195 protein-coding genes, 1 tRNA gene and 1 other RNA gene (2 of these 197 cut by a window edge) are annotated in these 228,609 nt (G+C 64.0%); 132 read left to right on the top strand and 65 right to left on the bottom strand.

Translation table 11 applies throughout. From position 1 onward, the window contains the following. The 6 genes from ACFOKJ_RS11370 to ACFOKJ_RS11345 all read left to right on the top strand — a co-directional run. On the top strand, positions 1-1,422 hold the 3' portion of the coding sequence (locus ACFOKJ_RS11370; RefSeq protein WP_390279625.1) for a hypothetical protein. It extends 2,418 nt beyond the left edge of the window; 1,422 of the gene's 3,840 nt are visible here — the last part of the coding sequence; the start codon falls outside the window, past its left edge; it ends in the stop codon at positions 1,420-1,422. After that, a complete protein-coding gene (locus tag ACFOKJ_RS11365; protein WP_390279623.1) occupies positions 1,415-5,836 on the top strand; it encodes an ATP-binding protein in 4,422 nt (1,473 codons plus the stop codon). The genes ACFOKJ_RS11370 and ACFOKJ_RS11365 overlap by 8 nt, the downstream gene beginning before the upstream one ends. Next, complete coding sequence (locus ACFOKJ_RS11360; RefSeq protein WP_390279621.1) at positions 5,836-7,275, top strand: hypothetical protein; 1,440 nt, start codon at positions 5,836-5,838, stop codon at positions 7,273-7,275. The genes ACFOKJ_RS11365 and ACFOKJ_RS11360 overlap by 1 nt, the downstream gene beginning before the upstream one ends. Positions 7,276-7,565: 290 nt before the next feature. Then, the gene (locus tag ACFOKJ_RS11355) at positions 7,566-8,762 is read left to right on the top strand and encodes an esterase/lipase family protein (protein ID WP_390279619.1); all 1,197 of its coding nucleotides are present in this window, start codon (positions 7,566-7,568) and stop codon (positions 8,760-8,762) included. A gap of 2 nt (positions 8,763-8,764) precedes the next feature. Further along, on the top strand, positions 8,765-9,949 hold the full coding sequence (locus tag ACFOKJ_RS11350) for a caspase family protein (protein WP_390279617.1): 1,185 nt from the start codon (positions 8,765-8,767) through the stop codon (positions 9,947-9,949). Between the two features lie 3 nt (positions 9,950-9,952). Next, positions 9,953-11,617, top strand: coding sequence for a hypothetical protein (locus tag ACFOKJ_RS11345; protein WP_390279615.1), 1,665 nt, complete (start codon positions 9,953-9,955; stop codon positions 11,615-11,617). 1,077 nt (positions 11,618-12,694) lie between these two features. Here ACFOKJ_RS11345 and ACFOKJ_RS11340 read toward each other — a convergent pair. Continuing rightward, positions 12,695-13,585: a LysR family transcriptional regulator gene (locus ACFOKJ_RS11340; RefSeq protein WP_390279613.1), complete on the bottom strand. Its 891-nt coding sequence runs from the start codon at positions 13,583-13,585 to the stop codon at positions 12,695-12,697. 377 nt (positions 13,586-13,962) lie between these two features. On the opposite strand from ACFOKJ_RS11340, the gene ACFOKJ_RS11335 reads away from it, so the two are divergent. Beyond that, positions 13,963-14,295, top strand: a complete 333-nt coding sequence (locus ACFOKJ_RS11335; RefSeq protein WP_390279611.1) for a DMT family transporter — start codon at positions 13,963-13,965, stop codon at positions 14,293-14,295. Between the two features lie 159 nt (positions 14,296-14,454). Here the strand turns inward: ACFOKJ_RS11335 and ACFOKJ_RS11330 are convergent, their stop codons facing one another. The 3 genes from ACFOKJ_RS11330 to ACFOKJ_RS11320 form a co-directional block, all read right to left on the bottom strand. Continuing rightward, positions 14,455-15,210: a substrate-binding periplasmic protein gene (locus ACFOKJ_RS11330; protein ID WP_390279608.1), complete on the bottom strand. Its 756-nt coding sequence runs from the start codon at positions 15,208-15,210 to the stop codon at positions 14,455-14,457. A 226-nt stretch (positions 15,211-15,436) separates the two neighbouring features. Further along, a complete protein-coding gene (locus ACFOKJ_RS11325; protein WP_390279606.1) occupies positions 15,437-17,248 on the bottom strand; it encodes a sensor domain-containing diguanylate cyclase in 1,812 nt (603 codons plus the stop codon). A gap of 333 nt (positions 17,249-17,581) precedes the next feature. Continuing rightward, on the bottom strand, positions 17,582-18,349 hold the full coding sequence (locus ACFOKJ_RS11320; RefSeq protein WP_390279604.1) for a class I SAM-dependent methyltransferase: 768 nt from the start codon (positions 18,347-18,349) through the stop codon (positions 17,582-17,584). 340 nt (positions 18,350-18,689) lie between these two features. Between ACFOKJ_RS11320 and ACFOKJ_RS11315 the strand changes: the two genes are divergently transcribed. The 3 genes from ACFOKJ_RS11315 (at position 18,690) to ACFOKJ_RS11305 (ending at position 25,308) form a co-directional block, all read left to right on the top strand. Continuing rightward, the gene (locus tag ACFOKJ_RS11315; RefSeq protein WP_390279602.1) at positions 18,690-19,559 is read left to right on the top strand and encodes an EamA family transporter; all 870 of its coding nucleotides are present in this window, start codon (positions 18,690-18,692) and stop codon (positions 19,557-19,559) included. Positions 19,560-19,765: 206 nt separating this feature from the next. Then, positions 19,766-21,484 carry an autotransporter assembly complex protein TamA gene (locus ACFOKJ_RS11310; RefSeq protein ID WP_390279601.1) on the top strand — a complete coding sequence of 573 codons (1,719 nt, stop codon included), beginning with the start codon at positions 19,766-19,768 and terminating at the stop codon, positions 21,482-21,484. 11 nt (positions 21,485-21,495) lie between these two features. Then, positions 21,496-25,308, top strand: coding sequence for a translocation/assembly module TamB domain-containing protein (locus ACFOKJ_RS11305; protein WP_390279599.1), 3,813 nt, complete (start codon positions 21,496-21,498; stop codon positions 25,306-25,308). 391 nt (positions 25,309-25,699) lie between these two features. Here the strand turns inward: ACFOKJ_RS11305 and ACFOKJ_RS11300 are convergent, their stop codons facing one another. Further along, the gene (locus ACFOKJ_RS11300) at positions 25,700-28,864 is read right to left on the bottom strand and encodes an EAL domain-containing protein (protein ID WP_390279597.1); all 3,165 of its coding nucleotides are present in this window, start codon (positions 28,862-28,864) and stop codon (positions 25,700-25,702) included. 83 nt (positions 28,865-28,947) lie between these two features. On the opposite strand from ACFOKJ_RS11300, the gene rnpB reads away from it, so the two are divergent. The 10 genes from rnpB (at position 28,948) to tolQ (ending at position 37,501) form a co-directional block, all read left to right on the top strand. Next, positions 28,948-29,399: RNase P RNA component class A (gene rnpB, locus ACFOKJ_RS11295), an RNA gene on the top strand. 157 nt (positions 29,400-29,556) lie between these two features. Beyond that, positions 29,557-30,585, top strand: a complete 1,029-nt coding sequence (gene dusB / locus ACFOKJ_RS11290; protein WP_390279595.1) for a tRNA dihydrouridine synthase DusB — start codon at positions 29,557-29,559, stop codon at positions 30,583-30,585. Positions 30,586-30,609: 24 nt separating this feature from the next. Then, on the top strand, positions 30,610-30,846 hold the full coding sequence (locus ACFOKJ_RS11285; protein WP_174873430.1) for a helix-turn-helix domain-containing protein: 237 nt from the start codon (positions 30,610-30,612) through the stop codon (positions 30,844-30,846). 194 nt (positions 30,847-31,040) lie between these two features. Then, positions 31,041-32,618: a bifunctional phosphoribosylaminoimidazolecarboxamide formyltransferase/IMP cyclohydrolase gene (purH, locus tag ACFOKJ_RS11280; RefSeq protein WP_390279593.1), complete on the top strand. Its 1,578-nt coding sequence runs from the start codon at positions 31,041-31,043 to the stop codon at positions 32,616-32,618. A 97-nt stretch (positions 32,619-32,715) separates the two neighbouring features. After that, positions 32,716-33,993, top strand: coding sequence for a phosphoribosylamine--glycine ligase (gene purD, locus ACFOKJ_RS11275; protein WP_390279591.1), 1,278 nt, complete (start codon positions 32,716-32,718; stop codon positions 33,991-33,993). Between the two features lie 153 nt (positions 33,994-34,146). Then, the gene (locus tag ACFOKJ_RS11270) at positions 34,147-34,830 is read left to right on the top strand and encodes a hypothetical protein (protein WP_390279589.1); all 684 of its coding nucleotides are present in this window, start codon (positions 34,147-34,149) and stop codon (positions 34,828-34,830) included. Continuing rightward, positions 34,827-35,357, top strand: coding sequence for a FlgO family outer membrane protein (locus ACFOKJ_RS11265; protein ID WP_390279588.1), 531 nt, complete (start codon positions 34,827-34,829; stop codon positions 35,355-35,357). Before ACFOKJ_RS11270 ends, ACFOKJ_RS11265 begins: the two co-directional genes overlap by 4 nt. 105 nt (positions 35,358-35,462) lie before the next feature. Beyond that, positions 35,463-36,182 (top strand): substrate-binding periplasmic protein, encoded by a 720-nt coding sequence (locus ACFOKJ_RS11260; protein ID WP_390279586.1) that lies wholly within the window; start codon positions 35,463-35,465, stop codon positions 36,180-36,182. A gap of 74 nt (positions 36,183-36,256) precedes the next feature. Then, on the top strand, positions 36,257-36,817 hold the full coding sequence (locus ACFOKJ_RS11255; RefSeq protein ID WP_390279584.1) for an L-threonylcarbamoyladenylate synthase: 561 nt from the start codon (positions 36,257-36,259) through the stop codon (positions 36,815-36,817). Between the two features lie 15 nt (positions 36,818-36,832). Continuing rightward, complete coding sequence (tolQ, locus tag ACFOKJ_RS11250) at positions 36,833-37,501, top strand: protein TolQ (protein ID WP_449369339.1); 669 nt, start codon at positions 36,833-36,835, stop codon at positions 37,499-37,501. 401 nt (positions 37,502-37,902) lie between these two features. Here tolQ and ccsB read toward each other — a convergent pair whose 3' ends face one another. The 3 genes from ccsB to ACFOKJ_RS11235 form a co-directional block, all read right to left on the bottom strand. Then, the gene (ccsB, locus tag ACFOKJ_RS11245) at positions 37,903-39,039 is read right to left on the bottom strand and encodes a c-type cytochrome biogenesis protein CcsB (protein WP_390279582.1); all 1,137 of its coding nucleotides are present in this window, start codon (positions 39,037-39,039) and stop codon (positions 37,903-37,905) included. After that, complete coding sequence (locus ACFOKJ_RS11240; protein ID WP_390279580.1) at positions 39,036-41,063, bottom strand: cytochrome c biogenesis protein ResB; 2,028 nt, start codon at positions 41,061-41,063, stop codon at positions 39,036-39,038. Before ACFOKJ_RS11240 ends, ccsB begins: the two co-directional genes overlap by 4 nt. Positions 41,064-41,138: 75 nt before the next feature. Next, the gene (locus ACFOKJ_RS11235; protein WP_390279578.1) at positions 41,139-41,759 is read right to left on the bottom strand and encodes a c-type cytochrome; all 621 of its coding nucleotides are present in this window, start codon (positions 41,757-41,759) and stop codon (positions 41,139-41,141) included. A gap of 91 nt (positions 41,760-41,850) precedes the next feature. Between ACFOKJ_RS11235 and yihA the strand changes: the two genes are divergently transcribed. Together yihA and ACFOKJ_RS11225 are read left to right on the top strand one after the other, a co-directional pair. Continuing rightward, entirely contained in the window at positions 41,851-42,489 is a 639-nt protein-coding gene (gene yihA, locus ACFOKJ_RS11230; RefSeq protein ID WP_390279576.1) for a ribosome biogenesis GTP-binding protein YihA/YsxC, read from the top strand. Positions 42,490-42,678: 189 nt separating this feature from the next. Then, positions 42,679-43,545, top strand: a complete 867-nt coding sequence (locus ACFOKJ_RS11225; RefSeq protein ID WP_390279574.1) for a DMT family transporter — start codon at positions 42,679-42,681, stop codon at positions 43,543-43,545. Here ACFOKJ_RS11225 and ACFOKJ_RS11220 read toward each other — a convergent pair. Both ACFOKJ_RS11220 and ACFOKJ_RS11215 read right to left on the bottom strand, forming a co-directional pair. Continuing rightward, a complete protein-coding gene (locus ACFOKJ_RS11220; RefSeq protein ID WP_390279572.1) occupies positions 43,542-44,852 on the bottom strand; it encodes an ATP-binding protein in 1,311 nt (436 codons plus the stop codon). The genes ACFOKJ_RS11225 and ACFOKJ_RS11220 overlap by 4 nt on opposite strands. Beyond that, positions 44,849-45,580 (bottom strand): response regulator, encoded by a 732-nt coding sequence (locus ACFOKJ_RS11215; protein ID WP_390279570.1) that lies wholly within the window; start codon positions 45,578-45,580, stop codon positions 44,849-44,851. The genes ACFOKJ_RS11220 and ACFOKJ_RS11215 overlap by 4 nt, the downstream gene beginning before the upstream one ends. Positions 45,581-45,788: 208 nt before the next feature. Here ACFOKJ_RS11215 and ACFOKJ_RS11210 point away from each other — a divergent pair, with 208 nt between their 5' ends. From ACFOKJ_RS11210 to ACFOKJ_RS11200, 3 genes are all read left to right on the top strand, one after another. Next, the gene (locus ACFOKJ_RS11210) at positions 45,789-46,379 is read left to right on the top strand and encodes a hypothetical protein (protein ID WP_390279568.1); all 591 of its coding nucleotides are present in this window, start codon (positions 45,789-45,791) and stop codon (positions 46,377-46,379) included. Positions 46,380-46,605: 226 nt separating this feature from the next. Continuing rightward, positions 46,606-46,923, top strand: coding sequence for a hypothetical protein (locus ACFOKJ_RS11205; RefSeq protein WP_390279566.1), 318 nt, complete (start codon positions 46,606-46,608; stop codon positions 46,921-46,923). A 55-nt stretch (positions 46,924-46,978) separates the two neighbouring features. Further along, a complete protein-coding gene (locus tag ACFOKJ_RS11200) occupies positions 46,979-47,431 on the top strand; it encodes a hypothetical protein (RefSeq protein ID WP_390279564.1) in 453 nt (150 codons plus the stop codon). Between the two features lie 176 nt (positions 47,432-47,607). Here ACFOKJ_RS11200 and ACFOKJ_RS11195 read toward each other — a convergent pair whose 3' ends face one another. The 3 genes from ACFOKJ_RS11195 to ACFOKJ_RS11185 all read right to left on the bottom strand — a co-directional run bounded on the left by ACFOKJ_RS11195 (position 47,608) and on the right by ACFOKJ_RS11185 (position 50,088). Then, positions 47,608-48,582, bottom strand: coding sequence for a quinone oxidoreductase family protein (locus ACFOKJ_RS11195; RefSeq protein WP_390279562.1), 975 nt, complete (start codon positions 48,580-48,582; stop codon positions 47,608-47,610). A gap of 94 nt (positions 48,583-48,676) precedes the next feature. Next, complete coding sequence (locus ACFOKJ_RS11190) at positions 48,677-49,258, bottom strand: YqiA/YcfP family alpha/beta fold hydrolase (protein WP_390279560.1); 582 nt, start codon at positions 49,256-49,258, stop codon at positions 48,677-48,679. Between the two features lie 44 nt (positions 49,259-49,302). Then, a complete protein-coding gene (locus ACFOKJ_RS11185) occupies positions 49,303-50,088 on the bottom strand; it encodes a substrate-binding periplasmic protein (protein WP_390279558.1) in 786 nt (261 codons plus the stop codon). Positions 50,089-50,211: 123 nt separating this feature from the next. On the opposite strand from ACFOKJ_RS11185, the gene metH reads away from it, so the two are divergent. Then, positions 50,212-53,943, top strand: a complete 3,732-nt coding sequence (gene metH / locus ACFOKJ_RS11180; RefSeq protein WP_390279556.1) for a methionine synthase — start codon at positions 50,212-50,214, stop codon at positions 53,941-53,943. A 359-nt stretch (positions 53,944-54,302) separates the two neighbouring features. Continuing rightward, entirely contained in the window at positions 54,303-57,137 is a 2,835-nt protein-coding gene (locus ACFOKJ_RS11175; protein WP_390279555.1) for an autotransporter outer membrane beta-barrel domain-containing protein, read from the top strand. Positions 57,138-57,320: 183 nt separating this feature from the next. On the opposite strand, the gene ACFOKJ_RS11170 is transcribed toward ACFOKJ_RS11175, so the two are convergent. After that, a complete protein-coding gene (locus ACFOKJ_RS11170) occupies positions 57,321-58,610 on the bottom strand; it encodes a sensor domain-containing diguanylate cyclase (RefSeq protein WP_390279553.1) in 1,290 nt (429 codons plus the stop codon). Positions 58,611-58,785: 175 nt separating this feature from the next. Here ACFOKJ_RS11170 and ACFOKJ_RS11165 point away from each other — a divergent pair, with 175 nt between their 5' ends. The 3 genes from ACFOKJ_RS11165 (at position 58,786) to ACFOKJ_RS11155 (ending at position 61,649) form a co-directional block, all read left to right on the top strand. Continuing rightward, positions 58,786-59,364: a TMEM175 family protein gene (locus tag ACFOKJ_RS11165; RefSeq protein WP_390279551.1), complete on the top strand. Its 579-nt coding sequence runs from the start codon at positions 58,786-58,788 to the stop codon at positions 59,362-59,364. A 195-nt stretch (positions 59,365-59,559) separates the two neighbouring features. Continuing rightward, positions 59,560-60,699: an aromatic ring-hydroxylating oxygenase subunit alpha gene (locus ACFOKJ_RS11160; protein WP_390279550.1), complete on the top strand. Its 1,140-nt coding sequence runs from the start codon at positions 59,560-59,562 to the stop codon at positions 60,697-60,699. Then, on the top strand, positions 60,699-61,649 hold the full coding sequence (locus ACFOKJ_RS11155) for a PDR/VanB family oxidoreductase (RefSeq protein WP_390279548.1): 951 nt from the start codon (positions 60,699-60,701) through the stop codon (positions 61,647-61,649). The genes ACFOKJ_RS11160 and ACFOKJ_RS11155 overlap by 1 nt, the downstream gene beginning before the upstream one ends. 714 nt (positions 61,650-62,363) lie before the next feature. Here the strand turns inward: ACFOKJ_RS11155 and ACFOKJ_RS11150 are convergent. Further along, positions 62,364-63,791, bottom strand: coding sequence for a sigma-54 interaction domain-containing protein (locus ACFOKJ_RS11150; RefSeq protein ID WP_390279546.1), 1,428 nt, complete (start codon positions 63,789-63,791; stop codon positions 62,364-62,366). A gap of 294 nt (positions 63,792-64,085) precedes the next feature. Here ACFOKJ_RS11150 and ACFOKJ_RS11145 point away from each other — a divergent pair, with 294 nt between their 5' ends. The 8 genes from ACFOKJ_RS11145 (at position 64,086) to ACFOKJ_RS11110 (ending at position 72,898) form a co-directional block, all read left to right on the top strand. Beyond that, positions 64,086-64,889 (top strand): ABC transporter ATP-binding protein, encoded by an 804-nt coding sequence (locus ACFOKJ_RS11145; RefSeq protein WP_449369338.1) that lies wholly within the window; start codon positions 64,086-64,088, stop codon positions 64,887-64,889. 215 nt (positions 64,890-65,104) lie between these two features. Further along, entirely contained in the window at positions 65,105-65,878 is a 774-nt protein-coding gene (locus ACFOKJ_RS11140) for a transporter substrate-binding domain-containing protein (RefSeq protein ID WP_390279544.1), read from the top strand. An 88-nt stretch (positions 65,879-65,966) separates the two neighbouring features. After that, positions 65,967-66,677: an ABC transporter permease gene (locus ACFOKJ_RS11135; RefSeq protein ID WP_390279542.1), complete on the top strand. Its 711-nt coding sequence runs from the start codon at positions 65,967-65,969 to the stop codon at positions 66,675-66,677. 13 nt (positions 66,678-66,690) lie between these two features. Further along, positions 66,691-67,386 carry an ABC transporter permease gene (locus tag ACFOKJ_RS11130; protein WP_390279540.1) on the top strand — a complete coding sequence of 232 codons (696 nt, stop codon included), beginning with the start codon at positions 66,691-66,693 and terminating at the stop codon, positions 67,384-67,386. A 25-nt stretch (positions 67,387-67,411) separates the two neighbouring features. Next, positions 67,412-68,596: a pyridoxal phosphate-dependent aminotransferase gene (locus ACFOKJ_RS11125; RefSeq protein ID WP_390279538.1), complete on the top strand. Its 1,185-nt coding sequence runs from the start codon at positions 67,412-67,414 to the stop codon at positions 68,594-68,596. A gap of 164 nt (positions 68,597-68,760) precedes the next feature. Further along, positions 68,761-70,362 carry a 5-guanidino-2-oxopentanoate decarboxylase gene (locus tag ACFOKJ_RS11120; RefSeq protein ID WP_390279536.1) on the top strand — a complete coding sequence of 534 codons (1,602 nt, stop codon included), beginning with the start codon at positions 68,761-68,763 and terminating at the stop codon, positions 70,360-70,362. 67 nt (positions 70,363-70,429) lie between these two features. Continuing rightward, positions 70,430-71,917: an aldehyde dehydrogenase family protein gene (locus ACFOKJ_RS11115; RefSeq protein ID WP_390279534.1), complete on the top strand. Its 1,488-nt coding sequence runs from the start codon at positions 70,430-70,432 to the stop codon at positions 71,915-71,917. Positions 71,918-72,073: 156 nt separating this feature from the next. Next, on the top strand, positions 72,074-72,898 hold the full coding sequence (locus ACFOKJ_RS11110) for a substrate-binding periplasmic protein (RefSeq protein ID WP_390279532.1): 825 nt from the start codon (positions 72,074-72,076) through the stop codon (positions 72,896-72,898). A 16-nt stretch (positions 72,899-72,914) separates the two neighbouring features. On the opposite strand, the gene pdxR is transcribed toward ACFOKJ_RS11110, so the two are convergent. Further along, entirely contained in the window at positions 72,915-74,417 is a 1,503-nt protein-coding gene (gene pdxR / locus ACFOKJ_RS11105) for a MocR-like pyridoxine biosynthesis transcription factor PdxR (RefSeq protein WP_390279530.1), read from the bottom strand. A gap of 307 nt (positions 74,418-74,724) precedes the next feature. Between pdxR and gabP the strand changes: the two genes are divergently transcribed. Further along, positions 74,725-76,128 (top strand): GABA permease, encoded by a 1,404-nt coding sequence (gabP, locus tag ACFOKJ_RS11100; protein WP_390279528.1) that lies wholly within the window; start codon positions 74,725-74,727, stop codon positions 76,126-76,128. Positions 76,129-76,406: 278 nt separating this feature from the next. Here the strand turns inward: gabP and pgi are convergent, their stop codons facing one another. The 5 genes from pgi to zwf form a co-directional block, all read right to left on the bottom strand. After that, positions 76,407-78,056 carry a glucose-6-phosphate isomerase gene (gene pgi / locus ACFOKJ_RS11095; RefSeq protein ID WP_390279526.1) on the bottom strand — a complete coding sequence of 550 codons (1,650 nt, stop codon included), beginning with the start codon at positions 78,054-78,056 and terminating at the stop codon, positions 76,407-76,409. A gap of 88 nt (positions 78,057-78,144) precedes the next feature. Continuing rightward, the gene (hexR, locus tag ACFOKJ_RS11090) at positions 78,145-78,996 is read right to left on the bottom strand and encodes a transcriptional regulator HexR (RefSeq protein WP_390279524.1); all 852 of its coding nucleotides are present in this window, start codon (positions 78,994-78,996) and stop codon (positions 78,145-78,147) included. After that, on the bottom strand, positions 78,989-79,969 hold the full coding sequence (locus ACFOKJ_RS11085) for a glucokinase (protein WP_390279522.1): 981 nt from the start codon (positions 79,967-79,969) through the stop codon (positions 78,989-78,991). Before ACFOKJ_RS11085 ends, hexR begins: the two co-directional genes overlap by 8 nt. A gap of 161 nt (positions 79,970-80,130) precedes the next feature. After that, positions 80,131-80,808 (bottom strand): 6-phosphogluconolactonase, encoded by a 678-nt coding sequence (gene pgl, locus ACFOKJ_RS11080; protein WP_390279520.1) that lies wholly within the window; start codon positions 80,806-80,808, stop codon positions 80,131-80,133. Between the two features lie 87 nt (positions 80,809-80,895). Next, entirely contained in the window at positions 80,896-82,368 is a 1,473-nt protein-coding gene (zwf, locus tag ACFOKJ_RS11075; RefSeq protein WP_390279518.1) for a glucose-6-phosphate dehydrogenase, read from the bottom strand. Positions 82,369-82,620: 252 nt separating this feature from the next. On the opposite strand from zwf, the gene edd reads away from it, so the two are divergent. The 12 genes from edd (at position 82,621) to ACFOKJ_RS11015 (ending at position 96,636) form a co-directional block, all read left to right on the top strand. Continuing rightward, positions 82,621-84,462 carry a phosphogluconate dehydratase gene (edd, locus tag ACFOKJ_RS11070; protein ID WP_390279516.1) on the top strand — a complete coding sequence of 614 codons (1,842 nt, stop codon included), beginning with the start codon at positions 82,621-82,623 and terminating at the stop codon, positions 84,460-84,462. Between the two features lie 125 nt (positions 84,463-84,587). Next, on the top strand, positions 84,588-85,214 hold the full coding sequence (gene eda, locus ACFOKJ_RS11065) for a bifunctional 4-hydroxy-2-oxoglutarate aldolase/2-dehydro-3-deoxy-phosphogluconate aldolase (protein ID WP_390279514.1): 627 nt from the start codon (positions 84,588-84,590) through the stop codon (positions 85,212-85,214). 426 nt (positions 85,215-85,640) lie between these two features. Next, positions 85,641-86,321, top strand: a complete 681-nt coding sequence (locus tag ACFOKJ_RS11060; protein WP_390279512.1) for a response regulator transcription factor — start codon at positions 85,641-85,643, stop codon at positions 86,319-86,321. 25 nt (positions 86,322-86,346) lie between these two features. Then, positions 86,347-87,771, top strand: coding sequence for a sensor histidine kinase (locus ACFOKJ_RS11055; protein WP_390279510.1), 1,425 nt, complete (start codon positions 86,347-86,349; stop codon positions 87,769-87,771). A gap of 309 nt (positions 87,772-88,080) precedes the next feature. After that, positions 88,081-89,325: an ABC transporter substrate-binding protein gene (locus ACFOKJ_RS11050; protein WP_390279508.1), complete on the top strand. Its 1,245-nt coding sequence runs from the start codon at positions 88,081-88,083 to the stop codon at positions 89,323-89,325. A gap of 130 nt (positions 89,326-89,455) precedes the next feature. After that, positions 89,456-90,355: a carbohydrate ABC transporter permease gene (locus ACFOKJ_RS11045; protein ID WP_390279506.1), complete on the top strand. Its 900-nt coding sequence runs from the start codon at positions 89,456-89,458 to the stop codon at positions 90,353-90,355. Further along, positions 90,348-91,205: a carbohydrate ABC transporter permease gene (locus tag ACFOKJ_RS11040; protein ID WP_449369337.1), complete on the top strand. Its 858-nt coding sequence runs from the start codon at positions 90,348-90,350 to the stop codon at positions 91,203-91,205. The genes ACFOKJ_RS11045 and ACFOKJ_RS11040 overlap by 8 nt, the downstream gene beginning before the upstream one ends. Before the next feature lie 4 nt (positions 91,206-91,209). Further along, entirely contained in the window at positions 91,210-92,319 is a 1,110-nt protein-coding gene (locus ACFOKJ_RS11035; protein ID WP_390279504.1) for an ABC transporter ATP-binding protein, read from the top strand. Then, entirely contained in the window at positions 92,319-93,215 is an 897-nt protein-coding gene (locus tag ACFOKJ_RS11030; protein ID WP_390279502.1) for an aldo/keto reductase, read from the top strand. The genes ACFOKJ_RS11035 and ACFOKJ_RS11030 overlap by 1 nt, the downstream gene beginning before the upstream one ends. A gap of 275 nt (positions 93,216-93,490) precedes the next feature. Continuing rightward, on the top strand, positions 93,491-94,123 hold the full coding sequence (gene kynB / locus ACFOKJ_RS11025; protein WP_390279500.1) for an arylformamidase: 633 nt from the start codon (positions 93,491-93,493) through the stop codon (positions 94,121-94,123). Between the two features lie 153 nt (positions 94,124-94,276). Continuing rightward, the gene (locus ACFOKJ_RS11020) at positions 94,277-95,665 is read left to right on the top strand and encodes an amino acid permease (RefSeq protein ID WP_390279498.1); all 1,389 of its coding nucleotides are present in this window, start codon (positions 94,277-94,279) and stop codon (positions 95,663-95,665) included. A gap of 146 nt (positions 95,666-95,811) precedes the next feature. After that, positions 95,812-96,636 carry an HDOD domain-containing protein gene (locus ACFOKJ_RS11015; RefSeq protein ID WP_390279496.1) on the top strand — a complete coding sequence of 275 codons (825 nt, stop codon included), beginning with the start codon at positions 95,812-95,814 and terminating at the stop codon, positions 96,634-96,636. Between the two features lie 171 nt (positions 96,637-96,807). On the opposite strand, the gene ACFOKJ_RS11010 is transcribed toward ACFOKJ_RS11015, so the two are convergent. After that, positions 96,808-98,691 carry a ribonuclease catalytic domain-containing protein gene (locus ACFOKJ_RS11010; RefSeq protein ID WP_390279494.1) on the bottom strand — a complete coding sequence of 628 codons (1,884 nt, stop codon included), beginning with the start codon at positions 98,689-98,691 and terminating at the stop codon, positions 96,808-96,810. A 124-nt stretch (positions 98,692-98,815) separates the two neighbouring features. On the opposite strand from ACFOKJ_RS11010, the gene ACFOKJ_RS11005 reads away from it, so the two are divergent. After that, complete coding sequence (locus tag ACFOKJ_RS11005) at positions 98,816-100,390, top strand: diguanylate cyclase (RefSeq protein WP_390279492.1); 1,575 nt, start codon at positions 98,816-98,818, stop codon at positions 100,388-100,390. A gap of 397 nt (positions 100,391-100,787) precedes the next feature. Here the strand turns inward: ACFOKJ_RS11005 and ACFOKJ_RS11000 are convergent, their stop codons facing one another. From ACFOKJ_RS11000 to ACFOKJ_RS10990, 3 genes are all read right to left on the bottom strand, one after another. Continuing rightward, complete coding sequence (locus ACFOKJ_RS11000) at positions 100,788-101,558, bottom strand: DeoR/GlpR family DNA-binding transcription regulator (protein ID WP_390279490.1); 771 nt, start codon at positions 101,556-101,558, stop codon at positions 100,788-100,790. A 206-nt stretch (positions 101,559-101,764) separates the two neighbouring features. Beyond that, positions 101,765-102,091: an MGMT family protein gene (locus tag ACFOKJ_RS10995; RefSeq protein WP_390279488.1), complete on the bottom strand. Its 327-nt coding sequence runs from the start codon at positions 102,089-102,091 to the stop codon at positions 101,765-101,767. Beyond that, positions 102,091-102,741: an MBL fold metallo-hydrolase gene (locus ACFOKJ_RS10990; RefSeq protein ID WP_390279486.1), complete on the bottom strand. Its 651-nt coding sequence runs from the start codon at positions 102,739-102,741 to the stop codon at positions 102,091-102,093. The genes ACFOKJ_RS10995 and ACFOKJ_RS10990 overlap by 1 nt, the downstream gene beginning before the upstream one ends. A 379-nt stretch (positions 102,742-103,120) precedes the next feature. On the opposite strand from ACFOKJ_RS10990, the gene ACFOKJ_RS10985 reads away from it, so the two are divergent. The 4 genes from ACFOKJ_RS10985 to ACFOKJ_RS10970 all read left to right on the top strand — a co-directional run bounded on the left by ACFOKJ_RS10985 (position 103,121) and on the right by ACFOKJ_RS10970 (position 105,707). Then, positions 103,121-103,942 carry a class I SAM-dependent methyltransferase gene (locus ACFOKJ_RS10985; RefSeq protein ID WP_390279484.1) on the top strand — a complete coding sequence of 274 codons (822 nt, stop codon included), beginning with the start codon at positions 103,121-103,123 and terminating at the stop codon, positions 103,940-103,942. Between the two features lie 10 nt (positions 103,943-103,952). Continuing rightward, complete coding sequence (locus ACFOKJ_RS10980; RefSeq protein ID WP_390279482.1) at positions 103,953-104,837, top strand: LysR family transcriptional regulator; 885 nt, start codon at positions 103,953-103,955, stop codon at positions 104,835-104,837. A gap of 157 nt (positions 104,838-104,994) precedes the next feature. Beyond that, positions 104,995-105,168, top strand: a complete 174-nt coding sequence (locus ACFOKJ_RS10975; RefSeq protein ID WP_390279480.1) for a hypothetical protein — start codon at positions 104,995-104,997, stop codon at positions 105,166-105,168. Then, the gene (locus tag ACFOKJ_RS10970; protein ID WP_390279478.1) at positions 105,165-105,707 is read left to right on the top strand and encodes a hypothetical protein; all 543 of its coding nucleotides are present in this window, start codon (positions 105,165-105,167) and stop codon (positions 105,705-105,707) included. Before ACFOKJ_RS10975 ends, ACFOKJ_RS10970 begins: the two co-directional genes overlap by 4 nt. A gap of 243 nt (positions 105,708-105,950) precedes the next feature. Here the strand turns inward: ACFOKJ_RS10970 and ACFOKJ_RS10965 are convergent, their stop codons facing one another. From ACFOKJ_RS10965 to pdxH, 7 genes are all read right to left on the bottom strand, one after another. Then, positions 105,951-107,177 carry a D-serine ammonia-lyase gene (locus ACFOKJ_RS10965; protein WP_390279476.1) on the bottom strand — a complete coding sequence of 409 codons (1,227 nt, stop codon included), beginning with the start codon at positions 107,175-107,177 and terminating at the stop codon, positions 105,951-105,953. 210 nt (positions 107,178-107,387) lie between these two features. After that, positions 107,388-107,663 carry a GIY-YIG nuclease family protein gene (locus ACFOKJ_RS10960; RefSeq protein ID WP_189373273.1) on the bottom strand — a complete coding sequence of 92 codons (276 nt, stop codon included), beginning with the start codon at positions 107,661-107,663 and terminating at the stop codon, positions 107,388-107,390. Positions 107,664-107,685: 22 nt separating this feature from the next. Next, on the bottom strand, positions 107,686-108,867 hold the full coding sequence (locus ACFOKJ_RS10955) for an aminotransferase class I/II-fold pyridoxal phosphate-dependent enzyme (RefSeq protein WP_390279474.1): 1,182 nt from the start codon (positions 108,865-108,867) through the stop codon (positions 107,686-107,688). Positions 108,868-108,974: 107 nt separating this feature from the next. Next, entirely contained in the window at positions 108,975-109,511 is a 537-nt protein-coding gene (locus tag ACFOKJ_RS10950) for a YbhB/YbcL family Raf kinase inhibitor-like protein (protein ID WP_390279472.1), read from the bottom strand. 91 nt (positions 109,512-109,602) lie between these two features. Next, positions 109,603-110,412 carry a helix-turn-helix transcriptional regulator gene (locus ACFOKJ_RS10945; RefSeq protein WP_390279470.1) on the bottom strand — a complete coding sequence of 270 codons (810 nt, stop codon included), beginning with the start codon at positions 110,410-110,412 and terminating at the stop codon, positions 109,603-109,605. Between the two features lie 119 nt (positions 110,413-110,531). Next, complete coding sequence (locus ACFOKJ_RS10940) at positions 110,532-111,011, bottom strand: YehS family protein (protein ID WP_088965709.1); 480 nt, start codon at positions 111,009-111,011, stop codon at positions 110,532-110,534. A gap of 205 nt (positions 111,012-111,216) precedes the next feature. Next, on the bottom strand, positions 111,217-111,858 hold the full coding sequence (gene pdxH / locus ACFOKJ_RS10935; RefSeq protein WP_390279468.1) for a pyridoxamine 5'-phosphate oxidase: 642 nt from the start codon (positions 111,856-111,858) through the stop codon (positions 111,217-111,219). A 117-nt stretch (positions 111,859-111,975) separates the two neighbouring features. Here pdxH and hemA point away from each other — a divergent pair, with 117 nt between their 5' ends. From hemA to ACFOKJ_RS10915, 4 genes are all read left to right on the top strand, one after another. Further along, on the top strand, positions 111,976-113,229 hold the full coding sequence (gene hemA / locus ACFOKJ_RS10930; protein WP_390279466.1) for a glutamyl-tRNA reductase: 1,254 nt from the start codon (positions 111,976-111,978) through the stop codon (positions 113,227-113,229). Then, a complete protein-coding gene (gene prfA / locus ACFOKJ_RS10925) occupies positions 113,229-114,305 on the top strand; it encodes a peptide chain release factor 1 (RefSeq protein ID WP_390279464.1) in 1,077 nt (358 codons plus the stop codon). The genes hemA and prfA overlap by 1 nt, the downstream gene beginning before the upstream one ends. Positions 114,306-114,458: 153 nt before the next feature. Continuing rightward, positions 114,459-115,226 carry a transporter substrate-binding domain-containing protein gene (locus ACFOKJ_RS10920; RefSeq protein WP_390279462.1) on the top strand — a complete coding sequence of 256 codons (768 nt, stop codon included), beginning with the start codon at positions 114,459-114,461 and terminating at the stop codon, positions 115,224-115,226. Positions 115,227-115,306: 80 nt separating this feature from the next. Further along, entirely contained in the window at positions 115,307-115,498 is a 192-nt protein-coding gene (locus ACFOKJ_RS10915) for a YgaP family membrane protein (protein WP_390279460.1), read from the top strand. Between the two features lie 74 nt (positions 115,499-115,572). Here the strand turns inward: ACFOKJ_RS10915 and ACFOKJ_RS10910 are convergent, their stop codons facing one another. From ACFOKJ_RS10910 to ACFOKJ_RS10900, 3 genes are read right to left on the bottom strand one after another with little or no spacing between them, the layout of a single operon-like run. Further along, positions 115,573-116,433: a septal ring lytic transglycosylase RlpA family protein gene (locus ACFOKJ_RS10910; protein ID WP_390279458.1), complete on the bottom strand. Its 861-nt coding sequence runs from the start codon at positions 116,431-116,433 to the stop codon at positions 115,573-115,575. 44 nt (positions 116,434-116,477) lie between these two features. Further along, positions 116,478-116,942, bottom strand: coding sequence for a tRNA (uridine(34)/cytosine(34)/5-carboxymethylaminomethyluridine(34)-2'-O)-methyltransferase TrmL (trmL, locus tag ACFOKJ_RS10905; protein WP_390279456.1), 465 nt, complete (start codon positions 116,940-116,942; stop codon positions 116,478-116,480). Between the two features lie 38 nt (positions 116,943-116,980). Continuing rightward, a complete protein-coding gene (locus ACFOKJ_RS10900) occupies positions 116,981-117,541 on the bottom strand; it encodes a ComF family protein (protein ID WP_390279454.1) in 561 nt (186 codons plus the stop codon). A 215-nt stretch (positions 117,542-117,756) separates the two neighbouring features. Between ACFOKJ_RS10900 and bioB the strand changes: the two genes are divergently transcribed. The 10 genes from bioB to creD all read left to right on the top strand — a co-directional run bounded on the left by bioB (position 117,757) and on the right by creD (position 130,221). Then, positions 117,757-118,740 (top strand): biotin synthase BioB, encoded by a 984-nt coding sequence (bioB, locus tag ACFOKJ_RS10895; RefSeq protein ID WP_390279452.1) that lies wholly within the window; start codon positions 117,757-117,759, stop codon positions 118,738-118,740. 94 nt (positions 118,741-118,834) lie between these two features. Continuing rightward, on the top strand, positions 118,835-119,986 hold the full coding sequence (gene bioF, locus ACFOKJ_RS10890) for an 8-amino-7-oxononanoate synthase (protein WP_390279450.1): 1,152 nt from the start codon (positions 118,835-118,837) through the stop codon (positions 119,984-119,986). A gap of 103 nt (positions 119,987-120,089) precedes the next feature. Next, positions 120,090-122,948 (top strand): putative bifunctional diguanylate cyclase/phosphodiesterase, encoded by a 2,859-nt coding sequence (locus ACFOKJ_RS10885; RefSeq protein WP_390279449.1) that lies wholly within the window; start codon positions 120,090-120,092, stop codon positions 122,946-122,948. 112 nt (positions 122,949-123,060) lie between these two features. Further along, positions 123,061-123,825, top strand: a complete 765-nt coding sequence (bioH, locus tag ACFOKJ_RS10880; RefSeq protein ID WP_390279447.1) for a pimeloyl-ACP methyl ester esterase BioH — start codon at positions 123,061-123,063, stop codon at positions 123,823-123,825. After that, complete coding sequence (gene bioC / locus ACFOKJ_RS10875) at positions 123,822-124,727, top strand: malonyl-ACP O-methyltransferase BioC (RefSeq protein ID WP_390279445.1); 906 nt, start codon at positions 123,822-123,824, stop codon at positions 124,725-124,727. The genes bioH and bioC overlap by 4 nt, the downstream gene beginning before the upstream one ends. 13 nt (positions 124,728-124,740) lie before the next feature. Then, the gene (locus tag ACFOKJ_RS10870) at positions 124,741-125,619 is read left to right on the top strand and encodes a patatin-like phospholipase family protein (protein WP_390279443.1); all 879 of its coding nucleotides are present in this window, start codon (positions 124,741-124,743) and stop codon (positions 125,617-125,619) included. Further along, positions 125,612-126,601: a patatin-like phospholipase family protein gene (locus ACFOKJ_RS10865; protein WP_390279442.1), complete on the top strand. Its 990-nt coding sequence runs from the start codon at positions 125,612-125,614 to the stop codon at positions 126,599-126,601. Before ACFOKJ_RS10870 ends, ACFOKJ_RS10865 begins: the two co-directional genes overlap by 8 nt. A 79-nt stretch (positions 126,602-126,680) precedes the next feature. After that, a complete protein-coding gene (gene creB / locus ACFOKJ_RS10860; protein WP_390279440.1) occupies positions 126,681-127,364 on the top strand; it encodes a two-component system response regulator CreB in 684 nt (227 codons plus the stop codon). After that, on the top strand, positions 127,364-128,791 hold the full coding sequence (gene creC / locus ACFOKJ_RS10855) for a two-component system sensor histidine kinase CreC (RefSeq protein WP_390279439.1): 1,428 nt from the start codon (positions 127,364-127,366) through the stop codon (positions 128,789-128,791). Before creB ends, creC begins: the two co-directional genes overlap by 1 nt. A 95-nt stretch (positions 128,792-128,886) precedes the next feature. Further along, positions 128,887-130,221: a cell envelope integrity protein CreD gene (gene creD, locus ACFOKJ_RS10850; RefSeq protein ID WP_390279437.1), complete on the top strand. Its 1,335-nt coding sequence runs from the start codon at positions 128,887-128,889 to the stop codon at positions 130,219-130,221. Positions 130,222-130,238: 17 nt separating this feature from the next. Here the strand turns inward: creD and dinB are convergent, their stop codons facing one another. The 4 genes from dinB to ACFOKJ_RS10830 all read right to left on the bottom strand — a co-directional run bounded on the left by dinB (position 130,239) and on the right by ACFOKJ_RS10830 (position 135,390). Next, positions 130,239-131,336, bottom strand: coding sequence for a DNA polymerase IV (gene dinB, locus ACFOKJ_RS10845; RefSeq protein ID WP_390279434.1), 1,098 nt, complete (start codon positions 131,334-131,336; stop codon positions 130,239-130,241). Positions 131,337-131,350: 14 nt separating this feature from the next. Continuing rightward, entirely contained in the window at positions 131,351-131,653 is a 303-nt protein-coding gene (locus ACFOKJ_RS10840; protein WP_390279432.1) for a SelT/SelW/SelH family protein, read from the bottom strand. 387 nt (positions 131,654-132,040) lie between these two features. After that, positions 132,041-134,770: a bifunctional diguanylate cyclase/phosphodiesterase gene (locus tag ACFOKJ_RS10835; RefSeq protein ID WP_390279430.1), complete on the bottom strand. Its 2,730-nt coding sequence runs from the start codon at positions 134,768-134,770 to the stop codon at positions 132,041-132,043. A 134-nt stretch (positions 134,771-134,904) separates the two neighbouring features. Continuing rightward, positions 134,905-135,390: a copper chaperone PCu(A)C gene (locus ACFOKJ_RS10830; protein WP_390279428.1), complete on the bottom strand. Its 486-nt coding sequence runs from the start codon at positions 135,388-135,390 to the stop codon at positions 134,905-134,907. A 165-nt stretch (positions 135,391-135,555) separates the two neighbouring features. Between ACFOKJ_RS10830 and ACFOKJ_RS10825 the strand changes: the two genes are divergently transcribed. The 3 genes from ACFOKJ_RS10825 (at position 135,556) to ACFOKJ_RS10815 (ending at position 137,132) form a co-directional block, all read left to right on the top strand. After that, the gene (locus tag ACFOKJ_RS10825; protein WP_390279426.1) at positions 135,556-136,020 is read left to right on the top strand and encodes a GFA family protein; all 465 of its coding nucleotides are present in this window, start codon (positions 135,556-135,558) and stop codon (positions 136,018-136,020) included. 69 nt (positions 136,021-136,089) lie between these two features. Beyond that, positions 136,090-136,806: an AzlC family ABC transporter permease gene (locus tag ACFOKJ_RS10820; RefSeq protein WP_390279424.1), complete on the top strand. Its 717-nt coding sequence runs from the start codon at positions 136,090-136,092 to the stop codon at positions 136,804-136,806. Continuing rightward, positions 136,803-137,132, top strand: a complete 330-nt coding sequence (locus ACFOKJ_RS10815) for an AzlD domain-containing protein (RefSeq protein ID WP_390279422.1) — start codon at positions 136,803-136,805, stop codon at positions 137,130-137,132. The genes ACFOKJ_RS10820 and ACFOKJ_RS10815 overlap by 4 nt, the downstream gene beginning before the upstream one ends. Before the next feature lie 9 nt (positions 137,133-137,141). Here ACFOKJ_RS10815 and ACFOKJ_RS10810 read toward each other — a convergent pair whose 3' ends face one another. From ACFOKJ_RS10810 to ACFOKJ_RS10785, 6 genes are all read right to left on the bottom strand, one after another. Further along, positions 137,142-137,516, bottom strand: coding sequence for a putative zinc-binding protein (locus tag ACFOKJ_RS10810; RefSeq protein WP_390279420.1), 375 nt, complete (start codon positions 137,514-137,516; stop codon positions 137,142-137,144). Positions 137,517-137,625: 109 nt separating this feature from the next. Then, positions 137,626-138,720, bottom strand: coding sequence for a rod shape-determining protein RodA (gene rodA, locus ACFOKJ_RS10805; protein ID WP_390279418.1), 1,095 nt, complete (start codon positions 138,718-138,720; stop codon positions 137,626-137,628). After that, on the bottom strand, positions 138,701-140,644 hold the full coding sequence (gene mrdA, locus ACFOKJ_RS10800; RefSeq protein ID WP_390279416.1) for a penicillin-binding protein 2: 1,944 nt from the start codon (positions 140,642-140,644) through the stop codon (positions 138,701-138,703). The genes rodA and mrdA overlap by 20 nt, the downstream gene beginning before the upstream one ends. Before the next feature lie 6 nt (positions 140,645-140,650). Then, the gene (mreD, locus tag ACFOKJ_RS10795; RefSeq protein ID WP_390279414.1) at positions 140,651-141,154 is read right to left on the bottom strand and encodes a rod shape-determining protein MreD; all 504 of its coding nucleotides are present in this window, start codon (positions 141,152-141,154) and stop codon (positions 140,651-140,653) included. A gap of 3 nt (positions 141,155-141,157) precedes the next feature. Beyond that, complete coding sequence (gene mreC / locus ACFOKJ_RS10790) at positions 141,158-142,066, bottom strand: rod shape-determining protein MreC (RefSeq protein ID WP_390279412.1); 909 nt, start codon at positions 142,064-142,066, stop codon at positions 141,158-141,160. A gap of 51 nt (positions 142,067-142,117) precedes the next feature. Then, entirely contained in the window at positions 142,118-143,161 is a 1,044-nt protein-coding gene (locus tag ACFOKJ_RS10785) for a rod shape-determining protein (RefSeq protein ID WP_390279410.1), read from the bottom strand. A gap of 218 nt (positions 143,162-143,379) precedes the next feature. Between ACFOKJ_RS10785 and gatC the strand changes: the two genes are divergently transcribed. The 19 genes from gatC (at position 143,380) to lpxC (ending at position 164,930) form a co-directional block, all read left to right on the top strand. Next, on the top strand, positions 143,380-143,667 hold the full coding sequence (gene gatC / locus ACFOKJ_RS10780) for an Asp-tRNA(Asn)/Glu-tRNA(Gln) amidotransferase subunit GatC (RefSeq protein WP_390279408.1): 288 nt from the start codon (positions 143,380-143,382) through the stop codon (positions 143,665-143,667). Positions 143,668-143,740: 73 nt separating this feature from the next. Continuing rightward, positions 143,741-145,192 (top strand): Asp-tRNA(Asn)/Glu-tRNA(Gln) amidotransferase subunit GatA, encoded by a 1,452-nt coding sequence (gene gatA, locus ACFOKJ_RS10775; protein ID WP_390279406.1) that lies wholly within the window; start codon positions 143,741-143,743, stop codon positions 145,190-145,192. Positions 145,193-145,316: 124 nt separating this feature from the next. Further along, the gene (gene gatB / locus ACFOKJ_RS10770; RefSeq protein ID WP_390279404.1) at positions 145,317-146,744 is read left to right on the top strand and encodes an Asp-tRNA(Asn)/Glu-tRNA(Gln) amidotransferase subunit GatB; all 1,428 of its coding nucleotides are present in this window, start codon (positions 145,317-145,319) and stop codon (positions 146,742-146,744) included. Between the two features lie 297 nt (positions 146,745-147,041). Next, positions 147,042-147,488 carry a division/cell wall cluster transcriptional repressor MraZ gene (mraZ, locus tag ACFOKJ_RS10765; RefSeq protein ID WP_390279402.1) on the top strand — a complete coding sequence of 149 codons (447 nt, stop codon included), beginning with the start codon at positions 147,042-147,044 and terminating at the stop codon, positions 147,486-147,488. Beyond that, positions 147,485-148,444, top strand: coding sequence for a 16S rRNA (cytosine(1402)-N(4))-methyltransferase RsmH (rsmH, locus tag ACFOKJ_RS10760; protein ID WP_390279400.1), 960 nt, complete (start codon positions 147,485-147,487; stop codon positions 148,442-148,444). Before mraZ ends, rsmH begins: the two co-directional genes overlap by 4 nt. After that, positions 148,441-148,719: a cell division protein FtsL gene (gene ftsL, locus ACFOKJ_RS10755; protein WP_390279398.1), complete on the top strand. Its 279-nt coding sequence runs from the start codon at positions 148,441-148,443 to the stop codon at positions 148,717-148,719. Before rsmH ends, ftsL begins: the two co-directional genes overlap by 4 nt. Then, positions 148,716-150,464 (top strand): peptidoglycan D,D-transpeptidase FtsI family protein, encoded by a 1,749-nt coding sequence (locus ACFOKJ_RS10750; protein WP_390279396.1) that lies wholly within the window; start codon positions 148,716-148,718, stop codon positions 150,462-150,464. Before ftsL ends, ACFOKJ_RS10750 begins: the two co-directional genes overlap by 4 nt. After that, a complete protein-coding gene (locus ACFOKJ_RS10745) occupies positions 150,461-151,951 on the top strand; it encodes a UDP-N-acetylmuramoyl-L-alanyl-D-glutamate--2,6-diaminopimelate ligase (protein ID WP_390279394.1) in 1,491 nt (496 codons plus the stop codon). Before ACFOKJ_RS10750 ends, ACFOKJ_RS10745 begins: the two co-directional genes overlap by 4 nt. After that, on the top strand, positions 151,935-153,302 hold the full coding sequence (locus tag ACFOKJ_RS10740) for a UDP-N-acetylmuramoyl-tripeptide--D-alanyl-D-alanine ligase (protein ID WP_390279392.1): 1,368 nt from the start codon (positions 151,935-151,937) through the stop codon (positions 153,300-153,302). Before ACFOKJ_RS10745 ends, ACFOKJ_RS10740 begins: the two co-directional genes overlap by 17 nt. A 5-nt stretch (positions 153,303-153,307) precedes the next feature. Further along, on the top strand, positions 153,308-154,390 hold the full coding sequence (mraY, locus tag ACFOKJ_RS10735; RefSeq protein ID WP_390279696.1) for a phospho-N-acetylmuramoyl-pentapeptide-transferase: 1,083 nt from the start codon (positions 153,308-153,310) through the stop codon (positions 154,388-154,390). 10 nt (positions 154,391-154,400) lie between these two features. Beyond that, positions 154,401-155,765 carry a UDP-N-acetylmuramoyl-L-alanine--D-glutamate ligase gene (gene murD, locus ACFOKJ_RS10730; protein WP_390279390.1) on the top strand — a complete coding sequence of 455 codons (1,365 nt, stop codon included), beginning with the start codon at positions 154,401-154,403 and terminating at the stop codon, positions 155,763-155,765. Beyond that, a complete protein-coding gene (ftsW, locus tag ACFOKJ_RS10725; protein WP_390279388.1) occupies positions 155,765-156,925 on the top strand; it encodes a putative lipid II flippase FtsW in 1,161 nt (386 codons plus the stop codon). Before murD ends, ftsW begins: the two co-directional genes overlap by 1 nt. A gap of 278 nt (positions 156,926-157,203) precedes the next feature. Further along, positions 157,204-158,295, top strand: a complete 1,092-nt coding sequence (murG, locus tag ACFOKJ_RS10720; protein ID WP_390279386.1) for an undecaprenyldiphospho-muramoylpentapeptide beta-N-acetylglucosaminyltransferase — start codon at positions 157,204-157,206, stop codon at positions 158,293-158,295. 38 nt (positions 158,296-158,333) lie between these two features. Beyond that, on the top strand, positions 158,334-159,728 hold the full coding sequence (murC, locus tag ACFOKJ_RS10715) for a UDP-N-acetylmuramate--L-alanine ligase (RefSeq protein ID WP_390279384.1): 1,395 nt from the start codon (positions 158,334-158,336) through the stop codon (positions 159,726-159,728). Positions 159,729-159,779: 51 nt separating this feature from the next. Further along, positions 159,780-160,691, top strand: coding sequence for a D-alanine--D-alanine ligase (locus ACFOKJ_RS10710; RefSeq protein WP_390279382.1), 912 nt, complete (start codon positions 159,780-159,782; stop codon positions 160,689-160,691). After that, positions 160,681-161,409 (top strand): cell division protein FtsQ/DivIB, encoded by a 729-nt coding sequence (locus tag ACFOKJ_RS10705; RefSeq protein WP_390279380.1) that lies wholly within the window; start codon positions 160,681-160,683, stop codon positions 161,407-161,409. Before ACFOKJ_RS10710 ends, ACFOKJ_RS10705 begins: the two co-directional genes overlap by 11 nt. Before the next feature lie 41 nt (positions 161,410-161,450). Further along, entirely contained in the window at positions 161,451-162,662 is a 1,212-nt protein-coding gene (gene ftsA, locus ACFOKJ_RS10700) for a cell division protein FtsA (RefSeq protein WP_390279694.1), read from the top strand. Positions 162,663-162,733: 71 nt separating this feature from the next. Next, a complete protein-coding gene (ftsZ, locus tag ACFOKJ_RS10695) occupies positions 162,734-163,921 on the top strand; it encodes a cell division protein FtsZ (protein ID WP_390279378.1) in 1,188 nt (395 codons plus the stop codon). A 97-nt stretch (positions 163,922-164,018) separates the two neighbouring features. Continuing rightward, positions 164,019-164,930: a UDP-3-O-acyl-N-acetylglucosamine deacetylase gene (gene lpxC / locus ACFOKJ_RS10690; RefSeq protein ID WP_390279692.1), complete on the top strand. Its 912-nt coding sequence runs from the start codon at positions 164,019-164,021 to the stop codon at positions 164,928-164,930. Positions 164,931-164,978: 48 nt separating this feature from the next. Here lpxC and ACFOKJ_RS10685 read toward each other — a convergent pair whose 3' ends face one another. Together ACFOKJ_RS10685 and ACFOKJ_RS10680 are read right to left on the bottom strand one after the other, a co-directional pair. Then, a complete protein-coding gene (locus tag ACFOKJ_RS10685) occupies positions 164,979-165,497 on the bottom strand; it encodes a CNP1-like family protein (RefSeq protein ID WP_390279376.1) in 519 nt (172 codons plus the stop codon). After that, positions 165,494-166,270 (bottom strand): NRDE family protein, encoded by a 777-nt coding sequence (locus ACFOKJ_RS10680; protein WP_390279374.1) that lies wholly within the window; start codon positions 166,268-166,270, stop codon positions 165,494-165,496. The genes ACFOKJ_RS10685 and ACFOKJ_RS10680 overlap by 4 nt, the downstream gene beginning before the upstream one ends. Positions 166,271-166,342: 72 nt before the next feature. Between ACFOKJ_RS10680 and ACFOKJ_RS10675 the strand changes: the two genes are divergently transcribed. The 7 genes from ACFOKJ_RS10675 to oppF all read left to right on the top strand — a co-directional run bounded on the left by ACFOKJ_RS10675 (position 166,343) and on the right by oppF (position 173,533). Beyond that, positions 166,343-166,573 (top strand): sulfurtransferase TusA family protein, encoded by a 231-nt coding sequence (locus tag ACFOKJ_RS10675; RefSeq protein WP_390279372.1) that lies wholly within the window; start codon positions 166,343-166,345, stop codon positions 166,571-166,573. Between the two features lie 51 nt (positions 166,574-166,624). Next, positions 166,625-167,656 (top strand): dihydroorotase, encoded by a 1,032-nt coding sequence (gene pyrC / locus ACFOKJ_RS10670; protein WP_390279370.1) that lies wholly within the window; start codon positions 166,625-166,627, stop codon positions 167,654-167,656. Positions 167,657-167,893: 237 nt separating this feature from the next. Continuing rightward, a complete protein-coding gene (locus ACFOKJ_RS10665; protein WP_390279368.1) occupies positions 167,894-169,498 on the top strand; it encodes a peptide ABC transporter substrate-binding protein in 1,605 nt (534 codons plus the stop codon). A 196-nt stretch (positions 169,499-169,694) separates the two neighbouring features. Continuing rightward, positions 169,695-170,615 (top strand): ABC transporter permease subunit, encoded by a 921-nt coding sequence (locus ACFOKJ_RS10660; RefSeq protein WP_390279366.1) that lies wholly within the window; start codon positions 169,695-169,697, stop codon positions 170,613-170,615. A gap of 21 nt (positions 170,616-170,636) precedes the next feature. After that, on the top strand, positions 170,637-171,545 hold the full coding sequence (locus ACFOKJ_RS10655) for an ABC transporter permease subunit (RefSeq protein ID WP_390279365.1): 909 nt from the start codon (positions 170,637-170,639) through the stop codon (positions 171,543-171,545). Between the two features lie 10 nt (positions 171,546-171,555). Then, the gene (locus ACFOKJ_RS10650; RefSeq protein WP_390279363.1) at positions 171,556-172,554 is read left to right on the top strand and encodes an oligopeptide/dipeptide ABC transporter ATP-binding protein; all 999 of its coding nucleotides are present in this window, start codon (positions 171,556-171,558) and stop codon (positions 172,552-172,554) included. Then, complete coding sequence (oppF, locus tag ACFOKJ_RS10645) at positions 172,547-173,533, top strand: murein tripeptide/oligopeptide ABC transporter ATP binding protein OppF (RefSeq protein ID WP_390279361.1); 987 nt, start codon at positions 172,547-172,549, stop codon at positions 173,531-173,533. Before ACFOKJ_RS10650 ends, oppF begins: the two co-directional genes overlap by 8 nt. A gap of 77 nt (positions 173,534-173,610) precedes the next feature. Here the strand turns inward: oppF and ACFOKJ_RS10640 are convergent, their stop codons facing one another. Both ACFOKJ_RS10640 and secA read right to left on the bottom strand, forming a co-directional pair. Continuing rightward, entirely contained in the window at positions 173,611-174,429 is an 819-nt protein-coding gene (locus ACFOKJ_RS10640; RefSeq protein WP_390279359.1) for a CPBP family intramembrane glutamic endopeptidase, read from the bottom strand. Between the two features lie 63 nt (positions 174,430-174,492). Further along, on the bottom strand, positions 174,493-177,201 hold the full coding sequence (gene secA / locus ACFOKJ_RS10635; protein ID WP_390279357.1) for a preprotein translocase subunit SecA: 2,709 nt from the start codon (positions 177,199-177,201) through the stop codon (positions 174,493-174,495). A gap of 193 nt (positions 177,202-177,394) precedes the next feature. On the opposite strand from secA, the gene ACFOKJ_RS10630 reads away from it, so the two are divergent. From ACFOKJ_RS10630 to ACFOKJ_RS10620, 3 genes are all read left to right on the top strand, one after another. Next, positions 177,395-177,820, top strand: coding sequence for a DciA family protein (locus ACFOKJ_RS10630; protein WP_390279355.1), 426 nt, complete (start codon positions 177,395-177,397; stop codon positions 177,818-177,820). 179 nt (positions 177,821-177,999) lie between these two features. After that, positions 178,000-179,283 carry a DUF3422 family protein gene (locus tag ACFOKJ_RS10625; protein WP_390279353.1) on the top strand — a complete coding sequence of 428 codons (1,284 nt, stop codon included), beginning with the start codon at positions 178,000-178,002 and terminating at the stop codon, positions 179,281-179,283. A 180-nt stretch (positions 179,284-179,463) separates the two neighbouring features. Continuing rightward, the gene (locus ACFOKJ_RS10620) at positions 179,464-181,092 is read left to right on the top strand and encodes a methyl-accepting chemotaxis protein (protein WP_390279351.1); all 1,629 of its coding nucleotides are present in this window, start codon (positions 179,464-179,466) and stop codon (positions 181,090-181,092) included. Between the two features lie 461 nt (positions 181,093-181,553). On the opposite strand, the gene ACFOKJ_RS10615 is transcribed toward ACFOKJ_RS10620, so the two are convergent. After that, positions 181,554-183,455: a propionate--CoA ligase gene (locus ACFOKJ_RS10615; RefSeq protein WP_390279349.1), complete on the bottom strand. Its 1,902-nt coding sequence runs from the start codon at positions 183,453-183,455 to the stop codon at positions 181,554-181,556. A gap of 282 nt (positions 183,456-183,737) precedes the next feature. Here ACFOKJ_RS10615 and ACFOKJ_RS10610 point away from each other — a divergent pair, with 282 nt between their 5' ends. From ACFOKJ_RS10610 to ACFOKJ_RS10595, 4 genes are all read left to right on the top strand, one after another. Then, positions 183,738-184,997 (top strand): glutamate-5-semialdehyde dehydrogenase, encoded by a 1,260-nt coding sequence (locus tag ACFOKJ_RS10610; protein ID WP_390279690.1) that lies wholly within the window; start codon positions 183,738-183,740, stop codon positions 184,995-184,997. A gap of 86 nt (positions 184,998-185,083) precedes the next feature. Further along, positions 185,084-186,289, top strand: coding sequence for a GGDEF domain-containing protein (locus ACFOKJ_RS10605; protein WP_390279347.1), 1,206 nt, complete (start codon positions 185,084-185,086; stop codon positions 186,287-186,289). Between the two features lie 168 nt (positions 186,290-186,457). Further along, the gene (locus ACFOKJ_RS10600; RefSeq protein ID WP_390279345.1) at positions 186,458-187,813 is read left to right on the top strand and encodes a glutamine synthetase family protein; all 1,356 of its coding nucleotides are present in this window, start codon (positions 186,458-186,460) and stop codon (positions 187,811-187,813) included. Between the two features lie 251 nt (positions 187,814-188,064). Next, positions 188,065-188,553, top strand: coding sequence for a universal stress protein (locus ACFOKJ_RS10595; RefSeq protein ID WP_390279343.1), 489 nt, complete (start codon positions 188,065-188,067; stop codon positions 188,551-188,553). A 67-nt stretch (positions 188,554-188,620) separates the two neighbouring features. On the opposite strand, the gene ACFOKJ_RS10590 is transcribed toward ACFOKJ_RS10595, so the two are convergent. Further along, positions 188,621-189,379 (bottom strand): TlyA family RNA methyltransferase, encoded by a 759-nt coding sequence (locus ACFOKJ_RS10590; RefSeq protein WP_390279341.1) that lies wholly within the window; start codon positions 189,377-189,379, stop codon positions 188,621-188,623. Positions 189,380-189,481: 102 nt separating this feature from the next. Between ACFOKJ_RS10590 and ACFOKJ_RS10585 the strand changes: the two genes are divergently transcribed. Continuing rightward, complete coding sequence (locus tag ACFOKJ_RS10585) at positions 189,482-190,114, top strand: DUF480 domain-containing protein (protein ID WP_390279340.1); 633 nt, start codon at positions 189,482-189,484, stop codon at positions 190,112-190,114. Then, a complete protein-coding gene (locus ACFOKJ_RS10580) occupies positions 190,111-190,824 on the top strand; it encodes an RNA pseudouridine synthase (protein WP_390279338.1) in 714 nt (237 codons plus the stop codon). The genes ACFOKJ_RS10585 and ACFOKJ_RS10580 overlap by 4 nt, the downstream gene beginning before the upstream one ends. Before the next feature lie 174 nt (positions 190,825-190,998). Here ACFOKJ_RS10580 and ACFOKJ_RS10575 read toward each other — a convergent pair whose 3' ends face one another. The 3 genes from ACFOKJ_RS10575 to ACFOKJ_RS10565 all read right to left on the bottom strand — a co-directional run bounded on the left by ACFOKJ_RS10575 (position 190,999) and on the right by ACFOKJ_RS10565 (position 195,529). Then, positions 190,999-191,379 (bottom strand): cupin domain-containing protein, encoded by a 381-nt coding sequence (locus ACFOKJ_RS10575; protein ID WP_390279336.1) that lies wholly within the window; start codon positions 191,377-191,379, stop codon positions 190,999-191,001. A gap of 122 nt (positions 191,380-191,501) precedes the next feature. Further along, positions 191,502-193,415: an MFS transporter gene (locus ACFOKJ_RS10570; protein ID WP_390279334.1), complete on the bottom strand. Its 1,914-nt coding sequence runs from the start codon at positions 193,413-193,415 to the stop codon at positions 191,502-191,504. A gap of 59 nt (positions 193,416-193,474) precedes the next feature. After that, complete coding sequence (locus tag ACFOKJ_RS10565) at positions 193,475-195,529, bottom strand: prolyl oligopeptidase family serine peptidase (RefSeq protein WP_390279332.1); 2,055 nt, start codon at positions 195,527-195,529, stop codon at positions 193,475-193,477. Positions 195,530-195,670: 141 nt separating this feature from the next. Here ACFOKJ_RS10565 and ACFOKJ_RS10560 point away from each other — a divergent pair, with 141 nt between their 5' ends. Further along, positions 195,671-196,165: an Ivy family c-type lysozyme inhibitor gene (locus tag ACFOKJ_RS10560; protein ID WP_390279330.1), complete on the top strand. Its 495-nt coding sequence runs from the start codon at positions 195,671-195,673 to the stop codon at positions 196,163-196,165. A gap of 47 nt (positions 196,166-196,212) precedes the next feature. Here ACFOKJ_RS10560 and ACFOKJ_RS10555 read toward each other — a convergent pair whose 3' ends face one another. The 4 genes from ACFOKJ_RS10555 to ACFOKJ_RS10540 all read right to left on the bottom strand — a co-directional run bounded on the left by ACFOKJ_RS10555 (position 196,213) and on the right by ACFOKJ_RS10540 (position 199,765). Then, positions 196,213-197,022, bottom strand: a complete 810-nt coding sequence (locus ACFOKJ_RS10555) for a nucleotidyltransferase domain-containing protein (protein ID WP_390279328.1) — start codon at positions 197,020-197,022, stop codon at positions 196,213-196,215. Between the two features lie 46 nt (positions 197,023-197,068). Beyond that, on the bottom strand, positions 197,069-198,286 hold the full coding sequence (locus ACFOKJ_RS10550; protein ID WP_390279326.1) for an RtcB family protein: 1,218 nt from the start codon (positions 198,284-198,286) through the stop codon (positions 197,069-197,071). Between the two features lie 56 nt (positions 198,287-198,342). Beyond that, positions 198,343-199,482, bottom strand: coding sequence for a slipin family protein (locus tag ACFOKJ_RS10545; protein ID WP_390279324.1), 1,140 nt, complete (start codon positions 199,480-199,482; stop codon positions 198,343-198,345). Between the two features lie 214 nt (positions 199,483-199,696). Continuing rightward, positions 199,697-199,765 (bottom strand) — tRNA-Ala (locus tag ACFOKJ_RS10540). A 342-nt stretch (positions 199,766-200,107) separates the two neighbouring features. Here ACFOKJ_RS10540 and rtcR point away from each other — a divergent pair. Continuing rightward, positions 200,108-201,694 carry an RNA repair transcriptional activator RtcR gene (gene rtcR / locus ACFOKJ_RS10535; protein ID WP_390279322.1) on the top strand — a complete coding sequence of 529 codons (1,587 nt, stop codon included), beginning with the start codon at positions 200,108-200,110 and terminating at the stop codon, positions 201,692-201,694. 16 nt (positions 201,695-201,710) lie between these two features. Here the strand turns inward: rtcR and ACFOKJ_RS10530 are convergent, their stop codons facing one another. The 5 genes from ACFOKJ_RS10530 to ACFOKJ_RS10510 form a co-directional block, all read right to left on the bottom strand. Further along, positions 201,711-202,469, bottom strand: coding sequence for a sulfite exporter TauE/SafE family protein (locus ACFOKJ_RS10530; RefSeq protein WP_390279321.1), 759 nt, complete (start codon positions 202,467-202,469; stop codon positions 201,711-201,713). Further along, complete coding sequence (ltaE, locus tag ACFOKJ_RS10525) at positions 202,466-203,494, bottom strand: low-specificity L-threonine aldolase (RefSeq protein WP_390279319.1); 1,029 nt, start codon at positions 203,492-203,494, stop codon at positions 202,466-202,468. The genes ACFOKJ_RS10530 and ltaE overlap by 4 nt, the downstream gene beginning before the upstream one ends. Before the next feature lie 154 nt (positions 203,495-203,648). Continuing rightward, the gene (locus ACFOKJ_RS10520) at positions 203,649-203,873 is read right to left on the bottom strand and encodes a hypothetical protein (protein WP_390279318.1); all 225 of its coding nucleotides are present in this window, start codon (positions 203,871-203,873) and stop codon (positions 203,649-203,651) included. Between the two features lie 254 nt (positions 203,874-204,127). Then, positions 204,128-204,886, bottom strand: a complete 759-nt coding sequence (locus ACFOKJ_RS10515; RefSeq protein WP_390279316.1) for an MBL fold metallo-hydrolase — start codon at positions 204,884-204,886, stop codon at positions 204,128-204,130. Beyond that, positions 204,883-205,491: a methyl-accepting chemotaxis protein gene (locus ACFOKJ_RS10510; protein WP_390279314.1), complete on the bottom strand. Its 609-nt coding sequence runs from the start codon at positions 205,489-205,491 to the stop codon at positions 204,883-204,885. Before ACFOKJ_RS10510 ends, ACFOKJ_RS10515 begins: the two co-directional genes overlap by 4 nt. A 189-nt stretch (positions 205,492-205,680) precedes the next feature. On the opposite strand from ACFOKJ_RS10510, the gene ACFOKJ_RS10505 reads away from it, so the two are divergent. Next, entirely contained in the window at positions 205,681-206,463 is a 783-nt protein-coding gene (locus ACFOKJ_RS10505; RefSeq protein WP_390279312.1) for a tRNA threonylcarbamoyladenosine dehydratase, read from the top strand. Between the two features lie 150 nt (positions 206,464-206,613). Here ACFOKJ_RS10505 and ACFOKJ_RS10500 read toward each other — a convergent pair whose 3' ends face one another. Continuing rightward, on the bottom strand, positions 206,614-207,351 hold the full coding sequence (locus ACFOKJ_RS10500; protein ID WP_390279311.1) for a substrate-binding periplasmic protein: 738 nt from the start codon (positions 207,349-207,351) through the stop codon (positions 206,614-206,616). A gap of 31 nt (positions 207,352-207,382) precedes the next feature. Further along, positions 207,383-209,017 (bottom strand): methyl-accepting chemotaxis protein, encoded by a 1,635-nt coding sequence (locus ACFOKJ_RS10495; RefSeq protein WP_390279309.1) that lies wholly within the window; start codon positions 209,015-209,017, stop codon positions 207,383-207,385. A 167-nt stretch (positions 209,018-209,184) separates the two neighbouring features. Here ACFOKJ_RS10495 and ACFOKJ_RS10490 point away from each other — a divergent pair, with 167 nt between their 5' ends. The 21 genes from ACFOKJ_RS10490 to ACFOKJ_RS10390 form a co-directional block, all read left to right on the top strand. Further along, positions 209,185-209,967: a 3-hydroxybutyrate dehydrogenase gene (locus ACFOKJ_RS10490; protein ID WP_390279307.1), complete on the top strand. Its 783-nt coding sequence runs from the start codon at positions 209,185-209,187 to the stop codon at positions 209,965-209,967. 135 nt (positions 209,968-210,102) lie between these two features. After that, a complete protein-coding gene (locus tag ACFOKJ_RS10485) occupies positions 210,103-210,699 on the top strand; it encodes a Maf family protein (RefSeq protein WP_390279305.1) in 597 nt (198 codons plus the stop codon). Between the two features lie 23 nt (positions 210,700-210,722). Beyond that, complete coding sequence (gene rng / locus ACFOKJ_RS10480; protein WP_390279303.1) at positions 210,723-212,219, top strand: ribonuclease G; 1,497 nt, start codon at positions 210,723-210,725, stop codon at positions 212,217-212,219. Between the two features lie 135 nt (positions 212,220-212,354). Then, positions 212,355-213,137, top strand: a complete 783-nt coding sequence (cysE, locus tag ACFOKJ_RS10475; protein WP_390279301.1) for a serine O-acetyltransferase — start codon at positions 212,355-212,357, stop codon at positions 213,135-213,137. A gap of 473 nt (positions 213,138-213,610) precedes the next feature. Further along, positions 213,611-214,453 carry a 2OG-Fe(II) oxygenase family protein gene (locus ACFOKJ_RS10470; protein ID WP_390279299.1) on the top strand — a complete coding sequence of 281 codons (843 nt, stop codon included), beginning with the start codon at positions 213,611-213,613 and terminating at the stop codon, positions 214,451-214,453. Positions 214,454-214,775: 322 nt separating this feature from the next. Beyond that, positions 214,776-215,006: a DUF2061 domain-containing protein gene (locus tag ACFOKJ_RS10465; protein WP_174873694.1), complete on the top strand. Its 231-nt coding sequence runs from the start codon at positions 214,776-214,778 to the stop codon at positions 215,004-215,006. Positions 215,007-215,094: 88 nt separating this feature from the next. After that, positions 215,095-215,664, top strand: coding sequence for a cysteine hydrolase family protein (locus ACFOKJ_RS10460; protein WP_390279297.1), 570 nt, complete (start codon positions 215,095-215,097; stop codon positions 215,662-215,664). Between the two features lie 84 nt (positions 215,665-215,748). Continuing rightward, positions 215,749-217,899, top strand: a complete 2,151-nt coding sequence (locus ACFOKJ_RS10455) for a UvrD-helicase domain-containing protein (protein ID WP_390279296.1) — start codon at positions 215,749-215,751, stop codon at positions 217,897-217,899. A 30-nt stretch (positions 217,900-217,929) separates the two neighbouring features. Further along, positions 217,930-219,633, top strand: a complete 1,704-nt coding sequence (locus ACFOKJ_RS10450) for a tetratricopeptide repeat protein (RefSeq protein WP_390279295.1) — start codon at positions 217,930-217,932, stop codon at positions 219,631-219,633. Further along, positions 219,630-220,517 (top strand): hypothetical protein, encoded by an 888-nt coding sequence (locus ACFOKJ_RS10445; RefSeq protein ID WP_390279293.1) that lies wholly within the window; start codon positions 219,630-219,632, stop codon positions 220,515-220,517. The genes ACFOKJ_RS10450 and ACFOKJ_RS10445 overlap by 4 nt, the downstream gene beginning before the upstream one ends. Before the next feature lie 64 nt (positions 220,518-220,581). Continuing rightward, positions 220,582-220,761: a DUF3460 family protein gene (locus tag ACFOKJ_RS10440; protein ID WP_390279291.1), complete on the top strand. Its 180-nt coding sequence runs from the start codon at positions 220,582-220,584 to the stop codon at positions 220,759-220,761. 112 nt (positions 220,762-220,873) lie between these two features. Next, on the top strand, positions 220,874-221,539 hold the full coding sequence (locus tag ACFOKJ_RS10435; protein ID WP_390279289.1) for a class I SAM-dependent methyltransferase: 666 nt from the start codon (positions 220,874-220,876) through the stop codon (positions 221,537-221,539). 115 nt (positions 221,540-221,654) lie between these two features. Then, the gene (locus ACFOKJ_RS10430) at positions 221,655-222,062 is read left to right on the top strand and encodes a biopolymer transporter ExbD (protein ID WP_390279287.1); all 408 of its coding nucleotides are present in this window, start codon (positions 221,655-221,657) and stop codon (positions 222,060-222,062) included. Beyond that, positions 222,062-222,895, top strand: a complete 834-nt coding sequence (locus ACFOKJ_RS10425) for an energy transducer TonB (RefSeq protein WP_390279285.1) — start codon at positions 222,062-222,064, stop codon at positions 222,893-222,895. The genes ACFOKJ_RS10430 and ACFOKJ_RS10425 overlap by 1 nt, the downstream gene beginning before the upstream one ends. 3 nt (positions 222,896-222,898) lie before the next feature. After that, the gene (tolB, locus tag ACFOKJ_RS10420; protein WP_390279283.1) at positions 222,899-224,167 is read left to right on the top strand and encodes a Tol-Pal system beta propeller repeat protein TolB; all 1,269 of its coding nucleotides are present in this window, start codon (positions 222,899-222,901) and stop codon (positions 224,165-224,167) included. A 103-nt stretch (positions 224,168-224,270) separates the two neighbouring features. Continuing rightward, the gene (gene pal, locus ACFOKJ_RS10415) at positions 224,271-224,795 is read left to right on the top strand and encodes a peptidoglycan-associated lipoprotein Pal (RefSeq protein WP_390279282.1); all 525 of its coding nucleotides are present in this window, start codon (positions 224,271-224,273) and stop codon (positions 224,793-224,795) included. Between the two features lie 79 nt (positions 224,796-224,874). Further along, positions 224,875-225,624 (top strand): YbgF trimerization domain-containing protein, encoded by a 750-nt coding sequence (locus ACFOKJ_RS10410; RefSeq protein ID WP_390279280.1) that lies wholly within the window; start codon positions 224,875-224,877, stop codon positions 225,622-225,624. 168 nt (positions 225,625-225,792) lie between these two features. Then, a complete protein-coding gene (gene purE, locus ACFOKJ_RS10405; RefSeq protein WP_390279279.1) occupies positions 225,793-226,281 on the top strand; it encodes a 5-(carboxyamino)imidazole ribonucleotide mutase in 489 nt (162 codons plus the stop codon). After that, entirely contained in the window at positions 226,281-227,411 is a 1,131-nt protein-coding gene (locus tag ACFOKJ_RS10400; protein ID WP_390279688.1) for a 5-(carboxyamino)imidazole ribonucleotide synthase, read from the top strand. Before purE ends, ACFOKJ_RS10400 begins: the two co-directional genes overlap by 1 nt. Positions 227,412-227,459: 48 nt before the next feature. Further along, positions 227,460-227,870: a VOC family protein gene (locus ACFOKJ_RS10395; RefSeq protein ID WP_390279277.1), complete on the top strand. Its 411-nt coding sequence runs from the start codon at positions 227,460-227,462 to the stop codon at positions 227,868-227,870. Between the two features lie 10 nt (positions 227,871-227,880). Beyond that, positions 227,881-228,609, top strand: partial view of a phosphoribosylaminoimidazolesuccinocarboxamide synthase gene (locus ACFOKJ_RS10390; protein ID WP_390279275.1) — the 5' portion only. Its footprint extends 150 nt past the window's final position; 729 of the gene's 879 nt are visible here — the first part of the coding sequence; it begins with the start codon at positions 227,881-227,883; the stop codon falls past the right edge of the window.

Below are 228,609 nucleotides of genomic sequence, written 5' to 3'. Positions count from 1 at the left end.
CACGATGCTCTTCTTGTGGCCGAGAGAATGAAGATTCAACGGGCCCGTCAAAGCCTCGCTCATGATGTGGACTACGACAGGTTAGATGCCGTTGAACAAGCTCGCAAAGATTTCGGTTCCACAGCTCGTCACTATCGATACCTACTGGAAAAAACAGTTAGCTCACCAGTGACCGGTAACGGGGAAGTAACTGATGACGTACTGCGCGAGTTGGTTGGCCTGGTTGATTGGTTCATGGTGCTTACCGGAGCTAGCGACATCCTTCATAACGGCATAGACGTTGGTGGCGTTGTGATCGACGATTCGTACATTCCAGATGTTTTCTACTCGACCGGATCCGACGATCGCGAGGCCGAATTCGCACGCGAGTATGCGAAGTCACGGCTGGGACTTGGAGCAAACAGCGAAGATACTGTAGAAGGCGAGTCGGAAGATTTACTGATCTCAGAGAAGCTCAAGAGTGCTTTCGTAGCCGACCTAGGATTTGACCTGCAGAGTCTAATCACCGCTCTCGCAGTCCTGTCACAAGCTCAAAGGTACGGTTTTGGCGATGAGCTCTCGCTATCGTATGCCGCCGCTCCAAGCCGTGTTGCAAAAGGACTGGCCGACAACATTGAGGGACTTGATCTTGCTGAGGCAGAAAGGATTGTGGCGTTCCTCACGCTTTCAGAGGCTGGTATTCGCAGACTCTCAGGAAGGGATGTCGATGAGGCCGATGTCCCGTACTGGGAGCACAGCAAGCGAATCCATCGATACACGATCAGACCGCTCGTTGTAGATGGAGCCGATTTGCGTTGGGGTGCAGAAACTGCTAGCCGGTCAATGTACATCTGGATGTCTTCAGTGCGGGATGGCTATCTCCCGGCAGACTTCAAGTGGCCCCATGTTGAACCAGTAGTTCGACAGGTCAAAGAGAGCATCGAGAGTCGGCTAGAGATTCGTACCGAGGAGATATTCCGTCGGCACACTCCATTCGTTCTGCGAGGCATCGATTTCTTCAGGAGGTTCCGCAGTGAGGGGTTCGAGGACGTTGGTGACTTCGACGTCTTCGCTTACTGGCCAGATGCAAACCTGCTCGTGACGGTGGAGTGCAAGTACAACCAGCCACCCTACACGGTGAAAGATGGTCGTCGACTTCGTGACCGGATATTCGGCAAAGCGGAGGACGATAAGGCCGGGCAGTTCAGTAGAATCCTCCGCCGAAGGCAGTTTCTCGAGAAAAACCGTTTAAGGATGCTTGAGCTGCTGAAGTGGCCGCAATCAGAAGCCAACCCCTTCAGGCATATGGAGCTCTACGTGAGCCGTGACGTGTACTACTGGATGGTTCATCCGCCGTACCCTGTTCCGACCAAGTTCGTGCGAGTGGACGCACTGGACACCTGGATCAAGACCGAGCTCATCACATCTCGCGACTATGTCTGAGAACATCAAGAACACAGCAATCACTGCGGCTGGCTACATTTACCAAAATCGGCAGGGCCTCAAGGTTCTATGCGATTGGCTCGACGCGCCGGTTCGTTACAGCCGGGTGAAGTTTGAGTGCGACGACGAGACCATAGCGCCGACGGGACTGGATGACATCGTCGTCGAGCGAAGTGATGGCTTTGTAGACCTCCAGCAGGTCAAGTTCACCCCGGACCCTGAAATGCACCTGCTCTCTTGGGAGTGGATGCTCGAGAAGACCGGCAAAACGGCGCGGTCGAGGTCGATGCTTCGCAAGTGGTACGACGCTTTCAAGAAGCTCGATCCAGCTCGCATTGGCGAGCTCTCGCTCACAACAAACCGTCGGCCGGATGCCGCCATCGAGGCCTGTCTGGATGCCGGCAAGATTTCCTTCGCCAAGATCCCTGAGTCGAAGCGCTCGGAGGTTATTGCTGAGCTTGGCAGCGCAGAAGAGTGCGAGGGGTTCTTCAATCAGCTGCGCATTCGGCACAGCGACAAGGGATACGTCGTGCTGGAGCATGAAGTCGCTGCGCGTCTACGGCTGCATGGCACCCCTGAAGGCATCGCGAATCTCCAGATCGTGGCCCTGAACTGGGCGACGCAGAAGAACTTCCCGGCTCCGGACGGCTGGATCACTCTCACAGAGGTTCGTGCCATCCTCCAGGCGTCGCCGCCGGCACCGCTGCCGGAGGACTTCGTTGTGCCCAAGGGCTATGAGGTACCAGACGAGACGTTCCATCGGGAGTTTATGCGGGACGCCATTGCCGCTGCTGGGAAGGTGCTCGTGCTCACAGGGCCACCAGGCCGCGGGAAGAGCACCTACCTGAGCGCACTGTGCGACACGCTCGCGGAGCAAAGTATCCCGACGGTTCGCCATCACTATTTCCTCTCGACAACGGAGCGGGGGCGGGACCGTGTGCACAGCCATGTGGTTGAGCAGTCCATCAGGGCGCAAGTCGAGCAGTTTCATCCGGACGTCCCGAGGGTACCAGAGGGCCTGCGCTCGCTCCTGGAGGCCTGCGCTGCCCACTACAAGGCGCTCGGTAAGCCCTTCGTGTTCGTCCTGGACGGCTTGGATCACGTCTGGCGCACCAACGCCGAGGACAAGCTACCGCTGGACGACCTGTTCTCCCAGGTGGTGCCGTGCCCGGACAACATGGTGCTGCTCGTGGGAACCCAACCCGTGGATGACGCCCAACTGCCGGCGGACTTGCTCGTTTCGGCCCCAAAGGCCGAATGGCGAACTCTGCCGGCGATGTCTGGGGATGCAGTCCTGTCTTACCTGCGCAAAGCGGTTCAAGAGGGGAGGCTCTCGACTGGCTTCGAGGGCGAGAAACATGCCGAGGATCAACTGCAGGCCGCCGCAGCTGAGCTTCGTGCAAGGACCAATGGCCATCCTCTTCACATCATCTATGCGACCGCCGAGCTGGAGCATACTGGCCGCAATCTGTCCAAGTGGGACGTCGAGCAACTCAAGGGCGATCTGAGCCAAGATGCAAAGTTCTACTACGCGTCCCTGTGGGAGAGGCTTCCTCCAAGCTTGAAGGACACGCTGCGACTCGTTTGCGCCTTCCCGTTCTTCTGGCCGCGGACGGCGTTTGCCGAGATCGCCGCTGCGGTCAAGTTGGCAGTGCCTGAGGTCGAGAAGGTCGAGCATTTGCTTCACTCGTCGGTGGCAGGGCTGAAGGTTTTCCACGAGAGCTTGGCGGTTTACGTGCGCTCGACGGATGACTACGCAGACCGCATCAAGGCGCTGATGCCCTATGTCGCGAACTGGCTGGAGACATTAGCACCCACGTCCCTGCGCGTGAACTGGCTCTGGTCGGTCCAGGCCAAGCTAGGAGATCCCAAAAATCTCATCACGGGACTAACACGCGACTGGGTCATGCTGCGCCTGGAAGAGGGGTATCCGGAGTCGCTGTTTGATACCTTACTCACTGATGCCCTAGTTGCAGCGCTGGACACGAGGGAGTTCGCTGAAGCCTATCGCTTGGGGCACCTCAAGGCCCGGATAGTCGGTGGTAGCCGGTTCCAGATGCAGGACGACGACATGGCTAGGCTCGTCTCTTTCACATTGACGCTGGCAGAGGAAGAGAGCGTCGTTCGCGAGGCCGTCGCCTCAAGGCACGAGGCAGACATCCTGCAGGTTGCGGCGCTTGGACTTGCCTTGCATGCTCGGGGTGACCAGGTTCTGGCCGAAACGTGCGGTGAAGAAGCGCTTCGCCGGTACCGCGGCCTGAGCCGTTTCTCCAGCAGGTATGCGTCTAGCAATGGCTCTGACGACCTCAAGTTCTTGGCTGGTGCTTTTGCGCGACTTGGCGCCATCGGTGCCACTCCCGAGAGGCTCGCGCATTTGGTAGCCCGGAACAACCCGGATGTATGGCTACCTCGAGTCAGGATTCTGGTTGAAGAGGGCAAGCTGGACGACCTGATGACGCTCGTAGCTTTGCTGGCCGACGGCGAGAACAAGAACATTATCAGTGATGCGTGTATCCGCGCGGCAGCGAAATCCGGAGTATGCATTGCCGAGCGAGATGACTTCAACGTACTTGCGCGGACTCCCTTCGTTGCAGCTATGGAGGCGATGTACACGCGTGCCTCGAAGTCACTGAGCGCACCGATCCCGGTGGAGTGGCTGAAAGGCGACTACTACGAACGCAAGACGGATCTGGCGACGCTCGCGCACCACTGGTTTTTCAGTACTGTGCATCTAGGCCTTTGCATGGCTGCGGAAGGCCAGACCGACTTCGAGTACGTACGAGCCCCTGACTACGAAGACAGAGAGAACATTACCGAGTTTCTCAATGCTCTTTCTGGTGTCGCCGCACAGATTGCTCTCCATTGGTGGCGCGGCGAGTTCGTGGACTTCCACGAGCTCTTCGGGCTTCTAGCCTCAGTGGAGTTCCAGCATTTCAGACAAAGCTACGACTGGAGCTCGGCAGCTGAAGACTTCAGGAACGGGTTACATCGCATCGCGTGCGACATCCACATTGGTAGCGTCCTACAGGGCAACTTCGACGATGTAGCACTGACGGAGGAGACCATGGAAGCGGCCGGCAAGTGCGCCTGGTTCGACAGCGTGTCCTTTCGCACCCAGTACGCAGCGGGGTACTTGACGCGGATGGCCGATGGAGCCGCTGCGGCATTCGTGCAGTCTCAGCGGGTACTGCTTGATGCTGAAGTTCGGCAGGAGACCAGCGTGCACCTTCAGACGCCGCTGCAACTCTGCGCGATAGCGTTAGCGCACGGACAGACCCTAGAGGCTCGGGAGCTTTGCAGGCAAACCTGGGAGCTGACGACCGGCTATGCGCATCGCAAAGATCCGACACTGAACAACACGGTGGACGCTATCGGCTACCTGGTTGACGTCGCGCCAGACGAGGCCCGCCGGCTACTGGGCCAGGTCGCGCCCCAAGTCCATCAAGTCCTCCAATACACCGATGGCAGAGGAACAAAGCATGTTCTGGCTGCGGCTGATGAGCTGCTGGCGAAGTTGAGACCTTCAGCGCTGGTGGTCAAGTACGAGGAGCACACGCATGTTGGCGACTGGTCACTCGCTGAGAACAGCCTGCGCGCCTACGTGGAGCAGGCGGTGAAGGACAATTGGCCGCTGGACGCGTTGATGCGCTCGGGTTTGCATCCCGAGATTTGTGAAGTGCTTCAGCGACTGGCACAAGATGGCAGCGCGAGTGCTGCGGATCGGCTTCGTGTTCTTCAGGAGCACAATGGATGGGGCGTAGGCGTGTTACAGAGGCAGGAGCATGCAGGGAGCAGCATTGAGAGCAAGCCCTATGATGGCGATGTCACAGCCTTCAAACCTGAACAACTCCACGACTTACTTGAGAGTCTGTCTGCAAGTTACAAAGAGCAGACCAAGCTCCTTCGCACTTGGTATCAGCACTGGGCCATGAAGGGGCAGGGGAAGCGATTGCTCGACGCACTCGACGGACTATTGCTATCCAAGGAGGGAAGGCAAAAGGATGTCCTGTTCTTGTATGACCTCGCTTTCCAAACGAGGCGTAAGCTGAGCGGAGTAAATGCGGCTTGGAAATACCTTGTCCATGCGCAGATTCAAAGCGGCGCGTGGACTGGGTTCGCGGAGAGCGACAAGAAGACCCGGGATAGGCTCGACTTAGTAGCGCAATACTACCCGCGTCGCTGCGACGAGTTCGTGGCCGAGACTACCTACGGTATGTTTGGCAACCCTGAGCCACCACGCATTGCCCCCACGGAGTTGATGGTCTATTTCTATGCGCGACAGGGACGCATTGTTGAGGCCGTGGGGTTCGCAGAGACCATGGTTAATTGTGTCATCGAGGACACCCGCACCCTGCCGCTAGAGCAGCCGCGTTGGGCGGCTGAACTGGCCTCTCCCTCTGTGTCGGAGGCTTGATGGACGAGCTTCGCATCCTCATCGCCCGCCTCGGATGGCCTTCCATATCCGCAAGGTGGTGGACTATGCAGGAGCTGGCAGCTCGCCTGAGCGAGCCAGCAATGAAGGACAGAACGGAGACCGCCTTACTTCAGTTCTTGCGCTCTCGAAAGCTGGAGGCCGAGGTGGTTGAAGTGCTATGCATCTTCTGGATGGCGGCACGGGGACACGGCTACTCGCCCGTCGAGCTAGCAGGCAGCATCCCGAAGCCGTCACTGCTTTCCGATCTGTTTTTGGACGACCTTGGACTATTGACTCAGGACAGCTACGCGGGCTTAAAAGAAGCCCCCGAGGACTTCGAGATCCCCGCAGATTTCAACGGCGTTCAAGGTGTGGACCTGCCTAGGATGTTCCGCACAACCTTGAGCAGACTCGAGGTCTGCACGGGACTCCCGTTCGTCCGGCAGATGGCCTATGAGTGGACGGAGAACCGGGCTGCCTATCCGGACGCGCCATATCAAGGCGACCCCTGGCACTTCATGCGACCGCTGGGCGATGGCTTCAGCGGCCAGCTCTCCGCGCGCCCCGCCCTTCGGGCCATCTCAGCCTACCTTCGCACACTGGCAGTTGCAGAGCAGTTCTGGGGCATGCCACCGGAGCTGGCGGATAAGAAGGCACTCTTGGCGCTTCCTGTCCATCCGACTTTGGCCATGCTCAGGCCAAAGCGTCCCGAGTGGTTTCCGGGTCGGGCAGACTTTGACGGCGATGCCGTAGCGGTCGAAACCGCATTTCGGGTCCTGCTTGACCGTGTAAAGGCGGCGCAGCCAGACGGAGAGCTGATTGCGTTCAACTCGCCAGTCGCGATGTCGATGGAACGGTGTGTGGAGGTTTCCCTAGTGCGTTGGTCGCAGGCCGGTAGCAGCCCGATTGACGATGCGGGCCTGATTGCACATCTCAAAGCCTTCTGGAGCCGCGGGCAGATGCTCCCCAGTACAGGCCCAGAGCCACTCAGCACCACGACCCTTTTGGCCCCACCACCTCTTGAACGACTGCTGGAGGTGAAGAGTAAGGCTTGGCCGTTGGCCGGAGCGCTGGACTTCGACCGCTTGGGTTATCTGCAGCTCGACCTCTATCCATCGCGTATCTTTCTGCCAACGCTGCCAGGTGTCGATGAGATCGCGGTCACCCCTCGAGATGGGCAGCTTGAGGTCAAGGTAGAGGATCAGGTTGTAGCTGACTTTTGCTACTGGAACGCTGGCTGGGGACCGGCCCGCCCAAGGCAGTTGAGCGGAAATTGCGGTACGGCTCTCATCTCTCGCAGTACCGCGTACCGCGAGAGCGCTGGGTCCGTGTCTGCGCCGCTCCGCGCCTTCTATCTTTGGCAGGTACGTACGCTGAACCGAGTTAACTCATTTGGCGAGTTTAGCGAAGAAATTGCGATGGGTACCTTGTTCGTTTAGCTGCCTACTTGGATGTAGAACTCATAATCGAATCCACTTCAGTGTCTCATTCATTAGGCGCGGTTTCCGCACTCTCTTATACACCGGATGGTCGCAAATACTGTCTCCATGCAGACTCGTAGTTGTTTAATGTTGTTGAGCCGAACCCCATAGGCAAAGGTAAAGGTATGTTCGGTCTAAAATATTGTATGGACATAACAAATGCTTTAATAATGACTTAATTGAGATATATACCCATATGTTGTTAACGCCAGTGGGCCACATGGAACCACAGGCTTAAGGAGAAAGATATGCCCATCGTGTTCATTCATGGCGTGAACAATCGCGTGGAGGACAAGGATTACGAGCCAGGAGTCCATAGCAAGCGAGAGTTTTTCCGAAGTACTTTCGCACCCCGGGTGGGGATGTCAGTCCAGCCGAAACATGTGATGTTCCCCTACTGGGGTGACAAGGGTGTTGATTTCCGATGGAGACAGGCTTCACTGCCACGCAGTTCGGATGATGTTGTTGCGTTGGGTTCAAATGATGCGGCACTCGAACTCTGGCTCAGCGAAGTACGGTTCCAGAAGCGCAGCGAGACAGTCAGTCTGTGCGAAATTAGCCGTAAGGAAGGGTTCGCAGCAGCGGTAGACCTGTTCTGGGACACTGCTTCAATCGCGGCCCACAATGACCATGCCCAAGAAATTGCCAAGTACTACGAGGCCTCACTGCGATATGCCGAAGATGATCCTGCCCCGGCATGGGCACTTGCAATGCCCCTTCTAGACAATGAATCATTCGCCCAAAAACTCCTCGAAACCAGTACACCTTATTTAATGCAGAACGGAGATGCTCCGGCTGCCGTGGCACTGGGAATCGGGGATTGGTTCGCCTCGGTACGTGACGCGATCCTTCGGCTTGGAAATGCGCCAGGCGACGCCGCCGGTACGGTAGCAGCCAAGCTAGGGCGCAAGTCAATCCATGAGGGTGCCTCCCGATTTCTGGGCGATATCTTCGTTTACCTTACGACGCGCGATCAAACGGGGTCCACCAGCATCCTGGCTGACGTCCTGGCGAAACTTCGGGATGCGCATGCTGCGAGAACCTCCGGTGATGAGAAGCTCGTCGTAATTGGCCATAGTTTGGGCGGCTTGCTTGCTTATGACGCACTCACCTACTACTTGCCTGACATCAAGGTGGATTACTTCATTACAGTCGGTTCTCAAGTGGCCTTGTTCGAGGAAATGACACTCTGCAAGACAAGCCAGTCCGGCGTACCCAAGAACCCTCCAAGCGACCGCTTGCCCAAGCCTGCGAATGTAGGACGTTGGATCAACGTGTATGACACGAATGACATGTTCTCCTTCCGAGTAGAAGGTGTGTTCCACGATGCCGAGGACTACAAATTCGACACAGGCTACGGTCTACTCGGTGCTCACGGTGGTTACTTCTTGAGCCCCAGCTTCTACAAACGACTCGCCATGAGGATCATGGAGGCGAAGGCGTAGATATGGGCATTGTTTTCCAATCTCAGGCATTCATGGCCGACCCTACAGTTACCGCGACACATGTTCTGCTTATTGGCTGTGGTGAGTACCCTGGTCTCGCTGCCGCACATAATGGACTGCAACCACTGATTCCCCCGCGCCTTTCAGTGGAGGCCGTGGCCAACTGGTTCCTTTCTGGTCGTGATGCTATGCCTGCAGGCCAGGAACAGCCTCCCGAGAGAGCGTTCCATAATCCGCATGCCCCGTTGGGGTCGCTTGCCATACTCACATCACCGGTAGGGGACTATACCTTGCCTTCGGGAGAGGTAGCAGCCTGTACCAGGCCAACCCTTACGAACTTGAAGGCTGCTGTTCATCAGTGGCTTCAACGGTTGGGTAACAACTCAGAAAGTCGAGGAATCTTCTATTTCTGCGGCCATGGACTGAGCGATGGAACCGTCCAACATTTGGTAGCAGATGATGTGATGGAGATTGAATATGACAAATGGGGCCCTCTCTTTCATGTCTCGAACACCTGTCAAGCTGCAATTCGAGCGACCCCCGCGACGCTGGCTTTCTGGATTGATGCCTGCATGGAGTTCAACGAACAACTTCTCAACAGCATAGCAGCCCCCCAATCGCTGATTCATGGGAGCCGTTCGGGCCCCCCCAGGACCAAGGACTGGTCGCTCATTGGGGCCACTACCATGGGCCGGAAAGCATATGCACCTGAACGTGGAGTGGCGCGCTTCACTGAGGCCCTGCTGCGTGCTCTACAAGGACATTGCGGTACCCAGTACGGAATGGATCAGGACTTCAGTATCGGGGCGAATGACCTACGTGCCGCAACAGCAGAATTTCTCGATTTGGCACAGCAAGGCGTTGAGGGAGAAGTCCAGACACTAGGTGGTTTCCAAGGGGACGGACCCGGGAGCACCGCGCTTCATGTTCTGTCCAACAGCCCACGTGTCCACGTTGAAATGGACATTGATCCACCAGGCTATAGAGCTCTCGCTACCGCCTTTATGGAGAATCTGGCCAATCCGCGGGAGCTAAAAAAGCTTAACAACGGACCGGCGCGGTTCCTCAAGGAGCGAGGCGAATGGACTTATGGAGCTTTATTCAACCAGGACAGATTCCCAATTCAAACGCAGCGTAGACTGTTGACATCAGCCGTCCTTCGTTGGCAGTTCAAAGTGCCGGAGTAAATCATGCAACGTCTCCGAGTTAGCATAACGGCCGGCACTGCGCTGGCTTTGCCAATAGAAATCTATACCCCGAAAGGCTCATTGATTGCCAGGGGGGCAGTCTCGTCTCGGGACACCAAAGTCTTTGAGCTATCCATGCGGGGAAAGGATCAGACAGATCGCTTGCTAGAGAGGGTCTATGTATTTGCAAAGCTTCCTAGAGGAACGACTATTCAGGAGGTTGTGGAACTGGGTGCCGAAGGGGGGGACGCAGTTCTCAACATAGCCAAGGGCAGCCCTTATGAGTGGCTCGAATGGGTAACGCCATTTCGTTCCCTGCGCCACCTAAGTGGCGAACAACCTCATGATCCAGTTGGGCTCTCCCTCAGCGCTTCCCGCAGAATTGGCAAGGTATGGGCAACACTCTGGGAATTTCAGGAGCGGCGTTGGGAGGCCAGGAATGTCCGTTTCGAAAGCCTCCAGGGGGGGCGAGGCATACGCCAGCTAACCATAGACGTTCCGCACCGCCCCCATTTGCTGCAGCTGGGCGGCGAAGAATTGGCATGGCGTCTGATATCGCTGCCACCGGGGGAGCAGGTGAACATTGCATTAACCCCTAGCCGACAAGGGGGAAGAGGAGATGCCCTCGATATCACCGTTGGTCGGCAGCACCCCGAAAACGAACTTGTTATGACCTACCTGTCTCAAGGCAACCTCCCGGAAGCATCACGACTGGCAGAACTCAAGTACATTGCAGACAGTATGCTGTACGAGAAATTCAACGATCCAATCTCAGCTGTCGCTGGTGGCTATATCCTGCTCAAGACAAATCAGCTAGAGAGGCGAGAAAACTGGTTGAGGAATTTGGAGCTCCACTTTCCTCATATTGCCGACGTCAAGATATTAAAGGCTGCACTGGCACGTGAACAGGACGGAGTCTCAGAAAAGGACATCCGCAAGATGTTGCTCGAAGCCATGGAGGTCGGTTTCCCAACTTTCTCGCTCGGCATGACCTTGTTGCTCGACAGTATGGCAGCTATGCACCGTGGGGAAGCTGAAAAGCCGCAGTTCCACAGGGCGTATCTTGCAGTCCAAGCCTATGTTCGAGCCATGTGTTCAAACGACGCATACTTGGCGTTTTATGGCAAGAGCCCTGCTGAGCCGTTGTGGAGTCCGATCTATGGTATGGAGAAAGCAGGTGCCGCCACTCCTGTGAGTCAAGGCTCCAGTCCGCCCGTCTTCATGCGTCGTCCCAAGGGGGCGCCCCGTTCAGCCCGGTATGGGGCTACCTCTGTGACACTACCTCTCGCTCCTGCAAGTAGGAAAATGTTTGAATTCACTCATGAACCTCATGAGACGCGGCAGGCACTGCAAGGCCGCATAACAACAGATCATTGGCTTAGTTTGCAAGACTTGACACAATCCGAATGGAAAAATGTCAAAGTCATAAAAAATAAGACAATCCCTTCAGTTGAAATACAGGAGCTTCCTAATTACTTAGCAATGCAAGAGGATGCCGGCCCTGCCATGAGCTCTGCCCCTCGTAAGCTCAAGCTGCACTCCTCTCTTCGACCTGAAGAGACCATTGAGCCAGCGTCTGCGCCCAAACCAAAGCCCAGCCAGAATGCAAAATACTGGCAGAATGAACGGATTACTCACTCAATTTCGGTAATGGATGAAGATGAGTAGAGGGACAATTCAGCAGATTAATGGCTGCCTGTACGGCCTTGCTTAAGAAGCCACTAAAATAAAGTGGAGCTCCAGTTGAACTGAAAAAGCATAGACTGTTTCGGGGGAGATTAAACGCAATAGTGGCAAGTCGCCTGTGTGCCTTTTTCTGTGAGGATATATCTATGAGCGTTCTCCCTGATCATATTCGCCTGGTTCAGATAAAAGGACCAGAATGGGAAGGCATCGCCATACCAGTATTCGTACCGCTCAGTGGAAACGGGGTGAGTTTATGTGGAGGTATTGTTTATTGGTCTGATATGCCAGCGAGTCTGCGTATATGCTTTATGCGGTGGTTGGAAAGTAGGCTTCTATCGATCAGTATGCCTCCGATTGACTTACCGAGGGGCGGCCGAAAGTACTTCCTAGAAGATGTATTGTCCGCAATGGAGTATGAGTAAACGATACTAATCTTGTGGTGTGTATTTTTCAGCAACCAACAGGCGACCAATTATTGGTCGCCTGCCAACCTTATTACTGATAGATGTTTATTTTAAGTTATTGGTTTTTTTGTTGAGATTTGGCAGATAATATGTATAGTTGCCATTATATGATCTCGTGCCAGATTTTGTATAGCCTGCTATCTGATCTTTAGGCAAGACTAATACTTTACATCTTAGTGACTCTCTCGTGGTAGGGCTCCTCGCGTCGATTTGAGAAAGTAGTAGCTCATCACATTTTGATGGCGTCATCTCTGCTGTCTTGGTAGTAAGTATTTGCCCCTCTAACGCACTTTTTTCTTTCGGTGTGGGCAGCAAGTGAGATGATGCTTTCACTCCTTCCTTGGCTATAAGCTTCGATTTGTCTGCCACCTCCTCTTTTACGAGAAGTTCCAGAACTGCCGTGCGACGTCCCCCCGACGTCCCCCCGGTATTGAGTAGCACGTGGCTTTAGAGTCCAATCCCTCGCGTGTGAGGTTGAACCGATCGCGAACATGTAAGGATCGCTTGCATGTTCGCGCAATTGATCAACAGCACTGGCTTATTGGCGGAGCGGTGCTGCTGTCTCAATGCTTTCTGCTGCTCAGCTTTACTCATCTCACCCCACACTCCTTGCAAACACCGCATTCGCCAGGTAGCGGCGCAGCCATTGCAGCAGCGGGGCGTTTTCCTGGCCGGCGCGCCAGTACAGGTGAACTTCCAGTGCCGGGAAGGCCAGGTCCTGGGCGTGGATTTCCACCAGTTTGCCGTTCAGGGTGGGGTAGCGGGCGATGTTCAGCGGCAGTACCGCCCAGCCCTGGCCCATGGCGGCCTGTTCGGCTATCACGTACAGGCTGTCGGTGCGCCACAGTTGCGGGCTGATGTGTTCGTCGGCGTCGTTGCGCACAAAGCGCGGAGTGACCAGTAGCTGGCGGTAGCGGGCCAGGGTCTGGCGGTTGATTTGTGCTTCTTGCAGCAGTGGGTGGCTGCTGCCCACCACCAGTACGCGCGGCACGGCGCCTACTGGCTCGGATGCCAGCATGGCATCGGCCGGGATGCGGCGGTAGGCCAGGCCGACATCGGCCTGGCCTTCGCGCAGCCAGGCGGCAATGTTGGCCGCAGAGCCATGGCTCAGTTCCAGTTCCAGCTGTGGAAAGGCTTGATCCAGTGCCTGTACCAGCTCCAGTTCTGCCGGGTAGGGCAGGCCTTCATCCAGCGCCAGCGACAGTTGTTCCGGCCGGCGGGCGCCAAGTGACAGGGCGCGGTTGTCGAAGTGCTGGCACTGGCGCAGCAGTTCGCGCGCTTCGGCCAGCAGCAGGGTGCCGGCCGGGGTGAGGCTGGGCAGGCGGCCGCCGCGATCGAACAGTTCGGTATCCAGGCTGGCTTCCAGCAGGGCAATGGCGGTGCTGACCGCGGACTGGGCGCGGCCCAGCTGGCGGGCGGCGGCGGAGAACGATGGTGCCTCCGCGGCGGCAACGAAGGTGGCCAGTTGCTCCAGTGTCCATTTCATCCGCGCACTCCAGAACACGGCTGCTTGCCCGGCGATGCTGTGTTGCTCATGTTGCTTTCTCCTTATCTATCAACCCTTTGCAGCGTGAGTGCTTGCGTTGGCGGCTTGTCCCGCAGCCTTATCCAGATCGAAAGCCAGGGCTTCTGGCGGCGCCTCCGCTACCCAGGCTATGCCGCGTCGGCTGCTTCTCTACGCACATTGACTTGCTGGGAAACCATGGTTGTTTCAAGTACCGATCTATCTGTTTATTAGATGGTTTCTATCTTTAATGTACCTGAATTGCAGATATAAGATGGCGGCAATTGATCTGCAGGCAGACGGGGCAGCAGCCCTGCTGTGTCGTGCAGCGTGGGTATGTCCCGAAAGGAAGGTGCAGGATGAACAGCTATCTGATGCTGGCGATTGCGATTGTGGCCGAGGTGGTGGCAACCAGCAGCCTGAAGGCCAGCGAGGGCTTTACCCGACTGTTGCCCAGCGTGCTGGTGGTGGGTGGCTATGTCACCTCGTTCTACCTGCTGCCGCAGATCATGAAGACCTTGCCGGTGGGCGTGGTGTACGCCATCTGGTGCGGGGTGGGTATTGTGGCGGTGGCGCTGGTGGGGCAGGTGCTTTACAAGCAGGTGCTGGATGGCGCGGGCTATCTGGGCATTGGCCTGATTGTGGCCGGAGTGGTGGTGCTGCAGGTGTTTTCCAAGACCAATGTGCACTGAACAGCCAGAGCACCCTAGCGGGCACCTCCCAAAACTCCCGCTTTCGTCGCGATTCTGCGTTGTACACGAAAATTTCTCCTTACATATCAAATACATGCGGCGTAGAAATTTTTCGTGTGCGCCTTGCCTCGCTTAGAAATCCGGGTTTTTCGAGGCACCCTAGCGTAGTTGGCTAGCCGGGTTATCTGCCTGCAGTAATTGCGGCAGGCGGGTACTGATGCTGTCCATGCCTTCGTTGAATGCCAGTCGAGCGGCGTTGCCTTGTGGGTGGCGGCGACTGAAGCCGATGTAGACGCCCTGGCTGCCGGCGGTAAACAGGTAGCGTACCCGGCTGGGGGCAATACCTGCCTGCGTTATCAGCTGCGCGGCCTGTTTCTTGGGGTCGGTTACCAGGACAGCGTAGTGGATGCGGCGTAGTACCAGCTTTTTCAGCAGGGTGGTTTCATTGTTGGAGTAGTCGATGTTGAAACGGCGCAGCGCCGCCATGACTTCCGGTGGGTATTCATAGCCATTGACCAGGCCGAAGTGGCTTCCGGCTGGCAGGTCACTCAGGCGCTGCGGGTGTGCCGGCGTGGGTGAGGCGGCAGTAAATACCTGGGCTTCGGAGGTGTACAGCGGCAGGTCGGAAAAGCTTACCAGGCCCTGCAGCGAAGGCTCCCACGCCATGTTGAAACAGGCGACGGCCTCGCCGGACATCACTCTTGCCTTGCAGCGGGCATAGGGCACCACCACGAGGTCGATGGCAATGCCACGCGCGAGAAACGCCTCGCGGACGATGGTGTTGGCATAGCCTGAGCCGTCTGGCCGCGACCATGGGCTGGCCGCGTCCTCCACCAGAATTTGCAGTGGCTCGGCGGACAGCGTCAGGGCAAACAATAGCGGCAGGGCAGCAAAGAGCCGGTGCGGTCGTGGCATGGGCGAGCCTTCGGGTGGCGTCAGCAGGTTCGCTTGTCAGTATGGGCTACGCAGCTGAATTTTTCCGGCGCTGCCAGCGCGCCGGTGCTTTCCATGGCAAGCGGTACCCGGGGCTGCAACCGGCGTTCGTGGCGCAGGCGGGGTGGCTTGTCGCCCAGGTGCCGTCCGTGCCGGCTTGCTGCGGTGGCAACGTTGGCCGCACAGCGGCGCTGGCGTTTGCCGTGGCTCAGTTGCCCACGCTTACCCGGTTGCGGCCGCTGCGTTTGGATTGGTACATCATCTGGTCGGCGCGCTGTAGCAGGGTGTGGTAGTTGCTGTCGCTGTCCTGCAGCTGGGCCACGCCAAAGCTGGCGGTGAACTGCACCGGCCCGGCTTCGCCGCGCAGCTGCCATTGCGCGATCTGCTTGCGTAGCCGCTCGGCCACTTTGCTGGCCTGGCTGCTGGCGATGCCGGGCAGCAGGATGGCGAATTCCTCGCCGCCGATACGGGCGACCAGATCCACCTCGCGTACCGCATGGCTGGTGGTATCCGCCACGCAGCGCAATACCGCATCGCCTGTGGCGTGGCCGTGGGTATCGTTGATCTGCTTGAAGTGGTCGATGTCGAACAGGATCATCGATAGCGGCTGCTGGTAGCGGCGGGCGCGGGCGTATTCCAGGTGGGCGCTTTCTTCGAAATGGCGGCGGTTGGCTACCGCGGTGAGCATGTCGGTGCGAGCCTGGCGCTCGGCTTCGTCGCGGGCGCGGACCAGCTCGGCGGTGCGCTGTTCCATGGTGCGGCTGAGTTCCTGCCACGCCTGTTGCAGCTGCGCCCGGGACTGCTGTTTTTCCTGCTGTGCCTGCTGCTCGGCAGCTTCCTTTTGTTCTCTCAACTGGCGGATGCGTTCCGCCAGTGCCATGGCCAATGGCAAGACACTGACGATGATGCCGAATTCGGCGGCGTGAAAGCTGGCAAAGCTGTAGGGCAGCAGGCCGATGACGGTAAGCATGGTGAGCAGCGCGCCGATCAGCCCGGCAAAGGCGGACAGGCTGAAGTAGCGTGCCGCCAGCTGGCCGCCGCGCCAGGCGGTAATGGCGGCCAGCGCCACCAGCGGCGGCAGTACCGCGGCCATGGCCATGGCCACGGCATCGTAGTGCATGCGGTCGCCGGACAGCAGGCTCAGCGCACAGCCTGTCGGCAGCAGCCACAGGTAGCCGCGCAGCAGGTGGTGGATGCGGGGCAGGCGCTGGCGGGTGTCGAGGAAGGCCATCACGAACAGGCAGGATGCGGCCAGGTACAGGTAGATCAGGCTGACATGCGCATAGTCGGCCCAGTGCGGTGAATCCGGCCACAGGTACTGGTAGGCAAAGCCGTTATAGGTGAAGTTCAGCAGAAAGAAGCCGAGCAGGTACAGGCTGTAGTAGCCGTAGGTGCTGTCGCGGCTGGAAAGCCAGATGAAGCCGTTGTACAGCAGCATTACCAGCAGCGCGCCGTAGAACACGCCAAAGAAGCTGGCCCAGTCGCGGTCGCTATCGTGGAAGGCGGCGGGCTGCCACAGCTCTATCGGGTTGAGGAAGGCTTGCTGGCTGGCTACCCGCAGGTAGTAGCGCGGCTGGCCGGGGGGAATGTCCAGCTCCACCACGAATTGCGGGTGGGTGTAGGGGCGGGCGGCAAAGGGCAGGGCTTCGCCCAGTTGCTGGCTGCGATAGCCGCCGTGGCTGGTCGGCTGGTACAGGCTGATGTGGTCCAGCCAGGGGGTGCGCAGCACCAGCAGCATGCGGCGGTGCTGCGGGCCGGGATTGGCGATGTCGATGCGGTACCAGTAGGCGCTGCGGCTGAAACCGTGGCTGTTCAGCCGCTGGGCGCGCAGCTGAAAGTCGGCATCGCGCTGCAGGATGTCGGTCAGCGTCAGCCGGCCGGTGGGGTCGGCCAGTTCGGTGGCAAAGTGGTTCAGCTGGTAGCTGGGCTGCTGCGTTGCAAGCGGCACGCTGGCGGCTAGCGCGGCGTGACAGCAGGCAAGGCAGAGTGCCAGCAGCAGCAACAGGCGGTGTGTGGTCATGGCTCGCAAGGCGTTGCAGGTTGGCCGCAACAGCGGGGAGCTGAGCGGCCTGACACGATGCTGAGCATGGTACCTGCGGCCTGCGCTTTAAATTGTTATTTAAAGTCACGCCATTATTATTACGATGTATTATCGATTCTGTGGGTAAATTTGTAAGGCATAGTCAGTTTTCAGCACATCGGCACCTCGAACACCCGGGTTTCCAATTGCGCTAAGTCGCGGCGAGGCCGGGCGCGCGCAAAAAATTCCGACACCACATATGGTCGATATGTCAGGAGGAATTTTTGACGCGCAACGCCGTATCGCAACGACAGCTGGCGTTTATCGAGGTGCCTATTGCACCTGCCCCCACCACAGCCCGGTGGCGGTGGTGAAACTGCCGTCCGCTTCCAGTTGCAGCGCGCTGGCGACTTCCTGCGCCGCCTCCTGCTGCAGCTGACGCAGCATGGCCACTTTTTCCGGCGGTGTGCGCATGCGCGTTACCCAGCTGCCGAACTCCAGTCGCAGCGGCCAGCTGTGGTGGGCCAGCAGCTGGATGCCGCTGGCGGCAAACAGCGCGCGCCATTCGCTATCGCTGCGGTCGCGCACGTGCGAGCGGTCGCGCAGCAGCTCCCAGCACTGCAAGTGGGTGTCGGCCAGCGCGTCTTCCGGCGCCTGCACATCGATGATCAGCACATAGCCGCCCGGCGCGGTAACCCGCCGCATGTCGGCCAGGCCGGCGGCCAGATCCAGCCAGTGGTGGGCGCTGTAGCGGCTGGCAACCAGCGGGAAGCTGCCATCGGCAAACGGCAGCGCGCCGGCCTGGCCGGGGCGGGTGTCGATATTGGGCAGGCCGCGTTCGGCGGCGGCGCTGGCCACGGTATCCAGCATGGCGGGTGCCGGGTCCAGCGCGGTGACCTGCGCCAGCAGCGGCGCCATGGCAAACGCCAGGTGGCCGGCGCCGCAGCCTACATCCAGCGCGCGGGCATCGCGGCCAAGGTTGGCCGCCAGCAGTTGCTGCGCCATGGCCAGGTCGGGGCCGGCGGCGTGTACCGCGCTGCCGAGATAGGCTTGCGCCTGCGGGTCGAATTGCCGGGTAGTGGTTTGCTGGTGCGCTTGCATGCTGGTGTCCTCTGCGATTGAAGCCAGCACCGTACGCCGCATTGCATACCGGTACAAGACAGGTGCTTATCCTGTTATACGGAGTAACAGCCTGCAAACTAAAGGACACCTCGAAAAACTCCCGCTTTCGTCGCGATACTGCGTTGCTCAAGAAAAATTTCTCCTTACATATCGAACATATGCTGCGTCGAAATTTTTCGTTCGCGCCTTGCCTCGCCGGATTATCTCGATTGGAAATCCGGGTTTTTCGAGGCGCCCTGAAGTCGCAGCGATTTATCATGCCGCCGCAGGCCTGGCTGGGCTATGGTGGGCGCATGGCATGCTTATCCTGGAGACCGTGATGTCGCTATCCCCCCGCTGGTCTGCCCTGCTGCTGACGGCACTGGCGATGCTGGCCTTTGCCGGCAATTCCCTGCTGTGCCGGCTGGCGCTGGCCACCACCCGCATCGATGCCGCCAGCTTTACCCTGCTGCGGCTGGGCAGTGGCGCGCTGGTGCTGACGCTGCTGCTGGCCGGGCGGCAAGGCCTGCGGGCACTGGCCGACAGCTGGGCCGGCAGCTGGGCCGGCGCCGGGGCGCTGTTCGTGTATGCGGCCGGCTTTTCCTTTGCCTACCTGGGGCTCACGACTGCTACCGGCGCCTTGTGCCTGTTCGGCGCGGTGCAGGCCAGCATGATTGCCTATGGCCTGTGGCAGGGCGAAAGGTTGGCCGCAGGGCAGTGGCTGGGCTTTGTCGCGGCGCTGGCTGGCCTGCTGCTGCTGTTGCTGCCGGGGGTAGCGGCGCCACCCTTGCCCAGCCTGGGGCTGATGCTGCTGGCCGGCGTGGCCTGGGGCGTGTACTCGCTGCTGGGGCGGCGCGCGGGTGACCCGCTGGCGGTAACGGCCGGTAATTTTGTCCGTGCGCTGCCACTGGCGCTGCTGCTGATGCTGCTGTGCTGGCCGGCGGCGTTGCCGCCACTGGATGGCGCGTTGTACGCGCTGGCCTCTGGCGCGCTGGCGTCCGGCCTGGGCTACGCCATCTGGTATGCCGCGCTGCGGCAGCTGGCTGCCACCACCGCGGCCACGGTACAGCTGAGCGTACCGCTGCTGGCGGCGCTGGCCGGCTGGCTGCTCCTGGGCGAGGCATTGTCCTGGCGCATCCTGCTGGCAGCGGTGGCGATACTGGGGGGCATCGCGCTGGTGATCGCCGGCCGGCGGCAGGCCAGCCGCTGACGGCGGTGGATTGTTGACATTGCCGCCGCCGGATTGGCCGGAATGTCGGCACGGCGCCTGAAACCGCCGTGGGTTCAACGGCTTGAACCTGGCACGGCAATGCCGGGCATGGTCATGCGGCCAACGCGGGTGGCTGACGCACCGCATGCATCTGCACTACCATGATGCGGTTTCCCACCGCTCGGCTGTTGCCGGATTCCGTGTTCATGCGCCATCTCTCCCTGCTGCTGCTCTGCCTGCCCCTGTCTGCCCTGGCGCTGGATTACCAGGTGGATATCGACGCCCCGCTATTGTTGCAGCCCCTGCTGGAAGACAACCTCGACCTGCTGCAGCTGCGTGCCGACGACAGCCTGCAGGAGCGAGACCTGGCGGCCATGGTGGAAGGCACGCCGGCCGAGGCGCGGGCGCTGCTGGAAACCGAAGGTTATTTCGGCGCCGAGGTGCAGGTGCGGCGCGATGGCAACCGGGTAACGGTGCGGGTCGAGCCCGGCCTGCCTGTCACCATCAGCCAGTTGCAGCTGGAGTTCAGCGGCGCGGTAACGCAGGAGCCGGATTACCAGCGCTTCGTGGCCGATGCCAATAGCAGCTGGAGCCTGCCGCCGGGGGCGGTATTCCGCCAGGCCGACTGGGACGACAGCAAGAAGGCGGCATTGCGCCCGCTGCTGCTGGAGCGCTTTCCGCTGGCGCGCATCAGCGCCTCGCGCGCCGAGATCGACCCGGCCAGCCGCAGCGCCAAGCTGCAGCTCACCATCGACAGCGGCCCGCGTATCCGTTTTGGCGAGCTGCAGATCAGCGGGGTGGAGCGTTACCCGGACAGCGTGATCCGCGGGCAGGCTACCTTCCAGCCGGGCAGCCCGTTCCGGCAGCAGGATGTGCTGGACTACCAGACCAGCCTGGAGCGTGACAACCACTACAGCAGCGTGGTGGTGGCGCCGCTGTGGGAGCAGCTGCAGGGCGAGCAGGTACCGGTTGGGGTGACGGTCAGCGAGGTGAAGCGGCAAAAGCTGGAGCTGGGCCTGAACTACAGTACCGGCGATGGCCCCGGCGTGCGCCTGGGCTACGAGCATTACAACCTGTTCCGCCGCGGCTACACCGGCTCGGTGGTGTATGACTGGAAGCGCGATCGCCAGCAGCTGGACCTGGGGCTGGCCTTTCCGCGCGAGGTGGGCGGCTATTCCCACGCCATCAACCTGCGCGCCAGCCACGAGGATGTGCAGGGTACCGTTACCGATGGCCGCGAGCTGGGGGTGTTCCGCATCCGCCAGGTGGGCAATATCGAATCACGGCTGGGGCTGGAATACGTGCAGGAACACGAAAGCGAGCAGGGCGTTGCCACCCGTGACAGCAAGGCGCTGATTGCCTCCTACGGCTGGACGCAGCGCGCCATCGACAGCCTGTTGCGGCCCAGCAGCGGCTACCTGATAGAGGCGCAAGTGGCCAGCACCGTGGGCGAGCTGGGCTCGGACACCCGCTTCCAGCGCGGTTACCTGCGGCTGGCCAACTACTGGTCGCCATCCTGGTTGCGCGGCACCCTGGTCAGCCGGGTGGAAGGCGGCCAGGTGTTCGCCCGCGACGGCAGCGAAGTGCCGACCTCGCGGCTGTTCAAGGCCGGTGGCGTGAACAGCGTGCGCGGCTACGAATACGAAAGCCTGGGCGTGGAAGAAAGCGACGGCACCATCAGTGGCGGCCGGGTGCTGACCACCGCCAGCGTGGAATACCAGTACCCGGTGACGCAGAACTGGCGTGCGGTGGTGTTCTTCGATGCCGGTGACGCTGCCGGCAACTGGCAGCAGCTGAACCTGGCCACCGCCTATGGCGTGGGCGTGCGCTGGCTCAGCCCGCTGGCGCCGCTGGCCTTCGACGTGGCACACGGCAACCGCGACAATCGCTGGCGCTGGAACCTCAACCTGGGCTTGGCGTTCTGATGCAGCCAGACATGCACACTCCCGAATCTCCATCCACTCCGCCGCCAGCAGGGCAGCCAGAGGCATCGCCGCCACGCCGTCGCCGCCCCTGGTTGCGTCTGCTGCTGCCTACCGCCGCGCTGCTGCTGGCCATGTTGGCCGCAGTGGGCTGGCTCACCGCCACGCCGCAGGGCTTTGCCACCCTGTGGCGCTGGGCCGGCGCGCTGAGCAATGGCAGCCTGCAGCTGGGCCGCAGCGAAGGCACGCTGTGGCACGGCTTCCGTCTACAGCAGCTGCGCTGGCAGCGTGACGGCAGCGAACTGGCGGTGGACAGCGTACAGCTGGACTGGGCGCCGCAGGCGCTGTGGCGCGGCCAACTGCATATCCGCCAGCTGGCGCTGGGCAATGTGCGCTACGTGGCCGGCCCGGCCCGCTCGCCTGCCAGCGCGCCGCAGGCGCCGGCGTCGCTGGCACTGCCGCTGGATGTGCGGCTGGACGCGCTGAGCGTGGCCAGCGTCAGCCAGCCCGGCCAGCCGCTGCTGTCGGCGCTGCACGCGCAGTACCGCTATATCGATAACCGTCACCGCTTCACCCTGCGGCAGCTGGATACACCGTGGGGCGGGGCTACCGTGGATTTCACCCTGCTGGATCGCGCGCCGTTCCGCCTGGCCGGGCAGCTGCGCTACCGCGGCGAACTGGAAGGCGTGGCCGCCGAGGGTGACGTGGCGCTGGCCGGCAGCCTGTTGCAACCCCGGCTGGGCGGCGAAATCAACGCCCACGGCATGCTGATCAAGCTGGACAGCGAATTCCGCCCGTTCGCCGCAGTGCCGCTGCAGCGCCTGCGCCGGCTGGAGGTACGAGTGGGCGGCGTCAACCCGCAGGCACTGCTGCCGCAACTGCCGCAGGCGCGGGTGGCACTGGCCATCAGCCTGGAGCCGCGCGATGCCGATTCGGTGCAGGGCGGCATTTCGCTGCTCAACAGCGAGCCCGGCCCGCTGTCGGCGCAGCGGTTGCCGCTGTCGCTGCTGTGGGGCGAGTTCCGCATCGATGGCGATACCCTGCACTTGCCGGCGCTGCAGGCGCAGCTGGCCGGTGGCAGCATCGTGTTGTCCGGCAGCGCCGCCAGCCAGGCGCTGGCGCTGGATGCCCGGCTGCAGGATATCGACAGCCGGCAGCTACACGCCGCGCTGCCGTCGCACCGCATCAGCGGCGAGATGCACGCCGCCGGCCGCGCGCGCCTGCCGCAGCTGCTGGTGAAACTGCGCAATGCCGAGCTGGGGCTGGATGCCCGCCTGCGGCTGGCCGATGCGCCAAGGCGGCTGGAGGTGCCGGAAATGACGCTGCGCACCGGCTTGGGCCGGCTGCAGGGCGGGCTTGGCTGGCAGTTCGACAGCCGCCAGCTGCAGTTTGCCGGCCGCCTGCTGGGCTTCGACCCATCGCGCATCGACCCGCGCTGGCCGGCCGGCAACATCAACGGCACGCTGGACAGCCGCGCCAGCCTGGCCGCCACGCCGCAGGGCGATGTCGCACTGAAGCTGGCCGGTAGCCAGCTGGGCGGCGCGCCGCTTGGGGGCCAACTGGCGCTGGCTTGGCAGCCGCAGCGCCTCAGCCGGCTGAACGCCGATCTGACACTGGGGCGCAACCGCCTGCAGGCCAGCGGTGGCTGGGGGCAGAGTGGCGACAAACTGCAATTCACACTGGATGCGCCGCAGCTATCGCTGCTGGGGCCAGCATTCGCTGGCGAGCTCAACGCGCAGCTGCAGCTGGCCGGTACCCCGGCCCGGCCGGATATCGCCGCCAAGCTGGCCGCCCGCGCGCTGCGGCTGCCCGGCGGCATTGCCATCGGCGCGCTGCAGGGCGAGGGCAGCAGCGGTTTGCAGCAGAACAGCCCGTTCCGCGTGCAACTGCAGGGGCGCGAGCTGCAAGGCGCCGGCCAGCGCCTGGACAGTCTGCAGCTGCAGGCCAGCGGCAATCGTGCTGCGCACCAGCTGCAACTGGAGGCGCGTGGTCAGCTGCAAGGCAAGCCGCAGACGCTGAGCCTGGCGCTGCGTGGCGGGCTGGCGGCGCAGAGCCTGCGCTGGCAGGGGCAGCTGGCCAGCCTGCAGGCAGCCGGTGGTCTGCCCTTGCGGCTGGAGGCGCCGGTGGCGCTGCAGCTGGCTGCCGATGCGGCCAGCCTGGGCCCCAGCCGCTGGCAGGCGCTGGGCAGCCAGTGGCAGCTGGACGATACCGTGTGGCAGCGTGCCAGCGGCTGGCGCAGCGCCGGCCGGGTCAGCGGCCTGGCGCTGGATGCGCTGTCGCCGTGGCTGCAGCTGCCGTTGCAGCAGGATCTGATTGTTGCCGGCGACTGGTCGCTGGCCGGGCAGCAAGGTTGGCCGCAGGGGCGCATCAGCCTGCGGCGCGAGCGGGGCGATGTGCTGCTGCCACAGCAGCAGCGCGCCCCGCAGCCGCTGGGCCTGAGCCGCGCCGAGCTGCTGCTGGGCCTGGGGCCAGCGGCACCGTTGCGCCTGCAGCTGGAGAGCCGCTACGGGCGGCTGGATGGCGAGGGTACGCTGCAGCTGCCCGCCAGTGGCGGCCTGGACGCCGCGCAGATCGCCGCCCGTGTGCAGCTGGCGCTGCCGTCCTTGCTGCCGCTGCAGCCGTGGCTGGGCAACGGGTTTGATATCGATGGTGCGCTGAATGCCGACGTGCGGCTGTCCGGCCCGCTGCTGGCGCCACTGTATGCCGGCGAAATCAACGGCCGCGGCTTGCGCTTCGTGGAGCGCAAGAACGGCATCCGGCTGGAGGACGGCGTGCTGCTGGCCCGGCTGCAGCAGCGTAGCTTGCTGGTGGAGCGGCTGAGCTTCGGCAAGCAGGGCGAGCTGCAGGCCAGTGGCAGCCTGTCGCTGGACGGCGATCAGCCGGGCGCCGCCGTTACCCTGCGATTGACGCGGCTGCCGCTGATCGAGCGCCCAGGGCGGCGGTTGATGGTGTCCGGCGACAGCCGCATTACCCTGGAACAGGGCAAGGTATTCCTGCGCGGCGATCTGGGCGTGGACCAGGCGCGCATGGAACTGCCGCGGCTGGGTGGCCCCAAGCTCTCGTCCGACGTGGTGGTGCTGGGGCGTACCGTGGCGGCGGACAGCGATACCGCGCTGCCGCTGGGCATGGATCTCAATATCCGGCTGGGCAATGACTTCCGCTTCAGTGGCAACGGCCTCAATGCCGAGCTGGGCGGCAGCGTGCGGCTGCTGGCGCAGCCGGGCGGCGAGCTGCAGGCGCGTGGCCAGGTGCGGGTGGACAAGGGGCGCTTCAAGGCCTATGGCCAGGACCTGGATATCGACAAGGGCCTGATCACCTTTACCGGCGCGCTGGACAACCCGGCACTGGACATTCGTGCCACGCGGCGCAATTCCAGCGTGGGCGCCGGGGTGGAAATCAGCGGCTCGGTGCTGCTGCCGGCGGTGAAGCTGGTGGCGGACGAGCCGATGTCGGAGAAGGACAAGCTGTCCTACCTGGTGCTGGGCCGCGCCGCCACGGTGGACGAGCGCAGCAGCAATATGGGCGGCGCCTCGGCCGGCGGGCTGCTGGCCGGCCTGATCAACGACCGCATCGGCCTGTTCGATGATGTCGGCGTGCAGACGCGTGGCGCCACGACCGGTAGTGACGGCACGGTGAACCCGGCGGAGCAGGTGGTAACGCTGGGCAAACAGCTGACCCGCGAGCTGTACGTGGGCTACGAGTACGGGCTGAAGAGCGCCGAGCAGGCGGTGCGCATCAGCTACCAGCTGTCGCAGAAGCTGTCGCTGATCGCCCGCGCCGGGCGCGAGGCCTCCAGCGAACTGCGCTACACCCTGCGGTTTGATTGAGCAGAACGGCGGAACGCCCGGTATCACCGGGCTTCCGCCCTACGTGGGGTGATTCACCGCCGCCACCATGCCACGCTGCCGGTGGGCGCGGCTCGTGGCCTTTACCCCCTGCGATTGTTTGGGTAGGGCGGAAGCCCCGCAGGGGCGTTCCGCCGCGATGCACCAGTTTGCGGCCAACTTGGTGGCGGAACGCCCGGTATGACCGGGCTTCCGCCCTACGTGGGGTGATTCACCGCCGCCACCATGCCGCGTTGTCGGTGGGCGCGGCCCGTGGCCTTTACCCCCTGCGATTGTTTGGGTAGGGCGGAAGCCCCACAGGGGCGTTCCGCCGCGATGCGCCAGTTTGCGGCCAACTTGGTGGCGGAGCGCCCGGTATCACCGGGCTTCCGCCCTACGTGGGGTGACTCACCGCCGCTACCAGTGCCGCCGCTTCATCCAGCGGCAGCGGTTTGCCGGTGAGGTAGCCCTGCACCGTGTCGCAGCCCAGCGCCGCCAGTGCGGCAAACTCCTCCTCGGTTTCCACGCCCTCGGCCAGCGCCTCCATGCCCAGGCTCTTGGCCAGGGTGATGATGGCCAGCACGATGGCCGCATTGTCCTGGCGGTGCTGCAGATTGGTCACGAAGCAGCGGTCGATCTTTACCGTATCCGGGGCGAAGTTCTTCAGGTAGGCCAGGCTGGAGTAGCCGGTGCCGAAGTCGTCCACCGCCAGCCGCACGCCCAGCTTCTTCAGCAGCGCCAGGGTCTGCTGCACCACGCCGGTTTTTTCCAGCAGCGCGTTCTCGGTCACCTCGATTTCCAGCTGCGCCGCCGGCAGGCCGCTGCTGGCCAGCGCGCGCGCCACTTCGTCGGCAAAGCCCGGTTGCGCCAGCTGGCGTGGCGAGGCGTTCACGGCGATGGTCAGGGCCGGCTTGCCGGCTGCCGGCCAGCCGGCCGCCACGTGGCAGGCTTCGCGCAGCACCCACAGGCCGATGTCGACGATCAGGCCGGAGTCTTCCGCCACCGGGATGAAACGGGTCGGTGGTATCACCCGGCCGGTGGCGTCGGTCCAGCGCAGCAGCGCCTCGAAGCCGGTTAGATGGCGTGCCGCCACGCTGTATTTCGGCTGCAGCGCCAGGCGCAGCTCGCCATTGGCGAGTGCTGCGCGCAGCTGGCTTTCCAGCAGCAGCCGCTCGTTGGCCTGCTGGGTCATGTGGCGACTGAAGAAGCAGAAGTTGTTGCGCCCGCCGGCCTTGGCCTCGTACATCGCCATGTCTGCATTCTTCAGCAGCAGCGCGGCGTTGCTGCCGTCTTCCGGGCTGATGGCAATACCGATGCTGGCGGTAATCACCAGCTGGTGGCCATCGACGCTGAACGGCGCCTGCAGCGCTTCCAGAATGCGCTCGGCCACGCCGGCGGCCTGGTCGCTGTCGACCAGCTCCGGCAGGATGATCACGAACTCGTCGCCGCCGGTGCGGCCAACGGTGTCCATGTCGCGCAGCTCGCCGCGGGTGCGGCGTGCCACGGCCTGCAGCAGCGCATCGCCGGTGGCATGGCCCAGCGAATCGTTGATGTTCTTGAAGCGGTCCAGGTCCATGAACAGTACCGCCACCTTGTGGCCGCTGCGGCTGGATGCGCGCAGCGATTGCTGCAGCCGGTCGGAGAGCAGCAGGCGGTTGGGCAGGTCGGTCAGGTGGTCGTACTCGGCCAGGTGCTGCACCCGCGCCTCGGCCAGCTTACGTTCGCTGATGTCGGAGAACAGCGCCACGTAGTGGCTGAGCTTGCCGTCGTCGTCGCGCAGCGCGCTGATGGTGAGCCACTCCGGGTAGATTTCGCCGTTTTTGCGCCGGTTCCAGATTTCGCCGGACCACTGGCCGCGTGCGCGCAGGTGGTTCCACATGTCTTCGTAGAACTGCCGGTCGTGGCGGCCGGAGGAGAACAGCGCCGGGGTGTTGCCCAGCGCCTCCTGCTCGGTGTAGCCGGTAATGGTGCTGAAGGCGCGGTTCACCGCCACGATGTGGCTGGCTGCGTCGGTAATCAGGATCGCCTCGGTGCTGGCTTCGAATACCTTGGCGGCCAGCCGCAGCTCGTGCTGCTGCGCCACGCGGGCGCTGACATCGCGCGCGGTGGCGCACAGATAGGTCTCGCCGCCAAAGCTGACGGTGGATTGCTGCACTTCCAGCAGCTGCGGGCCCTGCAGGGTGGCGATTTCCTGTTCCTGTGCCACGCCGTCAGCGGCGCCAGGGTCGAACAGCTGCTGCAGTTGCAGGCTGTTCTCGCCGGCAAAGCATTCGCGTGCGCGCTGGTTCAGGTACACCACGCGGCCACTGCTGTCGCGCAGCACGATGATGTCGGCGGCGCTGTCGCTCATGTGGCGGGTCAGTTCCAGGTCGCGGGCGTTGGCCGCCAGCTGCCGCTCTTTTTCATCCAGCTGCAGGCGGTAGCTGCCTACCAGCTGGCGCATCCAGCGCGAGTAGTACAGCGAGAACAGCAGCGCCAGCAGCATGGTGGCGGCCAGAATGCCGCTGGTGGCCAGCATGCGGTTGCGGGTGGCCGCCATCAGCCGGCTGTCATCGTCGTCATCGCTGCTGCTCAGCAGCTGGCGCCGGGCCACCGCCACCACGCGCCAGCCCCATTGCGGCATGGTGGCCACATAGGCGGTATAGGTGACGGTCTTGCCGGCTTCCTGCTGCTCGAAGCTGAACACACTGCCAGGCTTGCTGTTGCTGCTCAGCGCCTGCAGTGCGCTGCCGCTGTCCTGGCGTGGCGGGCTGCCATCGAAGTTCAGCAGCGTGCGGCCCTGGTCGTCGAATACCGCAAAGCCGCTGTGCGGGCCTACCCGCTGGCGTGCCAGCAGCGCCAGCCCCTGGCGTTGCAGGTCTTCCTGCATATTGCGCAGGTACTCGCCGCCGCCTATCAGCCAGTTGTAGGGCGCGAAATAGCGCACATAGGCAATCTTGTCCGACATCATGCGCTCGCCGGGGCGGTACCAGCGGTAGGTGGCGTAGCCGCTGCCAAGCCGGTTGTGGGTAGCCTGGATCAGCGTGCGCATGATGTAGGTGCCCTGGTCGTCGCGGTTGTCCAGCAGCGAGCTGCCCTCACGCGATGGATCAGTGGGTAGCAGCAGGCAGTCGCCATTCATGCTGTCGACAAAGTAGTAGCCGCGGCCTGCGAAGTAGCGCAGCGGGCGCAGCGCTTCCAGGATGTCGCGCTGGATGTGCTCCGGCGGGCGGCTGCCCTTTTGTCGCTGGTATAGCGCGGTGGCCAGGGTATGGGCGCTGTCCACCTGTTCGCGGATGCGCTGCTGCAGCACCTCGCGGGTCTGGTCGTGCAGGCTGGTCAGCAGCATGCGGGCGTGCTCGCCCCAGGCACGCAGAAACGCCTGGCCGCGCAGTTCGTTCTGCTGCTGGCTGGCGAGCCGGCTGTGCTGGTAATCCTGCCAGTGCTGATAGAAAAAATAGCCGGCCAGCAGCGTGACGACGGTAACGACCGCCCCCAGCATGCCGAACAGCTGCAGGCGGACCAGCTTGTTCTGGATGCGGTGCATGTGTGTGATGGTGTGGCGGGTGGGTTGGATCATTATAAAAACCGGCTAGCGCGGCAGCTTGATAATTGTCAGCCCGGCAAGCTTTATCGCAACGCATCGGGTACAATCCGCGCCGGGGAGTCGGCCAGACAGTCGCCGCGTGCTTGCACGGGGAGGAAAGTCCGGGCTCCACAGGGCAGGATGCTGGCTAACGGCCAGGCGTCGCGAGGCGACGGAAAGTGGAACAGAGAGCTGAACCGCCGATGGCCGGACTTGTCACCCGCAAGGGTGACAAAGTCTTTTCAAGCAGGGCTTGTCCCGGCGAGAAAATCTGTAAAGACGGATCAGGCAAGGGTGAAAAGGTGGACTCCTTCGGGAGCCGCCGGGGGAAACCCCGGCGCGGTAAGAGCGCACCGCGGACGCAGTGATGCGGACGGCAGGCTAAACCCCATCCGGAGCAAGACCAAATAGGGGTACATTGGCGTGGCCCGCGCTGTACCCGGGTAGGTTGCTTGAGCCTGTCGGTAACGGCAGGACTAGAGGAATGACTGTCCAACGACAGAACCCGGCTTATCGACCGACTCCCCACCCTCTTCTACACACGGCAGCCCACGCTGCCGGCCCCGCTTTGCCACATTTTCGCTGGCAATTGTCATAGCTTAAAAAATAGGCAAAAAGCTTTTTACCACCGCAGTAAAAGGCAGTACAATGGCGACCCTTTTCAGACGCCATCCCTTTCATTTGCCATGCAAATCGGCCCTTACCAGCTCAAGAACCGCCTGATCGTGGCGCCCATGGCGGGCGTGACCGACAGGCCGTTCCGCATGCTGTGCAAGCAGATGGGCGCCGGGATGGCGGTGTCGGAAATGATCACCGCCAACAAGGCGCTGTGGACCACGCCCAAGACGCTGCGGCGGGCCAATCACGAAGGTGAAGTGGAGCCCATCGTGGTGCAGATCGCCGGCGGCGAGCCGCAGATGCTGGCCGATGCCGCGCGGCTGAATGTGGAACACGGCGCGCAGATCATCGACATCAACATGGGCTGCCCGGCCAAGAAGGTGTGCAATGTGGCTGCCGGCTCGGCGCTGCTGCGCGACCTTTCCAACGTTGGCCGCATCCTGGAGCAGGTGGTGAAGGCGGTGGATGTGCCGGTAACGCTGAAAACCCGCACCGGCTGGAGCAGCGAAATCAAGACCGCGCTGCAGGTGGCGCGCATGGCCGAGGATGCCGGCATTGCCGCCCTGGCCCTGCATGGCCGCACCCGCGAGGACATGTACCGTGGTGCCGCCGAGTACGACACCATTGCGGCGGTAAAGCAGGCGATCAGCATTCCGGTGGTGGCCAACGGCGACATCGACAGCCCGCAAAAAGCGAAATACGTGCTGGAGTACACCGGCGCCGACGCCATCATGATCGGCCGCGCCGCGCAGGGCCGGCCGTGGATTTTCCGCGAGATCCAGCACTACCTGGACAGCGGCGAGATCCTGCCGCCGCCGCGCATCGCCGAGATCGCGGTGGTCATGCAGGCCCACCTTACCGAGCTGTACGACTTCTACGGCGAATACAGCGGCTGCCGCATCGCGCGCAAGCATATCGCCTGGTACACCAAGGGGCTGCGCGGTAGCAATGACTTCCGCCAGGCGATGTACCGGCTGGAAAGCACTGCCGAACAGCAGCAGGCGGTGGCGCAATATTTCAACTGGCTGGCGGAGCATTCCGAGCGGCTGGAATACCTGGCAGACAGCGTGGCCGAGGCTGACGCGGTGGCCGATTGAGAATCCGGAATAGTCGATAACATCATGCAGAATAATGACGATATTTCCTTGAGCGTGCGCCTGGCGATGGAGCAGTACTTCCGCGACTTGGATGGCGAAACGCCGGCCGCCATCTACGACATGGTGCTGGCCTGCGTGGAAAAACCGCTGCTGGAAGTGGTGCTGACCCACACCCAGGGCAACCAGACGCGCGCGGCCGAACTGCTGGGCCTCAATCGCAATACACTGCGCAAGAAAATGAAGGCTTACGACCTGATCTGAACCAAGCCACCCGTGTACCCGGGTGGTTTTATTTTGACTAGCGAACTCCCCTGCAGGGCAGGGGCGGGGGCGATGAAGTTATCAATAAGATTGATCTCCAGGCTGGCGGCGCGGATCGCGCCCTGGCAGACAGTATTTGAGTTGGCCGCAAGCTTGCTTGCGGCTACGTTAACTTTGAAAGCGGTAGACAGACCATGACCAAGATCGAACGTGCGCTGATCAGCGTTTCTGACAAAACCGGTGTGCTTGAATTTGCCCAGGCACTGGCCGGCTTTGGTGTCGAAATCCTTTCCACTGGCGGCACCTCCAAGCTGCTGCGCGATGCCGGCGTACCGGTAATCGACGTGTCGGATTACACCGGCTTCCCGGAAATGCTGGACGGCCGCGTGAAGACCCTGCACCCGAAAGTGCACGGCGGCATTCTTGGTCGTCGCGACCTGCCGGAACACGTGGCCACCATGCAGGAACACGGCATCGGCAACATCGACCTGGTGTGCGTGAACCTCTACCCGTTCGAAGCCACCATCGCCAAGGCTGACTGCTCGCTGGAAGATGCCATCGAAAACATCGACATCGGTGGCCCGACCATGGTGCGTTCCGCTGCCAAGAACTGGCAGCACGTGGCCATCGTTACCGATGCGGCCGACTACGTGGCACTGGCTGAAGAGATGCAGGCCAATGCCGGCAAGCTGTCCAAGCTCACCCGCCTGAACCTGTCGAAGAAAGCCTTCACCCACACCGCTGCCTACGATGGTGCCATCTCCAACTACCTGACCAGCCTGGCTGAAGGCGTGGACAGCGGCGTGCCGGAACGCTTCGCCTTCCCGAACCGCCTGAATGCCCAGTTCGTGAAAGTGCAGGACATGCGCTACGGCGAAAACCCGCACCAGGCAGCCGCCTTCTACCGCGACCTGGACCCGGCAGCCGGCTCCATCGCCAACTACCGCCAGCTGCAGGGCAAGGAGCTGTCCTACAACAACATCGCCGACGCCGATGCCGCCTGGGAAGCCGTGAAGACCTTCGACGCGCCGGCCTGCGTGATCGTGAAGCACGCCAACCCGTGTGGCGTGGCCATCGCCGCCGACACCCTGACCGCCTACAAGCTGGCGTTCGCGACCGACACCACCAGCGCCTTCGGCGGCATCATCGCCTTCAACCGCCCGGTGGATGCCGAAACCGTGGAAGCGGTAACCGGCCAGTTCCTGGAAGTGCTGCTGGCACCGGCGTTCACCGATGAAGCCAAAGCGCTGATCGCGGCCAAGAAAAACGTGCGCGTGCTGGAGATTCCGCTGGAAGCCGGCGCCAACCGCTACGAGCTGAAGCGCGTGGGTGGCGGCGTATTGGTGCAGACGCCGGACATCCGCAACGTGGGCCTGGACGAACTGCGCGTGGTGACCAAGCGTGCCCCGACCGAACAGGAAATGGCTGACCTGCTGTTCGCCTGGCGCGTGGCCAAGTACGTGAAGTCCAACGCCATCGTATTCTGCAAGAACGGCCAGACCGCCGGTATCGGCGCCGGCCAGATGAGCCGCGTGGATTCCACCCGCATCGCCGCCCGCAAGGCGCAGGATGCCGGCCTGACCCTGCAGGGTGCGGTAGCCTCCTCCGATGCCTTCTTCCCGTTCCGCGACGGTATCGACGTGATTGCCGAGCAGGGCATCAAGGCCATTATTCAGCCGGGTGGCTCCATGCGTGACGACGAAGTCTTCGCCGCCGCCGACGAGCACGGTATTGCCATGGTTCTGACCGGCGTACGCCATTTCCGTCATTGATGGAGTAGGGCGGAAGCCCCGTAGGGGTGTTCCGCCGTTTTGAACAGGACATGGCGGAACGCCCCTGCGGGGGCTTCCGCCCTACTAGAGAAAAGCCATGAAAGTACTTGTCATCGGTTCCGGCGGCCGCGAGCACGCGCTGGCCTGGCGTATCGCGCAGTCCCGTCGTGTGTCCAAGGTATTCGTGGCGCCGGGCAACGCCGGTACCGAGCTGGACGCCTATCTGACCAATGTGCCCATCACCGGCATTACCGAACTGGTGGAATTTGCCCAGGCGGAGAAGGTAGAGCTGACCGTGGTCGGCCCCGAGGCGCCGCTGGCCGCTGGCGTGGTGGATGCCTTCCGCGCCGCCGGGCTGAAGATATTCGGCCCGACGCAGTACTGCGCGCAGCTGGAAAGCTCCAAGGATTTCGCCAAGGCGTTCATGCAGCGTCACGGCATTCCTACTGCCGGTTATGAAACCTTCAGCGACGCCGCCGCCGCGCACGACTACGTTGGCCGCAAGGGTGCGCCGATCGTGATCAAGGCCGATGGCCTGGCTGCCGGCAAGGGCGTGGTGGTGGCGATGACGCTGGACGAAGCGCACGCGGCCATCGACGACATGCTGGTGGGTAACAAGATGGGCGACGCCGGCGCACGCGTGGTGATCGAGGACTTCCTGCAGGGCGAGGAAGCCAGCTTCATCGTGATGGTGGATGGCGAGCACGTGCTGGCCATGGCGACCAGCCAGGACCACAAGCGGCTGAAAGATGGCGACCAGGGCCCCAACACTGGCGGCATGGGCGCCTACAGCCCGGCTCCGGTGGTAACGCCGGAAGTGCATGCCCGCGTGATGCGCGAGATCATTCTGCCCACCGTGCGCGGCATGAAGGCCGATGGCCACGCCTACACCGGCTTCCTGTACGCCGGCCTGATGATCGACGCCAACGGCAACCCGTTCACCATCGAGTTCAACTGCCGTTTCGGCGACCCGGAAACCCAGCCCATCATGGCGCGCCTGAAGTCCGACTTCACCGTGCTGCTGGAAGCCGGCGTCAACGGCAAGCTGGACACGGTGGAAGCGGACTGGGACCGCCGCGTGGCGCTGGGCGTGGTACTGGCCGCATCCGGCTACCCGGATGCCCCGCGCAAGGGCGATCTGATCAGCCATATCCCTGCTGCCACGGAAGACACCATGACCTTCCATGCCGGCTCCAGCTTCAATGCCGATGGCCAGCTGGTGACCAGCGGCGGCCGTGTGCTGTGCGTGGTGGGCCTGGGCGACAGCGTGAAGATGGCACAGCAGAAAGCCTATGCCGTGGCCGACCAGATCGAGTTTGCCGGCAAGCAGCTGCGCCGCGACATCGGCAACCGCGCCATCGGCCGCCAGAAGTAAACGTTGGCCGCATGATGAGCAACGGCGCCTGCGGGCGCCGTTGTTTTTTGTAACGTTGACTGGTGGTCGCACTGTTTAAACAGTATCCGATGGCAGCTTTTAGCTATCTATGGTTTATGCTAGGGAAGTTTTTTATGTCATTAAGGAATGAGCATGAAATTTCGTCCCATGTTGCCGTTGTTGCTGGGGGCAATACTGACCAGTGCCTGCGCCACGCAGACCCTGGATGTGCCTCGCGCTGACAACTATCCGGTGTCCTCGCAGAAAAAGGCGCGTGCGGTACACCATTGGGATGTGCTGGCTGAAGATGTGGCTGGCCGTATTGCGGAAAAACTGCAACCTAAGTATGCCGGTCAGCCGCTATATGTGCAGGCGGCGGGCGATTCTTCATTCATGCAGGGCTTTCGCAAGTTGCTGATCAATCAGCTGATCGCCAAGGGGATGGAAGTGGCTACCCAGCCGGCTGGCACATTGCAAGTCAAGCTGGATGCGCAATTGGTTAGGCATAACAGCCAGGCAGGCAACAGTGTGCAGCTGAAAGCCACCAGTCTGGCGGCGGGTATTGCCGTGATTCGTGATCTGACATTCCAGCATACCGCAACCGCTTATACCCTGATCGGTCTTGGGGCCGCTGCCGGTCTGGATGCGGCCAACCTGGCATTGAACGGCAGTGCCAGTGGTGGGCCAACCCGTACCGAAGTGTTGGTAACGACTACAGTCGAGGCGGCGCAGCGCTATCTGGTTAGCACCTCTGATGTGTATTACATCGAGAGCGAAGACGCATCGTTGTACAAGGCGCAGGATCCGCTGCATACCTGGAAGGTGGTGGGGCAATGAAAAAGCTGCTGACTATTTTCTTGTTCGGCCTGGTGTTGAGTGGCTGTGCATCGGTAGAGGTGCCGCAAGCACGCAGCAACCTGATTGCGGCCAACTATGAGGCAGTGGATGCCTTGCTAGCGGGGATACCGATGGCAACGGACCAGCCTTTGCTGGTAGCCACTTTGGTAAACGTGGATGTGCTGACCGAATCATCGCGTCTGGGACGGCTTTTTTCCGAGCAGATTGCAGCCCGACTTACCAAGCGCGGCTTCCCGGTAAAAGAGCTCAAGCTGCGGGAGAACCTGTTCATGAAGCAGAGTGAGGGTGAGTTATTGCTGTCCCGCGAGGTGAGCGAAGTCAGCAAGGCGCAAAATGCGCGTGCAGTCGTAGTTGGCACCTATGCCGCTTCCAATAGCATGCTCTATGTGAATCTGAAGTTGGTAAATCCAACTGGCAATGTGGTGTTGGCCGCGCATGATTATTCGTTGCCGCTGGACGGTAATATCAGTGATCTGCTGGGACGACGAAAGACAACACCATTTTGAGAGGTAGCGCGTTTTACCCAGGGCCATCGATAGGATGGCCCTTTTTCATGCTGCGGATGGTTAGGTCTGTCTACACTTAAGCAGGTGCCATCTAGGGGGATCACCATGCGCAGCCTGATATTCGCCCTGTTAGTGCTGGCCGCTGGCAGCCACGCCGCCGACAGCCTGCAGCTGCGGTTGCTGACCGAAGATTACCCGCCGTTCAATATGCAGACCCCGGGCAAGCAGATTACCGGCTCGGCCACCGATATCGTGCGCGAGCTGATGCTGCGCAGCGGCATCCGCTACAGCATCGAACTGCTGCCGTGGTTGCGTGCCTACAACCGAGCGGTGCTGGAACCGGGTACCTGCGTATTCGCCACTACGCGTACCGATCAGCGCGAGAGCCAGTTCAAGTGGATCGGCCCGGTGGGGGAGACGTCATGGGTGCTGTTCGGTCGCAGTGACAATCCACGGGTATTGAACAATCTGGAAGAGGCTCGCCGCTACCGGCTGGGTGGCTATGCCGGCGATGCGGTGGCGCAGTACCTGATTGCCCGCAATTTCGATGTGGACCTGGCAACCCAGGATGAGCAGAACGTGCGCAAGCTGCTGGCCGGCCGCATCGACTACTGGGCCACCGGCAAGCACAGTGGTTTCCTGCTGCTGGCGCGCGAGAAAGTCAGCAATATCCGCCCGGTGCTCACTTTCAATACCACCTTCCTTTATCTGGCCTGCAATATCGGCATGAGCGATCAGCTGGCCAGCCAGCTCAACGATACGCTGCGCAAGATGCAGAAAGATGGCACTGTGGCTAAAATCAACGCCCGATATCTGCCTGATTGAGCGGGAACCTGCCTGCCGGCTACCCGGTCTTTGCTTTCTGCCTGTTGTTGCCATTTACCACCGTGAGAAAACCGTTGCCGCAACTTCCCCGCGCCGGCGCGCTGCATGCCGCCCGCGCCACCTTCCGCCATGGCGGAGTATTGGCCTATGCCACCGAATCCTGCTTCGGCCTGGGCTGTGACCCGTTCAATGTCAGCGCCATCCGCCGCATCCTGGCCATCAAGGCACGCCCCAATCACAAGGGACTGATCGTGATTGCGGCCAACCTGGCGCAACTACGGCCGCTGATCCGGCCGCTGACGCCGGCCCAGCTGGAAGTGGTGAACCGCTACTGGCCCGGCCCGTATACCTTTTTGCTGCCGGCTTCGCGCCGGGTGCCGCAGCTGCTGCGCGGCCGGCATGACAAGATCGCGGTACGCATTACCGCCCATGGCCCGGCTGCCGCGCTGTGTCTGGCGCTGGGCTCGCCGCTGGTGTCCACCTCGGCCAACCGCGCCGGGCAGAAGTCGCTGCGCAGCGCGCGCGCCTGCCGGCTGGCGTTTGGCGAGCAGGTGCTGACGCTCGACGGGCGCATCGGCAAACGTCGCAAACCTTCCACCATCATCGATCTGGACAGCGGCCGCGTGCTGCGTTGATCCCAAGGAGCCAAAGTGCAGGAAATTTCCCTATTCAGCCTGATTCTTCATGCCAGCCTGCCAGTGCAGCTGGTGATGGCCGGCCTGGTACTGATGTCCTTACTGTCGTGGGGGGTGATCTTCAACAAGCTGGCGGTGCTGGGGCGCACCCGTCGGGTTACCCAGGATTTCGAGCAGAAGTTCTGGAGCGGGGTGGACCTTAACAGCCTGTACGAGACTTCGCGCGTCAACACCGATGCCGCCGGCAGCGAGAAGCTGTTTCAGGCTGGTTTTGCCGAATTCCTCAAGCTGCGCCGCCAGAACGGCATGGATGCCTCCGAGCAGCTGGACGGCGCCCGCCGCGCGATGCGCGCCGCCGCACAGCGTGAGCTGGATGCGCTGGATCACCACAATGCTTTCCTCGCCACAGTGGGCTCGGTCAGCCCGTATATCGGCCTGTTCGGCACGGTGTGGGGCATCATGCACGCCTTCATCGGCCTGGGTAACGCTGGCCAGGCCACGCTGGCCACGGTGGCGCCGGGTATCGCCGAGGCGCTGATCGCCACCGCCATCGGCCTGTTCGCGGCGATTCCGGCAGTGGTGGCCTACAACCGCTTTGCTGCCGACGTGGATCGCCTGGCCGGGCGTTTTGATTCCTTCATGGAAGAGTTCTCCAACATCCTGCAGCGCCTGGCCGCGCGCTAAGCACGCTGTAAAGACAAAAGCCGTTCACTGTTGCCAGTGAACGGCTTTTTGCTGCCTGCGCTGCGGGGCTTACAGCGAAATTGGGTTTTATTTGTTGGTCGGAAGCTGAAACGGTGCCGGCTTGCCCTGAACCCGTTGGCGCGAGCCGGGCAGAATGGTGCGTCCCAGGTCTTAAGCCGCCGCATGTTTGAGCCGCGCGACGCTAGCGCGCGGCGAGTTCGGCGGCGCCTGGGACGTGCCGTTTTGCACGGGGTTTCGAGCAGCCGCCGGGGAGCCGGGGATTGGAAAGGGGCCGGCGGTCGGCCCCTTCCTCGTTCGCCGGGCGAAACCGGCACCAAAATCATCACCCGCGTAGCGGATTCAACCTCTTGTTCTTCAGCGCCACCTTCCAACCATTCGCGTTACAGTGAACCGTAGGAATGCAGGCCGGACAGGAACATGTTGACGCCGATGAAAGCGAAGGTGGTAACCAGCAGGCCGATCACCGCCCACCAGGCCAGCGGCTCGCCGCGCCAGCCCTTCACCAGCCTTACATGCAGCCAGGCGGCGTAGTTCAGCCACACGATCAGCGCCCAGGTTTCCTTCGGGTCCCAGCTCCAGTAGCCACCCCAGGCATCCGCCGCCCACATCGCGCCAAGAATGGTGGCGATGGTGAAGAACAGGAAGCCCACCGAGATCGCCTTGTACATCATTTCGTCGATCACTTCCGGCTTGGGCAGCTTGTCGGTGAGGATGCCTCGGCGTGCCAGCAGCTGCGCCACACCCAGCATGGCCGACAGCGCGAAGGCGCCGTAGCCGACAAAGTTGGCCGGCACGTGAATCTTCATCCACCACGATTGCAGCGCCGGAATCAGCGGCTGGATCTGGTGCGCCTGGCGGTCGAAGGTGTACCACAGGATGAAGCCCACCGCGGCGCTGATCACCAGCAGCACGAAGGCGCCCAGCTGGCGGGCGGCGAACTTGGCTTCGTAGTACAGGTACATCAGCGCGGTGATCAGGCAGAACAGGATGAACACTTCGTACAGGTTGGAAACCGGAATGCGGCCAACGTCCGGCGCGATCAGGTAGCTCTCGTACCAGCGGGTGAACAGCCCGGCCAGGGCGAAGGCTGCCGCCGACCAGGTAAGGCCGCTGCCGATGCGGTTGAGCAGCGCCGAGCGCGACAGCAGGCCACCCCAGTACACCGCGGTGGCGAGGAAGAACAGCGTGCACATCCACATGAACGAAGACTGGCTGGACAGCAGGAACTTCAGGCCGAAGCTCTCGCTGGCGCGTGCCAGGTCGTGCTGGTACAGGCCGATGGCCAGTTGCGACATGGCGCCGGCCAGCGGGAAGAACCAGCGCCAGCTTTTCCAGAACCAGCCCAGAGCGATGATGCTGATGGCGCTGCCGCCCAGGATCAGTTGCTCGTAGTAATCCATGGCGCTGCCGTACAGGCTGAAGCTGTAGCCGGCGGCGGCAATGATCAGGGCGGCAAACAGCCAGTCGCCCATTGCCAGTCGCTTGTAGAACGGTTGTTGCAGGGTCAATTCCATCATGCTTCTCCGCCTTGTTGGCTGCGGCCTTGCAGCGTGCCGACAACTTGCTCGAAATCGCGATCCAGATCGCGGTTATGGCGATTGCTGCTCATCGCCACCCTGATACGCCCAGGGCGCAAGACTAGCCATAGCCGCACTTCCCGGATATAGAACATCAGTATGATGCCGATCACCAGCAGCAGCGAGCCCAGGTACACCAGGTTCTTGCCTGGCGAGCGGGTCATCTGCAGGCCGGAAGCCTGTACCTGCTCGAAGCCGGTCAGCTCCAGGTACACCGGCGCGGCGTAGTCGTTCAGCGCGCTGATGGCCACCAGGCTGTCCAGCAGGAAGCGGTAGTGCTTTTCGTCCTGCGGCCACGGCGGCAGCTTGGCCTGTTCCTGTGCCACCGCCATCACGTCGACAATGGCGCCCTGCAGGATCTTGATATAAGTCTGGGCAATGGCCTGGCGCTTGTCTGCCGGCACTTTTTCATCCAGGAACTGCTCCAGCGCGGCAAAGCCGCCGGCATTGAAGCGCCCCAGCACCCAGCGCACGCTGTCGGCGAATTGCTGCTGCATCGCCGGGCTGATGGCATTGCCCTGCAGCGCCTTGGCGGCGGTGCGCGTCACCATGGCGTCGTACCAGGCCGGGTTGGCCAGTGCGGCGCGCAGGCGCATGAAGCTGTCGATCTTCAGTTCGTCATCCAGCGGAATGCGTAGGTACTGGAACGGCTGCGACACCTCGCTGCGCACGCCGGCGACCTGGAACATGGCGCCGTCCTGCCCCATCGGCGCCATGTAGTGCTGGTACTCGCGCGCCTGGCCCTGGTTGTCACGCAGCTTGAAGCTGATCGACGGGCCGACGTTCTTCAGGTGCCTGGCGTCCTGCTTCACTTCGCGCGCGTCCTGCATGCGCTGGCCAAAGCTCTTGCTGCCATCCGGCCCCTTGCCCATGTTCTCCACGTTGAACACGCGCAGCTCGCCGAATTCCAGCTGGTAGTCCTTGCCATTGGCTTTCAGCGGCTGTGCCGCCAGCGATACGCCCTTGATGCCTACCGGCTGCTGTTGCGGTGCGGCCAGGTTCCAGGCGCGCAGCTGCAGCGGCGAGCCGCCATCGCCGAAGCTGGCCTGGTAGATGGCCACGCCATTGATGATCAGCGGGTAGTTCACCTTCACGGTAGCCGGGGTTTCCTTGCCGCTTTGCTTGTCGGTGACCACGATATCGCTGGCAAACAGCTTGGGCATGCCGTTGCTGTAGTAGTCGACGTGGAATTTCTTCAGCGTGACGATGAACGGCAGCTCCTGTACCAGGTAGCCCTTGCCGCTGTTCAGGAAGATCACGTCGGCGCTCTTGTTCTCGGCCACGGTGACATTGCCGCGGAACGACAGGTTGGCCGCAGTCAGGCGGCTTTGTTCCGGAATCTGGCTTTGCGGCAGGTCGCGGGTTTCCGGCACGATGCTGCCGGTGAGCTCGCCGATTTTCAGCGGCAGGTTGCCGTCCAGCAGGCCGCCGATACAGATCACCACCAGCGCGATGTGGGCGCAGAAGTAGCCCAGCTTGTTGGCCGCACCCTTCTTGGCAGCTAGTACCACGCTGCCATCCTCGCGTTCGCGCCGCTTGTAGCGCATGCCGCGCTGCTGCAGCAGCGCAATTGCCGCCGGCTCCTCCAGCTGGATATCCAGTTCGCGGCTGTGCTTCATCGCCGCCAGCGAGTTGTCGCTGGCCTTCTCGCGGAAGGCGCGCATTTCGTGCAGGAAGCCGGGGCCGTTGCGCACGATGCACAGCGTGGTGGATAGCACCAGGAAGGCCAGGATGGTGAGGAACCAGGCCGAGTGGTAGACATCGTACAGACCCAGCAACTCGAAGGCGCGGAACCAGAATGGCCCGAACTCGAAGGCATAGTTGGGATAGGGCTCGTTCTGCTTGAGTACCGTGCCGATTATCGAGGCAATGGCAAGGATGGTGAGCAGGCCGATGGCGAAGCGCATCGAGCTGAACAGCTCGTACAGACGGTAGCCGGGAGAGGTGCGTTTGGTGCTGGTCATTTTTCTGTTTTCAGGCGCGACAAAGGGGGCGCGAAGCCCCCTTTGGAATACTGCCACGCAAAAAAGTTGCGCTGCTTAGCGGAGGCCGGAAATGTATTCCGCAACCGCCTTCATTTCGGCATCGCTCATGCGCATGGCGATATCGGCCATGATCTGGTTCTTGCGGTCGGTGCCGGCCTTGAAGGCGTTCAGCTGGGCCACAACGTAACCTGCATGCTGGCTGCCCAGTGCCGGGTACTGATCCGGGATGCCGCGGCCAGCCGGGCCGTGACAAGCCATACAGGCCGGAACCTTGGTCGCCGGGTTGCCGGCCAGGTACAGCTTCTTGCCCAGCGGGATCTGGCTCTTGTCGGCGGCTTCGCGCGGCTTCACCTTCTGGCTGCTGAAGTAGGCAGCCACGTTCTTCATGTCCTGAGCGGACAGCGGAGTGGCCATGCCCAGCATGATCGGGTTCTTGCGATCGCCCTTCTTGAAGGCCTGCAGCTGGTTCTCGATGTACTTGGCGTGCTGGCCGGCCAGGGTCGGGTTGGCAGACGCCACGCTGTTGCCGTCCGCGCCGTGACAGGCAGCGCACACCTGATCCACGATGGCTTTGCCCTTGACCGGGTCGGCCTTGGCTGCCGGAGCCGGGGTGGCGGCGATCGCGCCAGCTGCAAAGCCTGCAGCCGCGATAGCCAACAGCATCTTACGTTTCATGGTCGCTCCTAGTGAGAGATAGCGTAAATATCTGTAAAGGTGGCAATTTCAAACCTGCTATTCTATATCAATTGACTTTGCCCTTACTACTATGTCGATTTTCCAGAAAGCACAGTTTTTTACCACGGTAAACCATTTGCAGGACTTGCCCCCGACCCGCTGCGAGGTGGCCTTCGTCGGGCGCTCCAATGCCGGCAAGTCCAGCGCCATCAACACCCTGTGCAATCGCACCAGGCTTGCCTACGTATCCAAGACGCCGGGACGCACCCAGCATATCAATTTCTTCGATCTGGGGCAGGAGCGATTTCTGGTCGATCTGCCGGGCTACGGTTATGCCGAAGTGCCGGAGGCGGTACGGGCGCACTGGGTGCAGCTGCTGGGGCGCTATCTGCAGACCCGCGACAGCCTGGTGGGGCTGCTGCTGATCATGGATTCGCGCCACCCGCTGAAGGAGCTGGACTGGAAAATGATCGAATTCTTCCAGGTGACCCAGCGCCCGGTGCATATCCTGCTGTCCAAAGCCGACAAATTGTCGCGGCAGGAGCAGCAAAAGGTTCTGTCCTCGGTCAAGAAAGAGCTGGCTGGCCTGGCCAATATTTCGGTGCAGCTGTTTTCCAGCTCCAAGAAGACCGGAACCGAGGAAGTGTCGCGGGTGGTGGAGGACTGGTTTGCTGCCTGCCCGCTGCCGGAGGAGGAAGATTTCGACGGCCCGGAAACTTTCAACGACTAAGTCGTCAAAGCAGACAGGAGCAACGCGCTTCTTCCCGCTTCACCTCCCTGAGCGGGAGCCTGCAAGGGCATTTACCCCGGTTGATTGCAACCGGGGTTTTTTCTTGCCTGCGTTTTGCGCGCAACAAACGGATCGCCAGTACCGCATCCGCCACCTACACTGCCGGCATCCAATGCGGAATGCCTGCAGATGAAAACCGATTACTGGCTGTTGCTGCTGTTGGCCGCGCTGTGGGGCGGCTCCTTTCTGTTCATGCGTGTGGCGGTGCCGGTGTTGGGGCCGCTGCCGCTGATTGAATTGCGCTTGGCGCTGGCGGCGCTGTTGCTGCTGCCCGTGCTGTGCTGGCAGGGCGGGCTGGCGCAGTGGCGCGCGCACTGGTGGCAGATCACAGTGTCCGGCGTCTTCCTGTCTGCCTTGCCGTTCTGCCTGATCGCCTGGGCCACGCTGACCCTGCCTGCCGGTGTGGCATCGGTGCTGAATGCCACCACGCCGCTGATGACCGCGCTGTGGGCGCTGCCGCTGGCCGGGGAGCGGCTGACGCTGAGCCGCAGTGGCGGCCTGCTGCTGGGGCTGGCGGGGGTGGTGGTGCTGATGCTGGGGCGCGGCGCCGGCTTTTCCGCCGACGCGCTGCTGCCGCTGGCCGCCATGCTGGGCGCTACCTGCTGTTATGGCTGGTCCGGGCACATGACCCGGCGCTGGCTGCAGGGGGTGCCGCCGCTGGTGATTACCACCGGCATGCTGGCGAGTGGTTCGCTGCTGCTGTTGCCGCTGGCCTGGTGGCAGTGGCCGGTGGTCAGCATCGGTGCCGGGGTATGGGGCGCGGTGATCGCGCTGGCGCTGGCCAGTACCGCGCTGGCCTACCTGATCTTCTATCGTCTGATTGCCCGCCTCGGCGCTACCCGTGCCAGCGGCGTCACTTACCTGGTGCCGGTGTTCGGCGTGCTGTGGGGGGCGCTGCTGCTGGGCGAGGCGATCAACGCCGGCATGTTGCTGGGCGCGGCGCTGATCCTGGCCGGGGTGGTGCTCTTGAGCTGGCAGCCGGGGCGCAGCCGCTAGGCGTCGTTATTTGCTGCCAGAGGTAGCGTCACCAGCACGGCGAAGCCACCCTGCGGCGGGTGGGCGAAGGCGAGCCGCCCGCCGTGCTGCTTGACGATGCGCGCCACGATGGCCAGGCCCAGGCCGCTGCCGCCATCGGTGCCGCGATGTGCGGCCAACCGTTCGAACGGCGCCAGTGCCGCCTGCTGCAGCTCGGGAGCGATGCCGGCGCCGCTGTCGCTCACCTGCAGGGTGGCCTCGTTGCCAGCTACCGTCAGCGTCACCGCGAACGGTGCGGCGCCATAGCTGCGCGCGTTCTGCAGCAGGTTGGACAGCAGGCGCTGCAGGCCGAGGGCATCGCCATTGACCGTGGCGGGCGCCCGCTGGTAGTGCACGGTCATGTCATCGCGGGCAAATTTGTCCAGCACGCTGGCCACCAGCTCATCCAGCGCCAGCGCCGATAGCGGCCGCTGCTCCTCGCTGCGGGCGAAGTCGATGAACTGGCCGACGATGCGTGACAACTCGTCGATGTCGGCCAGCATGCCGTCGCGGTCGGTGTTGTTGTCCTGCAGTTCCACTGCCAGCTTCAGCCGGGTCAGCGGCGTGCGCAGGTCGTGCGACAAACCGGCCAGCATCAGCCGGCGTTCGCTGGCGGATTTATCCAGCGCGCTGGCCATGCCGTTGAAGCGTTCGATCAGCAGCTGTACCTCGCGCGGGCCGCTGGGCTTGAGCGGTGGTGGCAGCCGTCCGGCTTCCAGCTCGCGGGTGGCGGCCACCAGCTGCGACAAGGGGCGGGTAGTGCGCCAGGCCAGGGCAAAGGCGGCCAGTACCGACAGCAGTGCCACCAGCCCGGCGGCCTGCAGGGTTGGCCGCAGCGAGGGCGGCAGGAAGCGTGCCAGCGGTACCACCAGCCAGTAGTGCTCTTCCAGCACCGGTACCTTCAGCCACAGCTCGTGGCGTTCGCCATTGGTGAAATACACCTCTACCGGCTCGCCCAGCGCGCTACCCAGGGTCTGTGCCAGCTCGCGGCCCATGCCGGGCACGTGGCCGTCACGTCGGGTGCGGTCGTCCAGCGGCAGCAGTCGTGACAGGCCGGCGTGGTTGTTGGCGCGCAGCCAGCGCGCGCGCTGTGCGGCGGGCATGCTTTCCAGCACGCCTTCGTAGTCGGCCAGGGTGTCCAGTACCTGGGCATACAACTGGCGCGACAGCAGGCGGTTTTTCTGCTGCACACCCAGCCACAGGGTGAATATCTGGCTGGCCAGTACCGCCAGCACCACCAGCATGGCCAGGCGGCTGAACAGGGTGCCGCGCAGTGCCGGCAGCTTCATGCTCCGTCCTTGTTGCCGCCGTCCGGCACGAACACATAGCCATAGCCCCATACGGTCTGCAGGAAGCGCGGCGGGCCGTCAGCGTCTTCGATCGCCTTGCGCAGGCGCGAGACGTGCACGTCGATGCTGCGATCCTGCGATTCGCCGCCGCCCTTGCCCATGGCCAGCTCCATCAGCTGCTCGCGGGTAAGCGGCCGGCGCGGGTGGCTGGCCAGTGCCAGCAACACAGCGTACTCGGCGGTGGTCAGGCTGACTGGCACGCCGTCGCGAGTCAGCTCGCGTCGTGCCGGATTCAGCACGCAGCTGCCAAAGTGCAGTGGCGCCGCATCGGCCAGCTGGGCGGTGACCGCCGGGGTATGTTCATAGCGGCGCAGCACCGCATTGATGCGTGCCAGCAGTTCGCGCGGATTGAACGGCTTGGCCAGATAGTCGTCGGCGCCCATTTCCAGGCCGAGGATGCGATCCACGTCCTCGCCACGGGCGGTCAGCATCACCACCGGCACCGGCTCGCCTTGCGCGCGCAGGCGGCGCACCACGGCCAGGCCGTCCTCGCCTGGCATCATCACGTCCAGCACCACCACGTCCGGGCGGTTGCGGGCCAGCTTGCGATCCAGGTCGCGCGCATCCGGCAGGGTTTCCACGGTGTAGCCCTGCTGGCTCAGGTAGCGCTGCAGCAGCTCGCGCAGGCGCACGTCGTCGTCTACCACCAGTATCTTGCGTTGCTCCATGGACTTTTCCGTTGATGCTTTATCGAACAGCCTCCAGCCTACCGTGGCGACCTGCCGGCGTCAGCCCCGGCGTAAAGAGAGGTTAAGCAGGGGCCGCGACTTAACAGCCGTTAACACTCTGCCGCCAGTAGCACAAAGATGGGCAAAACCTGCGGCGTAGAGTGCAAGCATCGACCACGCCCCATGGGGCCATGCAAGGAGTTGCCTGATGAAAACCCGTACCGTGCTGACCGCCGCCACCATTGCCGCCATTGCGGCCGTATCCGCCACCGCCCTGGCCTTTGGCCCGGGCAAGGACGAGCGTGGCGGCCGCGCCGAGATGCAGGCATTTCGCGATGCCGTGATGTCCGGCGCGCTGACCGATGCCGAGCTGACCACGCTGCAGAAAGATCGCGAGGCCATGCGTGCCCAGATGCAGAAGCTGCGTGCCGATGGCGAGCTGAGTAGTGCAGACCGCGAGGCATTGCAGAAGTTGCGCCAGGGCATGCACGACAAGGCAAAGGTGCTGATTGCCAATAGCGACCGCACCAAGGCGCGCAGCAGCTGGCCGAGCCAGTTGCTGCCGGAGCCGGGTCGTCATCAGCGCGGCATGCACGAGCGTCATGGTGGCAAGCATGGCGATTGGGCTGGTGCCGATGGTGCCCGTGCCTATCATGCTGCGGTGCAGTCCGGTGCCCTGACGGATGCCGAGATCGCCAGCTTGCAGCAGCAACGCCAGGCACTGCATGCCAGGATGCAGGAGCTGATCAACAATGCCGACCGTACCCAGCCGCGCCAGGCTACGGACCAGACACGCTGAGGCCGAGCGTGTTGACAAAGTCCTTTCGCCAGGGGGTTTTATAAACAGGAAGGCTGCCGATGCAAACACTTGCTTGGCGCGGCCCGGCTTCGCCGGGGCCGGTGACAGGTCAACGAGGCACTTTGTCTGCAGCCTGGGCATGCCACGTCCCCCGGCGTGGCATGCCCTTGTGCCGCAGGATAGAATGCAGACTATGAACCGGCTCTTATCGATGTTGCTGCTTGGCATGGCGACTGCCCTGGGCTCTGTTGCCTGGGCGGCTCCGCCGTGGCTGGCTGGTCAGCAAGCGGAGCAGGTCGAGCGGCTGGACAGCTTGCGGCTGCGTGAACTACGTCTAAAAGAGGCGGTGGAACGTGGCGAGCTGAGCCGCGAAGAAGCCCGGCGTCTGCGCCGGTATTATCGCCGCCATGATGCGGTGCGCCTGCCGGTGCCGGCGGACGCGGTGGATAGCCAGCCGGATGCCCCGGCGGGCAGAAAAGACTGGCATCGCTGGCGCAAAAAACAGGACAGGCTTAACGCCGCACCGTTCAACGAGCCGGATTAACGCGGCAGCAGCGGCAGGCCATCAGGGCAGTACATTTGAATACCGGGGGGTAGGCATGAAATGGCAAGGCTGGGCTTGGCTGCTATTGGTGTGGCTGAGCATATCGCAGGCCTGGGCGGCGGATGCCTGCCGTAGCAGTGCCGATAGTAATGCCTGCCAGTTGCAGCGCGCCGGTGAGGCCAGCTGCAGCGATGTGCGCCTGCCCGATCGCCCCGCCTGCCTGCAGCAGTTCACGCCCGCGCATAATTGCAAGCGCGAACGGGACAGCCTGGCCTGCCGCGCCTTGCAGCAGGCGCAATACCAGTGCAGCCAGCTGCAGGGGCTGGCCCGCCGTCAGTGCGTGGCCAGCGCGCTGCCGGCGCCCAGCTGCCGGCCAGGTACGCCGCCGGAGCGCTGCCAGGCCTTGCTCACGGCGGCACGCGACTGTGGCGCGCTGTTCGGCAGCAAGCGCCGGCAGTGCCAGCACCAGATCCTCCAGCAGGCCGACGACGGTTCCGCCCAGCGCTAGCTCGCAGCCTCAATCGAAACGCAGGGTGCAGCACAGCCGGTAGGGTGGGTAAAGGCCGCAGGCCGTGCCCACCGGCAACGCGGCATGGTGGGCACGCTACGCTTTGCCCACCCTACAGCTGGAGCGGAAGGGCTTGGCCTGCTTTGAGGCCAGGGTTGGCCGCATGGCCAGCCAGCTTATGGCTGCAGGATGATGGAGCCGGTGGTGCGGCGCGCCTCCAGATCAGCATGCGCGCGGGCGGCATCGGCCAGCGCATAGCGGGCGGACGGCTGTACTTTTACCGCGCCGGCGCGGATGCGCTCGAACAGTGCCGCGGCACTGGCTTCCAGCTCGGCACGGGTGGCCACGTAATCGCCCAGCCGGGGGCGGGTGAAGTACAGCGAGCCTTTCTGTGCCAGCAGTAGTGGCGCAAATGCCGGCACTGCGCCGGAGGCGTTGCCGAAGCTGACGAACATGCCGCGCGGCATCAGGCAGTTCAGCGAGATCTCGAAAGTATCCTTGCCCACCGAGTCGTACACCACCGGCACACCCTTGCCATCGGTGATCTCGTTTACCCGTGCCACCACGTCTTCCTCGCGATAATTGATCACCTGCCGGCAGCCCAGGCGGCGCGCGATATCGGCCTTGTCGGCGCTACCCACGGTGCCGATCACGTGCACCCCCAGCGAGTTCAGCCATTGCACCGCGATCTGTCCCACCCCGCCGGCCGCGGCATGCCACAGCACGGTCTGGCCGGGCTGTACTGCATAGGTGCGGCGGATCAGGTACTCCACGGTCATGCCCTGCAGCATCACGCAGGCGGCGGTGTCGTCGCTGATATCGTCCGGCAGCCGCACCAGTGGCGCGGCGTTCATCACCCGCCGCTGGCTGTAGGCGCCCTGCGCGCCACCGGCATAGGCCACGCGATCGCCCACCTCCAGGTAATCCACCCCTTCGCCCACTGCCTCCACCACGCCGGCCGCTTCCGAGCCCAGGCCGGATGGCAGCGTCAGCGGATACAGGCCCGTGCGGTGGTAGGTGTCGATGAAGTTGACGCCGATGGCGGTGTGGCGCAGCAGCACTTCGCCCGGGCCGGGTTGGCCCGGATCGCACGTTTCCAGTTGCAATACTTCCGGGCCGCCGTTGGCGTGAAAGCGGATGACCTGATTCATGGCATGCTCCTGTCGATTGGGCGCGGCTTCGGCGCGCAGATGCGGCATCTTGCAATAAAGCGCAGCGCAAGGGCAGCAACAGGCTGTTCTGCTGTCAGTACGATGCCGGCACGCGTCCCTGCAGCTGCAGCAGCGCAGGCAGGCACTGCGGCCAACGCTGCAGGCGGTGATCGTCGCCATTGAATACCGTCTGCCGCGCGCCGGTGTAGTGGCAGGCGGCCACGCGCCAGTCCAGCACCTCGTCGGCGGTACCCAGCAACAGCCAGTAGTTGGCCGCATGGATTCGCGGTGGGCGGATAGCCTCCAGCTCAGCCATGTGCTGCTCGGTTAGCACGTAGTCCTCGCCGGTGTAGGGGTTGTGCTGCGGGCCGAGAAAGCGCGCCAGATCGCGTTCCGGGTAAATGGCCGGGTTGATCAGCACCGCCGGCAGGTGAAAGCGCTCCGCCAGGTGGCTGGCGTAAAAGCCGCCCAGCGAGCTGCCGATCAGCACCAGCGGCTGCTGCTGATCGGCAATCAGCGCGGCGGCCTGGGCAATGGCGGTGGCGGGGTAGGGCGACAGCTGTGGTGCCTGGAAACTGTGTTCCGCCCCGCTGGTGGTGAAGAAGTCGCGGGTTTCGCGTGCCTTCAGCGATTGGGGGCCGGACTGGAAGCCGTGCAGATATAGGTAGTGCGTCATGGTGTCTGGTCTGGGTGAAACGTCGGCAGGAGCATGGCAGCCTGTCAGTTGGGGCGCCACTGGTAGCGCTGCAGGATGCGCAGTATCTCGCCCTTGCGCTCCAGGCTGGCGATGGCGCGATCCAGCCGCGCCAGACTGTGACGGGCCTTCGGCGCCACCGCGCAATAGGTCGGGCGGGTGGACACTACCCAGGGCTGCATCTTGATGCGTTGTGCCGCGGCGGCGTTGTCGCGCGCCCAGCCGGCCAGCTCCAGCTCGGAACTGATCGCCGCATCCACCGCACCCAGCGCCAGCGCCTTCAGCACCGAGTCCAGCCGCTGGTGATCCACCCGGGTGGCGCGGCCGTCCTGCCACAGTTTTTCCAGTTCCGGGTAGTGGTAGCCGCGAATCACGCCAACGCGCAGCCCGGCCATGTCCAGGTTGGCCGCAATCTGTCGGGGCAGGGTGTTGCTGGTGACCACGCGCTCCACCTGCGGATAAACATCGCGTGTCCAGCCCAGGCGGGCGGCGTTGCCGAACCAGGCCGGATTGGCATTGCAGATGATGTCCACCTCGCTGCCCTCCACCGACGGCTCCACCCGGTTGCGCGACAGCAGGCGGAACTGCGCCCGCACGCCCAGCTCGGCCGCCAGAGCCTGCCCCAGGTCGTAGCTGAGGCTGGGAGCCAGCTGGCGCGATGCATTCAGCACCACGATGGGCGGGGCATCCGATTCGGCCACGCCTACCCGCAGCTCTGCTGCCATGCCGCTGGTTGCCCAGCTGGTCAGAGCGAGCATGCCCAGGCCGGTCATGATCAGCCTGGGCATGCGCGGGGATGATAGCTTCGGCATATGCGGCTCCTGGCGCCTTTTATTCTGTATTGTTCTAAACAATGCGCTTATCCTGCTGTTTCGCAATGATAAGATGAAACACTTTCTGCCTACGTAGTTTTACCTATATAAGCCGCTTTTGCCATGTCCACACACCTTTCGCACCCTGTTTTCGACCTGCTATCGCGCCGTATCCTGATTCTGGATGGCGGCATGGGCACCATGATTCAACGCCACAAGCTGGAAGAAGCCGACTACCGGGGCGAGCGTTTCAAGGACTGGCCACGCGATGTGAAGGGCAATAATGACCTGCTGGTGCTGACCCAGCCGCAGATCATTGCCGGCATTCACCAGGCCTACCTGGATGCCGGTGCCGACATCATCGAGACCAACAGCTTCAACGCCACCGCCATCGCCATGGCCGACTATGGCATGGAATCGCTGGTACGCGAGCTGAACTACGAAGCAGCCAGGCTGGTGAAAGGGCTCTGCGCGGCCGCCACTGCGGCCAACCCGGACAAGCCGCGCTTCTGTGCCGGCGTGCTCGGCCCCACCAGCCGTACCTGCAGCATCAGCCCGGACGTGAATGACCCCGGCTACCGCAATGTCAGCTTCGACGAGCTGGTGGCAACCTACACCGAGGCCATCGACGGTCTGGTGGACGGCGGCGCCGACTTCCTGCTGGTGGAAACCATTTTCGATACGCTGAACGCCAAGGCGGCGGTGTTCGCGATCCACAAGTATTTCGACGAACGCCCGGATGTGGCGCGGCTGCCGATCATGATTTCCGGCACCATCACCGACCAGTCCGGCCGCACCCTTACCGGCCAGACCACCGAGGCGTTCTACAACAGCCTGTCGCACGCCGACGCCATGAGCTTCGGCCTGAACTGCGCGCTGGGCCCGGACCTGCTGCGCCCCTACGTGGAAGAAATGTCGCGCATTTCCGCCACCTATGTCTCGGTGCATGCCAACGCCGGCCTGCCCAACCCGCTGGCCCCCACCGGCTACGACCTGACGCCGGAAGACATGGCGCCGCAGGTGCGCGAGTGGGCGGAAGCCGGGCTGGTGAACATCATCGGCGGCTGCTGCGGCACCACGCCGGAGCACATCGCCGCCATCTACCAGGCGGTGAAAGACCTGCCGCCGCGCCCGCTGCCGCAGATCGAGCCCAAGTGTCGGCTGTCCGGCCTGGAGCCGTTCAATATCGGCGACCACGACCTGTTCGTGAACGTGGGCGAGCGCACCAACGTGACCGGCTCCAAGGCATTCGCCAAGCTGATCCTCAACGGCGACTACGCTACCGCGCTCGACGTGGCGCGGCAGCAGGTGGAAAACGGCGCGCAGGTGATCGACATCAATATGGACGAGGGCATGCTGGATGCCCACGCCGCCATGGTGCGCTTCCTCAACCTGATCGCCGCCGAGCCGGACATCAGCCGCGTGCCGATCATGATCGACTCCTCCAAGTGGGAGGTGATCGAAGCCGGCCTGAAGTGTATCCAGGGCAAGGGCATCGTCAACTCCATCTCGATGAAGGAAGGTCGCGACAAGTTCGTGGAACAGGCGCGGCTGATCCGCCGCTACGGTGCGGCAGTGATCGTGATGGCCTTCGACGAGGCCGGCCAGGCGGATACCTATGCCCGCAAGGTGGAAATCTGTGGAGAGAGCTACCGCATCCTGGTGGACGAGGTGGGCTTTCCGCCGGAAGACATCATCTTCGACCCGAATATCTTCGCGGTGGCCACCGGTATCGAGGAACACGCCCGCTACGGCCTGGACTTCATCGAAGCCACCGGCTGGATCAAGGACAAGCTGCCGCACGCCAAGATTTCCGGCGGCGTGTCCAACGTGTCGTTCTCCTTCCGCGGCAACAACAAGGTGCGCGAGGCGATTCACGCCGTGTTCCTGTACCACGCCATCAAGCGCGGCATGACCATGGGCATCGTCAACGCCGGCGCGCTGGAGGTGTATGACGAAGTCGATGCCGAGCTGCGCGAGCGCATCGAGGACGTAGTACTGATGCGGCCAACCGCTGACGGCTCCGACGCCACCGAGAACCTGATCGCGCTGGCGGAGAAGTTCAAGGGCGACGCGGTGGCCGGCAAGCAGGGCGAGGACCTGTCCTGGCGCGAGCTGCCGGTGGCCAAGCGGCTGGAGCACGCGCTGGTAAAGGGCATTACCACCTATATCGAGCAGGACACCGAAGAGGTGCGCGCCGCTAGCGAGCGCCCGATCCACGTGATCGAAGGCCCGCTGATGGACGGCATGAACGTGGTAGGCGATCTGTTTGGCGCTGGCAAGATGTTCCTGCCGCAGGTAGTGAAATCCGCCCGCGTGATGAAGGCGGCGGTGGCCTACCTGGAGCCGTTCATCGAGGAAGAAAAAATCCGCCTCGGTCTGCAGGACGCGCCGGCCAAGGGCGTGATCATCATGGCCACGGTGAAGGGCGATGTGCACGACATCGGCAAGAACATCGTTGGCGTGGTACTGCGCTGTAACAACTACAAGGTGATCGATCTGGGCGTGATGGTGCCGTGCCAGAAGATTCTGGACGCCGCCATCGAGCACAAGGCCGACATCATCGGCCTGTCCGGCCTGATTACCCCCAGCCTGGAAGAAATGAGCCACGTCGCCAAGGAAATGCAGCGCCAGGGCTTCGACATTCCGCTGCTGATCGGTGGCGCCACCACCAGCCGCGTGCACACCGCGGTGAAGATCGCGCCGCACTATCAGGGCCCGGTGATCTACGTGCCGGATGCCAGCCGCGCGGTGGGGGTGTGCTCCAACCTGCTGTCCGACACCCTGCGTGACAACTTCGTGCAGGAAGTGGCCGACGACTACGCCAAGGCGCGCGCCATCTTCGAAGGCCGCGGCGAAGCCAAGCTGCTGCCACTGGCCGAGGCGCGCGAGCAGCGCCACCGCATCGACTGGCGCAGCTACACCCCGCCGGTGCCGAAATGGCTGGGCGTGCGCCGCTTCGAACAATACGATCTGGCCGAGATTGCCCGCTACATCGACTGGACGCCGTTCTTCCAGAGCTGGGAGCTGGCCGGCCGCTTCCCGGCGATTCTGGACGACGAGATCGTCGGCGAATCCGCCCGCGCGCTGTGGGCAGATGCGCAAGCGATGCTGCAGCAGATCATCGCCGAGAAGTGGCTGACCGCCAACGCGGTGATCGGCCTGTTCCCGGCACGCAGCGTGGACGTGGACGATATCGAGATTCTGGACCCGGATACCCGCGCCCCGCTGATGACCTGGGTGGGCCTGCGCCAGCAGCTGGTGAAAACCGACAAGGACGGCAACAAAAACCCGGACTGGGCGCTGGCCGACTTTATCGCGCCGGCGGATAGCGGCGTGGCCGACTACATCGGCGCCTTTGCGGTGACCGGCGGCCTGGGCATCGACCCGCACGTGGCCCGTTTCGAGGCGGCCAACGACGACTATTCGGCGATTCTGCTGAAGGCGCTGGCCGACCGCTTTGCCGAAGCCTTCGCCGAGCTGATGCACCATCGCGTGCGTACCGAGTTCTGGGGCTATGCCGCCGACGAGGCGCTGGATAACGAGGCGCTGATCGACGAGAAATACGTGGGTATCCGCCCGGCACCTGGCTACCCGGCCTGCCCGGATCACACCGTGAAGCGCGAGCTGTTCGAGCTGATCAACGCGCCGGCCATCGGCATGAGCCTCACCGAGGGCTATGCCATGCTGCCTACCGCGGCGGTATCCGGCTTCTACTTCAGCCACCCGGACAGCCGCTACTTCGGTATCGGCAAGATCAGCCGCGACCAGGTGGCCAGCTACGCGCAGCGCCGCGGGGTGAGCATCGAACAGGCCGAGCGCGACCTGGCGCCCAACCTGGGCTACAACGCGTAAACCGTATGCCTGCGGCCAAGGTTGGCCGCATGGCAAAGCACAAGGGCGGGCCAATGGCCCGCCCTTGCTGTTGCTGAGGCGTTGTTCCGCCCCCTCCTGCCTGCCGCCACCATGCCGGCACGACGTTTGTCTGCACGGTCATGCTCCCTGCGACAGCAGTACCGTTTCCCGGTGACAAGCGTGCTGTTAGTGCCAATTACCGTAAATTTATCTATAAAAACTTCTTATCGTGATTGGTGGATGAATCTGGCATTCACTATTTTTCTATAGTTCTTGCTTTTAGGACGGGTCTGATTAGGCCATGCCGAATCTTCTTGCATCTTATCGAAACCGAAACACTTCGATAGAAAGAGCTCAAGATGAACAGGCAATTCCGCAGTCTCTACAATGCAGCGCTGGGCAGCTGGGTAGCTGTCAGCGAATTGTCCACCGCTCATGGCCGTGGCCGCCTGCGCAAGAAGCGTCTGGCTGCTGTCTGCAGCCTGGCCATCGCCAGCGGCCTGTTCAGCTCTGCTGCACTGGCCGACTGCAACAACAGTGGCGGTAGCAACTACAGCTGCAGCGGTATCACCAGCAACTCACAAGTCATTAGCGGTAACGCATTGAATGTCTCCGCTGACAGCAGCTTCCAGGCCACAGCCAGCAACACGCTGGCGCTGTCCACCAGCAACGGCGATTTGAGCGTCAACCTGGCGGCCGGGTCCACACTGACCAACAGCGATCCTTTTAGCTACACGTTGGGCGCCACCACTACCGGTGGCAGCGGCAATATCGACCTTACCCTGGGCGGCAATATCAACAGCAGCGGCTTGCAGGGCGTGTATACCGACATGCTCTCCAGCGGCAATCTCAGCATTACCCAACTGGCCGGCAGCACCATCAGCGGCGGGGCGGCAATCCGCGCCGCGACCAATGGCAGCATGTCACTGGATCTGGCGGGCACCCTGACCGGGGTCAGCACGGTGGGCAACAACTATGGCCTGACCATGGTTGGCAATGGCGGCCCGGTAACCCTGCTACAGCATGCCAGCAGCCAGATCAGCGGCAGCCTCGGCATTTATGCCGGCATCTACACTGACCAGGCTACTTTCAATCTGGCCGGCACAATACAGGGCAATAGCAACGACGGCATTTTCCTGGATATGGGGGGGAGCATGACGGCGTTCACCCTCAACCAGACCGCAGGCAGCATCAGCGGCGCGGACAGTGGTATTGGCCTGTACTCGGATAACACCGCACCGATCAACCTGAATCTGGCCGGCAGTGTCAGTGGTGGTAGCCAGGCTGCCATCCTCACCGATACCGCAGCAGGCAGCGCTGTCAGCATCAACCTGCAAAGCGGCGCCAATGTCGGCAGCAGCAATGGCACCGCGTTGCTGGACACCCTGGGTAACGCCGATGTCAGCATCGCCAGCGGCGCTACCGTAGCGGGCAAGGTGCTGTTGGGCGAAGGCAACGACACGCTGACCATCAGCGGTGCGGCCAACCTCAGCGGCATCACGCTGCTGGACGGCGGCAACAGCGAGGATGGTGGCGTTACCGATATCCTCGGCACCGGCGGAGCTGCCACCAACAAGCTGACGTTCCAGAACAGCAGCCAGACCCTGGCAGGGGCAAACCTCAAGAACTGGCAAAGCGTGAATGTTGACGGCGGCAGCCTGACCCTGAGCGACGGCACGCTGGCCACCGGTAGCGGCACGAACCCGGACAGCAGCCTGCAAGGCCTGGTGCTGAGTAATGGCGGCAGTGTCAGCAGCCCGGCGGCGCTGAACATCAGTGGAGATGTGAACATCGGTACCGGCTCCATGCTGAGCCATGCGCAGGGCGGCAGCATTACCGGCAACGTGGCGAACGCCGGCAGCCTGTACTGGCAGAACCTGGGCCAGACGCTGACCATCAACGGCAACTACCACGGGACGGCGGGCAGCAGCCTGTCGCTGGAAAGCTATCTGGGCGATGACAGCGCCACCAGCGACCAGCTGCACGTTACCGGCAACATCACCGGCAGCACCGCTATCAGCATCCGTCCGGTGGCCGGCAGCCCCGGCGCGCAGACCGTGAACGGCATCCGCGTGGTGCAAGTGGATGGCAGCTCGGCGGCCGGCAGCTTTACCCTGGCTGCGCCGGCACAGGCTGGGGCCTATCAATACCTGCTGCAGCAGGGCAGCGCGCTGGATGGCAACGACTGGTACCTGGTGAGCCACTTTGATTGCTCGCTGAACAACAGCTGTGCTGCGGCCAACCCCGGTACCCCGCTTTACCGCCCGGGAGTGGTGAACTACCTGGCCGCCCAGGCGGTGGCGAACGAGCAGGGCATGCAGCAGCTTTCCAGCCTGCACCAGCGCATTGGTAGCCAGTGGCTGCAGACCGATGGCGGCCAGCGCTACTGGCTGCGTGCCTACCATGGCCAACAGCAGGCCGATGGCGCGCAGCGCTTTGGCTACGACAGCAGCAGCAACGGCATTCAGGCAGGCTACCTGTTGCATGACAGCAAGGATGCGGCCGGCAACCGCGACTACCTGGCCATTACCGCCGATTACGCCCGCAGCCAGGCCGACTTCCATGACCGCCTGCGTCCGCAGGCCGGCCTGGATGCCCGCACCGGTGCACTGAGCGCCAGCAGCCTGGGGGCCGGTGTGGTGTACAACCATACCTGGGCCGATGGCAGCTATGTGGATGTGGTCGGCCAGCTGTCCGCGCTCAGCAACAAGTTCACCGACAGCTATGGCGGCAGCGCCAAGCAGCGCGGCTGGCGGGTTGGTCTGAGCGTGGAGGGCGGGCTGCCGCTGGCGCGCTGGGGCAGCTGGCAGCTGGAATCGCAGGCGCAGCTGCAGTATCTGCATACCCGCTACCAGGGTATGGCTGATGGCAGCGGGCAGGTAGACGGCAGCAGCAACAATTTGCTGCGTGGTCGCCTTGGCCTGCGGCTGAGCAGTGGCCAGCCGGAAGATCAAACCCAGTTTTACGGCATTGCCAACGTGTTCCGCGACATGGGTGGCAAGACTGCGCTGCAAGTCGGGGGCCGCCGGGTAGAGGAACAGTTTGCGCGTGGCGGCTGGGAGCTGGGAGCCGGCATGCAGTATCGCCTGTCGGCCACTAGCCAGCTGTATGCCGACTTCCGCTACGGCCAGTCCTCCGGCGGTGGGGAAGGGCGCAAGCTGGAGCTGAACCTGGGCTGGAAGGCCAGTTTCTGAGGCGGGCATATCGGGGAAACGACGTCACCATGCTTTCCCGGATGCGCCTGCGGCTTATCCGGGCTACGGTGCGGGATGCGTAGCGTGTTGGTACATGCAGATGCAGCAAGGGCGGGCCGATGGCCCGCCCTTGTCATTGCGGCCAACGTAACCGGCAGTTGGCCGCAAGGTGGCTGTGCCGTGCTACATCAGCAAACAGGTGCGGTCGCGGCCGGCGTCCTTGGACAGGTATAGCGCCTTGTCCGCCAGCTTCAGCATGGTCTGGCTGTCGGCGGTGGAGGGCTGCAGCGCGGACACGCCGATGCTGACGGTAATGGGTAGCTGGCGGCCTTCCTCGCTGTGCATCGCCAGCTCGCGTACCGATTCGCACAGCCGGTTGGCCAGTACGCAGGCGCCTTCGGCATCGGTTTCCGGCAGGATGATGGCGAACTCCTCCCCACCGATGCGGCTGAGGATATCGTGTTGCCGCATCAGGCCCTGCAGGTGGCTGGCCACCCGCGTCAGCACCAGGTCGCCGGCATGGTGGCCGTGGCTGTCGTTGATGTTCTTGAAATGATCGATATCCAGAATCATCACCGCCAGGCTGGTGCTGTAGCGGCGCGCGCGGCTGAATTCGCGCTCCAGGCTCTGCATGAAGAAGCGGCGGTTGCTCACCCCGGTCAGCATGTCGGTGAGCGCCTGCCGCTCCAGCTCCTTTTTCAGCAACTGCAGTTCGGTGATGTCGGTGGAAAAGCCGATCAGCGCCTTGGGCTGGTCCTGCAGCACGATGGGTACCTTGACCGACCAGTAATAGGAGGCCCGGCCGCTTTCGTCGGTGATTTCTTCTTCGCCGGCCATCTTGTGGCCACTGTCGAACACCTGGCGATCGATTTCCCACAGGTGGTCGGCGGTAGCGCGGGCAATCACTTCGCTGTCCAGCTTGCCGATGATGTCTTCCGGCGCCAGCCCCAGCAGCGCGGCGGTGCGTTCGTTCACGTACAGGAAACGGCGGTCTTCCGACTTCATGTAGATGTAGGAGTCGACATTGTTCAGCACCGTGTCCAGCAGCTGGCGCTGCTCGCGCAGCTCCGCCTCCAGCCGCTTGCGTTCGGTGATGTCGGTGGAAATGCCGCACATGCCGATGATCGTGCCCTGCTCGTCGCGTACCGGCGCCTTTACCGTCCAGTAGATGCGTGTCTCGCCAGTGGCCTTGATGATGTTCAGCTCTTCGCTGACCAGGGTCTCGCCATGATCCAGCACCTTGCGATCGTTGAGCCGCAGCTGGTTGGAGATATCCAGATCGAAGAACCGGCTGTCGTCGCTGCCCACCACATCGTGTAGCGCCACACCGAATAGCTCGCACACCATATTGTTGGCATAGGTGTAGTTACCGGCGACATCCTTGGTGTAGATGTAGGCACCGACATTGTTCAACACCTGGCGCAGGCTGAGCAGTTCGCGCAGCAGCTCCTGCACATGATTGTTATCTTGCATCGCCATGCTCCCTGTCGGCACGAAGGCCGGTGGCTAATGCATTCTGGCAGATTGTGCGGCCAACTCCAGCGCGCGACACGGCCACCGCGGCAGTAAAAAAATCATCTATAAAATCAGCTGGTCATTGCCAATGATTCAGCATTAACTGCGGCCTTGGCCGCAAACAGGAGACCGTATGGGCAAGAACCGGCTGGAAGCATTCAGCGATGGCGTACTGGCCATCATCATCACCATCATGGTGCTGGAACTGAAAGTACCGCACGGCAGCGACTTCTCGGCGCTGGCGCCGCTGCTGCCCAGCTTCTGGAGCTATGTGCTCAGCTTCATCTACGTGGCCATCTACTGGAACAACCATCACCACCTGCTGCATGCCACCCGCCATGTTTCCGCCAGCGTGCTGTGGGCCAATCTGCACCTGCTGTTCTGGTTGTCGCTGTTCCCGTTCGCCACCGGCTGGATGGGCGAGAACCACTTCGCGCCGCTACCCACCGCCGCCTACGGCGTGGTACTGCTGATGGCGGCCATCGCCTGGTACCTGCTGCAGTTCAGCATCATGTGCACCGACGGCAAGGCCTCGCCGCTGAAGCGGGCACTGGGGCGCGACTGGAAGGGCAAGCTGTCGCCGCTGGGCTACCTGCTCGGCATTGCCGCCTCGTTCTGGCTGCACTGGCTGGCGCAGGCCATCTATGTGCTGCTGGCGCTGCTGTGGCTGATTCCGGATCGCCGCATCGAGCGGGAGATCGATCCGCATTGATGGCAACTTGCCTGCCGGAAAACTGGCAGTTTCACCGTTTTTTTTACTCCTGCCTGAAATTTCTGCCGCTGCTGATGGTAATTTTTCATTGAAAATCAGCAGGATAGGCGTTGTGTGCCGGTTGGCACGCCGGCTGCTATGGCCATGCTATCTGCCGGACTCTCCGGCCCGACCATGCCACCACAGGAGTTAGCCATGCACAGCGCCATCGGAACCGATCTGCCCGCAGATTTCTGCCAGGACATGGACAATGCCCATACCTTGCCGGCCAGCTACTACACCTCCGAGGTGGTGTTCCAGTACGAGAAGGAACACATCTTCACCCACGCCTGGCTGTGCCTGTGCCATGCCAGCGAACTGGCCGAAATCAATGCCTACGTCACCCGCAAGATCGTGGGCGAAAACCTGGTGGCGGTGCGCGGCCGCGACGGCACGCTGCGCGCCTTCTACAACGTCTGCCCGCACCGCGGCCACGAGCTGTTCAAGGACAGCGGTATCGCCCGCAACGTGGTGAGCTGCCCCTACCATGCCTGGACTTTCAAGCTGGATGGCGAGCTGGCGGTGGCGCGTAACTGCGAGAACGTGGCCAACTTCAACAAGGCCGACTACAACCTGGTGCCGATTCGCGTGGCCGAGTACGCCGGCTTCGTGTTCGTGAACATGGACATGGACGCGCCGCCGGTGGAAACCGCGCTGGCCGGGCTGGATGCCCATCTCAAAGCGGTATGCCCGAACGTGGCCGAGCTGCAGGTGGCCTCGCGCACCATCACCGACACCCCGGCCAACTGGAAGGTGATCGTCGACAACTACATGGAGTGCTACCACTGCGCGCCGGCGCACCCGGGCTTCTCCAGCTCGGTGGACAGCAGCAGCTACACCCACACCTTCCACGGCAACTGGACACTGCAGCACGGCCACAGTAAATCGTCCGAGCAGGGATATTCCTTCGACAAGGAAGTGAACAATCAGGCCTTCAGCGGCTACTGGGTATGGCCGTGCGTGATGTTCAACGTGGTGCCGGGCGACGACACCATGACCGTTATCTACGAATACCCGGTGGCCGCTGGCCTCACCGTGCAGTACTACGAGGTGCTGATGAAGAGCAAGGATGTCACCCCGGAGCAGCGCAACTTCATCACCTGGGCCACGCAGACCTTCCGCCCGGAAGACCTGGCACTGGTGGAAAGCGTGCAGCGCGGCCTGCAATCGCGCGGCTACCGCGGCCAGGGCCGCATCATGGTGGACGCGGCGCGCAGCGGTATCAGCGAACACGGTATCGCCTACTTCCACCGCATGGTGGCCGGCTACTACCCGCGCCGCGACAAGGAAGCGTGATGAGCACTATCCACTGGCTGGCCGGCACGGTAAGCGACATCACCGTGCTGGCGCCCGATATCAAACGCTTCACCTTGCGGCCAACTGCCGGCCATTACCCGGACTTTGCCTCCGGCAGCCACCTGCTGCTGCGGGTGGGGGCGGCGGCGGACAGCCCGGTGAATGCCTACTCGCTGCTGGATGCCAGCGGCGGTGGCGCGGAGGTACACATCGCGGTGCAGCGCGAGCCGGCATCGCGCGGCGGCTCGGCCTGGCTGCATGCGCTGCAGCCGGGTAGCGCCATCCACTTCAGCACCCCGGCCAACCTGTTCGCGCTACAGTCGGCGGCGCGGCGCCATGTGTTCATTGCCGGCGGCATCGGCATCACGCCGTTCATCGCCCACCTGGCGGCGCTGCAGGCCAGCGGCGGGCAGGGCGAGCTGCACTATGCCTTTCGCCATGCCGACACGGCAGCCTTCGTGGCCCAGCTGGCCGGCCAGCCGCAGGTAAGCCTGTACGACGGCAGCCAGGGGCAGCGGCTGGATGTGGCGGCGCTGCTGGCCACGCTGGGGCCGGATGATCATGTCTACGCCTGCGGCCCGCAACGCTTGCTGGACGCGGCACAGGCCGCCGGCCAGCAGCTGCGTGCCGAGGGGAGGCTGCATATCGAGCAGTTTGCCCCCCAGGTGGCAGCCACTGGTGGTGCGTTTAGCGTGCGGCTGGCGCGCAGCGGGCTGGATATCGCGGTGGCGGCAAACGAGTCGATCCTGGACGCCATCCAGCGCCAAAGCGCGGTACGGGTGGAAAGCCTGTGCCGCGAAGGCTACTGCGGCACCTGCGAAACACGGCTGCTCTCCGGCAACGCCGAGCACCGCGACCAGTACCTGAGCGACGCCGAGCAGCAGGCGCAGGATCGCATCATGCTGTGCGTGTCGCGCGCCGCCTGCGCGCGGCTGGAGCTGGACCTGTAGCCCGGATAAGCGCAGCGCATCCGGGAACGTCGTGCGACCTTGGCCGCACTCCCCGGATGCGCCTGCGGCTTATCCGGGCTACGCGAGCTGCCCCCATAAAACCATGCGGCCAACCTTTCGGGAAAAGGTTGGCCGCATGGTTTCCTGCTGACCCGGCCTGGCTTGCCTCAGCATCGTAGGTTGGGTTGAGCGCAGCGAAGCCCAACGTTTACCGCGAGCTTTTGCCGTGTTGCGTGGTTTTGTATCCGCTTCGCGGATGATGATTGAGGTCGCCGGTTCCGCCCGGCGTACGGGATACCTTCTTTTGCGTCGCCAAAAGAAGGTATCCGAAGAAAAGGCGACCCGACGGCTACTCGAAACCCCGGGCAAAAAGGCACGCCCCAGGCGCCGCCGAACTCGCCCCTCGCTAACGGCTCGGGACTCAAACAGATCGGCGTCTTAAAACCTGGGGCGCACCATTTTGCTCGGCTCGCGCCAACGGGATTGGGGGCAAGTTGGTTCGGTTCTACCAATTGCATGATTAGGTGAATTGCTGGGTATGGCTCACGGTAGGACCCGTAGCCCGGATAAGCGCAGCGCATCCGGGTATCTGTGCCCTCGTTCCCGGATGCGCCTGCGGCTTATCCGGGCTACGCCAGCTGCCCCCATAAAACCATGCGGCCAACCCTTCGCCCGAAAGGTTGGCCGCATGGTTTCCTGCTGATCTGGCCTGCCTCAGCCCACCACCTGCTGGGTCAGGCGGATGCCGTATTTCTTCATCTTGTACTGCAGTGTGGCTCGCGGCAGGCCGCATTGGCGTGCCGCCTCCGACAGGTTGGGGTAGCGCTGCAGGTAGTGCAGCAGCAGGCTGCGTTCGTAGGCGGCCAGCTGTTCGTCCAGCGTGCCGCTTCCGGCTGCCGGCATGGCCGGCGGGGTGCTGGCAGCCGCCAGCTGCGGGGCAACGGCCTTTTCCTCGCTGGCCTGCTCGTCGTCCTCCAGCAGCACGAAATCCAGCTCCTCGCCGTTTTCGCAGAAGATCAGGCTGCGCAGGATGATGTTCTCCAGCATGCGCACATTGCCCGGCCAGCTGTGGCGCTGCAGCCGGTCCAGCACCGCATTGCTGATGCGCTTCACCCGGTTGCCGGTGAGCTTGCCGTTGCGCTCCAGGAAGGCCTGCGCCAGCAGCGGGATGTCGCGCTTGCGCTCGCGCAGCGGCGGAATGGTGAGATAGCCGACGTTGAGCCGGTACAGCAGGTCCGGGCGGATGCGCTGCCGCTCCAGCATCTGCTGTGGCGATTCGTTGGTGGCGGCGATGATGCGCACGTCCACCTGGCATTCCTTGCTGGAGCCGACACGGCGGAAGGTCTGCTCCTGTAGCGCGCGCAGCAGCTTGCCCTGCACCGCCAGCGGCATGGAATTGAGCTCGTCGAGAAACAGCGTGCCGCCGTGGGCATTTTCCAGCAGGCCGGCGCGGTCTTCGGCGCCGGTAAACGCGCCCTTCACGGTGCCGAACAACGCGCTTTCGAACAGCTGCTCCGGCATCGCCGCACAGTTCATCACCAGGTAGGGTTTGCCGGCGCGGTCGCTGTGGCTGTGCAGCAGGCGCGCGAACAGCTCCTTGCCGGTGCCGGTTTCGCCGTAGATCAGCACCTGCACGTCGGTTTTGGCCAGCCGCTGCGCCTGCTGCACCAGCTTCTGCATCGCCGGTTCGCAGGTGATGATGCCGTCGTCGGCCTGTGCCTGCTGCGCCTGCAGCCGCTGTTGCAGGTCGACGAACTGCTCGTGCAGGTGGTTGATCACCGACAGGTCGCGGGCGATCTCGATGGCGCCGATGATCTCGCCGCTGCCGCTGTTCAGCGGCAGGGTGGTATGCACCTGGTGCACCGGTTTGCCGCTGGCGTTGTAGTACAGCTGGTACTGGTTGTGATAGCGGGTACCCTTGTGTACCGCCTGCAGCAGGGTGCTGCTGTGCTGGTTCATCCTGGGGTAGACCTGCAGCAGCGGGTTGCCCAGCGCGTGTGCGGCCAGGTAGTCGTCCTGGCGGGCGCTTTCCTCGTTGTAATACACGTAGTTGCCATCGCTATCGACGATGGCCACCGGCTGCGGCAGCGAGTCCAGGAACTCCTTGAATACGGCAATGGCGGCGGCCAGTTGCGCTTCCATCTGTGTGTCTCCTCCGGGTGTCCCGTTATCGTTTTTTTACTATTCATACCACGGCATGCCAGCCGGCGTCCGCCGGTACCGCCATTCTGCCCGCTCCGGGCCGCCAGATATCTGGCAGTTACGCAACTATCTACGCATCCACTAAAAATCCGCGAAACGCAAAATTGATCCAAGTCAATGTTTTTGCTGCGTTTTTCTATCGCTGTCGGTGTGGCACGCTTTCTGCTGAATAGCTTCCCATCTAGACGCCGCCGCCACGCTCTGCGCGGGGCCGCCAGAACAGGGAGAGATCGCTTGCAACCACTGCCCACCACCTCGTCCGATAGCCAGCCCATCATCGATATCCGCGATCTGCACAAGCATTTCGGCAACCACCACGTACTGAAGGGGGTGTCGTTCACTGCCCACCAGGGCGAGGTGGTGTCGCTGATCGGCGCCAGCGGCTCCGGCAAGAGCACCCTGCTGCGCTGCATGAACCTGCTGGAGGTGCCGGACAGCGGCCAGGTGCTGATCTCCGGCGAGGAGGTGGCTCTGGCGCAGAACCGTCGCGGCCAGAACGTGATCGTCGATCCACGGCAGGTGGAGCGCATCCGCACCCGGCTGGGCATGGTGTTCCAGAACTTCAACCTGTGGCCGCACATGACGGTGCTGGAAAACCTGATCGAAGTGCCTACCCGTGTGCTGGGGCAGCCGCGCCAGGAAGCCATCGAGCTGGCAGAGGCGCTGCTGGCCAAGGTGGGCATTGCCGACAAGCGCCACAGCTACCCGGCCTTCCTGTCCGGCGGGCAGCAGCAGCGGGTGGCGATTGCCCGCGCGCTGGCCACCCGCCCGGCGGTGATGCTGTTCGACGAGCCCACCTCGGCACTGGACCCGGAGCTGGTGGGCGAGGTGCTGAAGGTGATCCGCGACCTGGCGCAGGACGGCTGCACCATGGTGCTGGTCACCCACGAAATGGCCTTCGCCCGCGATGTGTCCAGCAAGGTGATGTTCCTGCACCAGGGCCGCATCGAAGAAGCGGGCAGCGCCAGCCAGGTATTTGAAAACCCCGGCAGCGAACGCTGCCGTCAGTTCGTCAACGCGCAGTTCTGCCGCGCCTGAGAGCGTGTTCACGATCTAGCGAGCTCGCGCGAGACAAGGCGAAAACGACTGAGGAAGCGGAGTTTACAAGTGGTAAATGCGCATACCTGAGTCGAATTCACGCCGTATCGCCGACGCGCAGCAGATCGTGAACAGGCTCTGAGGCTGCGGCCAACGGTAACGGCCCCACAGCTACCCCGGCTGTGCCGTCACACACCCATCAGGAGAAACGCAAGATGAAAACCACAATGCTGTCCCTGTGCTGTGCCGTATCCCTGGGCCTGGCCGCCTCCGGCGCCATGGCAGCCACGCCGCTGAAGATCGGCGTGGCTGCCGAGCCTTACCCGCCGTTTTCCATCAAGGGCAGCAATGGCCAGTGGAGCGGTTTCGAGGTGGAACTGGTCAACCGCCTGTGCCAGGAGATGAAGACCCAGTGCCAGATCACCGAGGTGGCCTGGGACGGCATCATTCCCTCGCTACAGGGCAAGAAGATCGACGTGATCTTCAGCTCCATGTCGATTACCCCGGAGCGGCAGAAGGTGATCAATTTCAGCAAGCCCTACTACTACACCGACGCCATGTTCGTGGGTGCCAAGGGGAGCAAGCTGGACCTCAGCCCGGCCGGCATGCGCGGCAAGACCATAGGGGTGCAGTCGTCCACGGTGAACGCCAGTTTCGTGATGAAGCGCTATGGCCAGAGCGCCAGCATCAAGTACTACAACACCCAGGACGAGCTGAATGCCGACATGGCCGCCGGCCGCATCGACGCCATGCTGCTGGATGGCCTGGCCGCAGGCGACTTCCTGGCCAGCAAGCAGGGGGCGCAGCTGGAGTCCAAGGGCCTGGCGCCGCGTGACCCGCTGTTCGGCCCCGGCATCGGCGCCGGCCTGCGCAAGCAGGACGTGGCACTGAAGCAGCAGTTCGATGCCGCCATCGACAAGCTGCTGAAGGGTGGCAGCTACGACGCCATCCAGAAGAAGTACTTCAAGATCAGCGTAGCGCCGAAATAAGCCGGCAAGGCCGCTTGCCACTGGCCTGAAACCTCTGGCAAGCGGCTGTACGACACTTCCACCACCCCCTCCACAAGGGAAGTCCGTCATGAGCTGGTTGCAACACGTATTCGATACCGTGGTTCTCGACTGGGGCCCGGCGCTGCTGGATGGCGCCGCGGTGACCCTGCAGATTTCCATCGGCGCCTTTGTCGTCGGTCTGCTCATCGGCGTGCTGGTGGCCATGACCAAGCTGTCCGGCCCGCGCCCGCTGGTGTGGCTGGCCAATCTGTACACCAGTATCTGCCGCGCCGTGCCGGAGCTGCTGCTGATCCTGCTGCTGTATTACGCCGGCGGCGACCTGATCAACTACCTGCTGGCGCAGTTCGGCCAGGAGCCGGCGCCGATCAACGGCTTCATGGCCGCCGTGGTGGTGCTGGGCATCGTGCAGGGTGCTTACGCCGGCGAGATCATCCGCGGCGCCATCCAGTCGATACCGCCCGGCCATATCGAGGCGGCACGGGCCTTCGGCTGCCGCCGCGGCATGGTGCTGCAGCGCATCATCCTGCCGGAAATGCTGCCCTACGCGCTGGGCGGGCTGTCCAACCTGTGGCTCATCCTGATCAAGGACAGCGCGCTGATCAGCGTGGTGGGCTACAGCGAGCTGCTGTTCACCACCAAGCAGGCCGCCGGCTCCACCCGCGAATACCTGCTGTTCTATGTTTCGGTGTCGCTGGTGTACCTGCTGATCACCCTGCTGTCCAACCTGCTGTTCAGCCGCGTCGATCGCCGCATCGGCCGCTGGATGCCAGCCCACTGAGCGGGAGCGCGACATGGATTTTTCCTGGATCACCGATTACCGGCCGCAGCTGTGGCTGGCACTGCTCACCACGCTGCAGCTGCTGCTGATCTCCGGCGTGCTGGGCTTTCTGCTGGCCATCGCGGTGGCGTTTGGCCGGCTGTCCAAGCAACCGTTCATTGCCTGGCTCAGCCTGTCCTATACCAACCTGATTCGCGGCACGCCGCTCCTGGCGCAGATCTACGTGATGTATTACGGCGTGGGCAGCCTGTTCCAGGACAGCCCCTGGCTGCGCGACAGCTGGCTGTGGCCCTATCTGCGCGAAGGCTTCTGGTACGTGGCGCTGGCGCTCACCCTCAGCGTGGGCGGCTACCTGGGCGAAGTCATCAAGGGCGGCCTGCGCGGCGTACCCAAGGGCGAACTGGAAGCCGCACGCGCGCTGGGCATGCCACGCTGGCTGATCATCCGCCGCATCTGGCTGCCGCGCACGCTGTACATGCTGCTGCCCACCCTGGCCGGCGAGTCGGTAATGCTGCTCAAGTCCACCGCGCTGGCCTCCACCGTGGCGGTAATGGACGCGCTGGGCATGGCCAACCTGATCCGCAACCAGACCTTTCTCACCTACGAGCCGCTGCTGCTGATGGCCGGCGTGTACCTGCTGCTGGCGCTGTGCATCGAACAGCTGTTCCGGCGGCTGGAAGCCCGGCTGCCGTTCCGCAACGCGCTGTAACCGTTACTCATCAAGGACCTTCAGCATGCACTACTCCACTCTGGTAGACCGCCTGGCCGGCAAACGCACCGACGCCTGGCAAATCCACTACGCCGCCCTGCAGGCCCAGGCCGAGGGGCGGGAGGTGTTCGTTCTCAGCGTGGGCGACCCGGATTTCGCCACCCCCGAGCACATCACCGAGCGTGCGGTAAGCGCGCTGCGCGGCGGCGACACCCACTACAGCGAGGTGAACGGCCGCCTGGGGCTGCGCCGCGCCATTGCCGCCATGCACAGCGAGGAAACCGGGCAGGCGGTGGATGCCGACCAGGTGATCGTGGTCGGCGGCGCGCAGAACGGCCTGTTCGCCGTGGCGCAGTGCCTGCTGCAGGCCGGCGACGAAGTGCTGGTGCCGGAGCCGATGTACCTGACCTACGAAGCCAGCATTCGCGCCAGCGGCGCCACGCTGGTGCCGGTGCCGGTAAGCGTGGAGAGCGGCTTTCACATCCAACCGCAGGCCTTTGCCGCCGCCATCACCCCGAGCACCCGCGCCATCTTCCTGGCCACACCCAACAACCCCAGCGGCGCGGTGATGACGCACGACGAGCTGGCCGCCATCGCCGCGCTGGCGCAGCAGCATGATCTGTGGGTGGTATCGGACGAGGTGTACGCCAACCTCACTTTCGAGCGCCCGCACATCAGCATGGTGAGCCTGCCGGGCATGGCTGGGCGCACCGTCACCATCGGCAGCCTGTCCAAATCGCACGCCATGGCCGGCTGGCGTACCGGCTGGGTGGTGGCGCCGCGCGAGCTGATCATCCACCTGGAACGGCTGGCGCTGTGCATGCTGTACGGCCTGCCCGGCTTCGTGCAGGAGGCGGCGCAGCTGGCGGTGGAGCAGCGCGGACCGGTGATTGCCGCCATGCGCGACACCTATCGCCGCCGCCGCGACGTGTGCTACCAGCAGCTGTCGAACGTGCCCGGCCTGCGCTGCCAGCTGCCGGAGGCCGGCATGTTCATGCTGCTGGACGTGCGCGGCAGCGGCCTGTCCGCCCATGACTTTGCCTGGCAGCTGTTCCGTGAAACCGGGGTATCGGTGCTGGATGCCAGCGCCTTCGGCGACACCGCCGCCGGCTTCGTGCGCCTGGGCTTTGTGCTGGACGAGGCGCGACTGGCGGAAGCCTGCCGTCGCATTGCCACCTTTGTGACCCAGCTGCAGCCGCAGCCGGCATAAGAGCCTGCACACGATCTGCTGCGCGTCGGCGATACGGCGTTGAAACCGTCTTCGAAATGCTCATTGACTCCATGTCAATTCCGCTTCCTCAGCCGGTTTCGCCTTGTCTCGCTCTAGCTCGCTAGATCGTGAGCACGCTCTACTACCCAAGAAAGGAGCGCAACATGAAAACCCTGGGCGTCTACCTCACCGAACTGTTGGCCACATACGGCGTGGATACCGTGTTCGGCATCCCCGGCGTGCATACCGTGGAGCTGTACCGTGGCCTGGCCGACAGCCCGATCCGCCACATCACCGCCCGCCACGAGCAGAGCCTGGGCTTCATGGCCGACGGCTACGCCCGCGTCAGCGGCAAGCCCGGCGTATGCCTGGTGATCTCAGGCCCCGGCCTCACCAACACCCTTACCGCCATGGGCCAGGCCTATGCCGACTCGGTGCCGATGCTGGTGATCTCCGGCGTCAACGCGCTTGGCAAGCAGGGCTCCGGCAACGGCTACCTGCACGAGCTGCCGGACCAGCAGGCGCTGGCCAGCCAGGTGTGCGCCTTCAGCCACAGCCTGACCCGCGCCGAGGAGCTGCCGCAGGTGCTGGCGCGCGCCTTCGCGGTGTTCGACGGCGCGCGGCCTCGGCCGGTGCACATCGAGATTCCGCTGGACCTGATGTCGGCCCCCGCCGACCACCTGCCGCTGCCGGCACAACCGCCGCGCTTGCAGCGCGCGGCGGCAGCGGAGAGCGAGCTGGCGTTGGCCGCACAGCAGCTGCGCAGTGCGCGCCGGCCGCTGCTGCTGGCAGGCGGCGGCGCCACGGCGGCGGCGGACGATATCACCCGGCTGGCCGAACTGCTGGACGCCCCGGTGGTGATGACCATCAATGCCCGTGGCGTGCTGCCCGCCGGCCACCCGCTGGCACTGTCCTGCACGCCGTCGCTGGCGGCGGCGCGGGCGCTGATCGAGGGCAGCGACGTGGTGCTGGCCATCGGCACCGAGCTTGGCCCCACCGACTACGACATGTATGCCGACGGCGGCTTCACGCTGCCGGGCCGGCTGATCCGTATCGATATCGACCCGCAGCAGCTGTTCCGCAACCGTGCCGCCGACCTGCCGCTGCTGGGCGACGCCGCCGCCAGCGTGGCCGCGCTGTGCCGCTTGCTGGCCGAGCACCGTGGCCAGCGCGAAGGCGAAGCCCGCGCGGCGCAGGTGCGTGCCGGCTTTGCCAACCGGCTGGATACGCAAAGCCGCGATGACCTGGCGCTGCTGCACCAGCTGCGCGACGCGCTGCCACAGGCGCGCTGGGTGGGCGACTCCACCAGGCTGGTATATGCCGGCAACCTCGGCTTCGACGCGCTGGCGCCACGGCAGTGGTTCAACGCCTCGGTGGGCTTTGGCGCGCTGGGCTACGGCTTGCCGGCCGCCATCGGCGCCGCGTTGGCCGCACCGCAGCAGCCGGTGATCTGCCTGGCCGGCGACGGCGGTTTCCAGTTCACCGTGGCCGAGCTGGGCAGCGCGGTGGAAAACGCGCTGCCGCTGATCGTGCTGCTGCTCAACAACCGCTGCTACGGCGAAATCCGCCTCGCCATGCAGGCCGCCGAAGTCACGCCGCTGGGAGTGGATCTGTACACCCCTGATTTCGTGGCGCTGGCGCGCAGCTATGGCTGGCATGCCGAGCAGGCCAGCGGCAATGCCGCCATTGTTGCTGCGCTGCAAGCGGCAGCGCAGCGCAGCGGCCCCAGCCTGATCGAGATCCCGGCCCCGCTGCCGGGGCTGTAATCCAATTAACCACGATCGCGCGAGCCAACACCGGCCAGCGATCGTGCGATGACGGAAAGGAAGCAGCATGGACAAGGATTTTGCCTACTGGCAGGCGCGCGCCGCCGCGCTGCCCATCGAACTGCGCGCCTTCATCGACGGCAGCTACAGCTGGGCCGCCGACGGCGAAACGCTGCCCTGCGTCAGCCCGGCCGATGGCCGCCTGCTGGGGGAATTCGCCCGCTGCGGTAGTGCCGATGTTGATCGTGCCGTAGCCGCCGCACGCCGCAGTTTCGAGGCCGGCAGCTGGTCGCGGCTGGCGCCGCGCGAGCGCAAGGCGGTGCTGCTGCGCTGGGCTGGGCTGCTGAGCGAACACAGCGAGGAGCTGGCGCTGCTGGAAACGCTGGACGTGGGCAAGCCTATCGCCGACACCTCCAGCATCGACCTGCCCAGCACCGTGTACTGCCTGCAGTGGTTTGCCGAGGCCATCGACAAGCAGCATGGCGAGGTGATTCCGGGCGATGGCAGCTTTCTTGGCACCGTCACCCGCGAGCCGGTGGGGGTGGTGGGCGCCATCGTGCCGTGGAACTACCCGCTGCTGATGGCGATGTGGAAGCTGGCGCCGGCGCTGGCCACCGGCAACAGCGTGCTGCTCAAGCCGTCGGAGCGCTCGCCGCTGACCGCGCTGCGCATCGCCGCGCTGGCGCGCGAGGCTGGGCTGCCGGATGGCGTGCTGAACGTGCTGCCGGGCGATGGCAAGGTGGGAGAGCTGCTGGCGCGCCACCACGATGTGGACTGCATCGCCTTTACCGGCTCCGGCCCGGTTGGCCGCAAGATCCTGCACGCCGCTGCCGACAGCAATATGAAGCGGGTGTGGACCGAGCTGGGCGGCAAGTCGCCGAATATCGTGTTCGACGACGTGGCCGACATCGCGCAGGCCGCCAGCAGCGCTGCGTTTGCCATCTTCTACAACCTGGGCCAGGTGTGCAGCGCCGGCTCGCGCGTGCTGGTACAGCGCAGCATCCTGCCTGCCTTCCGCGCGGCGCTGCTGGCGGTGGCTGTTGACTGCCAGCCCGGCCACCCGCTGGACCCGGCCAGCAGCTTTGGCGCGCTGGTAGACCGCAGCCACTGCGACAACGTGGCGCGCTATATCGAGCTTGGCCGCAGCGAGGCCACCCTGCTGGCCGGCGGCCAACGCCTGGCGCGGGATGGCGGCTGCTATCTGCAGCCCACAGTGTTCGAATGCGCCAGCGGCAGCGAGCGCATCGCCCGCGAGGAAATCTTCGGCCCGGTACTGGTGATCGTGCCGTTCGACGACGAGGAAGACGCCATCCGCCTGGCCAACGACAGCGACTATGGCCTGGCCGCCGCGCTGTGGAGCCGCGACCAGCGCCGCGTTCACGCGGTGGCCGCGCGGCTGCGCGCCGGCACGGTATGGGTGAACTGCTACGACGAGCTGGCGGACATGAACTTCCCGTTCGGTGGCTACAAGCAATCCGGCAATGGCCGCGACAACTCGCTGCATGCGCTGGACAAATACACCGAGATGAAATCCACCATCATGCGGCTGCGCTGAGTTGCTCCTGAGGGTGCGGCCGGGGGCGGCCGCACCTGCTTTTTTCCCCCTTGTGCCGTTGTCCGGCGCGGTGTCGCGCTTGATTTGCCGCAAGCCGGCGACAGTTAGCCATGGCAAGCCACCCGTAATTTGTCATCGTCCATTACAATAGCTGTCATGGTCAGCCAGCTTATCCGTCATTCCCTGCTGCTTGCCGGGCTGACGAGCCTGGCAAGTCTTGCTTTTGCCCAGCCGCTACTGGTGGCGCTCGGCGAACACAAACCGCCTTATATCCTGCAGGAACAGCGTTCCGGCATTGAATACGAGCTGGTAACCACCGCCTTGCGTGATGCCGGTTACGAGCCGCAGGTGGTGTACATGCCCAATCAGCGCGCGCAGCAGGCGCTGGCCGAGGGCAGGGTAGATGCCGCCATCTCGCGCAATGGCCCCTTCGTGTCGGTGCCGTATATCGCCTACCACAATATGGCGATTACCCTGTGCGAGCGGAACCTCTCGCTGCCGACCATTGCGGCGCTGGGCAGCCACCGTGTTACCGCCTTCCATAACGCACAGCGTTTCCTGGGGCCGGAATTCGCCGACATGACGCGTAATAACGCCGGCTACAGCGAGGTATCGCCGCAGCTGATTCTGGGCAATCTGCTGTACTCCGGCCGCACCGACGTGGTGATTTCCGACCTGTTCATCTTCCTCGGCCTCACGCCGCAGCTCACCCTGCCTGCCGGTGCGATCCGCCCGGTATGCAGCCATGCGCTGTTTCCACCCACGCTGTACTCGCTGTCGTTCCGTGATCCGGATGCGCGCCAGCGCTTCAACAGTGCCATTCGCAAGCTGGCGCGCGGCGGTTTCTACCAGCAGCTTGGCAGCCGCTACCGGCTGCTGGACAGGCAGGGCCGCGCACTGTTCAGCCCGGATACCGAGGTGCGCACGCCGGACGGTGGCCAGCGCTGGACCTTCAACAACACCGCGCTGCGCCTTCGCTAAACCGCTGCGGCCAACCCTATAGCCTGCACTGGCTGCGTATCACCTGCGCCAGGGTGGCAAAGTGGCGTTCGATGTCGGCCTCGTCCACGTGGGCATAGCCCAGCAGCAGGCCGGGCTGCGGCGCCGCGCCACGGTAGTACTGGCTGAGCGGGCGGGTGAGCACGCCGGCGCGCATCGCCTGCTCGCACACTGCTAGATCGTTGCTGCCCGGCGGCAGGCCCAGCACCAGGTGCAGGCCGGCGGCGCCGTCATGGATTGGCAGCCGCTCGCCGAAATGCTGGCGGATGGCGGCCAGCAGCGCCTGGCGCCGCCGCGCGTACAGCTGGCGCATGCGGCGGATATGGGCGACAAAATGTCCCTCGGCAATGAAATCCGCCAGCACCGCCTGAGTCAGGTACTGCCCACCGCGATACAGCTCGGACAACCCGGTCTGGAAGCTTTCCACCAGCGCCTCCGGCACCACCATGTAGGCCAGGCGCAGACCGGGGTAGATCACCTTGGAAAAGGTGGCCAGATAGATCACCCGGCCGTGCGCATCCAGCCCCTGCAGCGAGGGTAGCGGCGGGCGGCCGTAGCGGAATTCGCTGTCGTAGTCGTCCTCCACGATCCAGCAGTTGTTGCGTCGCGCATAGGCCAGCAGCCGGCGCCGCCGCGCCAGGCTCATCACCGCGCCCAGCGGGTACTGGTGCGAGGGCGACACGTAGATCAGCCGCGGCACCCCCTGCGGCATGCCCTCGTCCAGCTGCAGCCCCTGTTCGTCCACCGCCACGGGGATGGTATCCAGCCCGGCGCTGCGCCACACGCTGTGCACCCCCCAGTAGCCAGGATCCTCCACCCAGGCCTTGTCGCCGCTGTCGGCCAGCAGCAGCGATACCAGCTGCATGGCGGCGTGGGTGCCATTGGTGACGATGATCTGCTCCGGCGAGCAGCGCACCCCGCGCGAGCTGCGCAGGTAGTCGGCCAGCTGCTGGCGCAGCGCCGGCAGCCCCGGCCCCACCGCGTAGGTGAGCAGGTCCGGCTGCGGCTTGCGCCACTGCCGGTTCTGCAGCCGCATCCAGATGCGCGCCGGAAAGGTACGCACCTCCGGCACGCCGGGCATGAAGGCGCCCCATTGCCGCTCGGCGGCGCCGGCCTGTGCCACCAGCGCCTGACCGCGCGCCGAGATGGCCGCCTGCGCCTGTGCCGGCGTGGCCGGCTGGGCATGTTCCAGCGCCACCAGCCGGTCCGGCCGGGTATCCAGCACGAAGGTGCCCTGGCCGACGCCGGCGCTGACATAGCCCTCTGCGGCCAACCGTTCGTACACGTGGATCACCGTGTTGCGGGCCACGCCCAGCTCGGTGGCCAGCTGGCGCGACGACGGCAGCCGCAGCCCGGGCGGCAGCTGTTCCTGCAGCATGGCATCGCGCAGCAGCCGGTACAGCTGCTGGTTGTTGGCCTCGCTGCTGCCACGGTTGAACTGCTGTTGCAGCAGGTCACCCAGCAGTGGCGAGCTGCCGCCACCGGCGGGGGGAGATGGCATGGACACGGTAAATTGGCTCCATCAGAAAAACATGATTGGGTCTAATTATATCGCCAATGGCCCCTTACACTGCCGGCCTGCATTCCCCCCAATGCAAACGGGCAGCTCGAAAAACGCCAGCTTTCGTTGCGATACTGCGTTGCTCATAAAAAATTCCTCCTTACATATCCGCCATATGCTGCGTCGGAATTTTTTATTCGCGCCTTGTCTCGCTTAGAAAACCGGGTTTTCAAGCCGCCCGAACATAACAACAAAAAACAAGGGCCGCCCAAGCGGTCTTCCCCGGACCAATAGAGAGTAATAGTTGATGACTGCAACCTCCTCCGGCTTGAGCCACGGGCTCAAGCAACGCCACGTCACCATGTTGTCGATTGCCGGCGTGATCGGCGCCGGCCTGTTCGTCGGCTCCGGCCACGCCATTGCCGAAGCCGGCCCGGCGGTGCTGATCGCCTACGCCATTGCCGGCCTGCTGGTGGTGCTGGTGATGCGCATGCTGGGCGAAATGGCCGTGGCCTCGCCCGATACCGGTTCGTTCTCCACCTATGCCGATCGCGCCATCGGCCACTGGGCCGGCTACATGATCGGCTGGCTGTACTGGTGGTTCTGGGTGCTGGTGATTCCGCTGGAAGCCACCGCCGCCGCCACCATCCTGCATGCCTGGTTTGCCGGTGTGCCGATGTGGCTGTTCGCGCTGGGCATCACCGTGCTGCTGACCATCACCAACCTGTTCAGCGTAAAGAACTACGGCGAGTTCGAGTTCTGGTTCGCTCTGGTGAAAGTGGTGGCCATCGTCGCCTTCCTGGCCATTGCCGGTGCCGCCATCTGCGGCCTGATTCCGGGTAGCCAGGTAAGCGGTGTGAGCAATCTGTTCGCGCATGGCGGCTTCATGCCCAATGGCTTCGAGGCAGTGCTGGGCGCCATGCTCACCACCATGTTCACCTTCCTCGGTACCGAGATCGTCACCATTGCCGCGGCGGAATCCGACAACCCGCAGCAGCAGATCACCAAGGCCACCAACTCGGTGGTATGGCGTATCTGCCTGTTCTACCTCGGCTCCATCTTCGTGGTGACGGCGCTGGTGGCATGGAACGATCCCTCGCTGCCGCTGCAGGGTTCCTACCAGCGCACGCTGGAGCTGATCGGCATCCCCAATGCCAAGGCCATCGTCGATGTGGTGGTGCTGGTGTCGGTAGCCAGCTGCCTGAACTCGGCGCTGTATACCGCCTCGCGCATGCTGTACTCGCTGTCCACCCGCCGCGACGCGCTGCAGCTGTTCGGCGAGGTTGCCCCCAACGGCACGCCGCAGAAGGCGGTGCTGGGTTCCATGGTGGTGGGTTTCCTGATGGTGATTGCCAACTACCTGGTGCCGGAAGAAGTGTTCAACGTGCTGCTGGCTACCTCCGGCACCATCGCGCTGCTGGTGTACCTGGTGATTGCCATTTCGCAGCTGCGCATGCGCCAGAGAATGGTTGCCGCCGGCGAGACCCCGGCCTTCAAGATGTGGCTGTTCCCGGGCCTGACCTGGGCGGTGATCGTGTTCATCTGCGCGGTGGTGGTGCTGATGGCGTTCCGCCCGGACCACCAGATCGAGGTAATCGGCACCGGCGTGCTGACCCTGTTGCTGCTGGCGGTGGGCTGGGTACGTGCCCGCCTGTTCGGCACGCCGTGGGTACGCAGCAGCACACTGCAGACTGCCGCCAGCCGCGCCTGATTTGTTTGACCCTGCTGTATCACAGCCTTTGCCCGTCGCCTGTGCGACGGGTATTTTTTTGCTGCCGCGAAGGTGGCCCACAAGGTAGCCCGGATAAGCGCAGCGCATCCGGGGACGCCTTACCCTCCAGCCGGCAAACCCCGGATGCGCCTGCGGCTTATCCGGGCTACGCTTTGCCCCCTGCGAAGCTACACAACGTTGGCCGCAAAAAAGCCGGACAGTCTGCACTGTCCGGCTTCTTGTAATCTGCGTCCGCACTTGGCCGCGTCTACCCACGCTTACTGGTTGCGGTTGGCGCGGCGGTAGCGTTCGATCAGCAGCTTGGTGGAGCTGTCGTGTGGCGCGGAAGCCAGCTTGCCGGCCAGCTCGGCGTGAATGGTCTTGGCCAGCTGCTTGCCCAGCTCCACCCCCCACTGGTCGAAGCTGTTGATGCCCCAGATTACGCCCTGCACGAAGATCTTGTGCTCGTACAGCGCGATCAGGCTGCCGAGGTTGCGCGGGTCGAGGCGGTCCATCAGCAGGGTGTTGGTCGGGCGGTTGCCGTCGAACACCTTGTGCGGCACCAGCGCTTCCAGCGCCTCGCCTTCCAGCCCCTGCGCCGCCAGCTCGGCGCGCACTTCGTCGGCGGTCTTGCCGCGCATGAAGGCCTCGGCCTGGGCGAACACGTTGGCCAGCAGGATCTCGTGGTGGCCCGGCAGGCTGGTGCGGTTTTCCAGCGAGCAGATCAGGTCGATAGGTGAAATGTGGGTGCCCTGGTGCAGCAGCTGGAAGAAGGCGTGCTGGCCGTTGATGCCGGTTTCGCCCCAGATGATAGGCGCGGTCTCGAAGTTCACCGTGCTGCCATCCACGCATACCTTCTTGCCGTTGGATTCCATGTCCAGCTGCTGGATGAAGGCCGGCAGGCGGTGCAGGTACTGGTCGTACGGCGCGATCACGTGGCTGCCGCCGCCGTAGTAGTTGATGTACCAGATGCCGATCATGGCCAGCAGCACCGGCATGTTCTCTTCGTACGAGGCGTTGTAGAAGTGCTGGTCCATGATGTGGGCGCCGTTGAGCAGCTCGGTGAAGTTCTCCTCACCCAGATACAGCATGATCGGCAGGCCGATGGCCGACCACAGGCTGTAGCGGCCGCCCACCCAGTCCCAGAATTCAAACATGTTTGCCGGGTCGATGCCGAACTCGGCCACGGCCTTCTTGTTGGTGGATACCGCCACGAAGTGCTTGGCCACCGCCTTTTCGTCCCGCGCGCGCGACACGAACCACTCGCGTGCGGTCAGCGCGTTGGTCAGCGTTTCCTGGGTGGTGAAGGTCTTGGATTCCACCACGAACAGCGTGGTCTCCGGGTGCACCTTCTTCAGTGTTTCCTTCAGCTGCGCGCCGTCCACGTTGGAGACGAAGTGCATGTTCATGCGCGGGTGGCCGTAGGGCTTGAGCGCGCTGCACACCATCAGCGGGCCGAGGTCGGAGCCGCCGATGCCGATGTTCACCACGTCGGTAATCGGCTGGTGGGTGTAGCCCAGCCATTCGCCGCTGCGCACCGCGTGGGCGAACTTGCCCATGCGCGCCAGCACCGAGTTCACCTTCGGCATCACGTCTTCGCCATCCACCAGGATCGGCGAGTTGGTGCGGTTGCGCAGCGCCACGTGCAGCACGGCGCGGTTCTCGGTGCTGTTGATCTTTTCGCCCTTGAACATGGCCTTGATGCGTGCCGGCAGGCCGGCTTCGCGCGCCAGTTGCATCAGCCCTTTCAGGGTGTCGTCGGTGAGGCGGTTCTTGGAGTAGTCGAGAAACAGGCCGCCCACTTCCAGCGAGTAGCGCTCGGCGCGTTGCGGGTCGGTTTCGAACAGCTCGCGCATGTGCAGCTGTTTGGCTTCGGCGAAGTGCTGCCACAAGGCGTTCCAGGCGGGCAGTTGCGTCAGTTTGCTCATGATGGCTCCGGGTCTCTTTGTCGTATTGTCGCGGCCAACCTCTGTCGGGTTGGCTGTTGTGCGCCTGCTGCGCGGGGCGCGTGCAGGCTTAGTCATGCTCTTCGTCGCCGCGCAGGCGTTTCTGTTTCAGGCTGCGCTTGGCTTTTTCCAGCTGCGTCACCACGCCGGGGCCGCGTTTCAGCGCCACGCCCACGGTGAGGATGTCGATCAGCACCAGGTGCAGGATGCGCGACAGCATCGGGCTGTAGGTTTCGCTGTCTTCCGGCGAATCCACCGCCAGCGTCACGGTGGCTTTTTCCGCCAGTGGTGTATCCGGCACGGTGATGGCAATCACTTTGGCGCCGGTGGACAGCGCCATTTCCACCGCGTCCATCAGCTCGCGCGAGCGGCCGGAGCTGGAAATCGCCACCACCACGTCGTCCGGCCCCAGCACTGCGGCGGCCATGATCTGGATGTGGCTGTCGGCATAGGACACGGTGGGAATGCCGAAGCGGAAGAACTTGTGCTGCGCGTCGGCGGCGATGATGCCGGAGTTGCCCAGGCCGTAGAACTCGATGCGGCGCGCGCCGGCCAGCAGGTCCACCGCGTCATCCACCGCCTGCGGGTTGATGTCGTTGCGGCACTTCAGCAGCGCGGTAACGGTGTTGTCGAACACCTTGGCGGTGATCTCCGACACCGGGTCTTCCGGGCGCACACTGGAGTGCACATAGGGCACGCCGCCCACCAGGATGCCGGCGAGCTTGAGCTTGAAATCCGACAGACCACTAAAGCCCATGCTGCGACAGAAGCGGATCACCGTCGGCTGGCTGACGCCGGCGCTGGTGGCGATGTCGGACACTGCCGACTGCATCACGGTATACGGCTGGGCCAGTACCAGCTCCGCTACCCGGCGTTCGGCGCCGGAGAGCTTGTCGAGGTCTGCGCGGATTTTTTCAAGCATGGTGGTCACCCAGGTGGTCGGCCAGTGCGGCCTGTACGCCGGTCAGCGCCGGGTAGGCACTGTGGATCACATACACCGGCACGGCGGCCAGGTAGTCGCGGAAGCGGCCCTTGGCTTCGAAACGCTCGCGGAAGGCGGAGCGGGCGAACATGTCGCCGAAACGCGGCACGATACCACCGCCGATATACACCCCGCCAACCGCGCCCAGTGTCAGCGCCAGGTTGCCGGCGGCGGTGCCGAGCATGGCACAGAAGTGCGCCAGCACTTTTTCGCAGCGCGCATCACGGCCGGACAGGCCGCGCTCGCTGATCTGCGCCGCCGACAGCTGGCCGGCGGCTTCGCCGTCCGCCACCGCCAGCGCATCGTGAATCAGCTCCAGGCCGGGGCCGGACAGGAAGCGCTCGCAGGACACATGCTGGCCGAGGCGGCCCTGCGCATAGTGCAGGATGGCGGCCTCTTCATCATTCACCGGGGCGAACGACACGTGGCCGCCTTCGCCGGCAATCGCCACCCAGCTGCCGCCGTGTGGCAGCAGGCCGGATACGCCCAGGCCGGTGCCGGCGCCGATCAGCGCCTTGGCGCCGTGGCGCAACTCGCCGCCGCCCACCTGTACCAGTTCGCTGGCCGGCAGGTGCGGCAGCGCCAGTGCCAGCGCGGTGAAGTCGTTCAGCACCAGCAGGGTGGCGAAGCCCAGTTCCTGACGGGTGGCCTCAATGGAGAATGCCCAGTGGTGATTGGTCATCTGCACGAAGTCGCCGGTCACCGGGTTGGCGATGCCGATGGCGGCATGGCTAACCGAATGGGTATCGGCGCGCTGCAGGTAGGCACGCATGGCATCGGCCAGCGTCGGGTAATCGTTGCAGGGCAGTACATCGATGTCCTCGATGATGCCGGGCGCGGTTTCCAGCGCGAAGCGGGCATTGGTGCCGCCGATGTCGGCCAGCAGGCGCGGGTAGGGGTGCAGGGTGCTCATGGTTACGTTATCCCTCGCTCAGGACTTGCGCACGATCTGCTGCGCTTCGGCGATACCGCGTTAAAAACGTCTTCGGAATGCTCATTGACTTCATGTCAACTCCGCTTCCTCAGCCGTTTTCGCCTTGTCTCGCTCTAGCTCGCTAGATCGTGAATATGTTCTTAGACAGACCAGTACACGTCCAGCGGACGGGCAGTGGCGGTCAACAGGTGGCTGATTGGCAGCGTATCGCTGACGGCGGCTTCGGCAGCGTCCAGCACGCGGCGTTTGGCCTCGCCGGCAATCGCCAGGTACAGCTTGCCGCTGCGCTGCAGCTCGGCCAGCGTCATGCTGATGCGGGTGTGCGGCGCTGCCGGCGGCACCACTACCAGTAGCGCGGCAGGGTTGGCTGCAGCCAGGCCCTCGGCCAGGTTGCTGGCGTTCGGGAACAGCGAGGCGGTATGGCCGTCTTCGCCCATGCCCAGTACGGCCACGTCCGGGGTGCGCCACTGCGCGGTGGCGGCGGCCAGCTCGGCCTGGGCATCGCTGCCGGTTTGTACCAGCGGCAGGAAGCTGGCGGCGGCAGCCTTGCCCCGCAGCAGGTGCTCGCGCACTAGCCCGGCGTTGCTGTCGGCGTGGTCGGGAGCCACCACGCGCTCGTCCACCAGAGTGACGGAAACCTGTTGCCAGGCGATGTCCTGCGCGGCCAGCGCCTGCAGGAAGGGAACCGGCGAGCGGCCGCCGGAAACGGCCAGTACCGCCTGGCCACGCGCGGCGATGGCGCTGGCCAGGTCGGCGGCTACTGCCTGCGCCAGTGCGGCGCTGGCAGTAGCCGCCGAGGCGAATGCGTGCAAATTCATCTCTGTATCCGTTGATGCTATTGATGCTGTTTTTATCCGTTGCGGCCAACCTTCAGGGGAACGTTGGCCGCAGGCAGGGGAGAGTGCTCAGCACTCCTCGTGCCACGACACCCCGTCACGCGACAGCAGCGCGCTGGAGGCAGCCGGGCCCCAGGTACCGGCGGTGTACTGCTTGGGCGGGGTAGTGCTGTGTTGCCAGTGGTCCATGATCGGCTCTACCCAGCGCCAGGCTTCCACCAGCTCGTCGCGGCGCATGAACAGCGCCAGCTTGCCGCGGATCACGTCCAGCAGCAGGCGCTCGTAGGCGTCGGCGCGGCGTACCTTGAACGATTCGTGGAAATCCAGGTTCAGGTGCACCGGCTGCAGGCGCTGGGTGTCGCCCGGCTCCTTGGACAGGAAGTACAGGCGGATGCTTTCTTCCGGTTGCAGGCGGATCACCAGGCGGTTGGCGGTGTTCAGGCCCATCGGGCTGGGGAACAGGTGGTGCGGCACGTCGCGGAAGTTGATCACGATCTCCGCCAGGCGCTCCTGCATGCGCTTGCCGGTGCGCAGGTAGAACGGCACGCCGGCCCAGCGCCAGTTGTCGATCTCGGCCTTGATGGCGACAAAGGTCTCGGTCTGGCTGCCGGCGGGAATGCCCTGCTCCTGCAGGTAGCCCACCACCGGCTGGCCGCCCACCGCGCCGGCCTTGTACTGCGCGCGCACGGTCTTGCCGGCCACGTCCTGCTCCGTAAACGGGCGCAATGCCTTCAGTACCTTCAGCTTCTCGTCGCGTACCGCGTCGGCGCCCAGGTTGGCCGGCGGCTCCATCGCCACGATACACAGCAGCTGCAGCAGGTGGTTCTGCACCATGTCGCGCAGCGCGCCGGTGTTGTCGTAGAAGTCGCCACGGGTACCCACACCCAGGTCTTCCGAGATGGTGATCTGCACGTTGTGGATCCACTCGCGGCGCCACAGCGGTTCGAACAGCGCGTTGGCAAAGCGGATCGACAGCAGGTTCTGCACCGACTCCTTACCCAGGTAGTGGTCGATACGGTACAGCTGCTCTTCCTTGAAGTGGCGGGCAACGGCTTCGTTGATCTCGTTGGACGATTCCAGATCGTGGCCCAGCGGTTTTTCCAGCACCACGCGTACCTTGTCGTGGTTCAGGCCCACGGCGGCCAGGTTGTCGCAGATGCCTTCGAACAGGTCCGGCGCGGTGGCCAGGTAACACACCGCCACGCGGCCAACGTGCTGGTTCAGTGCGTCGGCCAGCGCCGGGTAGTGCTCCGGCGTGCCGGCGTCTACCTTGAGGTAGTCCACGCGGGAGAGAAAGCCCTGCCAGGCGGCGTCGGAGAAATATTCCTTGATATGGATGCGCGCGCTCTTTTCCACCATCGCCAGGTAGTCCTCGCGCGCCATGTCGCGGCGGCCCAGCGCCAGGATGCGGCCTTCCTCGTTCAGCAGGCCGGCAGCGTGTGCCTGGTACAGCGACGGCAGCAGTTTGCGCATGACCAGGTCGCCGGTGCCCCCGAACAGCACCATGTCGAAGGCCGGGGTGTGCAGATTAGCGTTGTCCATCCTGAGTGTTCTCTCGCACTGGGGGTTGTGATGTAGTTATATTACCAAACGACTGTTGCTTGTCTATGCCTGTTGCCAGCTTTTTACTGCAGGTGTTTGCGGTGTTGTTCACGGCCAACATTATATTAAAGCACTGATATATATGAATTTGTTTGACGCTGCGCGGCTTTTTTTCGGAGAAATGCGGCGTAACGCCTTGCCAACAAACTGTAGTAAAACTACCATTCGACTACCGCAACACGGGCCAACACCATGACTCTGCACCCCGTTCTCCAAGCCGTTACCGACCGCATCGTCGAACGCAGCCGCGCTACCCGCGCCGCTTATATGGAACATGTCCGCGCCGCCATGCGGCAGGGCAAGGTAGAACGTTCCCAGCTGTCCTGTACCAATCAGGCACACGCGTTCGCTGCCATGCCGGACGGCATCAAGATTCACCTGCAGGACAGCGTGCGCCCCAACCTGGCCATCGTGTCTGCCTATAACGATATGCTGTCGGCGCACCAGCCGCTGGAAACCTTTCCGGCGCTGATCAAGGAAGAAGCGCTGAAGGCTGGCGCCACCGCCCAGTTCGCCGGCGGCGTGCCGGCAATGTGCGATGGCGTTACCCAGGGCTTCGACGGCATGGAGCTGTCGCTGTTCTCGCGCGACGTGATCGCCATGAGCACCGCCATTGCCCTGAGTCACCAGATGTTCGATGCCGCGCTGTACCTGGGCGTGTGCGACAAGATCGTGCCGGGGCTGGTGATCGGCGCGCTGTCCTTCGGCCACCTGCCGGCGGTGTTCGTGCCGGCCGGCCCGATGACCACCGGCATCGCCAACGACGAAAAAGCCAAGGTGCGCCAGCTGTTTGCCGAGGGCAAGGTTGGCCGCGACGCGCTGCTGGCCTCCGAAATGGCCTCCTACCACGGCCCGGGCACCTGCACCTTCTACGGCACCGCCAACAGCAACCAGATGCTGATGGAAATCATGGGCCTGCACCTGCCGGGCGCCGCCTTTGTGAACCCGAATACCCCGCTGCGCGAGGCGCTCACCCGCAAGGCCGCGCGTGTGGCCACCGAGATCAGCGCCCAGGGCAGCCGTTACACCCCGATTGCCGAGGTGATCGACGAGAAAGCCATCATCAACGGCATTGTCGGCCTGCTGGCTACTGGCGGTTCCACCAACCACACCATGCACCTGGTGGCCATGGCGCGCGCCGCCGGCATCAGTATCAACTGGGACGATTTCGACCAGCTGTCCGCCGTGGTGCCGCTGATCGTGCGCGCCTACCCGAATGGCAAGGCCGACGTGAACCACTTCCACGCTGCCGGCGGCATGGGCTTCGTGATTCGCGAATTGCTGGATGCCGGCCTGCTGCACGACGACGTAACCACCATCATGGGCAAGGGCCTGCGCGCCCACAGTCAGGAAGCCTGGCTGAACGATGGCGAGGCGGCCTTCCGCCCGTCGCCGCAAACCAGCGGTGACGACAGTGTGCTGCGCCCTGCGGCCAACCCGTTCTCCGCCGATGGCGGCCTGAAAGTGCTGGCCGGCAATATCGGCCGCGCAGTGATCAAGGTATCGGCAGTGAAGCCGGAACACCGCGTGGTGCAAGCACCGGCAGTGGTGTTCAACGACCAGAACGAACTGCTGGCGGCGTTCAAGCGCGGCGAGCTGGAAAAAGACTTTGTAGCGGTGATCCGCTTCCAGGGCCCGCGCGCCAACGGCATGCCGGAACTGCACAAGCTCACCCCGCCGCTGGGCGTGCTGCAGGAACGTGGCTTCAAGGTAGCGCTGGTAACCGACGGCCGCATGTCCGGCGCCTCCGGCAAGGTGCCGGCGGCGATTCACGTTTCGCCGGAAGCACTGCTGGGCGGCGACATCGGCAAGGTGCAGGACGGCGACCTGGTGCGGCTGGATGCCGACAAGGGCGAGCTTGTGGTGCTGGTGCCGGCTGCCGAATGGGCGGCCCGCCAGCCGGCGCAGGTGGATCTCACCCGCAACCAGTTCGGCACCGGCCGCGACCTGTTCGCCGGCATGCGCCAGCTGGCCACCGCGGCGGAAGAGGGCGCGATGAGCTTTGCCCATCCGCTGTGGACACAAGACAAGTAAAGACATTTCGCCACGGAAGACACGGAAAGCACGGACCCGCGCCTGACAACCCTGCATCAGCGGGCTGGCGAGTCGAGTTGCTGAGTGGTTCTGTGGTTTCTGTGGCAATCGAAAAGGATAGATAGATGGACGCTTTGAATCTGCTTCGCCAAAGCCCGGTAATGCCGGTGATCGTGGTAAACGACGCCGCCGTGGCGGTGGATCTGGCCCGCGCCCTGGTGGCCGGCGGCATCCGCACCCTGGAAATCACCCTGCGCACCAAGGCGGCACTGGCGGCCATGCGCCGTATCCGTGACGAAGTGCCGGACGCGCTGGTAGGCGCCGGCACCGTGCGCACCCGTGCCCACCTGGAAGCGGCGCTGGATGCCGGCGCGCAATTCGGCCTCAGCCCAGGCCTGACCCCGGAGCTGGCCGCCGCCGCGCGTGCCTCCGGCGTGCCGTTCATTCCCGGCGTGGCCACCGCCTCCGAGGCGATGCGCGCGCAGGACGAAGGCTTCGACATCCTGAAACTGTTCCCGGCAGAGGCGGTGGGCGGCATCAAGCTGCTCAAGGCGCTGGCCGGCCCGCTGCCGGAACTTCGCTTCTGCCCGACCGGTGGCATTGATGCCTCCAATGCGGCCAACTACCTGGCACTGCCGAATGTGCTGGCAGTGGGTGGCAGCTGGCTGACCCCGGAAGCGGCGCTGGCCGCCCAGGACTGGGACAAGATCACCGCACTGGCGCTGGAAGCCAGCGCGCTGGCCAAGCGCTGAGTCGCTCAGCACTGTTTTGCCAGCGACAGGCAAACCTCGTAGCCCGGATAAGCCGCAGGCGCATCCGGGAACGATTGCCACGCTGGAGTTGTGTTTATCCCGGATGCGCTGCGCTTGTCCGCGTATGTGCTTCGCGTATCCCCGGATGCACTGCGCTTGTCCCCGGATGCGCTGCGCTTATCCGGGCTACCAAATCCTTTCCGTCAGACTCGCGCTGCGGGATGGTGTGTTTTGTTGCTTTTCGTTTCTTTCGCAGGCGTGCTGACTCTCCCCGGCACGCCGTTTTTTTGTCCGCCTGCTTGCGGCCAACGTTATGCTGGAATGGTGGAACGCCCTGCGGGCTTCCACCCTACAAGCTTCCGCCCTACAAGCCTCCCCGGTTTTGGCATACCATCAAGCACCGTCATTTCCCGCCCTTGCCCCGCCATGAAGCTGTTCATTGCCGAAGACGACACCGTACTGGCCGACGCCCTGCTTACCCGCCTGGCGCGGTTGGGCTTTGACACCGCCCATGCCGCCGATGGTTTGCAGGCACAGCAGCAATTGCTGACGGAGGATGTCGATGCCGTGATCCTGGATATCGGCCTGCCGGGGCTGGACGGCCTGCAGGTGCTGCGCAATGTGCGCGTGCACAAGCCGGCGCTGCCCATCCTCATCCTCACTGCGCTGGACAGCATGGAAGACCGCGTGGCCGGGCTGGATGCCGGCGCCGACGACTACCTGGTGAAGCCGTTCGAATTTCCCGAGCTGGAGGCGCGCATCCGCGCGCTGCTGCGTCGTCACCGCGTGGCGGACAGCCCGCAGCGCGACGAGCTGCGCTTTGGTCGCTTGCGGCTGGACCGTGCCGGGCAGCGCGCCTGGGCGGATCAGCAGCCGCTGGAGCTGTCGGCGCGCGAATTGCAGCTGCTGGAAATCCTGCTGGCCAATGCCGACCGCGTGGTGACCAAGGAGCAGATTGCCGGCGAGTTGTCCGGCGACGGCGAGGAGGTGGGTGCCAATGCGGTGGAGGTGTACGTGCACCGGCTGCGCAAGAAGCTGGACGGCAGCGGCGTGGGCGTGCGCGCAGTGCGTGGCCTGGGCTACCTGCTGGCGGCGGAGCAACCATGAGCCAGCACGGTAGGAAGTTGGCCGCATGAACGGCGCCCGCCCGCGCCAGCTGTCGCTGCGCCGCCAGCTGCTGCTGTGGCTGCTGCTGCCGCAGCTGGTGCTGTGGCTGGGGGCGGCCTTTCTGGCCTACCAGCTCACCCTGGCCTACGCCAACGAGGTGATAGACCGCACGCTGGCCAAGTCCAGCAGTGCGCTGGCGCGCCAGGTCAAACCGTTCGGCAATGGCTTTTACGTGGATTTTCCGCGCGCGGCGCGTGACGTGCTGGAGCAGGACCCGGACGACCGCGTCTATTACATGGTGAGTTCGCCGCCGGAAGCCTTCCTGCTGGGCGAGCCAGCCATGCCGCGCCCGCCGGCCAGCGTCAGCGCGCCGCTGGGGGAAACCTTTTTCTACAACGGCAAGCTCGGCAAGCTGGATGTGCGCGTGGCGGCGCAGTACCTGCCGGCCGGCACGCCGGACAAGCCGGAACAGATGCTGGTACAGGTGGCCAAGAGCCGCAACCTGTCGGCCGAGCTGGCGCGCCGCATTCTGCTGGACATGGGCCTGCCACTGCTGCTGCTGATCTCGCTTACCAGCGTGCTGGTATGGGCCGGCGTCAGCCGTGGCCTGTCGCCACTGCGCAGCCTGCGCCGCACGGTGGAGGACCGCACCCCGCGCGACCTGGCACCGATCGAGATCGACAACGCACCGGCCGAGGTGCGGGCGCTGGCCACCGCCATCAACACCCTGCTGGACGAGGTGCACGGCCAGGTGGCGCAGCAGCGGCGCTTCATTGCCGATGCCGCGCACCAGCTGCGCACGCCGCTGGCCGGGCTGAAGTCGCAGACCGAGCTGGTGCAGGGCGAGCTGGCCGAGGCCGCGCCGGACCTGCCGCTGGCGCGGCGCCAGTTGGGGCAGGTGGAAACCAGCGTCGCCCGTTCCATTCGGCTGGTGAACCAGCTACTGGCGCTGGCGCGCGCCGAACCCGAAGCCGGCCTGCAGTTCAGTGCACTGGATCTGGCGGCGCTGGCGCGCGACGTGGCGGCGGAGGCAGTGCCGCGCGCCTTGGCCGCAGGCATCGACCTGGGAGTGGAAGGCGAGGAGGGCGCGCTGCCGATACTGGGCCATGCCGGCCTGCTGCGCGAGCTGGTGGCCAACCTGCTGGACAACGCCATCAGCTACACCCCGCGCGGCGGCGAGGTAACGCTGTGGCTGGCATGCGAAGGCCAGCAGGTGCGGCTGGAGGTGCGCGACAACGGCCCGGGCATCCCCGTGGCCGAGCGCGAGCGGGTATTCGAGCGCTTCTATCGTGGCAGTGCCGAAGGCAAGGGCAAGGGCTGCGGTCTCGGCCTGGCCATCGTGCAGGAAATCGCCCGCCGCCATGGTGCCAGCATCAGCCTGGATGACAATCCGGGCGGCGGTTTGCGGGTGTGCCTGCTGCTGCCTTTGCTGCCGGCGCAGTCAGGCTGAAGCCGGGCAGCACTGCCTTGCCGGCAAAGTAGTGTGTAGTTGCGACACTACTTTTCTGCTTTTTATTGCACCGCAATATCGTTTCCATGCCCTGATTTCAAGCATTTCACGACATTGTCATGGTGCATCGCACTCGATGTGGTGCATTTCCTTACAGCAATACCATCACAAACTTACACAAAACTTACATCTCGCGGCTATAGTTCCCCCAACTGCGGAACCGGCAAGGAGAGTTGCCCCGTAGTCGTCGCCGTTCGCAAAGCCAAAAATCCAGCAGCGGGCGGCACACAACACGACAGGAGATGGAATATGGAAATGAAGCGTCTGACCGTGGCCGTACTGGCCGCAACCCTGCTGCCGGCCGCCGCAATGGCAGGTGATGTGGAAGTGCTGCACTGGTGGACCTCCGGTGGCGAAGCCAAATCCGCCGCCGAACTGAAAAAGATGATGACCGCCAAGGGCCATACCTGGAAGGATTTCGCCGTGGCTGGCGGTGGTGGTGACAACGCCATGACCGCGCTGAAGACCCGCGTGGTATCCGGCAACCCGCCGACCGCCGCCCAGATCAAGGGCCCGGCGATCCAGGAATGGGGTGCCGAAGGCGTGCTGGCCGATATCGATGCCGTGGCCAAGGCAGGCAACTGGGACAAGCAGCTGCCGGCGGTAGTCAGCAATGTGATGAAGTACAAGGGCAAGTACGTGGCCGCACCGGTGAACGTGCACCGCGTGAACTGGCTGTGGGTGAACCCGGAAGCCTTCAAGAAGGCAGGCGCCACCGTGCCGAAGACCTGGCCGGAATTCTTTGTTGCCGCCGACAAGCTGCAGAAGGCCGGCATCCAGCCGATCGCCCATGGCGGCCAGCCGTGGCAGGACGCCACCCTGTTTGAATCCGTGGCGCTGGGTGTGGGTGGTGCCGACTACTACAACAAGGCATTCGTGAAGCTGGACAAGGCCACCGTGGGTGGTGCCACCACCGTCAAGGTGTTCGAGACCATGGCCAAGCTCAAGACCTATATCGACAAGGGCGCCGCCGGCCGTGACTGGAACCTGGCTACCGCCATGGTAATCAACGGCAAGGCCGGCATGCAGTTCATGGGTGACTGGGCCAAGGGCGAATTCACCGCCGCCGGCAAGGTACCGGGCAAGGACTTCCTGTGTGTGGATGCACCGGGCACCCAGAACGCCTTCACCTTCAACATCGACTCCATGGCCATGTTCCAGCAGAAGTCGCCTGCCGCCGTGAAGGCCCAGGCCGACCTGGCCGCCACCATCATGAGCCCGCAGTTCCAGGAAGTGTTCAACTTGAACAAGGGCTCCATCCCGGCCCGTCTGGATACCCCGCTGGCCAAGTTCGATGTCTGCGCCAAGAAGTCCAACTTCGACATGAACGCCGCCGCCAAGAGCAGCAAGCTGGTGCCGAGCTTCGCGCACAAGATGGCAATGCCGTCGGCTACCGAAGGCGCCATGGTGGACGTGATCTCGCAGTTCATGAACTCCAGCATGACTCCGAAACAGGCTGCCGAGCGCCTGGCCAAGGCCAGCGCGGTTCGCTGATCCTGATGCTGTAACAGCAGCAGCCCTCACCGCCAGCCGGCGGGGGCTGCTGTCATGTCCCGCCGTTTGTCCGCGCTGCCGCCAGGCAGCGTGAACGGCGCCGCCTTACCCGAGACAGCAAGGAACTCACATGTCTGCCTCTGCTCATCAAGGCCTGCGTGCGCTGGCCGACCGCTGGCTGCCCAAGCTGGTGCTGTCGCCGACGCTGGCTGCCAGCCTGGTTTTCGTCTACGGCTTCATCGCCTGGACCGGCTGGCTTTCCTTTACCGAATCCCGACTGATGCCCCGTTTCGAGTGGGCTGGCTTCGTGCAGTACCAGGCGCTGTTCGAAAACGAGCGCTGGTGGACCGCTGCGGCCAACCTTGGCATCTTCGGCAGCCTGTTCATCCTGATCTGCCTGCTGGTGGGTCTGCTGATGGCGGTGCTGCTGGACCAGAAAATCCGTGCCGAAGGCGCGCTGCGTACCATCTACCTGTACCCGATGGCGCTGTCCTTCGTGGTAACCGGTACTGCCTGGAAATGGATGCTGAACCCGGATATGGGCCTGCAGAAGGTGATGAACGATTTCGGCTTCGCCGACTTCACCTTCGACTGGCTGGTGAACCCGGACATGTCCATCTACACCGTGGTGATTGCCGGTGTGTGGCAAAGCTCCGGCTTCGTGATGGCGCTGTTCCTGGCCGGCCTGCGCGGTATCGATGATTCCATCATCAAGGCTGCCCAGGTGGATGGCGCCAGCCTGCCCACCATCTACCGCCGCATCCTGATTCCCAGCCTGCGCCCGGTGTTCTTCAGCGTGCTGCTGATCCTGTCGCACATCGCCATCAAGAGTTTCGACCTGGTGATGGCGCTGACCGGCGGCGGTCCGGGTACCTCGTCCGACGTGCCGGCCATCTTCATGTACCAGTTTGCCTTTACCCGTGGCCAGCTGGGCCAGGGCGCGGCGTCGGCGATGATGATGCTGTTCACCATCGTCGCGGTTCTCGTCCCGCTGATGTACATGGAAACAAGGAGTGCCAAACGTGTTTAAGAATCTGACACCTGGCCGCGCGCTGGTCTACGCCGCGTTGCTGCTGATGGCCATCTACTACCTGCTGCCGCTGTACGTGATGCTCACCACCTCGTTCAAGAGCCTGGACGACATCCGCGCCGGCAACATGCTGTCGCTGCCGCAAGTGTGGGAAGGCGGGGCCTGGGCCAAGGCCTGGGCCAGCGCCTGCACCGGGGTGGAATGCAACGGCATGCAGGGTTTCTTCTGGAACTCCATCAAGATGACCGTGCCGGCAGTGCTGATCTCCACCCTGATCGGCGCAGTGAACGGCTACGTGGTGTCGATGTGGCGCTTCAAGGGCTCGGATGCGCTGTTCACCATGCTGCTGGTGGGCTGCTTCATTCCGTTCCAGGTGGTGCTGCTGCCGATGGCGCAACTGCTGGGCCTGCTCGGCATCGCCAACACCACTACCGGCCTGGTGCTGACCCACGTGGTGTACGGCACTGCGTTTACCACGCTGTTCTTCCGCAACTTCTACATCACCGTGCCGGATGAGCTGGTGAAGGCGGCCCGCATCGATGGCGCCGGCTTCTGGACCATCTTCGGGCGCATCCTGCTGCCGATCTCCGGGCCGATCTTCGTGGTCTGCATCATCTGGCAGTTCACCCAGATCTGGAACGACTTCCTGTTCGGCGTGGTGTTTGCCTCCGGCGAGTCGCAACCGATCACGGTGGCGCTGAACAACCTGGTGAACACCTCCACCGGGGTGAAGGAATACAACGTGGATATGGCGGCGGCCATCATTGCCGCCCTGCCGACCCTGTTCGTTTATATGGTAGCCGGCCGCTATTTCGTGCGCGGTCTGACTGCCGGTGCCGTGAAAGGTTAATGCGATGGCCGCTCTTTCCATCAACAACGTATACAAGACTTACGCCAACGGCACCGACGTGCTCAAGGGCATCGACATCGCCATCGAGGACGGCCAGTTCCTGATCCTGGTTGGCCCCTCCGGCTGCGGCAAGTCCACGCTGCTGAACATGATTGCCGGCCTGGACGATATCTCCAGCGGCGATATCGTGATCGGCAACAAGCGGGTGAACGAGCTGTCGCCCAAGGACCGCGACATCGCCATGGTGTTCCAGAGCTACGCGCTGTACCCGTCGATGACGGTGCGCGAGAACATCAGCTTCGGCCTGGAGATCCGCAAGGTGCCCAAGGCCGAGATCGACGCCACCGTGAACCGCGTGGCCGACATGCTGCAGATCAAGCACCTGCTGGAGCGCAAGCCGGGGCAGATGTCCGGCGGCCAGCGCCAGCGCGTGGCCATGGGCCGCGCCCTGGCCCGCAACCCGTCCATCTTCCTGTTCGACGAGCCGCTGTCCAACCTGGATGCCAAGCTGCGCGTGGAGATGCGTACCGAAATCAAGCTGATGCACCAGCGCCTGAAATCCACCATCGTCTACGTGACCCACGACCAGATCGAGGCCATGACGCTGGGCGACCGCATCGCGGTGATGAAGGACGGCATCGTGCAGCAGTTCGGCAGCCCGCAGGAAATCTACGACAACCCGGCAAACCTGTTCGTGGCCGGCTTCATCGGCTCGCCGTCGATGAACTTCATCCCCGCCACCGTGGTGGAATCCGCTGGCCAGATCGGTGTGAAAGTGTGCGACGACAAGGGCTGCGTGGTGCTGCCGCTGCCGCACGACAAGGCCAAGCTGGCAAGCTGGGTGGGCAAGGAAGTGATCTTCGGCATTCGCCCGGAGCAGATCACCGATGCGCGCACCGCGCACCGCGACGGCCTGCCGGAAATGAGCTGCCATATCGACGTGATCGAGCCCACCGGCCCGGATACCCTGGTGTTCGTGTCGCTGAACAACACCAAGGTGTGCTGCCGTACCCACCCCACCGAGGCCAAGCGCCCAGGCCAGAGCATGGACCTGGTGTTCGACGTGTCCAAGGCGGTGCTGTTCGACCCGCAATCCGAACAGCGTATCGCCTGATGCGCGCGCTCGGTCTGCAAGCGTTGGCCGCAGACGGCCCGCTGCTGTCGCCGGTGGCAGCGGGCGTGTGGCGCCTGGACGAATGGGGCTTCGACGATGCCGCGCTGGCGGCGTGGGTGGAGCACGCCATCGTGCTCGGCATCACCACCTTCGACCATGCCGACCTGTACGGCGGCTTCCGCTGCGAGGCGCTGTTCGGCCGCTGGCTGAAGGCCAACCCGTCGCGGCGCGACGCCATCCAGCTGGTGAGCAAGTGCGGCATCAAGCCACCGGATGCGGCGCGCGGCTGGCGGGTGAAGCATTACGACACCACGGCGGCACACATCACCGCCAGCGTGCACAACTCGCTGCAGCACCTGGGCAGCGACTACCTGGACCTGCTGCTGATCCATCGCCCGGACCCGCTGCTGGAGCCGGACGAGGTGGCAGAAACCTTCGCGCGGCTGCGGGATGCCGGCAAGGTGCGCCACTTCGGCGTGTCCAACTTCAGTCCCAGCCAGTATGCGCTGCTGGCTTCGCGCACCCACCTGGTAACCAACCAGGTCGAGGCCTCGCTGCTGCATACCGTGCCGCTGTTCGATGGCAGCTTCGACCAGTGCCTGCAGCTGGGCGTGCGGCCGATGCTGTGGTCACCGCTGGCCGGTGGGCGGCTGTTCGATGCTGCGGCCAACCCGGCACTGGCAGCAGGGCTGCAGCATCTGGCCACCGAGCTGGAGGTCAGCACCGCTGCAGTGGCGCTGGCTTGGCTGCTGCGCCACCCGTGCCGGCCGTTGCCCATTATCGGCTCCCGCAAGTTGGCCGCACTGGACGACGCTGCCGCTGCCTGCCTAGTGCAGCTGGACCGGCAGCAGTGGTTTACCCTGCTACAACTTGCACGCGGCCAGGAAGTGGCCTGAACAAGACTCCGTGTATCTCCTGCCTGCAGGAGCGACTCTCCTTTGGCGGCCTGCGGGCCGCTTTTTTCTTGTGTGCAGCCCCATTGACAGGCCAGCAGCCAGATTGGGAATTGTCGTAAATAGTGTATCCTACTGTGAAATTCGCATTTAATGCGGTTTAAATTTCATAAACGAAATAATCTGCAAAATACATGTCGGGCCGACTGTGACTTTGCAATAAGCTCCCGTGCAGCTGGTGCTAAGCTTTCAGCAGTCATTCAGCTGCGAGGCGCGCCATGCTTTACGACATCAGCCCAGCCCTGACCGCCGGCATGCCGGTCTGGCCGGGCGACACACCGTTCCAGTCCAGCCCCAACTGGGTGCTGGAAGGTGGCTGTCCGGTCAACGTGGCGCGGCTGACGCTGTCGCCGCACAGCGGCGCCCATGCCGATGCGCCGCTGCACTACCAGGCCGATGGCGCGCCGATCGGCGCGGTAGCACTTACGCCCTACCTAGGGCCGTGCCGCGTGGTGCATTGCCTGGCTCCCGGCCAACTGCTGACGCTGGCGCAACTGCAGGCGGCACTGGCCGATAGCGGCCCGCTACCGCAACGCGTGCTGGTGCGGATGTATGCCAGCTTTCCGCACCACGCCTGGGATCAGCACTTTCCCGGTATCGACCCGGCCGCCATCGACTGGCTGGGCAGGCAGGGCGTGCTGCTGATCGGCGTTGACACCGCCTCGCTGGACCCGGCCGACAGCAAGGGCATGGCGGCGCACCTTGCAGTGGCGCGCCAAGGCATGGCGATACTGGAAAACCTGGTGCTGGACGATGTCCCGCCGGGTGACTACGAGCTGATTGCCCTGCCGCTGAAGCTGATGGACACCGACGCGAGCCCTGTGCGCGCCGTCCTTCGCAGCCTGGCCTAGCGGCCAACCCCACAACGCATTCCCGGCGCAGCGTCCCGCACGCTGTGCTGGAAAAGTGTTGCCTGCGCTCAGGCGGCAGGCACCCCCTTGGCCTGACAGCCGCTGCGCAGACAGCACGGGGCCGAACACATCTGGAGAATTACGGAGCACAACATGAGTGGAAGTTTTCAGAAGATCAAGGACCGGGAGCAAGGGCTGCAGCGCCGCCTGACTTCCGGCCAAATGAGCATGATCGCCATCGGCGGTGCCATCGGTACCGGCCTGTTCCTGGGCAGCAAGTTCGCCATCGGTTTTGCCGGCCCCAGCGTGCTGATCAGTTACGCCATCGGCGGGCTGATTACTCTGCTGCTGATGGGCTGTCTGGCGGAGATGACGGTGGCGCATGCCACCTCCGGCTCCTTCGGTGCCTATGCCGAGCACTACGTCAGCCCGCTGGCCGGTTTCCTGGTGCGCTACGCCTACTGGTCGGCCATCGTGCTGGCGGTGGGTACGGAGGTGACGGCGATTGCCGACTACATGGGCTACTGGTTTCCGGGCGTGCCATCGTGGTGGTGGATATCGATATTCTCAGCCCTGCTGATCGCGGTGAATGCCAGTAGCGTGAAGGCCTTCGGCGCGGTGGAGTACGGCTTCTCCAGCATCAAGATTGCCGCCATTCTCGGTTTCATCCTGCTTGGCAGCGTGGTGGTGTGGGGCGGCAGCCATCCGGAATACGGCGTGCACCTGTACACCGCCGGCAGCGGCTTCCTGCCGCACGGCTGGTGGGGCATGTGGGTGGCGGTGATCATCTCCATCTTCAGTTACCTGAGCGTGGAAATGATCGCGGTGGCCGCTGGCGAGGCAGAAGACCCGGAGCGCGCGGTAAAGCAGGCCTTCCGTGCCACCATCGTGCGCCTGCTGGTGTTCTACCTGCTGTCGCTGGCGTTGATCCTGGCCATCGTACCGTGGGAAAAAGTGGGCGAGGGCAGCAGCCCGTTCGTGACAGTGATGCAGGTGCTGGGCATTCCCTACGCCGCCGACATCCTCAACTTCGTGGTGATCGTGGCCGCGCTGTCGGCGATGAACAGTCAGCTGTACATCACCACCCGCATGATGTTCAGCCTGTCGCGAGGCGGCGATGCGCCCAAGGCGTTGGGCAAGCTCAGCAGCAATGGCGTGCCGCTGAATGCACTGATGCTGTCGTCCATCGGTATCGCGGTAGCCACCCTGCTGTACGTGCTGTATCCGAAGGATGCATTCATCCTGATGATCTCGCTGTCGATGTTCGGCGCCATGTTCGTGTGGATGATGATCTTCGTCACCCACCTGTTCTTCCGCCACAAGTACGAAGCCGCCGGCAACCCGCCGCTGGCCTTCCGCATGAAGCTGTTCCCGATTACCACGCTGATCGGTCTGGGCCTGATGCTGGCGGCAATGGTCACCACTTTGTTCACCGACGAATTCAACATGACGCTGAAGTTCGGCATCCCGTTCCTGATCGTGCTGGTGTTGCTGTTCAAGTTCGTGCGCAAGCCGCATGCGTCCTACGACGACGCGATGTAACACATTCATGTCGTAACCTTGCCCCGCCTGGCGGGGCTTTTTTATTGCGCGCGTGGTCAGCACGGTTTATTAGCAAGTGTCGATACAGTTTCCTAAGCTCATCTGGTGATGCCATGGCAGCACGACAACATAAAGGGGAGCACGAGATGAATGTTGCAGAACTGTTCGACAAATCCGCCGGGCGCCTGCCCATGGTGCCCAAAGTGGTACAGGAGCTGATTGCCAGCTTCCAGGACCAGAACGTCAATATCGACGACATCACCGACAAGGTAACGCACGACCAGGTGCTGAGCGCCCGTGTGCTGCGCCTCGCCAACAGCGCGCGTTTCGGTGGCAGCCGCAATATCGCTTCGCTGAACGACGCGGTGCTGCTGCTGGGCTTCGATAACGTGCGCATGCTGGTGATTGCCTCCGGCATTGCCGGCGCCACCACGGCGATTCCCGGCTTCGACATGAAGGAGTACTGGGGCCGCAGCTTCGAAATGGCCAATACCAGCAAGGTGCTGGCGCGGCTGGCGAAGCTGGACGGGCAGGTGGCCTATACCTGCGGGCTGCTGGCCAATATCGGCGAGTTGGTACTGCATGTGGCCGAGCCGGAAAAGGCGCTGCGTATCGACCGGCTGGTGGAAAGCGGCGCCGAGCGGCTGGCCACCGAGCGCATGCTGCTGGGCATGGACCTGACCGAAGTCGGCGCCGAGCTGGCGCGGCGCTGGAATTTCCCGGATGCGATCCAGCAGGCGATACGCGAGCAGCACAATCTGGCCGACCCGGAGCAGCTGCCGCCGTATGCGCTGCTGATCGGGCTGGCGGCCTACATCGTGGCCGGCTTCAACCATGGCATGAGCGAGCAGGAAATGCAGGACACACTGCCGCAGCACGGCCTGGCGGCGCTGGGCGTGGACGAAGCGGAGCTGGAAGATGCGCTGCCGCACCTGAAGGAAGTCAGCACCACGGTGGACAACCTGTTGTAGCTTGTAGCCCGGATAAGCCGAAGGCGCATCCGGGAGTACAGTGGCCACTTGTTCCCCGGATGCGCCTTTGGCTTATCCGGGCTACGGATGGTGAGCAACAGACAGCACAAGGCCCCGCCATGGCGGGGCCTTGTCGTAGCCGCTTGCGGCAAGGTTGGCCGCAAGCTACGGTTACGCCTCCTCGGCCTCGTCCTGCGGCAGGGTCTTGCGCTCCAGCACCGCCACGTAGCGGCACTCGATCTCCTGCATCAGTTCGTCGATGCGCACGATCTGCAGCTGGATGCGGTCGCCGTTGCTCAGCTCCGGCAGGCCGCCGATGCGCAGTCGCAGCGGTACGCCATCCACCCGCACCAGGTCTTCCTTGATGTAGCTGGCGGTAGGCTCGGTGATGCCTTCCTGGCTGAACCAGCGCAGGCACCAGAAGTGCTCCATCTTGTCCTGGAATCCCAGGTAGGCGCTGTAGGCCGCATCGAAATCGCGCAGCAGCGCGAACAGCATGGCGTCGCCCTGCTTGTACTGCGGGGTTTCGCCGCGAATCATCGCGGTGAGCTGGCGCTGGTTGATGAAGTCCGATGCGCGACGCAGCGGCGAGGTGCTCCAGGCGTACTGCTGCACGCCCAGGCCCACGTGCGGTTCCGGGCGGGTGGTCATGCGCACCTTGCCCATGCTCTGCGCACGGTACATGGCCGGGATGTCGGCCTCGGCCAGCATGCGGCCCCATTCGCTGTTGGCCAGGATCATCAGCTCGGACACCAGTTTGTCCATCGGCGAGCCGCGCTTGCGCACGCTGATGATTACCTTGCCGTCCACCACGTTGAAGTTGTAGTCCACCTGCGGCGGGCGGTTCGGGTCCGGGGTCTTGCCGCGGAACGCTTCGCGGGCATTGGCGAACTGCCACAGCCATACCAGCTCGCGCTTGAAGGCGTAGTCGGGGCCGAAGCCGTCTGCGGCCAACGTTTCCTCGTTGAACACCTGCTCCAGCTGGTCGTGGCGCAGGTTGGCGGCAATGTGTACCAGCTCGATGCGGTTATCGAAGTCCACCAGCTCGAATGCCGGGGTGACTTCCACGTACAGGCTCAGCGCCGGGCAGTCGTGGCCTTCCTTCAGCGTGAACTGCTGCACCACGTCGTCCGGCAGCATGGTGATCTTGTCGCCGGGGAAGTACACGGTGGACAGGCGCTGGTGCACGATTTTTTCCAGCGGGCTGTCCACGGCAATGCCCAGCGTCGGTGCAGCAATGTGGATGCCGACGCGGATGTTGCCGTTGTCCAGCCACTGCACCGACAGCGCGTCGTCGATCTCGGTGGTGGCGGCATCGTCGATGGAGAATGCCTTGACGCTAGCCAGTGGCAGATCGGCCGGCATCTCGGCCGGCGCATAGCTGCCAAAGCCGGTGCCCTTGGGGAAGTGTTCCAGCTGGAAGCCGGCCATCAGGTAGGCCGGCACCGATTCGATACCGCCCACCTTGTCCGCCAGCCGCAGCGGCGGCAGGCCGGTGGCCTTGCTGGCCTGGTCGAAGGCCTTGAATTCCAGGGTGTTCTTGTCCGGGCGGTACAGCAGCGTCATCAGCTGGGCGCGAATCGCATCCGGCAGGGTGCCGGCGGCCAGCTCGGCGGCCCAGGCATCGATCTGCTCCTGCTCGCGCTTCTTGCGCTCGATGCCGGCCAGCGCGGCTTTCAGCGTCTCTTCCGGCGCGGCCTTGAAGCGGCCCTTGGTCTTCTTGTAGAAGTACATCGGCGCCGCGTACAAGCGCAGCAGGATGGCGGCGTTCTCGCTCACGCTGGGGGCGTGGCCGAAGTAGTCGGCAGCCAGCGCCTCGAAGCCGAATTCGTCTTCACCGCAGCACTCCCACAGGAAATCCACGTCGATGTCGGCGGCCAGCGCCTCGGCGGCCGGCAGGAAATCCTGCAGCGGGGAGCTGAATTCCAGGAACACGTTGGCTGCCTTCAGCTTGGTGCGCTTGCCGTGCTGGGTATCGATCTGCAGGCTGGCTTCGGCACGTGATACCACGCTGCCTACCTTGAAGCTGCCGCTTTCTTCGTAAAAGACGTTCATGCTGGCTTGCAGAGTCTGTCTCTGCCGCTGGGTGAAAACCGGCAATTATACCAGTTGTGGCCACTGCAGCCGGTCAGCTGCCGCTATACTCGTAACATTCTGTGAAGTCAGCTTGAAATTGCCCATGTCCACCACCGCGCCGCAGTCCCTTGTCAGCCTGGCCCAGGAAATGGATCACACCGGCCAGTTGCTGCTGCAGCGCTGGGAGCCGGAGCAGGCACGCCGTTTTGGCGCGCTGGTGCAATGCCTGCAGGGCCTGGCTGAACAGAGCGGCGCCGAACCGTTGCAGCGCGCCAACGCCGAGCTGGCGGCGCAGTTGCGCGGCTGGGGCAAACGCCGCCGCAGCCCTGGCGAGGTGATGCAGTTGCGCCAGCAACTGTCACTGGTGACGCAGCTGGCCAGCCTGCCACGTCCGGCACAGGCCAATGGCTGCCTGCAGCCGGCGCGGCAGAACCAGCAACTGTTCCTGTTGGCCGCAGATCAGCCGCTGCCGGCTGGGCTGGAGGAGCAGCTGGCCTGCTTCGGCTATGCGCTGGAAGTGTTCGACAGCCTGTCCACCCTGCAACAGGCCCTGCGCCAGCATGTACCGGGGGCGCTGATCATTCACCACGATTTCGCTGGCGGCGAGCTGCCCTTGCCACAGTTGCGACCGCCTTGTCCGCTGCTGTTCACCAGCCCGCGCCGCGACTTTGCCGCCAGGTTGCAGGCGGTGCGTGCCGGTGGTCAGGGCTTTCTGGGCTGGCCGCTGTCGGTGCGCGAGCTGCTGGAAACCTTGGGGCGCACGCCAAGCGCCGACCCGCGCAATCCGCTGCGGGTGCTGCTGGTGGAAGACATGAGTTCGCTGTCCGGCCTGTACGCCGCGGTGCTGAACCAGCATGGCATCCACACCGAGGAAGTACATCGCCCCAGCGAGGCGCTGGCGGCGATCGAGCGCTTCCGCCCGGACCTGATCCTGATGGACATGCATATGCCGGAGTGCAGCGGCCAGGAGCTGGCGCGCATCATCCGCCAGCAGCAGCTGATGGACGGCATTCCCATCCTGTTTCTCACCATGGAAAAGGCGCAGGGCGTGCAACTGGATGCCTTGAGCCTGGGGGTGGATGGCTATCTCACCAAGCCGGTATCCAGCGAGGAGCTGGTGGTGACGGTGAGCACCCGTGCCAGCCGCTACCGCAAGCTGCGTTCCTACATCGCCACCGACAGCCTCACCGGCCTGCTCAATCACAGCCACCTGTTTGCGCAGCTGGAATACGAGTTTGCCCGCGCGCAGCGCGAGCGCAAGCCGCTGAGCATGGTGATGCTGGATCTGGATCACTTCAAGCAGGTCAATGACAGCTATGGCCACCAGGCCGGCGACGAGGTGCTGCTCAGCCTGTCGCGCTTCCTGCGCGAACGGCTGCGGCGCAGTGATCTGATCGGCCGCTATGGCGGCGAGGAGTTTGCCATTGCCATGCCAGGTGTCGGTAGCGAGCAGGCGCTGCGGCTGATGAATGAATTGCGCGAATCGTTTGCCCGGCTGGAGCATGTGTCGCCGCGCGGGCGCTTTCTGCAGACCTTCAGCGCCGGCCTGTGCGACACGCAGGGGGTGTGGGATGTGGTGGCGCTGGTGCAGCGCGCCGATAGCATGCTGTACCGCGCCAAGGCGGCCGGACGCAACCAGGTGGTGGCGTGGTCGGTGGCGCTGGACGGAGAGCCGTGAGCGGTTGGCCGCAGCTTCGCTTTGTTTGAAATCTGGCAAACAGTGTTGAATCCGCTACGCGGATAAGGATTCGGGTGCCGGTTTCGCCCGGCGGACAGGTTAAGGGGGCCACCGCGGCCCCCTTAACAATCCCCTGCTCCCCGGGGCTGCTCGAAACCCCGTGCAAAACGGCACGCCCCAGGCGCCGCCGAACTCGCCGCGCGCTAGCGTCGCGCGGCTCAGACATGCGGCGGCTTAACACCTGTGGCGCACCATTTTGCCCGGCTCGCGCCAACGGGTTTGGGGCGAGTGGCTACTGTTTTACATGCGTGAAGAGACACGCTCTGCAAGTGGAAAGCACAAGGGCGCCAGCGGCGCCCTTGTCATTTAGCAGCAGGTTCGGCTTGCGGCCAACCGTTTACAGCGGGTCGGCCAGGTACATGCGCACGCCGTGCTCTTCCAGCAGCTTCTTCAGCGTTTCCGGTGGCATGGCGTCGGTGAAGATGGCGTTGAATTCGCTGATATGGCCCATGCGTACCAGCGCATTGCGGCCGAACTTGCTGTGGTCGGCGGCCAGGAAGCGGTGGCGGGCATTGTTCATCATCGCCTGCGCCACGCGTACCTCGCGGTAGTCGAAATCCAGCAGCGAGCCGTCGGTTTCGATGCCCGAGACGCCGATCACCGCGTAATCCACCTTGAACTGGTTGATGAAGTCCAGCGTTGCCACGCCGGTGATGCCGCCGTCGGAGGAGCGCACCACGCCGGAGGTGATCATTACCGTGAAATCCGGGTTGGCCGACATGATCGACGCCACGTGGATATTGTTGGTGATCACCCGCAGGCCCTTGTGGGTGGTGGTCAGCGCCTGCGCCACCGCCTCTATGGTGGTGCCGATACTCATGAACAGCGAGGCATGGTCGGGAATGTTCTCCGCGATCATGTCGGCGATATGCGCCTTTTCGCTCTGCAGCTTGCCCTTGCGCGAGAAGTAATCCTCGTTTTCCACGCTGTTGCCCAGCGCAGCGCCACCGTGATAACGGCGCAGCAGATTGGCTTCACACAGCTGGTTGATGTCGCGGCGGATGGTTTGCGGCGTCACGTCCAGCAGGCGGGCCAGCTCCTCGATCGGCATGAAGCCGTTTTCGCGGACCAGCTGCAGGATTTTGTCGTGTCTTGGAGATCGGCTCATGGTGGCGAGTTCGAAAGCGAAAATTATCCTTAGTCTTTATCACAATAATTGCGCATCAGGCAACTTGTTGCCGCCATAAACGAAAGTCGTAGAACGCAAAAAACGCCAGTACATCAAGGCACTGGCGTTTTTGTTGCGTTGCAAAAAAAGTGCATGCGACTGTCGCTTTCCAGCCAGCTGTCGATGCTGGCCGGCTTGCGCCGGGCTCAGGGGCGAAGGAAATACTGCACCGGCCAGCCATAGCGCTTCAGGTTCACCCGCCCGCCGGCGCCTACCTCCACGCCATCCTCTTCCAGCAGCAGTACCTGGTAGTCCGCCTCCGGCGTGCCCGGCCGCGCCACCTTGCCGCTGCCGCTGACCACGCGGAACCACGGCCAGCCGGCGCCTTCCGGCGCATTACTCAGCAGCTTGCCCACGTGGCGGGCATGGCGCGGGTAGCCGGCAAGCTGTGCCAGCGTGCCGTAGGTGCTGACCTGCCCCGGCGGAATCGCCAGCAGCTGCGCCAGTACCGCGCGTTCGAAGGCGGCGTCCATCAGCCGTAGCGGCGGTCGGCCACGAAGGGGTTGCTGCGACGCTCGTCGCCGATGGTGGTGAACGGGCCGTGGCCGGGCACTACCGTCATATCGTCCGGCAGCGCGAACAGCTTGCTGCGGATGGCATCGATCAGCTGCTCGTGGTTGCCCATCGGGAAATCGGTACGGCCGATGGAGCCCTGGAACAGCACATCGCCCACCACGCACAGGTTGGCCGCACGGCTGACAAACACGATATGGCCCGGGGTGTGGCCGGGGCAGTGCAGCACCTCCAGCACCTCGCGGCCAACCTGAACCGTGTCGCCTTCTTCCAGCCAGCGCTCCGGGGTCAGCGCCGGGCTGGGGGCAAAGCCGAACATCTGCCCCTGCTGCGGCAGCTGGTCCAGCCAGAAGCTTTCCGCGCGCTGCGGGCCTTCGATCTCCACCCCCAGCGCATCGGCCAGCGCGCGGGCGCCGCCGGCGTGGTCGATATGGCCGTGGGTGAGCAGCAGCTTGGTCACCTTCAGGCCCTTGGCCTCGACAAAGGCGCGGATGCGCGCGATATCGCCGCCGGCATCCACTACCGCCGCCTCATTGCTGACATCGCACCACAGCACGGAACAGTTCTGCTGGAACGGGGTGACCGGAATGACGTGAAGCTGCAAGGCCATGATCTGCTACCTGAAAACGGGAATGCCGCATTGTATGTGGGTAGTCACGATCTTGCGAGCTAGAGGGCGCATCGAAAAACCCCCGCTTTCGTCGCGATACTGCGTTGCTCACGAAAAATTTCTCCTTACATATCAAACATATGCTGCGTCGAAATTTTTCGGTCGCGCCTTGCCTCGCTTAGAAATCAGGGCTTTTCGAGGCACCCTAGAGCGAGGCAAGGCGAAAGCGGCTGAGCAAGCGGAGTTGACATGGGGTCAATGAGCATTGCGAAGCTGCTTTCAACGCGGTATCGCCGACGCGCAGCAGATCGTGTGCAGTACCAGGCGGGGTGCTTGACCAAGGCGCTACAATAGCGGCAGTGAAAATTGTGGAGCCGTCATGAGCCTGATCCCGGAAATCAAACCGCAGCAGTCCATCGAACTGCTGAAAGAACTGCACATCCTTACCCGCGACGGCAAGATCAACCAGGACACCCGCCGCAAGCTCAAGCAGGTGTACCACCTGTACCAGTTCATCGAGCCCTTGATGGCCGACGTGCTGGCGGAAAAAGGCAGCCTCACCCTGGCCGACCACGGCGCCGGCAAGTCCTACCTGGGCTTCATCCTCTACGACCTGTTCCTGAAGGATAAGCCCGCTGCCCAAGTCTACGGCGTGGAAACGCGGCAGGATCTGGTGGACAAGTCGGTGGATCTTGCCCAGCGGCTGGGCTTTGCCGGCATGAGCTTCCTGAATCTCACCGTCGAGCAATCCATCACCTCCGACGCGCTGCCGCCGCAGGTGGACATCATTACCGCGCTGCACGCCTGCAATACCGCCACCGACGACGCCATCCGCTTCGCGCTGGCCAAGGACGCCAAGTACATCGTGCTGGTGCCGTGCTGCCAGGCCGAAGTGGCTGCGGTGCTGCGGCAGAAGAAGAACGAGACCTTCGGCAAGACGCCGCTGTCCGAGCTGTGGCGCCACCCGATCCACACCCGCGAGTTCGGCAGCCAGCTCACCAACGTGCTGCGCTGCCTGCAGCTGGAGGCGCGCGGCTACCAGGTAACCGTTACCGAGCTGGTGGGCTGGGAACACTCGATGAAGAACGAGCTGATCATCGCCAAGAAAACCAGCAAGGGCAAAAAAGCCGCCCGTGAGCGCCAGGAGGCGATCCTGCGTGAGCTGAATCTGGAAGAGTTGCGCGAGCGCTTCGCCTACTGAGCCCTCTGATATGGCACGCCGACTGGATGCCAGCCTGCTGGCCGACCTGTGGTTTTTCCACGCCGTGGCGGAGAGCGGCGGCTTTCGTCGCGCCGCCGAACAGCTGGCGGTAACCCAGGGCGCGGTGAGCCAGCGCGTGCAGCGGCTGGAAGCCCGCCTGCAGCTGCGCCTGCTGCAACGCGGCAGCCGGAATCTGCAGCTCACCCCGGCCGGCCAGCAGCTGTTTGCCGCCTGTGAAAATGGCTTCGGCGCCATCGCCGGAACGTTGGCCGCCATACAGGCAGAGGCCGCTCCGGGCAGCGTGCGGCTGTCGGCGCCGCCATCGCTGGCGCTGGAATGGCTGCTGCCACGGCTGGGCCGCTTCGCCAGCCTGCATCCGCACATCAGCGTCGATCTGCTGGCCGACAACCAGCCCTACAGCCAAGCCGCCATGCGCCAGTCCGGCATTGATCTGGCACTGCGCTACCTGCCGCAGGCGCCGCAGGATGCCGCATTCGTGCTGCCCGAGTATGGCTTTCCGGTAGCCGCGCCGGGCCTGCTCGCCAGCGGCGCCGAGGGTGTGTTGCTGCACGACGACGCACCGTGGAGTAGCCCTTCGCCAGCCGGCAGTGAATGGGCGCTGTGGTTGGCCGCATACGGCCGCCCGCGCGGCAGCAGCGCCGGCGAGCGCCACTTCAACCAGGCGCAGCTCGCCTACCGCAGCGCGCAGGCCGGCGACGGCGTGGCGCTGGGCCGCCAGCTGCTGGTGGCGCGCTACCTGCAGGACGGCAGCCTGTGCCGGCTGGACGATCACCCGCCGCTGCTGCTGGGCTATTACGCGCTGTACCCGGTAAGCGCCAGCGAGGCGGCCCAGACGCTGGCGGACTGGCTGCACGCCGAGATGCATTCTCCGTAGCCCGGATAAGCGCAGCGCATTTGGGGACACGGTGGTAAGACGGCCCCGGATGCGCCGTTGGCTTATCCGGGCTACGCATGCGCACCGGCGGGCCTGGCTACCAAGACGCTGATAACATGCCAACGGCCTGTTTGCTCGGATAAATCAAGGAGTCCGCATGCCTTCCATTCTTTCCCATCCGGCGGTACCACTGACTTTCGGTCTCGGACTGGCGGTGTTGCTGTCGGAGTTGCAATGGGTATGGTTGCCGGCCATTGCGCTGGTACTGTTGAACGGGCTGTGGCGGCTGTGGCGGCTGTGCCTGCTGAATGCCGCTGATGGCAAATCGTGAAGGAAGTAGACGAGATGCAACTGCTAGGGAAAAAGCTCCGAACGCTGACCAAGGTGGAAGCGGAGGCCATGTTTGCCCGGTTTCCGGCACTGGCGCGTGTGCGGGAAAATGAGGAAAGCGGCATGGAGCGGCTGGCTATCTCGGTATTTGATCATTGGCTACGCAACAGCTCTGAATGGCATCTGCTGGATTGCGCCCATGGACCGGAGCGGATGGCACGCGACCGCAAATGGCAGGCTCATTGGCAGGCACTATTTGATGCTACCGAGGTGTATACCGTGCGCACTCGCGGGCGTTGGCCGCATAAGCAGCGCTTGCAGCTGAAACAGTACCGGGACCGGGCGTTCTTTCTGCAGCAATGCCGCTTCAACACGTTTACCGAGCCCCGTCAGCTGGTGCTGTTGCCTGAGTTTGACTGCATATACTGCGAGTCGTGGGACGACACCAACGTGGTCTTTTTCCACTCACGCGACAAGGTGCAAAAGCTGCTCGATCTGGCGCAGGCCTGTGGTCTGCACTGCCTGTCGTTTGCCGACTGACGAGACATTCGCCATCACACAGGGCCAGCCGTGATGGTCCGCCGGGCTCCATGCACGCGCGCGTAGGCCACGATCAAATAGCAAAAAGTTGGCCGCAAGCTGCGAATGGCTTGCGGCCAACTTTTATTGACTGTCCCCGCAATGAGGGGCAGGTAGCCCGGATAAGCGCAGCGCATCCGGGGACGTGGTGGCTATGTCAGCCCCGGATGCGCCGGGGGCTTATCCGGGCTACGGGTATGTGGTCTACCCCGCCAGCAGCGGCAAAAACACCTCGTCCGGCAGGCCGTTGCCGCCGGTGGTCCACACCACCGGAATCGCCGCCCCCGGCCATTGGCCGGTGGCCAATTCGTGGGCGACGAAGCCGGCAGTAGCGGAGGGCTCCAGCCGCAGGCGGTGCTGCTGCCATTGCCGGCGCACTTCGGCCAGCAGGCTGGCGTCGCTCACGGTAATCACCGCGTCGATCAGCGGGCCGACGATGCCGGCCACGGTGGCGGAGGCGCGCGGCACTGCCAGGCCATCGGCCACGGTGTGGTTGTCGAGGCCGATGTCGTACACCGACAGCGTGTCGTCACCGCTGGCGAGACGCAGCAGGAAGCAGGGCGAGGCCACTGGTTCCACCAGCACGCACTGCACCGCATCGCCGAACAGGCACTTCAGGCCGAAGGCCACGCCACCGGGGGCGCCACCCACGCCGCACGGCAGGTAGACGCGCAGCGGCTGCTCGGGCGTTGGCCGCAGGCCGGCGGCGGCCAGCTGCGGCGCCAGATCCCAGGCCGCGGCGGCATAGCCGAAGAACAGTAGCAGCGAGCTTTCGTCGTCGATGAAATAGGCGTGCGGGTCGGCAGCGGCGATGTCGCGCGCGGCGGCCACCGCCAGCGCGTAGTCGCCCTGGTGCTCCACCACGCCGGCGCCCAGCGCGCGCAGGCGCTGTTTTTTCCACTCCTTGGCATCGTGCGACATATGCACTTCCACCTGCAGGCCCAGCGCGCGTGCCATCACGCCCACGCTGTAGCCGAGGTTACCGGTGCTGCCGACGAGGATGCGGTGCTGCGCGAACAACGCGCGTGCCGGTGCCTCGGCCAGCACGGTATAGCTGCTGCCAGCCGACAGCAGGCCGGCGGCCTGAGCCAGCTCCTCGGCGTGGCACAGCACCTCGTACACGCCGCCGCGCGCCTTGATGCAGGCGGTGATCGGCAGCGCGTGGTCGGCCTTTACCCACAGGGCCTGGCCGCTGGTGTCGGTTTGCGACAGCAGAGGCGAGTCGATGCGGCCGTCGGCGGCCACGCTGTCCGGAAACAGCCGCGCCAGCAGCGGTGCAAAGCGCTGCCAGCGGGCAATGGCGGCTTCGATATCGGCACGGCCGTAGGCGCAGGCGGCCAATGCATCGGCGGTGGGCAGCAGGGAAGGGTTGTGCCACAGCAGCGGCTGCGCCAGGCGCAGGCCGGCGGGCAGGGTGTCGAGGTGAGACATGGCGGACTCCGGTTCGGCAATGGCTGGCAGTGTGGGCTGCCGCCGTGCCGGCGGCAAGCCAGCATTACTGCTGTACCTGATTAGCCAGACTAATCAGGGCACCTCGAAAAACTCCAGCTTTCGTCGCGCCACTGCGTTGCTCACGAAAAATTTCTCCTTACATATCAAATATATGCTGCGTCAAAATTTTTCGTTCGCGCCTTGTTTCGCTTAGAAATCCGGGTTTTTAGAGGCGCCCATCAGTTGTTGCGCCAGCCAGGCGCGCTTCTGCGCCGCGCTCATCGCCTTTACCGCCAGCTCTGCGCGCAGCGCGGCGCTCTTGTCGGCAAACGGCAGCACCAGCGCGATGCGCTCGGGCGGAAAGCTGCGGGTGTAGCGCGCGCCCTTGCCGGCGGCATGGGCGGCATAGCGCTTTTCGACATTGTTGCTGATGCCGGTGTACAGGCTGCCGCCGCGGCATTCCAGCACATACAGGAACCAGCTCATGCGCTGCGGCCAAGCCTGGAGCTCATTCCGCCAGCGCCTGCTGCAGGTCGGCGATGATGTCGCGGATGTCCTCGATACCCACCGAACAGCGCACCAGCCCGGCGGGAATGCCCAGCGCCACGCGCTCTTCCGCGCTGCATTCCACGTGGCTGGTGGTGCTGGGTACGCCCAGCAGGGTATCCACGGTACCCAGGGTGGCGGCACGCAGCAGCAGCTGGCAGCGCGACAGCAGGCGGCGCACCGCGGCATCGCCGCCGGCCAGCTCGAAGCTGAGTACGCCACCAAAGCCTTGCATCTGCTCGCGGGCAATGGCGTGTTGCGGGTGCTGCGGCAGGCCGGGGTAGTTCACCTGTGTCACGGCGGGGTGCTGCTGCAGCCACTGTGCCAGTGCCAGCGCGTTGTCGTTGTGCTGGCGCATGCGCAGCGCCAGGGTCTTGATGCCGCGCAGGATCAGGAAGGCGCTCATCGGGTCCAGGCAGGCGCCATGGATTTCGCGGTAGTGGCGAATGCGCTCGGTCAGCTCCCGGCTGCCGCAGACCACGCCACCCATGGCGTCGGCGTGGCCGCCCAGGAACTTGGTGGCGCTGTGCAGTACCAGGTCGGCGCCCAGCGCCAGCGGGTTCTGGTTTACCGGGGTGGCAAAGGTGTTGTCGATCACCACCACTGCGCCGGCGGCATGGCCGGCGGCGGCCAGGCGGCGAATGTCCTGCACCTTGAGCATCGGGTTGGTGGGCGATTCCAGGTACAGCAGCTCGCAGCCGCCAGCCAGTGCTGCTTCGAAGGCGGCGGCATCGGTGGTATCGCACAGCGTGACCTGCACCCCCCATTGCGGCAGGGTGTGCTGGAACAGGTAGTGGCTGCCGCCGTAGGTGTCCTTGCCGGCCACCACGCGGGCGCCTGGCTGTAGCAGGGCCAGCAGCGTGCTGCTGATGGCGGCCATGCCGCTGCCGAAGCTCACCGCTGCCGCCGCGCCTTCCAGTGCGGCCAGCTTGGCTTCCAGCGCCAGGCTGGTGGGGTGGGCGGTATTGCGCGCATACAGCGGGCCGGCCGCCTCGCCGCGGGCTACCTGTTCCCAGCTGTCCATGTCCGGGTAGCCGTGGGCGATGCCGAACTCGATCGGCACGGCCAGCGCAGCGTGCGGGCGGTAATCGTCTTCGCCGGCGCGGACGGCCAGCGTGGCAGGGTGCAGTGGCGGGGTGCTCATGGCGGCTCCAGTGGGGGACTGTGCCGCATGCTGGTTGGCCGCAGCCGGGCTGTCAAGCCAGGCCGTGCTCAAGCAGCATGCGGTAGTCGTGCCTGGGGCCTGCCGTCTCAGCGCCCGTAGGTTGCGGTCAGGCTGGCCTTGCCCAGGCTGTTGGCGTTCAGCATATAGCCCACCAGTGCCGGGCTGCTGTCGGCGCCCAGCTCCAGTTTGTCCACCTTCAGCGCATGCACGGTAAAGATGTAGCGATGCGGTTTGTCGCCAGCCGGCGGGCAGGCGCCGCCAAAGCCCGGTGTGCCGTAGTCGGTGCGGCTTTGCATGCTGCCTGGCGGCAGGGCGCCACCGGGGTTGCCGGCGCCGGCAGGCAGACTGGCGGTGCCGGCCGGCAGGTTGAACAGCACCCAGTGCCACCAGCCACTGCCGGTAGGGGCGTCCGGGTCATAGACGGTAACGGCAAAGCTTTTAGTGCCGGCCGGGGCGTGCTGCCAGGCCAGTGCCGGCGACACATTGCCGCCGTTGCAGCCAAAGCCGCTGTATTCCTGCGCCTTGGCCATCGGCTGGCCGGCTTGCAGCTGCGGGCTGCTCAGTTCGAAAGCCATGGCTGGCAGCGCGGCCAGCAGCAGAGTGGTAAGCAGTAGTGGTTTCATGTGCGGCTCCTGTGCGGTAAGGACAGCCACAGTATGGTTGGCCGCATGGCACTTTGCGCGCCGCCAGGGTGCAGCCACTGTGCGCAGATGCTCAGGCGTGGCCGTCACGCTGCTGGCGCAGCTGGCTGGGGCTGACACCGAAGCGCTGGCGGAAGGCGGCGGCAAAGCGCGATGGCGACAGGTAGCCGCAGGCGGCGGCTACCTGGGTCAGCGGCTGCTCGCCGGCATTCACCATGCCCAGCGCGCGTTCCATGCGCACTTCGTTCAGCAGGGTGGAAAACGAGGTGGCTTCTGCGGCCAGCCTGCGGCGCAATGTGGCGCTGCTCATGGCCAGACCGCTGGCGATGTCGCCAGCCTGCCAGTCGCGTGCCGGGTCGAAGGCCAGCAGGCTTTGCACCTTGGCGCGCACGTCCTGGCGTGGCTGGCGGAACAGCTCCGCACCCTGGCGTGCCGCCGCCAGCGCCAGCATCAGCCCTTGCCAGGCATGCTCTGCCTGCGCCGCGCCCAGCGTGCCGGCTTGGGCCGCCGGTAGCAGCGCCTGCAGCCGGAGCAGTGCCTGCCGCGCATCATCGGCTGGCTGGAACACTGGCCCGCTGGTCGGCCACGGTAGCGCTGGCAGTTGCGGGCCGTACTGCGCCAGCAAGCGTTGCAGCCAGTGCTGAGGCTGCAACAGGGTCCAGGCGCGGTAGCCGGCGCCGTTATCCGGCTGGTTCACGATCTCCACCGTCTGCCCGCCGGGGATCACCAGCCAGCTGCCCGCCGGGCAGTGCCAGCTGCCGCTGCGGGTGATCAACTGTTTTTCGCCGTGCTCCACCGCGATCAGCAGCGTGGACAGCACTGGCACCTGCGCCAGGCGCTGGCGTTGCAGGCTGCGGAAGATGAACAGGGGCAGGTCGGACATGGCGGGGACTCGGCGGGAGATGCGCCCATGCTGCCGCAGCAGCGGGTGTGCGGCCAGTGGCGTGAGCGTTCAGGGGCTGTGCTTGCGCGTTGCGGTACAGGCCCGGGCCGGCGGCTGCATCAGGCGCCCTTGGGCTGTGCGCCGGGGCGCAGCTTGATGGCCAGGCCCTTGAGCAGGTAGCGCAGGAACTGGTCGCCGCACTGGCGGTAGTTCTTGTGGCCGGGCTTGCGGAACAGCGCGCCCACTTCGGCGGTGGAGACCTTGAAGCCGGTCAGCGCCAGCAGCGCCTCGATGTCTTCCTGTTTCAGCTCGAACGCCACGCGCAGCTTTTTCAGGATGTCGTTATTGGCCAGCCGCAGCAGCGGTGCCGGCGGCGGTGCGTCGTCGCGACGGCCGCGGCGTTCGATGATCAGGCCATCGAGAAAGGCGGACAGCAGCTCGTCGCTGCAGGGCAGGAAGCCGGCTTCGTCTTCCTTTTTCAGTAGCGCGGCAAAGTCGTCGTCGGCATATGGCTCCACGTGCTGCAGGATGGCCAGCATGCGCGCGTCGCTGATGTTGAGGATGAAGCGCACGCTGCGCAGGATGTCGTTGTTGAGCATGGGGATCCATTCAATGAAAACAGGCCGCGGGTGCGGCCAGGGTGCAGGGCGCCGGATTATTTGTAGAACCTGTTTACGATCTCGCGAGCTAGAGCGAGACAAGGCGAAAACGGCTGAGGAAGCGGAATTGACATGAAGTCAATGAGCATTCCGAAGACGTTTTCAACGCCGTATCGCCGACGCGTAGCAGATCGTAAACAGGTTCTTAAGGTGCCAGCCGGCTGCGGCGCCACCCCGCATCCGCCTGCAAGGTATACAGCACGCGGTCGTGCAGGCGGCTGGGGCGGCCCTGCCAGAATTCGATGCGGTCCGGCACCACGGCGAAGCCACCCCAGTGCGGCGGGCGCGGCACGCTCAGCGGGTGCTTCAGGCCGAAGGTGGCGGCGCGGGTTACCAGCACGCTCTTGCCGTCGATCTCGCTGCTCTGCTCGCTGGCCCAGGCACCGATGCGGCTGGTGTAGGGGCGGCTGGCGAAGTATTCGTCGGAAACCTCCGGCGCTACCTGCTGCACCTTGCCCTCGATGCGCACCTGGCGCTCCAGCTCCGGCCAGAAGAAGGTGACGGCGATATACGGGTTGGCCGCAAGCTGGCGGCCCTTGCGGCTGTGATAGTTGGTGTAGAACACCAGTTGGCCATTTTCCACGCCCTTCAGCAGCACGATGCGCGCCGACGGGCGGCCGTGTTCGTCCACCGTGGCAATGTGCATGGCGGTGGGCTCGTTCACCTCGGCGGCAATGGCTTCGTGCAGCCACTGCTCGAACTGCGCCACCGCGTCCGGCAGGCAGTCGTCGGGGGAGAGTTCTTTCTTGCTGTATTCCAGACGGATATCGGCGAGATTCAACGACATGGTGTCCTCCTTGATTGGCGACATGATACCTGCCATGCGGCGCGCCGGCACGTCGCCCCGGCGCGCTAGCTGGTATAGAATGCCCGCTTTCCTTTTGTGCTCTTCCAAGCCCTGCCCATGCAGCTGCTCGCCATCGGCCTGAACCACCACACTGCCCCGCTTGCCATCCGCGAGCGTCTGGCCTTCCCGGCCGAGACGCTGACGGCGGCATTGGCGCAGCTGGTGGAATCACACGCCGCGCGCGAGGCCACCATCGTCTCCACCTGTAACCGCACCGAGCTGTACTGTGCCACCACCCAGCCGGAAGAGGTATTGCGCTGGCTGGTGGGCTACCACGGCATGGCGCTGCACGAGGTGGCGCCCTATCTGTACCAGCTGGATGCCGCCGAAACCGCGCGCCACGCCTTCCGCGTGGCCTCGGGGCTGGATTCCATGGTGCTGGGCGAGACGCAGATCCTGGGGCAGATCAAGGACGCCGTGCGCACCGCCGAGCGCGCCGGCACCATGGGCAGCCTGCTCAACGGCTTGTTCCAGAAAACCTTCGCCGTGGCCAAGGATGTACGCAGCCAGACCGCGGTGGGCGCCAGTTCGGTATCGATGGCTGCTGCCGGGGTGAAGCTGGCCGAGCAGATCTTTGCCTCGGTAGGCGAGCTGAACGTGCTGTTCATCGGCGCCGGCGAGATGATCGAGCTGGTGGCCACGCACTTTGCCGCCCGCCAGCCGCAAAAGCTCACCGTGGCCAACCGCACGCTGGAGCGCGGCCAACGTCTGGCGGCGGAATTCGGCGGCAATGCCATCACCCTGTCCGAGCTGCCGGAGCAGCTGCAGCACTACGACGTGGTGGTGAGCTCTACCGCCAGCCAGCTGCCCATCATCGGCAAGGGCATGGTGGAACGTGCCATCAAGGCCCGCCGCCACCGGCCGATGTTCATGCTCGATCTGGCGGTGCCGCGCGACATCGAGGCCGAGGTTGGCCGCATGGACGATGTCTATCTCTATACCGTGGACGACATTGCCAGCATCGTGGAAGTGGGCCAGCAGGCACGCAACCAGGCGGCGGAAGAGGCCGAAGCCATCATCAACCACCGCGTGGTGGAGTTCGTCGACTGGCTCAAGCGCCGCGAATCGGTGCCGCTGATCCGTGCGCTGCGCGACGAATCCGAGCGCATTCGCCGCCACGCGCTGGACGCTGCACAGAAGCAGCTGGCGCGCGGCGACGCCCCCGAAAAAGTGCTGGAAGCCTTGTCGCTGCAGCTCACCAACAAACTGATGCACCCGCCGACGCAGGCGCTGTCCACCGGCAGCGGCGCGGCGCACGATGCGCAGGTCGAACTGATCGCGCGTCTGTATCGCTTACACCCGGAGCAGTAATGAAACCGTCGATTGCGGCTAAACTGGCCACGCTTTGCGAGCGGCTGGAAGAAGTCACCCATTTGCTGGCCGCCGAAAACGCCACCGCGGACATGGACGCGTTCCGCAAGCTCACCCGCGAGCACGCCGAACTCACCCCGGTAGCGGAGGCGTTCCAGGCTTTCCGCCAGTGCGAGGCCGATATCGAAACCGCCGGCGAGTTGCTGGCCGACCCGGAGATGAAGGAGTTTGCCCAGGCCGAGATCGACGAAGCGCGCGAGCGCATGGTGGCGCTGGAAGTGGAGCTGCAGAAGCTGCTGCTGCCCAAGGACCCGAACGACGACAAGAACATCCTGCTGGAAATCCGCGCCGGTACCGGTGGCGATGAGGCGGCGCTGTTTGCCGGCGACCTGCTGCGCATGTACACCCGCTACGCCGAGCGTAACCGCTGGCAGGCAGAGATCCTGTCCGCCAGCGAATCCGACCTCGGCGGTTACAAGGAAGTGATTGTGCGCATCGCCGGCGACGGCGCCTACTCGCGGCTGAAGTTCGAATCCGGCGGCCACCGCGTGCAGCGCGTGCCTGCCACCGAAACCCAGGGCCGCATCCACACCTCCGCCTGCACCGTGGCGGTGATGCCGGAGGCGGACGAGATTGCCGAGGTGGTGCTGAACCCGGCCGACCTGCGCATCGATACCTACCGCGCCAGCGGTGCCGGTGGCCAGCACATCAACAAGACCGACTCCGCAGTGCGCATTACCCACCTACCCACCGGCATCGTGGCCGAGTGCCAGGACGGCCGCTCGCAGCATGCCAACAAGGCCAGCGCCATGCGCGTGCTGGCGGCGCGCATCTACGACATCCAGCTGCGCGAGCAGCAGCAGAAGGAAGCGGCGGAGCGCAAGAGCCTGATCGGCTCCGGCGACCGCTCCGAGCGCATCCGCACCTATAACTACCCGCAGGGCCGCGTTACCGACCACCGCATCAACCTGACGCTGTACAAGCTGGATTACGTGATGGATGGCGACATGGTGGAGCTGACCGACGCGCTGCTGGCCGAGCGTCAGGCGGAGCTGCTGGCGCAGCTGGCGGAATAAACCGGGCTTGCGGCCAACGTTGGCCGCAAGCAGCGGTGACGGCATCACCCAGACAAGCCCTTGTGCACGGTACAAGGGCTTTTCCTTTATCCGCATCCAGCCCGTATGGCATGTACTAGGCTTAGCTGGTGTATTCCACAAGGGGCACTGCCCATGTTCCGACTGCAACAGCGTGTCTGCCAGCTGCTGCTTGCCACCAGCCTGCTGCTGCCCGTGCCGGCAAAGGCCGCTATCGAGTTGCTGGCCTGCAGCCATGAGCTGCCGCCGCATACCTATCTGGAAAACGGGCGTCCGAGCGGGCTGGCCACCGAGATACTGCAGGAGGTTGCCAGGCGCTTGCAGTGGCAGCTGAGCATCCGCTACAGCAACTGGATACGCACGCGGGCGATGGCGGAGGCGGGGCAGTGCGACCTGATCTACACCGTTCTGAAGAAGGACGAATACGAGAAGGCCTTCCTCTACCCGCAGGAAACCCTGCCGGAGCGGCGCAATGTGTTCTTTGTGCGCCGCGATCGCCAGCTGCAGTACGGTGGCGACCTGGAGGCTTTCATGCGGCAGTTCAGTATCGGCCTGTACCGCGACAAGGCGGTCAGCCCGCTGTTTGACCAGCTCAAGCAGACCACCTGGGCCAGGCTGAATTCACCTTCCGAATCGGAAAGCCTGATGCGCATGCTGCTGGCCGGCCGTTTCGATGCCGCCATCGAAAATGAAGAGACCGGCATCTACGAATTGAAGAAGCTGGGCGGACGGCACCTGATCGAGGTGCTGGAGCCGCCGATCTATGTGACTCCCGCCTATATCGCCTTTTCCCGCAAGGGACGGGCCACCGGGCTGGTGGAGGCGTTCAGCCGCGAACTGGGCCACTTCAAGCACAGCCGGCAGTACACCGAGATTGTCGAAAAATACCGCACCATCCGTTAGCCAGCGGTCATTGTCGGCTTTGCTTTCACTCTATTTTTTAATATAGTGAAAGCACCCTTATTCTCCGGAAGGTAGTCAGCATGTTCCAACGCAATATCGGCAGTACCGAACGCGTGATCCGCATCGTGGCAGGCCTGGCCATCACCGCGCTGGCTTTCGTCGGCCCGCAAAGCCCATGGGCGTTCCTGGGGCTGGTACCGCTGGCCACCGGCCTGCTGGGCTGGTGTCCGCCGTATGCCATGCTCGGCATCAATACCTGCAAGAAGTCGTAACCGGGCCGCAGCTGCTGAAATGAAAAACGCGAGGCAAGGCCTCGCGTTTGTCTGTTTACCGTAGCCAGCCTGGCTTAGCGGGTAATCACCGGCGCCACGTTCAGCGCGTTGGCAACCTGCACGGCTTCATGGTCGTCGTTGAACGGCCCCATGCGTACCCGGAACAGCCCATCCTGGTTGATGATGCCCAGCTTTTCGTCATGCTCGTTGGCCGGGTTGGCCAGCAGGGCTTTCAGCTCGGCCTCGGCGGCTGCCAGGCGGCTGAACGATGCCAGCTGCAGGTAGTAGTTGTCACCCGAAGCAGCCTTTTGCTGCGCCGGCGGCTTGGTGGCAATGCGATCACTGCCATCTACCGGGAACACGCGTTCCACCACCACGCTGCCAAAACCGGATTTGACGATGCCCAGCTTGTGCGCAGCGGCATAGCTCAGATCCATCAGCCGACCCTTGTGGAACGGGCCACGGTCGTTGACGCGCACGATCACCGATTCGCCGCTTTTCAGGTTGGTTACCCGCGCATAGCTCGGAATCGGCAGCGTCGGGTGCGCCGCGCTCATGGCGAACATGTCATAACGCTCGCCGGAACTGGTCTTGCGACCGTGGAACTGCTTGCCGTACCAGGAAGCCTTGCCAGTCTGGCGATAAGGCTTTTCCGAGGCGTCCGGGCGGAAGCTCATGCCCAGTGCCGAATACGGTTTGTTGGCCGAGGCAATCAGAGGTTCTGCCTGCGGGATGGCATCCGGGATCAGATCCAGGTTGACCGGGGTTTGCATGGCCGGTCCGTCGGTCTGGAAGTAGGCTCCCGGGTTGACGGCGGGTTGTTTTTTATAACTGACCTTGGCGGTCTGCGTGGCAGTCGCCGGTCTGACGGTGGTACAAGCCACCAGCAAAGCACTGATGAACACTAGCCACAGCCATCGGTAAAAAGGTTTCATCACCTCTCCTTATGCTGTTGTGCCAACGGTGAAGTGCAGGCGCGCTAGATTCCTCCGGCAAAATCATGCTGGCGCCAGGCTTCGAACACGAGCACGGCGACGGCGTTGGAGAGATTCAGGCTACGCGATTCGGGCCGCATCGGCAGTCGCACCCGCCGCGTAGACGGGAGCGTGTCGAGAATCTCGGCGGGCAGGCCGCGGGATTCGGGACCGAACAAAAATACATCGCCAGGCTGGAAGGCGATGCGGTCATGCCGAGTGGCACCCTTGGTGGTGGCCGCGAAGATACGGCGCTCACCAAGGTGAGCCAGACAGGCTTCCCAATTCTCGTGAACCACCATGCGGGCGTACTCGTGATAGTCGAGTCCGGCGCGTTTCAGTTTGGCGTCTTCGAGCGGAAAACCCAGTGGCTTGACCAGGTGCAATTCACAGCCGGTGTTGGCACAGAGTCGAATAATATTGCCCGTATTGGGCGGTATTTCCGGCTGGTAGAGAACAACGGTAAACATCGTTGCGGGGCGAATATTCTAGTAAATCAACAGGTTGGTCAAGTGTGACGAAAATGGGCCCTGGCCAGCACCCATGCTTCCACCCGGTTTGCCCCTGCTTTTTTCAGCGATTTTGCCAGGGCATGCAGGGTGGCGCCGGTGCTCGCCACGTCGTCGACAATGGCAACGAACAGGCCGTCACAGCGGTGTTTTACGCCGAAAGCATCGCGCAGGTTGGACAGCCGTTCGGCACGGTTCAGACCGGCTTGCGGCGAGGTGTTGCGTTTGCGCCAACACAGGCTGCGATCCACGGTTGCGCGCATTGTAGCAGCCAGGCTGGCGGCCAGTGCATCCGGCAGATTGAAGCCGCGCTCGGCCAGTTTGGTTGCTGCCAGCGGCACCGGTACGATCAGGTCGGGCAGAGCAAGGGCGGTATGGCGTTGCGGCAGCGTGGTCATCAGCGCAGCCAGTGCGCCTTGCAGCGCCGGTTGCGGCCCGTACTTGCAACGGCTGATCAGGCCGTCCAGCGGGTAATCGTAGTCATAGGCGGCCAGCAGATGGTCAAAGGCAGGGCGTAGCCGCTGGCAGTCGCCGCATGGCGCGGCACCACTGGCTACCACGGCATGGCACTGCGGGCAGCGGGCATCAACTTGCCAGGGTAGTTGTTGCTGGCACGGCACGCACAGGCCGTGCCGGGTGGGACGTTGGCCGCACAGTAGACAGTGCTGTTCAAAAAATGTGCAGCTGTCAACAAGTGAAGTTCGCAGGTTTGACAGCATTGACTCCCCCCGGCAAGATGCGGGCAGTTTTCACTCTGACGATGACGGTAGCACAAATGAATCAGGCCACCATTGCTTTCCAGCGCCCGCCCAAACTGCATCCGGAACAAGATCTGTGGAGCCAGCAGGAAATCGAGGCACTGTATGACCTGCCATTCATGGAACTGGTGTTCCGTGCCGCCGAAGTGCATCGCCAGCACTTCGACCCCAGCCAGGTACAGCTGTCCACCCTGGTATCGATCAAGACCGGCGGCTGTCCGGAAGACTGCGGCTACTGTCCGCAGTCGGTACATCACGATACCCCGGTGGAAAACCAGCCGATGATGACGGTGGACGAAGTGGTGGCCGCCGCGCGCGTGGCCAAGGCCAATGGTGCCGGCCGCTTCTGCATGGGCGCCGCCTGGCGTGGCCCCAAGGATGCCGACCTGGAACAGACCCTGGGCATGGTGCAGCAGGTGAAGGCGCTGGGTCTGCAGACCTGTGCCACCTTCGGCCTGCTGAAGGATGGACAGGCCGAGAAGCTGAAGGATGCCGGCCTGGACTTCTACAACCACAACCTGGATACCGCGCCGGACAAGTACGCCGACATCATCCAGACTCGTGAGTACGAAGACCGCCTGGACACCCTGGGCAAGGTGCGTAGCGCCGGGCTGTCGGTGTGCTGTGGCGGCATTGTCGGCCTGAACGAGACCCGCGAGCAGCGTGCCGGCCTGATCCTGCAGCTGGCCAACCTCGACCCGCAGCCGGAATCGGTGCCGGTGAACAATCTGGTGAAGGTGAGCGGCACACCGCTGGACGGCGCCGAATCGCTGGACTGGACCGAATTCGTGCGCACCATCGCTGTGGCACGCCTGACCATGCCGAAGAGCTTTGTCCGCCTGTCCGCCGGCCGTCGCGAGATGCCGGAAGCGATGCAGGCGCTGTGCTTCCTGGCGGGCGCCAACTCCATCTTCTACGGCGACAAGCTGCTGACTACCGGCAACCCGGATGTGGATGCCGACCGCCAGCTGATGGACAAGCTGGGCCTGCAGCCGATGTAAGCTCTGGTCCCGCCATGGCACCAGCACCAAGCACCTTGCCACTGGCGGGTGCTTTTTTTATCTGATAAATCATCCGCTCTGAAAGGTTGGCCGCATGCGCCCCGACGAAATCGAATCCGCCCTCCAGGGCCTGGCTGACGAACACCGCCTGCGCCGTCGGCCGCTGCTGTCCGGCCCGCAGGAGCCGCGCGTCAAGATCGATGGTCGCGATTACCTGGCGTTCGCCAGCAATGACTACCTGGGGCTGGCCAATCACCCGGCCATCCGCCAGGCCATGCAGCAGGCGATTGATGAATGGGGGGTGGGCGGCGGTGCCTCGGCGCTGGTGGCCGGGCATTTCGACATCCAGCAGCAGGCCGAGGCAGCGCTGGCCGAGTTTGTCGGCTGCGAGGCAGCACTGCTGTTCGGCGCCGGCTATGCGGCCAACCTGGGGGTGATCACCAGCCTGGTGGGGCGTGGCGATGCGGTGTTCGCCGATCGTCTCAACCATGCCTCGCTTAACGATGGCTGCCTGCTGTCGCGCGCCACTTTCAAGCGCTTTCGTCACAACGATCTGGAGCACCTGGAGCAGCTGCTGCGCGACACCCCGGCCAGGAGCCGGCTGATCGCGGTGGATGCGGTGTACAGCATGGATGGCGACGAGGCGCCGCTGCGCGAGCTGCTGCAGCTGGCGGAGCGCTATGACGCCTGGCTGTACCTGGACGATGCCCACGGTTTCGGCCTGCTGGGAGAGGGTCGCGGCGCGCTGGTGGAGTACGCGCTGCACCACCCGCGGGTGGTGTATATGGCCACGCTGGGCAAGGCAGCCGGGGTGGCCGGCGCCTTCGTGGCCGGCAGCCGGCAGCTGATAGCCTGGCTGGTGAATACCGCGCGCACGCTGATTTTTACCACCGCGCATCCTCCAGCACAGGCGGCTGCAGTTTTGCAAGCGTTGCAGTTGATGGAGCAGGAAAAATGGCGGCGCGAACTAGTCAAACGGCATATTTCCTTGCTGCGCGAGGGATTGCGCGCAACTTCTTTCGCCTTATGCTCTTCCCGTTCGCCAATTCAACCGATTATTATTGGCGGCAATAAAGAAACCTTACAGTTGGCAGCAGCCCTGCGCGAGCGCGGCATCTGGGTTCCGGCGATCCGCCCACCCACGGTGCCGGCTGGAAGTGCGCGTTTGCGGGTATCGCTGTCAGCCGGGCATACGCATGACGATGTTGCAGAGTTGTTGGCTGTATTACTAATGTTAATCTGTTAAAACTGCTGCTTCAGTTGTTGTAAGAATTGCCGAAATAACAATAGCCACCGTGCATGTGGATACTCCGCATGCAAACACTCACGAGTGGGTCTACACGAACTGTATGAACAGTACGGCTGAATTCCTGTTTACACCGGAAGAAGCTGCCGAAGCCGCGCTGGATTTCCTGACGCGCTTGCAGGCTCCTGACGGTGCAACAGTCTGGGGGAAGGTGGGATCCGTCTGGCATTGCCTGGCCAGACGGGGTGATACGGCTTGTCTGCCAAAACCGGACAAGCTGGCATCCACTACCGACTTGCCGGCACACATCCGCCTGCACCGGCTGGGTAGCGAAAGCTCCCCGCTGGGATGGATGCTTTGGCACGGCAGCAAGCTGGCCGATGAACTGACCTCCCGCCTTGCCTACCTGCTGACCGGCCACCTGGTCGGCGTCGGTCTCAGCGACGCCTTGTCGCTGGCGCACCTCACTCATCACACCCTGATGGAGATCAGCCGCCTCGCCAGCGAGGCCGATACCCTGGAAACCGTGTTGCCGCAGCTGCACCAGGCGGTGCGTTTCCTGATGCCGGCCGACAATTTCTACCTGGCGCTGTACGACGAAAACGCCGGAGTGTTGCGTTTTCCCTACTTTGTCGACCAATGTGATGCATCGCCGCCACAACCGCAGCAACAGTTCCCGGCGCGTGGCCCGGATGCCTCGCTGACCGCCTGGTTGATCCGCGAAAACCAGTTCCTGATGCTGGATGGCGACGCCTTGCTGGCACTGTGCCATCGCGAAGGCATTCCCGTGCATGGCAGTGCCTGCGACTGGTGGATGGGCATGCCGCTGTGCAATGGCAGCGGCAAGGTGATAGGCGCCATGGTGATGCAGGGCTATGCCGGGCAGCCACAACCGGACGACAGGGCCGAAGCCGCATTCCTGTTTGTCGGCCACCATATTTCCGCCGCGCTGGACCGCCTGCTGTTCCGCGCCGACCTGGAACAACAGGTATGGCGCCGCACCAACGAGCTGGAAACCGCCAACGCCAGGCTGCGGGCCGAGGTAGCGGAGCGCCAGCGCACCGAACAGCTGCAGACCATGCTGTTCCGCATTGCCGAGCTGACCAATACCAGCCTGTCGATGGATGCCTTCTTTGCCGGCCTGCACCGCCTGCTGGCCGAGCTGATCGATGCCGGCAACTGCCAGGTGGCGCTGTATGACCAGGAGCGTGACGAGCTGAGCTTTCCCTACTGTGCCGACCTGTTCCAGGCCGAGCTGGCACCACGCGCGCCGGGCGGCGGTCCGGTGGAGCAGGTGCTGCACAGCGGGCGCCCGTTGCTGCTGACCGACCCGCGCAGCTGGCCGCATGTCGATGCCGACGCACTGGAGGCGCTGCCCTGCAGCTGGCTGGGCGTGCCGCTGTACAGCGGCCACCAATTGCGTGGTGTGCTGTCGGTACAAAGCTTCCGCCCGGAAACCCGATACAGCTGGCGCGAGCAGGAAATACTGGAGTTCGTGGCCAACCATATCGGCAGCGCGCTGGCGCGGGTACAGGCGCTGGACGACCTGCAGCGCGCCTACGCCGATCTGGAGCAGCGCGTGCGCGAGCGCACCAGCCAGCTGGATGCGGTGAATGCCCAGCTGCAGCACGATAGCCTGCACGACCCGCTCACCAAGCTGCCGAACCGCAATTACTTTGGCCGCGTGCTCAAGCGCAACTGGGATGCCTTCCAGCTCGACCCGGTGCAGCGCTTTGCCGTGCTGTTCATCGACCTGGACCGCTTCAAGCTGGTGAACGATTCGCTGGGCCACCTGGCCGGCGATCTGCTGCTGATCGAGGCGGCACAGCGGGTGCAGGGCACGCTGCGCTTTGCCGACTTCCTCGCGCGCCTCGGCGGCGACGAATTCGCGGTGCTGCTGTCCTGCGTCGATACCATGGACGAGTGCGAGGACCTTGCCCGCCAGCTGGTGGCGGCGTTCGAGCGCCCCATCGTGCTGTCCGGGCGCGAGGTGTTCACCACCGTCAGCGTGGGCGTGGTACTGGCCGACAAGAGCCACTACAGCCGTGCCGAAGACATGCTGCGCGATGCCGATCACGCCATGTACCGCAGCAAGCAGCGCGGCCGCCACGGCTACACCCTGTTCAACCAGGAGCTGCGCCGCGACCAGGCCGACCAGCTGGCGCTGGAAGCCGAGCTGCGCCACGCGCTGACCAACGATTACGAACTGGTGCCGTACTACCAGGCCATCGTCGATAGCCAGACCGGCCGCCTGGCCGGGTTCGAAACCCTGGTGCGCTGGCACCACCCGCAGCGCGGCATGATCTCGCCCAGCGTGTTCATGCCGATGGCGGAAGAAAGCGGCCTGATCCTCAAGCTCGACCGCTACATGATCGAGCGTGCCTGCGCCCAGTTGGCCGCATGGTATGCCGAAGGCCAGCTCAGCAACGAGGTGTGCCTGCACATCAACCTGTCGTCCACCCATTTCCACGACCGTAGCCTGCTGGACTGGCTGCTGCCGATGCTGGGTCAGTACGGCCTGCCGGCGGGCACCCTGCACCTGGAAGTGACCGAAAGCGCGCTGATCGACGTGCCGGAGTTGGCCATCAGCGTGATGAAGCAGCTGAAGGAGCAGGGCGTGTGCCTGGCGCTGGACGACTTTGGCACCGGCTATTCGGCGCTGTCCTATCTGCATCGCTACCAGTTCGATGTGCTGAAGATCGACCAGGCCTTCGTGCGCGAAGTGCATTGCCAGGAAGAGTCGGTGGCCATTGTGCGCGCCATTCTGGCGCTGGCGGCGGCGCTGGGGCTGGAAGTGGTGGCCGAAGGCGTGGAAACCGAGGTGCAGGTGCGCGCACTGCGCGAACTGGGCTGCACCCGACTGCAGGGCTACTTCTTTGCCCGCCCGGCACCGGCGGAGATGCTGGACTGGGATCGCCTGCATGGGCGGGACCGCAGCAACCACGCGATGCTCAGCGCCTGACTTGACGCTACACGGCCATGACAGCCGGCAGTTTGTGCCGGCCGCCCGGCGGGCCGGTATCTTTCCGGCGCCAGTATTGCGAAAATGCGTTTTTGCCCCACCTAGTGCTTCCATGAGCTTGTTTATCGAAAGTCACGGCCGTGGCAGCGACGTGGTGTTGCTGCATGGCTGGGGCCTGCACGGCGGCGTGTTCGACCGCATTGCGGCCAACCTGGCCGGCGAATTCTGCGTGCACCTGGTCGACCTGCCCGGTCATGGTGGCAGCGCCGCTGCCGCCAGCTTCCACCCCGATACCATCGCCGGCCAGCTGGCCGAGCGTTTCCCGCTGCCGGTGCAAGTGGTTGGCTGGTCGCTGGGCGGGCTGATCGCCCAGCACTGGGCCGCCCGCCATCCGGGCAACGTGAAGAGCCTGGCGCTGATCGCCACCAGCCCGCGCTTCGTGCGCGACGACAGTTGGCCGCATGCGCAGCAGCGCGCCGCCATCGAAGGCGTGGGTGCCAGCCTGGATACCGCCTTCGAGCAGACGCTGGAGCGTTTTCTCGCCCTGCAGCTGCTGGGCGCGCCGGCGGCGCGGCAGACGCTGGCGGCGCTGAAGGAGCAGATGTTCGCCCACGGCCGCCCACAGGGGCTGCTGCCGGCGCTGGACTGCCTGCTGGCCGCCGATGCGCGGGAACTCGCGCCACTGATTACCTGTCCTGTAGGGCTGTTCTACGGCGCCCGCGATGCCATTACCCCGATCGGGGCTGGCCGCTGGTTGGCCGCAGCGCTGCCGGATGCCACCCTGTACGAATTTGCCCAGGCTTCGCATGCGCCTTTCCTCTCGCACGAGAGCGAGTTTCTGCAGCACCTGCGCCACCACCTGGAACAATATGCATGACTGAAGCGTTCTACACCGACAAACAGCTGGTGCGCGCCTCGTTCGAGCGTGCCGCCGACAGCTACGATGCCGCCGCGGTACTGCAGCGCGAGGTATCCGACCGCATGGCCGAGCGCCTCGACTACATCAAGCTGCAGCCGGCGGTGATTCTGGATGCCGGCAGCGGCACCGGCTACGGCAGCGCCGAGCTGCGCCGCCGTTACCCGGATGCCCGCGTGGTGGAGCTGGACCTGGCGCATGCCATGCTGTGCGCCTCGCGCGAAAAACAGCGCGCCGGCCAGGGCATGCTGTCGCGCTTGTTCAAGTCGCAACAGCCGTGGCAGGTATGTGCCGACGTGGAACGCCTGCCGCTGGCAGACAACAGCGTGGACATGATCTGGTCCAGCCTCACCATCCAGTGGCTGAACCTGCCGGACGCGGTATTCGCCGAGTTCCAGCGCGTGCTCAAGCCGGGCGGCATGGTGCTGTTCGCCACCCTGGGGCCGGATACGCTGTTCGAACTGCGTGCCGCCTTTGGTGCCGCCGATGGCCGCAACCACGTCAACCAGTTCATCGACATGCACGATCTGGGTGACGCCATGCTGGCCAGCGGCATGTCCGAGCCGGTAATGGACATGGAAAAGATCGTGATGACCTACGCCAGCGCGCGAGAGGTGATGCAGGATCTCAAATCCATCGGTGCGCACAATGTCACCGCCGGTCGCAGCCGTGGCCTGCTGGGCAAGCATGCCTGGCAGCGAGTGTGCGATGCCTACGAAGGCTACCGCCGCGACGGCCAGCTGCCGGCCACCTATGAAGTGCTGTATGGCCATGCCTGGAAAGGCATGCCGAAGAAAAAGGCGAATACCCTGCCGGATGGCCGGCAGGTGATCGAATTCACCCGCAACCCGCCCAAACGTTAGCGCAGAAAGCCGTATGACTCTGAACCGCCGCCTGTTTTCGCTGGCCCTGCTTGCAGGGCTGACCGCCTGTGCCACCCAGGCACCTCCGCCGGTTGCCAAGGTGCCTGCCAAGCCGCGCATCGCCTTCGCGCTGGGCGGCGGCGCCGCCAAGGGCTTTGCCCATGTCGGCGTGATCCGCGCGCTGGAGCAGGGCGGCATCAAGGCAGACATCGTTACCGGCACCAGCGCCGGCAGCGTGGTGGGCGCCATTTACGCTTCCGGTATCGATGGCGATGCGCTGCGCTACCGCGCCATGCGCATCGACGAGAGCGACCTGCGCGACTTTACCCTTTCCACCAGCGGCTTCCTGAAAGGCGAAAAGCTGGCGGCGCTGGTGAACCAGCAGGTGGACGGCAAGAAGATCGAGCAGATGTCGCGCAAGTTCGGCGCGGTGGCCACCAACCTGGATACCGGCGTGCGCGCCGTATTCCGCAACGGTGACACCGGCACCGCGGTGCGCGCCTCGGCGGCGATACCCAATGTGTTCCAGCCGGTGACCATTGCCGGCAAGCGCTACGTGGATGGCGGGCTGGTGAGCCCGGTGCCGGTGAGCGCGGCGCGCGAGATGGGGGCCGACATCGTGATTGCGGTGGATATTTCCGCCAAGCCAGTGGGCAAGGCGGCAGACGGTTTCTTCGGTCTGCTGGATCGCAGCCTCAACATCATGAACCTGGCGGCACTGGCACAGGAGCTGAAACAGGCCGACGTGGTGATCCGCCCCAATGTGCTGAATATCGGCTCGGCGGATTTCGACCTGCGCGGCAATGCCATGCTGGAAGGCGAAAAGGCCGCCCGCGCCGCGCTGCCGCAGATCAAGGCGGCGATTGCCCGCTGGCAGCAGCAGCGTGGCTAAGCGGCGCTATCTGCCGGCACTGCTGGCCGCATGGCTGCTGGCCGGCTGCGCCAGCCAGCAGGCGCCGTTGAGCAGCACGCCGGCCCCCGGTGCTGCGGCCAACCGTGTTGCTTCCGCGCCGGCCGCCGCCGTGCCGCCCGCGGTAGTCATCGCCAAGCCGGCGCCGGCTGCGCCTGTGGCGTCGAAAACCCCGCCACGCAAGCCGCGCATCGCGCTGGCACTGGGGGGCGGCGCCGCCAAGGGTTTTGCCCATGTCGGCGTGATTCGCGTGCTGGAGCAAGCCGGCATCCAGGCCGACATCATTGCCGGTACCAGCGCCGGCAGCGTGGTGGGAGCCATCTACGCCGCCGGCATTAGCGGCGAAAAGCTGTACCGCCGCGCGCTGGTGCTGAACGAGGATGAGCTGAAGGATTTCACCCTGTCCGGCAATGGCTTCCTGAAGGGCGAAAAGCTGCAGGCCTTCGTCAACCGGCAGGTTGGCCGCAAGCCCATTGAGGCACTACCGCGCAAGTTTGCTGCGGTAGCCACCAATTTCGATAGCGGTGAGCGTTCGGTGTTCAAGAGCGGCAATACCGGCCTGGCGGTGCGTGCCTCGGCGGCGATTCCCAATGTATTCCAGCCGGTCAGCATCAAGGGCCGCCGCTACGTGGACGGTGGGCTGGTGAGCCCGGTACCGGTGGTGGCGGCGCGCGAGATGGGGGCCGATATCGTGATTGCGGTGGATATCTCGGCCAAGCCGGTGCAGCGCAAGAGCGGCTTGTTCGGCAATCTGGACCAGAGTCTGTCCATCATGAACCAGGCGGCGCTGGCGCTGGAGCTGAAACAGGCCGACGTGATCCTGCGGCCCAGGGTGCTGAGTCTGGGTGCCGCCGACTTCGACCAGCGCCGCCGCGCGATACGCGAAGGCGAAAAGGTTGGCCGCGAGGCGTTGCCGGTAATCCGCCGCATCGTGGCGGCCTGGACACAGCGCGCGCAGCGTTAGGGCAACGACATCGCCCTTTACGGTTGTCGGCGCCTTGGTGCAAGCTGGTACTCCCCGCCATTACGCTACCTGCTGCGCTATGCGTGCCCTGCACATCATGATTGTCGAAGACGAGCCTGCTATTGCTGACTCCCTGGCTTTTGCCATCGGGCGCGAGGGCTGGCGAGCCAGCCACTACGCTCTGGCTGGCAGTGCTGAAGCCGCGCTGGCGCAAGCCATACCTGACCTGCTGATATTGGATATCGGCTTACCTGACGGCAGTGGTTTGGAGGTACTCAAGCGCTTGCGTCATCACAGTGAACTGCCGGTGTTGCTGCTGACTGCACGTGCCGAGGAGTTAGACCGTGTACTGGGGCTGGAGCTGGGTGCAGATGACTACGTAGTCAAACCATTCAGTCCGCGCGAAGTAGTGGCGCGAGTGCGTGCCATCCTCAAGCGGGTGGGTAGCCGCTCGCCGGCTGTGTGCAGCAGTGAGCCCATGTTTGTGCATGAGGAAACGGCCAGACGCATCTATTTTGCCGGTACGCCGTTGGTGTTGACGCCATGCGAATACCGGCTGCTGGCTACCCTGCTGGCCAGGCCTGCCTATGTGTTCAGCCGTGCCCAGCTGCTGGACGCACTGGGTGATGTGGCTGAGGACAGCTTCGAGCGAACCATCGATAGCCACATCAAGAGCCTGCGCGCCAAGCTGCGTCAGGTACGCGTCGACATTGCGCCAATCGTCACGCATCGTGGCTTCGGGTATGCGCTGGAGCCGCAGTGATGCGGTTTTCACTACGTATCTTTCTTGGTTATTTCCTATTACTGGGAGCGGTGGCCGCTTATGTGATCGGCGTGGTACGCGACGAGATCAAGCCGGCCATGCGCCGTTCGGCAGAAGAGGTGCTGCTGGATACTGCCAACCTGCTGGCGGAAATGGTGCAGCCGGATATGGCGGCCGGCCGGCTGGATGGCAGCCGCCTGGCCGTGGCGATGGCGCGGCTTGCCCGGCAACCGTTAAGTGCCGAGGTGTGGGGTGTACCGCATAGGCAGTCGCAGTTGCGTATCTACATTACCGATAACCACGGCGTGGTGTTGCTGGATTCTGCCGGTTTGGCTACCGGCAAGGATTACAGCCAGTGGCGCGACGTGGCGCTGACGTTGCGCGGCGAATATGGTGCGCGCACTACGTTGGCCGATGCGGCCAACCCTTTGTCCACCGTGATGTATGTAGCGGCACCGATACGCGAGGGCAGCCGCATTATCGGAGTGCTTACCGTTAGCCGCCCCAACCTGGCCATGCAACCGCACATCGAGCGTAGCGAAGGCAAACTGGCGCGGTTGATTGGTATGGTGTTGCTGGCTGCATTGCTGCTGGGGGCGCTGTTCTCCTGGTGGCTCAGCCGCGGCATCACCAAGCTGACCCGGTTTGCCGACGCCGTTAGTGCCGGCCAGCTGGTACCGATACCGCACTTTACGGCCAACCGCGAGCTGGAGACCCTGGCACGGGCGCTGGGCCGCATGCGCAGCGAGCTGGATGGCAAGGCATATGTCGAGCAGTACGTGCATGACTTGACTCATGAACTCAAGTCCCCGCTGGCGGGCATCCGCGCCGCGGCCGAGATTCTGCATGACGAACTAGCGCCGGAAGATCGTGCCCGTTTTTTACGACACGTCGAGAGTGAGGTTGGCCGCTTGCAGCAGATTATCGATTACCTGCTGCAACTGGCCTCACTAGAGACCGGCACTGCCGCCAAGCAGTTCGTAAGGCTAGATCTGGCCGGACTTCTGCGAACACAGTTGGCCGCATTGGCACCGCAGCTAGGCAGTAGACGCATCGAGACCATACTTCCCGACGGAGAATGCCTGCTACAAGGCGATGCCTTTCTGTTGGGACAGGCGCTACGCAATGTGCTGCAGAACGCCATCGATTTCAGCCGGATGGATGGTTGCATCCAGCTGCATTTGCACCGGGTTGATCACCTACTGACACTGCGTATTGCCAACGATGGTGAGCCCATTCCCGACTTTGCGCTGCCGCAACTGTTCCAGCGCTTTTTCTCGTTGCCGCGTGCCGGTGGCAAGAAGGGTTGCGGCCTTGGCCTGGCGTTGACGCGAGCCATCCTGCAATTGCATGGCGGTGATATTGCCATTGCCAATGCGCCACCCGGCGTTTGCGTTGCTATCCGCTTGCCGCTGGCTAGCCGCTGAGCTGTTGTTTCTCCATCGTTTGTCCATCGTATCAGCATATGTTCTCCATCTTGCTGGCGCAGGCTGCTCGCTGTCTGTAAGTCAGGGAGAACGAGATGAAAATGGCATGGAAAGTGGCTGCTTTGGGTGGCATGGTATTGCTGATGCTGCTGGTACTGGCGCTGGTGCGCGGCTTGCTGGATGAGCGGCAGAACCGCGCAGAAGAGGTGCGACGGGAAATTGCCCAGTTCAGTGCTGGCGAACAGGATATTGCCGGGCCATACCTGGTATTGCCGTTTACGCGCACCACGCGAACGCGACAGCCATCCGAGCAGGGGAAGGTCACCGGCTGGGAGGAGCAAAGCGAGAACGGGCAACTGCTGCTGACGCCAGCACAGCTCGACGGCAAGGGGAAGCTGGCGGTCGAGATGCTGCGCCGTGGGCTGTTCGAAGCGCCCATCTATCGTAGCCAGTTGCAATTTGCCGGTCATTTTGTGCTGCCGCCGCTCAAACAGTACGAGCAGCAGTCAGAGACAGTCGATAAGCAGATTCGTACCAACTGGGGTCAGCCCTATCTGGCAATGGGTCTGAGCGATGTCCGCGGTATCCAGCAACTGGGTGGACAGCTTGGCGGACAGGCTCTGGTATTCGCTCCAGGTTCGCAACTCAAAGAGGCCGCGCATGGTGTGCATGCACCGGCGCCCCTGCCGGCAACGGCGAGGGATACGGCGCAGCAATTGCCTTTTCTGTTGAATCTGCAGCTTAGTGGTAGCAGCAGCCTGCTGCTTGAACCATCAGGTGACAGCAGCAGCATCACCTTGAGCGGTAACTGGCCACACCCGAGCTTTGCCGGGCAATTCGCCCCGCTCAGCCGCACGGTTGGGGACCAGGGGTTCAGCGCGCGCTGGCAAACCACGGAACTGGCCACTGGTGGCACCTGCCACGAGAAGGAAGGTTGCCAATCCGTTCGGGTGGGGCTGCGCCTGCTGGACCCGGTAGATCGTTATGTGTTGAACGAGCGCACCATGAAATATGCCGAGTTGTTTGTGTTGTTGATGATGGGTGCGGTCTTCTTGCTGGAGGTGGTCAACCGCCTGTCGGTGCACCCTGTGCAGTACACGCTGGTGATGCTGGGCCTGGCGATGTTCTTCCTGCTTACCTTGTCGTTGTCCGAACACCTGGGTTTCAGCCGCGCTTACTGGCTGGCCGCCTTGGCATCTGCCGCGCTGCAGGGATGGTATTGCCGTTATATCCTGGCCAGTTGGCGTCGCGGGGTAGGCTTTGCTGCAATGCTGCTGGCACTGTTCGGCTTGCTGTTCATGATTCTGCGTTCAGAAGATATGGCTTTGTTGCTGGGCAGTCTGGTGCTGTTTGCCTTGTTAGCGTTGACCATGTTTTTCACCCGTAACGTCGATTGGGGCGCGCTTGGCAAGCGTAGCGATGCAGCGTGACGGCCTTGGTGAAGTAATTACGGCTGCGGTGGAGCGGTTTGCTGCGTGTTGCTGCCGATGTCGAACAGCTGCAACTGCTGCGGCACGCGGCTGGCTTCCTGTAGTCGCACCCCCACGCCCAGCAGCCGCACCGGGCGGTTGCCGCGGGCAAAGCCGGTGGCCAGCAGGCTGTCGATTACAGCCTCGTCCAGCACGTGTGCCACGGTTTCCACCGTGGTCTGGGTGAAGTCGGCGAACTTGATCTTGATGTTCACGCCGCGAAACGGCGGGTTGCCGGCGCGGCGCAACCTGTCCTGCAGGCGGGTAAGCAGCGGCGGCAGCTCGGCGCGGCAGGCGGCGAGGTCCGGCAGGTCGCGGGTATAGGTTTCTTCCACGCTTACCGATTTGCGCTCGTGGTCGTTGTGCACCGCGCGGTGGTCGATGCCGCGCGCCAGCTCGTACAGGCTTTTGCCGAACTTGCCGAAGCGGCGCAGCATGTCCAGCAGCTCCAGTTGCTGCAGGTCGCCACAGGTGTGAAAGCCCTGCTGCTTGAGCTTGGCGGCGGTGACCTCGCCCACGCCCCAGATCTTTTCCACCGGCAGCACGCGCACGAAGTCGGCCACGTCCTGCGGCCGTACCAGGAACTGGCCGTCCGGCTTGTTCCAGTCGCTGGCGATCTTGGCCAGGAATTTGTTGGGGGCGATGCCGGCCGAGGCGGTGATGCCCACCTCGTTGCGGATGGCGTCGCGGATTTCGGCCGCCATCAGGCTGGCGCTGCCCTGGCAGTGCGGCTGGCCGCTCACATCCAGATAGGCTTCGTCCAGCGACAGCGGTTCGATCAGGCTGGTGTAGCGCTGGAAGATGGCGTGCACCGCCTGGCTGGCGGCGCGGTAGCGGGCAAAGTCGGAGCCGACGATCAGCAGCTCAGGGCACAGCCGCAGCGCCAGCGACGAGGGCATGGCGCTTTTCACGCCGAAGCGGCGCGCCACGTAGTTGCAGGTGGAGATCACCCCGCGCTGGCCGGGCTGGCCGCCCACCGCCAGCGGGATGTCGCGCCAAGCCGGGTTGTCGCGCATCTCCACCGCGGCGAAGAAGCAGTCGCAGTCGATGTGGATGATCTTGCGTTGCACTGACATGCGGCCAACCTTGCCTATCCGGCGGGCTTGTCGCTATGGCCCAGCGATTTGTCCGGTGCCACGCGGTCGCGCACGCGCTGCTTCAAATCCTTGATATCGGGAAAGCCGCCATCGCGGGCGCGGTCCCAGATCAGTTCCCCATCAATGCTTACCTGGAACACGCCGCCGCTGCCGGGCTGAAGCGCCACTTCGGCGACATCCTTCTCAAAGGTGGTGAGCAGCTCCTGCGCCATCCAGGCAGCGCGCAGCAGCCAGCGGCAGCCGGTGCAGTAGCGAATCGCCACGCGGGGCAGGGCAGGGGAAACGATGTCGGTCATGATGGCTGGCCAGCAGTGGGGAAAGCGGCAATGTTACTGGGCTGGAAGGTGCCTGAAAACCAGAGGGGAATGCTTGATCGGGGTAAAGCAGAGTGGGTGGTTAACCCGCGGAGGGACGTTGCATCGCCACCTTGTTCCGCTTGATGTCTGTATTGTGTCTGTTGTGGCCCATGCTGAGCTTGTCTCTCCTCCATCACCCGGTCTTTGGTAAACCTGGCGCAGTGCTGGAGGCAGCGATGCAACGTGAGGGGCAGTGTGCATCATGTTGGCGCATTCGAGAAGCAAAGCCGTCGCCTGTCCGACAATGTTGCACTGCACGATGTTACATCACTGCAACAATCTGTTGCGATTGCTGCAAGGCGTTTCCGGGAAATAGCCGCTCTCGTCCTAGATGGGCAAGGGTTTGGCGTCGGCGAGGAATTGTTCCAGTGCGCCGGCCGGCAGCGGGCGGCTGATCAGGTAGCCCTGCGCGTAATCACAGCCGTGCTGGGCCAGGAAGCGCGCCTGCTGGATATTCTCGATGCCTTCGCCGGTCACCGACGCGCCCAGGGTGTGGCCCATGGCCACGATCATGCGTACCAGATTGCTGCTGCTGTCGTTCTCCGGCACATGGTCGAGGAACTGTTTGTCGATCTTGAGTTTTTCCACCGGGAAGCGGCGCAGGTAGCTGAACGAGGCATAGCCGGTGCCGAAGTCGTCAATGGCGATGTCGATGCCTAGCGCGCGTAGCTGCTGCAGGTTGCTGTCGATGGCCGGCGTGTTGCGCAGCGCCAGCCCTTCGGTCACTTCCAGCTCCAGTGCCTCGCCCGGCAGATGGTGGGTGGCGAGAATGGCGGCCACCACTTCGGCAAAACGGGCGTCTTCCAGTTGCAGCAGCGAAACGTTGATGGAAATGACAAAGCTGGCCATGTATTGCTCGCGCCACTGCGCGGCATGGCGGATGCCTTCCTGCAGCACCCATTCCCCCAGCGCATGGATCACGCCGGACTCCTCCGCCAGCGGGATGAAGTCGGCCGGCGATACCAGGCCGAATTCCGGATGCTGCCAGCGCACCAGGGCTTCGGCACCGGCTATCTTGCCGGTTTTCAGCGATACATAGGGCTGGTAGTTGAGCAGCAGTTCGCCACGTGCCACGGCCTGGCGCAGATCGGCCTGCAGCCGGTTGCGGCGGCGCCAGTTGCTGTTGATTTCCGGGTGGAAGCGTACCCAGCTGCCCGGGCTTTCGCGTGACAGCTGCAGGGCCGCCTCGGCGTTTTCCAGAATCGCCTCGGCCTCGTCGCAGTCGTGCGGATAGATGGCCAGGCCGACGCTCAGCCGCAGGAACAAGGGCTGCCCCTGGATTTCCAGCGGCTTGGCCAGCAGGGTGGCGATGTCGTCCACGCGGCGTGACAGTTGTTCTTCGTCACTGCCCAGCAGTTGCAGCGCAAAGCGGTTGTCGGCACAGCGCGCCACCATCTCGCCGTTGCTGATGCTGCCCTCCAGCCGGCGGCCCAGCTCGCGGATCACCAGGTCGCCATTGTTGCGGCCAAACAGTTCGTTGATATTGGCCAGACCTTCCACCGACAACATCACACAGCCAACCGGCTGCGCTTCGCGCGGGTTGCCGTGCTGGCGCTGCAGCAACAGCTCGTCCAGCTGCATCAGCAGGCGGGTACGATTGGGCAGGCCGGTAAAGCGGTCATAGTAGAACTGGCGGTACAGCTCACCCTCGGCATGCAGCCGGGCGCGCGATTCCATCACCAGCGCGATGATGTTGGCCGCAGCGCTGACGAAGTCGATCTCGTCCTGCGACCACTCGCGCCGCGGCGCTTGCGATTCGATGCACAGCACGCCGTGGTGCATGCCGCCCACCATGATGGCGACGTCCAGCAGCGCGGTAACGCCACGGGCATACAGGTAATGGTGCAGCGACTGCAGCCGTGGATCGTTGTGCACCTGGTTGCTGGCCAGCAGCCCTTCGGCCAGCATGGCCCGCAGGTAGTCGCCATGCTGGCTCTCGTCCAGCACTTCACCGCCCATGCGCTCGCCGGTCAGGGTGTTGATGCCGGCCAGGCATTGCAGCTCTTTCTGATCGCCGCTGAACTGCCACACGCTGACGCGCGAGATCTGCAGTGCGCGTGCCAGCAGCGGCAGTACTTCCGCCAGGTAGTCGTCGAGTTCTTGCTGGTCATCGTGGCGCAGGCTGATCAGCTGCTGCAGGGTCTGCCCCTGCTGCAGGCGTCGTTCCGCCAGCTGTACCTGGCGTCGCTGCATATTGCGGGTGCTCAGGATGATCAGCAGGCCCAGCAGCAGCAGCACCAGCAACAGCAACAGGCTCTGCGGCAGGATGCGCTGCAGCAGCCCTTCGCCGGGGCTAAGTTGTGGCCAGCTCAGGTAGGCCAGATGCTGGCCGGTGCTGTTGCGCAGCGGCAATACGTCATTCTGCTCCGGGCTGGCTGGGCCAAAACTGAGATTAAGGCTGCTCAGGCCATAGGTGGCTGCCATCTGTTGCAGCAGGTTGCTGTCCAGGTGACGGGCAAACAGCAAGTAGCGTGGCACCGGGCCGGCCGGCTGCTTGTTGTCTTCCGGGGAGATGCGTTGCAGCGACATCATCAGCAGGCGGGTTTCCGGCTGGCCGCTCTGTTCGTTCAGTGCGCTGTACAGCAGCAGTTGACTGAAGGGCTGTGAATACTGGTTGGCGGTGGCATAGCGGTCGGCGTTGCGCAGTAACTGCTGCCATTGCGCTGTTGCCAGTGGCAGCAGCTGGCCGGGCTCCTGCGCCAGGATGCCGTGTTGCCGCCCCAGCAGCACGCCGCGCTCCTTGTCGATCAGCAGTACCAGCTGTGCGCCCAAGTTGTGATAGACGGAAGAGGTGAGATTGTCGTTAAGCCAGTCGAGGTCGGGCTGGGTGGCATTCATGTGCAATGCCATGTCATTCCACACCGCGTAGTCGGCCAGGTTGGTGGCCAACTGGCGGCGCTGCTGCTGCAGCTCCTGTTCCAGACCTTGCTGTATCAGCCGCAGGGAAGCCGTGTCCAGTTCGCGGGCCGCACTGCGTGCGATCTGGCCTATGCCGGCCAGGCCAAGCAGCAGTAACAGCAATAGCAACAGCAGGGGATGAAAGCGTTTGATCAGCATGCGCAGGCGCCGGTAATCGGCAGGGTTCGGCTGGTCGCCTAGCATAGCAGTTCACTGCAAGAAAGCGGCGGGCATTGTTAATTTACGTTAACAATGCCCGTCGCCAAGCTGCAACAGCAGTAGCGCCCGTCCGCTCAATGCGGCATGGCCATGCTGCCGTGCTGGTGCTGCATTGGCTGCTCGCCGCCATCTTCCACTTTGACATCCACCTGCACCTCGCCGGCGCGTTCGAAGGTGAGCGTCAGCGGAAACTTGTCGCCGGCTCGTGCCTGCTGCTTCACTTCCAGCAGCATCACATGCAGCCCGCCTGGCGCCAGTTTCACGCTGCTGCCGGCGGCGATGGCAATGCCACCTTCCACCTGGCGCATGCGCATTACGCCGTTGTCGTTAGTGTGGGTGTGCAGTTCGGCACGGCCAGACTGCTTGCTGCTGGCGGCAATCAGGCGGTCTGCCTGCTTGCCATTGTTGCTGATGGTGAAAAACACCGCCGCAGTGGGGCTGGCCGGCGGCATGGCTCGGCTGTAGGGATGGTCGATCTTCAGGCTGCCCACGGTGTAGTCATGGGCCAGGGCCGGCAGGGTGAACAGGCTGGCCAGCGCCAGGGTGGCAAATGTACGCATGGTGTTCCTTGCTGAGACTGCGAATAAGAGTTGGCCGCAAAACTAGCATGCAGTGCCGCCGCTGTGCAGTGACAAAATGTCGCAGGCCGCCGGCGGAACAGTGTGTTAAACGGCCATGGCGGCCCGCTGTGTCACAATCCGCAGCTCTTGAGCTGGAGGTGAAGCATGGTGGAATTGCATGGGCAGTGCCAGTGCGGGCAGCTGCGCTACCGGGTAACGGGCAGGGTGGCCACGCTGTTTGCCTGCCATTGCCGGGATTGCCAGCGGCAGAGCGCCAGCGCCTTCGGCATGGCGCTGTGGCTGGGCGATTACCAGCTCACCCTGCTGCGGGGGCACACCGCTCAGTGGGCAAGGCACACGCCCAGTGGCCGCATTACCGATTGCCAGTTCTGCCCGCAATGCGGCAGCCGGCTGTTTCATCAGAACCGTGATACGCCGCAGTTCCTCAGTATCAAGCCCGGTTCGCTGGACGATACCGCCTGGTTGCGACCGGTGGCGCACATCTGGAAGCAAAGCGCTCAGCCATGGCTGCCGCTGCCGGCGGACAGTCTGCACTACGCCGGCAACCCGGATGACTTTGCCGACTTACTGGCGGCGTGGCAGCAGGCGCCGGGTGACTGCCGGGCCTGAGAGCAATCTGGTGCAATACCAGCTTGGCCGCATGCGGCATGCTGCGGCCAACCTTGATGGAGATGTGCAATGTCTGACCGTATTTCCGCGCTGCTGGCCGGCAGCCGCGATACCGTGCCCATGCTGGTGGGTGCCGCGCCGTTTGGCGTGATCTTTGGCACCCTGGCGATCGCCAGCGGCATTCCGGTGTGGGCCACGCTGGCGCTGTCGGCGCTGGTGTTTGCCGGCTCCTCGCAATTTGTCGCCGTCGGCTTGATCGGTGGCGGCGTGGCGCTGCCGGTGCTGTGGCTCACCACCTTCGTGGTCAACCTGCGTCACGCGCTGTACAGCGCCACGCTGCTGCCGCATGCGCGTCATCTGTCGGCGCGCTGGCGCTGGCCGCTGGCGTTCTGGCTTACCGATGAGACTTTTGCCGTGGTGGAGCACCGACTGCGCGAGCACGGCGACAACATGGCCGGCGCCTGGTACTGGCTGGGCTCCTCGCTGGCCATGTACCTGAACTGGCAGCTGTGGACCATCGCCGGCGTGCTGCTGGGCAAGAGCGTGCCGGGGCTGGCCGAACTGGGGCTGGACTTCGCCATGGTGGCCACCTTTGCCGCCATCGTGGCGCCGCAGCTCAGGCAGCGCCCGGTGCTGCTGGCCGCTGTGCTGGCCGGTAGCGTGGCGCTGCTGGCGCGGCATCTGCCATACAAGCTGGGGCTGATGCTGGCTGCGCTGGCCGGGGTCGTGGGCGGTGTGGTGGCCGAGCAGCTGCAGGGCGGCAAGGCCGAGGAGCTGCAGGCATGAACATGAGCACACAACAGTTGCTGCTGGCGATCGCCGGCATGGTGGTGGTGACCTACGGCATCCGGCTGAGTTTCCTGGTATTCGGCCACCGGCTGGCGTTTCCGCACTGGCTGGAACGCAGCCTGCGCTATGTGCCGGCGGCGGTGCTCACCGCGCTGATCGTGCCGATGGCGCTGGCACCGCAGGGCGAGATCGCGCTGACGCTGAGCAATGCCTACCTGCCGGGCACCCTGGCCGCGGGGGCGCTGGCGTTCTTCACCCGCCGCACCCTGCTGGCCATCATCGGCGGTTTCGTGGTGTACGGGGCGTGGCACGGGCTGATGTAAGCGACAGCTTCAGCGCGGCGCCAAGGTGCTGGCGGCTGCGCTGATCTGCGGCCACAGCCGCTCGGCCTCGGCCGGTTCGTAGTCGGCGTGCTTGCGCTTCTTCACGCCCAGCGTGGACAGGTCGATATGGCGGTCGGCGCTGACCCCGGCCTGGGTCAGGCAGCCCTGCACACAGGCCAGCGGGCAGCCGTCCAGCGCCAGGATGCGCCGACCGCTGCGCGCCATGCGCAGCAGTGCCGGCACCTGGCCGCCTACGCCGGCGATGCAGGACATCTCGGCCTGGCCGGCGCGGGTGAGGCGCAGGGCAAAGTGGTTGGCCAGCTGCGCGGCATTGGAGCAGCCGGAGCAGGCGTAGACCAGTGGCAGGCGGGGATCGGGCTTCATGCTGGGCAGCCTAGCAAGTGCTGCCGGTGGCGACTATCAGCCGCATGGCCTAGTCCGGATGGTGATGCGGCCAACCAGGGTGGGCCGCGGCAATATCGGGTGGGGCGACTCAGCGCTTGCGGTTGCCGATACTCATCAGCATGCCCAGCGCCACCGCCAGCGATACCGTGGCGGTGCCGCCATAGGACATGAACGGCAGTGGCACGCCAACCACCGGCAGGATGCCGGCCACCATGCCCATGTTCACGAACACGTAGACAAAGAACGACAGCGTGATGGCGCCAGCCAGCAGCCGGCCGTACAGCGTCTGCGCGCGGGCGGTGATCAGCATGCCGCGGCTGATGATGCACAGGTACAGCACTAGCAGCGTGAGGTTGCCCAGCAGGCCGAATTCCTCGGAAAACACCGCAAAGATGAAGTCGGTCGTGCGTTCCGGAATGTAATCGAGGTGGGTCTGGCTGCCGCTGAGCCAGCCTTTGCCCCACGGGCCGCCGGAGCCGATGGCGATCATCGACTGGATGATGTGGTAGCCATCGCCCAGCGGGTCCTGCATCGGGTCGATCAGCGTCAGCACCCGGCGGCGCTGGTAGTCGTGCATCATGTTCCACACGATGGGCAGGCTGGAGGCAAACGCGATCAGTCCGCCGATGATCACTTTCCAGGACAGCCCGGCAAAGAACAGCACGAAGAAGCCGGCGCCCATGATCAGCACCGCGGTGCCGAGGTCAGGCTGCTTCAGTACCAGCACGCCGGGAATGGCGATCAGGATCACCGCGCCGACGTAGTGCTTCCAGTTCAGCGAGGTTTCATTCACCTGGAAATACCAGGCCAGCATCATCGGCAGGGCAATCTTCATGATCTCCGACGGCTGGATGCGCACGATACCCAGGTTCAGCCAGCGCTGCGAGCCGTTGACGATGACGCCGAACAGGTCGACCCCGATCAGCAGCACCACGCCGAGCAGGTACAGCGGCGGGGCGAAATTCATCACCGCCTGCGGGCGGGCCTTGGCCAGCACCCACATCACCACCAGCGACAGCAGGGTGTAGATGATCTTGTTGTCGATCTTGTGCCAGCTCTGGTTGGAAGCCGAGAACAGCACCAGCATGCTGAGGGCGAACACCCCACCGAGAAAGGCCATCAGCCAGCCATCGAACGGCTCGGCAATGGCATCCCAGATTCGCTTAGCGAGCGGCTGATGCATCTTGGCTTCCTTGCGCGGGTTTGCTGGAGGGGATGGTAAGCAGCTGACCCTGCAGCTCCGGCGGCACCTTGCCGGTGAGGGCGAAGTCGCTGACGGCGCGGGCGATCGGCGCGGCGCTGGTGGCGCCAAAGCCGGCGTTTTCCACGATCACGGCAATGGCGATGGTGGGGTGCTCCACCGGGGCAAAGGAAATGAACCACGAGTGGTCGCGGTACTGTTCGGCCAGCGCGCCGGCGTTGTATTTGGCACCCTGCTTGATCTGCACCACCTGCGCGGTACCGGTCTTGCCGGCCATGCTGTATTGGAGGCCGCTGCCCAGGCGGTAGGCGGTGCCCCCCGGTTGCAGCACCGCGCGCATGCCTTCCTTCACCGTGGCCAGATGTTCCGGCTTGAACGCCAGCACCTGCTGCGGCTGCTGCTCGATCACGCGCTCCTTGCCGCTGCGGGCGTCCACGATCTTCTGCACCAGATGCGGTTTGAACACCTTGCCGTCATTGGCCAGGATGGCGGTGGCATTGGCCATCTGCAGTGGGGTGTAGGCATTGAAACCCTGGCCGATGCCGACGCTCACCACGTCGGCCGGGTACCACTTGCGCACTTCCGGCCGCGCCTTGGCAAAGCGCCGCGCCTTCCATTCCTTGGATGGCAGTACGCCGCTGGACTCGTTGTCCAGGTCGATGCCGGTCTTGCTGCCCAGACCAAACTGCGCAATCAGCGGATGAATGCGGTCGATGCCCATCTCCCAGGCCAGCCGGTAGAAATAGGTATCGCTGGACACGGCAATGGCCTTGGCCAGGTTCACCATGCCATGGCCGCTGGGTACCGAGTCGCGGAACTGGTGGCTGGAACCGGGCAGGGTGAAGTAACCGGGTGCCGGGCGCAGCTCATTCGGGTTGAGTGCGCCGGCCTGCAGCCCGGCCATGGCGAAGAATGGCTTGAAGGTGGAGCCGGGCGGGTAAAGACCGCGCAAGGCACGGTTCACCAGCGGCTTCTGCCAGTCTTCGTTCAGGTTTTTCCAGGTGGCGGCATCGATGCCGTCGATAAACAGGTTAGGGTCGAAGCCCGGCTTGGAGACGAAGGCCAGAATGCCGCCGGTTTGCGGGTTGATCGCCACCAGCGCGCCACGGCGATTGCCGAACAGCTTGTCGGCGACTTCCTGAATGCGGATATCCAGCGCCAGCTGCAGGTTGTTACCGTGTACCGGCGGGGTGCGGCGCAGGCTGCGTACCGCGCGGCCACCGGCATCGGTTTCCACTTCCTCGAAGCCGTTCTGGCCGTGCAGCTCCTTTTCATAGGTAGCTTCCAGCCCCAGCTTGCCGATATGGGTGGCGCCACGATAGTTGGCCAGCGTGCCGTCTTCCTCCATGCGTTGCTGGTCGCGCAGGTTGATACGACCGATATAGCCCAGCACGTGGCTGGTCAGCTCCTTGTACGGGTAGTCGCGGAACAGCCAGGCGCGTACTTCCACGCCGGGAAAGCGCCAGGCGTTGGCCGCAAGCCGGGCGGCTTCCTCCTCGCTCAGCTTCAGCTTCAGCGGTACCGGTTCGAACTCCTTGCTTTCGGCCAGGAATTTGCGAAAGCGCCGCTCGTCACGCGGGGTGATGTCGATCAGCTGGCCCAATGCCTTAACCGTGGCTTCCAGGTCCGGCATCTTGGCCGGGGTCAGTTCCAGGGTATAGGCGGCATGGTTCTGCGCCAGGATCACGCCGTTGCGGTCCAGTATCAGGCCGCGATTGGGTTGTACCGGCACCAGCGAGATACTGTTGTTCTGCGCCAGGGTGGTGAAGTGGTCGTACTGCAGTACCTGCAGCCAGATCAGCCGCGCCGCCAGCAACAGCAGCATCACCACCACAAAGCCATAGGCGATCAGCAGCCGCAGCTGGAACTGGCTTTCTTCGGTCTTCGGGTCTTTCAGGCGAGGCATCGTTGCTTACACGCTGTGGTGGCGATAGGGCAGCAACAGCAGCTTGTTGAGCAGCGGCCACAGCAGGGCGCCGATCAATGGCGGCAGGAAGTAGCTCCAGCCGATGAAGGCGGCGCCACCGGCCATGCGTGCCAGTACCATGATCAGCTGGTTGGCCAGCAGCATGGCCAGAATCACCAGCGCCTGCTGTCCCAGGTTGAACATCACCAGCTGGCGCTGACGCAGCAGCACCAGGTAGGCGGTAATGCTGTAGGCCAGCGCATGCTGGCCGAACAGGCCGGCGGTGGCCACGTCGGTAAGCAGGCCGATCAGGAAGGCCATGCCGATGCCGATGCGCCGTGGCTGGTTGATGGCCCAGTACAGGATCAGCATGCCGACAAAGTCCGGCAGCCAGCGAGTGGAGCCCACCGGCAGCGGCATCAGTTCCAGCAACAGGGCAATGGCAAAGGTCAGGGTGATGAAGCGGCGGCGTACCGGCTTGAGCAGTTCCTGCGGTCGTTCGTAGCTCATGGCTCAGCCTGCATCCTCTTCATCGCTGGTTTTCTTTTTCTTGCTTGCCGGTTCCGGCTGTGGTGCGGGTTGCGGCGGGCGCGCCGGCTGCTGCGGCATCACCAGCACGTAGCGGCTGGACTGCACGCCGGCCAGACTCTGGCACAGCACACGGGCAAAGGCGGCACCGGCCGGGCGGTCAACATGGGTGACGCGTGCCACCGGAATGCCGGCCTGGAACATGCCATCGATACCGGAGGTCACCAGCACATCGCCGGGGCGAATGTCGGAAGCCGTCGACAGGTAACGTACTTCGATGCCGCCGCCGTAGCCATACAGCAGGGTGCGCTGGCTGGTGCGCAGGTTCATCACCGGCACCATCTGGTTCTTGTTGACGATCAGGGTGATTTCCGAGGTCAGTGGCTGCACGCGGGTGACCTGGCCGATCAGGCCGATCTCGTCGATCACCGGCAGGCCGGGCTGGATGCCGGCATCCAGGCCCTTGTCGATGATGATCTTGTAGCTGAACGGATCGCGCGCGGTGTAAAGCACCTCCGCCAGTTGGCCGCCATTGTCGCGGCCAACCTTGAGCTGGTTCAGCGCCTTCAGCTGCGCCAGTTCACGCTCCAGCGTCTGCAGCCGCATCAGGCGGCCGGACTGGGCCAGCTCCAGGCTGCGCAGGCGGTCGTTTTCCGCTTTCAGCTCGGCCTGGCTGACAAAGAAGTCGCCCAGATGACGGCCAGCGGCCAGCGGCAGGTTGACGGCGCGCTGCACCGGGTACAGCAGCACCGACAGGCCGTCGCGGGCGCGATCCATCAGGCCGAAATGGCTATCGCCGATCAGCAGGGCAATGGAAGCGGCGATGCACATGGCCAGGCGCGTGCCGGGGCCCAGGCCCTGGCTGGCAAAACTCGGGGTGTTGGCGAAGTTCATGCAACCACGCACCGCCCGTGGCCGGGCGGTGCCTCGTCAGGTTGTGGCGGATTAAGGCACGTTGGTGAAGATGGTGCCGACCTTGTCCATCTTGTCCAGCGCCTTGCCGGAGCCACGCACCACGCAGGTCAGCGGCTCTTCGGCCACGAACACCGGCAGGCCGGTTTCTTCGGCCAGCAGGCGGTCGATGTCCTTCAGCAGCGCGCCGCCGCCGGTCAGCACCATGCCCTTGTCGGCAATGTCGGCGCCCAGTTCCGGCGGGGTCTGTTCCAGGGCGATCTTCACCGCGGACACGATCTGGTTCAGCGGCTCGGTCAGCGCTTCCAGGATTTCGTTGCTGGAAACGGTGAAGGCGCGCGGAATGCCTTCGGCCAGGTTGCGGCCCTTCACTTCCATTTCCTTCACCTCGGTACCAGGGAAGGCGGAACCGATGGTCTTCTTGATTTCCTCGGCGGTGGTTTCGCCGATCAGCATGCCGTAGTTGCGGCGGATGTAGTTGATGATGGCTTCATCAAACTTGTCGCCACCCACGCGTACCGAGTTGGAGTACACCACGCCGCCCAGCGAAATCACGCCCACTTCGGTGGTGCCGCCACCGATGTCCACCACCATGGAACCGGTCGGGTCTTCCACCGGCAGGCCGGCACCGATGGCGGCCGCCATCGGCTCTTCGATCAGCTCGACGCGGCGTGCGCCGGCTGCCAGCGCGGAATCCTTGATCGCGCGGCGCTCAACCTGGGTGGAACCGCAGGGAACGCAGATCACAATGCGCGGGCTGGCGGCAAAGAAACGGTTCGGGGTGACCTTCTTGATGAACTGCTTGAGCATCTGCTCGGTCACGGTGAAGTCGGCGATCACACCATCCTTCATCGGGCGGATGGCCTGGATGCTGCCCGGGGTGCGGCCCAGCATCTTTTTCGCCTCCAGGCCCACGGCCAGGATGGACTTCTTGTTGGTGGGCGCGTCGTTGTGGATGGCTACTACCGAAGGCTCGTCAAGCACGATGCCTTTGCCACGCATGTAGATCAGGGTGTTGGCCGTGCCGAGGTCGATGGCCAGATCATTGGAAAAGTAGCCGGTGAGCGAACGAAACATGTGGCGATCCTGAATGAATGTTTGGTGGGTGCCGGCGCATCCGGCGCCGGAGAGACCAGTGGCGGTTTTGGTCATTGTGCGAGCGAAAGGTTCAACAGGCGCGACAGCCGAGAAACCCGCCCGGCAGGCCCGCAGAATGACCATGTGTTCTTGGGTGAATCAAACCAGTTATGATACCCTACAACGCTTGAATTATTAAAGGTTTTGACGAGGGTGTCATGTCGCTGACTCATGAGGATGTTGCGCGAATCGCGCGCCTGTCCCGCATCGCCGTAACCGACGCCGAAATCGAGGCCGTCGGCAAGCAGCTGAACAATATTCTGGGCCTGATCGAGCAGATGCAGGCTGTCAATACCGACGGTATCGAACCGATGGCGCACCCGCAGGATGTCAGCCTGCGTCTGCGCGAAGACGTGGTTACCGAGCCGGATCGCCGCGAAGCCTGTCAGGCGGTGGCGCCGCAGGTGGAAAAAGGCCTGTTCCTGGTGCCCAAGGTAATCGAATAACGCGGCCAACCCCGGCTGCCCGGCATGGCTGCAGCCATGCACTTATGTCATTCCGGACGGAAATCAACACACAATGATTAACGCCACGCTGAAACAGCTTTCCGCGCAACTGGCCGCCGGCCAGCTCAGCGCGGTCGAGCTGGCTACCGCCTATCTCGACCGCATCGATGCGCTCAACCCGCAACTGAATGCCTTCATCACCGTCGATCGCGCCAAGACCCTGGCCGAGGCCGCCGCCGCCGATGCGCGTCGTGCCGCCGGCACTGCCGGCGCGCTCACCGGCGTGCCCATCGCGCACAAGGACATCTTCTGCCAGCAGGGCTGGAAGACCAGCTGCGGCTCGAAGATGCTGGATAACTTCATCTCGCCGTACAACGCTCACGTGATCGAGCAGTGCCAGGCCGCCGGCCTGGTAACGCTGGGCCGCGCCAATATGGACGAGTTCGCCATGGGCTCCTCCAACGAGAACAGCTTCTACGGCGCGGTGAAGAACCCGTGGGACCTGAACGCCATTCCCGGCGGCTCCTCCGGTGGCTCCGCTGCGGCAGTTGCCGCGCGTCTGGCGCCGGTGGCCACTGCCACCGATACCGGCGGCTCCATCCGCCAGCCGGCCAGCCACTGCGGCGTGACCGGCATCAAGCCTACCTACGGCGTGGTATCGCGCTTCGGCATGGTGGCTTACGCCAGCTCGCTGGATCAGGGCGGCGTGATGGCGCAGACCGCCGAGGACTGCGCGCTGATGCTGAACGTGATGGCCGGCTTCGACGAGCGCGACTCCACCAGCCTGGAGCGCGCCAAGGAAGACTACAGTCGTGAGCTGGCGCAGCCGTTGGCCGGTCTGCGCGTCGGTCTGCCGCGTGAATACTTCGCCGCCGGCCTGGCTGGCGACGTTGGCCGCATCATCGATAACGCTGTCGCCGAGCTGAAGAAGCTGGGCGCCGAGGTAGTGGAAGTGAGCCTGCCCAACACCCAGCTGTCGATCCCGGCCTACTACGTGATTGCCCCGGCGGAAGCCTCCGCCAACCTGTCGCGCTTCGACGGTGTGCGCTACGGCCACCGCGCCAGCGAGTACAAGGACCTGGTGGACATGTACGAGAAGACCCGCGCCGAAGGCTTCGGCAGCGAGGTGAAGCGCCGCATCATGGTGGGTACCTATGTACTGAGCCACGGCTACTACGACGCCTACTACATCAAGGCGCAGAAGATTCGCCGCCTGATCGCCGAAGACTTCAAGGCCGCGTTCGCCAGCTGCGACGTGATCCTGGGGCCGGTGGCGCCGACCGCCGCCTTCAACCTGGGCGAGAAATCCGGCGACCCGGTGCAGATGTACCTGTCGGACATCTACACCCTGTCGGTGAACCTGGCCGGCCTGCCGGCAATGAGCGTGCCGGCCGGCTTCAGCGATAACGGTCGCCCGGTGGGTCTGCAGATCATCGGCAACTACTTTGGCGAGGCGCGCATGCTGAACGTGGCGCACCAGTTCCAGCAGGCCACCGACTGGCACACCCGCGCCCCGGCGCTGTAATTTTGGGGCCACGAAAACCACGAAAGGACACGAAACGAATCATGCTGCAGGCTCTCGCCTGTTGCCTTTGTTTTCGTGCTTTTTTGGGGTTCGTGGCAAAACCAGCTTTTAAAGGATTTTCCAAATGAAATGGGAAGTCGTTATCGGTCTTGAGGTGCATGTGCAGCTCAACACCGCTTCCAAGATTTTCTCCGGCGCCAGTACTGCCTTCGGCGCCGAGCCGAACACCCAGGCCTCGCTGGTGGAACTGGCGCTGCCGGGCGTGCTGCCGGTAATGAACAAGGCGGTGGTAGACAAGGCCATCCGTCTGGGCCTGGCGCTGGATGCCACCATCAACCAGAAGAACGTGTTCGCGCGTAAAAACTACTTCTATCCCGATCTGCCCAAGGGCTACCAGATCAGCCAGATGGAGCTGCCGATTGTCGAGCACGGCAAGCTGGCGATCCTGGTTGGCGACGAGGAAAAGGTGATTCGCGTTACCCGCGCGCACATGGAAGAAGATGCCGGCAAATCGCTGCACGAAGACTTCCATGGCATGACCGGTATCGATCTGAACCGCGCCGGCACGCCGCTGCTGGAGGTGGTGTCCGAGCCGGACATGCGCTCGCCGGAAGAGGCGGTGGCCTACGCCAAGGCACTGCACACCCTGGTGACCTGGCTGGGGGTCTGCGACGGCAATATGCAGGAAGGCAGCTTCCGGGTGGATGCCAACGTATCGGTACGCCCATTCGGCCAGGCTGAGTTCGGCACCCGCCGCGAGATCAAGAACCTGAACTCCTTCCGTTTCCTGGAGCAGGCGATCAAGTACGAAATCCAGTGGCAGATCGACACCATCGAAGATGGCGGCAAGATCCAGCAGGCTACCGTGCTGTTCGACCCGGACAGCGGCGAAACCCGCATGATGCGCAGCAAGGAAGACGCGCACGACTACCGCTACTTCCCGGACCCGGATCTGCTGCCGGTGCGCATCAGCGACGAGCAGATCGCCCGCATCCGCGGCGAAATGCCGGAACTGCCGGGGCAGATGAAGGCGCGTTTTGCCGAGGCATTCGGCGTATCCGCCTACGATGCCGCGCTGCTGACTTCCAGCCTGGCGCTGGCGCAGTACTTCGAGGCGGTGGCCACGGCCACCGGCCAGGGCAAGCTGGCCGCCAACTGGATCAACGGCGAAGTGGCCGCGCGGCTGAATCGCGAGGGGCTGGATGTCTCCGCCTGCCCGATCTCGGCCGAGCGTCTGGCTGGTCTGGTGGCGCGCGTGGCCGATGGCACGCTGTCCAACAAGCTGGCCAAGCAGGTGTTCGACGCGCTGTGGGAGAGTGATCTCTCCGCCGATGCGGTAATCGAGCGCGACGGCCTGAAGCAGGTGTCCGATGTCGGTGCCATCGAAAAGATGGTGGAAGAGGCCATCGCGGCCAACCCCAAGGCGGTGGAAGAGTTCCGCGCCGGCAAGGAAAAGGCGCTCAACGCGCTGGCTGGCCAGGTGATGAAGGCTTCCAAGGGCAAGGCCAATCCGGCGCAGGTGCAGGAAATCCTGAAGCAGAAACTGGCCTGATCCCGTTCTGGACTGTCAACCGGCGGCGCACCTGATGGTGCGCCGCTGTCTTTTTGCTTGTGGCCAATCTTGTCAACGGCATGATTTGATACCCGTTCTCGGGTTGTTTCTGTAAGCCGCTGATTTGTTTTGGTTTCTGCTTTTTTACATTCCGGTAAGTCATTGTCCGCAAAGGCGAATTGCCCATTTTCGATGTTGACCGGGTAAACCCGTTTCCCTATAGTGGCGAAAAGTGGGGTGAAGTGGGTAATTGTGGGGCGACGGCCCCTAACTTTTGCGGCGAAGCGTGCAAACAAAATGATCGGCGGCGTAAGTCTTGTCTCTCTTGATGCCAAGGGGCGTCTGGCCATTCCGGCCAGGCACCGGGAGACACTGCTGTCAGCGTTTGGCCACAAGCTGGTTGTTACCCTCGACTCTCCCGATCACCTGCTGATCTACCCCGAACCCAACTGGAAACCCGTCGAACAGCGCCTGCTGGCCCTGCCCAGCGGCAACCCCACGCTGAAACGCTACCAGCGCCTGATGCTTGGCCATGCCGAGACACTGGAAATGGATAGCGCCGGTCGTATCCTGCTGCCCGCCCGTCTGCGTGAGCTGACCGGGCTGGACAAGGATGTGGCGCTGGTGGGGATGGGCAACCGTTTTGAATTGTGGGATGCCGCCGGCTGGGACGATCAGACCAGCGCAGCCCTTGAGATTGATCCTGCCGACCTTGCGCAGCATCTTGGAGATTTCACGCTTTGACCGACGCTGTATTTGTTCACCGCACGGTGCTGCTAGACGAGGCCGTTGCGGCCCTCGCCATTCGTCCGGATGGCGTGTATGTCGACTGCACCTTCGGGCGTGGCGGTCACAGCCGGCTGATCCTGTCCCAACTGGGGCCGCAGGGTCGGCTGATTGCTTTTGACAAGGATCCGGAAGCTATCGCCGTGGCCACCGCGCTGGCGGCAGAGGACGCGCGCTTTACCATCGTGCACAACGGCTTCGAGACCTTCGCCACCGAGCTGGCCGCGCTGGGCGTGAGCCAGGTGGATGGCGTGCTGATGGACCTGGGCATCTCTTCGCCGCAGATCGACGATGGTCGTCGCGGCTTCAGTTTCCGATTCGATGCGCCGCTGGACATGCGCATGGATACCACCCGCGGCATCACTGCCGCCGAATGGCTGGCGACTGCCGCCGAGGCCGATATTGCAGAGGTAATCAAGACTTATGGTGAAGAGCGGTTTGCTCGCAAGATCGCAGCAGCCATTGTTGCGCAAAGGGCTGAGCGTCCCCTCGAAACGACGCGTGAGCTCGCCCTGCTCGTTGGGAAGAACGTCCGCACTCGGGAACCAGGTCAGGACCCCGCGACGCGAACCTTCCAGGCGATAAGGATTTTCATCAACCGCGAGCTGGATGAGCTGAAGGCGGTACTGCCGCAGGTGGTGTCGCACCTGGCCATCGGCGGGCGCCTGGCGGTGATCAGCTTCCATTCGCTGGAAGACCGCATCGTCAAGAATTTCATCCGCGAAGCCAGCACTACCGACCGCCTGCCGTCCTGGGTGCCGGTACGAGCCGCCGATATTGCCGAGGCGCCGATCAAGGCGGTGGGCAAGGCCGTGCGCGCCGGCGAGGAAGAGCTTGCGGCCAACCCGCGTGCCCGCAGCGCCATCATGCGCACCGCCGAGCGTACCGCCGGCGAGTGGAAGGGGGCGGTGTGAGCGCCAACAAGCTCAATGCCGTTCTGCTGGCTGCGGTGCTCGGCTGCGCGATGTCGGTAGTGACATCGCAGCACCTGTCGCGCCGCCTGTACTACGAGCTGGAAAAGGAACAGAAGCTGGAAAAGCAGCTGCAGGTCGAGTTCGGCCAGTTGCTGCTGGAGCAGAGTACCTGGGGCGCGCATGCGCTGATTGAAAAATCAGCCAGCGCGCGTCTTGCCATGCTGACGCCGAACCAGCGCCAGGTGTACGTGATCACGCCGGAGGGAGTGCGATGAGCCGCGTGTACTCGCCGCCGATCCGCAACACCGTCAAGCCGCATATGCGGCTGGCACCAGGTCGCGTTGCCATGGTGCAGCTGCTGCTGGGCTTGCTGTTGCTGGCGCTGTTGTCGCGCGCGGTCTACCTGCAGGTGGTGCAGCAGGATTTCCTGCAGAACCAGGGCGAGGCGCGTTTCCGTCGCGCCATGGTGCTGGAGGCGGTACGTGGCGTGATTACCGACCGCAATGGCGAGCCGCTGGCCATCAGCACCCCGGTGCAGTCGATCTGGGCCAGCCCGGTGGATATGAGCCCGGTACCGGCCGCCAAGCTGGCTACCCTGTCGCGGCTGCTGGAAATGCCGGTGGCGGAGCTGCAGGACAAGTTTGCCGACAAGAAGCGCGAATTCGTCTATCTCAAGCGCCAGATCAGCCCGCAACTGGCGCAGCAGGTAATGGCGCTGGGCATTCCCGGCATCGCCAAGCAGCAGGAATACCGTCGCTACTACCCGGCGGGTGAAATGCTGTCGCATGTGATCGGCTTTACCGGCGTGGATGGCAAGGGCCAGGAAGGCCTGGAGCTGACCCGGCAGAAAATGCTGGCCGGCAAGGCCGGCAGCCGCACGGTGATCAAGGATCGTCGTGGCCACATCATCGAGGACGTGGCCGCCATCGAGCCGCCGCGTGACGGCCAGACGCTGACACTGTCCATCGACAAGCGCATCCAGTACCTGGCGTTCCGCGAACTCTCCGCCGCCACCGACATGTTCAAGGCCAAGGCCGGCGGCGTGGTGGTGCTGGACGCGCAGAGCGGCGAAGTGCTGGCCATGGCCAACACCCCGTCCTACAACCCCAACAACCGTGCGGTGCTGGAGCCGGAAATGCGCCGTAACCGCGCGGTGGTGGACATGTTCGAGCCGGGCTCGACCATGAAGCCGTTCCCGGTGGCCATGGCCATCGATGCCGGCAAGATCACCCCGGACACCTGGTTCGATACCCGTCCGTACATGATCGGCCCGGCCACGGTGCGTGACTCGCACCCCAATCCGTCGCTGACCGTTACCGGCATCATCCAGAAATCCTCCAACGTCGGCTCCTCCAAGATCGCGGCCATGTTCAGCCCGGAGCAGATGTGGACTTTCTATCGCCAGAGCGGTTTCGGCCAGAGCCCGCAATCCGGCTTTCCCGGCGAAAGCGGCGGCCGGCTGCGTGACTGGCAGGGCTGGCGCCCGATCGAGCAGGCCACCATGTCCTTCGGCTACGGCGTAACCGTCAGCCTGCTGCAGCTGGCGCGTGCCTACACCGTGTTTACCCACGATGGCGCGCTGCTGCCGCTGTCGTTCAACAAGCTGGCGGTGGCCAACCCCGGCCGCCAGGTAGTGAAGCCGGATACCGCGCGCAAGATGCGCCAGATGATGGTGGCAGTTACCGAGGAGGGTGGCACTGCAGTGCGCGCCCAGGTGCTGGGTTACCACGTGGCCGGCAAGTCCGGCACCGCGCGCAAGCTGGTGGATGGCCACTATGCGGCCAACAAGCACATCGGCCTGTTCGTCGGCTTCGCCCCGGCCACCAAGCCGCGCCTGATCGTGGCAGTGATGATCGATGAACCGACTACCGGCGGCTACTACGGTGGCACCGTGGCTGGCCCCGCCTTCTCCAACATCATGGCGGGCAGCCTGCGCATTCTGGGGGTAGAGCCTGACGCTCCCTCCAATAACACACTGATTCCGGAACAGCAGATTTCGGAAGTGCGGGAAGAAACATGAAAACCAGTCTGATCAAGCTGTCGGCCTGGGACCCTGCTGCACTGCAGGGTCTTGGCGTTGCCGTGAGCCGTGTCGAAACCGACAGCCGCCGCGTGCTGCCGGGCGACCTGTTCCTGGCCTGCCGCGGCGAATACACCGATGGCCGCGATTTCATTGCCGCCGCGCTGGAAAAAGGTGCTGCCGCAGTACTGTGGGATGATGCCGACGGCTTCCAGTGGAACCCGGCCTGGCAGGTGCCCAACCTGCCGGTGGCCGATCTGCGTGCCAATGCCGGCATCGTTGCCGCGCATATCTATGGCCACCCCAGCCGTGATATGGCGGTAATCGGCATTACCGGCACCAATGGCAAGACCTCGATTTCGCACTGGCTGGCGCAGGCCTACGCGCTGCTGGGTGAGAAGGCAGCGCTGATCGGCACCGTGGGCAATGGCTTCTATGGTGAACTGACCCAGGCTACCCACACCACGCCGGATCCGATCACCGTGCAGCAGAAACTGGCCGAATACCGCCGCCAGGGCGCCAGCGTGGTGAGCATGGAAGTCTCCAGCCATGGCCTGGACCAGTACCGTGTCAACGGCGTGATGTTCCGCACCGCCGTGTTCACCAACCTGACCCGTGACCACCTGGACTACCACGGCAGCATGGAAGAGTACGGCGCCTCCAAGGCCAAGCTGTTCCACTGGGAAGGCCTGCAGCACGCGGTGATCAATGCCGACGATGCCTTTGGCCACCAGCTTGCCGCCGGTATCGATGGCAGTCGCACCCGGGTGATCACTTACGGGCTGGAGCAGGGCGATGTGCGCCCGCTGAGCCTTGCCGCCAACCTTGACGGCCTGCAGCTCAGCGTTACCACCCCGTGGGGCGATGCCGAAATCAAGAGCCCGCTGCTGGGGCGCTTCAATGCGGCCAACATGCTGGCCTGTCTCGCCGTGCTGTGCGCCAACGGCGTATCGCTGGAAGAGGCCGCCCGCGTGCTGGGCAAGATCCAGCCGGCGCGCGGCCGCATGCAGCGCATCGGCAGCAGCCTGGAGCCGCTGGTGGTGGTGGATTACGCCCACACCCCGGATGCGCTGGACAAGGCACTGGCCACGCTGGCGGAGATCCGCCCGGCTGGCAGCAAGCTGTTCTGCGTGTTCGGCTGCGGCGGCGACCGCGACAAGGGCAAGCGCCCGATCATGGGTGGCATTGCCGAGCGCATTGCCGACGTGGCAGTGGTGACCAGCGACAACCCGCGCAGCGAAGACCCACAGGCCATCATCGACGACATCCTGGCCGGCATGCAGGCACCGGGGCACGTGGAAGTGGACCGTGCCGCCGCCATTCACTGGGCGGTACTGCAGGCGCAGGTTGGCGACGTGATCCTGATCGCCGGCAAGGGCCACGAGGAATACCAGGACATCGCCGGGGTGAAACACCCGTTCTCCGATTTCCGCGTTGCCGAAGACGCGCTGACTGCCTGGGGGGCCGAGCATGCTGCTGCTGAGTGAAGCCGCCCGCATCCTGTCCGGCGAGTTGGCCGGCAGCGACGCTCGCTTCCAGCGCGTGGTTACCGACAGTCGCGCGGTGCAGGCCGGCGACCTGTTCGTGGCGCTGAAAGGCGACAACTTCGACGCACACGACTTTGTGGCGGATGTGCTGGCCAAGGGCGCCTTCGCCCTGGTGCGCCGCGACTTCGCTGCCGCTGCCGGCAGCCTGATCCAGGTTGACGACCCGCGCCTGGCGCTGGGCACCCTGGCCGCCGCCTGGTGCGCGCAGCTGGAGGTGAAGCGCATCGGCATCACCGGTTCCAATGGCAAGACCACGGTCAAGGAAATGGTGGCCGCCATTCTGCGCGCCCATGCCGGCGACGCCGCGGTGCATGCCACCGCCGGCAACTTCAACAACGACATCGGCTTGCCGCTGACACTGCTGGCGCTGCGCCCGGCGCATCGCTACGCGGTGATCGAGATGGGCATGAACCACTTTGGCGAGATCCGCTACTTGAGCGGCCTGACCCGCCCGCAGGTGGCGCTGGTCAACAACGCCATGCGCGCACACCTGGGCGGCGGCTTTGACAGCACCGCCGACATTGCCCGTGCCAAGAGCGAGATTTTCGAAGGGCTGACTGCCGACGGCGTGGCCATCATCAATGCCGACGACGCACAGCAGCCGATCTTCAGCGCCGCCGCCGGCCAGCATCGCCAGCTGCGCTTCGGGCTGCAGGGCGGCGATGTGACGGCACGTGATATCACGCTGCTGCCGGAAGGCTGCCGCTTCACCCTGGTCTGCGCTGCCGGCGAACAGGCGATCAGCCTGCCGGCAGCCGGCGAGCACAATGTGCGCAACGCGCTGGCCGCCGCCGCCGTGGCGCTGGCGCTGGATGTGCCGCTGGCCGCCATCGCCGCCGGGCTGGCGGCCTTTGCCGGCGTCAAGGGGCGCCTGCAGCACAAGCGTGCCGCCTGCGGCGCCAGCGTGATCGACGACAGCTACAACGCCAATCCGGATTCGATGAAGGCCGGCATCGATGTGCTGGCTGCCTACCCGGCGCCGCGCATCTTCGTGATGGGCCAGATCGGCGAGCTGGGTGATACCGCGCCGGCCTTGCATGCCGAGGTTGGCGCGCATGCCCGCGCCCGCGGTATCGAAGCGCTGCTGTGCCTGGGCGAGCTGAGCCGCCATGCGGCCAACGCCTATGGCGCCGGCGCGCAGTATTTCGATGATCTGTCGGCGCTGTTGGCCGCACTGGATCAGCAAATCACCAGCGACAGTACCGTGCTGGTGAAAGGTTCGCGCTTCATGCGCATGGAGCGGGTGGTGGAACACCTGCTGGCACAACAACAAGAACACGGGAAGGGTTAAACGTGCTGCTACTGTTATCCGATCTGCTGGGTGAATACATCCGCGCCTTCAATGTCCTGAACTACGTCACCCTGCGCGCGGTGATGGCGGCGCTGACCTCGCTGGTCATCTCGCTGTGGATGGGGCCGTGGGTAATCGCCAAGCTCACCGAACTGAAAGTGGGCCAGGCGGTCCGCAAGGACGGCCCGCAGACCCACCTGGTGAAAACCGGCACCCCGACCATGGGCGGCACGCTGATCCTGCTGGCGATGACGGTAACCACCCTGCTGTGGGCCGACCTGTCCAACCTGTATGTCTGGCTGCTGCTGGGCGTAACGCTGGGTACCGGCGCGCTGGGCTTCTACGACGACTGGCGCAAGGTGGTGTACAAGGACCCGAACGGGGTTTCCGCACGTTTCAAGATGGCCTGGCAATCCACCATCGCCATCGCTGCCGGGGTGTTCCTGATTACCACTGCCAAGCTGCCGGCTTCCACCGAATTCATCGTGCCGTTCTTCAAGAACATCATCTACCCGCTGGGTGGCATCGGTTTCTGCGTACTGACCTATTTCGTGATTGTCGGCACCTCCAACTCGGTAAACCTCACCGACGGTCTGGACGGCCTGGCGGCACTGCCGGTGGTGCTGGTGGCTGCCGGCCTGTCGATCTTCGCCTACGTGGCCGGCCACGCGGTGTTCTCCAAATACCTGGGCATGCCCTTCGTGCCGGGCGCGCACGAGGTGGTGGTGTTCTGCGCCGCTATCTGCGGCGCTTGCCTGGGCTTCCTGTGGTTCAACGCTTATCCGGCACAGGTATTCATGGGTGACGTGGGCGCGCTGGCGCTGGGCGCCGCACTGGGTACCGTGGCGGTGATCGTGCGCCAGGAAATCGTGCTGCTGATCATGGGCGGCCTGTTCGTGATGGAAGCGCTGTCGGTGATGATCCAGGTGGGCTCGTTCAAGCTCACCGGCAAGCGCGTGTTCCGCATGGCGCCGCTGCATCACCACTACGAACTGAAAGGCTGGAAGGAAACCCAGGTAGTGGTGCGCTTCTGGATCGTGACCATGATGCTGGTGCTGGCCGGCCTCGCCACCCTGAAACTGCGTTAAGGACTACGTGATGCGCTTCGACAACCGCCACATCATCGTTATCGGCCTGGGCGACACCGGCGTTTCCGCCGCGCGCTGGCTGCTGGCGCATGGTGCGCGCGTCACCATCGCCGACAGCCGCGACAATCCGGCCAATGCGGCCAACGTTGCCGCCGAGCTGGGCGTGGCGTTGCGCCTGGGCGCGTTCAGCGACGCCACTTTCGCCGACGCCGACATGCTGATGGTGAGCCCGGGGGTGAGCAACCGCACCCCGGCCATCGCCGCCTTTGCCGCCCGTGGTGGCGAGGTGGTGGGCGACGTGGAGCTGTTCAGCCGCGCCGTCGCCGGCAAAGGCAGCAAGCTGATCGCCATTACCGGCTCCAACGGCAAGAGCACCGTTACCAGCCTGGTGGGCCACCTGTGCCAGAGCGCCGGGCAGGACACCGTGGTGTGCGGCAACATCGGCCTGCCGGTGCTTACCGCGCTGGCCGAGCGCGAAGCCGCCGGCAAGCAGCCGGATGTATGGGTGGTGGAGCTGTCCAGCTTCCAGCTGGATACCACCAGCAGCCTGGCTGCCGATGCCGCCACCGTGCTGAACATTTCCGAGGATCACCTCGACCGGTACCACGATCTGCTGGACTACGCGCACAGCAAGACCGCCATTTTCAGCGGCAACGGCGTGCAGGTGCTGAACCGCGACGACGTGTTCTGCCGTGCCATGGTGCGTCCGGGCCGGCCGCTGCGCTGGTTCTCGCTGCGCGAACAGGCCGATTACGCACTGCAACAGACGGATGGCCGTTACCTGCTTACCATCGCGGGCCAGCCGGTATTCGACTGCGCCGACATGCCGCTGCAGGGCCTGCACAATGCGGCCAACGCGCTGGCGGCGCTGGCGCTGACCGAGGCCATCGGCCTGGAGCGCGAACAGCTGCTGCCGGCACTGAAAACCTTCCGTGGCCTGGCGCATCGCGTGGAATATGTGGACGAGTTTGGTGGCGTGATGTTCATCGACGACTCCAAGGGCACCAATGTCGGTGCTACCGAGGCAGCGCTGAACGGCATGACCCGCCAGGTGGTGCTGATCGCCGGTGGTGACGGCAAGGGCCAGGATTTCAGCCCGCTGGCCGCCGCCTGCGCCCGCATTGCCCGCGCCGTGGTGCTGATCGGCCGTGATGCGCCGCAGCTGCGCGCCGCGCTGGCAGGCAGTGGCGTGCCGCTGATCGATTGCGCCACGCTGGAAGACGCCACCCGCACCGCCGCCGCGCAGGCGCAAAGCGGTGACGTGGTGCTGCTGTCGCCGGCCTGCGCCAGCCTGGACATGTTCAAGAATTACGCGCATCGCGCCCAGGTGTTCATCGACACCGTGGCAGCGATCAAGGCGGAGGGCGGCAACTGATGGTCAGCCTGAGCCAGCGCAACGGTGTTTCTGCCCTCACGGCGCTCGACGAAGCGCTGATGTGGGCGATTGCGCTGCTGCTGTCCATCAGCCTGGTGATGGTGTACTCGGCGTCGATTGCCTATGCCGAGGCCGACCCGGCTACCAACAACCGTTATTTCTACCTGTTCCGCCACATGATCTTCATGACCATTGGCCTGGTGGGTGCCTGGATGACGTTCCAGATTCCCACCGCCTGGTGGCAGCAGTACGCCGGCAAGTTCTTTCTGTTCGCCGGTTTCCTGCTGCTGCTGGTGCTGATTCCGGGTATCGGCAAGGTGGTGAACGGTTCGCGGCGCTGGATCAACCTGTTTGTATTGAATTTGCAGCCGTCGGAAGTGATGAAGCTGGCCGCCGCGATCTACGCCGCCGATTACACCGTGCGCAAGGCTGCCAAGCTGCACAGCTTCCGCCAGGGCTTTTTGCCGATCCTGATGGCCATCGTGATCGTGGCATTGCTGCTGCTGTCAGAGCCGGACTTCGGCGCACTGATGGTGGTGATGAGCATCACCATGGGCATCGTGTTTCTCGGTGGCATCAACCTGCGCATCTTCGCCGGCCTGGCCGGCATGGCGGTGGTGGCGATCGCGCTGTTGATCATTACCTCGCCGTACCGGCTGAAGCGGGTGCTGGGCTTTCTCGACCCGTGGGACGACCCGTATGGCAAGGGCTACCAGCTCAGCCATTCGCTGATCGCCATCGGCCGTGGCGAATGGTTCGGCGTGGGGCTGGGCGGCAGCGTGGAAAAACTGTTCTACCTGCCGGAGGCACATACCGACTTCATCATGGCGGTGATTTCGGAGGAGTTTGGTTTTGTCGGTATCTGCGTGGTGCTGGGGCTGTATGCCTGGATCGTGCGCCGCGCCTTCCACATCGGCGTGGAAGCGAAAAAGCTGGAGCGTTACTACCAGGCGCTGGTGGCACAGGGCATCGGCATCTGGCTGGGCATCCAGACCTTCTTCAACGTTGGCGTGAACATGGGTTTGCTGCCGACCAAGGGTCTGACCCTGCCGCTGATGTCCTTTGGTGGCTCGGCGATGCTGTGCAACCTCGCTTCGCTGGCAGTGTTGCTGAGAGTGGATTATGAAAACAGGCGCTTGATGCGGGGCTTCAAGGTTTGAAGCACCGCATGGCTCCGCAAGGAGCACGAGCGTAGCGAGCAGGCGCCTGTTTGCCCGAGCCGCAAAGCGGCGAAGGGAAAACCGGTTTTGGGTTTTAAAGCCGCGCAGCGGCGCAGCCGGTGGTTTGCCCGAGCGGCGATAGCCGCGAAGGAAAAACAGAAGTTGGGTTTTAAGGTTGAAAGCCGCGCAGCGGCACAGAAACACAGAAGTTGGATGTTAACGATGTACCCCGCGGCCAACGTTGGCCGCAGGTAAAGACAAAGGCAGAGAAGGTAAACATGGCAAAGCGTACGGTCCTGGTAATGGCAGCTGGCACGGGTGGACACATCGTCCCCGGCATCGCGGTGGCACGCGAGCTGCAAAGCCGTGGCTGGGACGTGGTGTGGGTGGGTACCGAGCGTGGCATGGAAAACAAGCTGGTGCCGCCTACTGGTTTCCCGTTGATACGCCTGCCGTTCCACGGTGTGCGTGGCAAGGGGCTGTTCGGCTCGCTGAAAGGCGTGTTGCAACTGGGCGTGGCCTTCGTGCAAAGCCTGAAGCTGATGTTCCAGCATCGCCCGGACGTGCTGCTGGGCATGGGTGGCTATGTCTGCCTGCCCACTGGTCTGGCCGGCGCACTGCTGTGGAAACCACTGGTGATGGTGAATGCCGATGCCGGGCTGCTGCTGAGCAACAAGGCGCTGCTGCCGTTTGCCGATCATCTGGCCTGTGGCTTCGATGGCGAGGCGGCGCAACTGAAAAAGGCCGTGGTTACCGGTAACCCGGTACGGGCCGAGATCGAACAGATGCCGGCACCGGCCGAGCGTTTTGCCGGCCGCACTGGCCCGCTGCGCGTGCTGGTGGTGGGGGGCAGCCTGGGAGCCAAGGTGCTGAACGACACCCTGCCGCAGGCAATGGCGCTGCTATCGGCAGAAGCCCGGCCGCTGCTCACGCACCAGACCGGCGAGAAGAATTTTGCGGCGGTGGAGCAGGCATATGCCAGCGCCGGGTTGAAGGTTGGCCGCGACGTAACGCTGCTGCCCTTCATCGACAACATGGCCGCGCTGCTGGCCGAGTGTGACGTGATCCTGTGCCGTGCCGGCGCGATCACCGTCAGCGAACTGTGTGCCGCCGGCGTGCCCAGCATTCTGGTGCCGCTGGTGGTATCCACCACCTCGCATCAGCGTGACAACGCGGCGTGGATGGCAGCCAATGGCGCCGCCATCCACCTGCCGCAGCAGGATATGAACCCGCAGCAACTGGCTGCGCTGCTGGCTGGCTTGGACCGCCCGCAGTTGCAGCAGATGGCCGCACGGGCACGCACGCTGGCCAGGCCGGCGGCGGCAGCCCGGGTGGCAGATCTGTGCCAGGCACTGGCGGATAGCGAATAGGACAGGGGCCCGACGGGACCCGAGCAAGAGAAGACATCATGAAACATCGCGTCAAACACATTCACTTTGTCGGTATCGGCGGCGTGGGCATGTGCGGTATCGCCGAGGTGCTGTTGAACCTGGGCTACACCGTGTCCGGTTCCGACATGGCCGACAATGCCGCCACCAAGCGCCTGACCGAGCAGGGTGCGCGCATCCACTTCGGCCACGACGCCACCTATATCCAGGGCGCCGACGTGGTGGTGACCTCCACCGCGGTGAAGGCGGACAACCCGGAAGTCATGGAAGCCCAGGCGCGCCATATCCCGGTGATTCCGCGCGCGATGATGCTGGCCGAGCTGATGCGCTTCAAGCAGGGCATCGCCATTGCCGGCACCCACGGCAAGACCACCACCACCAGCCTGACTGCATCGGTGCTGGGGGCGGCCAAGCTGGATCCGACCTTCGTGATCGGTGGCAAGCTCACCGCCGCCGGTACCAATGCCCGCCTGGGCAGCGGTGAATACCTGGTGGCCGAGGCCGACGAATCCGATGCCTCCTTCCTGCATCTGCAGCCGGTGATGGCGGTGATCACCAATATCGATGCCGACCACATGGACACCTACGACCACAGCTTCGACAAGCTGAAGCAGGCGTTCATCGATTTCGTGCACCGCCTGCCGTTTTATGGCCGCGCGGTGCTGTGCGTGGATGACGAGCACGTGCGCAGCATCGTGCCGGCGCTGAAAAAGCCGGTTACCACCTATGGCCTGGACGACAGTGCCGACATCTACGCCGAGAACGTGGTAGCCGACGCCGGTCGCATGCATTTCGATGTGGTGGTGAAAGGCGAAGACCTGCGCTTCCCGATCACCCTCAACATGCCGGGCCGCCACAATGTGCTGAACGCGCTGGCTGCTACCGCCATCGGCCTGGAATGCGGCGCCGACGTGGCCGCCATCCAGCAGGGGCTGGCCGAGTTTGCCGGCGTGGGTCGCCGCTTCCAGCGTTACGGCGATGTCGCTGCAAAAGAGGGTGGCAGCTACACCCTGATCGACGATTACGGCCACCACCCGGTGGAAATGGCCGCCACCCTGGCCGCCGTGCGTGGCGCCTTCCCGGACAAGCGCCTGGTGCTGGCCTTCCAGCCGCACCGCTACAGCCGCACCCGCGACCTGTTCGAAGATTTCGTGAAAGTGCTGTCCACCGTGGACGTACTGCTGCTGGCCGAGGTGTACGCCGCCGGCGAAGCGCCGATCGTGGCCGCCGACGGTCGCGCGCTGGCGCGTGCGGTGCGCGTGGGCGGTAAGGTGGAGCCGCTGTTCGTCGAACAGATCGTCGACATGCAGCAGACCATCAGCGATATCGCCCGCGACGGCGATGTGGTGATCACCATGGGCGCCGGTTCCATCGGCGGTATTCCGGCCAAGCTGGTATCCGCCGCCAAGGCCTGACACAGACAGAAGGTTGGCCGCGTGCGCTACACGCGGCAGCAAGGAAGCAAGATGAAGCAGTTTGGCAAAGTGGCAGTAGTGATGGGTGGCAGCTCGGCGGAGCGCGAAGTGTCGCTGATGAGCGGCAGCGGCGTGCTGGCCGCACTGCAGAGCAAGGGCGTGGATGCGCACAAGTTCGACCCGTCGGAACAGCCGCTGTCGGCATTGCAGGAAGAGGGCTTTAGCCGCGTGTTCAACATCCTGCATGGCCCGTTCGGCGAGGATGGCACCCTGCAGGGCGCGCTGGAAGCCATGGGCATGCCCTACACCGGCTGCGGTGTGCTGGCCTCGGCCATCTGCATGGACAAGTGGCGCACCAAGCTGCTGTGGAAGGGCGCCGGCCTGCCGATTCCGGCCTTCGAACTGCTGAACGACAACAGCGATTTCGCCGCCATCGAGCAGCAACTGGGCCTGCCGATTTTCGTGAAGCCGTCCACCGAAGGCTCCAGCATCGGCGTGACCAAGGTGAAAAATGCCGGCGAGCTGAAGGCTGCCTACGAGGAAGCCCGCAAGTACGACAGCATCGTGATCGCCGAGCAGTTCATTGGCGGTGGCGAGTTCACCTGTGCGGTGATCGACGACAAGGCCTACCCGACCATCAAGATCGAGCCGGCCACCGAGTTCTACGACTACCAGGCCAAGTACTTCCGCGACGACACCGTGTACCGCTGCCCGTCCGGGCTGGCGCCGGAAGTAGAGCAGCGCGCACGCGAGCTGGCGCTGCAGGCCTTCCGCGTACTGGGTTGCCGCGGCTGGGCGCGGGTGGATTTCCTGATGGACGAGCAGGGCGGCATCTACCTGCTGGAAGTGAACACCAACCCGGGCATGACCAGCCACAGCCTGGTGCCGATGGCAGCGCGGGCGGAAGGCCTCGGGTACGAAGATTTGTGCGTGAAGGTGCTGGCAGCCGCTCATGTGGGATAACCATGCAGTACTGCGGGCAGTGGCCAACCTGCTGCTGACCGCCTCGTTGTTGATGTTGCTGTATGCCGGGGGCTACTGGCTGACACATGCCCCGCTGTTCCCGGTGAAGCGGATTCACATCGGTGGGGAAGTGAGCAAGGTAACGCCGGTGCAGTTGAAGTACATCGCGCAGAACGAGCTGACCGGCACGTTCTTCACGCTGGACATCGACAAGACCCGCGCCGCGTTCGAGAAGCTGCCGTGGGTGCGTCAGGTACAGGTGCGGCGCACCTGGCCGGACCAGCTGGATATCCGGGTCAGCGAGCACGTGGCGCTGGCGCGGTGGGGGGATTCGGGGCTGATCAGCACCGAAGGTCGCTGGTTCGATGCCGCCAGCGATCAGCCGCTGCCGGTGCTGTTCGGCCCGGCGGCGACGGAAAAGGAAATGGTGAAGATGCTGTTGGCCGCAAGGCAGCAGCTGATGCCGGTACGCCTGCAGCCGGTTCGACTGTGGTTGTCGGAACGCGAGGCGTGGCGGATGGAACTGGATAACGGGATCACGCTGGAACTGGGGCGTGGCGCGGTAGAGGAGCGGCTGGCGCGGTTTGCGCTGCACTGGCCGAGAAGCCTGGCCACGCTGCCCTACCACATCAGCTATGTGGACCTGCGTTATCCCAACGGATTCGCCGTGCGGATGCCTGATTACAAGGCGCCGCCGGTGGCAGCAAAGAAGCTTTGAGCTTGGAGTGACAGGTGAGCAAACCTAAGGAAAGCAAGAACATGCTGGTCGGCCTGGATATCGGCACGTCCAAGATCGTAGCGATCGTGGCGGAAGTGCTGGAAGAAGGGCAGATCAATATCGTCGGCATGGGCCAGGTGCCGTCGCGCGGTCTGAAACGCGGCATGGTGGTGAATATCGAATCCACGGTGCAGGCGATCCAGCGCGCGCTGGAGGAGGCCGAGCTGATGGCCGACTGCAAGATCAACGAGGTGTTTACCGGCATTGCCGGCAGCCACATCAAGAGTGTGAACTCGCACGGCATGGTGGCGATCAAGGATCGCGAAGTCACCCAGATGGATATCGACCGCGTGATCGAAACCGCACGCGCGGTGTCGATTCCGCCGGACCACCAGGTGCTGCACATCCTGACCCAGGAATACAGCATCGACGGCCAGGAAGGCGTACGCGAGCCGCTGGGCATGAGTGGCGTGCGGCTGGAAGCCAAGGTGCACATCGTCACCGGCGCGGTATCCGCCGCGCAGAACGTGGCCAAGTGCGTGCGTCGTTGCGGGCTGGAAGTGTCCGACCTGGTGCTGCAGCCGATGGCCTCGGCCAACGCCGTGCTGTCCGAGGACGAGCGCGAGCTGGGCGTGTGCCTGATCGATATCGGCGGCGGTACCACCGATATCGCGGTGTATGCCAACGGCGCCATCCGCCATACCGCGGTGATTCCGATTGCCGGCGACCAGATCACCAACGATATCGCCATGGCGCTGCGCACCCCGACCAAGGAAGCCGAGGACATCAAGATCCAGCATGGCGTGGCGCTGGTAGGCCTGGCCGACCCGTCACAGATGATCGAGGTGCCGGGCGTGGGCGAACGCGGCCCGCGCCAGATGTCGCGCGCCACCCTGGCCGAAGTGATCGAGCCGCGGGTGGAAGAGCTGTTCCAGCTGGTGCAGCAGGAGCTGCGCCGCAGTGGTTTCGAGGAAGTGCTGTCCTCCGGCATGGTGCTGACCGGTGGCGCCAGCCTGATGCCGGGCATGGTGGAGCTGGCGGAAGAAGTGTTCCACATGCCGGTGCGCATCGGCGTACCGAAGTATGTAGGTGGTTTGTCCGAGGTAGTGAAGAACCCGCGCTTCTCGACCGGCGTGGGCCTCTTGCTGTACGGCAAGGACCAGATGCAGCCCCGCAGCGGCCACAAGGCCGACAACGGTGGAGTGGGGCAGATGTTCCAGAAGATGAAGGCATGGTTTGCCGGCAACTTCTGATCGTGCAGGTTTCAGGTAGCAAACAGCTTAAGTAGTCCGTCAATAGCTCATCTTTTTACAGGAGAGGAAAAATGAGCGGCATGGTATTCGAAGTAATGCAGGAGACTGCCAGTGCGGCAGTCATCAAGGTGATCGGTGTCGGCGGTGGCGGCTGCAACGCCATCGACAACATGATCGACAGCAAGGTATCCGGCGTGGAATTCATCTGCGCCAATACCGATGCCCAGGCTCTGCAGCGCAACAAGGCCGCGCTGAAGATGCAGCTGGGTAACAACCTGACCCGTGGTCTGGGTGCCGGCGCCAACCCGGAGGTTGGCCGCAGTGCCGCGCTGGAAGACCGCGAGCGCATCGCCGAGATGCTGCGTGGCGCCAACATGGTGTTCGTTACCGCCGGCATGGGTGGCGGTACCGGTACCGGTGCGGCTCCGGTAGTGGCCGAAGTGGCCAAGGAACTGGGTATCCTCACCGTGGGCGTGGTGACCCGTCCGTTCGAACACGAAGGCCGCCGCACCCGCGTGGCCGGCGATGGCATCGACCTGCTGAAGAAGCACGTGGATTCGCTGATCGTGATCCCGAACGAGAAGCTGATGGCAGTGCTGGGCGAAGACGTGACCATGCGCGAAGCCTTCCGCGCCGCCGACGACGTGCTCAAGGGCGCGGTAGCCGGTATTTCGGAAGTGATTACCTGCCCGGGCCTGATCAACGTCGACTTTGCCGACGTGCGCGCGGTGATGGGTGAAATGGGCCTGGCAATGATGGGTTCCGCCTACGCTTCCGGCATCGACCGCGCCCGCGTGGCCGCCGAGCAGGCCGTGGCCAGCCCGCTGCTGGATAACATCACCCTGGAAGGCGCACGTGGCGTGCTGGTGAACATCTCCACCGCCCCTGGCTGCCTGAAGATGAGCGAATACCGCGAGATCATGAGCATCATCCGTCAGTACGCCGACGAAGATGCACAGGTGAAGTTCGGTACCGCCGAAGTGGAAGACATGCCGGAAGACACCATCCGCGTGACGCTGATCGCTACCGGCCTGGGCCAGAAGCCGCAGTCCGGTCGCACCGAGCGCCCGGATTACATCAAGGTGCTGAAGACCGGTACCGACAATGTCGCAATGGAAGTGAACTACGCCGATCTGGAAGCGCCGGCAGTGATCCGTGGTGGCCGCAACCGCCGCGCACCGATGTCGGCGGACTTTTCCGATCCGGAAGTGAGCGAGTCCTACGACATTCCGGCATTCCTGCGCAAACAGGCAGACTGATAGTTCCTGCTTATTGAAGGCGGTGGCTGAATCAATCGGGGCGTAAAAGGCCCTGTGATAACATTGCCGCAATCAATTTGTCAGGGATGTATTCATGATCCTGCAGCGCACGCTGAAACAGACGATCAGCGCAACCGGCGTTGGTTTGCACTCCGGCGAGCGGGTGAAACTCACCCTGCACCCGGCTGCGCCCGATACCGGCATCGTCTTTCGCCGCACCGACCTGCCCGCGCCGGTCGAGGTGGCGGTACAACCGTCGCTCGTGAACGACACGCGCCTCTCCTCGACGCTGGTGACAGACACCGGCGTGCGTGTCGGCACGATCGAGCATTTGATGTCCGCTTTTGCAGGGCTGGGCATTGATAACGTGGTTGTCGATGTAACGGCGGCAGAGATTCCCATCATGGATGGCTCTGCCGCACCGTTCATCTTCCTGTTGCAGACGGCTGGCATCGAGGAACAGGCCAGACCGAAGAAGTTCATCCGGGTGAAAAAGCCGGTGGAAGTGGTGGAAGGCGACAAGTGGGTGAAACTGCTGCCGCACGAGGGCTTCAGCGTGGAGCTATCGATAGAATTCAACCACCCGGCGTTCAACCGCGCACCGCAGAAGGTGCATATCGATTTCGCCAGCCGCTCGTATATCGACGAGATCAGCCGCGCGCGCACTTTCGGCTTCATGCACGAGGTGGAATACATGCGTCAGCACGGGCTTGGTCGTGGCGGCAACCTCAACAACGCCATCGTGATCGACGACGAGTACGTGCTCAATCCGGAGGGGCTGCGCTTCCCGGACGAGTTCGTGCGTCACAAGATTCTGGATGCCATCGGCGATCTGTACATCGTCGGCCATCCGCTGATTGCCGCCTTCAGTGGCCACAAATCCGGCCATGCACTCAACAACAAGCTGCTGCGCGTGTTGCTGGATACTCCGGATGCCTGGGAGTTTGTGTCCTTCAGCCAGCCGGAGCAGGTGCCGTCCAGCTTCCACCGCCTGCCTGAGGTGGAGTAGCGGGTGGTGAACAATAAAAAGCCGTGATCGACTGATCACGGCTTACGTTTACTGTGCTTTGCCTGCGCGTTGCAGATTGGTGATCACTTCGGCGGCTGTTGCTGGCGTCCAGCCTTGCGGACACAGGATTGTCACCAGCTCCCGGCGCAGCAGGTCGCTGACATCCAGCTTGCGCCACTGACTGTTCTGCGAGCTGATCCAGCGCTTGTTGACCGGGTCGCCGAAGGCATAACTGCGATAGCTGCGCTGCTCGCAGAGCAGGCCTTCACGGCTGATATTCTCTACCCCACTCTTGCTGGCCTGGCGCAGGGAGAAGCGGATCACCTGGTCGGGGCCAAGCTGCAGGTCCGCGGTATTGACGAAAATCTGCGGCCGGATGGTGACCGGCATCTCCAGCTGCAGCCATTGTGGCTGCAGCGGATAGGGCACCAGTGCCTGCTCCTGTTCCACCCACGGTTTGTCGTTTTCCATCACATAGGCATTCGGCTTGCGGTTGTCCAGATTGAAGGCCGCCATACCTTGTGCCGATAGCAGCAACAACAGCGCGCTGCATGCAAACTTGTTCAAATTGATCTCCTGGGAATACCGACAGTGAACTGGTAGCGACGGCGACCGGTTTCGCGGCCACTCATGTCCCAGCTCACTTCGGCAAAGCCGACATCACCGCGCGCGGTGACCGTCAGCAGCGATGAGGCGCGCGTACCGTAGTCGCGGCCTACGATAAAAACAGGGGACAGCAGTTTCTCCAGTGCCAGACCGACCCCGGTATTGGGGAGTTCCGCCACCTCGGCCGCGGTGCGGTCGCATAGCCAGGGCAGTACCTCGGCTTCGGCCGGCGGGCGGCGCAGGGTCTGCAGGTGGCCGCGCAGCCGCTCGCTCTTGAACCATGGCGTATCCATCTCGGCATTGGACAGTACATGAATGCCAGGGTTGAGCCGGTTGAGCTGGCCGCTGCGGCTGCTGAAGTGCAGCAGATCGTTATAACTGCCGAACAACAGGTTGAATGGCCCGAATTCGTGGCGATGCTCGCGCAGCCACTGTGCATAGCTGAGCGCATCCTCATCGCCGGTAACGAAGCGCTGCACCAGCTCGCCGCGCGAACGAGCGGGCGGTGACTGGGGCCGGCCGTCGCGGATGTGGGTTACCGCCGCCAGGCGACCACGGGTATCGATGGCCAGCCAGCTGCCGCCAGCCTGCAGGTCGCGCCCGCCAAGGGTCTGCGGTGCATCCTGCCAGTAATCCAGTGGCGCGGCTGGGCGGCGGTAGTACTCGTCGCGATTGGCGAGCAGCACCAGCGGGCCAAGGGCCGGGGTCTTGTAGGCAAGGGCAATGATGCACATGGCTGGGGTTTTGCGGGCAAGCTCATTAAAATGACCGGTTTATTGTAGCGACTAAGCGTGCACGGAGCGACTATGCAAGCAGATCAACAGCTGGATCTTTCCGGCCTCAATTGTCCGTTACCGATCCTGCGATCCAAGAAGGCACTGGCCAGCATGGAAACTGGCCAGGTGCTGTCGGTGATTGCCACCGACCCGGGCGCCCCCAAGGATTTCGAGGCCTTCTGCCGCCAGACCGGCAACCAGTTGCTGGAGTCCGCGGTGACTGCGGAAGGCAAATACCTGCTGGTTATCCGCCGCAAATAAGCTTGCGGCCAACCCTACCGGATTCATCCATACCGAACAGAAAGGCCCGACATGAAACTGACCATTACCCGTCCGGACGACTGGCACCTGCACCTGCGTGACGGCATCGCCATGCAGGCGGTGCTGCCGGATACCTGCCGCCAGATGGGCCGCGCCATCGTGATGCCCAACCTCAAGCCGCCGGTCACCACGGTGGAAGCCGCCGCCGCCTACCGCGAGCGCATCCTGGCCGCGCGGCCGGCCGGTAGCAAGTTCGAACCGCTGATGACGCTGTATCTGACCGAGACCACCACCGCGGAAGAAGTGCGCAAGGCCAAGGCCAGCGGCTTCGTGCACGGCATCAAGCTATACCCGGCCGGCGCCACCACCAACTCCGACGCCGGCGTGCGCGACGTGGCCAATGCCATGGTAGCGCTGGAAGCCATGGCGGAAGTGGGCATGCCGCTCTTGGTGCACGGCGAAGTGACCGACCCGGCGGTGGACGTGTTCGACCGCGAGGCCGTGTTCATCGATACCGTATTCGAGCCGCTGATGCAGCGCCTGCCGCAGCTGCGCGTGGTATTCGAGCACATCACCACCCGCCAGGCTGCCGAGTACGTGGCTGCCGCGCCGGACAATGTGGCGGCCACCATTACCGCCCATCACCTGCTGATGAACCGCAATGCGCTATTCACCGGCGGCATCCGCCCGCATCACTACTGCCTACCGGTGCTGAAGCGCGAAGTGCATCGCGAGGCACTGGTCGCCGCTGCTACCAGCGGCAGCAGCAAGTTCTTTCTGGGTACCGACAGCGCGCCGCACGCCCGCCACACCAAGGAAAACTCCTGTGGCTGCGCCGGCATGTACACCGCCAATGCCGCCATCGAGCTGTACGCCGAGGCCTTCGAGCAGGCGGGGGCACTGGACAAGCTGGAAGCGTTCGCCAGCTTCAACGGCCCGGCATTTTATGGCCTGCCCCGCAATGCCGATAGCGTGACGCTGGTCAAAGAAAGCTGGCAGGTTCCGGCTACTCTTGCCTATGGTGAAGAGGAACTGGTGCCGTTGCGGGCCGGCGAGCATGTTCACTGGCGATGCCTGCCATGATCTAAACTCATGGCTTGGCATGAAAATGGTGTGTTTACCACATTTCTATGTATGAAATGCTACGCATTGGCGGGGGTTTAGCGACAAAACCGGGTTTTCTATCTTGTGGCAGCTATGTGTGCTGTGCATAATGGCCTCGCCTTTGCGTACTGTATCCACACAGATTGTTTTTCAGAACGACCTGCGGCAAGCAGGTCGTTTCTTGTTCAAGGAGAGCAGGAGAATATGAAAAAAGCGATGACTATCAGCGTAGTAGCTTCCGCCGTTGCCCTGGCCCTGGTTGCCCCGAGCGCCCTGGCCGCCAAGGTGCCGGCTGGTGTACAACTGGCTGCCAAGCAGGAACTGATCCGTAACAACGGTTCCGAAGCCGAATCCCTGGACCCGGCCCTGGCCGAATCCGTTGGCGCCAACAACATTGCCCGTGACCTGTTCGAAGGTCTGACTGCTACCGACGCCGATGGCAAGGTAGTACCGGGTGTAGCCGAGTCCTGGAAACAGACCGATCCGACTACCTGGGTGTTCAAGCTGCGCAAGAACGCCAAGTGGTCCGATGGCGGCAACGTTACCGCTGACGACTTCGTTTACGGCATCCGCCGCTTCCTGGATCCGAAAACTGCATCTCCGTACGCCACCACCTACGGCATCTTCCTGGTGAACGGCCAGGAAGCCGCCGAAGGCAAGAAGCCGCTGAGCGAAGTCGGCGTCAAGGCAATCGACAAGTACACCCTGGAAATCAAGACCCCGTACCCGGTAGCCTTCATGCCGGAGCTGGTGTCCAACACCCAGCTGGGCCCGGCACCGAAAGCCGCTATCGAGAAGTTCGGCAAGGACTGGACCAAGCCGGGCAAGCTGGTAAGCAACGGCGCCTTCGTGCTGAAAGAGTGGATGGTGAACAGCAAGCTGGTCATCGAAAAGAACCCGACATACTGGGACAAGGCCAACGTACAGCTGAACAAGGTAACCTACCTGCCGGTTGAAGACGGTTTCGCCGACGTGAAACTGTTCCAGTCCGGCGAAAACGACTGGGTATACCAGCTGCCCCCGGGCACCTACGAGAAGTACAAGGCCGAACTGCCGAAAGATATCCGCAATGCCCCGATGCTGGGCCTGCGTTACTACGGTCTGAACGCCAAGGACCCGATGATGAAGGACATCCGCGTACGCAAGGCGCTGTCCATGGTCATCGACCGCGACATCCTGTCCTCCAAGATCACTGCTGACGGCCAGGTTCCGGCTTACAGCGTAGTGGTGCGTGGTACCGCCGGTGCCGACGTGACCACTTACGACTGGGCCAAGTGGCCGATGGCGCAGCGCGTTGCCGAAGCCAAGAAGCTGCTGGCAGCTGCAGGCGTGAAGCCGGGCACCAAGATCAAGTTCACCTACAACACCAGTGAATACCACAAGAAGATGGCGATCTTCGCCGCTTCCGAGTGGAAGTCCAAGCTCGGCCTGGATACCGAGATGGAAAACATGGAGTTCAAGGTGCTGCTGAAGAAGCGCCATGACGGTGACTACCAGATCGCCCGTAACGGCTGGGTAGCCGACTACAACGACGCCACCACCTTCCTGGCGCTGGTGCAGTGCGGCAACGACCAGAACGACAACGGCAACTGCAACCCGAAGGCAGAAGAGCTGATCAAGCAGGGCAACCAGTCCAAGGATGCCGCCAAGCGCAAGCAACTGCTGACCCAGGCTACCAAGATGATCATGGATGACTACCCGATGATCCCGCTGCTGCAGTACACCGTACCGCGTCTGGTGAAGTCCTACGTTGGTGGTTACTCCACCAAGAACCCGATGGATCGTTACCGCAACAAGGACCTGTACATCATCAAGCACTAAGCGCGTGATGTCGTGGGGGAGGGTGACCTCCCCTGTCCGCCAAGGCCGGGCCCCGTACCACGGAAGCCCGGCTTATAGTTGTTAGTAGTGCTGTCGGTGAGTCTGGTGCCGGCTGTCCCCACAAGAGACAGGCGGGTGCTTGCACGCACTCGCACCGACCAGACGAACTCCCTCCCCGACTTGGAGTCTCCCTGATATGTGGTCTTACGCTTTTCGCCGCGTACTGATGACGATACCCACGCTGTTGCTCGTCATCACTGTCTGTTACCTGATGCTGCACGCCACCCCGGGCGGCCCGTTCGATACCGAACGCAAGGTGTCCGAAGCCGTGCTGGCCAACCTGCAGGCCAAGTATCACCTGGACCTGCCGCTGTGGCAGCAATACCTCTATTACCTGAAGAGCCTGCTGCAGGGTGACCTGGGCGCCTCTTTCCGCTACGCCGACTGGAGCGTGAACGACCTGGTGGCCAATGCGCTGCCGGTATCGCTGGCCATTGGCGGCGGCTCGCTGCTGATTTCGGTGTTCATCGGTGTCGGTCTCGGCATCATTGCCGCGCTGCGCCAGAACAGCATCATCGATTACCTGGTGATGCTGATCGGCAACCTGGGCAGTGCCTTCCCGTCCTTCATCATCGGCCCGGTACTGATCATGGTGTTCGCCATCTGGCTGAAGGTATCGCCGGCCGGTGGCTGGAACGATTTCCAGCTGGCCTACATGCTGCTGCCGATGGCGCTGCTCACCTTCATCAACGTGTCCACCATCGGCCGCGTGATGCGTGGCAGCCTGATCGAAGTGCTGAACTCCAACTTCATCCGCACCGCCAAGGCCAAGGGCCTGCCGCTGCGTACCATCGTGTTCCGTCACTCGCTGAAGCCGGCGCTGATGCCGGTGGTATCGGTGCTGGGGCCGCTGGCGATTTCCTCCATCACCTCCGCGGTGGTGACCGAGTCGGTGTTTTCCTTGCCGGGCCTGGGCAAGCTGATCGTGAACGGTGCGGCCAACCGCGACTACACCCTGGTGCTGGGTCTGGTGGTGCTGGTAACCGTGGTGGCCGTGGTGCTCAACCTGCTGGTTGACCTGGCCTACGCCCTGCTTGATCCGAAGATTCGCTACTAAGCGCTACGAGGAATACCCAACATGTTGTCCCGTAAAAAACAGCAAGCCGTGGCCGAAGCCATTGCGGCCAACGTGGCCGTGGACGGCCGCAGTCCGTGGCGCGATGCCCGCGACCGCTTCTTCCGCAACAAGGCTGCCGTAGTCAGCCTGATTTTCCTGACCCTGATCACCCTGGCCTGTATCTTCGGCCCGATGGTGCTGCCGCACAGCTATGAAGATACCGACTGGGATGCGATGAGCCTGGCGCCTACCATGCTCAATAGTCACTACTTCGGTACCGATGAGCTGGGCCGCGACCTGCTGGTGCGCTGCCTGATCGGCGGCCGCATCTCGCTGATGGTGGGCCTCCTGGCCACTATCGCCTCGGTGACCATCGGCATTATCTGGGGCGCCACTGCCGGCTTCCTCGGCGGCAAGGTGGATACCATCATGATGCGCCTGGTGGACATGATGTACGCCGTGCCCTATCTGCTGATCGCCATCCTGATGGTGACCCTGCTGGGCCGCGAGTTCTACCTGGTGGTGCTGACCATCACCGTGTTCTCGTGGATGGACATGGCGCGCGTGGTGCGTGGCCAGACGCTGTCCATCAAGTCCAAGGAGTACATCGAGGCGGCACGCGCCATCGGTGTATCCACCAGCAGCATCATCTTCCGCCACGTGGTGCCGAACCTGCTGGGCATCGTGGTGATCTACACCACCGTGACCGTGCCGGGCGTGATCCTGACCGAGTCGGTGCTGTCCTTCCTGGGCCTGGGCGTGCAGGAGCCGATGACCAGCTGGGGCGTGCTGATCGAAGACGGCACCGGCGTGATGGAAACCACACCGTGGATCCTGCTGTTCCCGGCAGCCATGTTGTCCATCACCCTGTACTGCGCCAACTACATTGGCGATGGCATGCGCGACGCGCTGGACCCGAAGGATCGTTGAGGAGCACACCATGAGCCTGTTGCAAGTAAAAGACCTGGGGGTGCAGTTCCAGACCCCCGATGGCTATGTGTATGCCGTCAACGGAGTGAACTTCGAGCTGGAAAAGGGCCAGACCCTGGGTATCGTTGGTGAATCCGGCTCCGGCAAGAGCCAGAGCGTGCTGGCGATGATGGGCCTGCTGGCCAAGAACGGCAAAGCCACCGGCGAGGCGCTGTACAACGGCAAGAACCTGCTGACGATGAGCCCGAAGGAACTGAACAAGATCCGCGGCGACCGCCTGTCGATGATCTTCCAGGACCCGATGACCTCGCTGAACCCCTATCTGACGGTAGAGCGCCAGATGACCGAGGTGCTACAGCTGCACAAGGGCATGACCCGTCGCGAGGCGAAGAAGCGTGCCATCGAGCTGCTGGAAGCGGTACGCATTCCGGAAGCCGCACGCCGCATCGACATGTACCCGCACGAGTTTTCCGGTGGCATGCGCCAGCGCGTGATGATCGCCATGGCACTGCTGTGCGAGCCGGAAGTGCTGATTGCCGACGAACCCACCACCGCACTGGACGTGACCGTGCAGGCGCAGATCCTCAGCCTGCTGAAGGACCTGCAGCGTGACTTCGGCACCGCCATCGTGATGATTACCCACGACCTGGGCGTGGTAGCCGGCCTGTGCGAAAAAGTGATGGTGATGTACGGTGGCCGCGTGATGGAGTACGGCAAGGCCGACGACATCTTCTACCGCCCCAGCCACCCGTACACCATCGGCCTCTTGGGCGCGCTGCCGCGCCTGGACCACGAGGGCGATACCCTGGTGAGCATTCCCGGCAACCCGCCGAACATGGCGCACATGCCCAAGGGCTGCCCGTTCTCCGAACGCTGCGCCCATGCCAACGCCCACTGCGCCGAAGTACTGCCGGCGCTGGAAGCCGCCAGCAACAATCCGTCCGTGCTGCGTGCCTGTCACAAGCCGGTAGCCGAACTGCAGATCATCAAGGAGAAGGCACATGTCTGAGCGCCAGCCCATCCTGTCGGTCCGCGATGTCAAGGTGCACTTCCAGGTGAAGAGCAGCAACGCCTGGCCGTGGACTCCGAAGAAAACCCTGAAAGCGGTCGATGGCGTCAGCTTCGACCTGTACGCCGGTGAAACCCTGGGCGTGGTCGGCGAATCCGGCTGCGGCAAGTCCACCCTGGCCCGCGCCATCCTCAACCTGCACCCGGCAAAATCCGGCGAAATCGTGTGGATGGGCAAGGACCTGCGCAAAGGCAGCGACAAGGACTGGCTGGCGGTGCGCAAGGACATCCAGATGATCTTCCAGGATCCGCTGGCGTCGCTGAACCCGCGCATGAACATCGGCCAGATCATCGGCGAGCCGCTGCGCGTGCATCGCCCGGAGCTGTCCGCCGCCGAGGTGGACAAGCGTGTGCGTGCCATGATGGGCAAGGTCGGCCTGCGCGAGCAGATGATCAACCGCTACCCGCACGAGTTCTCCGGCGGTCAGTGCCAGCGTATCGGCATCGCCCGCGCGCTGATCCTGGAGCCCAAGCTGATCATCTGTGACGAGCCGGTTTCGGCGCTGGACGTATCCATCCAGGCGCAGATCATCAACCTGCTGAAGGATCTGCAGCGCGAAATGGGCCTGGCGCTGATCTTCATCGCCCACGATCTGGCAGTGGTGAAGCACATCTCCGACCGCATCCTGGTGATGTACCTGGGCCGGGAGATGGAGCTGGCAGAGAAGCACGCGCTGTACGACGCCCCGAGCCACCCGTACACCCGCGCACTGCTGTCGGCGATTCCGATTCCGGACCCGAAGCTGGAAAAGAACAAGCAGATCCAGATCCTGCAAGGCGACCTGCCCAGCCCGATGAACCCGCCGTCCGGCTGCGTGTTCCGCACCCGTTGCCCGCTGGCGCAGGAACGTTGCGGCAAGGAAGACATCGTGCTGCATCGCGTCAGCGACGCCTCGCAGAGCTCCTGCCTGCTGGTGTAAGCCGGCAAGGCTGACCCTGTGTGCAAAACCCCGCTGCGGCGGGGTTTTTTCATGCTGCGGCAGCCGAGCACTGGGGTCTATTGCAACTGCGGATAACTCAGCAGCGCCAGGTGCAGGCTGTTGAAGGCGACATGCGTGAGGATGGCCCAGCCCAGCCAGCCGCCGGCACGATAGATCAGTGCATAGGCCATGCCGGCGATGGCTGCGCACAGCACCCATGCCGGACCACCGGCGGCATGGGCCAGACCGAACAACAGGCTGCAGACCACTATTCGTTGCAACGGGGGCCAGGCTGCGGGTAGTAGCTGTGGCAGCGCCCGGCGGAACAATGCTTCTTCCGCCACGCTGGTGAGCAGCAGGTTGCCAGCCAGCCAGTAAGGCCACCACTGCGGCCATTTCATATCGATACGTACCAGCCCCAGCAACAGCGCGGCTATGGCGGCCAGTGCCAGCAACAGGGTGGCGGCCAACAGTTGCGGCCAACGTTGGCCGCAAGCTGGACGCCACTCCGGATAGAGCAGGAGCAGCAGGCAGCCAGCCAGTAGCTTGTCCAGGCTCCAGCGCAGCAGGTAGGGGCTGCTGTCCACTGCCAGCTGCCCCTGCCACAGCGTCTTGCTGGCAAAGCCGGGCAGCAGGTGCAGCCCCAGCGCCAGGGCCAGCAGCCACAATACGGCCAGCGTAACAGGGCCAGGCCGTAGCCCTTGGCGCGGTAGCAGCACGGCGGCCAGCAGCAGTGGCGGCAGCGCGGAGAGGCTCATCCAGCCGCCCCACAGCGCTGTCGGCAGGCTGATCGCCAGCAGCAGCAGGCCGCAGCGGCGCTGCGCGCCTAGCAATGCCAGGCTGGCGGCGGCCAGCAGCAATATGGCAGGCCAGCTGGAGGCGGGGAGGTTGGGCATGGTTTCCTGGCAGCAACAAAAAACCGCCAACCTCGGTTGGCGGTTTGCTGGACAGTCAGCGTTTTAGGCCAGCTTGCCGTGGCACTGTTTGTAGCGTTGACCGCTGCCGCACGGGCAGGGGTCGTTGCGGCCAACGCGGATGCCCTGTGCTGCCAGTGCTTCCGGCGAGTACGGGTTGCCTTCCGCTTCGGCATCCGGCAGCAGCGCATCGTGGTGCATTTCCATGCCTGCCACTTCGTGCGGGGTCACGGCGTCCATGTCGGCATCGCTGCGCACTTGCACGGTCATCAACACGCTGACCACGCTGTGCTTGATACGGTCCAGCATGGCGGAGAACAGTTCGAAGGCTTCGCGCTTGTATTCCTGCTTCGGGTTCTTCTGCGCGTAGCCGCGCAGGTGGATGCCCTGACGCAGGTGATCCATGGCTGCCAGGTGTTCACGCCAGGTGTTGTCCAGCATCTGCAGTACCAGGCCATGCTCGAACTGCGCCATCTGCTCGGCGCCCACCAGTTCCACTTTCTCGGCGTAGCTGGCGGCAGCCTGGTCCAGGATGCGCTGCTTGATGTCCGGAATATCCAGTGTCGGCTCGGCCTGCAGCCATTGCGCTACCGGGGCCTGCAGCAGGAATTCGGCTTCCAGTGCACGTTCCAGGCCCGGCAGATCCCACTGTTCTTCCATCGATTCCGGCGGCAGGTGCAGGTCTACCAGGTCGGACAGTACGCTCTCGCGCATATTGGTGACGATGGCGGAGACATCGCTGTCTTCCAGGATCTCGTTGCGCTGCTGGTAGATCACCTTGCGCTGATCGTTGGCCACGTCATCGTATTCCAGCAGCTGTTTGCGGATGTCGAAGTTGCGGCCTTCCACCTTGCGCTGCGCGTTTTCGATGGAGCGCGATACCCACGGGTGCTCGATGGCCTCGCCATCCGGCATCTTCAGCTTGTCCATGATCATGGCCACGCGGTCGCCGGCGAAGATGCGCAGCAGCGGATCTTCCAGCGACAGGTAGAAGCGGCTGGCGCCCGGGTCGCCCTGGCGACCGGCACGGCCGCGCAGCTGGTTGTCGATACGGCGCGATTCGTGACGCTCGGTACCGATGATGTACAGGCCACCGGCGTTCAGTACCGCTTCGTGGCGAGCTTTCCATTCGCTGCGGATCGCCTCGATGCGCGCGGCCTTGTCGGCCTCGCTCAGCGCTTCGTCGGCTTCCACCGCCTTGATTTCCGGTTCCGGGTTGCCACCCAGCACGATGTCGGTACCACGGCCGGCCATATTGGTGGCCACGGTGATCACACCCGGACGGCCGGCCTGCACCACGATCTCGGCTTCGCGCGCGTGCTCCTTGGCGTTCAGCACATTGTGTTGCAGGTCGGCCTGGGTCAGCAGCTGCGACATCAGCTCGGAGTTTTCGATGCTGGTGGTACCTACCAGTACCGGTTGGCCGCGCTCAACGCATTCCTTGATGTCATGGATGATGGCGTTGTACTTCTCGCGCGCCGAGCGGTAGATCTTGTCCTGATGGTCCTTGCGCACCATCGGGCGGTTGGTGGGAATCACCACCGTTTCCAGGCCGTAGATGTTCTGGAATTCGTAGGCTTCGGTATCGGCGGTACCGGTCATGCCGGACAGCTTGCCGTAGATGCGGAAGTAGTTCTGGAAGGTGATCGAGGCCAGGGTCTGGTTCTCGCGGTTGATCTGCACGCCTTCCTTGGCTTCCACCGCCTGGTGCAGGCCGTCGGACCAGCGGCGGCCGGCCATCAGGCGGCCGGTGAATTCGTCCACGATCACCACTTCACCGTCCTGCACCACGTAATGCTGGTCCAGATGGAACAGTGCATGTGCCTTCAACGCGGCATTCAGGTGGTGCATCAGGGTGATGTTGCTGGCGGAATACAGGCTGTCGCCATCGGCCAGCAGGCCCATGCGGGCCAGGATCTGCTCGGCATGCTCGTGGCCGGCTTCGGACAGCAGTACGCTGTGCGCCTTCTCGTCCACCCAGTAGTCGCCTTCGCCTTCCTCGGTCTCCTGCTTTTTCAGCAACGGCGGTACCGAGTTCATGGCGCGGTACATGTCCACGTTGTCCTCGGCCGGGCCGGAGATGATCAGCGGCGTGCGGGCTTCGTCGATCAGGATGGAGTCCACCTCGTCCACCACCGCGTAGGCCAGCTCGCGCTGTACCTTCTCGCCCAGGCTGAACACCATGTTGTCGCGCAGGTAGTCGAAGCCGAACTCGTTGTTGGTGCCGTAGGTGATGTCGCTGGCGTAGGCCTGCTGCTTCAGGTCATGCGGCATCTGCGACAGGTTCACCCCCACGGACAGGCCGAGGAAGTTGTACAGCTTGCCCATGATGCCGGCGTCGCGGCTGGCCAGGTAGTCGTTGACGGTAATGACATGCACGCCCTTGCCGGTCAGCGCGTTCAGATACACCGGCAGCGTGCCAACCAGGGTTTTGCCCTCGCCGGTACGCATTTCGGCGATCTTGCCTTCGTGCAGCACCATGCCGCCGATCAGCTGCACGTCGAAGTGGCGCATGCCCAGCACGCGGCGCGAGGCTTCGCGGCAGACGGCAAAGGCTTCCGGCAGCAGCGCGTCCAGGCTTTCGCCCTTGCCGTGGCGCTCACGGAATTCGGCGGTCTTGGCGGCCAACTGCGCGTCAGACAGCGCTTTCATCGCGTCTTCCATGCCATTGATGCGGGTGACAACCTGGCGGTACTGCTTGAGCAGTCGATCGTTGCGGCTGCCGAATACTTTCTTGAGAAGCGACGAAATCATCTTGTGGACATCCAGCGGCCAACGGCCGAATCGAAAAATGGGCCAAAGTTTAACACAGGCGAATCCCCAGTTAATGGGGGCGACTTTGCAGCTAATCAAGAGCTGTGCCATTGGTCAGGCCCGGCGAGGCGCTTTGCGCCGGCTGCCGGGCTTTTGCGCTACACTGCCGGTCAATTGTTTCCTCTTGTAGCACATGAGCAGCCATCCTCTCAGCCACTTCACCGGCAAAGACAAGCAGCTGGCGGATCTTACCGCCGCCGCCCAGGCCATCCTGCAGCTGGATCGCGCCTTCAAGCGCCTGCTGCCGGGGCGTCTGGGCGAGCAATGCCAGGTGGCATGCGTGCGCGGCGGCGAGCTGGTGGTATTCGCCCATAACAGCACCGTGGCGGCGCGGCTGCGCCTGCTGGGCAATAGCGTGGTGGCGCCGCTGGCGCGGCAGGGTTACCCGCTGACTAGCCTGCGGGTGAAGGTGCTGCCCACCCCACCCAAGCCGGTGCGGCAAAAATCCTTTTCCCTGTCGCGTGCCGGTATCGATGCCTTCAGCCGTGCTGCCGACGAAGTGGGCAACCCGGTGGTCAAGCAGGCATTGCAGCGTTTGCTGCGTCATCACAAGCCCTGAGCGGGCCTTTGTTGCCTGTGCCATTCAGCTGTCATTGCCACTGGCTAGACTTTCGTTAGCTGGTGCGCTTGTTGCCCTGGCACTGGCACAGGTAAGCTGCCCGCCAACAGCCGCAGAGCTGTATCGAGCCAGGATGCAATCAATAGTCAACTGGCTCGGCTACCAGGGATACCGGAAACATGATCAGCCTTAACACGCATCCGCTGCGCCGCAGCCTCAATGACGAGGCCCACGCGCGGCCGCCGGTGGCGATTCCGTCACCGGCGCGCATTTCTACTCTTACGCTGTTTTTCGATGACGCCGAGCTGGAGCAGCGCGCCGCCATGCACGACCTGGCCCGCCGGCTGGGTGTGGCGGTGCCGGACGACGGCCAGGTGCACTACACCGGCGTGGCCGGCGACCTTACCGTGCGCTGGGCACTGCACACCGAGTTCGCCCGCTACTCTTTCATTCTCAGCGGCGATTTTGTCGAGCCGTTCGAGCGCACCGCACTGGACCGGCTGCCGGCCGACTGGTTGGCCGCATTGCCGGGGGAGGTGATGGTTGCCACCCATGCCGTGCTGCTGCCCGCCGACCAGGAGGCGCCGGCGGCGGAAATTTCGCAGCGCTGGTTCGGCGGCCATGACCTGATCGGCGCCGAGATCGGCGACGGCAATGGCGTGGCCTACACCGACCTGCGCCTGCACCCGGACCCGCGACTGGCCGAGGGCTTCAGCCGTTTCGTGCTGATCGACCGCGACATGGGGCCGTCGCAATCCGGGCGCATGGTGCAGCGCCTGTTCGAAATGGAAACCTATCGCCTGCTGGCGCTGCTGGCGCTGCCGGAAGCCAAGCGCCAGATGCGCGAGCTGGACCGGCTGGGTACCCAGCTGCGGCGGGTGACACTGCGCATGTCGCAGCAGCAGGGCCACGATGCCAGCATGCTGGACGAGCTCACCGATCTGTCGGCACAGGGCGAACAGCTGATTGCGCAAAGCCAGTACCGTTTCGCCGCCGCACGCGCCTACTACCAGCTGGTAGGCCGCCGCATCGACGAACTGCGCGAGCGCCGCCTGTCCGGCCTGCAGCCATTCCACGAATTCATGGAGAGGCGGCTGGGGCCGGCGATGGAAACCTGCGCCACCGCGGTGCGCCGTCAGGAACGGCTGATGACCCGCCTGCAGCGCAGTACAGCGCTGCTGCGCACGCGGGTGGAGGTGGTGCACGAGGAGCAGAACCGTGCGCTGCTGGCCAGCATGGATCGCCGCGCCGCGCTGCAACTGCGGCTGCAGGAAACGGTGGAAGGGCTGTCGGTGGGGGTGCTTACCTACTACGCGGTGGGGCTGCTGGGCTATCTGTTCAAGGCCGGCAAGGCCGCTGGCCTGCATCTGAACGTGGAGCTGCTTACCGGCCTGGCAATACCGGTGGTGGCTGGCAGTGTGTGGCTGGGGATGCGGCGGGTGAAGCGCGGCCTGCAGCACTAGCGACTGCCACATACCGTCAGGTCACGGCCAGTGCTTACAGCACTGGCCGTTTTTCATTGGCAAAATTTAACGAAACTATTAAGCATTTGATAATTAGCAAACAAACAGTTTGTTTAAGATTGTGTCTTGGTTATTGCGCTGCAACAATGTGGTCATCGTGATTCTTGCCGTGATTGCTTCATGCCTACTTCTTCGTTTCGCCAACTGCGGCCGCTGCTGCTTTCCTTCATTGCCGTCACCGTTACCATGCTGCTGCTGATGGGCGGCGCAACCTCGTTCAGTATCAACCTGCTGCTGGACAACAGCCGCCAGGAGCATCAGGTCAGTAATCGGGTGAAGGACGACATGCAGGCACTGCGCTATCACGTGGTGCAGATCCAGCAATACCTGACCGATGTCAGCGCCACGGCCGATCGTGACGGTTTTGGCGACGCGGCAGAGCATTACCGCGCCGGCGTGCAGCAGCTGCAGGATATGGCGGCGCTGGCACCGGCATTGCAAACCCGGCTGAGCAGCGTGCGCCAGGCGCTGGACACCTTTTACCGTGTTGGCCAGCAGATGGCGGAAAGTTATATCGCCGGGGGGCGTGAAGCCGGCAACCAGCTGATGAAAGCACCGGGGAGTGGTTTTGATGATCGTGCCGAGGCGCTGACCCAGGCCCTGCAGCAACTGCAGCAGCAGGTGGAGGCGGACAACGCTGCGGTGGTGACACAGAGCGAGCAGCTGCTGCACGATGTGGGGCTGGGCCTGCTGCTGGCCAGTGCATTGCTGATCATGCTGGTGCTGGCTGGCGGGGTGGTGCTGTATCGCCGGGTGTTCCGTACCCTGGGCGGCGAGCCGGTGGAAGCGATGCGGCAGACGCGGCACATCGCCGCCGGCGACCTGAGCCGGACGCTGACGGTGCCGGCCGGGCGCGAGCACAGCCTGCTGGGGGCACTGGTGGACATGCAGGACAAGCTGCGCGGCATCACCGGCCATATCCGCGAGCTGGCCGGGCAGATGCACGGTAACGCCGGCGCGCTGAATCTGTCGGCGCGCGAAGTGCAGCAGGCATCGCACACCCAGGGCGAGGCTTCGCGGGCCATTGCAGTGTCGGTGGAAGAGGTGCTGCAGAGCATCGGCCAGCTGGGCGAGCAGATCAGCCAGGTGCAGCAGGAGGCGCATAGCGCCGATGGCGCGGTGGTGGATTGCGCCGGCCTGATCCATCATGCGGCCAACGATATCCACGCCATGGCCGACCATGTGGCGGCAGCGGCAAGTGCGCTGGATGGCCTGCGTCAGCAGGCCGATACCATCGCCAACATTACCCAGACCATTCACGGTATCGCCGAGCAGACCAATCTGCTGGCACTGAATGCCGCCATCGAGGCAGCACGCGCCGGCGAAAGCGGCCGCGGTTTTGCGGTGGTGGCGGACGAAGTTCGCAAGCTGGCCGAGCGCACCAGCCAGGCTACGGTGGACATCAGCGGCCAGATCGACGCGCTGGGGCAGGGCATGCAGGCCGTCGTCGGCTCGATGCAGACCAGCGTGGAGGCTACCCGAGATGGCGTGGAACAGAGCCGGCTTGCCAGTGATGCCATCAGCGGCATCCGCGACAATGCCCGCCGCATCAGCGCCCACATCGACTCGGTGGCGCTGGCGCTGAACGAGCAACAGCTGGCGGTGCGCGACATCGCGCAGCGCGCCGAGGTGATCTCGGCGATGACCGAGGCCAACCAGGGTAGCGTGGATGCCACCGCCAGTGCTTCTCAGCAGCTGAGCGTGCATGCCGACAGCCTGCACGAGGCGGTGGCGGTGTTCCGGTTGTAAGGTCTTGCGGCTAAATGGTGATCACTTAGCTGAATCCGCTTCGCGGATGATGATTTTGATGCCGGTTCCGCCCGGCGGACAGGTTAAGGGGGCCACCGCGGCCCCCTTAACAATCCCCGGCTCCGGCTGGCTCTATCTGGGGCTGCTCGAAACCCCGTGCAAAACGGCAAGCCCCAGGCGCCACCGAACTCGCCGCGCGCTAGCGTCGCGCGGCTCAAACATGCGGTGGCTTAAAACCTGGGGCATACCGTTTTACACGGCTCGCGCCAACGGGATTGGGGCAAGTCGCTACCGTTCTAACTCCAGAGCGGATGGGTGTGATTTCTTAAGTGAACACCATTCAGTCTTGCGGCCAACCTTGGCCGCAACAGAGTTGTCTGCCAACGTTGGCCGCAAAAAAAGACCGCCATCCCTCGATGATGGCGGTCCAAGGGAGCCGGCGACCGGTGGTCGCCTTGCTGTTACGCCGGTTTCACCGCCAGGCGGATCTGCTCGATGCCGGCAGGATCGTCCAGGGTAGTGAGGTCGCCGGGGTCGCGGCCTTCGGCCAGCGCCTGGATCGAGCGGCGCAGCACCTTGCCGGAGCGGGTCTTGGGTAGCTGGTTCACGAAGTACACCCGCGCCGGGTTGGCAATCGCCCCCAGCTGCGCCGCCACCTGGGCGATCACCTCTTTCTCCAGCTTGCCACGGCTGTCCGGGTCATCCAGCAGCGCCGGGTTCTTTACCACCGCAAACGCCTTGGGCACCTGGCCCTTCAGGCTGTCTTCCACTCCCACCACCGCCACCTCGGCAATGGCGCTGTGGCTGCTTACCGCTTCCTCGATCTCGCGGGTGCCAAGGCGGTGGCCGGCCACGTTGATCACGTCATCGGTGCGGCCAAGGATGGTGAAGTAGCCGTCTGCGTCCTTGATGCCCCAGTCGAAGCTGGAGTAGACCAGTTTGTCCGGGAACAGGCTGAAGTAGGTGTCGACAAAGCGCTGGTCCTGGCCCCAGATGGTGCTCATGCAGCCCGGCGGCAGCGGCGGCAGCACGCCGATCACCCCTTTCTCGCCGGGGCCCACTTCCTCCCCGGTCTGCTCGTTGAACAGGCGGATGTCGTAGCCATACACCGGCAGGCCGGGGCTGCCGTATTTCACCGTCTTCTGTTCCACGCCATTGCACAGTGTCAGCATCGGCCAGCCGGTTTCGGTCTGCCAGTAGTTGTCCAGCACCGGGATGTTCAATTCGCCGGCAATCCAGCTGGCGGTGGGTTCGTCCAGCGGCTCGCCGGCCAGGAACAGCGCGCGCAGGCTGGAGATATCGTATTTGTGCAGCCAGGCCGGGTCCTGCTTCTTCAGCACCCGTACCGCGGTGGGGGCGGAGAACATCACGCTGACACGGTATTTCTCCACCAGTTGCCACCAGATGCCGGCATCCGGGTTGGTGGGCAGGCCCTCGTATACCAGGGTGGTCATGCCGGTGAGCAGCGGCGCGTACACGATGTAGGAGTGGCCCACCACCCAGCCGATGTCGGAGGTGCTGAAGAAGCACTCGCCCGGCTTGCCGCCGTAGATGTATTCCATGCTGGCCGCCAGTGCCACCGCGTAGCCGCCGGTATCGCGCTGCACGCCCTTGGGTTTGCCGGTGGTGCCGGAGGTGTACAGGATGTAGCTGGGGTGGCTGGATTCCACCCACTCCACCTCGGCGCGGTCGTTCAGGTGCGCGTCGCGCAGGGTGTCGTAGTCCAGGTCGCGCCCCGGCTTCATCATTGGCGCCTCGGCCAGGCCACGGTTCACCAGGATCACCTTCTGCGGCGCGGCGGCGCCGGCCAGGCTTAGCGCTTCGTCCACCAGCGGCTTGTAGGGAATCAGCTTGCCGCCGCGCAGGCCGGCATCGGCGGTCACCATCACCTTGGGGGCGGCATCCTCGATACGGGTGGCCAGGCTGGCGGAGGCAAAGCCGCCGAACACCACCGAATGGATGGCGCCCAGGCGCACGGTGGCCAGCATGGCGAAGATGGCCTCCGGGATCATTGGCATGTAGATCAGCACCCGGTCACCCTTGCCCACACCCTGTGCCTGCAGGATGGCGGCAAAGCGCGCCACCTCGGCATGCAGCTCGCGGTAGCTGTAGCTGGTTTCGATGCCGGTTTCGGTGGAGACATAGGCCAGCGCGGCCTGCTCCGGGCGTTCGGCCAGGTGGCGGTCCACCGCGTTGTAGCACAGGTTGGTCAGGCCGCCGGCAAACCATTGCCGGAACGGCGGCTGGCTGTATTCCAGCACCTTGTCGCAGGGTTTGTGCCAATGGATGCGTTGTGCTTCCTGTTGCCAGAAGGCTTCCGGTTGCGTGATCGAGTGTTGGTGGAAGTCCTGGTAATTCGCCATGTTCGGGGGTCTCCTGTTGTGCTGTCGCGCTGTGCGCTGTTTTTATCAAGCGGTTGCTTGTCAGACAAAGTATGGCGATACGCCGGCGCGGTCAATCCCGCACCGTCAGGCGGGGCATTTATCGATAGCAAAACGTTGCACAAATCCCGATAAAGCAGGCACTTGCCGGCACCCGCATGCCGCTGGCAACGGCTGTTGCCTAGCGATAAACACTGGCCGAAATGGCCTGCTTTGCAGTACCCTGCCATGCAACACAAAAATCAGTTTTTGCAGGACAAGACCATGGACATCAAGCACTACATGAACGTTGTCGGCCAGGCTGCACGCAAGGCCAGCCGGGCACTGGCGCGGGCTGACAGCAACCAGAAGAACAAGGCACTGCTGGCGATTGCCGACGCCATCGAGCGCGACCTGGAGCGGTTGATTGCGGCCAACATGCAGGATCTGGACGCCGCCCGCCTGAACGGGCTGGAAGAGGCGCTGATCGACCGACTGACGCTGTCGGAGAAAACCGCGCGCGGCATGGCCGAGGGCCTGCGCCAGATCGCCGCGCTGCCGGACCCGGTGGGCGAGATGGACGACTTCACCTACCGCCCGTCCGGCATCCAGCTGGGCAAGATGCGCGTGCCGCTGGGCGTGGTGGGCATCATTTACGAAGCACGCCCCAACGTGACCGCCGACGCCGCCGGTCTGTGCTTGAAGTCCGGTAATGCGGTGATCCTGCGTGGCGGCTCCGAGGCCTTCCACAGCAACCAGGCGATTGCCGCCTGCGTGCACGAGGGCCTGCGCGTGGCCGACCTGCCGCCGCACGCGGTGCAGGTGCTGGAAACCACCGACCGCGCCGCGGTGGGCGAGCTCATCACCATGAGCGAGTTCGTGGACGTGATCGTGCCGCGTGGCGGCAAGGGCCTGATCGAGCGTATCAGCCGCGATGCGCGCGTGCCGGTGATCAAGCATCTGGACGGCAACTGTCATGTTTACATCGACGACACCGCCAACCCGGAAAAGGCCTTCAACATTGCGCTGAACGCCAAGACCCACCGCTACGGCACCTGCAACACCATGGAAACCCTGCTGGTGCACACCGCGTTTGCCGAGTTCATCCTGCCGCGCCTGGCCGAGGCCTACTGGGAGAAGGGTGTGGAGCTGCGCGGCTGCGAGCGCACCCGCGGCATCCTGGGCGACAAGGTAGTGGCAGCCACCGAGGCCGACTGGGAAACCGAGTACCTGGCACCGGTGCTGGCGATCAAGGTGGTGGGCGGCATCGACGATGCCATCGAGCACATCAACCACTATGGCAGCCACCACACCGACGCCATCGTCACCGAGGACTACAGTCGTTCGCGCCGTTTCCTGCGCGAGGTGGATTCCGCCAGCGTGATGGTGAACGCCAGCACCCGCTTTGCCGACGGTTTCGAATACGGGCTGGGCGCGGAGATCGGCATCTCCACCGACAAGATCCACGCTCGTGGCCCGGTGGGGCTGCACGGCCTTACCAGCCAGAAATGGGTAGTGCTGGGTGACGGCCAGATCCGCAGCTGAGCTCCTTCCCGCCAGTACGTACGTGATCCTCCCCGCCTCCCGGCGGGGTTTTCACATCTTCCCCGCAGAGCGGGAAAGGAGTGCCGATGCTGATGCCCAGCGTGCCAGATGCCAACGCCAGCCTGCAGCAGGAAGTGCAGGCCGTCTGTATCAAGCTGGTGGCGCGTCGCGGGCTGGTGGCCGGCCTGTCGGCGCCCAGCGCCGCCATCCTGCTGTACTTCGTGCTGGAAGAAGAAGGCCTGCTGGGTAGGGTGCCGTTCTGGCCATGGTTTGCCGGCCTGTGTCTGGCGCTGTTCCTGCAGCTGCTGGTAGATGCCTGGGCACTGGTGCACAAGCCGGATGCACGCATGCTGCAGCGCTGGCCGCAGCTGAATGCCGCCAGCCTGGTGCTGGTGGGCGTGGCCTGGGGTAGTGCCGCCTGGTGGCTGCAGTCGCCATCGCCGCTGTTCACCATGATGTTGTACCTGGTACTGGCCAGCGTGGGCGCGCTGGTGATGGTCGTGCAATCGGCGTTCATGCTGGCGGTGGTGCTGTTCGAGCTGGCGCTGTTGCTGCCGGGCATGCTGCATGGTCTCATCGGGGTTGGCCGCATGGGGCAGTACATCGGCGTGGCCAGCTTTCTCTACTTCTGCCTGCTGTGCCTGTATGGCTGGGTGGTGCACCGCCAGCTGCGCCACGGCGTGCGTGCCAGCGTGCAGGCCAGCCTGCTCAACGAAGACCTGATGGCGGCCAATGTGCGTGCCGCCAATGCGCTGCAGGCGCTCACGCGCGAGCATGGTCAGCTGCAGCAGGCGCTGCAGACCATCGAGCGCATGGCGCACGTGGACGAGCTGACCCAGCTGCCCAACCGTCGCGCGGCCATGGCCGAGCTCAAGCGGCTGGTGGCGGCCGATCAGCCGGCGGCGCTGGTGTTACTGGATGTCGATCACTTCAAGCAGGTAAATGACAGTTATGGTCACCACGCCGGCGATGCCGTGCTGCGTGGCGTGGCCGAGCGCATGCTGGCTTGCCTGCGCCAGGAAGACCTGCTGGCGCGCTTCGGCGGCGAGGAGTTCGTGGTGATCCTGCCGGATGCCGAGCCGGCAGATGCTGCCGCACTGGCACAGCGGCTGTGCGACACACTGGCCGCGCAAGCCTTGCCGGTAGAGGGTGCCAGCCTGGTGGTAACCGCGTCGTTCGGTGTGACACCGCATCGCCCGGGCGAGGCGCTGCACGGCTGGCTGGCGCGCGCCGACGAGGCGATGTACCAGTCCAAGCATGCCGGGCGCAATCGGGTGACCCTGTTGCCGTGAGGTGTTGGCCGCAGGCCACAGTCGTGGCAGTGATTTGCCGGTGATTAAAATATTTAACGACTTTGTTCCGCTAGTCGGAACGATGTGCTTGCCTGCGAAACTGTATCGCGCATAATCCGCACAGCAGCGCGGCTGTCGCGCCATGTACCTGACCAGGAGAACCGTCTGATGCAGCATCCCGTACCCAGCGCCGAACAAGCACAGTGGCTCAACGCCGATGGCGTGCGTGACGTCGAGCTGGCGTTTGCCGATGTCACCGGCTTTGCCCGCGGCAAGACCCTGCCCGCCAAGGCCTTCATCAAGGGGCAGCAGCTGCGCATTGCACGCGCTGTGGCCATTCAGTCCTGTGTCGGCGAGTTTCCCGACTACCGTTTCTATGGCGAAAACGACCCGGATGTCACCCTGCTGCCGGACATGGCCACCCTGCGCCGGGTACCGTGGGCGGATACCCCGCGTGCGCTGGTGCTGTGCGACAACGTGGACCACGATGGCAGCCTCAGCCCGCTGGCGCCGCGCAGCGCGCTCAAGGCGGTGCTGGCGCGCTACGCCGCGCGTGGCTGGACACCGGTGGTGGCGCCGGAACTGGAGTTCTACCTGTTCGCGCCGGATGCCGACGCCGATGCCGCCTTCCAGAGCCCGGCCCTGCGCGGCAGCCGCCGCGAGCGTGGCTTCGATGCCTTCAGCTTCAGCACGCTGAACGATCACGAAGCCTTCTTCGACGACATCTACAGCGGTTGCGAGCAGCTGGGCATCCAGACCGATACCTGGGTGCACGAGATGGGCCCCAGCCAGTTCGAGATCAACCTGATGCACGGCGATGCGCTGGCGCTGGCCGACCAGACCTTCCTGTTCAAGACCCTGCTGAAGGAAACCGCGCTGCGCCACGGCCTGCGCGCGGTATGCATGGCCAAGCCGCTGGCCGGCGAGCCCGGCAGCTCCATGCACATCCACCAGAGCGTGGTGGATGCCAGCGGGCGCAATGTGTTCAGCCAGGCCAATGGCGAAGCCAGCCACGTGTTCCACCACTACATTGCCGGCCTGCAGCGTTACCTGGCCGAGCTGATGCCGCTGTACTGCCCCAGCCCCAATTCCTACCGCCGTTTCGTGAAGAACCTGGCGGCGCCGGTGAACCTGAGCTGGGGTGTGGACAACCGCTCGGTGGGCCTGCGTGTGCCGGTATCCGGCCCGGAGGCACGCCGCGTGGAAAACCGCCTGCCAGGTTGCGATGCCAACCCCTACCTGGCACTGGCCGCCAGCCTGGGTGCCGGTCTGCTGGGGGTGGAAGAGGAGCTGCAGCCGTCGGCGCCAGCAGTGGGCAATGTGTTCAGCAGCGGCGAAGACAGCAGCGAGCTGCCGTCCACGCTGGAGGCAGCGCTGGCCGGCATGCGTGCCGGCAGCGCCTGTAGCCGCCTGTTCAGCGCCGAATTCGCCGCCGCCTATGCGGCAGTGAAAGAGGTGGAGCTGGCCAGTTTCCAGGGCGAGATCACCGCCTGGGAACGCCGCTTCCTCGCCACGCTGGCGTAAGCGGGCCAGCGCTTAGCCATAGGGCGAAAGCCCCAGCGGGCCGTTCCGCCACCATGCGGCCAACCGTTGCAAGGTTGGCCGCATTGTTCTTGGCAGGCGTCTGTACGACGCAAGCTTCCTGTAGCCCGGTGCTGCGCTTGCTACAGTGAAAGCAGGGCTTGAAGCAGATCAAACAAGGCGGTATCGCCGCTTAGCATGTCTGGTGCGGCGGCTCATAATGACGTCTTGCTAACCCACCCGAGGAACACACCATGTACCGTCATCTGACTGTGGCGCTGGATGGCAGCCACAATGCCCGTCCGGCGCTGATCGAAGCCGTGCGCCTGGCCGCTGCCGCCAAGGCGCGCCTGTCGCTGGTGCACGTCATCAGCGTGCATGATTTTGCCGTGGATAGCGTAGGTCTGCTGGACGTGCCGGCGCTGCAGGCCGAGGCGCGCAAGCAGGGGCAGGGGATTCTGGACGAGGCGCGCGCCTATGCCGAGCAGCATGGCGTGAGCGAGGTAAGCTGCCATCTGCTGGAGTCGGCACAGGGCGGAGTGGAAACCGCCAACCTGCTGGTGGATTTTGCCGCCGGCGCCGCTGCCGACCTGCTGGTGATCGGCACCCACGGCCACCGTGGCTGGAAGCATCTGCTGCTGGGCAGCTTTGCCGAAAGCGTGCTGCGCCGTACCACACTGCCACTGCTGGTTGTCCGCAATCCGGAAGATGACGATAGCCCGGCTGCGGCCAGCGTGGGCTGAGTACGGGCTAAGGCCATATACGCAAACGGGGCGCCAGCGGCGCCCTGTTTTGCGTATGGAGCGAGCTTCAGCGACGGCGTGCCAGCACGAAGAACTCGCGGTTGCCGTCACCGCCCTTGATCGGGCTGTCGAACCAGGCCAGACGCTCGAAGCCCTGCTCGGCAATGGCCTGGCTGATCTTGTCTTCCACGCCCTGGTACAAGCTCTCGTCGCGCACGATGCCGCCGTGGCCCAGGCCGTCGCGGCCAACCTCGAACTGCGGCTTCACCAGGCTCAGCAGGTAGCCGCCGGGGCGGATCAGCGGCAGTGCCGACGGGTAGATCAGCGTCACCGAAATGAACGACACATCGCACACCATCAGGTCGAATGGCTGGTCGTCGTTGGCCGCCAGCAGCGCAGCGTGATCCAGCGCCCGCGCATTCACACCTTCGAAATAGCGTACTCGCGGGTCGGCGGCGATGCGGTCTGCCAGCTGGTCGTGGCCCACGTCCACCCCCACCACGCGCACGGCGCCATGCTGCAGCAGGCAATCGGTAAAGCCGCCGGTGGATTGCCCCACGTCCAGCGCGCGCCAGCCGTGGATGTCATCCAGCCCGGCCGCCGCCAGCGCACCGGCCATCTTCAGCCCGCCGCGCGACACGTAGCGGTCGGCCTCATCCGGCACGATGTCGAACACGGTATCTTCCGCCAGCTTCTGGCTGGGCTTGGCCAGTACCCGGCCAGCCACGCTGACGCGCCCGGCCTCAATCAGCGCCTGCGCTGCGGTGCGCGACGCGGCAAGCCCTTGTTCCACCAGCAAAACATCCACCCGTTTCATATCCTGCATCCATCAGCGTGCCAAAACCCGCGCAAGGGTAGTCGCAGACAAGGCTGGCCGCAAGCCGGTGGCAGTGCGATGATGGCGGCCGCAACGACGAGGTAACATGCAATGGACGACAGACTGACACTGGACCCGCACGCGGTGCGCGTGCTGGGCGCCCTGATCGAGAAACAGGCGCTGACCCCGGACAACTACCCGCTGACGCTGAACGCGCTGCAGTCGGCCTGCAACCAGCTCACCAGCCGCGAGCCGGTGCTGAACCTGTCCGACAGCGATCTGGCCGCGGCACTGGACAGCCTGCTGGCGCAGAAGCTGATAGCGGAACGCCTGCCGGCCGGCAGCCGGGTGGCCAAATACGAACACCGGCTGAACTACACCTGGAACATCGAAGGCGCCCGCCTGGCAGTGCTGGGCCTGCTGTTGCTGCGCGGCGCGCAGACCAGCGCCGAACTGCGCAGCCGCGCCGGCCGCATGTACAGCTTCAGCGGGCTGGAAGAAGTGGAAACCGCGCTGAACGCGCTGGCCGACAAATACCCGCCGCTGGTGGAAAAGCTGCCGCGCCAGCCGGGCGAGCGCGAGGCGCGCTGGGTGCACACCCTGCTGCCTTACGATGCCTCGCTTGCGGCCAACCCGGTAGCCACTGGCGGCAATGCCGGGCTGGAAGCACGGGTGGCCGAGCTGGAGGCGCAGCTGGCGCAGCTGCTGCAGCGTGTCGCGCAGCTGGAACAGGATCAGGCATGAGCGAGCAGCAGAGTATCCGCCTGTCCAAGCGCATGGCGGAACTGGGGCTGTGCTCGCGCGGCGAGGCAGACGACTACATCGCCCAGGGCCTGGTGCTGGTGGATGGCAAGGTAGTGGACGTGCTGGGCAGCCGCGTGCTGCCGGAGCAGCAGATCGAGCTCCTCGCCGGCGGACCGCGTGAGCAGCCGGATCGGGTGAGCATGCTGCTGCACAAGCCAGCCGGCGTGGACGAGACCGCGCTGCTGGCGCAGCTGGTACCGGCGCGGCGCGCTGCCGACGATGCCAGCCAGCTGGTGTACATGCGCAAGCACCAGCACCGGCTGCAGTGGTTTGGCGCGCTGCAGGCCGGCGACAGCGGCCTTACCGTGGCGACGCAGGATGGCAAGCTGGCACGCCAGCTGCAGGCCGGTGATTTCGAGCAGGAATGGCTGGTGAACCTGGCGGCGCCGCTATCGGATGCCGCGCTGAAAAGCCTGCAGGGCGGGGTGGAGCTGAACGGCAGACAGCTGCGCGCCGGCCGTGTCAGCCGCCAGAGCGAGCGCCAGCTGTGTGTGGTGTTGAAGAAACCGGTGCCGGGCATGATCGCCGCCATGTTGGCCGCAAACGGGCTGCGCGCGCTGGAGTGCCGCTGCATCCGCATCGGCCGCGTGCGGCTGGGCAAGCTGCCGGCCGGGCAGTGGCGCTACTTCGCTACGCTGGACAAGTTCTAGGGTCTTCACGACGCGTGGGGCGGCGAGATGCTGCCGGCAGATGCGCGTGGGCAAAGGCCTCCTGGCCGTGCCCACCGGCAAGCTGTCAGTGGTGGGCACGCTACGCTTTGCCCACCCTACAAAAAAACAGGCCACCGGATCACGGTGGCCTGTTGGCATTTTGTCGCTGGCAGCTCAGTCCTTGCGCGCCAGACGGTCTTCCTCGAACACGGCAAAGGTTTTCCTGGCCGGTTCGATCACTTCCCATACGCCTTCAAAGCCGGCCGGGATCACGAAATGCTGACCGGCGCGAATCTCGATCACCGAGCCATCATCGCCGTGCATGCGTACATAACCTTCCAGCAGAGTGCAGAATTCGCACTCCGTGTATTTCACCCGCCAGGCACCAACACCTCCAGACCACAGCCCGGCGTGGAACTGGCCGGTCGGATCGCTGTAATGCATTTCCACCGCCTGCTGGCACGAACCACTGAGCTGACGCTCGGCAGGGGCGGCGAAGGTATCGGGGGTGATGTCCTGTTTGTGGAACAGAACGATATCGTTTGCGCTAGACACGAAACGCTCCTTTATAGTGCTGCTTTGTTACAACTTGATCAAATCCGTGGCTGCCACTCTGGCACAAGCGCACAGCGGCGGCAAGCCATGGCGCGCAAATAGCCGGCGGGCATGTCGCAATATCAGCGCCAATCTCCGCGTAATTGCGCAACTTGCTGCTGCAGACCCGCCGCCTGCACTGCGCTGGCCGGCACCGGCTGGCCGGCTTTCAGCGCGATTTTCGACCAGGCGCGACGTGGCCAGCACAGCATGGCGGCACCATAGCGGCGCGAGAAGAAGCTGCCCCACATGCCGCACAGTGCCATCGGCACCACCGGTACCGGGGTGCGAGCCACGATCTCCTCGATACCGGCTTTGAAGACATTGATGTTTCCATCGTAGGTGATCTTCCCCTCCGGGAAAATGCACACCACTTCGCCATCGGCCAGTGCCGCCGCTACCGCATCGAAGGCGCGTTGCTTGGCCTGCGGATCTTCCTTGGCCGGGGCGATGGGAATCGCCCGCGCGGTGTGGAAGATGAAGTTGAGCAGCGGCACCTTGAAGATGTTGTGGTCCATCACGAAGCGGATCGGCCGGCGCACGGCACCGGCCAGGATCAGCGCGTCCATGAAACTCACGTGGTTGCATACCAGCACGCAGGGGCCTTCCTCCGGAATGTGCTCCAGCCCTTCGTGGCGGATGCGGTACAGGGTGTGGGTGGCGATCCACACCAGGAAGCGCATCAGGAATTCCGGCAGCAGGCTGTAGATGTACAGCGCCACCACCACGTTCAGCAGCGCGGCGATCAGCAATACGTGTGGAATGCTCACGCCGTTGGCTGCCAGCACCGCGGCAAAGGCGGCGGATACCACCATGAACAGCGAGTTGAGGATGTTGTTGGCCGCAATGGCGCGCGAGCGGAATGTTGGCGCGGCGCGCGACTGCACCAGCGCGTACAGCGGCACGATGTAGAAGCCGCCAAACACGCCGATGAGGGTGAAATCGGCCACCAGCCGCCAGTAGGCGTGGTTACCCAGCACGCTGAGCCAGGTCAGCGTGCTGCCGGCATGCGCCGGGGTGGCGAAGTACAGGTCGATGCCGAACAGGCACAGCCCCAGCGAACCGAACGGCACCAGCCCCAGCTCCACCTTGCGGCCGGACAGCTTCTCGCACAGCATCGAGCCCAGCCCCACGCCGAGCGAAAACAGCGTCATCAGCAGGGTGTAGACGCTGGCATCGCCGCCTAGCACGTCGGAAGCGAAGGTCGGCAGCTTGGACAGGTACAGTGCGCCCAGGAACCAGAACCAGGAAATGCCCAGCAGCGACAGCCACACCGGACGGCTCTGCTTGGCCTGCCTGATGATGGCCCAGGTCTGGCGTGCCATGTTCCAGTCGATGGCCAGTGCCGCCGACGATGGCGGTGCCGGCGGCATGCGTCGCGCGGCGGCCAGGCCAGCCAGCGCGCAGGCCAGCAGCGTCACGATGATGCTGAAGCGCTGCGGGTCGGCATTCACCAGCACGGTGCCGGCCACCTGGCCGAGGATGATGGAAACAAAGGTGCCCATCTCGATCAGGCCATTGCCGCCCACCAGCTCCTTCGGCTGCAGATACTGCGGCAGCACGCTGAACTTCAGCGGCCCGAACAGCGTGGAATGCACCCCCATCAGGAAGATGGTGGACATCAGGATGGCGCCGTTATGCAGCCAGAAGCCCACCGCCGCCACCAGCATGATGGCGATCTCCATGCGTTTGACGAAACGCGCCACTGCCGCCTTGTCGTACTTCTCGCACAGCTGACCGGCGGTGGCGGAAAACAGGAAAAAGGGCAGGATGAACAGCGCGGCGGCCAGCTGGATCATCAGCTCCGGCGCCAGCCCCATCAGCTGCATGCCGTGAAAGTTGATCAGCACCACCACCGCGTTCTTCAGCAGGTTGTCGTTGAAGGCGCCAAAGAACTGGGTGATGAACAGCGGCAGGAAGCGCCGTGTCTTGAACAGGTCGAACTGGTTGGGGTGGTGGGACATGCTGCCGCCATGATGGAAGGTCGATGCGGGCATGGTATGTCAGCTGCGCCCTTGCGGCCAACCTCGGGATAGTTGGCCGCAGGGTATGTGGCTTAGTCCATCAGCTGGCGATACAGATAAACCAGCACCCGCGCCAGTTCCTCGGCGGTCTGTTCCTGGCCGGTATTGCCGCCGTGGCCCCCGCCCTCGGTTTCGAACAGCAGCACGTCGTGGCCGTGCTGCTGCAGCCTGGCCACCATCTTGCGCGCATGTGCCGGGTGCACGCGGTCGTCCTTGCTGCTGGTGGTGAACAGCGCCAGCGGGTAGCGGGCATCGGCACTGGCATGGTGATAGGGCGAGTAGGCCGCCAGTGCAGCGCGCTCCGCCGGGTCGGCCGGGTCGCCGTATTCGTCTATCCAGCTGGCGCCGGCCAGCAGCTCGGTGTAGCGCAGCATGTCCAGTAGCGGCACCTCGCACACCACGGCGTGGAACAGCTCCGGGCGCTGCACCATGCAGGCGCCCACCAGCAGGCCGCCGTTGCTGCCGCCTTCTATGCCCAGCCGGCGCGCGCTGGTGTAGCCGCGGGCGATCAGGTCTTCCGCCACCGCGATGAAATCGTCGAAGCTCACCTGCCGCTGCGGGCCTTGCGCCGCCTGGTGCCAGGCCGGGCCGAACTCGCCACCGCCGCGGATATTGGCCACCACGAACACGCCGCCTTTCTCCAGCCACTGCGGGCCGAAGTTGTCCATGTAGTAGGGCATCATCGGCACTTCGAAACCACCGTAGCCGTACAGCAGCGTCGGGGCGGCACCGTCCAGCGCCAGATCCCGGCGATGCACCACGAAGTAGGGAATGGCGGTGCCGTCCGGCGCGCGCGCCTGCTGCTGCTCGGCAACAAACTCGGCGGCATCGAAGGCGGCGGGCTGCTGGCGCAGCACTTCCGGCTCGCCGCCGGCCAGCAGGTCCAGCCGGTACAGCCCGGCCGGGGTGAGGAAGTCGCTGTAGCTGTAGTACAGCAGGTCGCTGTGCCACGGCTGGTCAGCGAATTCGATCACGCCGCCGGTGGGCAGCGGGTTGGCGTGCGGCTGCCAGCTGCCATCCGCCCAGCGCAGGGTGAGCAGGCGGCTTTTCACGTTATCGATAACGATGATGGCCAGCAGGTTCAGCGTGGCTTCCACCATCTCCACCGATTGCTGTTCATTCGGCACGAACAATTCAGCGATGCGGCCAACCTTGCCGCTGCCCACGGCGCAGGCTACCGCCAGCAGGCTGCCGGCGGTGTAGTGCTGGCCGGCGAACTGCCAGTCCTCGGCCAGCTTCACGATCAGGTCGCCGTGGCTGTAGGCCTCGATCTCGGCGCGCTCCGGCAGCGGCAGTGCAATCAGGCTATCGCTGGCAAGGTGGTAATAGGTTTTGCTATAGAAGCTGTCCGAGGCCTCTATGATGTCGAAGGCAGTGATGGCGTCCGGCGCCGCTGGGTTGGCCGCATCCAGGAAGCGCCACGCCGCCACCATCATCGCGTCCTCGTCCAGCTGCAGCAGTGGCTGCGCCTCATTCCAGCTTTGGCCGCGCTGCAGCAGCCACACCTCGCGCGGGTAGCCGGCGCGGGTCAGTTGCGCCTCGTCCCAGGCCGGGCACACGAACACGCTGTCCAGATCGCGCCAGGCGATGTGGTTCTTGCCGTAGGGGAAGCTGAAGCCGCCGGGCACAAACGCCTGCGTTTCCAGATCGTATTCGCGGGTCACGGTGGCGTCGGAGCCACCGGGGGTGAGGCTGAGCAACACATGCTGCGGCTGCTCGGTGTAGTGCGACACACCGTCCAGGTACCAGTCCACCTGCTCGGCGGCGGCCAGTGCGTCGATATCCAGCACCGTGTGCCAGTCCTGCGCATTGGCGCGGTAGGCATCCAGCGTGCAGCGACGGTAGATGCCGCGCGGGTGTGCCTCATCCTGATGGAAGTTGTACAGCCAGCCGGCATGCTCGGCAAAGAACGGAATCTGCCGCGTATCGCGCAGGTTGGCAAGGATGGATTGCTTCAATCCGGCAAAGCGCGGGTCGGTGTCCAGCCGGGCGCGGGTGGCGGCGTTCTGCTCGGCCACCCAGGCAAGGGCTGCGGGGTCGTCCAGGCTTTCCAGCCACTGGAACGGGTCGTGGGAGTGATCGGTCATCGGATAGGCGCAAAGGTTGGCCGCAAGGCGGAATGCGCGGATTGTGCGGCAGCCGGGTGGTGGCTGCCAACCGGAGCGTCATCATGGGCAGCTGGCGAACCGCGTGGCATGATGCAGGCATGACATAGACAAGGGGCGCTTATGCGTAACTACTGGATTGCGGCACTGAGCGTGCTGCTGGCGGCTGGCAGCGCCCAGGCTGCAGACAAGCGTACTGCCATGCAGGCCTTGCAGTGCAAGCAGCAGGCGCAGTGCGCCTACTTTGGCGATGTCTACGCGGCGGATCGTGGCTTTCGCAACGCGGTGCAGGCGGTGTTTCGCGGTAGCGGCGGCAAGGCGCCCTCTTGGGTGGGCAATGGCGTCAGCACACCGCTGATTCCGCTGAAGGCCGGCCGCGAGGACTACCTGCGCGGCTGGGTGTGTGAGCCGCACAACTGTCCGCACCAGCTGCTGGTGCTGTATGCGCCCAAGCGCATGCAGCTGGTGGCGCGTTACACCCGTGACGACGGCAGCGTGCAATGGCTGGGGCGGCCCAATGCCCGGCAACAGGCGCTGCTGCAGGATGAAACCGATGCCGGCTCGCCGCTGTACGGCAAGCTTGGTGACAGCACGCCCCTGCCGCTGCTGTTGCCGTGAGGCCGGCTGCCAAGGAAGCGTTTGCCGAGCGGGATGCGGCTTGAGGGTCAAGCCAGGCTGCTGGTAATGCCCAGCACCTGCCGGTACAGCAGCGCATCCAGCCCGTCGGTGCCGGTGGGCGCGGGTAGTGGCGGAGCCGCATCATATTGCGCCAACGCCTTGCGGATGAAGGCATCCACCTGTGGCATGGCCGGCCCGACGGCGGCTTCGCCGGCCTGCATCTTGCGTTGCAGCAGCTCGGTGATGGCAGCTGCCAGTGCTGGCTCGTGCACCATGGCGCTGGCCAGGTCGGCAAAGCGCATCGGCACCATGCCGCGCCCGGCATCCAGCCAGGCGGCGGCCAGCAGCGGGCGCAGCACGTACAGGTACTTTTTCCAGCGCACCATATCCCCCTGCAGGTAGCCGCGGAAGTTCTTGCGCGCCATCGACAGGTAGTGCCAGCGGCTTTTCAGCGGCGAGTGGCAGTGAGCGGCCAGCGCCAGCAGCTCGGCGACGAATTGCGGCTCGGCACGGTACAGCAGTGGCGACTGCAGCCACTCGAACAGGGTGGGGTTGCCGGCGGCCAGCAGGCGCAGCGCCTTGCGCAGCTCCCAGCCACTGATGTCCAGCTCGTCGCTGATCGGCAGTTCGATGACATCGCGCTGCGCTTGCACCCGTAGATACCATTCTGGTTCGTGCACATAGAGGAAGCGCACGTCGTAGTCGCTGTCCGGCGAGGCAAAGCCCCACGCCCGGCTGCCGGATTCGCAGGCAAACAGTACCCGCACGCGGTAGCGGGTTTCCAGCGCAGACAGTTCGGCATCCACCCGCTGCCGCACGGTATCCGGCAACGGGTGAGCATAGGGGAAGTGAAACATGGCATTGTCCTTGTCTGATTGTTGCGGCCAACCCTGGCCGCAGGATTCAGCCTTTCACGCACACCACCTGGCGCAGGGTATGCACCACTTCCACCAGGCTCTGCTGCGCCAGCATCACGGCGTCGATGTCCTTGTAGGCCATCGGAATTTCGTCGATCACCGCCGCGTCCTTGCGGCATTCGACGTGGGCGGTGGCGGCCACCTGGTCGGCCACCGAAAAGCGCCGTTTGGCTTCGCTCCGGCTCATGCTGCGGCCGGCGCCGTGGCTGCACGAGCAGAAGGCCTCCTCGTTGCCCAGCCCGCGCACGATAAAGCTCTTGGCTCCCATCGAGCCGGGGATGATGCCCAGCTGCCCCTTGTGCGCCGCCACTGCCCCCTTGCGTGTTACCAGCACCTGGTGGCCGAAGTGGGTTTCCTGCTGCACATAGTTGTGGTGGCAGTTCACCGCCTCCACATCGGCGCTGAAGGGTTTGGCGATCACCCGGCGGGCGGCGGCCACCACGTGTTCCATCATCACCATGCGATTCTGCCGTGCGTAGTCCTGCGCCCAACCCACAGCCTCGACGTAATCGTCAAAGTGCTGGCTGCCTTCCTCGAAGTAGGCCAGCTCGCGGTTGGGCAGGTTGGCGATGTGCTGGCGCATGTCGGCCTGCGCCAGTTCGATGAACAGGTTGCCGATGGCGTTGCCTACCCCGCGCGAGCCGGAGTGCAGCATGAACCACACGCGGTCGGCCTCGTCCAGGCATACCTCGATGAAGTGGTTGCCGGTGCCCAGCGTACCCAGGTGCTTGTAGTTGTTGGTGTTCTTCAGCCGTGGATATTTCTGCATCAGCGTGGTGAATGCCGGCTGCAGCCTGACCCAGGCGGCGTCTACCGTGGCAGGCGGCTGGTGCCAGCTGCCACGGTCGCGGGCGCCCGGGGTGCGGCCGTGCGGCACTGCTGCCTCGATGGCGCTGCGCAGGGCCGACAGATTGTCCGGCAGGTCGGCGGCGGTCAGCGTGGTGCGGGCCGCCATCATGCCGCAGCCGATATCCACCCCTACCGCTGCCGGGATGATGGCGCCGCGGGTGGGGATCACGCTGCCGATGGTCGAGCCTTTGCCCACATGCACGTCCGGCATCACCGCCAGGTGCTTGTAGATGAACGGCATCCTGGCCGTTTGCAGCAGCTGTTGTTGTGCCTCCGGCTCCACCGCTACGCCCTTGGTCCACATCTTGATCGGGCTGCCGCCCGTTTCCTGTACTACCTGGTAGTCCTGTTTCATGGTTATTGTCTTTCTGTTGTGTCGGCCTGCGGCCAACGTTGGCCGCAGGCTGGTGTTCAGCGGCCGATCTTCACCAGCCCGTTCAGCAGCTGATCGAGGCCGCCGATCACCGAGATCTTGTCGATGCGCTCGGCCAGCCGCTCCAGCGTTTCCAGCTCCTTGAGCCGCAGCGCGGTGGGGTTGTCTTCCATTACCCGGGCTGTGTTCAGCAGCGAGCGGGTGGCGCCGGTTTCCTCGCGGCGGCGAATCACGTTGGCCTGTGCGGCCTTTTCTGCCTCCACTACCTGCGACAGCAGCGCCTTCATTTCTCCCGGCAGGATGATGTCCTTCACCCCCAGCGCCTGCAGGGCGAGGCCGCAGCCGGCCAGGCGTTCGCCGGCGCGCTCCAGCAGTTCCCGGTCCAGCAGCTGCTTGTTCTCCAGCAGCTCGTCCAGCGTGCGGGTGCCTACGGCGGCGCGCAGCAACAGTTGCAGCTCGCGGTACAGGTGCTCGGCCGGCTTGGGCAGCAGGCTGAAGGCCTGGCCCACATCGCTGTACTGCCAGTTGGCGGTCAGGTTCAGGCGCAGGCTGACCTTGTCGCGGGTCAGGATTTCCTGGCCGCTGACTTCCAGTGCCTGCAGGCGGGTATCCACCAGCTCCACCGCGATATCGCGGTTGAAGCGCCAGTAGCCGTAGCGCCCCGGTTGCAGCAGGGTGAGCGCTTCGCCCTCGCAGCGCAGCACGCCTACGTGGCCGGCGGGGACCTGCACATTCAGCACCCCGGCCAGGCCGGCAATGGCGCGGCCGCGCAGTATCGTCTGTGTCAGGCGGGACAGCAGACCGGCCGGCAGCTCGCGGGTGTCGCGCAGCTGGATGCGCTCCAGCCGTAGCGTACCGGCTGCGCGCCAGTACAGCGCGTTGTGGCCGGGCGGCAGAATCTCCACCAGCTGCTCGCCCTCGAAGCGCAGGGCCGCTTCGTCATCTCCCAGTTCGACACGGTGGAAGTGCTCGTCCACCACCTCCGCTGCGTGCTGGCGCAGGTAGTCGGCCAGCGCATGGGTAAAGCGCGGCTGGCTCAGGGTAACCGTTTCCAGCTGCAGCTGCCGCAGCGGGTCGAACAGGTAGTGACGGCCGGGCGGCAGGATGCGCTCGAAGTCGCCGTCGCGCAGCAGCAGGCCGCGCTCGTGTTTTTTTACCAGCAGTTTTTTCCACAGCATGTTCTTGTCCTTTCGTGGTGAACCGGGGGCACGCCAGCGGCGGGCGGGCGGCGGGTGCCGGCGGGGGCGAGGCGGGTGGCCTCCCGTACCAGACTGCGGTCGGGGGCTGCCTTGTCGCTGCCGCATGCATGCGCCGTTTGCCGGCTGCCGGCGTGGCGGCCATGGGCCGCACCGGTTCGGTTGCTGCAATATCAATAGCGTCTCAACAGTGACGTTCGGACGGGATTCGAACCCGCTACACACAGCTTGCGAGGCTGTTGCTCTATCCAGAATGAGCTACCGATTGGTGGCGATGCCGGGAGTCGAACCCGGATGACGCATCCCTGCCATCGCCAACACTGTCCACATCACGGGCGGCATACCCGGCCACGACAGGCGGGCCTGGCACCGGGCACCGGGGCGGACTGGAGCCGCCTCCCGCAGGCACCGTGCTGCTTGCGACAGTGCCGTTACCATTGCCAAAGCCGTGCCAGCTGCACTGGGCATGGCTTGAATTTCCTGCAGATTGTTGTTTTGAAAGAAGAAAAAATTTCCGCTGGTAATGCGGCACTGACTGACTACGTGCCATGTCATGTAAATTTCTGATAAATTTGGCTAGTAAAATTAGCCATGTGGATATGAAGCGATGCGTAAAACGGTAGTCATCGGCTTTCTCGGCACAGTGCTGGACAAGGGCGGTTACGGTGAGGCGCGCTGGCAGAAGTGGCGGCCAACGGTAGGCATCTGCCGACAGCCGCAATTGCCCGTCGACCGGCTGCACCTGCTGCACGACAACCACAGCCTGAACCTGGCAAAACTGACGGCTGCCGATATCGCCAGCGTGTCGCCGCAGACCGAGGTGGTGCTGTCGCCGTGCAATCTGCGCGACCCCTGGGACTTCGAGGAGGTCTATTCCACGCTGCACGACTACGCCGCGGCATACCCTTTCGATAGCGAGAACGAGGACTACCTGCTGCACATCACCACCGGTACCCACGTGGCGCAGATCTGCTGGTTTCTGCTGGCCGAGTCGCGGCATATCCCGGCCCGGCTGCTGCAAAGCGCCATTGGCCATCGCGATAGCCACTACGCCGGTACGGTGAAGGTGATCGACCTGGATCTGTCGCGCTACGACCAGATTGCCCAGCGTTTCGCTCGCCAGCGTGACGACACGCTGGCGCTGCTCAAGTCCGGCATCGCCACCCGCAATCCAGCCTTCAACCGCATGATCGGCGAGATCGAGCGGGTCGCCACCCGCTCCACCGCGCCGATGCTGCTGTGCGGGCCGACAGGGGCCGGCAAGAGCTTCCTGGCGCGGCGGCTATACGAGCTGAAGAAAGCCCGGCACCAGCTTGCCGGGCGCTTTGTTGAGGTGAACTGCGCAACGCTGCGTGGCGACAGTGCCATGTCGGCGCTGTTCGGCCACGTCAAAGGCGCCTTCACCGGCGCGCTGAATGCGCGTGACGGCCTGCTCAAGAGTGCCGATGGCGGGCTGCTGTTTCTTGATGAAATCGGTGAACTGGGTGCGGATGAGCAGGCCATGCTGCTCAAGGCCATCGAGGAAAAGCGCTTCTTTCCGTTTGGTGGCGATCGCGAAGTGACCAGCAGCTTCCAGCTGGTGTGCGGCACGGTGCGCGATCTGCGGCAGTGGGTGGCCGAGGGCCGTTTCCGCGAAGACCTGTACGCGCGCATCAACCTGTGGAGTTTCGATCTGCCGGGGCTGGTGGAACGGCCGGAAGACATCGCGCCCAACCTGGAGTTCGAGCTGCTGCGCCATGCCAGGGAAAGTGGCGAGCGGGTGCGTTTCGCACGCGAGGCGCGAGAGGACTACCTGGCGTTTGCCTGCTCGCCGGATGCGCAGTGGCGCGGCAATTTCCGCGAGCTGTCCGCATCGGTGACACGCATGGCGACCCTGGCCGAGGGTGGCAATATCGGCCAGCACGAGGTGGCGGAGGAAATTGGCAGGCTGCGGCGCAACTGGGCGCTGGCAGCGGGCGAGCGCCCGAGCCTGCTGGCCGGGTTGTTGCCGCAAGCGGCGGAGCTGGACCTGTTCGAGCGGGTGCAGCTGGAGGCGGTGGTCACCGTCTGCCGCGAGTCGGCCAGTCTGTCGGAGGCTGGCCGCAAGCTGTTCGCGGTATCGCGTCAGGCCCGCAGCCAGGCCAATGATGCCGACCGGCTGCGCAAGTACCTGGCGCGTTTCGGGCTGGACTGGTCAGCAGTGAAAGGCAGCTGAGCCACGCCCGGCGGCCCTAGCCATACACTTTCCAGAAAAACGCCAGCGTCAGCACGCTGCCCAGCGCCACCACCATGCGCTTGAGCCAGAGCGCCGGCAGGCGGCGCGCCAGGCGGGCGCCGGCCACGCCGCCGCTGATGGTGCCGGCCAGCATCACCAGCGCCGCTGGCCAGTCCACGATGCCGGCCACGATGAAGGCCAGCACGGCCACACCGGAGATCAGTACCGACAGCCAGGTTTTCAGCGCGTTCATGCGCGTCAGCGTATCCAGCGCGAACAGGCTGTACAGCGCCAGCATCATGATGCCCATGCCGCCACCGAAAAAGCCGCCGTAGATGGCTACCAGCAGTTGCCCGGCCAGCAGGCCGGCGCGGCTGCCCTGTACTGCGGCGGCATGGCGGCCCAGCCAGCGGGTGAGCTGGCTGCTGGCGGCGAACATCACGGTGGCCAGCAGGATCAGCCATGGAATCAGCACATCGAACAGCCGGGGGGATACCACGGTGACCAGCCAGCCGCCGATGAGGCCGCCGGCCAGGCTGGCCAGGCTCATGGCGGGCAGGGTCTGCTGACCGACGAGCTCGCGGCGGAAGGTCAGGCTGCTGGCGACATAGCCCGGCCATTGCGATACCGAGCTGGTGGCATTGGCGACTATCGGTGGCAGGCCGGCGGCCACCAGCGCCGGGAAGGTGATCAGCGTGCCGCCACCGGCCACCGCGTTGAGCGCACCGGCGGCGAAGGCGGCGGCAAACAGCGCCAGTGCGATGCCCAGTGTCATGCGGCCAACACGCTGGCGAACACCGCCACGATGCGGTCGATGTCGTCACGGCCGATCTGCCAGTGCGTCACCAGGCGCATCAGCCCGCCTTCCGGCCCGTTGGCCTTGATGCCGGCGGCCGCCAGTGCCGCCATCAGCTTGCTGCCATCCAGCGAGGCCGGCAGCTGGAACCACACCATGTTGATGTGCACATTGTCGAGGTTTACCTGTACACCGGGCAGGGCGGCCAGCTGCTCCGCCAGGTAGCGGGCGTTGGCGTGGTCCTGTGGCAGGCGGTCCACCATCTCGGTCAGTGCCAGGATGCCGGGTGCGGCCAGCACGCCAGCCTGGCGCAGGCCGCCGCCCAGCAGCTTGCGGTGTTTGCGGGCGCGGGCGATGAAGGCGGCCGGGCCGGCCAGGATGGAGCCCACCGGCGCGGCCAGGCCCTTGGACAGGCAGCACATCACGGTGTCGCTGTAGCGGGTGATGTCGCGTACGTCGCAGCCCAGGTGCACGGCGGCGTTGAACACGCGGGCGCCGTCCAGATGCACCGGCACGCCATGCTGCTGCGCCACTTCCCATACCGCCTGCATGGCGTCCAGCGGAATCACCCGGCCATTGCTGTGCGCGTTTTCCAGGCAGATCAGCCCGGTGCGCGGCCAGTGGATGTCTTCGCCGTCGCGGATGCGCTTTTTCACCTCGTCGGCGCGCAGCACGCCGTCGGCGCTGGCGATGGTACGCAGCTGCACGCCGGCAATCACCGCCGCGCCGCCGGTTTCGTGCCATACGATGTGGCAGTCGTCGCCCAGGATCACCTCGTCACCGCGCTGGCAGTGGGTGTACAGCGCCAGCTGGTTGCCGAAGTTGCCGCTGGGTACGAACAGTGCGGCTTCCTTGCCGAGGATGCTTGCGGCCAACGTTTCCAGCTCGCGTACGGTGGGGTCGTCGCCGTAGACGTCATCGCCGACCACGGCGTCGAACATGGCCTGGCGCATGGCCATGGTGGGCTGGGTAACGGTGTCGCTGCGTACGTCGATATGGTGCATGAGAGCCTCTGTGCCTGGGCAGCAAAAACGGCGACCCTCGGGTCGCCGTGCTGGCTATTGGTAATCGGGGTCACCCGATTTTGCCCGTCGCATCGACGGGTGCATAGTTGTGCGGCAGAACAGTCAGTTTTTGCCGGTATGCAATGAATGCGGTTCAGTGCACGCGATAGGAGGCCTTCAGGGCTTCGGTGCGGCGCTGGGCGAGATCCAGCGCGGCGGCGGGCATGCTGATGTCGGCGCCGCAATGGCAGCGCAGCGGCTTGTCGGGGTGCAGGCTGGCCAGGTGGTGGCGAACTTCATGCCCGCAGTCGCAGGCGATAACCACGGTGGCGTTGTAGTGCTTGTCCAGGTCGATATCGAAACGCGGTGACTTCATCATCGGTACATCTCCTGTAATGAAACAAACACCTCCACATGGGAGGTGCCAGGCTGCTGAGAAACTACCTGTTTACGCCCTACCGGACCCGGCAAAGCCGGGCCGCTCCAGCTATGGGCTTGAGTCGGCAGCCTTCCTGATTGCAAAACAAAGCCATTTTTCGGTGCAAAATGACTTTGTTAACACCCTCACACCTCCGTTCACGGAGGTGTATTCAGCCTAGAAGATGAGCGGGTTATTGCAAGTAATACAGTCGCTTACAGCGTGCCGCGATGGCGGAAGGTGGACAGGCCAATCGGCAGTTCGGCAAACCAGTTGATGAAGCGCATCACGTCATCGCCCTGGTAGATGGCGCCGTGCTGCGGGCACAGCATGTCGATCTTCATGCGCGCGGCGCGTTCGCACCAGTCCAGCTTGGCTTCGGTGGAGCCCATCCAGCGGCGGTGGAAGCCTTCGGCGTGGCGGATGTGCTGGTCGAAATTGCGCACGAACAGCGCGTCTTCGTCTTCCGGCAGCAGCGCCGCGCCCACGTCGCCGGAAAACAGGATGCGTGCATCCGGGTCATACAGGTGCAGGTTGCCGGAAGAGTGCAGGTAGTGCGCCGGGATGGTGTGCAGCTGCCCCAGGCCCAGCGCGATATGCTGGCCCTCGTCCGGTATCGCCTGCAGCGAGTGGTCGTCACCGCCGAAGTGCGGGATGAAGCTGCTCCACAGCCGGCTGACGTGGCAGCGGATTTTTGGGTTGCAGTCCAGCCACAGCCCCAGCGAGGAGATGATGTCCGGGTCCTGGTGCGAGGCGAACAGGCTGTTGATGCTCATCGGGTCGGTAACGGTGGACAGCGCGGCGAATACCGCCGGGAAGATCTCGCTGCCGCCCGGGTCGGTCAGCAGGTTGTCGCCGTCGCGGCTGATCAGGTACTCGTTGGTGTCGATCACGAAACCGGGCTTGGCCGGGTCGCGGGCGATGACCACCCAGCGGTGGTTGCCTTCCTGGTAAATGGTGGTTGCGGTTTTCATAGTCTTTGCATTCCGGCGCACAGCGTTTCGATGGACGGCAGGATAGTCTGGATTTTCTGATCGAATTCCTGGCTGACTTCGGCCAGCGCCCGGCCATATTCGCGGCCGTAGGCTGCCTCGATTTTGGCGGAGCGGGAAATGGCGGTACCGAACTGGCACAGTTTGCGCGCCTCTTCCAGCTGGTCCAGCAGGCGCAGGCGCACCTCGCGTACCTGCTGTGCGCGGGCGAGGAACAGAGTCTTGCGCTCGGCAACAATGGCATCCAGCGCGGCAGACGGGCGTTGCAACTGTGTCTGGGTGGTCTGCAGCAGCTGCTGGCGGCGCTCGCGGCGCAGCTGGTCGGAAATCAGGTTTACTGCCAGGTAGGCATCGGTGGACAAGGCCTGCATCAGTCTGGTGAGCTCCACCGACAGTGTGCGCAGTTCCTTGGAAATCACCCCGAAACCCAGCGCCACTTCACCGGCGCGATGCGACAGCAGAATGGCGTTCAGCGCCATGATGTTGATCTGGAAGGCGATCAATACCACGCCCTTGATGCCTTCGTTCAGGCGCACGAAGCTGGCCAGCTGTAGCGAAGAGGAATGTTGCAGGGCCTGTGTGCTCACTCCGGGGGTCTCCTGATGGCGGCATGCCGTGTTCGGCAGTCTAGCAAACCACTACCCCGCTTGCCTGCCTTCTTGCGCCGCTGGCATGACGAGGCTCAAGTGTGCATGCGTCTGGCGTGCGGGGCATTGTGGCTGGAGATTGTGGCCGTGCTTGGTTATGCTTGGCCGTTTTTGCAGTGGGAGCATGGCATGGAAGCCGATTTGCAGCGCCGTTTCGGCGGTATTGCCCGCCTGTACGGCGATGAAGCGCTGCAGCGTTTTGCTGCGGCCAACGTTTGCATCATCGGCGTGGGCGGGGTAGGCAGCTGGGCGGTGGAGGCACTGGCGCGCAGCGGCATCGGCCGGCTGACGCTGATCGATCTGGACAACATCGCCGAATCCAACACCAATCGCCAGCTGCCGGCGCTGGACCCGAACTTCGGCATGGCCAAGGTCACCGCGCTGGCCGAGCGCGTGCGTGCCATCAACCCGGCCTGCGTGGTTACCGAGGTGGAAGACTTCGTTACCGAAGAAAACCTGGCTGCCATGCTGGGGCAGGGCTTCGACTACATCATCGACTGCATTGACAGCCTGCGGGTGAAGACGGCGATTGCCGCCTGGTGCGTGCGCCGCCGCCAGAAGCTGATCGTATCCGGCGGCGCCGGCGGGCAGATGGACCCGTCGCGCATCGCCATTGCCGACTTGAGCGCGGTAACCGACGACCCGCTGCTGTCCAAGCTGCGCTACAACCTGCGCCGCCACCACGGCTTTGCCCGCGAGCCAGGCAAGAAAATGGGGGTGAGCTGCGTGTACTCCACCGAGCAGCTGGTGTACCCGCAGGCGGAAGCCTGCGAGGTGGGCGAGGTGCGCGGCCCGCAGGGGCTGTCCTGTGCCGGCTTTGGCGCCAGCATGGTGGTGACTGCCAGCTTCGGCCTGTTTGCCGCCGGCCGCGTGCTGGAGGATCTGGCCGGCAAGCGGCGCAAGAAGGGCTGAGTCACTCACATTGGTAGGGCGGAAGCCCGGTACTACCGGGCGTTCCGCCGAGATGTGTCCCATCTGCGTGGTTGAGGGCGGATCGCCCCTGCGGGGCATCCGCCCTACGATTTCGTGCGGCTTGCGGCCAACGTTGGCCGCATGGCCGGCTCACTCCGGCAGCTGGTACTTGTCGCGGTAGCGCTGCACGATGCGCTGGTATTCGCCGCTGGCTTTCAGTTTCAGCAGGGCGGTATCGAATTCCCGCCGGCGCAGGTCGCTGCGAAAGCCGACATGGCGGGGCGAGTTGCCGAACAGCGCATAGCTGCTTACCGCTGGCCGCCGCCCCTGCAGGTCCTGCTGTGTCTGGTTGGCATGGAAGATGAATTCATCGCTGATTACCACGTCGGCGCGATGGTTCAGCAGCAGGCGGTTCAGGGTGTCCTGATCGGCATGCTCGCTGTAGCTGGGGGCCGACTCCACGGCGCGGGTGTAGTCGTTGCCGAACAGTAGCCGCGCGTTCTGGAAGCTGGCCACGCTGTAGCGCGACAGGTCGGTAATCTGGCGCAGCACGATGCCGCTTTGCTGCAGCACGATGGCGCGGTTGCGGTAGTACAGCAGCGGCTGCGAGTAATACAGCCCGCTGCTGGCACCGGGAATCAGCGTGATCATCGCTTCCACGCTGCCTTCGCGCAGCATGGCCAGGCCACGCGCCTGCGGCACCTGCACCACTACCACGGCATGCCCGGCCAGCTGCAGGGTGCGAATGGCCAGCTCCGATTCCATGCCGCTCTTGCCGCCGGCTTCCACATAGGGCGGCTTGGGCAGCCCGACCGCCAGCCGCAGGGTGGCTGCTGTGGCAAATCCGGCAAGCAGCAGATGGCAGACCAGTAATAAACGCAGCAGCATGAACGGCATTCCGGCAGGGGGCTCCTGCCGATTATAGTCTGAAGCGGGTAAGCGACTGGTTCAGTAGCCGGGAGGTGTCTTCCAGCCCCACGGCTTCCGCCGACAGCCGGTCGGCTTCCTCGTGCTGGCGCAGCACTTGCTCGTCGATGGCGGCAATGTCCTGGTGCATGGCGCGAATATCAGAATGAATGGTGCGCCCGGCAGCCAGTACTTCGCCAAAACGTTGCTGCAGGCCTTCCAGCAGGTGGCGCAGGCCTTCCAGTGCGCCATGGGCGCTGCTGGAGGCGCCGGACAGCTGTTCTGCCTCGTCGGCATGGCCGGCAATGATGTCGGCGGTGTCGCGGATGGTCTGCAACAGCTTGGCGACAAAATCATCGGTTTCCGCCAGGGTGTTCTGCGTCTGGCCGGCCAGCTTGCGCACTTCGTCTGCCACCACGGCAAAGCCGCGGCCAGCCTCGCCGGCACGGGCCGCCTCGATGGCAGCATTCAGCGCCAGCAGGTTGGTCTGCTCGGAGATGCCGGAAATGCGCTGCATGATGCCGGTGATGTTCTGCACATCCAGCGACAGCGCCTGGAAGCGTTGTGCCAGCTCACGGTTGGCCGCCACATGGCCAGCCATGCCGTCGGTCATGTTGCCGACCGCGCCGCGCGACTGCCCCAGTTCACCAGCCACCGCCTGCAGCTGCCCGGCTACCTGCTCCAGCAGCACGTCGCTGTGCTGGCTGAGTTGCTGGATATGGCCGGCGCGCTCACGGCTGCCTGCCAGCAGCCGGCTACCCACGCCGGCGGCCTCCTGCAGTTGCAGCGCGCTCTGGCGCACGTTCTCGGCGCTGTGGAAGGTATGGCGCGCGTTGTCGGCCACTTCCAGCAGCGTGCTGTTCACCGTGCTGCACAAAGCATTGAAACTGCGCGCCATGCTGGCGATCTCGTCATTACCACGCGGATTCAGGCGTGCACTCATGTCATGGTCGCGGGCCTGGCGTTCGATATGGCTGGCAATGCGGGCGATGGTGCTGCCCAGCCAGCTGGCCAGCAGCCAGGCAATCACGGTGCCCAGCAGCAGCAGGATGGCGCCGATCAGCAGCGATTCGCGGAGTGCGGCCAGCTTGCTGGCCTGGGCTTCCTGCAGCGGCACGTCGGCGGCCAGGACCACCGGCTGGCCATTGACGGTAGTGGGCAGGAAGATGGAGCGGAAGGTACCGTAGTCGTCGCTGTATTCGTCGTAGTGCAGCTGCTTGTCGGCAAACGCTGCCAGCAGGCCGGGGCTGGCTTCATAGGCTTGCAGGTGATGGCCGAACTTGTCGGCCCGCAGTTCGTCCTCGCCGGCGCCGTCCGCCAGGTACAGCACCTTGCCGTCCTGCTGGGTCAGCAGGTACAGGTATTTCACCCCGAACTGGCGGGCGTAGCCATCCAGCTTGCGTGCGTTGTCCAGCATCTGCGTGCGGCTGACGCTGCCGGGAGTGAACATGCCGGCCAGGAAGCGTTCGTCCAGCAGCGTCGGTATCGCGCGCGCAGCGGCATTCAGCCGGGTGTCGATGATGGCCAGCGCCTGTTCGCTGCTGCGCAGGTAGTTATGGGTGGTGAAAGCGGCGGCTGTCAGCAGGTTCAGTACCAGAAACAGGCAGACCAGCTTGGTGCGTATACTCAGACGATGTAGCCAGGACATGGGGGGCGATCCTTCGGGGCTTGGGGGGCGGCCGCCAGCGTGGCTGGTGGCGGTGTATTTTAATGGGCTTGCATAATGCATTTTAAAACCGGATTTACAAAATCGGAACGCATAATACGGCCATGCCTTGGCGGCAAGTGTGGCAACAAGCACAAAGGAGAACGTGGATGACAACAATTCGTACTGCTCTGGTAACCGGTGCTGATCGTGGCATCGGATTGGCGATTGCCTGCCGCCTGGCGCGCGAAGGCTGGCAGCTGGCGCTGCATGGGCTGGCGGATGCCGCCGGCCAGGCCGAGGTGTTGGCCGCAGTGCGCACGGCCGGTGCGGCTGACGCCGCTTATTTCAGTGCGGACCTGCGTGATGGCGCGGCCACCCGCGCGCTGGCGGAGGCGGTGCTGGCGCGCTTTGGCCGCGTGGACGTGCTGGTGAACAATGCCGGCATGCAGTTCGCGGCACCGCTTACCGAAATGCCGGCGCAGAAGTGGGACGACATCATCGGTGTGAACCTGTCCGCCGCCTTCCACCTGCTGCAGCTGTGCCTGCCGGGCATGCTGGCGGCCGGCTGGGGCCGGGTGATCAACATCGCCTCGGTGCACGGCCTGGTGGCATCGAAGAACAAGTTGCCGTACGTGGCCAGCAAGTTCGGCATCATCGGTCTGACCAAGGCGGCGGCGCTGGAAACCGCCGGCAGCGGCGTTACCGTCAACGCCATCTGCCCGGGCTGGGTAGAAACCGCGCTGATCGAGCCGCAGATCATGGCGCGCGCCGCGCAGTTCGGTGGCGACCGCGCCGCCGGGCTGCGCGATCTGGTACTGGAAAAGCAGCCATCCGGCCAGATGAGCCAGCCGGAGGACATCGCCGAGGCGGTGCTGATGCTGTGCGGGCAGTGGGCGCACAACCTTACCGGCGTGGCGCTGCCGGTGGATGGCGGCTGGACCGCGCAGTAAGTCCATCCTGGGTTGGCCGCATGCTGGCGCAGTCTGCGGCCAACCTTGCCTTGCCTCAAGTGGCGGCATATCCGCCGTTGCCATGCTCTGGTAATCTTGCCGGCGACTGATATTCAAGCTTGCGATTGTTTAACCATGAGTGACAACCCGTCCCGTCTGTACCTGGCTTCCGGCAGCCCGCGCCGCCGCGAGATTCTCGAAGGCCTTGGCCTGCACCTGGAACGCATCCACGCCGACATCGACGAGTCGGTACTGCCCGGCGAAGCCGCCGTGGCCTACACCGAGCGCCTGGCGCGCGAGAAGGCCGCCGCTGGCTGGAAGGTGGTGAGCGATTGCGGCCTGCCGCCGTTCCCGCTGCTGGCCGCCGATACCACCGTGGTGCAGGATGGCGAGATCTTCGGCAAGCCGGCCGATGCCGACGACGCCCGCCGCATGCTGCAGGCGTTTTCCGGCCGCAGCCACCAGGTGGTGACCAGCGTGGCGATGCGCCTTGGTGATGAGGTGCAACTGGCCACCAGCATTACCGACGTCACGTTCAAGCCGCTGGGCGAAGATGAAATCCAGCGCTATATCGACAGCCGCGAGCCGTTCGACAAGGCCGGTGCCTATGGTATCCAGGGCAAGGCCGCGGTATTCGTCGCCCGCATCGAAGGCAGCTACACCGGCGTGGTGGGGCTGCCTGTTTATGAAACAGCACAACTTCTCGGCAAGTTCGGTTTCCAACTGCCCTGATACACAGTTCACCGGAGCTTGCCATGCTGCAACAACCGATTCCGTTGCCGCGCGATATGCCGCGGCCAAAAGAGCAGATTCTCGTCAACATCACGCCGCAGGAGACGCGGGTGGCGGTGCTGGAAGACGCCATCGTGCAGGAGCTGCACATCGAGCGCTCCGCCAGCCGTGGCATTGTCGGCAATATCTACCTGGGCCAGGTCAAGCGCGTGCTGCCCGGCATGCAGAGCGCCTTCATCGAGATCGGCCTGGAGCGCGCCGCCTTCCTGCACATCGCCGATGTGCTGGAACAGCGCCAGCACCCGTCCGAGCCGCAGCGCATCGAGAAGATGCTGTTCGAAGGCCAGACCGTGCTGGTGCAGGTGATCAAGGACCCGATCGGCACCAAGGGTGCGCGGCTGTCCACCCAGATCAGCCTGGCCGGGCGTTTCCTGGTGCACCTGCCGCAGGAAGAACACATCGGCATCTCGCAGAAGATCGAGCAGGAGGCCGACCGACTCAGCCTGAAGTCGCGGCTGGAAAAGCTGCTGCCGGCCGGTGCGCCGCGCGGCTACATCATCCGGACCAGTGCCGAGACTGCCACTGACGAAGAGCTGACTGCCGATATCGATTACCTGTCCAAACTGTGGGCCGATATCCGCCACAAGTCGCAGCATCTGCCGGCGCAGAGCCTGCTGTACGAAGACCTGCCGCTGGCGGTGCGCGTGCTGCGCGACATGGTGAGCGACTACACCGAGAAGGTGATCGTCGATTCCACCGAGAACTACGGCAAGATGGTGGAGTTCGCCGAGGCCTATGTGCAGTCGGCGGTGGCCAAGATCGAGCGCTACAGCGGCGAGCGTCCGCTGTTCGAACTGCACGGCATCGAGACCGAGATCGACAAGGCGCTGTCGCGCCGCGTCAACCTGAAGTTCGGCGGTTACCTGATCATCGACCAGACCGAGGCGATGACCACCATCGACGTGAACACCGGTGGTTTTGTCGGCAACCGCAACTTCGACGAAACCATCTTCAAGACCAACCTGGAAGCCACGCTGTCGCTGGCGCGCCAGCTACGCTTGCGCAACCTGGGCGGCATCATCATTGTCGATTTCATCGACATGGACAGCGAGGAACACCGCAGCGCGGTGCTGACCGAGCTGGCCAAGGCGCTGGCGCGTGACCGCACCCGCGTGACGCTGAACGGCTTCACCAGCCTGGGGCTGGTGGAAATCACCCGCAAGCGTACCCGCGAAAGCCTGGCACACGTGCTGTGCGAGCCGTGCCCTACCTGCCAGGGCCGCGGCGAAATCAAGACCGCGCAGACAGTGTGTTACGAGATCCAGCGCGAGATCGTGCGCGAAACGCGCCGTTTCGATGCCAAGGGCTTCCGCATCCTCGGTTCGCAGAACGTGATCGACATGCTGCTGGACGAGGAATCGCAAAGCCTGGCGATGCTGATCGACTTCATCGGCAAGCCGATTTCGCTGTCGGTGGAAACCAGCTACAGCCAGGAACAGTTCGACGTTGTGTTGTTGTAGAGATCAGGGATATTAGGGGCTAGAGATTAGAGGGTAGGGAATCGTTGTCCGTACCTGGTTTCTCATCCCGAGTCCCTGGCCGGCGCGCCCAAGTTGCTTGGCTTGGGTTGGCCGCAAGTATCAGGAGTAGTAGGCATGACAGAAGTAAACAGCGACCCACTGTGGTCCTCGATTCTCCAGGAAGCAGAGCAGGCGGCGCGTGACGAACCGCTGCTGGCCAGCTTCCTGCACATGACGGTGCTGCGCCACGGCACGCTGGAAGACGTGCTGGCGTTTCACCTCTCCAGCAAACTTGCCAGCCCGGTGATGGACGCCCGTGCGCTGCTGGAATTGTTCCGCGAGGCCTATGCCGCCGACAGCGGCATCATCGAGGCCGCGCGCGCCGACATTACCGCCTGCTTCGAGCGCGACCCGGCCTGCGACAGCTATTCCACGCCGCTGCTGTATTTCAAGGGCTTTCATGCCATCCAGAGCCAGCGCATCACCCACTGGCTGTGGCAGCAGGGCAGAAAGACACTGGCGTATTTTCTGCAGAATCGCATCTCCGAGGTAATGGGCGCCGATATTCACCCGGCGGCCAGAATCGGCCACGGTGTCATGCTCGACCATGGCACTGGCGTGGTGGTGGGCGAGACCGCGGTGATCGGCAACAACGTGTCGATGCTGCACGGTGTCACCCTCGGCGGTTCCGGCAAGGAGCGCGGCGACCGTCATCCCAAGATTGGCGATGGCGTGATGCTGGGCGCCGGCGCCTCGGTACTGGGCAATATCCGCGTGGGCGAGTGCGCCAAGGTGGGCGCTGGCAGCGTGGTGCTGGACGACGTGCCGGCGCATACCACGGTGGTGGGCGTTCCGGCCAAGGTGGTGGCGCAGCTTTGTCCGGGCACGCCGGCACTAGACATGGATCAGCGCGTCTGATGGGCTCGAAAAGCTCCCGCTTTCGTCACGATACTGCGTTGCTCACAAAAAATTTCTCCTTACATATCAGCCATATGCTGCGTCGAAATTTTTTGTTCGCGCCTTGTCTCGCTTAGAAATCAGGGTTTTTCGAGGTACCCCGAACTGACGCGGTGGGCAACAAGCCGTGCGGCCAACGCTGCACGGCTTTTTTCTTGCCTGTGGCGGGCAACAAAAATGCCAATGGTGTTGTGTATGGTATGGCGTGCAGACCTTGTCTGGCGCGGCTGTGCCGGCCGTTTCGACGGAAAGCCAAGCAAAAACAGCCAACTATGCCATATTGCTGAAAAGTGCCATTACCAGTGGTGTAGCAACATTAAAATGCCAATGGAAAGTCATATCGGGTACTTTTCTTGCGAGGTGGCAGCGCGTAGAATCCGCCGCCTTCGCATGTCCGTACCCACGGGCCTGCCGCCAGCTACAGGATAGACATCATGAACGTACGCGTAGTCGATTACCGCGCCGCCGATGCGGCCGAACAGTTCACCCGCTCGCTGCACGAAACCGGCTTCGGCGTGCTGGTGAACCACCCCATTCCGCAGAATCTGGTGGAAAAGATCTACCGCGACTGGCTGGCCTTCTTCGGCAGCGAGCAGAAGCACGACTTTGCCTTCTCGGTGGAAAAGCAGGATGGCTACTTCTCGCCGGAGATCTCCGAAACAGCCAAGGGTCACACCCAGAAGGACATCAAGGAATACTTCCACATCTACCCGTGGGGGCGCATCCCGGCGCAGCTGAAAGACGACGCCATGCGCTACTACGACACCGCCAACACCCTGGCGCAGGAGCTGCTGGGCTGGGTGGAGCAGTACACCCCGGCCGACATCGCGCAGCATTACAGCGAGCCGCTGTCGAACATGATCAAGGGCAGCAACAAGACCCTGCTGCGTGTGCTGCGCTACCCGCCGCTGACCGGCAACGAACCGGCCGGCTCGCTGCGGGCCGCTGCGCACGGCGACATCAACCTGCTCACCATCCTGCCGGCGGCCAACGAGCCGGGCCTACAAGTGCAGGACATGAACGGCAACTGGGTGGATGTGCCGTGCGATTTCGGCATGCTGATCATCAATATCGGCGACATGCTGTGCGAGGCTTCGCGCGGCTACTACCCGTCCACCCAGCACCGGGTGGTGAACCCCACTGGCGAGGGCGCCAGCAAGAGCCGGGTGTCGCTACCGCTGTTCCTGCACCCGCGTGACGAGGTGGTGCTGTCCGAGCGCTACACCGCCGGCGCCTATCTGAGCGAGCGTCTGCGCGAGCTGGGCGTGAAGATGTAAGAAAAACGCCCGCTTTCGTTGCGATACTGCGTTGCTCACGAAAAATCCCTCCTTACATAGCAAATCTATGTGGCGTCGGGATTTTCCGTTCGCGCCTTGTCTCGCCGCGAATTAGCTTGATTGGAAACCGGGGTTTTTTATGGCTGCAGCCAAGGTTGGCCGCAGGCGATAGGGAAGCCAAAGGGCGGGCCGCAAGGCTCGCCCTTTGTGCTGATGCGAAAGCATTATGACTATCGCACCGCTAAAACCCTTCAATTTTCACTATTGAGCGGTGGCGGCTATCATTGCAACAAGTTCGATAGCCATATGCCGGGAGCCAGCCATGATCAAGACCATCACCTTCGCCATCTGCCATTTCAGCGTGGCATTCAGTGTGGCCTATCTGCTCACTGGCAGTTTCGGCGTGGCAAGCCTGCTGGCGCTGGTGGAGCCCATGGTCAATACCGTGGCCTACTATTTTCACGAAAAAGCATGGGACAAGCTGCGCGCCGGCAAGCGGCGAGTTGCAGATGACGGCACAGCCGGGCATCGCGGCCTGTTTCATGCGCACTAGGCTCCGGATGTCGGTTTAACGGTTAAATCGATAACTGCAAGCCTGCATGCTTGCTAGTATGGCCATTCGTTCCTAGCGGATAGTTGCCATGCTTGCTCCCGTTTCCTCTTCACCGGTCGCCCTCATCATCATCGACATGCAGCAGGGCATGCGTCGCATGCCGGCCGAGTCGCGCAACAACCCGCAGGCCGAGGCGACCATCCTGCGTCTGCTGAGCGCATGGCGGGCGGCCGGGCAAACCGTGGTACATGTGCGGCATATGTCGCTGACACCCGGCTCGCCTTTCTGGCCGGGGCAGGATGGCGCCGAGTTCCAGCCGGAGCTGCAGCCGCTGCCGGGCGAGCATGTGCAGGAAAAGAACGTGCCGGATGTTTTCACCCACAGCCAGCTGGAGCGCTGGCTGCGCGTGCGCGGCATCCAGCGCATCGTCATTACCGGGGTCAGCACCAATAACTCGGTGGAGGCTTGTGCCCGCAGCGCCGGCAATCTCGGCTTCGATACCCTGGTGGTGGCAGATGGCTGTTACGCCTACGCCAAAACGGATTTCGACGGCGTGCCGCGCAGCGCACAGGAGGTGCATGCCATGGCGCTGGCCAATCTGCATGGCGAGTATGCGCAGGTGATAGGCAGCGAGGTGGCGCTGGCACTGCTGGCTTGAGTCGATAGCCACCAAGGTTGGCCGCAGGGGGGCAGTGGCGCTGGTGTAGAATGCAACGATTGTTTCTCTACCCGCCTGTGCCCCATGAACGACAAGCTGCTCGCCGGCCTCAACCCCGAACAACTCTCCGCCGTTACCTGGCCCGCCAAGAGCGCGCTGGTGCTGGCCGGCGCCGGCAGCGGCAAGACGCGGGTGCTCACCACCCGCATCGCCTGGCTGCTGTCCACCGGGCAGATCAACCCGTCCGGCATCCTGGCGGTGACCTTCACCAACAAGGCGGCGCGCGAGATGCAGACGCGGCTTTCCGCCATGGTGCCGGTGAACGTCAAGACCATGTGGATCGGTACCTTCCACGGCCTGTGCAACCGGCTGCTGCGCATCCACTACCGCGATGCCGGCCTGCCGCAGACCTTCCAGATTCTGGATGCCGGCGAGCAGCAGTCCGCCATCAAGCGGCTGCTGAAGGCGCTGGATGTGTCCGACGAAAAATTCCCGCCCAAGGCCGTGCAGCAGTTCATCAACGGCAACAAGGAAGCCGGCGTGCGCGCACATGCGATTCCGGTGCCGATGAACCCGTACGAGGCCAAGTTGATCGAGCTGTACGCCGCCTACGACGCGCAGTGCAACCGCGAAGGCGTGGTGGATTTCGCCGAGCTGCTGCTGCGCTGCTACGAACTACTGTCGCGCAACGAGGCGCTGGCGGTGCACTACCGCGAGCGCTTCCGCCACGTGCTGGTGGACGAGTTCCAGGATACCAACCGCCTGCAGTACGCCTGGCTCAAGCTGCTGGCCGGCAGCGACAACGCGCTGTTCGCGGTGGGCGACGACGACCAGTCCATCTACGCCTTCCGTGGTGCCGAGGTGGGCAATATGCATGCGCTGCTGCGTGATTACGGCATCAGCGCGCCGATCCGCCTGGAGCAGAACTACCGCTCCGCCGGCACCATTCTGGATGCGGCCAACGCGCTGATCGAACACAACGATGGCCGCCTGGGCAAGCAGCTGTGGACCGATGCCGGCGCCGGCGAGCCGATTCGCGTGTTCGAGGGCTTCAGCGACGGCGAGGAAGCGCAGTTCGTGGTGGACGAGGTGAAGGCGCTGGCGCGCGATGGCTGGAATCTGTCCGACATGGCGGTGCTGTACCGCTCCAACGCGCAATCACGCATTCTGGAACACGTGCTGGTGCAGGCAGGCGTGGCCTACCGCATCTACGGCGGCCTGCGCTTTTTCGAGCGCCAGGAGATCAAGCACGCGCTGGCCTACCTGCGTCTGGCGATCAACCCGGACGACGACAACGCGCTGATGCGGGTGATCAACGTGCCGGCGCGCGGCATTGGCGCCCGCACGGTGGAAAACCTGCAAACCGCCAGCCGCGAGCGCGGCATCAGCATGTGGCAGGCCGCCTGCGGTGCCGGCGGCGGCCGCACCGGCGGCAAGGTGGCCGAGTTCGTGTTGCTGGTGGAACAGCTGCGCGCCCGCTGCGAGCACCTGACGCTGGCCGAGCAGATCAGCCTGATCGTGGATGATTCCGGCCTGCGCGCCATGTATGAGGCCGACCGCAAGGAAGGCGAGGAGCGGCTGGCCAACCTGGACGAACTGGTGAACGCCGCGCTGGGCTTCATGCCGCACGAGCCGGAGCTGGCGGTGGTGGAGTTCCTGACCCAGGCCAGCCTGGAAGCGGGCGATCACCAGGCTGATGCCAGCGCGGATGCGCTGCAGCTGATGACGGTGCATGCCGCCAAGGGCCTGGAGTTCGATGCGGTGTTCATCACCGGTCTGGAAGAAGGGCTGTTCCCGCACGAAAACAGTTTTGACGGCAAGGGCCTGCAGGAAGAGCGCCGCCTGATGTATGTGGCCATCACCCGCGCCCGCAAGCGGCTGTACTTCACCTCGGCGCAGAGCCGCATGCTGCACGGCCAGAGCCGTTACCCGATCCGCTCACGATTTGTCGACGAAATACCAGCAGAACTGTTACAACACTTGTCTGCTACGGTAAAAGCAGCAGCCCCGCGCCGTAATGCCTGGCAGCAGGAAGCGGCGCCGGCCTTCGTGCGCAGCAGCAGTATTGCCGGCTGGCGTATCGGCCAGGCACTGAGCCATGCCAAGTTCGGTGCCGGCGTAGTGATCAGCGCCGAAGGCGGTGGCGACGATGTGCGTTTGCAGATCAACTTTGCCGAGCACGGCATCAAGTGGCTGGATCTGCGCTATGCCGCCGACAAGCTGACCCCGGCCTGAGGCAGCCAACCCCTATTGACGAGAAGCAAGATGAGCCAGCAGCCACGCGAATCCACCACCTTTCACGCCATCACCGGGCAGCGTGAGGCCGGTCGTGTCGAGTACGGCAACCCGTTTGCCAAGAAAATGTACCTGGTGGTGGACAGCGTGCCGGAAATGCAGCGCGCCATGGCGATGACGCTGAACTCCTTTGGCGCCGAGAAGGTGGAATACGCCGGCAAGCCCAGCGATGCGCTGGTCAAGCTGATGCGTTACGACTTCGACGTGGTGCTGTGCGACTACGATCTGGGTACCGGCAACGATGGCCTGTACCTGTACGAGGAAGCCAAGGAGCGCAATCTGCTCAAGCAGTCCTGCGTGTTCATGATCGTCAGTGGCGAGCGTCGTGCGGCCAAGGTGATCTCGGCGGCGGAGCTGGCACCGGACGGCTACCTGCTCAAGCCGTTCACCGGCGTGGAGCTGGGCCGTCGGCTGGAAATGGCGATGCGCCGCCGCGAGGCTTTCAAGGTGGTGGACGATGCGCTGATGAGCCACGACTACCTGGGTGCCATCGAAGCCTGCAACAAGAAAATCACCGAGCGCGGCGAGTTCGCGCTGGATTTCATGAAGCTCAAGGGCAGCCTGGCGCTGAAGATCGGCGACTACGACAGCGCGCAGGCGCTGTACAAGCAGGTACTGCAGGTGAAGGAGATGCCGTGGGCACGGCTGGGCATGGCCAAGGCCCTGGCCGGGCAGAAGCAGGTGGAGCCGGCACTGGCCATGTTCGAGCAGGTGATCGTGGAAAACGACCGGGTGATGGAGGCTTACGACTGGCTGGCCCGGCTGTACCAGGACAACCACGACCTCTCCCGGGCGCAGGAAATCCTCAAGCGTGCCACCGAGCTGGCGCCGGCCACCGTGCGCCGGCACCAGGTGCTGGCCGAGGTGGCAGAAGAAAATGGCGACCTGTTGCAGGCGCGCAGTGCCTACAGCACGGTATTGAACCTGGCCAAGTCCAGCTGGCACCGCAACCCGTCGCAATACTCGGCGCTGGTGCGCACCCAGCTGGCCTGTGGTGAAAAGGCCGAGGCGGCGCGCACGCTGGCATCGCTGCGCCGCGACTACAAGTACAACCAGGAAGGCGAGTGGATGGCGGACGTGGTGGACAGCGCCATCCAGAACAGCAGCGGCAACAAGCAGGCTGCCGCGCGCCTGCTGCAGTCCGCTGCCGACCGGCTGGGGCAGCTGGGCAAGCTCAGCGACGACCAGAAGCTGGAGTTCGCCCGCGCCTGCTACACCCAGGGCCAGAAGGAGCTGGGCGACCAGGTGGCGCGCGACATGGTGCGTAACCATCACGACAACCAGGATCTGCTGCAGAAGCTGTCCGCCATGTTCGACCAGGTGGGGCAGGGCGATGCCGGTCGCCAGCTGATTGCCAGCAGCGTGCAGGACATCGTCAACCTCAACAACCAGGCGGTGCACATGGCGCAGATGGGCGAGCACGATCGCGCCATCGCCCTGTTCCAGCAGGCGCTGGAGGAAATGCCGCAGAACACGCAGCTGATGCTTAACCTGGTGAACGCGGTGATCGCGCAGACCCACCGCCATGGCTGGAACGAGAGCCATGTGCGCCAGGCGCACCAGTTGCTGCAGAAAGTGCGTGAACTCGACCCGGCCAACAGCAAGTTCCAGAAGCTGCTGCAGGCATGGCGGGTGCTGATCTCCCAGCACCAGAAGCAGGAGTTCCAGCTGTGAGTGGCTGGCGGCAACGTTGGCCGCAGCAGGGTCTGCTGCTGGCGCTGCTGCTGTTCTGGCTGTTGCTGGTGCTGCTGGGTGGCAGCTGGTTGCTGGCCTATGAGCGGGCGAGCATGCAAGGCACGCTGGACGAGGATGCCAGGCAGATAGCCGTGCAGATGCGGGACAGGCTGGGGCGGTTGCAGCAGGCGGCCCAGCAGTTGCTGCTGGATATTTCCCGTTTGCAGCAGATGGAAGCCGGCACGGACCCTGGCCACTACATGAACAAGCTGCGCGCGGATTTCCCCCTGCTGCAGCGGGTGGCCTTGCTGCGCCGCGACGTGCGCAATCATGGTCTGCCGCTGAGCGTGGCCTTCCCCGCGCTGGCAGCAGACGGTGCAGCACTGCCGCCGGATCTTGCCGAGTACCCGGCAGTGGCGGCGCTGCTGCCGCAGCTGGCCATCGGGCAGGCGGTAGTGCTGCCGTGGCAGGAGCACGGTAGTACCGCCACCCATTTACTGCTACTGCCCGGTACGGATGGCTCCGTGCTGGCGTTGTGGCTGCCGCCGAGCGGCATGTTGCCAACCCTGCCGGCAACCAGCTTGCGTCTTGGCTGGCAGGCCGAGGGCTACCTGACCCGCACGCCTACCCAGCTGTATGCCCATACCGAGATTCGCAGTGGCCCTTTCCTGTTGCAGCTGGAGCTGACTCGCCGGATCGGCTGGGCGGAAATGCATTCGCCGCGGTTGTGGCTATTGCTATCCTGCCTGTTGCTGGCCCTGCTGGTGAGCATCTTCAGCTATCAGCGTTTTGGCATGTTGCGCCAGCAACGGCAGCAGCTGTTGCAGGCGCAGGCCGCATGGCTGACGCGGCAATCCGCATCGGCTAACGCTATCCGGCATTGAAGCTGCTGCCTGGCCGGGTGCTTTTGCAGTACAATCGCCGCCATCTTTTACCGGGAGTATTCAGATGTACCAGTCCGATTTCACCCAATTCATGAACGATTACCTGGCCAAGCATCCGGAAGTGGATGCCGAGCGCCGTGAGCTGCGTCTGACCTGGTGGGATCGCCCGCAGGATCTGGACGATCTGGCGCGCTGGAAGGCATCGCGCGTAGCGCAGAAGCCCTACGTCTACCAGCCGGAGTAAGGCCGGCATTGCAGCAGCCCCGCCACGCGTGCGGGGCCGCCGGTAACCAAAGCCCTTGCCGCCACGCAAGGGCTTTGTTGTGACTGCGGCATTTTGATTTCCGAGCCTGTTCATGACACGACACACCATGACCTTCGGCCCGCAGGTGGCCGAGTACCTGTTCGATATCGGTGTTAACGAGCACCCGGTGCAGCGCGAGCTGCGCGAATTCACCGCCGGCCACCGCATGGCCAAGATGCAGATCGCTCCCGAGCAGGGGCAGTTCCTGGGCTGGCTGGTGCAGTTGCTGGGTGTACGCCGCTACCTGGAGATCGGCACCTTTACCGGCTATAGCGCGCTGACGGTGGCGCTGGCCATGGGCGAGGCTGGCCGCACGGTGGCCTGCGACATGAGCGTGGAGTTCACCAGCATCGCCATGGATTACTGGCGACGCGCCGGCGTGGCCGATCGCATCGCGCTGTATCTGCAGCCCGGCCTGCTGACATTGCACCAGTTGCTGGCCGATGGCGCCGCCGGCAGTTTCGACCTGGCCTTCATCGATGCCGACAAGCAGAGCTACCCCGACTACTACGAGGCCTGTCTGCAACTGGTGCGCCCCGGCGGGGTGATTGCCATCGACAATATTCTGCTCAATGGCCGCGTGGTGGACCCGCAGCCGGGGCACCCGCGCAGCGTGGAGATACTGCGTGCCTTCAATGCCGGCCTGAAGCACGATGCCCGCGTCGACCAGTGCATCCTGCCGATGGGCGACGGCATGACCTTGCTGCGTCGCCGCTAGGACATTGCCCCGCCAGCCAGGAACCTAGCCGGCGCGGGCCGGTCGTTAGAAAGCTGAAACCATTGCGCGGGTGCAGATGCTAACATCCTGCTTCCGCCACCCGGAGAAACACCCGATGTTGCAACGCCGTCCCCGCCGCATGATGAACCAGATGAACGTGGTGCCGTATATCGACGTGATGCTGGTGCTGCTGGTGATCTTCATGGTGACCGCGCCGATGTTCACCCCCGGCGTCATCGACGTGCCCAGCGTGACCCGCGCGGCACAGGTGGATACCACGCCGCTGGAAATCAGCATCGAGGCCGATGGCCGCTATTTTGTCGGCGAAGGCGGCAAGCGCCAGCCGATGGCGGATCTGGACGCGCTGATCGCCGACGTACAGGCACGGGTGAAGGATAACCGTCCGGTGGTGGTAACCGCCCACCGCGACCTGAAATACAGCGCGGTGGTGGCGGTGGCCGACCGGCTGCACGAGGCCGGCATCCAGCGCGTGGCGCTGACCGTGCGCCAGCAGGGGAACTGATGCTGGCCGCACGCGAACCCGGCAAGGCTGCCTGGCTGCTGTCGCTGCTGCTGCACGCTGGCCTGCTGGCCGTGCTGTGGTGGTCGGCGGCACCGGCGGTGCTACAGACGCCGCCGCCACTGGCGGTGGAGCTGTGGGCTGGCGGTGGCAGTATCGCCAAGCCGGTGCCAGCTACGAATCCCAAGCCTGTGGCTGCGCCGGCAGCTACCAGCAAGCCGCAACCGCCGGCTGCTCCGGCAGTCGCGCCACCCCAGGTGCCGCAATTGCCGGCGGCCGACATCACCCTCAAGGGCGGCAAGCCTCAGCCCAAGCCGCAGCCACAGTTGGTAGAGCCGGCCAAGGCGGTAAAGAAAGCACCACCTGCCGAACAGGCCAAACCGCAGCCAGCGCCAGCCAGCCCCAAAGCGACCAAGCCGAGCAAGAGCGCGCCGCCGCAAACCGATGACCTGCTGGCCGGGCTGGACGAGCTGCCACCGGGCCCCGGCAAGGGCAAGGTGACGCAGGCTGGCGGCAAGCAGGGTGTGCAGGGGGGAAGCGTGACCGGTGTGGCCGATCTGCGCGCGCAGTATATCGAGGCGGTGCGCAACCGCATCCGCCCGTATGTGATGGTGCCGGATGGCATCAGCGGCAACCCGCAGGCGGTGGTGGAGGTGGAAATCCTGCCCACCATGGAAATCCGCAGCAGCCGGCTGCTGCGCAGCAGCGGCAACAGCGGCTACGACCAGGCGGTGCTGACGGCATTGCGCGAAGCGCGCCGCTTCCCGGCCTTGCCCAAGGGCGCGGAGTTTGCCGACTTCCGCCGCATTACCCTGAACTTCCGACCCAAGGAGTAAGCCTTGCAAAACCTCTTTGTTCTCGTGCAGCGGCTACTGCTGTGCTGCCTGTTGTTGGCCGCACCGCTGGCTCGCGCCGATCTGACGGTGGATATCGTTGGTGGTGGCGCCAACCGCTACCCGCTGGCGGTACTGCCGCTGGCCAATGAAGAATGGCTGCCGGATCCGGTTACCAGCACGGTGAAGAGCGATCTGGCGATGACCGGGCTGTTCAACCTGCTGGAAGTCCCCGCCGGCGCCACGCTGGAGCCCGGCTACTGGCAGCAGCAGGGCGCGCGCGCCATGGTCTACGGCCGGGTGGGCAAGCTGGATGGCGGCATGCTGCGCGTCACCTTCTGGGCCGATACCCTGACGCCGCGTGAGCAGAAGCTGGCGATGGAATTCGATGTGCACCCGTCGCAGCTGCGCGATGTGGCGCACCGCATGGCTGACATGGTGTACGAGGCGCTGCTGGGCGAGAAAAGCCTGTTCGCCAGCCGCATTGCCTTCGTGCTGCAGGCAGGCAAGGAATGGCGACTGCAGGTGGCCGACGTGGACGGCCGCCGCGCGCAGACCGTGCTGCGCTCCGGCGAACCCATCATCTCGCCGGCGTGGAACCGCGATGGCACCCGCCTGGCCTACGTATCGTTCGAAAACAAGAAACCCATTGTCTACCTGCAGGACCTGTCCACCGGCCAGCGCCGGGTGCTGGCCAACTACAAGGGCAGCAACTCCGCACCGGCCTGGAGCCCGGATGGCCGCCGCCTGGCGGTGGTGCTCACCCTGTCCGGCAATTCGCAGATCTACCTGATCAATGCCGATGGCAGCGGCCTGCAGCGCTTCAGCTACAGCAATGCCATCGATACCGAGCCGGTATGGAGCCCGGATGGCCGCAGCATCGCCTTTGTTTCCGACCGCAGCGGCAGCCCGCAGCTGTATGTGCAGCAGCTGGATGGCAGCCGCAACGCGCGGCGCATTACCTTCCAGGGTGCGTACAACGTGTCGCCGTCGTTCTCGCCGGATGGCCGCCAGCTGGTGTACGTGCAGCGCGAAGGCGGCCGTTTCAAGGTGATGCTGCACGAGCTGGCCAGTGGCGACAGCCGTCAGCTCAGCAACAGTGCCTATGATGAATCACCGAGCTTTGCTCCCAACGGCAAGATGGTGCTGTATGCCAGTGACCAGGGCGGGCGCAGCGTACTGTTTGCCGCCTCCATCCAGCACCCGGGGCGGGTGCGCCTGGGGGTGATCCAGGGCGAGGTGCAGGATGCTGCCTGGGGGCCGTTCAACCCCTGATGCGGCGGCTTGAACCAAACCTTGTCGCTGCCGGTCTTTATTTTGTGCAAAATTTTTTATCTTGTCCTAGCCGTCTAACCGAATCGAATTGAAGGAGAAGCGCATGAAAGTCGCCCCGTTTATTGTCGCTGCCAGTGTCGTGCTGCTCAGCGCCTGCGCCAGTACCCCGTCGGCCGGCGATACCGCGGCCACCGCACCGGTGACTGCCGGCAACACCACCGGCAACAGCGGCGATCTGAAGCCGGCGCAGCAGCTGCCGGAAGTGGATGCCCGTGCCGCCGAGGCCGCTGCCTTTGCCGGCGTGAATGGCAAGAGCGTGTACTTCGACTTCGACCAGTCCACGATTCGCGATGCCGACCGTGCCACCGTGCAGGCGCACGCCAGCTACCTGGGCAAGTACAAGACCAATGTGCTGATCCAGGGTAATACCGATGCCCGTGGCAGCCGCGAGTACAACCTGGCGCTGGGCCAGCGCCGTGCCGAAAGCGTGAAGCAGGCGCTGGAAGTGCTGGGCGTGAAGCCGGAGCAGGTCGAGGCGGTAAGCCTGGGCAAGGAAAAGCCGCGTGCACAGGGCACCAGCGAGCAGGATTACGCCGAGAACCGCCGCGCCGACTTCCTGTACCAATAAGGCGCTGACGGCTTGACCACCATCCGGGATCGCGGCACGCTGTCCCGGATTTTTCATTGAAGCGATTGGCGATTCCACCATGCAAAACCGACTGTCGATGCTGTTGTTGCCCGTACTGCTGGGCGCCTGTGCCACCTCCAGCGATCTGGAAGCCACCCGTCAGCAGCTGCAGAACCAGCTGAGCAGCAATGCGCAGCAAGCCAGTGCACGGCTGTCCGACGTGGAAGCCAAGCTGGCCAACCAGCGCCTGCTGGACCTGGTGAACCAGGTGGGGCAGATGCAGAGCGAAATGGCCAGCCTGCGCGGCCAGAACGAAGTGCTGCAGCATCAGCTGGCGGAAACGCAGAAGCGGCAGAACGACCTGTATGCCGATCTGGATCTGCGCCTGGGCAAGCTGGAGCGGCCGCAAGGCGACGCCAGCGCCGCCCAGGGCGAGGCGCCGGCGCTTGCCGCTCCGGCCCCGGTGGAGGCTGCGCTGGCCGGGGCGCTGGATACCCTGCGCAAGCGTGACTTTGCCCAGGCAGTGCCGCAGCTCAAGGCGGTGATGGACCGCTACCCAGGCTCGACGCAGGCGGTGGAGGCCAACTACTGGCTGGGCGTGGCGCACACCGCGCTGAAGCAATACGACGCCGCCATCGATATCCAGCGCCGCTTTGCCGAGCAATATCCGCGCAATGCCCATGCCGCCGATGCACTGCGGCTGATGGCCGACAACCAGCTGGCGTTGCAGCAGAAAGACCAGGCGCGTGCCTCCCTGCAACGCCTGATCAAGCTGTACCCGGGCAGCGCCGCCGCGCAGAAGGCCAAGCAGCGGCTGGCCACGCTGTAAGCCTGTTGCTCTACCGCCCTGGCCGCAGCGTATGCGGTCAAGCCCGGCTGCCAGCATGGCGGCAGCCGGGTGCCGGTTTTATCGCCAGCGCGGCTACATCCGGCGGGCAAGCCCTTGCCGAATCAGGTAAAATCCCGTTTTTTCTCTCCTTAGACGGGACTCGCCTCCATGATCGAAGTTGGCATCGTGATGGGTAGCAACAGCGATTGGGAAGTCATGCAGAACGCCGCGCGCGTGCTGAAGGACTTCGGTATCGCCTTTGAAACCCGCGTCGTTTCCGCCCACCGCACTCCTGACCTGCTGTTCCAGTACGCCGAACAGGCGGAAGCGCGTGGCCTGAAGGCCATCATCGCCGGCGCCGGCGGCGCCGCCCACCTGCCGGGCATGCTGGCAGCCAAGACCCACATCCCGGTACTGGGCGTGCCGGTGCCGTCCAAGTACCTGCGCGGCGAAGACTCGCTGCTGTCCATCGTGCAGATGCCCAAGGGCATTCCGGTGGCCACCTTCGCCATTGGCGAAGCCGGTGCGGCCAACGCGGCACTGTTCGCGGTGGCGATGCTGGCAAACGGCAACCCGCAGCTGGCGGACAAGCTCAAGGCCTTCCGCAAGAAGCAGGAAGACACCGTGCTGGCGATGACGCTGCCGGAGGTGGAATGATGCGCGCCATCCTGCCGCCCGCGATGCTGGGCATCCTCGGCGGTGGCCAGCTGGGCCGCATGTTCGTTACCGCCGCCAAGCGCATGGGCTACCGTGTCACCGTGCTGGACCCGGATGCCAACGCTCCGGCAGCCGAATTCGCCGATGTGCACCTGTGCGCGCCGTTCGATGACGCCGCCGCGCTGAAGACCCTGGCCGACAGCTGCGCCGCGGTTACCACCGAATTCGAAAACGTCAACGCCGACGCCATGCGGCAGCTGGCCAAGACCACTCGCGTGTCGCCGTCCGGCGATTGCGTGGCCATCGCCCAGGATCGTATCGCCGAGAAAAGCTGGGTGCGCAAGGCCGGGCTGCCGACTGCGCCCTACCTGGCGCTGGAACAGGCCGCCGACCTGGCCGGCGATCTGGCCGACTACCTGCCGGGCATCCTCAAGACCGCGCGGCTGGGCTACGACGGCAAGGGCCAGGTGCGGGTGAAAACCGCCGACGAGGCACGCGAGGCTTTCGCCAGCCTGGGCGGCCAGGCCTGCGTGCTGGAAAAGATGCTGGACCTGAAGCTGGAAGTGTCCGCCATTGTTACCCGCGTCAGCACTGCCCAGGTAGCGGTGTTCCCGGTGGCCGAGAACATCCACAAGGATGGCATCCTCGACGAGTCCATCGTGCCGGCGCGCATTGCTCCGGAGTTGGCCGCACGCGCGCAGCAGTACGCGATGCAGCTGGCCGAGGCGCTGGACTACGTAGGCGTGCTGGCGGTGGAGTTCTTCGTGCTGGGCGACGACAGCCTGGTGGTGAACGAGATCGCACCGCGTCCGCACAACTCCGGCCACTACACCATCGACGCCTGTGCCACCGATCAGTACCAGCAACAGGTACGCGCCATGTGCGGCCTGCTGCCGGGGAAGACTGATCTGCTGTCGCCCATCGTGATGGTGAACCTGCTGGGCGATGTCTGGGGCGAGGACGGCGGCGAGCCGAACTGGTCGGTGCTGATGGAAGCGCCGAACACCCAGCTGCACCTGTACGGCAAGAAGCAGGCACGGGTTGGCCGCAAGATGGGCCACTACTGCGTGCTGGCGGCCGGCGTGGACGACGCGCTGGAGCAGGCGCGCGCGCTGAAGGATACCCTGTAAGGATTCAGGCGCAGCTCACAAGGCTGCGCCTTTTTCATGAAGTGACGCATGACGCTACAAGGGTTGAATCACCTGACGCTGGCGGTAAGCGATCTGGAGCGAGCCTGGCAGTTTTACTGTGGCGTGCTGAAGGCCAGGCCGGCGGCACGCTGGGCAGGCGGTGGCTACCTGACGCTGGGTGAGCTATGGCTGTGCCTGTCGCTGGATGACTGGCAAGGGCCGCCACGGGCTGGCTATACCCACTACGCATTTGGCGTGGAGGCTGCCGCGTTTCCCGCCTGGGTAGGCCGGTTGCAGGCTGCCGGAGTGCCTTGCTGGCGTGATAACCGCAGCGAAGGTGAATCGTTTTACTTTCTCGACCCGGATGGCCACCAGCTGGAGTTGCACGTCGGCTCGCTGACCAGCCGTCTGGCGGCATGCAGGATACGTCCCTACCAGGACATGCAGTTTTTTGATTGAAGGAATGACCATGACCGCTTCCAACACCACCCTCAAGAGCCTGAAGAAAATCTACTCGGGTAAAGTACGCGACCTGTACGAGATCGACGACAAGCGCATGCTGATGATCGCCAGCGATCGCCTGTCCGCCTTCGACGTGATCCTGGACGACCCGATTCCGGGCAAGGGCCAGATCCTCACCGCCATCTCCAACTTCTGGTTCGAGACCCTGAAGGACGTGGTGCCCAACCACCTCACCGGTGACAAGCCGGAAGACGTGGTATCGGCGGAAGACCTGCCGCTGGTGGCCGGTCGTGGCGTGGTGGCCAAGCGCCTGAAGCCGGTGATGATCGAAGCCGTGGTACGTGGCTACCTGGCCGGTTCCGGCTGGAAGGAATACCAGAAGTCCGGCACCGTGTGCGGCATCCAGCTGCCGGCCGGCCTGAAGGAATCCAGCAAGCTGCCGCAGCCGATCTTCACCCCGTCCACCAAGGCGGCAGTGGGCGATCACGACGAAAACATCACCTACGCGCAGTGCGAGGCCATCGTTGGCGCCGAACTGGCCGCCAAGGTACGCGACACCGCCATCCTGCTGTACCAGACCGCGGCTGAGTTCGCGGCCAAGCGCGGCATCATCATCTGCGATACCAAGTTCGAATTCGGTCTGGACGAAGATGGCACCCTGGTGCTGATGGACGAGGCGCTGACCCCGGATTCCAGCCGTTTCTGGCCGGCGGACAGCTATGCCGAAGGCAGCACC

The organism is Vogesella amnigena, assembly GCF_042648905.1.
GTDB lineage: Bacteria > Pseudomonadota > Gammaproteobacteria > Burkholderiales > Chromobacteriaceae > Vogesella > Vogesella amnigena.
This window is presented reverse-complemented; position numbering and strand designations above follow the sequence as displayed.

Coding starts and splice junctions, on each gene's coding strand:
- ACFOKJ_RS11220 (WP_390279572.1), bottom strand. CDS start 44,852: ATGAAGCTGCCGGCACTGCGCGGCACCCTGTTCAGCCGCCTGGCCATG.
- ACFOKJ_RS10495 (WP_390279309.1), bottom strand. CDS start 209,017: ATGTCCTGGCTACATCGTCTGAGTATACGCACCAAGCTGGTCTGCCTG.
- ACFOKJ_RS10910 (WP_390279458.1), bottom strand. CDS start 116,433: ATGAAACCTTTTTACCGATGGCTGTGGCTAGTGTTCATCAGTGCTTTG.
- cysE (WP_390279301.1), top strand. CDS start 212,355: ATGACAGAAGTAAACAGCGACCCACTGTGGTCCTCGATTCTCCAGGAA.
- creD (WP_390279437.1), top strand. CDS start 128,887: ATGAAAATGGCATGGAAAGTGGCTGCTTTGGGTGGCATGGTATTGCTG.
- hexR (WP_390279524.1), bottom strand. CDS start 78,996: ATGCTTGAAAAAATCCGCGCAGACCTCGACAAGCTCTCCGGCGCCGAA.
- ACFOKJ_RS10545 (WP_390279324.1), bottom strand. CDS start 199,482: ATGCTGTGGAAAAAACTGCTGGTAAAAAAACACGAGCGCGGCCTGCTG.
- pgl (WP_390279520.1), bottom strand. CDS start 80,808: ATGAATTTGCACGCATTCGCCTCGGCGGCTACTGCCAGCGCCGCACTG.
- ACFOKJ_RS10500 (WP_390279311.1), bottom strand. CDS start 207,351: ATGCTGCTGCGTTTATTACTGGTCTGCCATCTGCTGCTTGCCGGATTT.
- ACFOKJ_RS10705 (WP_390279380.1), top strand. CDS start 160,681: ATGTGGGATAACCATGCAGTACTGCGGGCAGTGGCCAACCTGCTGCTG.
- ACFOKJ_RS11210 (WP_390279568.1), top strand. CDS start 45,789: ATGAAAACCCGTACCGTGCTGACCGCCGCCACCATTGCCGCCATTGCG.
- ACFOKJ_RS10945 (WP_390279470.1), bottom strand. CDS start 110,412: ATGTCCGACCTGCCCCTGTTCATCTTCCGCAGCCTGCAACGCCAGCGC.
- ACFOKJ_RS11240 (WP_390279580.1), bottom strand. CDS start 41,063: ATGACCAGCACCAAACGCACCTCTCCCGGCTACCGTCTGTACGAGCTG.
- pyrC (WP_390279370.1), top strand. CDS start 166,625: ATGAAACTGACCATTACCCGTCCGGACGACTGGCACCTGCACCTGCGT.
- ACFOKJ_RS10605 (WP_390279347.1), top strand. CDS start 185,084: ATGCTGATGCCCAGCGTGCCAGATGCCAACGCCAGCCTGCAGCAGGAA.
- ACFOKJ_RS10425 (WP_390279285.1), top strand. CDS start 222,062: ATGCTGGCCGCACGCGAACCCGGCAAGGCTGCCTGGCTGCTGTCGCTG.
- ACFOKJ_RS10660 (WP_390279366.1), top strand. CDS start 169,695: ATGTGGTCTTACGCTTTTCGCCGCGTACTGATGACGATACCCACGCTG.
- ACFOKJ_RS11110 (WP_390279532.1), top strand. CDS start 72,074: ATGGTCAGCCAGCTTATCCGTCATTCCCTGCTGCTTGCCGGGCTGACG.
- ACFOKJ_RS11215 (WP_390279570.1), bottom strand. CDS start 45,580: ATGGAGCAACGCAAGATACTGGTGGTAGACGACGACGTGCGCCTGCGC.
- ACFOKJ_RS10815 (WP_390279422.1), top strand. CDS start 136,803: ATGAACATGAGCACACAACAGTTGCTGCTGGCGATCGCCGGCATGGTG.
- ACFOKJ_RS11140 (WP_390279544.1), top strand. CDS start 65,105: ATGAAAACCACAATGCTGTCCCTGTGCTGTGCCGTATCCCTGGGCCTG.
- purE (WP_390279279.1), top strand. CDS start 225,793: ATGATCGAAGTTGGCATCGTGATGGGTAGCAACAGCGATTGGGAAGTC.
- ACFOKJ_RS11035 (WP_390279504.1), top strand. CDS start 91,210: ATGGCCGCTCTTTCCATCAACAACGTATACAAGACTTACGCCAACGGC.
- ACFOKJ_RS11045 (WP_390279506.1), top strand. CDS start 89,456: ATGTCTGCCTCTGCTCATCAAGGCCTGCGTGCGCTGGCCGACCGCTGG.
- hemA (WP_390279466.1), top strand. CDS start 111,976: ATGCAGCTGCTCGCCATCGGCCTGAACCACCACACTGCCCCGCTTGCC.
- ACFOKJ_RS11170 (WP_390279553.1), bottom strand. CDS start 58,610: ATGCAAGATAACAATCATGTGCAGGAGCTGCTGCGCGAACTGCTCAGC.
- ACFOKJ_RS10675 (WP_390279372.1), top strand. CDS start 166,343: ATGCAAGCAGATCAACAGCTGGATCTTTCCGGCCTCAATTGTCCGTTA.
- ACFOKJ_RS11205 (WP_390279566.1), top strand. CDS start 46,606: ATGGCGACTGCCCTGGGCTCTGTTGCCTGGGCGGCTCCGCCGTGGCTG.
- ACFOKJ_RS10530 (WP_390279321.1), bottom strand. CDS start 202,469: ATGACACTGGGCATCGCACTGGCGCTGTTTGCCGCCGCCTTCGCCGCC.
- ACFOKJ_RS10915 (WP_390279460.1), top strand. CDS start 115,307: ATGTTCCAACGCAATATCGGCAGTACCGAACGCGTGATCCGCATCGTG.
- ACFOKJ_RS11310 (WP_390279601.1), top strand. CDS start 19,766: ATGCGCCATCTCTCCCTGCTGCTGCTCTGCCTGCCCCTGTCTGCCCTG.
- ACFOKJ_RS11125 (WP_390279538.1), top strand. CDS start 67,412: ATGCACTACTCCACTCTGGTAGACCGCCTGGCCGGCAAACGCACCGAC.
- ACFOKJ_RS10625 (WP_390279353.1), top strand. CDS start 178,000: ATGATCAGCCTTAACACGCATCCGCTGCGCCGCAGCCTCAATGACGAG.
- mrdA (WP_390279416.1), bottom strand. CDS start 140,644: ATGCCTCGCCTGAAAGACCCGAAGACCGAAGAAAGCCAGTTCCAGCTG.
- ACFOKJ_RS10485 (WP_390279305.1), top strand. CDS start 210,103: ATGAGTGACAACCCGTCCCGTCTGTACCTGGCTTCCGGCAGCCCGCGC.
- kynB (WP_390279500.1), top strand. CDS start 93,491: ATGCTTTACGACATCAGCCCAGCCCTGACCGCCGGCATGCCGGTCTGG.
- ACFOKJ_RS11155 (WP_390279548.1), top strand. CDS start 60,699: ATGAGCACTATCCACTGGCTGGCCGGCACGGTAAGCGACATCACCGTG.
- ACFOKJ_RS11360 (WP_390279621.1), top strand. CDS start 5,836: ATGGACGAGCTTCGCATCCTCATCGCCCGCCTCGGATGGCCTTCCATA.
- ccsB (WP_390279582.1), bottom strand. CDS start 39,039: ATGATGGAATTGACCCTGCAACAACCGTTCTACAAGCGACTGGCAATG.
- ACFOKJ_RS10710 (WP_390279382.1), top strand. CDS start 159,780: ATGAAGCAGTTTGGCAAAGTGGCAGTAGTGATGGGTGGCAGCTCGGCG.
- murD (WP_390279390.1), top strand. CDS start 154,401: ATGCGCTTCGACAACCGCCACATCATCGTTATCGGCCTGGGCGACACC.
- ACFOKJ_RS11190 (WP_390279560.1), bottom strand. CDS start 49,258: ATGACGCACTACCTATATCTGCACGGCTTCCAGTCCGGCCCCCAATCG.
- ACFOKJ_RS11335 (WP_390279611.1), top strand. CDS start 13,963: ATGAACAGCTATCTGATGCTGGCGATTGCGATTGTGGCCGAGGTGGTG.
- ACFOKJ_RS10490 (WP_390279307.1), top strand. CDS start 209,185: ATGACAACAATTCGTACTGCTCTGGTAACCGGTGCTGATCGTGGCATC.
- ACFOKJ_RS11050 (WP_390279508.1), top strand. CDS start 88,081: ATGGAAATGAAGCGTCTGACCGTGGCCGTACTGGCCGCAACCCTGCTG.
- ACFOKJ_RS10785 (WP_390279410.1), bottom strand. CDS start 143,161: ATGTTTCGTTCGCTCACCGGCTACTTTTCCAATGATCTGGCCATCGAC.
- ACFOKJ_RS10680 (WP_390279374.1), bottom strand. CDS start 166,270: ATGTGCATCATTGCCCTTGCCTACAAGACCCCGGCCCTTGGCCCGCTG.
- ACFOKJ_RS11225 (WP_390279574.1), top strand. CDS start 42,679: ATGAAAACCGATTACTGGCTGTTGCTGCTGTTGGCCGCGCTGTGGGGC.
- gatC (WP_390279408.1), top strand. CDS start 143,380: ATGTCGCTGACTCATGAGGATGTTGCGCGAATCGCGCGCCTGTCCCGC.
- ACFOKJ_RS10460 (WP_390279297.1), top strand. CDS start 215,095: ATGCTTGCTCCCGTTTCCTCTTCACCGGTCGCCCTCATCATCATCGAC.
- ACFOKJ_RS10395 (WP_390279277.1), top strand. CDS start 227,460: ATGACGCTACAAGGGTTGAATCACCTGACGCTGGCGGTAAGCGATCTG.
- ACFOKJ_RS11305 (WP_390279599.1), top strand. CDS start 21,496: ATGCACACTCCCGAATCTCCATCCACTCCGCCGCCAGCAGGGCAGCCA.
- rng (WP_390279303.1), top strand. CDS start 210,723: ATGCTGCAACAACCGATTCCGTTGCCGCGCGATATGCCGCGGCCAAAA.
- ACFOKJ_RS10430 (WP_390279287.1), top strand. CDS start 221,655: ATGTTGCAACGCCGTCCCCGCCGCATGATGAACCAGATGAACGTGGTG.
- ACFOKJ_RS11315 (WP_390279602.1), top strand. CDS start 18,690: ATGTCGCTATCCCCCCGCTGGTCTGCCCTGCTGCTGACGGCACTGGCG.
- ACFOKJ_RS11130 (WP_390279540.1), top strand. CDS start 66,691: ATGGATTTTTCCTGGATCACCGATTACCGGCCGCAGCTGTGGCTGGCA.
- ACFOKJ_RS11265 (WP_390279588.1), top strand. CDS start 34,827: ATGAAAAAGCTGCTGACTATTTTCTTGTTCGGCCTGGTGTTGAGTGGC.
- ACFOKJ_RS11085 (WP_390279522.1), bottom strand. CDS start 79,969: ATGAGCACCCTGCACCCCTACCCGCGCCTGCTGGCCGACATCGGCGGC.
- ACFOKJ_RS10595 (WP_390279343.1), top strand. CDS start 188,065: ATGTACCGTCATCTGACTGTGGCGCTGGATGGCAGCCACAATGCCCGT.
- ACFOKJ_RS11365 (WP_390279623.1), top strand. CDS start 1,415: ATGTCTGAGAACATCAAGAACACAGCAATCACTGCGGCTGGCTACATT.
- ACFOKJ_RS11020 (WP_390279498.1), top strand. CDS start 94,277: ATGAGTGGAAGTTTTCAGAAGATCAAGGACCGGGAGCAAGGGCTGCAG.
- mraZ (WP_390279402.1), top strand. CDS start 147,042: ATGATCGGCGGCGTAAGTCTTGTCTCTCTTGATGCCAAGGGGCGTCTG.
- ACFOKJ_RS11165 (WP_390279551.1), top strand. CDS start 58,786: ATGGGCAAGAACCGGCTGGAAGCATTCAGCGATGGCGTACTGGCCATC.
- ACFOKJ_RS10555 (WP_390279328.1), bottom strand. CDS start 197,022: ATGTTTCACTTCCCCTATGCTCACCCGTTGCCGGATACCGTGCGGCAG.
- ACFOKJ_RS10940 (WP_088965709.1), bottom strand. CDS start 111,011: ATGCTCAACAACGACATCCTGCGCAGCGTGCGCTTCATCCTCAACATC.
- ACFOKJ_RS10580 (WP_390279338.1), top strand. CDS start 190,111: ATGAGCGAGCAGCAGAGTATCCGCCTGTCCAAGCGCATGGCGGAACTG.
- ACFOKJ_RS10505 (WP_390279312.1), top strand. CDS start 205,681: ATGGAAGCCGATTTGCAGCGCCGTTTCGGCGGTATTGCCCGCCTGTAC.
- ACFOKJ_RS11120 (WP_390279536.1), top strand. CDS start 68,761: ATGAAAACCCTGGGCGTCTACCTCACCGAACTGTTGGCCACATACGGC.
- pdxH (WP_390279468.1), bottom strand. CDS start 111,858: ATGTCGTTGAATCTCGCCGATATCCGTCTGGAATACAGCAAGAAAGAA.
- ACFOKJ_RS11260 (WP_390279586.1), top strand. CDS start 35,463: ATGCGCAGCCTGATATTCGCCCTGTTAGTGCTGGCCGCTGGCAGCCAC.
- ACFOKJ_RS10570 (WP_390279334.1), bottom strand. CDS start 193,415: ATGCCCGCATCGACCTTCCATCATGGCGGCAGCATGTCCCACCACCCC.
- ACFOKJ_RS10655 (WP_390279365.1), top strand. CDS start 170,637: ATGTTGTCCCGTAAAAAACAGCAAGCCGTGGCCGAAGCCATTGCGGCC.
- ACFOKJ_RS10640 (WP_390279359.1), bottom strand. CDS start 174,429: ATGCCCAACCTCCCCGCCTCCAGCTGGCCTGCCATATTGCTGCTGGCC.
- ACFOKJ_RS11150 (WP_390279546.1), bottom strand. CDS start 63,791: ATGGAAGCGCAACTGGCCGCCGCCATTGCCGTATTCAAGGAGTTCCTG.
- ACFOKJ_RS11350 (WP_390279617.1), top strand. CDS start 8,765: ATGGGCATTGTTTTCCAATCTCAGGCATTCATGGCCGACCCTACAGTT.
- ACFOKJ_RS10620 (WP_390279351.1), top strand. CDS start 179,464: ATGCCTACTTCTTCGTTTCGCCAACTGCGGCCGCTGCTGCTTTCCTTC.
- ACFOKJ_RS10650 (WP_390279363.1), top strand. CDS start 171,556: ATGAGCCTGTTGCAAGTAAAAGACCTGGGGGTGCAGTTCCAGACCCCC.
- gabP (WP_390279528.1), top strand. CDS start 74,725: ATGACTGCAACCTCCTCCGGCTTGAGCCACGGGCTCAAGCAACGCCAC.
- purD (WP_390279591.1), top strand. CDS start 32,716: ATGAAAGTACTTGTCATCGGTTCCGGCGGCCGCGAGCACGCGCTGGCC.
- ACFOKJ_RS10990 (WP_390279486.1), bottom strand. CDS start 102,741: ATGGCCTTGCAGCTTCACGTCATTCCGGTCACCCCGTTCCAGCAGAAC.
- rodA (WP_390279418.1), bottom strand. CDS start 138,720: ATGCATCAGCCGCTCGCTAAGCGAATCTGGGATGCCATTGCCGAGCCG.
- ACFOKJ_RS10740 (WP_390279392.1), top strand. CDS start 151,935: ATGCTGCTGCTGAGTGAAGCCGCCCGCATCCTGTCCGGCGAGTTGGCC.
- ACFOKJ_RS10610 (WP_390279690.1), top strand. CDS start 183,738: ATGGACATCAAGCACTACATGAACGTTGTCGGCCAGGCTGCACGCAAG.
- ACFOKJ_RS10450 (WP_390279295.1), top strand. CDS start 217,930: ATGAGCCAGCAGCCACGCGAATCCACCACCTTTCACGCCATCACCGGG.
- ACFOKJ_RS10750 (WP_390279396.1), top strand. CDS start 148,716: ATGAGCCGCGTGTACTCGCCGCCGATCCGCAACACCGTCAAGCCGCAT.
- ACFOKJ_RS10840 (WP_390279432.1), bottom strand. CDS start 131,653: ATGACCGACATCGTTTCCCCTGCCCTGCCCCGCGTGGCGATTCGCTAC.
- ACFOKJ_RS11235 (WP_390279578.1), bottom strand. CDS start 41,759: ATGAAACGTAAGATGCTGTTGGCTATCGCGGCTGCAGGCTTTGCAGCT.
- ftsA (WP_390279694.1), top strand. CDS start 161,451: ATGCTGGTCGGCCTGGATATCGGCACGTCCAAGATCGTAGCGATCGTG.
- ACFOKJ_RS10465 (WP_174873694.1), top strand. CDS start 214,776: ATGATCAAGACCATCACCTTCGCCATCTGCCATTTCAGCGTGGCATTC.
- purH (WP_390279593.1), top strand. CDS start 31,041: ATGACCAAGATCGAACGTGCGCTGATCAGCGTTTCTGACAAAACCGGT.
- ACFOKJ_RS10410 (WP_390279280.1), top strand. CDS start 224,875: ATGCAAAACCGACTGTCGATGCTGTTGTTGCCCGTACTGCTGGGCGCC.
- gatA (WP_390279406.1), top strand. CDS start 143,741: ATGATTAACGCCACGCTGAAACAGCTTTCCGCGCAACTGGCCGCCGGC.
- dinB (WP_390279434.1), bottom strand. CDS start 131,336: ATGTCAGTGCAACGCAAGATCATCCACATCGACTGCGACTGCTTCTTC.
- ACFOKJ_RS10985 (WP_390279484.1), top strand. CDS start 103,121: ATGAGCCTGATCCCGGAAATCAAACCGCAGCAGTCCATCGAACTGCTG.
- ACFOKJ_RS10980 (WP_390279482.1), top strand. CDS start 103,953: ATGGCACGCCGACTGGATGCCAGCCTGCTGGCCGACCTGTGGTTTTTC.
- zwf (WP_390279518.1), bottom strand. CDS start 82,368: ATGGACAACGCTAATCTGCACACCCCGGCCTTCGACATGGTGCTGTTC.
- ACFOKJ_RS11015 (WP_390279496.1), top strand. CDS start 95,812: ATGAATGTTGCAGAACTGTTCGACAAATCCGCCGGGCGCCTGCCCATG.
- ftsZ (WP_390279378.1), top strand. CDS start 162,734: ATGAGCGGCATGGTATTCGAAGTAATGCAGGAGACTGCCAGTGCGGCA.
- yihA (WP_390279576.1), top strand. CDS start 41,851: ATGTCGATTTTCCAGAAAGCACAGTTTTTTACCACGGTAAACCATTTG.
- ACFOKJ_RS10515 (WP_390279316.1), bottom strand. CDS start 204,886: ATGAAAACCGCAACCACCATTTACCAGGAAGGCAACCACCGCTGGGTG.
- ACFOKJ_RS11195 (WP_390279562.1), bottom strand. CDS start 48,582: ATGAATCAGGTCATCCGCTTTCACGCCAACGGCGGCCCGGAAGTATTG.
- ACFOKJ_RS11320 (WP_390279604.1), bottom strand. CDS start 18,349: ATGCAAGCGCACCAGCAAACCACTACCCGGCAATTCGACCCGCAGGCG.
- mreD (WP_390279414.1), bottom strand. CDS start 141,154: ATGAGCTACGAACGACCGCAGGAACTGCTCAAGCCGGTACGCCGCCGC.
- ACFOKJ_RS10520 (WP_390279318.1), bottom strand. CDS start 203,873: ATGATGAAGTCACCGCGTTTCGATATCGACCTGGACAAGCACTACAAC.
- ACFOKJ_RS11005 (WP_390279492.1), top strand. CDS start 98,816: ATGTCCACCACCGCGCCGCAGTCCCTTGTCAGCCTGGCCCAGGAAATG.
- ACFOKJ_RS10975 (WP_390279480.1), top strand. CDS start 104,995: ATGCCTTCCATTCTTTCCCATCCGGCGGTACCACTGACTTTCGGTCTC.
- edd (WP_390279516.1), top strand. CDS start 82,621: ATGACTCTGCACCCCGTTCTCCAAGCCGTTACCGACCGCATCGTCGAA.
- ACFOKJ_RS11285 (WP_174873430.1), top strand. CDS start 30,610: ATGCAGAATAATGACGATATTTCCTTGAGCGTGCGCCTGGCGATGGAG.
- ACFOKJ_RS10920 (WP_390279462.1), top strand. CDS start 114,459: ATGTTCCGACTGCAACAGCGTGTCTGCCAGCTGCTGCTTGCCACCAGC.
- ACFOKJ_RS11325 (WP_390279606.1), bottom strand. CDS start 17,248: ATGACCACACACCGCCTGTTGCTGCTGCTGGCACTCTGCCTTGCCTGC.
- secA (WP_390279357.1), bottom strand. CDS start 177,201: ATGATTTCGTCGCTTCTCAAGAAAGTATTCGGCAGCCGCAACGATCGA.
- ACFOKJ_RS10955 (WP_390279474.1), bottom strand. CDS start 108,867: ATGAGCACCCCGCCACTGCACCCTGCCACGCTGGCCGTCCGCGCCGGC.
- ACFOKJ_RS11355 (WP_390279619.1), top strand. CDS start 7,566: ATGCCCATCGTGTTCATTCATGGCGTGAACAATCGCGTGGAGGACAAG.
- ACFOKJ_RS10440 (WP_390279291.1), top strand. CDS start 220,582: ATGTACCAGTCCGATTTCACCCAATTCATGAACGATTACCTGGCCAAG.
- ACFOKJ_RS11000 (WP_390279490.1), bottom strand. CDS start 101,558: ATGAGCCGATCTCCAAGACACGACAAAATCCTGCAGCTGGTCCGCGAA.
- mreC (WP_390279412.1), bottom strand. CDS start 142,066: ATGAACTTCGCCAACACCCCGAGTTTTGCCAGCCAGGGCCTGGGCCCC.
- ltaE (WP_390279319.1), bottom strand. CDS start 203,494: ATGCACCATATCGACGTACGCAGCGACACCGTTACCCAGCCCACCATG.
- ACFOKJ_RS11055 (WP_390279510.1), top strand. CDS start 86,347: ATGAACGGCGCCCGCCCGCGCCAGCTGTCGCTGCGCCGCCAGCTGCTG.
- ACFOKJ_RS11340 (WP_390279613.1), bottom strand. CDS start 13,585: ATGAAATGGACACTGGAGCAACTGGCCACCTTCGTTGCCGCCGCGGAG.
- ACFOKJ_RS10585 (WP_390279340.1), top strand. CDS start 189,482: ATGGACGACAGACTGACACTGGACCCGCACGCGGTGCGCGTGCTGGGC.
- trmL (WP_390279456.1), bottom strand. CDS start 116,942: ATGTTTACCGTTGTTCTCTACCAGCCGGAAATACCGCCCAATACGGGC.
- creC (WP_390279439.1), top strand. CDS start 127,364: ATGCGGTTTTCACTACGTATCTTTCTTGGTTATTTCCTATTACTGGGA.
- ACFOKJ_RS11300 (WP_390279597.1), bottom strand. CDS start 28,864: ATGATCCAACCCACCCGCCACACCATCACACACATGCACCGCATCCAG.
- murC (WP_390279384.1), top strand. CDS start 158,334: ATGAAACATCGCGTCAAACACATTCACTTTGTCGGTATCGGCGGCGTG.
- pdxR (WP_390279530.1), bottom strand. CDS start 74,417: ATGCCATCTCCCCCCGCCGGTGGCGGCAGCTCGCCACTGCTGGGTGAC.
- ACFOKJ_RS11060 (WP_390279512.1), top strand. CDS start 85,641: ATGAAGCTGTTCATTGCCGAAGACGACACCGTACTGGCCGACGCCCTG.
- ACFOKJ_RS10830 (WP_390279428.1), bottom strand. CDS start 135,390: ATGCGTACATTTGCCACCCTGGCGCTGGCCAGCCTGTTCACCCTGCCG.
- ACFOKJ_RS10965 (WP_390279476.1), bottom strand. CDS start 107,177: ATGTCTCACCTCGACACCCTGCCCGCCGGCCTGCGCCTGGCGCAGCCG.
- ACFOKJ_RS10995 (WP_390279488.1), bottom strand. CDS start 102,091: ATGGACGCCGCCTTCGAACGCGCGGTACTGGCGCAGCTGCTGGCGATT.
- prfA (WP_390279464.1), top strand. CDS start 113,229: ATGAAACCGTCGATTGCGGCTAAACTGGCCACGCTTTGCGAGCGGCTG.
- ACFOKJ_RS11160 (WP_390279550.1), top strand. CDS start 59,560: ATGCACAGCGCCATCGGAACCGATCTGCCCGCAGATTTCTGCCAGGAC.
- ACFOKJ_RS10820 (WP_390279424.1), top strand. CDS start 136,090: ATGTCTGACCGTATTTCCGCGCTGCTGGCCGGCAGCCGCGATACCGTG.
- ACFOKJ_RS10950 (WP_390279472.1), bottom strand. CDS start 109,511: ATGAAACCACTACTGCTTACCACTCTGCTGCTGGCCGCGCTGCCAGCC.
- eda (WP_390279514.1), top strand. CDS start 84,588: ATGGACGCTTTGAATCTGCTTCGCCAAAGCCCGGTAATGCCGGTGATC.
- ACFOKJ_RS11175 (WP_390279555.1), top strand. CDS start 54,303: ATGAACAGGCAATTCCGCAGTCTCTACAATGCAGCGCTGGGCAGCTGG.
- ACFOKJ_RS10960 (WP_189373273.1), bottom strand. CDS start 107,663: ATGAGCTGGTTCCTGTATGTGCTGGAATGCCGCGGCGGCAGCCTGTAC.
- metH (WP_390279556.1), top strand. CDS start 50,212: ATGTCCACACACCTTTCGCACCCTGTTTTCGACCTGCTATCGCGCCGT.
- creB (WP_390279440.1), top strand. CDS start 126,681: ATGCGTGCCCTGCACATCATGATTGTCGAAGACGAGCCTGCTATTGCT.
- ACFOKJ_RS10825 (WP_390279426.1), top strand. CDS start 135,556: ATGGTGGAATTGCATGGGCAGTGCCAGTGCGGGCAGCTGCGCTACCGG.
- pal (WP_390279282.1), top strand. CDS start 224,271: ATGAAAGTCGCCCCGTTTATTGTCGCTGCCAGTGTCGTGCTGCTCAGC.
- ACFOKJ_RS10630 (WP_390279355.1), top strand. CDS start 177,395: ATGAGCAGCCATCCTCTCAGCCACTTCACCGGCAAAGACAAGCAGCTG.
- bioH (WP_390279447.1), top strand. CDS start 123,061: ATGAGCTTGTTTATCGAAAGTCACGGCCGTGGCAGCGACGTGGTGTTG.
- ACFOKJ_RS10885 (WP_390279449.1), top strand. CDS start 120,090: ATGAACAGTACGGCTGAATTCCTGTTTACACCGGAAGAAGCTGCCGAA.
- ACFOKJ_RS11030 (WP_390279502.1), top strand. CDS start 92,319: ATGCGCGCGCTCGGTCTGCAAGCGTTGGCCGCAGACGGCCCGCTGCTG.
- ACFOKJ_RS11010 (WP_390279494.1), bottom strand. CDS start 98,691: ATGAACGTCTTTTACGAAGAAAGCGGCAGCTTCAAGGTAGGCAGCGTG.
- ftsW (WP_390279388.1), top strand. CDS start 155,765: ATGGTCAGCCTGAGCCAGCGCAACGGTGTTTCTGCCCTCACGGCGCTC.
- ACFOKJ_RS10435 (WP_390279289.1), top strand. CDS start 220,874: ATGACACGACACACCATGACCTTCGGCCCGCAGGTGGCCGAGTACCTG.
- ACFOKJ_RS10745 (WP_390279394.1), top strand. CDS start 150,461: ATGAAAACCAGTCTGATCAAGCTGTCGGCCTGGGACCCTGCTGCACTG.
- ACFOKJ_RS11345 (WP_390279615.1), top strand. CDS start 9,953: ATGCAACGTCTCCGAGTTAGCATAACGGCCGGCACTGCGCTGGCTTTG.
- ACFOKJ_RS10810 (WP_390279420.1), bottom strand. CDS start 137,516: ATGAAGCCCGATCCCCGCCTGCCACTGGTCTACGCCTGCTCCGGCTGC.
- ACFOKJ_RS10615 (WP_390279349.1), bottom strand. CDS start 183,455: ATGGCGAATTACCAGGACTTCCACCAACACTCGATCACGCAACCGGAA.
- rtcR (WP_390279322.1), top strand. CDS start 200,108: ATGCGTAAAACGGTAGTCATCGGCTTTCTCGGCACAGTGCTGGACAAG.
- ACFOKJ_RS11135 (WP_390279542.1), top strand. CDS start 65,967: ATGAGCTGGTTGCAACACGTATTCGATACCGTGGTTCTCGACTGGGGC.
- ACFOKJ_RS10835 (WP_390279430.1), bottom strand. CDS start 134,770: ATGCTGATCAAACGCTTTCATCCCCTGCTGTTGCTATTGCTGTTACTG.
- pgi (WP_390279526.1), bottom strand. CDS start 78,056: ATGAGCAAACTGACGCAACTGCCCGCCTGGAACGCCTTGTGGCAGCAC.
- ACFOKJ_RS10400 (WP_390279688.1), top strand. CDS start 226,281: ATGCGCGCCATCCTGCCGCCCGCGATGCTGGGCATCCTCGGCGGTGGC.
- ACFOKJ_RS11270 (WP_390279589.1), top strand. CDS start 34,147: ATGAAATTTCGTCCCATGTTGCCGTTGTTGCTGGGGGCAATACTGACC.
- bioB (WP_390279452.1), top strand. CDS start 117,757: ATGAATCAGGCCACCATTGCTTTCCAGCGCCCGCCCAAACTGCATCCG.
- dusB (WP_390279595.1), top strand. CDS start 29,557: ATGCAAATCGGCCCTTACCAGCTCAAGAACCGCCTGATCGTGGCGCCC.
- bioF (WP_390279450.1), top strand. CDS start 118,835: ATGCGCCCCGACGAAATCGAATCCGCCCTCCAGGGCCTGGCTGACGAA.
- ACFOKJ_RS10870 (WP_390279443.1), top strand. CDS start 124,741: ATGACTCTGAACCGCCGCCTGTTTTCGCTGGCCCTGCTTGCAGGGCTG.
- ACFOKJ_RS11200 (WP_390279564.1), top strand. CDS start 46,979: ATGAAATGGCAAGGCTGGGCTTGGCTGCTATTGGTGTGGCTGAGCATA.
- oppF (WP_390279361.1), top strand. CDS start 172,547: ATGTCTGAGCGCCAGCCCATCCTGTCGGTCCGCGATGTCAAGGTGCAC.
- ACFOKJ_RS10455 (WP_390279296.1), top strand. CDS start 215,749: ATGAACGACAAGCTGCTCGCCGGCCTCAACCCCGAACAACTCTCCGCC.
- gatB (WP_390279404.1), top strand. CDS start 145,317: ATGAAATGGGAAGTCGTTATCGGTCTTGAGGTGCATGTGCAGCTCAAC.
- ACFOKJ_RS10590 (WP_390279341.1), bottom strand. CDS start 189,379: ATGCAGGATATGAAACGGGTGGATGTTTTGCTGGTGGAACAAGGGCTT.
- ACFOKJ_RS11115 (WP_390279534.1), top strand. CDS start 70,430: ATGGACAAGGATTTTGCCTACTGGCAGGCGCGCGCCGCCGCGCTGCCC.
- bioC (WP_390279445.1), top strand. CDS start 123,822: ATGACTGAAGCGTTCTACACCGACAAACAGCTGGTGCGCGCCTCGTTC.
- ACFOKJ_RS11185 (WP_390279558.1), bottom strand. CDS start 50,088: ATGCCGAAGCTATCATCCCCGCGCATGCCCAGGCTGATCATGACCGGC.
- ACFOKJ_RS11330 (WP_390279608.1), bottom strand. CDS start 15,210: ATGCCACGACCGCACCGGCTCTTTGCTGCCCTGCCGCTATTGTTTGCC.
- ACFOKJ_RS10600 (WP_390279345.1), top strand. CDS start 186,458: ATGCAGCATCCCGTACCCAGCGCCGAACAAGCACAGTGGCTCAACGCC.
- ACFOKJ_RS10560 (WP_390279330.1), top strand. CDS start 195,671: ATGCGTAACTACTGGATTGCGGCACTGAGCGTGCTGCTGGCGGCTGGC.
- murG (WP_390279386.1), top strand. CDS start 157,204: ATGGCAAAGCGTACGGTCCTGGTAATGGCAGCTGGCACGGGTGGACAC.
- ACFOKJ_RS10565 (WP_390279332.1), bottom strand. CDS start 195,529: ATGACCGATCACTCCCACGACCCGTTCCAGTGGCTGGAAAGCCTGGAC.
- ACFOKJ_RS10550 (WP_390279326.1), bottom strand. CDS start 198,286: ATGAAACAGGACTACCAGGTAGTACAGGAAACGGGCGGCAGCCCGATC.
- ACFOKJ_RS10470 (WP_390279299.1), top strand. CDS start 213,611: ATGAACGTACGCGTAGTCGATTACCGCGCCGCCGATGCGGCCGAACAG.
- ACFOKJ_RS10665 (WP_390279368.1), top strand. CDS start 167,894: ATGACTATCAGCGTAGTAGCTTCCGCCGTTGCCCTGGCCCTGGTTGCC.